The organism is Hymenobacter negativus (assembly GCF_017571495.1).
Taxonomy (GTDB): Bacteria; Bacteroidota; Bacteroidia; order Cytophagales; family Hymenobacteraceae; genus Hymenobacter; species Hymenobacter negativus.
Genome location: NZ_JAGETZ010000004.1, coordinates 169,365 through 400,050, shown reverse-complemented (window position 1 = coordinate 400,050; position 230,686 = coordinate 169,365). Strand labels below are relative to the sequence as shown.

General features: G+C 56.4%; 188 protein-coding genes, 2 tRNA genes and 4 pseudogenes (2 of these 194 only partly in view). 117 read left to right on the top strand and 77 right to left on the bottom strand.

All coding sequences use genetic code 11. The annotated features are described in order from the left end of the window. Both J4E00_RS11465 and J4E00_RS11460 read left to right on the top strand, forming a co-directional pair. Positions 1 to 139 carry the 3' portion of a DUF3050 domain-containing protein gene (locus J4E00_RS11465; RefSeq protein ID WP_208175286.1) on the top strand. It extends 653 nt beyond the left edge of the window, so the window shows 139 of its 792 coding nt (coding positions 654-792); the start codon falls outside the window, past its left edge; the stop codon is at positions 137 to 139. Between the two features lie 73 nt (positions 140 to 212). Continuing rightward, on the top strand, positions 213 to 581 hold the full coding sequence (locus tag J4E00_RS11460) for a hypothetical protein (protein ID WP_208175285.1): 369 nt from the start codon (positions 213 to 215) through the stop codon (positions 579 to 581). Positions 582 to 721: 140 nt separating this feature from the next. Here the strand turns inward: J4E00_RS11460 and J4E00_RS11455 are convergent, their stop codons facing one another. Then, positions 722 to 1,414, bottom strand: coding sequence for a hypothetical protein (locus J4E00_RS11455; protein ID WP_208175284.1), 693 nt, complete (start codon positions 1,412 to 1,414; stop codon positions 722 to 724). Between the two features lie 232 nt (positions 1,415 to 1,646). Between J4E00_RS11455 and metG the strand changes: the two genes are divergently transcribed. Continuing rightward, entirely contained in the window at positions 1,647 to 3,689 is a 2,043-nt protein-coding gene (metG, locus tag J4E00_RS11450; RefSeq protein ID WP_208175283.1) for a methionine--tRNA ligase, read from the top strand. Positions 3,690 to 3,794: 105 nt separating this feature from the next. Here the strand turns inward: metG and pth are convergent, their stop codons facing one another. From pth to J4E00_RS11425, 5 genes are all read right to left on the bottom strand, one after another. After that, a complete protein-coding gene (pth, locus tag J4E00_RS11445) occupies positions 3,795 to 4,364 on the bottom strand; it encodes an aminoacyl-tRNA hydrolase (protein ID WP_208175282.1) in 570 nt (189 codons plus the stop codon). Between the two features lie 230 nt (positions 4,365 to 4,594). Next, on the bottom strand, positions 4,595 to 5,167 hold the full coding sequence (locus tag J4E00_RS11440; protein WP_208175281.1) for a 50S ribosomal protein L25/general stress protein Ctc: 573 nt from the start codon (positions 5,165 to 5,167) through the stop codon (positions 4,595 to 4,597). Between the two features lie 171 nt (positions 5,168 to 5,338). Next, entirely contained in the window at positions 5,339 to 6,403 is a 1,065-nt protein-coding gene (locus J4E00_RS11435; protein WP_208175280.1) for a DUF6340 family protein, read from the bottom strand. Between the two features lie 281 nt (positions 6,404 to 6,684). After that, positions 6,685 to 7,611, bottom strand: a complete 927-nt coding sequence (locus tag J4E00_RS11430) for a ribose-phosphate pyrophosphokinase (RefSeq protein ID WP_208175279.1) — start codon at positions 7,609 to 7,611, stop codon at positions 6,685 to 6,687. A gap of 146 nt (positions 7,612 to 7,757) precedes the next feature. Next, positions 7,758 to 7,830 (bottom strand) — tRNA-Gln (locus J4E00_RS11425). A 275-nt stretch (positions 7,831 to 8,105) separates the two neighbouring features. On the opposite strand from J4E00_RS11425, the gene atpD reads away from it, so the two are divergent. From atpD to J4E00_RS11405, 4 genes are all read left to right on the top strand, one after another. Further along, positions 8,106 to 9,611 carry a F0F1 ATP synthase subunit beta gene (atpD, locus tag J4E00_RS11420; protein WP_208175278.1) on the top strand — a complete coding sequence of 502 codons (1,506 nt, stop codon included), beginning with the start codon at positions 8,106 to 8,108 and terminating at the stop codon, positions 9,609 to 9,611. 101 nt (positions 9,612 to 9,712) lie between these two features. Continuing rightward, positions 9,713 to 9,958, top strand: coding sequence for an ATP synthase F1 subunit epsilon (atpC, locus tag J4E00_RS11415; protein WP_208175277.1), 246 nt, complete (start codon positions 9,713 to 9,715; stop codon positions 9,956 to 9,958). A gap of 128 nt (positions 9,959 to 10,086) precedes the next feature. Then, positions 10,087 to 11,145: an AI-2E family transporter gene (locus J4E00_RS11410; protein WP_208175276.1), complete on the top strand. Its 1,059-nt coding sequence runs from the start codon at positions 10,087 to 10,089 to the stop codon at positions 11,143 to 11,145. A 56-nt stretch (positions 11,146 to 11,201) separates the two neighbouring features. Continuing rightward, the gene (locus tag J4E00_RS11405) at positions 11,202 to 12,332 is read left to right on the top strand and encodes a trans-sulfuration enzyme family protein (RefSeq protein WP_208175275.1); all 1,131 of its coding nucleotides are present in this window, start codon (positions 11,202 to 11,204) and stop codon (positions 12,330 to 12,332) included. 12 nt (positions 12,333 to 12,344) lie between these two features. On the opposite strand, the gene J4E00_RS11400 is transcribed toward J4E00_RS11405, so the two are convergent. Then, complete coding sequence (locus J4E00_RS11400; protein WP_208175274.1) at positions 12,345 to 13,691, bottom strand: DUF389 domain-containing protein; 1,347 nt, start codon at positions 13,689 to 13,691, stop codon at positions 12,345 to 12,347. A 287-nt stretch (positions 13,692 to 13,978) separates the two neighbouring features. Between J4E00_RS11400 and J4E00_RS11395 the strand changes: the two genes are divergently transcribed. Together J4E00_RS11395 and J4E00_RS11390 are read left to right on the top strand one after the other, a co-directional pair. Next, positions 13,979 to 16,156, top strand: a complete 2,178-nt coding sequence (locus J4E00_RS11395; RefSeq protein ID WP_208175273.1) for a bifunctional alpha,alpha-trehalose-phosphate synthase (UDP-forming)/trehalose-phosphatase — start codon at positions 13,979 to 13,981, stop codon at positions 16,154 to 16,156. A 74-nt stretch (positions 16,157 to 16,230) separates the two neighbouring features. After that, positions 16,231 to 16,665, top strand: a complete 435-nt coding sequence (locus J4E00_RS11390) for a hypothetical protein (RefSeq protein ID WP_208175272.1) — start codon at positions 16,231 to 16,233, stop codon at positions 16,663 to 16,665. Between the two features lie 126 nt (positions 16,666 to 16,791). Here J4E00_RS11390 and J4E00_RS11385 read toward each other — a convergent pair whose 3' ends face one another. Next, the gene (locus J4E00_RS11385) at positions 16,792 to 18,579 is read right to left on the bottom strand and encodes a glycoside hydrolase family 15 protein (protein ID WP_208175271.1); all 1,788 of its coding nucleotides are present in this window, start codon (positions 18,577 to 18,579) and stop codon (positions 16,792 to 16,794) included. 181 nt (positions 18,580 to 18,760) lie between these two features. After that, on the bottom strand, positions 18,761 to 19,348 hold the full coding sequence (locus tag J4E00_RS11380) for a hypothetical protein (RefSeq protein ID WP_208175270.1): 588 nt from the start codon (positions 19,346 to 19,348) through the stop codon (positions 18,761 to 18,763). 314 nt (positions 19,349 to 19,662) lie between these two features. Between J4E00_RS11380 and J4E00_RS11375 the strand changes: the two genes are divergently transcribed. Continuing rightward, positions 19,663 to 20,343, top strand: coding sequence for a membrane-associated protein (locus J4E00_RS11375; protein WP_236049709.1), 681 nt, complete (start codon positions 19,663 to 19,665; stop codon positions 20,341 to 20,343). A 257-nt stretch (positions 20,344 to 20,600) separates the two neighbouring features. Here J4E00_RS11375 and J4E00_RS11370 read toward each other — a convergent pair whose 3' ends face one another. After that, positions 20,601 to 21,386, bottom strand: a complete 786-nt coding sequence (locus J4E00_RS11370) for an alpha/beta fold hydrolase (protein ID WP_208175269.1) — start codon at positions 21,384 to 21,386, stop codon at positions 20,601 to 20,603. 368 nt (positions 21,387 to 21,754) lie between these two features. Here J4E00_RS11370 and J4E00_RS11365 point away from each other — a divergent pair, with 368 nt between their 5' ends. Further along, positions 21,755 to 22,381 (top strand): hypothetical protein, encoded by a 627-nt coding sequence (locus tag J4E00_RS11365; protein ID WP_208175268.1) that lies wholly within the window; start codon positions 21,755 to 21,757, stop codon positions 22,379 to 22,381. Between the two features lie 311 nt (positions 22,382 to 22,692). Here the strand turns inward: J4E00_RS11365 and J4E00_RS11360 are convergent, their stop codons facing one another. The 3 genes from J4E00_RS11360 to J4E00_RS11350 form a co-directional block, all read right to left on the bottom strand. Then, positions 22,693 to 23,835: a DegT/DnrJ/EryC1/StrS family aminotransferase gene (locus J4E00_RS11360; protein WP_208175267.1), complete on the bottom strand. Its 1,143-nt coding sequence runs from the start codon at positions 23,833 to 23,835 to the stop codon at positions 22,693 to 22,695. A 111-nt stretch (positions 23,836 to 23,946) separates the two neighbouring features. Next, the gene (locus J4E00_RS11355; protein ID WP_208175266.1) at positions 23,947 to 24,648 is read right to left on the bottom strand and encodes an acetyltransferase; all 702 of its coding nucleotides are present in this window, start codon (positions 24,646 to 24,648) and stop codon (positions 23,947 to 23,949) included. A gap of 11 nt (positions 24,649 to 24,659) precedes the next feature. Further along, positions 24,660 to 25,307: a sugar transferase gene (locus J4E00_RS11350; RefSeq protein ID WP_208175265.1), complete on the bottom strand. Its 648-nt coding sequence runs from the start codon at positions 25,305 to 25,307 to the stop codon at positions 24,660 to 24,662. 132 nt (positions 25,308 to 25,439) lie between these two features. Here J4E00_RS11350 and ispE point away from each other — a divergent pair, with 132 nt between their 5' ends. After that, positions 25,440 to 26,261, top strand: coding sequence for a 4-(cytidine 5'-diphospho)-2-C-methyl-D-erythritol kinase (gene ispE, locus J4E00_RS11345; RefSeq protein WP_208175264.1), 822 nt, complete (start codon positions 25,440 to 25,442; stop codon positions 26,259 to 26,261). Positions 26,262 to 26,319: 58 nt separating this feature from the next. Here ispE and J4E00_RS11340 read toward each other — a convergent pair whose 3' ends face one another. The 3 genes from J4E00_RS11340 to tgt form a co-directional block, all read right to left on the bottom strand. Beyond that, positions 26,320 to 27,267 (bottom strand): DMT family transporter, encoded by a 948-nt coding sequence (locus J4E00_RS11340; protein WP_208175263.1) that lies wholly within the window; start codon positions 27,265 to 27,267, stop codon positions 26,320 to 26,322. Positions 27,268 to 27,273: 6 nt separating this feature from the next. Further along, entirely contained in the window at positions 27,274 to 28,353 is a 1,080-nt protein-coding gene (locus J4E00_RS11335) for an LptF/LptG family permease (RefSeq protein ID WP_208175262.1), read from the bottom strand. A gap of 96 nt (positions 28,354 to 28,449) precedes the next feature. After that, a complete protein-coding gene (gene tgt, locus J4E00_RS11330; RefSeq protein WP_208175261.1) occupies positions 28,450 to 29,580 on the bottom strand; it encodes a tRNA guanosine(34) transglycosylase Tgt in 1,131 nt (376 codons plus the stop codon). A 186-nt stretch (positions 29,581 to 29,766) separates the two neighbouring features. Here tgt and J4E00_RS11325 point away from each other — a divergent pair, with 186 nt between their 5' ends. From J4E00_RS11325 to rsmG, 3 genes are all read left to right on the top strand, one after another. After that, a complete protein-coding gene (locus J4E00_RS11325; protein ID WP_208175260.1) occupies positions 29,767 to 30,915 on the top strand; it encodes a glycosyltransferase in 1,149 nt (382 codons plus the stop codon). Next, positions 30,906 to 31,529, top strand: a complete 624-nt coding sequence (locus J4E00_RS11320; RefSeq protein ID WP_208175259.1) for an RNA polymerase sigma factor — start codon at positions 30,906 to 30,908, stop codon at positions 31,527 to 31,529. Before J4E00_RS11325 ends, J4E00_RS11320 begins: the two co-directional genes overlap by 10 nt. Before the next feature lie 146 nt (positions 31,530 to 31,675). After that, entirely contained in the window at positions 31,676 to 32,293 is a 618-nt protein-coding gene (rsmG, locus tag J4E00_RS11315; RefSeq protein ID WP_208175258.1) for a 16S rRNA (guanine(527)-N(7))-methyltransferase RsmG, read from the top strand. Between the two features lie 204 nt (positions 32,294 to 32,497). Here rsmG and J4E00_RS11310 read toward each other — a convergent pair whose 3' ends face one another. Then, complete coding sequence (locus tag J4E00_RS11310; RefSeq protein ID WP_208175257.1) at positions 32,498 to 33,484, bottom strand: YheT family hydrolase; 987 nt, start codon at positions 33,482 to 33,484, stop codon at positions 32,498 to 32,500. Between the two features lie 288 nt (positions 33,485 to 33,772). Between J4E00_RS11310 and rpsT the strand changes: the two genes are divergently transcribed. From rpsT to J4E00_RS11295, 3 genes are all read left to right on the top strand, one after another. Further along, positions 33,773 to 34,024 (top strand): 30S ribosomal protein S20, encoded by a 252-nt coding sequence (rpsT, locus tag J4E00_RS11305; RefSeq protein ID WP_168674786.1) that lies wholly within the window; start codon positions 33,773 to 33,775, stop codon positions 34,022 to 34,024. 202 nt (positions 34,025 to 34,226) lie between these two features. Further along, positions 34,227 to 35,738, top strand: coding sequence for a T9SS type A sorting domain-containing protein (locus J4E00_RS11300; RefSeq protein WP_208175256.1), 1,512 nt, complete (start codon positions 34,227 to 34,229; stop codon positions 35,736 to 35,738). Between the two features lie 14 nt (positions 35,739 to 35,752). After that, the gene (locus J4E00_RS11295) at positions 35,753 to 37,285 is read left to right on the top strand and encodes a T9SS type A sorting domain-containing protein (protein ID WP_208175255.1); all 1,533 of its coding nucleotides are present in this window, start codon (positions 35,753 to 35,755) and stop codon (positions 37,283 to 37,285) included. A gap of 75 nt (positions 37,286 to 37,360) precedes the next feature. Here J4E00_RS11295 and pyk read toward each other — a convergent pair whose 3' ends face one another. After that, the gene (pyk, locus tag J4E00_RS11290; protein ID WP_208175254.1) at positions 37,361 to 38,806 is read right to left on the bottom strand and encodes a pyruvate kinase; all 1,446 of its coding nucleotides are present in this window, start codon (positions 38,804 to 38,806) and stop codon (positions 37,361 to 37,363) included. An 85-nt stretch (positions 38,807 to 38,891) separates the two neighbouring features. After that, the gene (locus J4E00_RS11285; RefSeq protein WP_208175253.1) at positions 38,892 to 39,320 is read right to left on the bottom strand and encodes an IPExxxVDY family protein; all 429 of its coding nucleotides are present in this window, start codon (positions 39,318 to 39,320) and stop codon (positions 38,892 to 38,894) included. 163 nt (positions 39,321 to 39,483) lie between these two features. On the opposite strand from J4E00_RS11285, the gene J4E00_RS11280 reads away from it, so the two are divergent. From J4E00_RS11280 to lgt, 7 genes are all read left to right on the top strand, one after another. After that, entirely contained in the window at positions 39,484 to 39,720 is a 237-nt protein-coding gene (locus tag J4E00_RS11280; protein WP_169532328.1) for an acyl carrier protein, read from the top strand. Between the two features lie 162 nt (positions 39,721 to 39,882). Next, complete coding sequence (gene fabF / locus J4E00_RS11275; RefSeq protein WP_208175252.1) at positions 39,883 to 41,133, top strand: beta-ketoacyl-ACP synthase II; 1,251 nt, start codon at positions 39,883 to 39,885, stop codon at positions 41,131 to 41,133. A 126-nt stretch (positions 41,134 to 41,259) separates the two neighbouring features. Next, positions 41,260 to 41,985, top strand: coding sequence for a ribonuclease III (rnc, locus tag J4E00_RS11270; RefSeq protein WP_208175251.1), 726 nt, complete (start codon positions 41,260 to 41,262; stop codon positions 41,983 to 41,985). Positions 41,986 to 42,152: 167 nt separating this feature from the next. After that, positions 42,153 to 44,063, top strand: coding sequence for an NAD(+) synthase (gene nadE / locus J4E00_RS11265; protein ID WP_208175250.1), 1,911 nt, complete (start codon positions 42,153 to 42,155; stop codon positions 44,061 to 44,063). A gap of 186 nt (positions 44,064 to 44,249) precedes the next feature. Beyond that, positions 44,250 to 44,888 (top strand): RNA polymerase sigma factor, encoded by a 639-nt coding sequence (locus tag J4E00_RS11260; RefSeq protein ID WP_236049708.1) that lies wholly within the window; start codon positions 44,250 to 44,252, stop codon positions 44,886 to 44,888. Next, on the top strand, positions 44,881 to 45,165 hold the full coding sequence (locus J4E00_RS11255; protein ID WP_208175249.1) for a hypothetical protein: 285 nt from the start codon (positions 44,881 to 44,883) through the stop codon (positions 45,163 to 45,165). The genes J4E00_RS11260 and J4E00_RS11255 overlap by 8 nt, the downstream gene beginning before the upstream one ends. A 61-nt stretch (positions 45,166 to 45,226) precedes the next feature. After that, positions 45,227 to 46,258, top strand: a complete 1,032-nt coding sequence (gene lgt / locus J4E00_RS11250) for a prolipoprotein diacylglyceryl transferase (protein ID WP_208175248.1) — start codon at positions 45,227 to 45,229, stop codon at positions 46,256 to 46,258. A 101-nt stretch (positions 46,259 to 46,359) separates the two neighbouring features. Here lgt and J4E00_RS11245 read toward each other — a convergent pair whose 3' ends face one another. Genes J4E00_RS11245 through J4E00_RS11235 form a run of 3 tightly spaced genes read right to left on the bottom strand, consistent with a single transcriptional unit; the run spans position 46,360 to position 48,306 of the window. Further along, positions 46,360 to 47,283, bottom strand: coding sequence for a hypothetical protein (locus J4E00_RS11245; RefSeq protein ID WP_208175247.1), 924 nt, complete (start codon positions 47,281 to 47,283; stop codon positions 46,360 to 46,362). A 43-nt stretch (positions 47,284 to 47,326) separates the two neighbouring features. Further along, a complete protein-coding gene (yidD, locus tag J4E00_RS11240; RefSeq protein ID WP_208175246.1) occupies positions 47,327 to 47,551 on the bottom strand; it encodes a membrane protein insertion efficiency factor YidD in 225 nt (74 codons plus the stop codon). Positions 47,552 to 47,571: 20 nt separating this feature from the next. Continuing rightward, complete coding sequence (locus tag J4E00_RS11235; protein ID WP_208175245.1) at positions 47,572 to 48,306, bottom strand: M48 family metallopeptidase; 735 nt, start codon at positions 48,304 to 48,306, stop codon at positions 47,572 to 47,574. A gap of 151 nt (positions 48,307 to 48,457) precedes the next feature. Here J4E00_RS11235 and J4E00_RS11230 point away from each other — a divergent pair, with 151 nt between their 5' ends. Beyond that, positions 48,458 to 49,357 carry a hypothetical protein gene (locus tag J4E00_RS11230; RefSeq protein ID WP_208175244.1) on the top strand — a complete coding sequence of 300 codons (900 nt, stop codon included), beginning with the start codon at positions 48,458 to 48,460 and terminating at the stop codon, positions 49,355 to 49,357. A gap of 55 nt (positions 49,358 to 49,412) precedes the next feature. Beyond that, positions 49,413 to 51,611 carry a helix-hairpin-helix domain-containing protein gene (locus tag J4E00_RS11225; RefSeq protein WP_208175243.1) on the top strand — a complete coding sequence of 733 codons (2,199 nt, stop codon included), beginning with the start codon at positions 49,413 to 49,415 and terminating at the stop codon, positions 51,609 to 51,611. A gap of 46 nt (positions 51,612 to 51,657) precedes the next feature. Here J4E00_RS11225 and J4E00_RS11220 read toward each other — a convergent pair whose 3' ends face one another. The 11 genes and pseudogenes from J4E00_RS11220 to J4E00_RS11170 form a co-directional block, all read right to left on the bottom strand. After that, the gene (locus tag J4E00_RS11220; RefSeq protein ID WP_208175242.1) at positions 51,658 to 53,607 is read right to left on the bottom strand and encodes a DUF3857 domain-containing protein; all 1,950 of its coding nucleotides are present in this window, start codon (positions 53,605 to 53,607) and stop codon (positions 51,658 to 51,660) included. A 22-nt stretch (positions 53,608 to 53,629) separates the two neighbouring features. Then, complete coding sequence (locus tag J4E00_RS11215) at positions 53,630 to 55,603, bottom strand: DUF3857 domain-containing protein (RefSeq protein ID WP_208175241.1); 1,974 nt, start codon at positions 55,601 to 55,603, stop codon at positions 53,630 to 53,632. Positions 55,604 to 55,671: 68 nt separating this feature from the next. Beyond that, positions 55,672 to 57,735: a DUF3857 domain-containing protein gene (locus J4E00_RS11210; RefSeq protein ID WP_208175240.1), complete on the bottom strand. Its 2,064-nt coding sequence runs from the start codon at positions 57,733 to 57,735 to the stop codon at positions 55,672 to 55,674. Between the two features lie 198 nt (positions 57,736 to 57,933). Then, positions 57,934 to 59,124 carry an MFS transporter gene (locus tag J4E00_RS11205; RefSeq protein ID WP_208175239.1) on the bottom strand — a complete coding sequence of 397 codons (1,191 nt, stop codon included), beginning with the start codon at positions 59,122 to 59,124 and terminating at the stop codon, positions 57,934 to 57,936. Between the two features lie 464 nt (positions 59,125 to 59,588). Continuing rightward, positions 59,589 to 60,068 (bottom strand): hypothetical protein, encoded by a 480-nt coding sequence (locus J4E00_RS11200; RefSeq protein ID WP_208175238.1) that lies wholly within the window; start codon positions 60,066 to 60,068, stop codon positions 59,589 to 59,591. Between the two features lie 363 nt (positions 60,069 to 60,431). Further along, on the bottom strand, positions 60,432 to 60,704 hold the full coding sequence (locus J4E00_RS11195; RefSeq protein ID WP_208175237.1) for a hypothetical protein: 273 nt from the start codon (positions 60,702 to 60,704) through the stop codon (positions 60,432 to 60,434). 588 nt (positions 60,705 to 61,292) lie between these two features. Further along, positions 61,293 to 61,637: a transposase gene (locus tag J4E00_RS11190; protein WP_208175236.1), complete on the bottom strand. Its 345-nt coding sequence runs from the start codon at positions 61,635 to 61,637 to the stop codon at positions 61,293 to 61,295. A 124-nt stretch (positions 61,638 to 61,761) separates the two neighbouring features. After that, positions 61,762 to 62,202, bottom strand: coding sequence for a transposase (locus J4E00_RS11185; protein WP_208175235.1), 441 nt, complete (start codon positions 62,200 to 62,202; stop codon positions 61,762 to 61,764). 118 nt (positions 62,203 to 62,320) lie between these two features. Further along, positions 62,321 to 62,530 (bottom strand): annotated as a pseudogene (locus J4E00_RS30265) (transposase); the annotation flags it as partial. A gap of 110 nt (positions 62,531 to 62,640) precedes the next feature. Next, positions 62,641 to 63,120, bottom strand: coding sequence for an IS5 family transposase (locus tag J4E00_RS11175; RefSeq protein WP_208175475.1), 480 nt, complete (start codon positions 63,118 to 63,120; stop codon positions 62,641 to 62,643). Positions 63,121 to 63,250: 130 nt separating this feature from the next. After that, entirely contained in the window at positions 63,251 to 63,391 is a 141-nt protein-coding gene (locus J4E00_RS11170) for a hypothetical protein (RefSeq protein WP_208175234.1), read from the bottom strand. A 420-nt stretch (positions 63,392 to 63,811) separates the two neighbouring features. Between J4E00_RS11170 and J4E00_RS11165 the strand changes: the two genes are divergently transcribed. From J4E00_RS11165 to J4E00_RS11135, 7 genes are all read left to right on the top strand, one after another. Then, positions 63,812 to 70,606, top strand: a complete 6,795-nt coding sequence (locus J4E00_RS11165) for an RHS repeat-associated core domain-containing protein (protein WP_208175233.1) — start codon at positions 63,812 to 63,814, stop codon at positions 70,604 to 70,606. A gap of 3 nt (positions 70,607 to 70,609) precedes the next feature. After that, positions 70,610 to 71,086: a hypothetical protein gene (locus tag J4E00_RS11160; protein ID WP_208175232.1), complete on the top strand. Its 477-nt coding sequence runs from the start codon at positions 70,610 to 70,612 to the stop codon at positions 71,084 to 71,086. 3 nt (positions 71,087 to 71,089) lie between these two features. After that, positions 71,090 to 71,605: an OmpH family outer membrane protein gene (locus J4E00_RS11155; protein WP_208175231.1), complete on the top strand. Its 516-nt coding sequence runs from the start codon at positions 71,090 to 71,092 to the stop codon at positions 71,603 to 71,605. Further along, positions 71,606 to 72,238, top strand: a complete 633-nt coding sequence (locus J4E00_RS11150; protein ID WP_208175230.1) for a hypothetical protein — start codon at positions 71,606 to 71,608, stop codon at positions 72,236 to 72,238. 40 nt (positions 72,239 to 72,278) lie between these two features. Next, positions 72,279 to 78,194, top strand: a complete 5,916-nt coding sequence (locus tag J4E00_RS11145) for a hypothetical protein (protein ID WP_208175229.1) — start codon at positions 72,279 to 72,281, stop codon at positions 78,192 to 78,194. Between the two features lie 3 nt (positions 78,195 to 78,197). Next, on the top strand, positions 78,198 to 79,871 hold the full coding sequence (locus J4E00_RS11140) for a T9SS type A sorting domain-containing protein (protein ID WP_208175228.1): 1,674 nt from the start codon (positions 78,198 to 78,200) through the stop codon (positions 79,869 to 79,871). 111 nt (positions 79,872 to 79,982) lie between these two features. Next, positions 79,983 to 80,423, top strand: coding sequence for a hypothetical protein (locus J4E00_RS11135; RefSeq protein ID WP_208175227.1), 441 nt, complete (start codon positions 79,983 to 79,985; stop codon positions 80,421 to 80,423). Between the two features lie 178 nt (positions 80,424 to 80,601). Here J4E00_RS11135 and J4E00_RS11130 read toward each other — a convergent pair whose 3' ends face one another. From J4E00_RS11130 to J4E00_RS11120, 3 genes are all read right to left on the bottom strand, one after another. Beyond that, positions 80,602 to 81,549 (bottom strand): zinc-binding alcohol dehydrogenase family protein, encoded by a 948-nt coding sequence (locus tag J4E00_RS11130; protein WP_208175226.1) that lies wholly within the window; start codon positions 81,547 to 81,549, stop codon positions 80,602 to 80,604. Between the two features lie 46 nt (positions 81,550 to 81,595). After that, positions 81,596 to 82,333 (bottom strand): SDR family oxidoreductase, encoded by a 738-nt coding sequence (locus J4E00_RS11125; protein ID WP_208175225.1) that lies wholly within the window; start codon positions 82,331 to 82,333, stop codon positions 81,596 to 81,598. A gap of 76 nt (positions 82,334 to 82,409) precedes the next feature. Further along, entirely contained in the window at positions 82,410 to 82,979 is a 570-nt protein-coding gene (locus J4E00_RS11120) for a Crp/Fnr family transcriptional regulator (protein WP_208175224.1), read from the bottom strand. 329 nt (positions 82,980 to 83,308) lie between these two features. On the opposite strand from J4E00_RS11120, the gene J4E00_RS11115 reads away from it, so the two are divergent. Both J4E00_RS11115 and J4E00_RS11110 read left to right on the top strand, forming a co-directional pair. After that, positions 83,309 to 83,698 (top strand): hypothetical protein, encoded by a 390-nt coding sequence (locus J4E00_RS11115; protein ID WP_208175223.1) that lies wholly within the window; start codon positions 83,309 to 83,311, stop codon positions 83,696 to 83,698. Positions 83,699 to 84,272: 574 nt separating this feature from the next. Beyond that, positions 84,273 to 84,512, top strand: a complete 240-nt coding sequence (locus J4E00_RS11110) for a hypothetical protein (protein WP_208175222.1) — start codon at positions 84,273 to 84,275, stop codon at positions 84,510 to 84,512. Positions 84,513 to 84,634: 122 nt separating this feature from the next. Here J4E00_RS11110 and J4E00_RS11105 read toward each other — a convergent pair whose 3' ends face one another. Together J4E00_RS11105 and J4E00_RS11100 are read right to left on the bottom strand one after the other, a co-directional pair. Next, positions 84,635 to 86,605: a M43 family zinc metalloprotease gene (locus J4E00_RS11105; RefSeq protein ID WP_208175221.1), complete on the bottom strand. Its 1,971-nt coding sequence runs from the start codon at positions 86,603 to 86,605 to the stop codon at positions 84,635 to 84,637. A gap of 489 nt (positions 86,606 to 87,094) precedes the next feature. Beyond that, complete coding sequence (locus tag J4E00_RS11100) at positions 87,095 to 87,418, bottom strand: hypothetical protein (RefSeq protein ID WP_208175220.1); 324 nt, start codon at positions 87,416 to 87,418, stop codon at positions 87,095 to 87,097. A 298-nt stretch (positions 87,419 to 87,716) separates the two neighbouring features. Between J4E00_RS11100 and J4E00_RS11095 the strand changes: the two genes are divergently transcribed. Then, a complete protein-coding gene (locus J4E00_RS11095) occupies positions 87,717 to 88,310 on the top strand; it encodes a DUF1579 family protein (RefSeq protein ID WP_208175219.1) in 594 nt (197 codons plus the stop codon). Positions 88,311 to 88,585: 275 nt separating this feature from the next. Here the strand turns inward: J4E00_RS11095 and J4E00_RS11090 are convergent, their stop codons facing one another. Together J4E00_RS11090 and J4E00_RS11085 are read right to left on the bottom strand one after the other, a co-directional pair. Beyond that, a complete protein-coding gene (locus J4E00_RS11090) occupies positions 88,586 to 88,900 on the bottom strand; it encodes a hypothetical protein (RefSeq protein WP_208175218.1) in 315 nt (104 codons plus the stop codon). Positions 88,901 to 89,260: 360 nt separating this feature from the next. Continuing rightward, entirely contained in the window at positions 89,261 to 90,253 is a 993-nt protein-coding gene (locus J4E00_RS11085) for a hypothetical protein (protein WP_208175217.1), read from the bottom strand. A 410-nt stretch (positions 90,254 to 90,663) separates the two neighbouring features. Here J4E00_RS11085 and J4E00_RS11080 point away from each other — a divergent pair, with 410 nt between their 5' ends. The 4 genes from J4E00_RS11080 to J4E00_RS11065 all read left to right on the top strand — a co-directional run bounded on the left by J4E00_RS11080 (position 90,664) and on the right by J4E00_RS11065 (position 93,516). Next, on the top strand, positions 90,664 to 91,152 hold the full coding sequence (locus J4E00_RS11080; RefSeq protein ID WP_208175216.1) for a hypothetical protein: 489 nt from the start codon (positions 90,664 to 90,666) through the stop codon (positions 91,150 to 91,152). A 237-nt stretch (positions 91,153 to 91,389) separates the two neighbouring features. Then, positions 91,390 to 91,974 carry a hypothetical protein gene (locus J4E00_RS11075; protein WP_208175215.1) on the top strand — a complete coding sequence of 195 codons (585 nt, stop codon included), beginning with the start codon at positions 91,390 to 91,392 and terminating at the stop codon, positions 91,972 to 91,974. Positions 91,975 to 92,071: 97 nt separating this feature from the next. Further along, the gene (locus tag J4E00_RS11070) at positions 92,072 to 92,653 is read left to right on the top strand and encodes a hypothetical protein (RefSeq protein WP_208175214.1); all 582 of its coding nucleotides are present in this window, start codon (positions 92,072 to 92,074) and stop codon (positions 92,651 to 92,653) included. Positions 92,654 to 92,757: 104 nt separating this feature from the next. After that, positions 92,758 to 93,516: a DUF72 domain-containing protein gene (locus tag J4E00_RS11065; protein ID WP_208175213.1), complete on the top strand. Its 759-nt coding sequence runs from the start codon at positions 92,758 to 92,760 to the stop codon at positions 93,514 to 93,516. Between the two features lie 981 nt (positions 93,517 to 94,497). On the opposite strand, the gene J4E00_RS11060 is transcribed toward J4E00_RS11065, so the two are convergent. The 3 genes from J4E00_RS11060 to J4E00_RS11050 form a co-directional block, all read right to left on the bottom strand. Next, positions 94,498 to 95,298, bottom strand: coding sequence for a Uma2 family endonuclease (locus J4E00_RS11060; RefSeq protein ID WP_236049707.1), 801 nt, complete (start codon positions 95,296 to 95,298; stop codon positions 94,498 to 94,500). A gap of 96 nt (positions 95,299 to 95,394) precedes the next feature. Further along, a complete protein-coding gene (locus J4E00_RS11055) occupies positions 95,395 to 95,784 on the bottom strand; it encodes an MmcQ/YjbR family DNA-binding protein (protein ID WP_208175212.1) in 390 nt (129 codons plus the stop codon). 172 nt (positions 95,785 to 95,956) lie between these two features. Then, positions 95,957 to 96,676, bottom strand: a complete 720-nt coding sequence (locus J4E00_RS11050) for a hypothetical protein (protein WP_208175211.1) — start codon at positions 96,674 to 96,676, stop codon at positions 95,957 to 95,959. A 619-nt stretch (positions 96,677 to 97,295) separates the two neighbouring features. Here J4E00_RS11050 and J4E00_RS11045 point away from each other — a divergent pair. The 6 genes from J4E00_RS11045 (at position 97,296) to J4E00_RS11020 (ending at position 102,818) form a co-directional block, all read left to right on the top strand. After that, positions 97,296 to 98,006, top strand: coding sequence for a hypothetical protein (locus J4E00_RS11045; RefSeq protein ID WP_208175210.1), 711 nt, complete (start codon positions 97,296 to 97,298; stop codon positions 98,004 to 98,006). A 161-nt stretch (positions 98,007 to 98,167) separates the two neighbouring features. Next, positions 98,168 to 100,051, top strand: a complete 1,884-nt coding sequence (locus J4E00_RS11040) for an ABC transporter ATP-binding protein (RefSeq protein ID WP_208175473.1) — start codon at positions 98,168 to 98,170, stop codon at positions 100,049 to 100,051. Positions 100,052 to 100,177: 126 nt separating this feature from the next. Continuing rightward, the gene (locus tag J4E00_RS11035) at positions 100,178 to 100,834 is read left to right on the top strand and encodes a hypothetical protein (RefSeq protein WP_208175209.1); all 657 of its coding nucleotides are present in this window, start codon (positions 100,178 to 100,180) and stop codon (positions 100,832 to 100,834) included. 27 nt (positions 100,835 to 100,861) lie between these two features. Next, complete coding sequence (gene arr / locus J4E00_RS11030; RefSeq protein ID WP_208175208.1) at positions 100,862 to 101,308, top strand: NAD(+)--rifampin ADP-ribosyltransferase; 447 nt, start codon at positions 100,862 to 100,864, stop codon at positions 101,306 to 101,308. Positions 101,309 to 101,355: 47 nt separating this feature from the next. Then, positions 101,356 to 101,700 (top strand): hypothetical protein, encoded by a 345-nt coding sequence (locus J4E00_RS11025; RefSeq protein ID WP_208175207.1) that lies wholly within the window; start codon positions 101,356 to 101,358, stop codon positions 101,698 to 101,700. A gap of 503 nt (positions 101,701 to 102,203) precedes the next feature. Further along, a complete protein-coding gene (locus J4E00_RS11020) occupies positions 102,204 to 102,818 on the top strand; it encodes a DUF4136 domain-containing protein (protein ID WP_208175206.1) in 615 nt (204 codons plus the stop codon). A gap of 170 nt (positions 102,819 to 102,988) precedes the next feature. On the opposite strand, the gene J4E00_RS11015 is transcribed toward J4E00_RS11020, so the two are convergent. Further along, positions 102,989 to 103,990, bottom strand: a complete 1,002-nt coding sequence (locus tag J4E00_RS11015) for an XdhC family protein (RefSeq protein WP_208175205.1) — start codon at positions 103,988 to 103,990, stop codon at positions 102,989 to 102,991. A gap of 26 nt (positions 103,991 to 104,016) precedes the next feature. Then, on the bottom strand, positions 104,017 to 105,438 hold the full coding sequence (locus J4E00_RS11010; protein ID WP_208175204.1) for a urate hydroxylase PuuD: 1,422 nt from the start codon (positions 105,436 to 105,438) through the stop codon (positions 104,017 to 104,019). Between the two features lie 228 nt (positions 105,439 to 105,666). Between J4E00_RS11010 and allB the strand changes: the two genes are divergently transcribed. The 8 genes from allB to J4E00_RS10970 all read left to right on the top strand — a co-directional run bounded on the left by allB (position 105,667) and on the right by J4E00_RS10970 (position 114,382). Beyond that, on the top strand, positions 105,667 to 107,004 hold the full coding sequence (gene allB, locus J4E00_RS11005) for an allantoinase AllB (protein WP_208175203.1): 1,338 nt from the start codon (positions 105,667 to 105,669) through the stop codon (positions 107,002 to 107,004). A gap of 4 nt (positions 107,005 to 107,008) precedes the next feature. Further along, positions 107,009 to 108,262 carry a M20 family metallo-hydrolase gene (locus J4E00_RS11000; RefSeq protein ID WP_208175202.1) on the top strand — a complete coding sequence of 418 codons (1,254 nt, stop codon included), beginning with the start codon at positions 107,009 to 107,011 and terminating at the stop codon, positions 108,260 to 108,262. A gap of 1 nt (position 108,263) precedes the next feature. Then, the gene (gene allE, locus J4E00_RS10995) at positions 108,264 to 109,010 is read left to right on the top strand and encodes a (S)-ureidoglycine aminohydrolase (RefSeq protein ID WP_208175201.1); all 747 of its coding nucleotides are present in this window, start codon (positions 108,264 to 108,266) and stop codon (positions 109,008 to 109,010) included. Between the two features lie 94 nt (positions 109,011 to 109,104). Then, a complete protein-coding gene (locus tag J4E00_RS10990; protein ID WP_208175200.1) occupies positions 109,105 to 109,380 on the top strand; it encodes a hypothetical protein in 276 nt (91 codons plus the stop codon). Next, positions 109,367 to 109,876, top strand: coding sequence for a 2-oxo-4-hydroxy-4-carboxy-5-ureidoimidazoline decarboxylase (gene uraD, locus J4E00_RS10985; protein WP_208175199.1), 510 nt, complete (start codon positions 109,367 to 109,369; stop codon positions 109,874 to 109,876). Before J4E00_RS10990 ends, uraD begins: the two co-directional genes overlap by 14 nt. Then, positions 109,873 to 110,211 (top strand): hydroxyisourate hydrolase, encoded by a 339-nt coding sequence (gene uraH, locus J4E00_RS10980; RefSeq protein WP_208175198.1) that lies wholly within the window; start codon positions 109,873 to 109,875, stop codon positions 110,209 to 110,211. Before uraD ends, uraH begins: the two co-directional genes overlap by 4 nt. A 74-nt stretch (positions 110,212 to 110,285) precedes the next feature. Next, positions 110,286 to 111,725, top strand: a complete 1,440-nt coding sequence (locus J4E00_RS10975; RefSeq protein WP_208175197.1) for a DUF6986 family protein — start codon at positions 110,286 to 110,288, stop codon at positions 111,723 to 111,725. 245 nt (positions 111,726 to 111,970) lie between these two features. Next, the gene (locus tag J4E00_RS10970; RefSeq protein WP_208175196.1) at positions 111,971 to 114,382 is read left to right on the top strand and encodes a glycoside hydrolase family 3 N-terminal domain-containing protein; all 2,412 of its coding nucleotides are present in this window, start codon (positions 111,971 to 111,973) and stop codon (positions 114,380 to 114,382) included. A 611-nt stretch (positions 114,383 to 114,993) separates the two neighbouring features. Here the strand turns inward: J4E00_RS10970 and J4E00_RS10965 are convergent. The 9 genes and pseudogenes from J4E00_RS10965 to J4E00_RS10925 all read right to left on the bottom strand — a co-directional run bounded on the left by J4E00_RS10965 (position 114,994) and on the right by J4E00_RS10925 (position 125,768). Then, positions 114,994 to 115,752 carry a glucose 1-dehydrogenase gene (locus J4E00_RS10965; protein WP_208175195.1) on the bottom strand — a complete coding sequence of 253 codons (759 nt, stop codon included), beginning with the start codon at positions 115,750 to 115,752 and terminating at the stop codon, positions 114,994 to 114,996. A gap of 595 nt (positions 115,753 to 116,347) precedes the next feature. Beyond that, positions 116,348 to 116,905 carry a hypothetical protein gene (locus J4E00_RS10960; protein ID WP_208175194.1) on the bottom strand — a complete coding sequence of 186 codons (558 nt, stop codon included), beginning with the start codon at positions 116,903 to 116,905 and terminating at the stop codon, positions 116,348 to 116,350. A 132-nt stretch (positions 116,906 to 117,037) separates the two neighbouring features. Next, a pseudogene (locus J4E00_RS10955) lies at positions 117,038 to 118,939 on the bottom strand (AAA family ATPase); the annotation flags it as partial. A 25-nt stretch (positions 118,940 to 118,964) separates the two neighbouring features. Further along, positions 118,965 to 119,405 (bottom strand): AAA family ATPase, encoded by a 441-nt coding sequence (locus J4E00_RS29830; RefSeq protein ID WP_262898400.1) that lies wholly within the window; start codon positions 119,403 to 119,405, stop codon positions 118,965 to 118,967. Positions 119,406 to 119,542: 137 nt separating this feature from the next. Further along, the gene (locus J4E00_RS10945) at positions 119,543 to 121,834 is read right to left on the bottom strand and encodes a xanthine dehydrogenase molybdopterin binding subunit (protein ID WP_208175192.1); all 2,292 of its coding nucleotides are present in this window, start codon (positions 121,832 to 121,834) and stop codon (positions 119,543 to 119,545) included. Between the two features lie 38 nt (positions 121,835 to 121,872). Beyond that, positions 121,873 to 122,376, bottom strand: coding sequence for a hypothetical protein (locus J4E00_RS10940; protein WP_208175191.1), 504 nt, complete (start codon positions 122,374 to 122,376; stop codon positions 121,873 to 121,875). A 36-nt stretch (positions 122,377 to 122,412) separates the two neighbouring features. After that, positions 122,413 to 123,951, bottom strand: a complete 1,539-nt coding sequence (locus J4E00_RS10935) for an FAD binding domain-containing protein (RefSeq protein ID WP_208175190.1) — start codon at positions 123,949 to 123,951, stop codon at positions 122,413 to 122,415. A 153-nt stretch (positions 123,952 to 124,104) separates the two neighbouring features. Continuing rightward, the gene (locus J4E00_RS10930; protein WP_208175189.1) at positions 124,105 to 124,581 is read right to left on the bottom strand and encodes a nucleoside deaminase; all 477 of its coding nucleotides are present in this window, start codon (positions 124,579 to 124,581) and stop codon (positions 124,105 to 124,107) included. A 263-nt stretch (positions 124,582 to 124,844) separates the two neighbouring features. Next, a complete protein-coding gene (locus J4E00_RS10925; protein ID WP_208175188.1) occupies positions 124,845 to 125,768 on the bottom strand; it encodes a hypothetical protein in 924 nt (307 codons plus the stop codon). A 250-nt stretch (positions 125,769 to 126,018) separates the two neighbouring features. On the opposite strand from J4E00_RS10925, the gene J4E00_RS10920 reads away from it, so the two are divergent. From J4E00_RS10920 to J4E00_RS10890, 7 genes are all read left to right on the top strand, one after another. Next, a complete protein-coding gene (locus tag J4E00_RS10920) occupies positions 126,019 to 126,513 on the top strand; it encodes a redoxin domain-containing protein (RefSeq protein WP_208175187.1) in 495 nt (164 codons plus the stop codon). Between the two features lie 95 nt (positions 126,514 to 126,608). After that, positions 126,609 to 128,186, top strand: a complete 1,578-nt coding sequence (locus J4E00_RS10915; RefSeq protein ID WP_208175186.1) for a T9SS type A sorting domain-containing protein — start codon at positions 126,609 to 126,611, stop codon at positions 128,184 to 128,186. Between the two features lie 116 nt (positions 128,187 to 128,302). Continuing rightward, the gene (locus J4E00_RS10910) at positions 128,303 to 129,412 is read left to right on the top strand and encodes an MJ1255/VC2487 family glycosyltransferase (protein WP_208175185.1); all 1,110 of its coding nucleotides are present in this window, start codon (positions 128,303 to 128,305) and stop codon (positions 129,410 to 129,412) included. Positions 129,413 to 129,502: 90 nt separating this feature from the next. Next, positions 129,503 to 131,548 carry a peptidylprolyl isomerase gene (locus J4E00_RS10905; protein ID WP_208175184.1) on the top strand — a complete coding sequence of 682 codons (2,046 nt, stop codon included), beginning with the start codon at positions 129,503 to 129,505 and terminating at the stop codon, positions 131,546 to 131,548. Between the two features lie 79 nt (positions 131,549 to 131,627). Beyond that, positions 131,628 to 132,353, top strand: a complete 726-nt coding sequence (locus tag J4E00_RS10900; RefSeq protein ID WP_208175183.1) for a hypothetical protein — start codon at positions 131,628 to 131,630, stop codon at positions 132,351 to 132,353. Between the two features lie 45 nt (positions 132,354 to 132,398). After that, positions 132,399 to 133,211, top strand: coding sequence for a mechanosensitive ion channel family protein (locus J4E00_RS10895; protein WP_208175182.1), 813 nt, complete (start codon positions 132,399 to 132,401; stop codon positions 133,209 to 133,211). Positions 133,212 to 133,370: 159 nt separating this feature from the next. Next, positions 133,371 to 136,574, top strand: a complete 3,204-nt coding sequence (locus tag J4E00_RS10890) for a PAS domain S-box protein (RefSeq protein ID WP_208175181.1) — start codon at positions 133,371 to 133,373, stop codon at positions 136,572 to 136,574. An 87-nt stretch (positions 136,575 to 136,661) separates the two neighbouring features. On the opposite strand, the gene J4E00_RS10885 is transcribed toward J4E00_RS10890, so the two are convergent. Continuing rightward, positions 136,662 to 137,003, bottom strand: a complete 342-nt coding sequence (locus J4E00_RS10885) for a cupin domain-containing protein (RefSeq protein ID WP_208175180.1) — start codon at positions 137,001 to 137,003, stop codon at positions 136,662 to 136,664. Positions 137,004 to 137,179: 176 nt separating this feature from the next. Here J4E00_RS10885 and J4E00_RS10880 point away from each other — a divergent pair, with 176 nt between their 5' ends. The 3 genes from J4E00_RS10880 to J4E00_RS10870 all read left to right on the top strand — a co-directional run bounded on the left by J4E00_RS10880 (position 137,180) and on the right by J4E00_RS10870 (position 141,736). Continuing rightward, positions 137,180 to 138,019, top strand: a complete 840-nt coding sequence (locus J4E00_RS10880) for a serine O-acetyltransferase (protein WP_208175179.1) — start codon at positions 137,180 to 137,182, stop codon at positions 138,017 to 138,019. A 93-nt stretch (positions 138,020 to 138,112) separates the two neighbouring features. Then, positions 138,113 to 139,036 carry a cysteine synthase A gene (cysK, locus tag J4E00_RS10875; RefSeq protein WP_208175178.1) on the top strand — a complete coding sequence of 308 codons (924 nt, stop codon included), beginning with the start codon at positions 138,113 to 138,115 and terminating at the stop codon, positions 139,034 to 139,036. Between the two features lie 198 nt (positions 139,037 to 139,234). Continuing rightward, positions 139,235 to 141,736, top strand: a complete 2,502-nt coding sequence (locus tag J4E00_RS10870) for a GEVED domain-containing protein (RefSeq protein ID WP_208175177.1) — start codon at positions 139,235 to 139,237, stop codon at positions 141,734 to 141,736. A 152-nt stretch (positions 141,737 to 141,888) separates the two neighbouring features. On the opposite strand, the gene J4E00_RS10865 is transcribed toward J4E00_RS10870, so the two are convergent. From J4E00_RS10865 to J4E00_RS10845, 5 genes are all read right to left on the bottom strand, one after another. Further along, positions 141,889 to 143,832, bottom strand: coding sequence for a peptide-N-glycosidase F-related protein (locus tag J4E00_RS10865; RefSeq protein WP_208175176.1), 1,944 nt, complete (start codon positions 143,830 to 143,832; stop codon positions 141,889 to 141,891). A 344-nt stretch (positions 143,833 to 144,176) separates the two neighbouring features. Further along, a tRNA-Ala gene (locus J4E00_RS10860) sits at positions 144,177 to 144,250 on the bottom strand. A 215-nt stretch (positions 144,251 to 144,465) separates the two neighbouring features. Then, complete coding sequence (locus J4E00_RS10855; RefSeq protein ID WP_208175175.1) at positions 144,466 to 144,999, bottom strand: hypothetical protein; 534 nt, start codon at positions 144,997 to 144,999, stop codon at positions 144,466 to 144,468. Positions 145,000 to 145,033: 34 nt separating this feature from the next. Then, the gene (locus tag J4E00_RS10850) at positions 145,034 to 148,531 is read right to left on the bottom strand and encodes a TonB-dependent receptor (RefSeq protein WP_208175174.1); all 3,498 of its coding nucleotides are present in this window, start codon (positions 148,529 to 148,531) and stop codon (positions 145,034 to 145,036) included. A 167-nt stretch (positions 148,532 to 148,698) separates the two neighbouring features. Continuing rightward, positions 148,699 to 149,289: a C40 family peptidase gene (locus J4E00_RS10845; RefSeq protein ID WP_236049704.1), complete on the bottom strand. Its 591-nt coding sequence runs from the start codon at positions 149,287 to 149,289 to the stop codon at positions 148,699 to 148,701. Positions 149,290 to 149,378: 89 nt separating this feature from the next. On the opposite strand from J4E00_RS10845, the gene J4E00_RS10840 reads away from it, so the two are divergent. Next, the gene (locus J4E00_RS10840) at positions 149,379 to 150,800 is read left to right on the top strand and encodes an FAD-binding oxidoreductase (RefSeq protein WP_208175173.1); all 1,422 of its coding nucleotides are present in this window, start codon (positions 149,379 to 149,381) and stop codon (positions 150,798 to 150,800) included. Between the two features lie 100 nt (positions 150,801 to 150,900). Here the strand turns inward: J4E00_RS10840 and J4E00_RS10835 are convergent, their stop codons facing one another. The 3 genes from J4E00_RS10835 to J4E00_RS10825 form a co-directional block, all read right to left on the bottom strand. Continuing rightward, a complete protein-coding gene (locus tag J4E00_RS10835; protein WP_208175172.1) occupies positions 150,901 to 152,547 on the bottom strand; it encodes an amidase in 1,647 nt (548 codons plus the stop codon). 168 nt (positions 152,548 to 152,715) lie between these two features. Then, entirely contained in the window at positions 152,716 to 156,291 is a 3,576-nt protein-coding gene (locus J4E00_RS10830) for a fibronectin type III domain-containing protein (protein WP_208175171.1), read from the bottom strand. Between the two features lie 141 nt (positions 156,292 to 156,432). Then, positions 156,433 to 156,858 carry an acyl-CoA-binding protein gene (locus J4E00_RS10825; protein WP_208175170.1) on the bottom strand — a complete coding sequence of 142 codons (426 nt, stop codon included), beginning with the start codon at positions 156,856 to 156,858 and terminating at the stop codon, positions 156,433 to 156,435. 225 nt (positions 156,859 to 157,083) lie between these two features. Here J4E00_RS10825 and asnB point away from each other — a divergent pair, with 225 nt between their 5' ends. The 9 genes and pseudogenes from asnB to J4E00_RS10785 all read left to right on the top strand — a co-directional run. Next, positions 157,084 to 159,033, top strand: a complete 1,950-nt coding sequence (asnB, locus tag J4E00_RS10820) for an asparagine synthase (glutamine-hydrolyzing) (protein ID WP_208175169.1) — start codon at positions 157,084 to 157,086, stop codon at positions 159,031 to 159,033. A 48-nt stretch (positions 159,034 to 159,081) separates the two neighbouring features. Beyond that, positions 159,082 to 160,425, top strand: coding sequence for a UDP-glucose dehydrogenase family protein (locus J4E00_RS10815; protein WP_208175168.1), 1,344 nt, complete (start codon positions 159,082 to 159,084; stop codon positions 160,423 to 160,425). Positions 160,426 to 160,461: 36 nt separating this feature from the next. Continuing rightward, entirely contained in the window at positions 160,462 to 161,436 is a 975-nt protein-coding gene (locus J4E00_RS10810) for a UDP-glucuronic acid decarboxylase family protein (protein ID WP_236049702.1), read from the top strand. 6 nt (positions 161,437 to 161,442) lie between these two features. Further along, complete coding sequence (locus J4E00_RS10805; protein ID WP_208175167.1) at positions 161,443 to 161,865, top strand: sugar 3,4-ketoisomerase; 423 nt, start codon at positions 161,443 to 161,445, stop codon at positions 161,863 to 161,865. Positions 161,866 to 161,921: 56 nt separating this feature from the next. Then, positions 161,922 to 162,794, top strand: a complete 873-nt coding sequence (locus J4E00_RS10800; protein ID WP_208175166.1) for a hypothetical protein — start codon at positions 161,922 to 161,924, stop codon at positions 162,792 to 162,794. Positions 162,795 to 162,803: 9 nt separating this feature from the next. Further along, entirely contained in the window at positions 162,804 to 163,910 is a 1,107-nt protein-coding gene (locus J4E00_RS10795; protein WP_208175165.1) for a DegT/DnrJ/EryC1/StrS family aminotransferase, read from the top strand. 70 nt (positions 163,911 to 163,980) lie between these two features. Beyond that, the gene (locus J4E00_RS10790) at positions 163,981 to 164,910 is read left to right on the top strand and encodes a glycosyltransferase family 2 protein (RefSeq protein ID WP_208175164.1); all 930 of its coding nucleotides are present in this window, start codon (positions 163,981 to 163,983) and stop codon (positions 164,908 to 164,910) included. 356 nt (positions 164,911 to 165,266) lie between these two features. Beyond that, positions 165,267 to 165,401: pseudogene (locus J4E00_RS30260) on the top strand (IS3 family transposase); the annotation flags it as partial. 361 nt (positions 165,402 to 165,762) lie between these two features. Beyond that, positions 165,763 to 166,191: pseudogene (locus tag J4E00_RS10785) on the top strand (integrase core domain-containing protein); the annotation flags it as partial. 637 nt (positions 166,192 to 166,828) lie between these two features. Here J4E00_RS10785 and J4E00_RS10780 read toward each other — a convergent pair. Continuing rightward, the gene (locus J4E00_RS10780) at positions 166,829 to 167,554 is read right to left on the bottom strand and encodes a GNAT family N-acetyltransferase (RefSeq protein WP_208175162.1); all 726 of its coding nucleotides are present in this window, start codon (positions 167,552 to 167,554) and stop codon (positions 166,829 to 166,831) included. Between the two features lie 11 nt (positions 167,555 to 167,565). Further along, complete coding sequence (locus tag J4E00_RS10775; RefSeq protein ID WP_236049698.1) at positions 167,566 to 168,540, bottom strand: glycosyltransferase family 2 protein; 975 nt, start codon at positions 168,538 to 168,540, stop codon at positions 167,566 to 167,568. A gap of 888 nt (positions 168,541 to 169,428) precedes the next feature. Between J4E00_RS10775 and J4E00_RS10770 the strand changes: the two genes are divergently transcribed. The 15 genes from J4E00_RS10770 to J4E00_RS10700 all read left to right on the top strand — a co-directional run bounded on the left by J4E00_RS10770 (position 169,429) and on the right by J4E00_RS10700 (position 188,007). Further along, positions 169,429 to 170,382 (top strand): NAD-dependent epimerase/dehydratase family protein, encoded by a 954-nt coding sequence (locus tag J4E00_RS10770; RefSeq protein WP_208175161.1) that lies wholly within the window; start codon positions 169,429 to 169,431, stop codon positions 170,380 to 170,382. Positions 170,383 to 170,436: 54 nt separating this feature from the next. Beyond that, positions 170,437 to 171,633 carry a glycosyltransferase family 4 protein gene (locus J4E00_RS10765; protein ID WP_208175160.1) on the top strand — a complete coding sequence of 399 codons (1,197 nt, stop codon included), beginning with the start codon at positions 170,437 to 170,439 and terminating at the stop codon, positions 171,631 to 171,633. 112 nt (positions 171,634 to 171,745) lie between these two features. Beyond that, complete coding sequence (rfbF, locus tag J4E00_RS10760) at positions 171,746 to 172,519, top strand: glucose-1-phosphate cytidylyltransferase (RefSeq protein WP_208175159.1); 774 nt, start codon at positions 171,746 to 171,748, stop codon at positions 172,517 to 172,519. Beyond that, on the top strand, positions 172,513 to 173,634 hold the full coding sequence (gene rfbG, locus J4E00_RS10755) for a CDP-glucose 4,6-dehydratase (RefSeq protein ID WP_208175158.1): 1,122 nt from the start codon (positions 172,513 to 172,515) through the stop codon (positions 173,632 to 173,634). Before rfbF ends, rfbG begins: the two co-directional genes overlap by 7 nt. Next, the gene (locus J4E00_RS10750; RefSeq protein ID WP_208175157.1) at positions 173,616 to 174,551 is read left to right on the top strand and encodes an NAD-dependent epimerase/dehydratase family protein; all 936 of its coding nucleotides are present in this window, start codon (positions 173,616 to 173,618) and stop codon (positions 174,549 to 174,551) included. Before rfbG ends, J4E00_RS10750 begins: the two co-directional genes overlap by 19 nt. A gap of 35 nt (positions 174,552 to 174,586) precedes the next feature. Then, on the top strand, positions 174,587 to 176,314 hold the full coding sequence (locus J4E00_RS10745; protein WP_208175156.1) for a thiamine pyrophosphate-binding protein: 1,728 nt from the start codon (positions 174,587 to 174,589) through the stop codon (positions 176,312 to 176,314). A 110-nt stretch (positions 176,315 to 176,424) separates the two neighbouring features. Beyond that, on the top strand, positions 176,425 to 177,402 hold the full coding sequence (locus tag J4E00_RS10740; RefSeq protein WP_208175155.1) for a glycosyltransferase family 2 protein: 978 nt from the start codon (positions 176,425 to 176,427) through the stop codon (positions 177,400 to 177,402). 230 nt (positions 177,403 to 177,632) lie between these two features. Continuing rightward, positions 177,633 to 178,955, top strand: a complete 1,323-nt coding sequence (rfbH, locus tag J4E00_RS10735; protein ID WP_208175154.1) for a lipopolysaccharide biosynthesis protein RfbH — start codon at positions 177,633 to 177,635, stop codon at positions 178,953 to 178,955. Between the two features lie 158 nt (positions 178,956 to 179,113). After that, positions 179,114 to 180,061: a glycosyltransferase gene (locus J4E00_RS10730; protein ID WP_208175153.1), complete on the top strand. Its 948-nt coding sequence runs from the start codon at positions 179,114 to 179,116 to the stop codon at positions 180,059 to 180,061. 82 nt (positions 180,062 to 180,143) lie between these two features. Then, positions 180,144 to 181,688 (top strand): oligosaccharide flippase family protein, encoded by a 1,545-nt coding sequence (locus tag J4E00_RS10725; protein WP_208175152.1) that lies wholly within the window; start codon positions 180,144 to 180,146, stop codon positions 181,686 to 181,688. Positions 181,689 to 181,797: 109 nt separating this feature from the next. Next, on the top strand, positions 181,798 to 182,985 hold the full coding sequence (locus tag J4E00_RS10720; RefSeq protein WP_208175151.1) for a glycosyltransferase family 4 protein: 1,188 nt from the start codon (positions 181,798 to 181,800) through the stop codon (positions 182,983 to 182,985). A gap of 126 nt (positions 182,986 to 183,111) precedes the next feature. Beyond that, positions 183,112 to 184,257 carry a glycosyltransferase family 61 protein gene (locus J4E00_RS10715; RefSeq protein WP_208175150.1) on the top strand — a complete coding sequence of 382 codons (1,146 nt, stop codon included), beginning with the start codon at positions 183,112 to 183,114 and terminating at the stop codon, positions 184,255 to 184,257. A gap of 124 nt (positions 184,258 to 184,381) precedes the next feature. Continuing rightward, entirely contained in the window at positions 184,382 to 185,653 is a 1,272-nt protein-coding gene (locus J4E00_RS10710; protein ID WP_208175149.1) for a glycosyltransferase, read from the top strand. Positions 185,654 to 185,691: 38 nt separating this feature from the next. Further along, on the top strand, positions 185,692 to 186,870 hold the full coding sequence (locus J4E00_RS10705; protein ID WP_208175148.1) for a glycosyltransferase family 4 protein: 1,179 nt from the start codon (positions 185,692 to 185,694) through the stop codon (positions 186,868 to 186,870). 66 nt (positions 186,871 to 186,936) lie between these two features. Then, complete coding sequence (locus J4E00_RS10700; protein WP_208175147.1) at positions 186,937 to 188,007, top strand: glycosyltransferase family 4 protein; 1,071 nt, start codon at positions 186,937 to 186,939, stop codon at positions 188,005 to 188,007. Here J4E00_RS10700 and J4E00_RS10695 read toward each other — a convergent pair. After that, positions 188,004 to 189,359: a hypothetical protein gene (locus J4E00_RS10695; RefSeq protein ID WP_208175146.1), complete on the bottom strand. Its 1,356-nt coding sequence runs from the start codon at positions 189,357 to 189,359 to the stop codon at positions 188,004 to 188,006. The genes J4E00_RS10700 and J4E00_RS10695 overlap by 4 nt on opposite strands. Positions 189,360 to 189,373: 14 nt before the next feature. Continuing rightward, positions 189,374 to 190,621: a tol-pal system protein YbgF gene (locus J4E00_RS10690; protein WP_208175145.1), complete on the bottom strand. Its 1,248-nt coding sequence runs from the start codon at positions 190,619 to 190,621 to the stop codon at positions 189,374 to 189,376. A gap of 120 nt (positions 190,622 to 190,741) precedes the next feature. On the opposite strand from J4E00_RS10690, the gene J4E00_RS10685 reads away from it, so the two are divergent. The 3 genes from J4E00_RS10685 (at position 190,742) to J4E00_RS10680 (ending at position 192,235) form a co-directional block, all read left to right on the top strand. Beyond that, a complete protein-coding gene (locus J4E00_RS10685; RefSeq protein ID WP_208175144.1) occupies positions 190,742 to 191,656 on the top strand; it encodes a M20/M25/M40 family metallo-hydrolase in 915 nt (304 codons plus the stop codon). Positions 191,657 to 191,781: 125 nt separating this feature from the next. Next, complete coding sequence (locus tag J4E00_RS29825; protein WP_262898399.1) at positions 191,782 to 191,907, top strand: hypothetical protein; 126 nt, start codon at positions 191,782 to 191,784, stop codon at positions 191,905 to 191,907. Positions 191,908 to 191,989: 82 nt separating this feature from the next. Beyond that, positions 191,990 to 192,235: a hypothetical protein gene (locus tag J4E00_RS10680; protein ID WP_208175143.1), complete on the top strand. Its 246-nt coding sequence runs from the start codon at positions 191,990 to 191,992 to the stop codon at positions 192,233 to 192,235. Between the two features lie 128 nt (positions 192,236 to 192,363). Here the strand turns inward: J4E00_RS10680 and J4E00_RS10675 are convergent, their stop codons facing one another. From J4E00_RS10675 to J4E00_RS10655, 5 genes are read right to left on the bottom strand one after another with little or no spacing between them, the layout of a single operon-like run. Next, the gene (locus tag J4E00_RS10675; RefSeq protein WP_208175142.1) at positions 192,364 to 192,996 is read right to left on the bottom strand and encodes an acetyltransferase; all 633 of its coding nucleotides are present in this window, start codon (positions 192,994 to 192,996) and stop codon (positions 192,364 to 192,366) included. A 13-nt stretch (positions 192,997 to 193,009) separates the two neighbouring features. Further along, positions 193,010 to 193,978 carry a glycosyltransferase family 2 protein gene (locus J4E00_RS10670; protein ID WP_208175141.1) on the bottom strand — a complete coding sequence of 323 codons (969 nt, stop codon included), beginning with the start codon at positions 193,976 to 193,978 and terminating at the stop codon, positions 193,010 to 193,012. Further along, entirely contained in the window at positions 193,975 to 194,622 is a 648-nt protein-coding gene (locus tag J4E00_RS10665) for an HAD family hydrolase (protein ID WP_208175140.1), read from the bottom strand. The genes J4E00_RS10670 and J4E00_RS10665 overlap by 4 nt, the downstream gene beginning before the upstream one ends. 14 nt (positions 194,623 to 194,636) lie before the next feature. After that, positions 194,637 to 195,617 (bottom strand): hypothetical protein, encoded by a 981-nt coding sequence (locus J4E00_RS10660; RefSeq protein WP_208175139.1) that lies wholly within the window; start codon positions 195,615 to 195,617, stop codon positions 194,637 to 194,639. Continuing rightward, positions 195,596 to 196,471, bottom strand: coding sequence for an NAD-dependent epimerase/dehydratase family protein (locus J4E00_RS10655; RefSeq protein ID WP_208175138.1), 876 nt, complete (start codon positions 196,469 to 196,471; stop codon positions 195,596 to 195,598). Before J4E00_RS10655 ends, J4E00_RS10660 begins: the two co-directional genes overlap by 22 nt. Positions 196,472 to 196,949: 478 nt before the next feature. Here J4E00_RS10655 and rffA point away from each other — a divergent pair, with 478 nt between their 5' ends. From rffA to J4E00_RS10550, 21 genes are all read left to right on the top strand, one after another. After that, positions 196,950 to 198,095: a dTDP-4-amino-4,6-dideoxygalactose transaminase gene (rffA, locus tag J4E00_RS10650; RefSeq protein ID WP_208175137.1), complete on the top strand. Its 1,146-nt coding sequence runs from the start codon at positions 196,950 to 196,952 to the stop codon at positions 198,093 to 198,095. Between the two features lie 139 nt (positions 198,096 to 198,234). After that, positions 198,235 to 199,659 carry an ArnT family glycosyltransferase gene (locus J4E00_RS10645; RefSeq protein WP_208175136.1) on the top strand — a complete coding sequence of 475 codons (1,425 nt, stop codon included), beginning with the start codon at positions 198,235 to 198,237 and terminating at the stop codon, positions 199,657 to 199,659. 312 nt (positions 199,660 to 199,971) lie between these two features. Continuing rightward, on the top strand, positions 199,972 to 202,209 hold the full coding sequence (locus J4E00_RS10640) for a sodium-translocating pyrophosphatase (protein ID WP_208175135.1): 2,238 nt from the start codon (positions 199,972 to 199,974) through the stop codon (positions 202,207 to 202,209). 263 nt (positions 202,210 to 202,472) lie between these two features. Next, positions 202,473 to 203,012 (top strand): phosphoribosyltransferase, encoded by a 540-nt coding sequence (locus J4E00_RS10635; RefSeq protein ID WP_208175134.1) that lies wholly within the window; start codon positions 202,473 to 202,475, stop codon positions 203,010 to 203,012. A gap of 81 nt (positions 203,013 to 203,093) precedes the next feature. Next, entirely contained in the window at positions 203,094 to 203,720 is a 627-nt protein-coding gene (locus J4E00_RS10630) for an adenylate kinase (protein WP_208175133.1), read from the top strand. 143 nt (positions 203,721 to 203,863) lie between these two features. Further along, positions 203,864 to 204,856 (top strand): GTPase ObgE, encoded by a 993-nt coding sequence (gene obgE / locus J4E00_RS10625; RefSeq protein WP_208175132.1) that lies wholly within the window; start codon positions 203,864 to 203,866, stop codon positions 204,854 to 204,856. A gap of 442 nt (positions 204,857 to 205,298) precedes the next feature. Next, positions 205,299 to 208,223 carry a YHYH protein gene (locus J4E00_RS10620; protein ID WP_208175131.1) on the top strand — a complete coding sequence of 975 codons (2,925 nt, stop codon included), beginning with the start codon at positions 205,299 to 205,301 and terminating at the stop codon, positions 208,221 to 208,223. 98 nt (positions 208,224 to 208,321) lie between these two features. Next, positions 208,322 to 209,044 carry an MbnP family protein gene (locus J4E00_RS10615; protein ID WP_317196612.1) on the top strand — a complete coding sequence of 241 codons (723 nt, stop codon included), beginning with the start codon at positions 208,322 to 208,324 and terminating at the stop codon, positions 209,042 to 209,044. Further along, the gene (locus J4E00_RS10610) at positions 209,034 to 210,107 is read left to right on the top strand and encodes a cytochrome-c peroxidase (protein ID WP_208175129.1); all 1,074 of its coding nucleotides are present in this window, start codon (positions 209,034 to 209,036) and stop codon (positions 210,105 to 210,107) included. The genes J4E00_RS10615 and J4E00_RS10610 overlap by 11 nt, the downstream gene beginning before the upstream one ends. A gap of 266 nt (positions 210,108 to 210,373) precedes the next feature. Further along, the gene (locus tag J4E00_RS10605; RefSeq protein ID WP_317196611.1) at positions 210,374 to 210,985 is read left to right on the top strand and encodes a nucleotide exchange factor GrpE; all 612 of its coding nucleotides are present in this window, start codon (positions 210,374 to 210,376) and stop codon (positions 210,983 to 210,985) included. A gap of 60 nt (positions 210,986 to 211,045) precedes the next feature. Then, the gene (dnaJ, locus tag J4E00_RS10600) at positions 211,046 to 212,188 is read left to right on the top strand and encodes a molecular chaperone DnaJ (RefSeq protein ID WP_208175128.1); all 1,143 of its coding nucleotides are present in this window, start codon (positions 211,046 to 211,048) and stop codon (positions 212,186 to 212,188) included. Between the two features lie 248 nt (positions 212,189 to 212,436). Next, positions 212,437 to 212,946 (top strand): RNA polymerase sigma factor, encoded by a 510-nt coding sequence (locus tag J4E00_RS10595; RefSeq protein ID WP_208175127.1) that lies wholly within the window; start codon positions 212,437 to 212,439, stop codon positions 212,944 to 212,946. After that, complete coding sequence (locus tag J4E00_RS10590; protein ID WP_208175126.1) at positions 212,946 to 213,587, top strand: hypothetical protein; 642 nt, start codon at positions 212,946 to 212,948, stop codon at positions 213,585 to 213,587. The genes J4E00_RS10595 and J4E00_RS10590 overlap by 1 nt, the downstream gene beginning before the upstream one ends. Positions 213,588 to 213,739: 152 nt before the next feature. Then, a complete protein-coding gene (locus J4E00_RS10585; RefSeq protein ID WP_208175125.1) occupies positions 213,740 to 214,684 on the top strand; it encodes an ABC transporter ATP-binding protein in 945 nt (314 codons plus the stop codon). A gap of 143 nt (positions 214,685 to 214,827) precedes the next feature. Further along, positions 214,828 to 216,216 carry an ABC transporter permease gene (locus J4E00_RS10580; protein ID WP_208175124.1) on the top strand — a complete coding sequence of 463 codons (1,389 nt, stop codon included), beginning with the start codon at positions 214,828 to 214,830 and terminating at the stop codon, positions 216,214 to 216,216. A 157-nt stretch (positions 216,217 to 216,373) separates the two neighbouring features. Next, on the top strand, positions 216,374 to 217,255 hold the full coding sequence (locus J4E00_RS10575) for a ChaN family lipoprotein (RefSeq protein ID WP_208175123.1): 882 nt from the start codon (positions 216,374 to 216,376) through the stop codon (positions 217,253 to 217,255). Positions 217,256 to 217,279: 24 nt separating this feature from the next. Continuing rightward, positions 217,280 to 218,248 (top strand): MBL fold metallo-hydrolase, encoded by a 969-nt coding sequence (locus J4E00_RS10570; protein ID WP_208175122.1) that lies wholly within the window; start codon positions 217,280 to 217,282, stop codon positions 218,246 to 218,248. Positions 218,249 to 218,311: 63 nt separating this feature from the next. Beyond that, positions 218,312 to 218,947, top strand: coding sequence for a hypothetical protein (locus tag J4E00_RS10565; protein ID WP_208175121.1), 636 nt, complete (start codon positions 218,312 to 218,314; stop codon positions 218,945 to 218,947). Between the two features lie 64 nt (positions 218,948 to 219,011). After that, positions 219,012 to 219,488: a GNAT family N-acetyltransferase gene (locus tag J4E00_RS10560; RefSeq protein WP_208175120.1), complete on the top strand. Its 477-nt coding sequence runs from the start codon at positions 219,012 to 219,014 to the stop codon at positions 219,486 to 219,488. 59 nt (positions 219,489 to 219,547) lie between these two features. Next, entirely contained in the window at positions 219,548 to 220,054 is a 507-nt protein-coding gene (locus J4E00_RS10555; RefSeq protein ID WP_208175119.1) for a phosphoheptose isomerase, read from the top strand. A 45-nt stretch (positions 220,055 to 220,099) separates the two neighbouring features. Beyond that, a complete protein-coding gene (locus J4E00_RS10550; RefSeq protein WP_208175118.1) occupies positions 220,100 to 220,594 on the top strand; it encodes a hypothetical protein in 495 nt (164 codons plus the stop codon). Between the two features lie 7 nt (positions 220,595 to 220,601). Here J4E00_RS10550 and J4E00_RS10545 read toward each other — a convergent pair whose 3' ends face one another. The 3 genes from J4E00_RS10545 to J4E00_RS10535 form a co-directional block, all read right to left on the bottom strand. Further along, the gene (locus J4E00_RS10545) at positions 220,602 to 220,778 is read right to left on the bottom strand and encodes a hypothetical protein (protein ID WP_208175117.1); all 177 of its coding nucleotides are present in this window, start codon (positions 220,776 to 220,778) and stop codon (positions 220,602 to 220,604) included. A 70-nt stretch (positions 220,779 to 220,848) separates the two neighbouring features. Beyond that, the gene (locus J4E00_RS10540; RefSeq protein ID WP_208175116.1) at positions 220,849 to 223,050 is read right to left on the bottom strand and encodes a penicillin acylase family protein; all 2,202 of its coding nucleotides are present in this window, start codon (positions 223,048 to 223,050) and stop codon (positions 220,849 to 220,851) included. A gap of 94 nt (positions 223,051 to 223,144) precedes the next feature. Next, complete coding sequence (locus J4E00_RS10535; protein ID WP_208175115.1) at positions 223,145 to 223,492, bottom strand: HesB/IscA family protein; 348 nt, start codon at positions 223,490 to 223,492, stop codon at positions 223,145 to 223,147. A 276-nt stretch (positions 223,493 to 223,768) separates the two neighbouring features. Here J4E00_RS10535 and J4E00_RS10530 point away from each other — a divergent pair, with 276 nt between their 5' ends. Beyond that, entirely contained in the window at positions 223,769 to 224,305 is a 537-nt protein-coding gene (locus J4E00_RS10530) for a hypothetical protein (RefSeq protein ID WP_208175114.1), read from the top strand. A 418-nt stretch (positions 224,306 to 224,723) separates the two neighbouring features. On the opposite strand, the gene bshA is transcribed toward J4E00_RS10530, so the two are convergent. Beyond that, on the bottom strand, positions 224,724 to 225,860 hold the full coding sequence (bshA, locus tag J4E00_RS10525) for an N-acetyl-alpha-D-glucosaminyl L-malate synthase BshA (protein ID WP_208175113.1): 1,137 nt from the start codon (positions 225,858 to 225,860) through the stop codon (positions 224,724 to 224,726). A 254-nt stretch (positions 225,861 to 226,114) separates the two neighbouring features. Between bshA and J4E00_RS10520 the strand changes: the two genes are divergently transcribed. Continuing rightward, positions 226,115 to 226,528, top strand: coding sequence for a VOC family protein (locus J4E00_RS10520; protein WP_208175112.1), 414 nt, complete (start codon positions 226,115 to 226,117; stop codon positions 226,526 to 226,528). 73 nt (positions 226,529 to 226,601) lie between these two features. Here J4E00_RS10520 and J4E00_RS10515 read toward each other — a convergent pair whose 3' ends face one another. Further along, complete coding sequence (locus J4E00_RS10515) at positions 226,602 to 229,628, bottom strand: glycoside hydrolase family 3 N-terminal domain-containing protein (RefSeq protein WP_236049696.1); 3,027 nt, start codon at positions 229,626 to 229,628, stop codon at positions 226,602 to 226,604. Between the two features lie 324 nt (positions 229,629 to 229,952). Between J4E00_RS10515 and mutL the strand changes: the two genes are divergently transcribed. Next, positions 229,953 to 230,686 carry the start of a DNA mismatch repair endonuclease MutL gene (gene mutL, locus J4E00_RS10510; RefSeq protein ID WP_208175111.1) on the top strand. 1,339 nt of this gene lie beyond the right edge of the window, so only the first 734 of its 2,073 coding nucleotides appear in the window; it begins with the start codon at positions 229,953 to 229,955; its stop codon lies beyond the right edge, outside the window.

Sequence of the window (230,686 nt, the reverse complement as noted above, 5' to 3'; positions counted from 1 at the left end):
GCAAATGGTGCGCGAAATGTGTGGCGACGACCCCATGTGCTGGCAGGAGGCCCAACAGGTAACCATTCGCTGCTTAGAAGCGCGCATGGTGCTTTGGGACAGTATTAAGCCCTTGCAGCCCAGCCCGGCATTGGTATAATTGCCTCAACCAGCGGGGCTTATTTTTCGTTTGAAGCAGGCTGCCTATTCCGGCGGCCTGTTTTTTATACCCCATGCTGGATTTTCGTTTTTCTGCCATCGATACCCGTCTGGCCCTGAGTATGGCTGTGCTGCTATCAGCCTGCTCCGTTTCGGAGCAAACCGCCGAAACCGCTGCGCCAACGGCCGTGCCCACCGAAGTGCGTACTGATGCCGACCGGCGCGCTATCTATAACAGCAACGGCGTGCCCAGTAGCAGCGGCTACGCCGTGCCCGACGCCACGCCCAACCGTGTGCGCCTGGGCGAACAGGCGGCTGGCATTAACAACCAGAAGCGCATCGAAAACGTGAATACCAATGACCCCAACAACACTTCGCCGGAAACCCGCCTCCAGCGTCTCAATTACGATGCGCCTCTGCCCGATACAACCCGTCGACGTTAAAAGCCACTTTTGTATCACTAAAAAAGCCCGCTTCCAGGATATTGGAAGTGGGCTTTTTGCTGATGAAGCGGTTATTGGGAGTCGGGGCGGTTTGGTCTGATATCCAATTCCACAGCCGCCTCGGTAGTAATCGGTTGTACCTATGCGCTCACCTCACCGGTGTTGGGACTGGCCGCGGAGCTTGACACATCCGCCTCGGGCTGGGTAGTGGCCTGAACGCGGGGCTTGGGGCCGCGCTTAGCGCCGGTAGCCGCCGCAGCTTTAGCGCCAGGCTTTGGGCCACGCTTGGCACCTGTGGTGGCAGGCTTGGTAACCGTTGCGATGGGCTTGCGGCCACGTGGCTGGGGTGCGGCAGGAGTAAGCTCGGTGGCATCATCAGAGCGCTGGGAGTGGGACTTGCGCGGCGAGCCGTCTTTATGCAGCGTCTGGTCTTTTTTGCCTTTACCTATGCCACCCTCGCTGCCGTTAGTTGTGGTAGCGCTGCCCGCAACAGAGTCATAATGCCGCACAATGGTGTGCAGGGCCTCTTCAAACATTCGTTCCGTGTCGACATCGAGCCGTCGCGTGGCTTCTTTTACTACTTCCTTCAGCTTCGCCTTCGTTTCTTTGCGGATGCGTGTCACCACTTCGCTCATGCGGTTGTTCAGCTCCTTTTGCAATTGCTTAGCCGCCGACTTGAGGGTCTTTTTCTGGCTGGCTTTTTTGCTGGCGCGGTCATCAGTGAGGTCAGTAGTGGCGCGACTAGCTTTCTTGGCCGATTTGTGTGCCGCTTTTTCTTCCGGCGTGCGTTTCGCACTTTTTTCTGTTTGAACCGGAGAAGCAGGTTTTTTCATCTGAAAAAAATTGTTTAGTTAAGGTGAAAGAGAGGAAAGTTGGGACCAATTGATGCAATAATAAAAAGCCTCCGCTCAAATATAAAATCAATTAAGCGTCAAACGGTTTGCATAGTTTTTTTGTTGATTTGGTTCTGCTTTTTTTCTGTTATTTCTTTTTGTCAGAGGCTAATTAAGCGGCAGTCTATTTAAATCGACTACGTTCTCTTGGGCCATCCTTTTTTTGTTAATTATGTCTTTTGTTCCTAAGCGTTACACAGTTACGGCTGCGCTGCCTTACGCCAACGGTCCGGTACACATCGGGCATTTAGCTGGTGTTTACCTACCCGCTGATATTTATGTACGCTACCTGCGCTCGGCTGGCCGCGATGTTAAGTTTATCTGTGGTTCTGATGAGCACGGTGTGCCTATCACCATTCGAGCTCAAAAAGAAGGCGTTACGCCACAGCAAGTGGTAGATAAATACCACGCCCTGATTCGTGATTCGTTTAAGGATTTCAACGTGTCGTTCGACGTGTATTCGCGCACATCATCGGCTACGCATGCAGAAGTTTCCAGTGGGTTTTTTACCAAGCTGAATGATGAAGGAAAATTCATCGAGCAAACCACGCAGCAATATTTCGACGAAAAGGCCCAACAATTTCTCGCCGACCGCTACATCGTCGGTACATGTCCGAATTGTGGCAATGAAAATGCGTACGGCGACCAATGCGAGCGCTGCGGTACCTCGCTCAGCCCAACCGAATTAATTAATCCGCGCAGCATGCTCAGTGGCGCGCAACCTATTCTGCGCGATACCAAGCACTGGTTTTTACCGCTCGACCAATATGAGCCGTGGCTGCGCGAATGGATAATTGACGGCCATAAAAACGACTGGAAAACCAACGTGTACGGCCAGTGCAAGTCTTGGATTGACCAGGGTCTGCATCCCCGGGCCGTTACGCGCGACCTGGACTGGGGCGTGCCAGTGCCAGTACCCGGTGCCGATGGTAAAGTACTCTACGTGTGGTTTGATGCGCCTATTGGCTATATCTCGGCCACTAAAGAGGCTTTCCCCGATGAGTGGGAAACGTATTGGAAAGACAAGGATTCCAAACTGGTGCATTTCATTGGGAAAGACAACATCGTTTTCCATTGCATCATTTTTCCGGTAATGCTGAAAGCGCATGGCGAATTTATTTTGCCGGATAATGTGCCTGCTAATGAATTCCTGAACCTGGAAGGCGATAAAATCAGCACTTCACGAAATTGGGCAGTGTGGCTGCATGAGTATTTAGCCGATTTTCCCGGCCAGGCCGACGTATTACGTTACGTGTTGTGTGCCAATGCTCCCGAAACGAAAGATAACGACTTCACCTGGAAGGATTTCCAGGCCCGCAACAACAATGAATTAGTTGCTACGCTCGGTAATTTCGTGAATCGTGCTGCTGTGCTCACGCACAAATTTTTCGAAGGCAAAGTGCCGGAATTAGGCGAATTAACGGAGCTTGACCAAGATGCTTTCACCCAATTAGCGGAGTTTCCCGCTAAAATTGGCGAGCTAGTTGAAAATTACCGTTTCCGTGACGCGCTGGCTGAAGTAATTAATCTGGCCCGCCTCGGTAATAAATACCTGGCTGAAACGCAACCCTGGCACCTCATCAAAACCGATGCCGCCCGGACCGGCACAGTGCTGAATGTATCCCTGCAAATTGCCGCGGCGCTAGCGCCGCTATTGGAGCCCTTCCTGCCGGAATCGGCCCAGAAGCTTGCCACAATGCTCAACTTGGAGTTGGGCAATTGGGCCAGTGCCGGACGTTCCAACGCACTGAGTGTAGGCCATCAGATGCAGGAGCCCGCCTTGCTTTTTGCTAAAATTGAAGATGCAGTGGTAGAGACGCAGGTTCAGAAATTGCTCGATACCAAAAAAGAAAATCAGCTTGCCAGTACGCCCGTCACGCCGGCTAAGGATGATGTTTCGTTTGATGATTTCGGCCAGATGGATTTGCGCATCGGCACCATCGTGGCCGCCGAGAAAGTAGCCAAGACCAAAAAGCTGCTCAAACTCACCGTTGATTTAGGTTTGGAAGAGCGTACTATCGTCAGCGGTATTGCCGAGTATTTTATTCCGGAAGCGCTGGTTGGCCAGCAGGTACAGGTATTGCTGAATCTTGCGCCACGCGAAATCAAAGGCATTAAAAGCCAGGGCATGCTGCTCATGGCTGAAAACGCAGATGGCAGCCTGGCACTGATGCAGCCCAGTAAACCGGTGCGCAACGGCAGCAGCGTGGCTTAGCGCAATAGCAGAAATTAGAAAAGCAAGTACCCCAGGGTTTCCTTTTGGCACCGACGAACGACAACCGTTCATCTGGACCGAAGAGAAACGCTGGGGTACTCGCTTTTACTTCACGTTCACAATATTCATGGCCCGCTCCAGGCCCATGGTACCAAAGGCCAAAACAGCATCGGCGGCTTTTTCGATGCGCGTCGGCAATTCAATTAACTCGTCCGCTGAAAACGGATTCAATACATAGTCTACCTGCCGGCCTTTGGGAAAATTTGCATCCACGCCGAAGCGCAGACGAGCGTATACGTCGGTGCCCAGCGTGGCCTGAATGTCTTTCAAGCCATTGTGGCCACCAGCCGAGCCCTGGCCTTTGAGCCGCAGCTTGCCAAAGGGGAGGGCAAGGTCATCGGTCACGACTACCATATTTTCGGCCGTTATTTTGAGCGTAGCCAGCCAGTGCGCGGCTGCTTTGCCGCTGAGGTTCATATAGGTAGTAGGCTTGACCAGCACATACGTGTGGCCCTTGTGCTTGAACTCAGTGGTGAAGGCATGACGGCCTATTTCGAAACGCGGCGCGTCAAATTTCGCCGCCAGGTAATCGGCTACCATAAAGCCGATGTTGTGGCGCGTATCAGCGTATTCGGGGCCAATGTTGCCCAGGCAGAGAACCAGAATCTTAGCCACAGATTAAGCAGGTTTTAATGGATTATATGGAATTTTTGTAGCGCCTGAAACACGCGGTATGAGCTGCAAAATAAGAGTGACCAATGACATGGCTCATAAAAAAACCGTCCGGAAGGGACGGTTTTTTTATGAGCCATAAGCCAGTAGAAAGCAAATTAGGGTCGAAAAACGAAAAATTCTGAAACCACAAAAATTCGTTTAATCTATTAAAACCTGCTTAATCTGTGGTCTTACTTGTTGCCGGCCATTTCGCCTTTCAGCGCACGCGGGATGGTGATGGTAGCAATAGGAGCAGCCGAGTTGGTGAGAATGGTATAGTTCTCAGGCTTCACAGCACCCACTTTGATGGATTTGCCAAGCTCCAGCTCGCTGATGTTTACTTCTACGAAGTCAGGCAGGTTTTCAGCGGCAGCACGCACTTTCACTTTGCGCAGCTTGCTCACCAATTTGCCGCCGGCCAGTACGCCGGGCGAAACGCCCACGTATTTCACGGGGATTTCCATTTTCACTTCTTTGCCTTCCTGCAATTCCAGGAAGTCAACGTGCAGCAGCATTTCGTTTACGGGGTGGAACTGGGCGTCCTGCACGATGGCACGGTACAGGGTACCTTCGACGTTCAGGTCCACGATGTGCGCCTCCGGCGTGTACAACAACTCGCGGAACAGGATAGCGGGCACGGAGAAGTGCACGGTGTCTTTGCCGCCATACAATACGCACGGTACTTGAGCGTCGAGGCGCAATGCCTTGGCGTCCGTTTTACCGAGATTCGCTCTTTTAAACCCTACAATCTCGAGGCTTTTCATAAAGGAAGTGGTTTTGGGGATGATAAAAATGGCCCGTTTGCCACCAGAGTAGACGGCAAACGGGCCGCAAAGGTAGCGTGAAATTGGCTGAAAAACCAGTGCGTTACACAGAATTGCTGTTGAAGTCCTGATGAGCCGAGGCGCTATCTGAGCGTAAGCCAATATTAAACGCTATTCCATCTTCGGCACACTCTTCAACTGCTCCCGCACCAACTCCTGCGCCCGCAGCCGGTCGTTGAGGATGCGCAGATAGGAGCGGGCCTGCGAGTTATTACAAGTGAAAGCTGATTTCTTCGCCCAATCAATTGCGCCGGGCAGGTCACCTTTCACTTCGCTGGCTACGGCTAAGTTGTAGAAAGCGCGGCCAGCAACCTGGGGGTGCAGGTTACGGGCGGCTTGCTGCCACACAGTTTCGGCCCCGGCCCAGTCGCCGGCCTCAGCCCGCTGGGCCCCCTGCTTCACTAGCTCGTCCTTTTTAGCCGAGGTAAAGAAATCGCGGTTGAACTCAATGTAAGAAGGGGCGATGCGGCGGGCGTAGCCATCGCCGGCGCGCTGGGCCACCCGGCGAATGCACTCCTCGGGTGGAGGCAGCTGGCGGAGGGCGTCGCGGTAGTTATCGCCGTTGCCGGTAAATACGAGCTGGTCTTCTTGCCGAGCCTGGTCGAGCACGAAGCCTTGGGTGGCGCCGTAGGTGCGGAACCCGGTTACCACCTTCATCACCATTTCGACGTGCACCGTGGGCACCTGGTGTTCCTTGCCTTCTTTGTCTTTCACGGTACGCGTGCCGTTGGTGTGGCTCAAAGCCATGTCTGAGTCGAAGGCTTCGAGCACCACCAAGCCATCGACTTGGGTGCGACGGCACAGGTCCTGAATGTAGCGCGGTGCCAGCGGCGGCAGAAAAAACTCGCGGCCCCGGCCCAGCAGCTGCAGTTGCGCCTGCGTCACTTTAAAGCGGTAGCTATTGTTGGCCAGCGCCTGGCCTACCACGTTCACGCACTCGTCTGCTCCGGCGCGGTCCACGCCTACACCTTCGCCGGTGAACGCACCTTCGAGCACATCGAAAAACTTATCACGGCGCGACAATGGGATAATGCGATTGGCCGTGGCAACGCTTTGTAGATTGGCCGGCATGGGCACGGCCGCCGGTGCCAGCGCCCGGATATGCACCGATGAGGCGCAGCTGCCGAGCAGCAGCAGTGCGAAAAAGAGTAGGGCGGAGGTGTAGAGCTTGTGCATCACGTTTGCAGAAAAAGGTTCCGGTGTGGGAAGGCTATTCTACAAAATTGTGCCAAAGTTCTGATTTGAAGCTGCCCTGTCATTGGGAGGTGCTGCCGAAGTGATTCGTCCTGCTATCAGCGGATAATCCATAGTGGTGGCAAGCTCTCTTTGAAAATGATAAGCTTTGGTATTAGCCAGAAAGCCCCGGTCCCATCTGGTACCGGGGCTTATCACACTATCAGGTCAGTCACTTTCGGAGCACGGGTTGCTTCGGCAGCGTTTCCTAATGAAAGGCGATTTTACACGAACAGCGAGCTGATGCTCTCGTGCGTTACCACGTTGCGGATGGCGGCAGCAAAGAGCGGGGCCAGTGAAATCACCCGGATTTTATCATTCTGTTCGCGCAACGGGATAGTATCAGTAGTAATCAGCTCGGTGAGGGCAGAGGCACGGATGCGCTCATGCGCCGGGCCGCTCAATAGCGGGTGCGTGATGACGGCCCGCACCGAGTTAGCGCCGCGTTCCATCACCAACTCGGCCGCTTTGCAGATGGTGCCGGCGGTATCCACCATGTCATCTACAAATACCACGTCCATGCCCTTCACGTCGCCAATCACCTGCATCGAGGCAATTTCATTGGCCCGCACACGCATCTTATCGCAGACCACAATCTCGGCCCCAAACTTCTTGGCGAAGGCTCGGGTGCGCACCACGCCGCCCACGTCGGGCGAGGCAAAAATGAGGTTCTCCAGGTTCAGCGACTTGATGTATGGGGCCGTAACGGTAGCTCCGTCGAGGTGGTCGACCGGGATATCGAAGAAGCCCTGAATCTGGCCGGCGTGCAGGTCGCAGGTCATCAGGCGGTCGGTACCCACGCTTTGGATGATGTTGGCCACCACTTTGGCCCCGATGCTCACGCGGGGCTTGTCTTTGCGGTCTTGCCGGGCATAGCCCATGTAGGGCATCACAATGTTGACCTTGTAGGCCGAGGCCCGCTTGCAGGCATCCACCATCAGCATGAGTTCCATGAGGTGCTCGGCGGGCGGAAAGGTACTCTGTACCAGAAATACTTCACAGCCGCGCACACTTTCATTAAAGCTCGGACCCATTTCATTGTCGGCGAAGCGCTGGAGCGAAAGGTTGCCAAGCGAGGTGCCGAAGGAGGCGGCAATTTTTTCGCCAAGCTCACGAGAAGCGCTGCCGGCGAATATTTTGACCTGTTTCATAGGGGAAGGTACTAATAATGAGTTGGTGTGCAGAAGGCCAAAGGGAGTGGGGCCGGTGAAAATGCGAAAAGTGGAAAAAGCGAAAGGCGCTGACCTCTCCGGGAATTGGAGAAGCCAGCGCCTTTTCGTTTACTCGAGCTTTGTCGTTGTCCGACCAGGGCTCGAACCTGGACTTTCTTGAATCAAAATCAAGCGTGTTGCCAGTTACACCATCGGACAATTTCCCGGCGGGCTACGTGCCGTTTGGGAGTGCAAATGTACGGCTGGAAATATTCAGCGCAAGTTTTTGGTGAAAAAAATCTGGAGAAAATTTGCTTGGCAGTGGGCTGGAAAGATGCTTGACGGTGGTTTGCATCTGATTTTCATGGAATAAGGTGCTGAAAGAAACTTCTGTTCGGCGCCACCCAGTGCAAACGTTATGGTTGGAAAAACGACGCCCCTACCGTAATTTTGCGGCCTGAAAAACTGCATAACTTCATCATAAATACAACCAAATGGCCAATACCGGCAAAATCACTCAGGTCATCGGCCCCGTCGTTGACGTGAGCTTCGCGGGCGAAAACACGAAGCTGCCCAACATCCTCGACGCCCTCGAAGTCACGAAAGATAACGGTCAAGTGGTAATTCTGGAGTGCCAGCAGCACTTGGGCGAGGACCGGGTACGGACTATTGCCATGGACTCGACCGAAGGCCTGACCCGCGGCGCCGAAGTGCGCGACATGGGTGCCCCGATTTCGATGCCCACCGGCGACGGCGTGAAAGGCCGCCTGTTCAATGTTATCGGCCAGGCCATCGACGGCATTCCTCAGCCGAAAAGCGCTGGTGCCCTGTCGATTCACCGCAACGCTCCGGCGTTTGAGGACCTCGCTACTTCGTCGGAGGTATTCTTCACCGGCATCAAGGTTATCGACTTGCTCGCTCCTTATGTAAAGGGTGGTAAAATTGGTCTGTTCGGCGGTGCCGGTGTAGGCAAAACCGTACTGATTCAAGAGCTTATCAACAACGTGGCCAAGGCCTACGAAGGTCTGTCGGTGTTTGCAGGCGTGGGCGAGCGTACCCGTGAGGGCAACGACTTGCTGCGTGAATTCATCGAAGCCAACATCATTCGCTATGGTGATGCCTTCAAGCACTCGATGGAAGAAGGCGGCTGGGACCTCTCGAAAGTGGATTTGGCTGAAATGGAGAAGTCGCAGGCGACTCTTGTGTTCGGCCAGATGAACGAGCCCCCCGGAGCCCGCGCTCGCGTGGCCCTGTCGGGTCTGACCATTGCCGAGAGCTTCCGCGACGGCGACGGCACCGGTGCCGGCCGTGACATCCTGTTCTTCATCGACAACATTTTCCGCTTCACGCAGGCGGGCTCGGAAGTATCGGCTCTGTTGGGTCGGATGCCTTCGGCCGTAGGTTACCAGCCCACGCTGGCCACCGAAATGGGTGCCATGCAGGAGCGCATCACTTCGACCAAACGCGGTTCCATCACCTCGGTACAGGCAGTATATGTGCCTGCTGATGACTTGACTGACCCGGCCCCGGCCAACACGTTTGCTCACTTGGACGCTACGACGGTATTGAGCCGCAAAATCGCCGAGCTGGGCATCTACCCGGCCGTTGACCCGCTGGACTCGACCTCGCGTATCCTGTCGGCCGACGTATTGGGTGCTGAGCACTACAACACCGCTCAGCGCGTGAAAGAGCTGCTTCAGCGCTACAAGGAACTCCAAGACATCATCGCCATCCTCGGGATGGACGAACTCTCGGAAGAGGACAAGCAGGTGGTAAACCGCGCCCGTCGCGTGCAGCGCTTCCTGTCGCAGCCCTTCTTCGTAGCCGAGCAGTTCACCGGTTTGAAAGGTGTGCTCGTTGACATCAAAGACACTATCAAAGGCTTCAACGAAATTATCGATGGCAAGTACGACCACCTGCCTGAAGCGGCTTTCAACCTTGTTGGTAACATCGAGGATGCCGTGGCCAAAGGCGAGCGTCTGATTGCAGAAGCCAAGTAATTATTTAGTTGTTAGCTATTGGCTGTTAGCTGTTAGCTTTTATAAAGGCGTTAGCAGAAGAAGCTAATAGCTAACAGCTGAAAGCTAATAGCTAAAATAAAATGCACTTAGAAATCATCACCCCCGACCGCAAGGTCTTCGAAGGCGAAGTAACGTCGGCCCATTTCCCGGGGGCCGATGGCTCGTTTGAAGTGCTGAATAACCACGCCCCGCTGATTGCCGCGCTCAAGGCCGGCGACGTGACCCTGACCAGCGGCAGTGGCCGTGAGGTTATCCGCATTGAAGGCGGCGTGGTGGAAGTACTGCGCAACAATGTGATTGTGCTGGCTGAAGGCGCTTTGGCCTAACGCTACATCAGTTCTAATAAAAAAAGCCGTTTCTGCTCAGCAGGAACGGTTTTTTTATGTCTTTACAAACGGCGCAACTCCGATATTGTCGTATAGCTACATGCGCTGTTGCGCTTACTAACCTTTTCATGAAAGAGACTCGGACTCCATTCACGGCCGTCGAAAATATTTATACGCCGCGGCAGCGCTACGTACTGCTTGTGTGCTCCATCCTGGCGCTGGCGGGGCTGATGCTGTTTGGTTTGGCGCAGTACCTGACGGCTTTTTTGGCCGCAGCCATCCTGTTTGTGGTGTTTCGGCCGTGGTGGGTGGCGCTGGTGCACCGGCGCCGTTGGAATCGGCGGCTGGTTACCATTGGCATTCTGCTGGTGACGGTGGTAGTGCTGGTGGTACCGTTTTACGCGCTGAGCTCCCTGCTGCTCGACCGGCTGGTGACCTTTGCCAAGAACCCGGAGCAGATTTTAACGGTGGTGCATAAGATAGAGGCTGCTACGGGCTTTAAAGTAGCTGAGCAGCTGAACGTGCGGGAACTGTTGCTGCAAGGCGGTGCTAAAGTGAGCGGCTGGCTGCCTACGCTGGCCAGCAGCGCGCTCAACTTCCTGGTGATTGTGGGCCTGATGTTGTTTACGATGTACTACCTGTTCATGCAGGAAACGTACTTTTTGCTGGGACTGCACCGCTACCTGCCTTTCCGCAATGAGACGCTGACGGAGCTGGGCGAGTCGCTGAAAAACAATGTGAATGCCAACGTGCTGGGGCAGGTATTAGTAGCCTTGGTGCAAAGCATTCTGACGGGGCTGACGCTGTGGATTTTTGGGGTGCCCGATGCGCTGTTCTGGGGCGTGGTGGCGTTTTTTATGGCGTTTCTACCCGTTCTGGGTACCCCGTTGGTGTGGGGGCCGGCGGCGCTGTATCAGTTTTCACAGGGGCACAATGGGCAGGCCATTGGCATTCTGCTGGTGGGTGTCATTGTGATTATCAATGTGGATAACTTGTTGCGCATTATGTTGGCCAAGCGCATGGGCGACATTCACCCACTGGTAACGCTGGTGGGCCTGGTGCTGGGCGTGGAGATTTTTGGGCTCATCGGGCTGGTGGTGGGGCCACTGCTGGTGTCGTATTTCCTGGTGCTAATGGAGGTGTTTCGGCGCGAAAACCGGCTGCGGCGTGAGGAAATGGCCAAGTAGCCGGAAGCTGAAAGCGGCTGCCGACCTTTGTACCGTAACGCACTGCTTTTGCTTTCATGGACCAGCCAACTATTCATCCCAAAATCACGCCCATCTATCAAACGTCGGTTTTCAAGTTTGAGGACCTTGACGCGGTGCAGCAATACTTCGACGAGCCGGGAAGTAGCTACATGTACTCGCGCAATGGCAACCCCAACTCTGACGAGCTGGCCGGGGCCGTGAACCGCTGGGAGGGCGGCGCCGGCGCGGTGGCCACGGGCTCGGGCATGGCGGCTATCTTCGCGGCCATGCTCACGTACTGCCAGGCTGGCGACCACGTGCTGTGCGCGGCCGACATCTACGGGGGCTCGGCGGCGCTACTGAATCTGGAGCTGTCGCGGCTGGGCATTTCGGTGAGCTACGTGCCGTTTGAAAGCCTGTACGACCTCGCGGGCTATGCACAGCCAAATTCCAAGCTGCTGCTCTGCGAAACCATGAGCAACCCGCTGCTGCGCGTGGTAGACCTGCACGCGGCAGCTAAGGAGTGCCACCGCCACGGCCTGAAACTGGTGGTAGACAACACGTTTTCAACACCCGTACTCACCCGGCCGCTGGCCTATGGGGCCGACCTGGTGCTGCACAGCGTAACCAAATACCTGGCCGGCCACTCTGATGTGACGGCTGGCGCAGTAGTAGCCCGCACGGCGGAAGACGCGGCCCGGCTCCGGCAAATTGGCGTCGTATTTGGCCTCACGTTGAGCCCGATGGAAAGCTGGCTGGCCGTGCGCGGCATGAAAACCATGCGCCTGCGCGTGGCGGCCCACAGCGAAAACGCACTGGTGGTGGCCGAGTTTCTGGCCGAGCACCCGGCCGTGCAGGCCGTATACTACCCTGGCCTGCCCGACCACCCGCAGCATGCGCTGGCAGTGACGCAGGGCGCGGGCCGCTTTGGTGGCATGCTCTCATTCCGGCTACCGGATGATGCGGCAGTGGTCAACCGCTTTATGCAACGAAGCGAGCGGTTTCCATTTGCGCCTTCATTGGCGGGCGTGGACTCCTCGTGCTCGCACCCGCTCTCCACTTCCCATCGGGCTTTGACGGATGCGCAACGGGCGGAATTGGGCATCACGGTGGGGCTGGTGCGGCTGAGCGTGGGCATCGAGCCTATTGAGGACTTGCTAGCTGATTTGGCCCAGGCTTTAGATTAAGATGCTGCGGTTTCACTCCGCCAGCAGTACCGGGCGTGGGCCGAGCCGGGCCTGCAGCCACTTGCTGAAGCGCTGCTGTTCGGCGGGCTTCAGCATCTGCTTGTAACGTACGGCTACTACTACCGTGGTATCGGCGTGGAGTGAGTCGGTAGCGGGGCGGATGAGTTGGCTCAGGCCGAGCTGGCGTACTTGGGGGAAGTTGATTTGGGCCTCGCGCAACACTTGCAGGGCATTGGGTAAAGAAGGAGCCAATTGCTGATTGGCCATCTGCTGCTGGAGCTGGGCGAAGCGGGCTTCGTATTCGGTATAGGCCTGCTGGTCGCGGTTGCGCATATCTTCCAATACGTTGGTGCGCAGCGCCTGGGCCGTGGCCGAATCGAGCTGCGCCATGCCTTGGCGAATAGTGAGCTTGGCGCGGCGCAGGCCGTATTCCGGTAGTTTGCGGGTGAGGGCAGCCATGGCGGGGCGGTCGAGGTATTTGCCGGCCAGCAGCAGGTTGAGGCTGCGCTCTTCGGGCTTGATGCGGCGGGTGAGGACGTAGGTGCCCGGCAATCGAATAAGCTCCTGCTCAATGAATTGTTGGGCATTGTGGTTGAAAGCGGTGTCGCGCACGATGCCTACGGCCAGATACACGCTGGGTGCGGCCGTGAGCACAGCCAGCGTCCAGATGGAAACCCGCACCCGCCGCGCCGTGGCATCGTCCACAAACGTGCGGCGGGGCAGGGGCAGCAACCGCACCACCAGGAAAGTGGAGAGGCAGATAAACACGCAGTTGATGAAAAACAGGTACATCGCCCCACTGCAATAATTCCACTGGCCCGTAGCCAGCCCGTAGCCCGCCGTGCAGAGAGGCGGCATGAGCGCCGTGGCAATGGCCACCCCGGGAATGACGTTGCCGCGTCCGCGCCGGGTAAGGCCCACGGCTCCCGCTGCCCCGCCAAACAGAGCAATAAGCACATCCCAGGTGTTGGGGGTGGTGCGGGCCAGTAGCTCTGAGCCCGCCTCGCTGAGGGGCGTGAGGTAGAAATAAATAGTCGAAACAGCTAGGCTGATGACCATGGCCAGCAACAGGTTTTTGAGCCCCCGGCGCATCAGTGGCACTTCCATCGTGGCTGCGCCGAAGCCGATGCCCACGATGGGGCCCATCAGCGGCGAAATGAGCATGGCGCCGGTGATGGCGGCCGTGGAATTGACGTTGAGCCCAACCGAGGCAATGACAATGGCGAATATGAGGACCCATAAGTTGGTCCCGCGAAAGCTGACGCCGGCTTCTACATCAGTCCTAATTTCGTCCGGCTCGGCCATGTCAGCGGTGAGGATGAAACGGTCGCGTAGGAAGTGGGTAATGGAGAAGGGCATCGAGAAAAAGGCTGGTGAGTGGCAGGTCGTGCATCTGTAGCTGAACGTCGGCAGCTAGCCGGGCATACGCAAGCAGGACAATTGGTGCCAGAAAAAGCTGACAGCGCAACGCGTTTGGGCCTTAACAGCTGCCAACAACCAGTGGGAAATCAGCGCCGAAGCAGACCGCAATGGAAGGCCTTCGGAGCCGGCACGGTCTTACTACGGCCGAGCAGAGTTGGGAGGATATGGGCTGAAAACGGTTACATACCGTAAACCATAAAGGCCTTCCACCTTTCCCATTGCCTATGTCCCGCACTATAATCGTCTCTAATCGCCTCCCCACAAAAGTTTTGCGTTCCGAAGAAAGCCTCACGTTTCAGCCCAGCGAAGGCGGGCTGGCCACGGGCTTGGGCTCCATCTACCGGGCCGATGGCAACGTATGGGTCGGCTGGCCGGGACTGTTTGTGCACGACTTTGAAGAAGAACAATACGTCACCGAACAGCTCCAGGCCGACAGCATGGCCCCGGTTTTTCTGACCGAAGCCGAAATCCGGGATTTCTATGAGGGCTTCAGCAACTCTACGCTCTGGCCCACCTTCCACTACTTCGCCCAGTTTGCTACCTACGAGCAGTCGCATTGGGAATCCTATGTGGCCGTGAACGAAAAATTCTGCGAAGCGGTGCTGGCCCAGGCGGGTCCGGAAGACACTATCTGGGTGCACGACTACCAGCTGCTGCTGCTGCCTGAAATGCTGCGCAAAGTTCGTCCCGAAGCCACGATTGGCTTTTTTCTGCATATCCCGTTTCCAAGCTATGAGCTGATTCGGGTGTTGCCGTGGCGGGCCGAGTTGCTGCGCGGCATGCTGGGAGCCGATTTGATTGGCTTCCACACCTTCGGCTACATGCGGCATTTCCTCAGCTCGGTGTCGCAGGTGCTGGGCCTGTCGGCTGCCAATGGCCAGATTGAAGTGGAAAACCGTGCCGTGCGGGTCGATGCTTTCCCGATGGGCATCGACTACAACCGCTACGCCGAAGCCGCGGCCTCCGACACCGCTCAGCAGCACGAGGCTACCTACCGCGAAGCCCTGCGCGACACCCGCGTGATTCTGAGCATCGACCGGCTTGACTATACCAAGGGCATTGCCCAGCGCCTACGGGCCTTCGAACTGCTGCTGCAGCGCTACCCAGAGTGGCGCGAGCAGGTGAGCCTGATTATGCTAGTGGTGCCCTCGCGCGACCAGGTGGCACAATACGCCGATTTGAAAGTAGAAATCGATGAGCTGGTGGGCCGCATCAACGCGTCGTACCGCACCATTGCCTGGAACCCGATTCACTACTTCTACCGCTCACTGCCGCTGGAAGAGCTGGCCTCCCTCTACCGCCTGGCCGAGGTGGCGCTTGTCACGCCCATGCGCGACGGCATGAACCTCGTGGCGAAGGAATTTATCGCCAGCAAAGCCGACCAGCGCGGGGTACTCATTCTCAGCGAGCGGGCTGGGGCCGCGCGGGAGCTGTCCGATGCCCTCATCATCAATCCAACCGACATCAACCAACTGGCGGAGGCCATGCACGAGGCCTTGGTGATGCCCGAGGAAGACCAGGTGCAGCGCATGGCCGCCATGCAAGTGCTGGTGAAGCGCTATAACGTCTTTTCCTGGACCAAGCTCTTCCTCAATCAACTGGCTTATACCAAAATGAAGCAGCAAACCCTGGCCACCGAAACCCTCACGCCCGCGCCCACCGGTCAGCTACTGGAAGACTACCGCGCCGCTAAGCACCGCCTTTTGCTGCTCGACTACGATGGTACCTTGGTGAATTTCCACGCCAACCCGCAACGCGCCCAGCCCGACCAGGAGCTACGACTGCTACTGAAGGCACTGAGCGACAACCCACAAAACCGCGTGGTTGTCATCAGCGGGCGCGACCGGCAGACACTGGAGAAATGGCTGGGTGACATGCCCATTGACTTCATTGCCGAGCACGGTGTGTGGGTCCGCGCCGTCGGCGACGACTGGAGTCTCTTCCAGGCCATGCGCAACGACTGGAAACGAGAGCTTCGCCCGGTGTTGGAGCTCTACGTGGCCCGCACCGCCGGCGCCTTCATCGAGGAAAAGGAATATTCGCTGGTGTGGCACTACCGCCGCGTCGATGCCGAGTTAGGTGCTGTGCGCACCCGCGAGCTGCTCAACCACCTCACCTTCATGACCTCTAATACCGACCTGCAGGTGATGGAAGGCAACAAGGTGCTGGAAATCAAAAACGCTGGCATCAATAAAGGAACGGCAGCGGCCCGCTGGCTCAGCCTGTACAACCCCGATTTCATCCTCGCTTTGGGCGACGACCGCACCGATGAAGATACCTTCCGCGCCCTGCCGGCTGAGGCCTATACCGTGCGTGTGGGGTCGGCGCCGCATTCGTCGGCGCGGTTCCACGTGGGCTCGCCCACCGAGGTGCGCCAGCTGCTGCGGAAGCTGATTGGATAAATTCTTGATGCGTCCTCATTCATTAACTACTTTGGTGCCTACGAATAAGGACGCATCAGTCAATGAGTAGGTAAATGAAAGCACTGGAAATACTTAACGACAAGCTGGTTGGCTCATTCATCCATTCGTTTCGTATAGGCGACAACTGGACTTTAGACTTCGGCGACTATTACCTCTCTGCCCAGAATCTGATTTCGCCTGATGAAGGAATGTTAAATGCCTGGTTGCGTACTAACTATAAATCATTTGAAACGGTAGTTGATAAAGATTTTGTAGCTAAGAGCACAATTGTGGCGGCCCATATGAGAAAGGAAGTTGCGAGCGTGACGCTTGATATTGCCTACAATCTGACACTTCATTTTGAGAACGATAGTGAATTAGTCATTCCAACCAATGAAGAAATTGTCGACTGGCAGTGGTGCTTGAATGAAACGGGTAAAGACCCTTATATGGATTACTTGATAGCCTGTTTTTGGGAGGGGGAAATTGCTATTAACGAAGCTAGATAGACATCATTAATGTATAGAAAAGCCCCAACACTGCGTAGTGTTGGGGCCTTTCAATAATGGGGTTTACCGCTTCTGGCATTTGGTTGCATCACAAAGACGCATTGGGGCGCATTGCGTGTGTTGATGCTACCCCACGAAATGCGGCTTATCCAGCCGCTGGGCGATGCGGTAGGCGGCGTTCACCATGCCCACATGGCTGTAGGCTTGGGGGAAGTTGCCCCACTGCGAGCCGGTTTTGGCGTCCACGTCTTCGGAGAGGAGGCCGAGGTGGTTGGTGTATTGGGTGAGCTTTTCGAACTCGGTTTTGGCTTCTTCGAGGCGGCCGACGCAGGCTAGGGCCTCCACGTACCAGAAGGAGCAGATGAGGAACGTAGTTTCGGGTGTACCGAAATCGTCGGGGTGGCGGTAGCGGTAGAAAAGGCCTTCGGGGGTTTTTAACTCCTTTTCCAGCTCAATGAGGTGCTTTTTGGCTTTCTCAGAACTAGGGTCGAGGTAGCCCATGAGGATGAGCTGTAGGGTGCTGGCGTCGAGGTTTTCGGAGCCGATGGCGTTGGTGTATGCGCCGCGTTCGGCGTCGTAGCATTGCTCGATTCGGTCAGTAGCGGCGTCTATAAGGCGGGTGGCCCGAGCTTCCATCTCGGTGTGGCCGAGGCGGCGCGCTACCTGTCGCGCCGCGTGGCCACCAGCCCAGTGAAACAGGAAGGTATAGCAGTGGCGCTGCGCGATGTGGCGGAACTCCCAGAGGCCGGCGTCGGGCTGGTCGAGGGTAGTTTCCATGAAGTGCAGGGCTTCTGAGGCCAGCTTTTCGGGGGGCAATTGGGTAGGGTGCACGAAGCGAGCATCGACATAGAGCGGCAGCAGGGCCACCAGCACCTGCCCGTACACATCGTTCTGGATATGCGTGTAGGCGTCGTTGCCGATGCGCACGGGCTGGTTGCCGAGGTAGCCGGCCAATGGCAACTCGGTTTCCACCAAATCGGCCCGGCCGCTGATGCTGTAGAGTGGCTGGTACTTGTCTTGGGCCTTGGTGGTAATGTTGGCGATGAAGTGGAAGTAGCGCTCCATTTCCTCGAAGTGGCCGATGCTATTGAAGGCCGTGAGAATATAGAACGTGTCGCGCATCCAGCAGTAGCGGTAGTCCCAGTTGCGGGTGCTGCCGGGGGCTTCGGGCAGGCTGGTGGTGGTGGCCGCGATGATGGCCCCGGTGTCTTCGTACTGGTGAATCTTGAGCGCCAGCGCTGACCGAATAACCGCGCTCTGATGGAAGCTGCCGATGCTGGTGCTCTTCACCCACTTGCGCCAATACTCTTCGGTATTCACCAAAAACTGCTCAGCGGTGCGTTCCAGGGGCGCTTCGAGCGGCGCGCCGTAGGTGAGCACGAGGTATTTGGTTTCGTTCAGCACGAAGTCTTCCTCATCAAGCACGTAGGTGAGTGGGATGTTGGTGGTGAGGCGGATTTCCTCTTCCAAACCCAAAAAGGCAATGTGGTTGGAGCTGCGGCGGCGCGTAAGCTCCAACTCGCCGTACTTGCCCACCGGGCGGCAGGCCACCCGCACGCGGGGCGTGCCCAGCAGCGGCTCTACTTTCCGAATAAACATCAGCGGCTTGTAGTACCGCTCGTATTGGGCGAAACGCGGGGCAAAATCCGTGACGCGGTAGCGGCCGTCGGCCGTCGTGATTTCGGTGCGCAGCACGTTGGTGTTGGGCTCGTAGTACTGCTCCGACTCGAACGTACCGGCTGCGGCGGGGCGAATGCTGTATTCGCCGCCCTTGTTGTCATCGAGCAGGCTGCCGAACACGAAGCTGCTATCAAATCGGGGCCAGCAGAGCCAGCGCACGGCGGTATCGGTCCCAATGAGGCCGAGGAAGGCGCAGTTGCCAATCAGGCCAAGGTTATAAGTGTGTTTTGCCATCAGAAAGGGGAGTGGAGGTGCGGGTAATACCCCATTCCTGCGGCTGAGGTTGTGCACGGCGGGCAGCAAGGCTCATAAGCACGTGTACCCCGAATTTCCAATTCGGCCGCTTGAACAAGCTATTAGCATCCGTTCAGGCGGCCGAATTGGAAATTCGGGGTACACGTGCTGGCTGCGCAGGCTACAGCTTGTCTGACACCTGCGTCGAAATCTGCTTGGCGGTACGCAGGGCCTGGAACTCGGCTTGCTGCGAGCGGATGGTCAGCTTGTCATCTAGCGAAAAGCTGCTGCGGAGCTGCTGGTAACGGCCATTGAGGCTGCTGAGAATGCCAGCGGCAGCGGTCCAGTCGCTCGGTTTCCAGTTCGACCGGTCGTCGCGCACGCGGTTCATAAAGGCATCATAGGCGCTGAGCAGGCCGGAGGTAGTGAGGGTGCTCACAGTCGTTTTCTTGCGCAGAAACGTGCTGACCTGGGCATCAGACGCGGCAGCTACGGGAGCGTCTTCGTCGCTAATCGTTGTGCTGGTAGACGACGGTGCGGGTGCGGTGCCCACTGGCACATTGATGGTACGGGTGGTGCGTCGAATGACCTTGCCGGTGGCGGGGTCTAGGTCCTCGGTTACTTCGGTTTGCTGCTGGGTGCCTGCCGGAGCAGTAGTGGTGGTTGTGGTGGGCTTGGTTGTGGTAGTGGTTGTAGGCTTGGTGGTTTGGGCCACGGCGGCTACCGGCAGGGCCAACAACAAAGCGGCGAGGATATGGATGTTTTTCATGGGAGCAAAAGATTGGATGGGCCTTTAACGGCAAAGCGGGCCGCCGTGGCTGCCCCGGTCCCGCCTTGGCAATAATGCGGCCAAATCAGAAGTGGTAAAATACACCGATTAAGAGGCTATTTTATTAATGTAAAAAGTCTAATAAGATGAAAGATATAATTGCTTTATATCAAGTAGTTATATAGGTAATTGTGGTGTGAAGAAAGTCCCGGAAGTCTGAATTCTGGTGCGGCTGCCCGCAAAGCTTCGCCGTATTTCGCTTCAGCTAAGCCGGTTGCTCGTGTGGCAGCCCGGTGGTAGCGCCCCTTTTGGCCATGATGCCGCTCCTTCCCGTTTCGCCCCGCTTGCCACTGCCATTGAAGCTGTTGGTCAGCGCCTTTTTGCTGGTGATGGTGCCCGTGTACTACCGCAACTACGGCCCCACCAATTTCCTGTACTTCTGCGACGTGGCGCTGCTGCTGAGCTTTATCAGCCTCTGGACCGAGCGGGCGCTGCCGGCATCCATGGCAGCGGTGGGCATTTTGCTGCCGCAGGTGCTGTGGTGCGTGGACTTCGTCGGCGAGCTGGCGGGCGTACGCCTGGTGGGTCTTACGTCCTACATGTTCGATGAAAACCGCTCGCTGTTTCTGCGCGGGCTGTCGTTCTTCCATGGCTGGCTGCCTTTTTTACTGCTCTTTCTGCTCAAGCGCTTGGGCTACGACCGTCGGGCGCTCTGGGCCTGGACGGCGCTGGGTTGGAGCCTGTGCTTAGTGGCCTACTTCTTCCTACCGGCCGCCGGCACGGTGCTGGCCGATGCCAAAATCCCAGTTAACATCAACTACGTCTTTGGTTTCGATGATGCCAAAGCCCAGACCATGCTGCCCGCCCCGCTCTACTTGCTGGCCTGGATGGCGGTGCTTTTTGTGGTGATTTATCTGCCTACGCACTTAGTGCTACGCAAGGTATTTGCCACCAAGGTGGTAGCAGTGCCGGTAGGGGCAGTGCAACTGGTGTAGAGATTTTGAAGCGCGTCTTAGGTTGAGGACTAATTTTTTGACTCGTCTGCCATCTTGAGTGAAACGAAGATTCTTATCTGGTTAGAAATATTTGTTCAGTAATAAGAATGTGTTTCGCCTTGCTCAGGATGACAGGTGCCCCCTTGACGAACTCCGTTTCTATTGACGTGGAGCTGTCGCATAGTAGCCGCTGACCGGGTGGTCTGGCCACCACCGGCGCTGCCAAACAGGAGGTCCCTAAAAGGGCTTTCTACTTGTTACAGGCGGTTGGAGCCCGCAAGAAATTGCAGCGCGGTTGCCATAAAAGGAACCGTGGCCTCGTAAACGGGAACATGGTCCCCGCCCGGGATAATCCATAGCGCAGCATTGCGTATGGAACGGTAGATGGTTACGGGAATATCCACCGGAAAAAAGCGGTCACGGTCCCCGTGCGCCACTAGCGTGCGTGCGGTAATGGCCCCTAAATGCTCCTGCGTGAAATCCATATCGTCGTAGTTATCGGCCAGCGTATTGAACTGCAACAGAAGTTCCTGAATTTGTTCGTCTCCGCGTTTAGCGCACTCCCGATACATTTCCTGAACGGGTGGGGGCATGGTGCGAAACGACGCTGCGCGCATGATGGCCCGCGCCTGCGCCGGAAAATGAGTGGTGGCACTGATTAACACCATGGTGTCGATGCGCGTAGGTTGACTCGTGGCCATGTGCAGCAGCGTCATGCCACCCGAACTCATGCCCATTGCTGAGCAGCGTTCTATTCCCAGGTGGTCAAGTAACCGGAACACATCTTGGGCCGCGTCCCGATGGGTGAACGTGTGCTCGGGATTAGTGGAGTATCCATGGCCGCGCAAATCCACGACGAGCAGGCGGTGGCGTTCGGCAAGCTCGGGGATAAAGGGCCGCCAATTCTGGGTACAACCGCCGAATCCATGCAGGAGTACCAACGGTTTTCCGACTCCGTACTCCTCGTAGTATAGTTCTAGGTTGCCGAGTGCGACGGTTTGCCCGTGCGTGGTTAGCTGTTTGGGTGCGTAAGGGGTTGCCATGGGGTATGCCTGACAAGGTGAAAGCCACTTGGTAATACGACCATGATTATGCGGCCGCTCTAATATAAGCTCGCAATTGCCTGGTGCGGCCTTTTATGGAAATGTGGCGAGGGAAATGGGGAGCGTAGACGGCTGGGCGCTCAGCCGCTGCCGTAAAACATAACATTGGAAAAATGCTTTTGGTCGAGCTTGCGGGTAATGATTTCGTAATTTTGGCCCATCGCATTCTTCGAATTGCCTGGCTGTGATACCCTAAATGTGAGTGGCTTTCTGGCCCTGACGGTTGGAGTGGTCCAGGCCTCGGTGTTGCTACGCTACTTCTCTCACTGGGCCTGCCGCGTGGTGGGGCCCTCCCCAAATTTCTTTTTATGAGCACCTCCCCAAAAATCCTGGCCGGCCAGTTGGCCGAAGCCGTGGCACCCCACCTTGGCAGCGATGCCGCCGAGCAGCCCTCTAAAGCCGTAGCCAAAACCTTGCGCCAGCTGGCCAAACAGCTCACCAAGCAGCAGAGCAAGCACGCCAAACAACAGGCCAAGCAAGCCAAAGCGGCCTCAGTTCCTACGCCCCTCACCGCCAAGCGGGCCCGCAAAGCCCTGTCTGGCGAGTTGGCTACCGCCCTCCAGCCCTACCTGGAGCCCACCACCGATGCCTCGGATGCCAAAGCTCCCAAAGGCATAACCAAAGCTATGAAGCGTCTGGCCGCCGAAGTGGTAAAGCAGCGTCGCAAGCAGGCCAAGCAAACCGCCAAGGACGCCAAGCAGGCTGCCAAAGAAGCCAAGCATCAAGCCAAGCAAACCACTAAAGAAACCAAGCAGGCTCCCAAAGAAACCCCTGCTCCTGAGGTAGCCCCAGCGCCGGCTGCCAAGGCGGCCCGCTCCACCACTGCCCCCCGCGCTACGGCTGCCCCAGCCCGCCGCTCGGTAGCCACCAAACGTGCCCCGGCCAAGCCCACCACCCCAGCCCCCGCCGAGCCAGAAGCCGCTCCGGCGGAGTAAATATTTTCAGGCGTTGGCACCGTGCCAAGTCTGCCAGTTGCCTATTACAGAAACAGCCCCAACTTGCAGGTTGGGGCTGTTTCTGTTTATAATGATACACTTATAATATGATACACTTCCTACCAGAATCCAGTGAATATTGCATAGGCATACGGTAGAAATCGGGCCCTGCCTGGCCCACCCACAGACTGTAATTGGCAAGGCTTTTTTTCCTCTTCGGCACAAAGCTACTGCTGGGCGTAAGGGCCACAATGCAGTTTAAGCAACCTTAACCCAAGCGTTACCAAGCCATAATATGGCGCGCTGACTGCCTAGAGCGTTTCGGCCAATGCCTCTTTCACCCGGCGCAATTCGTTGTCGCCCATGGCTGTGCCGCTGGGTAGGCACAGGCCTCGGGCAAATAAGTCGGCGCATACCGCTCCGCCATACATGGGCGCGGCGGCAAATAGCGGCTGCAGGTGCAGGGGCTTCCACAGCGGGCGGCTCTCGATGTTGCGCGTTTCGAGGTGCAGGCGCAGGGTTTCGGGTGTGGCGGCACTCTCCTGCGGGTCGAGCAGAATGGTGGTGAGCCAGCGGTTGGCGCGGCTGCCGGCGGGCTCGGGGTGCAGGGCCACGGTAAGGCCGGGCAGGCCCGCTAGGTGCTCGCGGTACCAGGCAAAGATTTCGCGGCGGCGCTTCACTCGCTCGTCCAGCAGTTCCATCTGGCCGCGTCCGATGCCAGCCAGGATGTTGCTCAGCCGGTAGTTGTAGCCCACCTGCGAGTGCTGGTAGTAGGGGGCATCGTCTTTGGCTTGCGTAGCCAGAAACCGTGCCTGCTGGGCCAGAGCGGCATCATTGGTCACCAAGGCACCGCCGCCGCTGGTCGTCAGAATCTTGTTGCCATTGAAGGAAAACACGCCCACCCGTCCGAAGCTACCCAGCGGCTGGTTGTTGAAACGAGCCCCCAGCGCCTCGGCGGCATCTTCCAAAACGGGAATGTCAAATTCCTGCGCGATGGCCAACAGCTCGGTCAGCTTGGTGGGCATGCCATACAGGTGCACCAGGATGAGGACCTTGGGCTTCCGGCCTTTGCTGATGCGGTCCAGAATGGCCTCACGTAAGCGCACCGGGCAGAGGTTCCAGGTGTCGGGCTCACTGTCGAGGAACACCGGCGTGGCCCCCAGGTACACAATGGGATTGGCTGTGGCCACAAACGTGAACGAAGGGCATAGCACTTCATCGCCGGGCCCCACGCCCAGCAAAATCAAGCCCAGATGAATAGCTGCTGTGCCCGAGCTCAGTGCCACGCAGTGCGCTACCCCCGCCGCCGCGCAGATGTCCGCCTCAAAGCCCGTGATGTTGGGGCCGGCCGGGGCCACCCAATTGTCCTCAATGGCCTTGTGCACATAGTTCAACTCGTGCCGCCCCAGGTGGGGCGGAGATAGGTAGAGACGGTCGTAATCCTGGCTACGCATGACGCTTCGCTTGATGAGGAATGAAGAATGAGAAACGAAGAATGAGCCGTTGAAAATTCTTCATTCCTTGCCTACATAGTGAATAAGGAGGAATTGACAGTTGCGAATTCTTCATTCTGCATTCCTCACTCTTAACTCCTTCGCCGGTACGCCCACGGCGGTCACATTCGCCGGCAGGTCGCGGACCACCACCGCCCCGGCACCCACAATAGCATGCGCCCCAATGCTGACGCCCTGGATAATAGTGGCGCTGGTGCCCAGGTACACGCCGGTTTCCAGTCGCGCCGTACCGCTCACGTTGGCATGGGGCATAAGGGAGCAGAAGTCGGCCAGCACGGCATCGTGGCCCACTGTGCAACCCAGATTGAGCAGCACGAAGCGGCCCAGGGTAATGTCGCAGGTAAGGATGCAGCCCTGCTGGATGATGCAGCCCTCGCCCAGCGCAATGCGGTGCTGGCGGGCCAGTGCCACCCGCGGATGCACGAGGCTGGGAAAGCTGAGTTGAGCTGATGTAAGCCGTCCCGCCACGGCGGCGCGGCCGGCGGGGCTGCCCACAGCCAGGGCCACCGCCAGCGGCTCGGGGTGGGCGTTGAGGTCGGCGCTGGTGCCGAGGTAGGGGAGGCCAGCCACAGCAGGGGAGGCCGGGGCCTGGTCGTCGTAGAAGCCGCGCACATCCCAGGTGGGGCGGTTGGCGTTGATTTGCTGGAGCAGCAGCAGCACTTCCCGGCCCAGGCCGCCGGCCCCAAAAATCACCAGCGGCACCAGGGTTTCGGCGGCTTCGATTTCGTAATCAGAAAAGAAAAGTTGGGTCATAAGTGTGAAAGCTACGAGGAAACGGCGGGCGGAGGACTGCCCTGGAATGCCGTGGTGGTGGCCTGGCCGGGCGTGCTAACCCCGCTGCCACGCAGCACCCGGCCGGCCGTGCGCCACAAAATGGTCAGGTCCAGCCCAAACGACAGATTATCGACGTACCATACGTCATAGGTGAATTTCTCTTCCCAGCTAATGGCGTTGCGACCATTCACCTGCGCCCAGCCCGTGAGGCCGGGGCGTACCTCATGGCGGCGCGCCTGCACGGGCGAGTACAGCGGCAGGTACTCTGGCAGCAGCGGGCGCGGCCCCACCAAGCTGAGGTCGCCGCGCACGATGTTCCAGAGCTGGGGCAGCTCATCTAGCGAGGTAGCGCGCAGCCAGCGGCCCAGCCGTGGCAGGCGCTCGGCATCGGGCAGGAGCTGGCCGTTAGCATCGTGCGCCGAAGTCATGGTCTGAATCTTATAGAGCGTGAACAACCGTCCCTGCCAGCCCGGCCGCACCTGCCGAAACAGCCAGCGCCCCCGATTTTGGAATGCCGCCAGCCCCGCTACGCCCAGCAGCAGCGGCAATGTGAGCAGCAGCAGCGGCAGCGCCAAAGCCACATCCAGCAGGCGCTTGCCTCGGCGAACGTAAAAAGAATGAGGAATTGCCGCGGGCATGCACAAAAGTAGCCGCTCCCAGATTGACGGTACTTTTATGGCTCGTACGGCCCAGCAGCCGTGGTGTCGAAGGCGCTTACCCATAAGCATTCTTCATTCCCGATTATTCATTCCTTATTAAGCGAAGCGCCCATGCTCGTCTTCCCCAACGCCAAGCTCAACCTTGGCCTCTACGTTACCCAGCGTCGTCCTGATGGCTTCCACACCCTCGAATCGGTATTTCTGCCCCTGCCCTGGACCGATGCCCTGGAAATCCTGCCTGCCCCCGCCGGCCAGGCCACCAGCCTCACCCTCACCGGCCGCCCCATCCCCGGCGAGCCTGCCACGAACCTTTGCCTCCGCGCCTACGAGTTGTTGCAAGCCGATTTTCCGCAGCTGCCACCGGCTCAAATCTACCTGCACAAAATCGTGCCTATCGGCGCGGGCCTGGGCGGCGGCTCGGCCGACGCCGCGTTTGCATTGAAGGCCACCAATGAGCTGTTCGGTCTGAATCTTTCCGTCGAAGCATTGGAGAGTTACGCCCGCTATCTGGGCTCCGACTGCGCCTTTTTCATTCGCAACCAGCCCGTACTGGCCGTGGAGCGCGGCGATGTATTCGAAGAAATCAGCCTGCGTCTGGCCGGTACCAGCTGCGTGGTAGTATATCCCAATCTACACATCAGCACGGGCGAAGCCTACGCCCGCATCACACCACAGCTGCCGGAGCACCCATTGCGCGAGGCCTTAGTGCAGCCCATGAGCATGTGGCGCAACACCGTTAGCAACGACTTTGAAACGGCCCTCACGCCTGCGCACCCGGTTCTGGCCGAAATCAAACAGCAGTTTTACGCCGCTGGGGCAACATATGCCAGCATGTCGGGCTCCGGCTCGGCCGTGTACGGCTTGTGGGAAAATGAGCAGCCACCAACGCTAGCGTGGCCAGCAGAATATACCGTGTGGCAGGGCGTGTTGTAAGGAAGTTGTGGCCCTAGTACCTCGGATTGGAAATTCGGGGTACACGGGCCAGGCGGCCCTATACCGGAATCACTGGCTCTAAATCGGGCTGCTTGTCTTTCATTAGCCGCGCCACCAGGGGGTGAATCAGCACGCTGAGCACAATGAGTAGGGTGCCAATGTAGAATCCCGTTGACATCCGTTCCTGATTGAATTGCGGCGCGTGAAGCAGGCCCTGCGTGTGTAGCCAGTAGATAGCCGCCGCCATGCTGATGCCATACACCGGCTCCAGGTTGATGGTCAGGTTCACGGCAAAAGGGGAGAGGCGCTTCATCAGTTCCACCGACGTAGAGAAGGCGTACACTGTGCAAACACCGGCCAGCAGGGCCAGCCACAGCCAGTCGTAGCCGTGCCAGCCCAGCTGCAAGCCTTTGCCCTGCGTGAAGTAGCGGCTGTAAATGGGAAAGAACAGCGCAATGCTCAGACAAGCGCCCAGCATCTCGTAAAACGTCAGCCGCAACGGTGGGTGCGTCTTAATCAGCTTCGAATTTAAGACGCTGAACAGCGCCGATAGCCCGGCCGATAGCACTGCCACGCCCAAGCCCAGCAGCTGGTCCAGCTCAGCTTGGCTTACCAGGTACAAGCCCACCATTGTTATCAGGCCCAAGCCCACTTCGTAGCCGCGCACCCGCCGCCACAGCAGCAGCGGCTCCAGCAACGAGGTCCACAAAGCCAGCGTGGCCAGCCCGGCCAGGCACACGCTCACCGACGACAGCCGGGCCGCCAGGAAAAAGGTAATCCAGTGCGCCGCTACCAGCGCGCCCACCGCCAGCAGCCGCCCCGCCTGCCCCCCAGAAACCCGCCACTGCTGCCCCCGCGCTGCAATCAGCACCACCAAGCCTACCGAGGCCAACAGCGTGCGCCAAAACACGAGCTCCACCGGCGGCACCGTCAGCAGCTTGCCCAGAATGGCCGTGAAGCCCCACAGGAGCACAATGAAATGAAGCTTAAGGTAGTCGCGGAGCATAACTGCTTATTTCGGCACGAAGCGATACAACGCCAGCCCGATTACCGAAAAAACGGTGGTCGGCACCCACGCCGCGATGAGCGGCGACAGACTGCCCACTTGGGCCAGGTTGCGACTCAGCATCACGAAAATGATGAAAATAAATGCCAGCACAAACCCCAGCGCGATTTGCCCGCCCACGCCGGCCCGCGATTTCCGGGCACTGAGAATAACCCCAATCAACGTGAGCACAACGATGGCAAACGGATAAGAATACCGTTCGTATTTGTCGCTCAAATAAATCTGTGTGTCATCTGCCCCGCGCTCAATCTTCGTCCGGATAAATGCATTTAACTCGGGCAACGTAAGGGTTTCCGCTACTTTATAATTGCTGGCAAAGTCCTTCGGATATAAGTTCAGTGTGGTATCGCGGGCGGGAAAGGTTTGCAGAAACTCATCCTGCGGACCCCGAAACGTGTGGACCAATTGCGGCGACAAATGCCACATATGTTTAGTCGAATCCCAGCTAATTACATCGGCCGTCATGCGGCGCTTCAGTACCGTTCCCTCAATGGTTTCCAGCGCAAACTTATAGCCGATATTATTGGTGTTCGTGTAGCTTTCCATGTACACGTAACTCTTCGGACCAATCTTGATGTGCACGTTGCGCCCCTGAAATCGATAGGGCAATTTGATATACTCCCGCTCAAATGCCACCCGCGATTTGCTGCCCACCGGCAATACCCAGCCGATTAGCCCGAATATGAGCAGGCCCACCACCGCGCCGCCCGCAGCATATGGCATCATCAGCCGCTTAAAACTTACCCCACTGGCCAGAATAGCCACAATCTCCGTGCGCGCCGCCAACTGCGCTGTCACAAAAACAACGGCAATAAAAATGGTAATTGGCGAAAGCAGGTTGGCGAAATACGGAAACAGGTAAATGTAGTAGCCGAAAATAATTTTCGACATCGACAGATTATGCTGAATAAAATCGTCGTTTTTCTCCGTGAAATCAATGACGCAAATAACCGTCACGAGAATAACCACCGAGAAGAAAAACGCGGAGAGAAACTTCTTGATAATGTATTTGTCGAGAATATTCATGAGGTCAGCTATTCGCCTTTAGCTGGTAGCTATTAGCAATGTTGGTATGGTGAACTGAGAAGAGCTATTAGCCAGTAGCTAAAGGCTGATAGCCAATTACAGTCGGGTCATCACCTGTTTCACCATGCGCTCTTTCCAAGGGCCAAACGTACCGGCAATGATTTCCTTGCGCGCCTCCTGCACCAGCCACAAGTAGAAGGCCAGGTTGTGGGCCGAGGCAATTTGCGGCCCCAGCATCTCCTTGCACTGGAATAGGTGGCGCACGTAGGAGCGCGAGTAAAACGTGCTGGCGTGTCCACCCAGTTCAGGGTCGAGGGGCGTAAAATCGGTTTCCCACTTTTTATTGGTGATGTTCACGATGCCCTGCGTGGTGAACAGCATGCCGTTGCGGGCGTTGCGGGTCGGCATCACGCAGTCGAACATATCCACGCCCAGCGCGATGTTTTCCAGGATGTTGGCTGGCGTGCCCACGCCCATCAGGTAGCGCGGCTTGTCCTTGGGCAGGATGTCACACACCAACTCAGTCATCTCATACATCAACTCGGCCGGTTCGCCCACGCTCAGCCCGCCAATGGCGTTGCCCACCCGGCCCTGCTCGGCAATAAACTCCGCCGACTTCACGCGCAGGCCCTTGAACGTGCTGCCCTGCACAATCGGAAAAAGAGCCTGCTCGTAGCCGTAAAGCCCTTCGGTGCTGTCGAAACGCTCAATGCAGCGCTTCAGCCAGCGGTGCGTCATGTCCAGCGAGCGGGCGGCATAGTCGTACTCGCAGGGCCATGGCGTACACTCGTCAAACGCCATAATAATGTCGGCCCCAATCACGCGCTGAATGTCCATCACGCCCTCCGGCGAGAACAGGTGCTGGCTGCCATCCACGTGCGAACGAAATTTTACGCCCTCTTCCTTAATCTTTCGGGTGTTGCTCAGCGAATACACTTGGTAGCCGCCCGAGTCAGTCAGAATAGGCCGGTCCCAGCCGTTGAACTTGTGCAGGCCACCGGCGGCTTTCAGCACATCGAGGCCCGGCCGTAGGTAAAGGTGGTAGGTGTTGCCAAGAATAATCTGGGCGTGCACATCCTCTTTCAGCGTGCTCTGCGATACCGCTTTCACGGTGCCAGCCGTGCCCACCGGCATAAAAATAGGCGTTTCGATGGTGCCGTGGGCCGTTTCGAGGCGGCCGGCGCGGGCTTTGGTGGCGGGGTCCTGGGCGAGAAGGTCGAAGGTCATGTGGTCTGAACGGTCATCCTGAAAGTAGCGTAGCGAATAGAAGGACCTTATCAACCGCGAACGATTCGCAGTAAACCAACCGGCGCGGCCGTGATAAGATGCTTCGCTGCGCTCAGCATGACAGTACAAAGGTAACCTGCCCGTTTTGCGCCCCGTACTTTTGCGGGCTCATTCGTACGCTTCCCGTTGCTGCTTCCTTACCTTCCCACGTCCCCTTTTTTCTGGTTGTTGCTCGCGTGCGTGCTGGTGCAGTTGGTTTATGCCGCCTACTTTTTCTGGCCCTTTGCCCGCCGCCCTGTTGAAGCTGCTTCTAATGAGTTGGGCCCCGATTCGGAGCCCGTTTCCATCGTTGTCTGCGCCCGCAACGAGCTCGACAACCTGCGCAACCTCCTCCCGCTGCTGCTAAAACAGGATTACCCCGCACCCTTCGAAATCGTCCTCATCGATGACCGCAGCCACGACGATACCTATCTCTACGCCCAGCAGCTCGCCCAATATTATCCCGAAAAATTCCGCCTCGTGACCGTCGACCGCACCCCCGATGGCTTCGCACCCAAGAAATACGCCCTTACCCTCGGCATCAAAGCCGCCCGTTTCCCCCGCCTGCTTTTCACCGACGCCGACTGCATTCCGGCTACCAACCAGTGGCTGCGCCTCATGCAGCGCGGCTTTGCCCAAAAAAACGGGGCCGACCTCGTCCTCGGCTTCTCGGCCTACACCGAAGCGCCTGGCTTTCTCAATCAGCTCATTCGCTACGAGACGCTGCTCACGGCGGCTCAGTACCTCAGCTTTGCCTGGCGTGGCTGGCCCTACATGGGCGTGGGCCGTAATTTGGCCTATACCCGGGCCTGTTTCAATGCTACCAAAGGCTTTGCCTCGCACATCCGTCAGCTCTCCGGCGACGATGATTTGCTGGTGCAGGATGCTGTCCATCAGCACCAGCGCGTAGCCGTGGTGGCTGAGCCGTCGGCCCACACCTTCAGCGAGCCGGCAGCTACCTGGCCGGCCTGGTGGCGTCAGAAACGGCGCCATTTGTCGGCTGGTCGGGCTTACCGGTTGGGCGACCGTTTGCGGATTGGCACGTTTGTTTTCGCCAATATGTTGTTCTATTTGGCTACGGTTCTGCTATTAATTTCGCCAAACAATTGGGTACCTTTGGCGGTCGTATGGGTTCTCCGAACTTTGTTTGTGAGTGCCGTGTATGCCCGTGTCGGCCGCCGCCTCCACCAGCCCGTAAGCGTCGGGCTGCTTCCCGTGCTCGACGCGGTTTATTTTTTCCAATACCTGGCCCTGGGAATCTCGCTGTTCCTTAACCGCACCCTTCGATGGAAGTAAACAACCAAGACATTCAAAAGCAGTTTTCAGCAAAAGCCAAGCACGATTTCAAGCTGATTCGCGCCGCCGTAGACCACGGCGATGAGAAAGCTTACGCCGAGTTGATGCACATCTACAAAAAGCCCGTTTACCACGTGGTGCTCAAGATGGTGCGTAACCAGGACGACGCCGAAGACTTGACCATCGAAGCTTTCGCCAAGGCTTTCCGTAACCTGCATAAGTTCAACCCTGAGTACGCATTCAGTACCTGGCTGTTCCGCATCGCCACCAACAACTGCATCGATTTTATCCGCAAGAATAAAATCAAAACCATGTCGATTGATTCGGCCATCAAGGTGGACAACGGCGACGAAATCACCATCGATTTCCGCGACAACGACCTGAACCCGGCTGAGCACGCCGTGCGCAACCAGAAAATTGAAATCATGCGCCACGTTGTGTCGCGCCTGCCCGATAAGTACCAGCGCCTCGTGAGCCTGCGCTATTTCGACGAACTCAGCTACGAAGAGATTGCCACCGAGCTCAAAGCACCCCTCGGCACTGTGAAAGCCCAGCTGCACCGCGCCCGCGAGCTGCTCTATGACATGGTGAAGAACACCAAGCAGATTATTTAAGCCTTGGCTTTTGACATTCTGAGCATTTTGCGCACAAAGCAAAGATGAAGGACCTTGTCACGCTGGAACGATTGGTTCTGATGTGATAAGGTCCTTCATTTTTGCTTTGTGCGCAAAATGCTCAAGATGATATTTCCCTCTTTTGTATGAACCTCCTCCAAAACTATTTTCCTTCGCTCACGCCCCAGCAGCTGCAGCTTTTTCAGCAGCTAGAAACTGAGTTCCGGGCCACTAACGAAGCCATCAACCTAGTGTCGCGCACCGACATGGATAATTTCGTGGAGCGCCACTTGCTGCATTCGCTGGGCATTGCCAAGGTCATCCAGTTTCCGAAAGGCAGCGCCGTGCTCGACGTAGGCACCGGCGGGGGCCTGCCCGGCTTGCCGCTGGCCATCATGTTCCCGGAGGTGCATTTCCACCTCGTCGACAGCATCGGTAAGAAAATCCGCGCCGTGCAGTTTATGGCCGCTGCGTTGGGCCTGAACAACGTGACCGCCGAGCAAACCCGCGCCGAGCAAGTGCGTGCCAAATACGACTATGTGGTGAGCCGCGCCGTGGCCCGCCTTGCCGCCTTCCACCCCTGGATTGCTCACCGCTTTAAACCACAAGGCGCCGCTGGCTCCGGCCTGTATTACCTGAAAGGTGGCGACTTGGCTGAGGAAATAGCCGAATCAGGTTTGAAAACGAAAGTGACGGATTTGAGTGAATTCTATAAAGAGGAATTCTTTGAGACAAAAAAAGTGGTTTTCGTACCTGCTAAGTAGGCCTTTGTTATTGCAAATATTCTACGCATCAAGCGGCGACGAAACAATGAGTCCTGTTCTCAGTGACCAGCCCAGTACTGTAAAAAGCCCCATTACTGCACAGTAATGGGGCTTTTTATTGATATAAAGAGTTTGCCACACTTCAGCTCTAGTCGCAATTAGGAGGCTGAATTGTCGCTACGCTCGCAATGAAAAGTGAAGACACTACGCTGGTACCTCTGCCGTCAGGAATTCCACGGCTCGCCGCTCTGAGTAGTATTCCCCATCCGGCGAGCCTTCGGCGAAGCCAACGTGGCCGCCATCAGAAGGCGTTTCCAGAAACACAAACGGCGAATTGGCCGCCAACTCTCTTGGATAGCAAGAGGCTGGCAGAAACGGGTCATTCTGCGCATTCACCAAGAGGGTGGGCACCTGAATACCACTCAGGTAGCGCCCGGAGCTGGCGTATTGGTAATATGCTTCGGCCGAGTCGAAGCCGTGCATGGGCGCGGTGTACTTGTCGTCGAACTGCGGGAAATTGCGCAATGCTTCCAAGCCATCCAAATCAACCTGGCCGGGCAGCAACGCCGCTTTATCACGGATTTTTTGACGTAACGACTTCAAAAATCGGCGCATATATACCTGGTTCTGGAGCCGGCCGATATGCACCGAACTAGCCCGCAAATCCGTTGGTACGGAAAACACGGCGGCGCGCTGCACTTCGGCTGGTACGCGGGCAGCATCCTCGCCGAGGTATTTCAGCGTCACGTTGCCGCCCGCCGAAAAGCCCAGTAAGTAGGCTCGCTGGTAGCGCCCGGTGGCCAGTGTATGGCGTAGCACCCGGTCTAAATCCTCCGTATCGCCAAGGTGGTAGGAGCGGAGCAGGCGGTTCATCTCGCCGCCACAGCTGCGGTAGTTCCAAGCCAGCGCATCGAGGCCGGCGCGGTTGAGCGCACGCACCATGCCCCGCACGTAGGGCCGCGAAGCATCGCCCTCAAGGCCGTGCGACACGATGGCGATGCCGTTGGTGGGGCGCATTGCGGGCAAGCGGCTCCAGTCCAGGTCCAGGAAGTCGCCGTCGGGCAATTCGACCCGCTCGCGTTGGTAAGCCACATCGGAAACGGTGCGCCACAGGCTGGGCACAATGGTCTGGAGATGGCCATTGAACAGGTAGAACGGTGGCTGGTATTGCGAGGCAGCAACGAGTGGCATAGCGCGGAAAGCTGAAAGTGTATTGCTGCACCGAGTGGAGTCAGCGAGCGGGCAGAGGCTATCAAGTAAAGTTCGCCCCTAATCGGCATGCATACTAATTTAGGGATGCTAAAGTGAAATTGAAATGAGCAAGACCATTCAAAAGCGTGGCAATAGGGCTTTGATAGCAGCTAAAAGGGCTTGGACTCAATATTTTTGCCATGGCGGTTTGAATTTGTCAGACAGATTCGTACCTTTGCCCTCCCAAACACAGAACTCAAGCATAACGCTCTTATATATTTCCTGCTCATGGCAAACCATAAGTCGGCCCTCAAACGCATCCGCAGCAACGAAGCCAAGCGCGTGTTGAACCGTTACCAGCACAAATCCACCCGCACGGCCATCAAAAAGCTGCGCACAACGACCGACAAAACGGCTGCTCAGGAGTTGCTGAAGAAAGTTACTTCGATGCTGGACCGTCTGGCCAAGAAGAACATTATCCACAAGAACAAAGCTGCTAACAACAAAAGCAAGCTGACAAAGCTCGTCAACGCGCTCTAGTGCGAGACGAGTTTAGGAGGACCAGACTGCGCCGCCCCAAGGTCTGGTTCTCCGCTCTACACGAAAGCCCTGCTTGGTAACAAGCAGGGCTTTTTGCGTGTGTATGGGGGTTTACTATAGTTGAACCATAGGTTAATTCAATTATAATTTGAGTCGAACGCTTACCTTGTGTATACTATTCCACAAATAAGCTCCCCAATTCATGAAACACCCTTACTCTTGGGCGCAGCCAATACTGGCTGCGCTGTCTTTGTTTATAGCCTCCAGGGCCAATGCGCAGCAAGCCTGGCGGCCTTTCCGACCGGGGCTGATATATGCTTTCAGTGGTCCTGGCAGTAGTAGTGTCCACACGCTGCGCCTCGATTCGGCTTATCGCACGGCTGCCGGCGACTCGGCATGGGCTTTCGGGCGAATCCTGAAGACCAGTGACGGTCACGAGCAAAGCACAAACCCTTACGGAATTTACCGCAAGAGCCGCAATAACCTGTTTGGGTCCAATCTGTTATGGGTGGCAGGTACAAGCGAATTTGTGTTGGAGAACGTGGCAGAAGGCACGTATCAGGCGGCCCTGTCGCTGCGGTTGCGGCCGCGTGCGGCAGTCGGCACTACCTGGACGGCCAGCACCGCACCAGCCCTAACGGCCACGCTCACCAGCCGCAGCCTAGAGCAGGTACAAGGCGTAAGCGACTCAGTGGCAGTTATCACGCTCAGCTCAGGCCAAGTGCTGCGCTTGAGCCGGAGCTACGGCTTGCTCGAAGGGCCACAGTGGCTGGGCTCAACTTCGGCAGCGACACAGTGGGTGCAAACTCATTTGCCGCAGACGCTGATGCAATCACCGTACAACCCGTTGGCGCTGTTTACAATGCAGCCTGGCGATGAAATGGGGTACGAGGCAAACCCATTTAATATTATGCCTTACGGTGGCTCGCGAAGCCATATTCTGCGCCGGATTATTACCCGGCAGCAAACGGCAGACAGCCTGATTTTTACTACCCAGGAGCAACGGCGTACAGAATTTTTCGCTTCTCCTTCAACTAGTGGCAGCGTGCAAACCTATCCAATTGGCAGGGGACGGTGGGCATTCTCGTTACGCACCGGCAAATCAGCACAGTTTCCTGCTCTGCCGTTGCTTACAGGCGAATACGTGCCGATGTACGCCTCGGCACAGCCGCCCTACTATGTTGGGCGAGGAATCACAACCAGCAGTAGTTCAACTGGCTGCGGGCCAAGTGGGCAGTACCTGAGCTTTATCGGAGTGTTCCCGGGATTTAATGCGCCAGCTGGCCAATACAGCACTGGCATCGACATAGGCTGGCAGCAAGGCTTCTCGTTGGCGCTGGGGCTGGGATATGTATTTACGGTTGATGGCGAAGCACTCCTTTATTATCGTCGGAATGCTGGTAGTCCGCTCACTTGTGGCTCGCCAATGAATTTTATCAACCTACTACCTACTCGCGCCGCCGAGGCCGCGAAGCTGGCCACGCTTCATCCCAACCCTGCTACTGACATTGCCACGCTCATCCTGGCCCAACCAGCACGTACCGGCACCAGCCTGCACCTGAGCGATGCGCTGGGCCGTACCGTGTGGAGCACTGCGGTGCCAGCTGGCCAGACAGACGTAGCCGTGCCCATTGCCGGGCAGCCAGCCGGCCTCTACCTGCTGCATCTGAGCAGCCCCGGTACTACTAGTAGCTGGAAGCTGACGCACGAATAATAGCTCCTTTTACTATGAAAACTGTTTACTACCGTGAGCAGCTACTGCTGCTTGTAATTCTGCTGGTTACAACCTTCGGGGCCCACGCACAACAGGCCTGGCGCCCGTTTCAGCCAGGGTTGATTTATACCTATGATACGGCACCAGTCGGCAGCGTTACGCCAAATACCTTTTTGCTACGGCTAGATTCGGCTTACGCTACGCCGGCTGGCGACTCGGCTTGGGCCTTCAATCGGCTGATGCGGCCCCTTGACGGCAGCGCCCCTGCATTCTATACCAGCGCCCGCAAGAGCCGCAATAATCTGTTTGGGGCCCGGCTGCTCTGGACTCCGGGCACGAGCGAATTTGTGCTGGAGAATGTGGCGGAAGGCACGTACCAGGCGGCCCTGTCGCTGCGGTTGCGGCCGCGCGCGGCGGTTGGCAGTACGTGGACGGCCAGTACCGCGCCCCTGCTCACGGCTACGCTCAGCAGTAGGGCCTGGCAACCGGTGACCAGCGCCGCGGGTAGCCCCTCCGATTCGGTGGCTACCATCACGCTGAGCTCCGGTGCGGTGCTGCGCCTGAGCCGGCGGTATGGGCTGCTGGCCGCGCCGCGTTGGCTGGCTGTGGGAAACAATACCGCCCCACAGTGGCAGGTGAGCGAGCTGCCCGCGCCGTTGGCGGGTACGCCGCTTTCGCCGGTTGTTTTGTTTAATTTCCAGCCCGGCGACCGATTGGGGTACGAAACTACCCCAATTTCTATGAGCGGCCCGCGTTGTACAACTGACTTTAGTATGCGCGTCATTCAGTCGCGCCAAGTAACCAGCGACTCACTGATTTATACCTATCAGGAGCAAACCCGTACTGTGAATTACAGTGGGTTGGGCTGCTTTAGTACACCTGGCGCAGCGATTGGGCCGGTGCGTGCCGGACGGATGGCTTTCTCGCTACGGAACGGTCGTTCACCGCAGTATCAGGCCTTGGTGTTGCTTTCGGGTGAATACGAAGTAGTCCCTAATCGAAGTGGCACGGTGGTAGTAGGTACTGGCCTGCGCCCGGCAAATGGTGCGGGGTGCCTTAATGGTAGGACTCTGTTTTACCAGCAGTTATACCCTACAACTGGTGGGACGCATAACTTCCCTACTGATTATGGTTGGACCCAGACCTTTGCCCTTCAACTCGGCTTGGGTAATACCATAACGTCCTACTCGTCAGACGAAATGGCACTGACCTACTACCAGCGCGTCACCCCCAACGGACTCGTGACCTGCGGTTCCTCAACTGACTACGCCAACCTACTGCCTACCCGCGCCGCCGAGGCTGCGAAGCTGGCCACGCTCCATCCCAACCCCGCTACCGAAGCGGCCACGCTGACACTGATGCAGCCCGCCCGCCCCGGGCACCAACTGTACCTGACCGACGCGCTGGGCCGCACCGTGTGGAATGCGCCTTTATCTGTTGACCAGACGACCGTAGCTGTGCCGCTAGTTGGGCAGCCCACTGGTCTCTACATGTTGCACCTGAGTGGGCCCGAAGCCACCGGCAGTTGGAAGCTGTTGCACGAGTAAAGCCGTTTGCTTATATAGAAAGAGCCCGCTGTGCAGACAGCGGGCTCTTTCTATATAAGCGAAGACAGGCAGCCCTTAGGCAATGCTCACCTTCACCATATTTGCTTTTCCTTGCTCCTGAATGGGCATCGAGCCAGTATTGATAAATACGTCGCCGGGGGCCAGATGACCGGTGGTAGTAAGCACGTAGCGGATGTCCGTAATGGTGCTGTCGGTGCTGATAAGGCGGTCGTAATAGAAGCTGCGCACGCCCCACACCAAGCTCAGAACCGTGAGAAGCGGCCGGTTATTGGTGAAGATAAAGATGTTGGCTTTGGGGCGATACTTAGCCAGTTGAAAGGCTGTGTAGCCCTTGTGCGTCATACCTGTAATTGCCTTGGAGCCCGTATTCTTGGCCAGGTGGCAGGAGGCCGACAGTACGCTGTCGGCCATGAAGTTGGGGCCGGTGGGGTCGATGGGCCACCACTTATGGAAGAGCTGCGGGCTACGGCTTTCTACGCTCAGGATGGTACCCACCATCGAGCGGATAACCTCGGCCGGATAGGCGCCCACGGCAGTCTCAGCGGAGAGCATTACGGCGTCGGCACCGTCGAGCACGGCGTTGGCTACGTCGCTGGTTTCGGCGCGGGTGGGGCGGGGGGCCGTAATCATCGACTCCATCATTTGCGTAGCTACGATGACGGGTTTACCGGCGGCGTTGCACTTGGCAATAATCATCTTCTGGGCCATGGGCACTTCCTCCATCTTCACCTCCACGCCGAGGTCGCCGCGGGCTACCATCACGGCATCGGTGATGGCGATGATTTCGTCTATGTTGCGCAGGCCGTCGGGCGTTTCAATTTTGGCCACCACCCGGGTGGTTTTGCCCGCTTCGGCAATCAGGTTTTTGATGAAGCGGATGTCGTCGGCTTTGCGGGCGAAGCTGAGGGCTACCCAATCCACGTCGTGCTCCAAACCAAATCGCAGGTCTTCGATGTCCTTTTCAGTCATTGACGGGGCCGAAACTTCCGAATCGGGCAGGTTGATGCCCTTACGGGGCTTCACAAGACCGCCGTATACCACTTCCACGTCTACCTCCTTGTCGCGGTCGGTGGCCAGCACTTTCAACTCAATCTTGCCATCGTCAATGAGAATCATGTCGCCGGCCTTCACGTCGCGCGCCAGGCCCAGATAAATCGTGCTCAGGCGCGTGGCCGTGCTGATTTCCTTTTCGCCGCACACCAGCTTAATCTTGTCGCCGGCCTTGATTTCCACGCCGCCGCCTTCTACCTCACCAAGACGAATCTTGGGGCCCTGCAAGTCCTGGAGCAGGCCCACCGAGGTGCGCATGTCCTTGTTTAGCCGGCGCACGGTGTTGATGACTGAGAGGTGGTCTTCGTAGGAGCCGTGCGAGAAGTTGAGGCGGAACACGTCCACGCCTTCGCGAATGAGCACGCCAAGGCGCTCGTAAGTATTTGAAGCGGGGCCCACCGTGGCCACTATTTTGGTTTTGTTAAACGCGGGGCGGTTATCGATTTCCATGAGTGTTAGAGCGGGCGCGAAGCAGTTCTTCGCGCGGTTCAGATGAGTGAAAGCAGTGAAACGAAAGAAGGGCGAGTAGCAGTAGCTACAAAATAAGATTCTCTTTGTATTTCAAGGTGTTCGGGTCGAATTGACACACGTATTGCACGGCATCTAAGGCCGTGAGGCGGTGCATCAGTTCGTCGTCGGCGAGGTGGCCGCTGCCGTTGCTCACGGCCAGCAGGTAGTCGTACTCCTTGATATCGGGAGCTAAGAACGGCTTTTTTAAGTTAGATGGCGCAATGGAGCGGTTGCGCAGCAGCCGAAAGGTGAGGGTTTCGGTGGTGTGGAGGTAGTGCGTGAATACCAAACGGCCCTGGTTGAGCAGGTTCAGAAGCAGTTCGGGCTGCTTCACGAGGCGCAGGCGCAGGGCACGGTTCAGGGTCCAGGCCAGGGTATAGTCGCGGGTGCTGCTGACCAGCCCAAAGAGGGCAAAGTCGCACTCATAGTCTACATCGAGGGTGAAAGTCTTCATAGAGCCGCAAAATGGGGCATTCTACCCGTCAGCGCAGGCAAAGCTACGGCTTGCAACGGGCCACCGCCATAATCTTGTACCCCCAAATGAAAAGCGCGGCGGTGGGTTAGTTGAAAAATCTCTCGTTACTTTGCGCCGTAATTTTCCCTAAACCCCCACGGAAATGTCTGAAATCGCAGAAAAAGTAAAGGCCATTATTATTGATAAACTGGGCGTTGAAGCCTCCGAGGTTACCCCCGAGGCAAGCTTCACCAACGACCTGGGCGCTGACTCGCTGGATACCGTTGAACTCATCATGGAGTTCGAAAAGGAGTTCAACGTGAGCATTCCCGACGACCAGGCCGAGAACATCCAGACCGTGGGCCAAGCCATCAGCTACCTCGAAGAGCACGCCAAGTAGTTTTTCTTCCGCCCGAATCGAACCAGTTAAGGGAAAAAAAGTTACCCCGGTTTTTCGTTTCGTTCGGAATGAATCCCAAGTTATGCGCATACCGGCCGGCTAGCCGCCGGCCGGTTTTGCCGTTTTATTCCGCTTCATTTTTTGCGCCAGAGGCGCCTGCTTATGTCGTCCATCCGACGGGTTGTCGTTACCGGCCTTGGGGCCATTACTCCGCTGGGCAATACTGCCCCGGCTTATTGGGAAGGCCTGCGCACGGGCACTAGCGGCGCAGCCACCATCACGCGCTTCGACCCGGCTAAGTTCAAAACCCGCTTTGCCTGCGAAGTGAAGGGCTACGAGCCAGACAATTTCTTCGACCGCAAGGAGCACCGCAAAATGGACCTGTTCACGCAGTTTGCCGTGGTGGCATCCGATGAGGCCATTGCCGATTCGGGCCTGCTCGAAAGCGGGGTGGACAAGGACCGGGTGGGCGTGATTTGGGGCTCCGGCATTGGCGGCCTGAAATCGTTGCAGGAAGAATGCTTTCAATTTGAGCGGGGCGATGGAACACCACGCTACTCGCCCTTCTTTATTCCGCGCATGATTGCTGACTCCTCGTCGGGCAATATCTCCATCAAAAATGGCTTCCGCGGCCCCAATTTCGTTACCACTTCGGCTTGCGCCTCGTCAAATGACGCCATCATCGCGGCCTTCAACAACATCCGTCTCGGCCTGGCCGACGCCGTAGTGACTGGCGGCTCCGAAGCAGCCATCACCGAATCGGGGGTGGGGGGCTTCAATGCCCTCAAAGCCATGAGTGAGCGCAACGACGACCCGGCTTCGGCCTCGCGGCCCTATGATAAGGAGCGCGATGGGTTTGTGCTGGGCGAAGGCGCTGGTGCTTTGGTGCTCGAAGAATACGAGCACGCCAAAGCCCGTGGTGCCAAAATATACGCCGAGCTGATTGGCGGCGGCATGTCTTCGGACGCCTACCACATCACTGCGCCCGACCCGAGCGGTAGCGGTGTGGTGCTGGTGATGAAAAATGCCCTGCGTGATGCCGGCATCAAGCCCGAAGACGTGGACTACATCAACACGCACGGCACCAGCACCCCGCTGGGCGACGGCGCCGAAATCAAAGCCATTGAGCAGGTTTTTGGTGCCCACGCCACCCAGTTGAATATCTCCTCAACTAAAAGCATGACCGGCCACTTGCTGGGCGGTGCCGGCGGCATTGAGGCAGTGGCCTGCCTGCTGGCCATGAAAAACGGGCTGGTGCCACCCACCATCAACCTGAACACGCCAGACCCGGAAATCAACCAGGCGCTGAACTTCACGCCGAATGTGGCACAGGAGCGCGACGTACGTGTGGCCGTGAGCAATACATTTGGGTTCGGCGGGCATAATACCTCGGTGGTATTCCGCAAGCTGTAAGGTCGTTACCAACTCAAAAGGTAAGAAGCCAGGCTGCACACAGCCTGGCTTCTTGCCTTTTGCCGTTCTACTGAGCCGGCGTTCTACCTTTGTGCTATTCTCTGCCACACTTTAGCGTCCTTTCCTTTGCTTGGTTTCGTTTCCCGGTTTTTTGCTTCCGATAAGGCATTTCGGCAGGCGGTGACTACCATCACTGGCCAGAAGCCCAAGAATGCCCAGCTGTATCGCCTGGCATTTACGCACTCGTCGGCGGTGCGGCAGCAGCCGGCCATCGGCCGCCACCAGACCAATGAGCGGCTGGAATTTCTCGGCGATGCCGTGCTGGGCACAGTGGTGGCCGAATACCTGTTCAAAAAATATCCTTACGAACAGGAAGGCTTCCTGACGGAGGTGCGCTCACGTATTGTGAACCGCGAAAGCCTAAACGGCATCGCCCTTAAGCTGGGCCTAGACAAGCTGGTGCAATTGGATGCCGCGCAGGGCCGCGCCGCCCGCTCACGGTCGGTGAATGGTAATGCTTTGGAGGCGTTGGTAGGGGCCGTATATCTGGATTTGGGGTACGAGGCGACTCGAAAGTTCATATTGACCCGCCTCGTGAAGGGCTTTGTGGATGTGCACACGCTCACCACTACTACAGCCAATTTCAAGAGCAAGCTGGTGGAATGGGCGCAACGCCAGGGCAAAACCGTGCGCTACGACATTACGGGTGAGGCCCGGCCGGGCGGCATGATGGAATTTACGGCCAGCGTGTTGCTCGACGAAGAGGTAATTGCCACGGGTATGGGCCTGAGCAAAAAGCAAGCGGAGCAACTGGCGGCTGAGCGGGCCCTGACGGAGTTGGGAGTTGCTTGAGTTATTCACTGATTCCATAAGCCAAGCGAGCCCTGGCGGGAGGGCATTCGGTTACCGAATGTCGTCCTGCCAGGGCTTTTTTTCGTTCAACCTGCTAGGTTTCCACCAACATGTCGCCCCGCTGGGGCTTGTATATACAGCATCTCTAACACCAAATAATTGAAAACATGCGCATCGCCGGAGCCGCCCTCAACCAGATTCCCATTGATTGGAACAATAACCTTCGCAACATCAAAACGGCCATTGAGCAGGCCAAAGCGGCGGGCGTGGAGTTGCTATGCCTGCCCGAGCTGTGCCTGAGCGGCTACGGCTGCGAAGACCTGTTTCTGAGCGACTGGATGCCGCAGGCGGCGTTGGCACACCTGCAAACGGTGCGGGAATGGACGCAGGGCATTTGTGTGGTGGTGGGCGTACCCGTTCGCCTCAATCACCGCACCTACAATACGGCAGCGGTGCTGCGCGATGGCCAGATTCTGGGCTTCGCGGCCAAGCAGTTTCTGGCCAATGATGGCGTGCACTATGAAACGCGCTTTTTTGTGCCCTGGCTGGCCGGTGAGCAAACAACCGTGGAGTGGGAAGGGGAGACGTGGCCATTGGGCGACCTCATTTTCGAGCACCAGGGCGTGCGCTTCGGCTTCGAAATTTGTGAGGATGCGTGGCGGGCTGATAATGTGCGGCCTGCCTGTCGCCTCATGGGCAAGGTCGATTTGATTGTGAACCCGTCGGCCAGCCACTTTGCAATGAGCAAGACGGATGTGCGCTACCAGCTGGTAATGAAGGCCTCGCGCACGTTTGACTGCACCTATCTCTACGCCAACCTGCTGGGCAACGAGGCTGGCCGCATCATTTTCGACGGAGAAATTCTGGTGGCCCGCAACGGGCACTTGCTGAAGCGCAACCAGCTGCTGAGCTTCAAGGAGGTGGACTTGGAGTGGGTGGATGTGGATTTTAATGCTAAGCCAGAGCCGGCGGCCGAAATTATACCTCTACCCGCGCCCGACGAGTATAAGGAGCTAAATCAGGCCATGAGCCTGGGCCTGTTTGACTACCTGCGCAAGGCGCGCAGCCGCGGCTTCGTGCTGAGCCTGAGCGGCGGGGCCGACTCGTGCTTCTGCGCCGTGGGCGTAGCCGAAATGGTGCGGCTGGGGGTGGAGGAGTTGGGCTTAGACGAGTTTAAACACCGCAGCGGCTGCTTTACCGAAGCGGTAGTTACGCAGCAGGAAGGTGCTGGCGGTAAGGCTATCCAGGTGGCGGAAAGCCCCACGCCTGAGTCGGCCCTTAGCGACAAGCAACAGCTAGTGCGCCAATTGCTGACCTGCGCCTATCAGGGCACGGTCAATTCCTCGGATGACACTTTTAATTCGGCCAAAGAGCTGGCAGATAGCATTGGGGCCCGGTTTCATAACTGGGAGATTGACGAGGAAGTGACGGGCTACGTGGGCAAAATCCAGCAGGCGCTGGGCCGGGACCTAACCTGGCAAACCGACGATTTGGCCCTGCAAAACATTCAGGCCCGGGTGCGGGCCCCCGCCATCTGGTTGCTGGCCAACGTGCAAAACTGCCTGCTCATCACCACTTCCAACCGCTCGGAAGCCAGCGTGGGCTACTGCACCATGGACGGCGACACCGCCGGCAGCATCTCGCCCATTGCGGGCGTGGACAAGGACTTCGTGAAAAAGTGGTTGCGCTGGGCCGAGGCTGAATTGGGCTACTCCGCTCTGAGCCACGTTAACGCCCTGCAGCCCACCGCCGAGCTGCGCCCGCTGGAAGAAAAGCAAACCGACGAGCGCGACCTCATGCCTTACACGCTGCTCAACCGCATCGAGCGGCTGGCGTTTTACGACCGCCTCAGCCCCAAACAAGTACTCACGGCGCTGGGCACCGAGGAAACCGGCTTCGATCACGAGCAGCTGAAAACCTACGTGCGTCGCTTCTACAGTCTCTGGAGCCGCAACCAGTGGAAGCGCGAGCGGTATGCCCCGAGCTTCCACCTCGATGACTACAACGTGGACCCACGCTCCTGGCTACGATTCCCGATTCTCAGCGGCGGGTTCGGCGAAGAGCTGGCGGAATTGTAGCTGTTGGCATCAGACTGCAGCGCAGTTATGTGAGAATTACGTTTTGGTAGACAGTATTTTACAGCATATAATAGCTTGCCACCGCAAGTTTTGGCGGCCGATGGTACCTGAGTGGCTGTAACCTTGGTAATGGCCGCGAAGAGCCGGCGCTGAGGCATCCTTTAGTATTTCTTCAGGTCTGATTCGTTGGCTCATTCATTCTCGCTGCCCGTGGCCCATGGCCTCCTCAATGAAACCCGGCTGAGTGCGCTGTCGGCGGCGGATGCTGCTTTGGTGGCGCAACTACAGCAGGGGAGTGAAGTGGCCTTTCGCACGTTGGTAGCGCGTTTTCAGGACCGTGTCTATCAGACAGCGTTTTCCCTCTTGCGGTCGCCGGAAGAGGCGGAGGACGTTGCCCAGGAAGTCTTTGTCGAAGTCTACCAGACCATTGGGCGGTTTCGGGGCGAGGCGGCCCTGAGCACCTGGCTTTACCGGCTGGCCACCTCGCGGGCCCTGAAAAACCGGCAGCGGGCGCGGGCTAAAAAGCGCTTTGCCTTTTTCACCAGCTTGCTGGGTTTCGATAACGAAACGCTATACGAGCCACCCGACCATGGGCACCCCCAGGCGCTGCTCGAAGGCCAGCAGCAGCTACAACTGCTGCTGGCCCACGTCGCCCGCTTGCCCGACCAGCAGCAAGTGGCTTTTACCCTGCGCCATGAGCAGGAGCTGAGCTACGAAGAAATTGCAGCCGTGCTCGAAACCACTGTGCCGGCGGTGGAATCGTTGTTGTTTCGGGCCCGGCAAACATTGCGTAAACACGTTCACCCCCTCCTTCGCCATGTCTGATTCTGCTGCTCGCTCCAACTCCGATGATGCCTGGGATGACTTACTAGGCCAGCTGGCTGCCCAGCCGAAAGTTCAGCCCCGGCCCTTCTTTTACACGCGGGTGCAAGCTCGGCTGGCCCCCGAAGCACCGGCCGCATCACCCCCGCTGGTGCTTGGCTGGCTGCGTCGGCCCGCCTATGCCGTGCTGCTGGGCGCTTTGGTGCTGATGCTGAGTGGCGACGGCTCGGCGCTACGCCCGGCTGCGGGAGCCGTGCATTACAATGCCAACCCCAGGTAGCCAGCCGCCGCGCTGATGAGGGGCTGAGTACCTTTGAACCCATATTTCACTTTCGCTACGCATGTCATCTTTCCTCGCCGCTATTTTCTGGAACATTAATCCCATCATTGCCCATATAGGGCCGGTCACGCTGCGTTGGTACGGGTTATTTTTCATGCTGCCCTTTGTGGTTGGCACATTCATCCTCACGCACATCTACCGCTCAGAGCGGGTGTCGCCGCAGTGGGTCGATGTGATTACGATTTACATGCTGATTGGCACCATCGTGGGGGCTCGGTTGGGACATATGCTGTTCTATGATTTAGACGCGCTACTGGCTGACCCGATGGTGGTGTTTAAAATCTGGCAGGGCGGCCTGGCCAGCCACGGCGCTACCATCGGTATCCTGTTTGCCTGCTGGCTGTTTGCACGCAAGAATAAGTTCGATTACCTGTGGGTACTCGACCGCATTGTGATTGTTGTGGCGCTGGGCGGCGCCTGCATTCGGACGGGTAACCTGATGAACTCTGAAATCGTGGGCAAGCCAACCAATGTACCGTGGGCCTTCGTTTTTCCGCGCGATTTTGAACATTGGAAGAGCTTTGGGGCCGACCAGCCCGCGCCCGTCGGTTCTTACGCGGTGCAGCGGGTGGCCAATCCGCAAGCAGGCGGCGAGCCGGAAATTGTGAGCCAGCCCATCACCGGTCCCGTTACGGCAGATACTCACGTGGCCGTGCCCCGCCACCCCACCCAGATTTACGAGGCGCTGTTCTGCATTTTCCTGCTGACGTTGCTCTACTCGATGTGGAACCGGACCAAGGAGCGCACACCCCGGGGGCAGTTATTCGGGCTGTTTGTGGTGCTGCTGTTCATCCAGCGTTTCCTGGGGGAATTTCTGAAAGAGAACCAGGTGGATTTTGAAAACGGTCACCTGTTCAACCAAGGCCAGTTGCTCAGCATTCCGCTGATTTTTATCGGTATCTGGGTGCTGTGGCGGGCCGGCAAAGACCCCGAAAACCCCTACGGCTACGCCCCGCGCGACCTGGGCAAGGAAGGCGACCCGCAGCCGAAAGTAGGCGCGGCAGCCGGCACAGTTCCACCCCGCGCCCAGTAGCGCAAGGTTTCGCGAAGTTGAAAAAAGGGAAGTCTCGCAACGGTTGGTAGTACACCAGCCGTTGCGAGACTTCCCTTTTTCAGCGCCTCAAACGCTTACCGTTAATTCGGTAGCGTGTACTCGTATAGCTCGCCCTGCTCGGTGCTGATGAGCAAGGTGTTATTGTCTTTGAAAACTGCTCCCTCCGTTTGGCCGGCGCCTTCCAGCGATACCTGACGGGGTTTGGCTTTCAGGATGTCGGCCCACGAAGCGCCGTCGAGGATGAACAGCTCGCCCCGGCCCAGCAGCACCAGCCGTTGGCCATCGGGGCGCAGTGCGGCATCGGTCACCTGGCCCGGAATGGCTAATGAGGCGACTTTTTTGGCCGTGTACGTACCGGGATGGTCGGGCACTGCATACACGTTGCTGGTGCTGCTCTGGCCCCGGTCTTTGGTGAAGAGCCAGACGTTGCCGCCTTGCCAAAGGCTGGCCTCGCAGTCGAAATTCCGCTCTTTTTTGCTGGGCGGAAACTCGGTTTGGTCGGGGTAGGAGAAGTTGATGAGGCCAACCTGCTGCGGGTTGTCGAGGCGTACGCGGTAGATGGACAGGTTGCGACGGGTGCTTTCGTTGTTGCCGCAGTTGCCGATGTAGTAGTTGCCCTCGGTGTCGCGGCTTAGGCTTTCCCAGTCGTTATTCTGCGCCCCGATGTCGATGGAGCGAACGAGCTTTCCAGTTTCGCTGATTTCGTAGAGAATAGGTGAGTTACCGCCGTCGCCGAAGCTGTAGTAGCTCTGGCTGGTGGAGCCCGGCGCCAGGCCCGAACTTTCGGGTACCACGCCCTTGAGCGAGCCCACGCGCTCCAGACCGGTGATGGCCGCTGCCGCTGCTTTGTCTTTGCGCCGGTCGCCGCCTTTCTTGGGGCCGTCTTTGCCGGCGGATTTCGCTGTCTTGGTTTTACTGGATTTTGATTTGTCGGACTGCGCTTCGGAGCAGGAAGCGGTAAAGAATAATGCCGCCACGACGGACAAAAAAGGAATAAATCGCATCAATATTACCAGAATGTGAACTTGGCTATACGAAGCTCCCTGCTCAGGGTACGGGGTCGTAGCCGTGGCCGCCCCAGGGATGGCAACTGGCAATGCGCCGCAAGGCCATGCGCCCGCCCCGCCACGGCCCGTATTTGCTGATGGCCTGCGCCGCATACACCGAACAGGTCGGCGCGTAGCGGCAGCTCGGCGATGTGAGCGGCGAAATAAAGCGCTGGTAAAACCAGACAAGGCCAAGAAACAGCGCGCGAAACAGGTGGGAAAACATAGTTGATACTGTTTTTGACGCTACTTCGGCAGCGCGTTTAACTCCGCTTTCCACCGTTCCCAATCCGGCAAAAGGCGCGTTTGTAGGTCGTAAAAAGCCTTGGAATGGTCGCCTACCAGCAAGTGGCAGCACTCGTGTAGCAGCACGTAGTCGAGGCACTCGGGGCGTGCGTGCACCAGCTCGGGCGAGAGGCGAATACGGGCCGTGCGCGGCGTGCAGCTGCCCCAGCGGCTGCGCATCTGGCGCACGAATAATGTAGGGCGCACGAGGTTGAATTCGGCGAAGCGGGGCCATACCCGCTCCAGCGACTGGGCAAAAAGCGGCTTGGCCTGGCGAACGTACCAGGCGTGGAGCAGCGCTTCGGTTTGGGCAGGGGTGAGGGGAGTGGGGGTGGCCATCACCAGTTCATCGCCGTCTACTAGCACGGCTGGCCGGCGGGCTTCGGCGAAGCGCAAGCGGTAGGGCTGGCCCTGGTAGTAGTGTAGGCTGCCGGCTTCGAAATGGCGGCTGGGCGCGGGAGCCGGGCGGTTGGCAAACGCCTCCTGATGCTTGAGAATCCAGTCGGCTTTTTTCAGCACCTGTTGGGCCACCCACTCGGGCGAAGTGCCGGCGGGTGCGCTGATGTGCACGCTGCCATCGGGCCGCACGGCGAAACCGATGGTGCGCCGGGAGCGGAAGACCAGCGTGTAGTGCAGGGACTGGTTTTTATAGGGGAGCGTTTCGCGTCGGGGCGCGGCAGAGAAGGGGCGAGGCATAGCGAAGCAAGTTCGGCAGTAGGGCCGGAATGCGTAACGGCGAAGGGCGGCAAAATAATTTCGCTACGGCCCTTAACCAATCGCGCTAAAGGCGTTACCTTCCGCTATGGAACACTGTTTACCTAGGTATTTTTCTGTTTTTAACTTCCTTTTGACTCTTGCTGCGGTGCTGCCCGTGGCCTCGGTGCAGGCTCAGGGCAACGGGCCCGGCGTACGGGGTGCGCGCGCTGCTGCACTCGGCAATGCCTCGGTAGCGCTGGCCGGCGAGGTCTGGAGCATGGGCAATAACGTGGCCGGCCTAGCCGAAATCCGACAGCCCAGTGTGGGCTTTTACGCCGAAAACCGCTACTTCAGCGCGGCCCTGAATGTGGGTGCACTCACGGTTGCCCTACCGTTGGGCCGCACCACCACTCCCGATGCCGGCGGCGTGATGCCGGGCGCCGAAGGTGCCGCACCGGTCCTCAGCCCGGCCGCTACCACCTGGGCGCGCAACGGCGTGGTGGCCTTTGAGGCGCAGCGCTTTGGTGGCCAGCTTTACAATGAAACCCGCTTGGGGGCCGGCTATGCCTACCGCTTCGGCCAAATCAGCCTGGGGGCGCGGGCCGATATACTGCAGGTGAGCATCGAAGGGCTGGGCAGCCGGCGTGTGGTATTGGGCACGCTGGGTGGGCAGATTGAAATAGTGCCCCGGCGGCTCAGCTTCGGGGCTTCGCTCTACAACCTCAGCCAAACCAAGCTGGCCAGCTACCAGGACGAGCGGGTGCCGACCATCTTGAAAGCGGGACTGGCGTACCGGCCCAGCTCGCAGGTGATTTTGCTGGCCGAAACCGAAAAGGATGTGGAGCGCGATGCCAACTTCAAATTTGGGCTGGAGTACCGACCCGTGCCGGTGCTAGCGGCGCGGCTGGGGCTGGCGAGTCTCACGGAACAGGCCAGCGCGGGTATTGGCGTGCTGGCCGGGGCATTTGAGATTGACTATGCCGCTGCCTTTCAGCAGGCACTGGGCTTTAGCCAGCACCTGAGCGTCAGTAAGTCCTGGGGAAAAAATTAGTGAACAGTTAGCAGTGAACAATGAGCAATTGGCAACGAGTAGCTAACGGAACACGATGAAGAAACTTTACCCTTTTGCGGGGAGCATAATAGCAGGTTGGAACAAGCGGGTGATTAAGCGGGCCATTTGGTGCCTGGCGGCACTCACCGTGCACTGCTCGTTGCTCACTGTTCACTCTGCTGCTGCCCAGGACTATGTGCGCCGCGCACCGGATTTGGACCGGCTGACGCAGGAGTTGTTTGCCGAAATTCAGTCGGACGAAGTGCCGTATGAGGACCTCTACGAAACGCTGCTCCAGTATTACCAGACGCCCATCAACCTCAACACCGCCACGCGGGAAGAGCTGCGCTCGTTGCTGTTGCTGAACGAGAACCAGATAACGACACTCCTCAAGCACCGCGAAGCCAACGGCGACCTGCTGAGCGTGTACGAGCTGCAAAGCATTGAAGGCTACGACTTGCGGACCATCACGCGCATTCTGCCCTTTGTGAGCGTGCAGAGCAGCAACGCCAATGCCAGCCGCGGCAACCTGTGGCAGCGCATAGCCAAGGAGGACAACAACGCCCTCTACCTGCGCTACGAGCGGGTGCTGCAGCAGCGGCAGGGCTACACGCCGCCCACCCTCTACCAGGGCCAGCCCACCACGCGCTACCTGGGCTCGGCCGACAAAATGCTGATTCGCTACCGGGTGAGCCACACCAAGGATTTCAGCCTGGGCTTTTCGATGGAAAAGGATGCCGGTGAGCAGCTGATTTGGAACCCGAAAAACGGGCAGTTTGGGGCCGATTACGTGTCGGCTCACTTGCTGCTGCAGGAGCGAGGCAGGCTGAAGGCGCTGGCACTGGGCGACTACCAGCTGCAATTCGGACAGGGCTTATTGCTGTCGTCGGGCCTCGGTGTGGGCAAGGGCGCGGAGACAATTACGACGTTGCGGCGCTCGTCGGTAGGCGTGCGGGCATATTCGTCATTGCTCGAAAATACGTTTTTCCGGGGCGGCGCGGCCACCTACCAAGTGGCGCCCACGGTGCAGGCCACGGCGTTTGTGTCGCACAAAAACGTGGATGCCAATCTCCAGCAAAGCATCGATTCGCTGGCGCAGTTTGATGAGTTTACGTCGGGCTTGCTGTATACGGGCTTCCACCGCACGGCCTCCGAGCTGGCCAACCGCCACCAGCTGGCCGAAACCGTGGGCGGCGGCAATGCTACTTACACCAGCCGCAGCGGCAACCTGGCCATTGGCGCCACGGGCGTGTTTACGCACTACGGCACAGCTATTCTGAAGCGCCCCGAGCCCTACAATTACTTCGAGTTCAGCGGCAAGGAAAACCTGGCGTTAAGCCTGAATTACAGCTACGTGTACCGCAACTTCCTGCTTTTCGGCGAAACGGCGCGTAGCACCGGCGGCGGCATTGGCACGGTGAATGGCCTGCTGGCCAGCCTGGGCTCCAATGTGGATGCAGCGTTACTCGTGCGCCATTATGATTCCGACTTTCATACCCTCTACGGCAATGCCTTCAGCGAAAACACGCGCAACATCAACGAAACCGGCGTCTACATCGGCCTGAAAGTGCGCCCCGTGGCCCGCTGGGAAGTCTCGGCCTACTACGACCAGTTCCGCTTCCCGTGGCTGCGCTACCGGGCCAGTGCCCCCACCGACGGCCACGATGCCTTGGTGCGCCTGGCTTACTCGCCCACCAAAACCAGCCTGCTCTACGTGCAGCTGCGTCAGCGCCTCAAGCCCCGCGACCTCTCCGCTACGGACCTGAACAACTACGAGCCCGGCCGGGCCCTGCCGCTGCCCGGCGAGCAACTGCGCCAAAGCATTCTGCTGTATTACAACACGGCTATTTCGCCGCAGCTTGAGTTGCGCACCCGCATGCAGGCCCTGCGCCTGCGCGACGATACTGGCTTGGCTTGGCGCAGTGGCTATGTGCTCGCCCAGGACGTGGGTTACCAGCTCAACCGCACGCTCAAGCTCTCGGCCCGCTACTCCATTTTCGACGCCGACGACTACGACAGCCGCCAGTACATCTATGAGCAGGATGTATTACTGGCTGTATCGGTACCGGCCCTCTACGGCCAGGGCACGCGGGTGTACGGCATCGCCGAAATTCGGCTGAACCGCAGCCTCACGCTCTGGCTGCGCTACGCCGAAACCCGCTACCGCCACCAGGACGTAGTCGGCTCGGGGCTGGAATCCATTCAGGGTTCGCTGCGCAGCGAAGTAAAGGCGCAGTTGCGCGTGAAGTTTTAAGCGCAGTCTGTCATTGCGATTGGAGCGAAACAATGACAGACTGCGCTTAGCTCTCCGTTTTCAGGAGCACGACCTGTGCTTTATCGGCCACGCTAATTTTGCGGCGGAAGTCCACGTAGCCGGAATAGGTGGTTCTGGGCATTCGGCCGCGCTTCAATTCCAGGCGGCGGATGTACTGAATGGTGCCATCTGGCAGGGTGGTGTACTGGCTAGCATAAGCGCCATAGGGAGTGCTGAGCTGGACTGCGGCCGGCAGGGTTTCGGGGCGGAAGCCGGCGGGCAGATGCAGGCGCACGGTGTCGGCGTGCAGGCTAGCCTGGGGCAGCCAGAGGTCGGCTTGGCGCTCGCCCACCTGGGCCGGCAGTGCGGGCAAGCGGCTCAGTAAGTTGGGGTTGATAAACACGCGCTTCCCACTGGGTGGCGCGAAGCCCGGCAGCGTCAGGGCCAGGTTTTCGACTACGCCCGGCAGCTGGCCAGCGGGCTTGGCGGCCAGGTTGAATTTGGTGAGCGTGAACGTGGGCAGCTTGAGGCGGTCCGTAACATATTTCTTTTGTTCTACCGGTCCCAACTCGTGCAGCAAGTGCATGTAGAGGTCCTGTTCCTGTCCGGTGCGGAGGGTGCGGGCCGTGGCCGTGGCACTACCCGTGGCGTCAAGGTAAAGGTCGAGGCGGCGCTCGCGGCGGTTGTCGTTGCTGCCGTAGCGGGGCGTTGCCACCAGCTTACCCCCTTCGGGCGTGAGCAGGAGCGCATGCCGGTTGCCCGTGAAGCTGCCCATGTAGCCGAAGGCTCCGGTTTGGCTGGTGCATTCGAGCCACAGCGTATCGGGCTGGCCGCCTTTTCCCTTCAGCGGCACGCACACAATAACGTGATTGAACTGCGCGCTGGGAAAATCGGTGTGCACGTCTGCCTGGTCCTGACCGGCTCCCACCAGGGCTACGCAGGCCGGCACCCCAGCTGCTTCGAGCAGGGCTTTAGTATAGTTGCTTAGTGCCTTGCAGTCGCCGTAGCCATTCCCGGCTACGGCACTGGCTGGGAAAGTTTGCCAGCCGCCCAGGCCTAGCTGCACTGAGATGTAGCGGGTGCTGCCTTGCAGCATCTCATACACGCGCTGGGCCTTGGTACGTGCGTCAGGAGCATCGCGCACTAGGGCTTGCACCTTGGCCACAGTAGCGGCTGGAAGAGCATCGCGGCCGGCGTTCAGGTCATAATTCCACTGGCTCAGGCCTTGCCAGGTGGCACAGGTGCCTTTGTGGCCTTGCATCTCGAAGGCGCCGGGAGCCAGCGCCACGGCTGGGGTGAGGTCGGCCAGTGGCGGAGCGGCTTCCTCCTCATCCACCGCTGGGAGGTTGGTCAGTTTCCACGCGTAGGTTTCCTGGCTGCCAGCGCTGGTGCGGGCTGCGGCGCACCCGGCGGGCAGGTGCCGCTCCTGGTAGCGGAGGGGCAGCGTGGTGGGCGTTGTTACCTCAAAGCTGGCGGCTTGCACGGCTACGCCCTCTTCCGTCTGGGGCTGCCAGTCGGGGTAAAACAAGGTGTTGTCGGACACAATCTCGTAGTCAAACTCCACCGTGTAGGGTGTGCTGGGCTGGCGCAGGTCGGCGAAGCGGGCGCGGGCGTCGCTTATCAGCGCGCCGTCGCGGCCACCCGCGCCTTCGTCGTGAATTTCCGAGGCGCGCAGCTGATGCAGCAGCCGGCCGTTGGCATCGTACACGGCACCGCGCAGGTAAGCCAGGGTGTTGAGCCCATCGTAGGCCTTGCCCAGCAGGCCAAATTCGTCGGCTGCGGCGTCGAGTACCGTCACCACCCGGTGCACGGTATGCACCAGCCGGCTAGCCGACTTCACGGTCACGACTTCATCGTCGGCCCGAACCACGGCGTGGGCACCCTCACGCAAAGTCGCGGGTATGTCGGCCACCGCGTATTTGGGGGCCGGCGTGGTGGGATGAACCAGAAAGCTACTCAGCGGCAAGGCCGCCAGTAGGGGCAGGAAGGCTTTCATATATGAATAGCTAAGCGAGGGATTAAGCCTTCTTTTTCAGCACGAATTTCTCGCTCTGCTTCGCCAGCATCAGGCGGTAAAGCTCACGTAGGTATTGGTAGTCGCTGGCCGCGTACACGGGTTTGCGCAAGCTCAGGCGACTGGTGATGCTGACCGTGCCTTCACTAGCGGCAATGGTGTAGAAGAATCGGCCGCCGTTGTCGGGCAGGTCCACCACGGTCGGCTTGGGCATTTCGGCCAGTTCGTAGCCGGCTGGCAAGTTGAGTGTCAGCAGCATTGTTTCTTCCTGCAGGGCCCCAAAGTCGACGGGAAAGGTGCGGTTTTCGTGGCGGAAGGGGTTCTGCTCAGAGGCAAATTCGGTGAACGGGTTCAGGTACAGGGCACCTGCCGCCGCTTCTTCGGCAGGCTGGGCAAACTCGTAGTCGAGCACCAGCGGCTTCAGTAGGTTGGTGCGCTCCGATACCGTGAATTTGGGTACCGTCCAGGCCGTGTGCTTGCCCGCAAATTGCGTGCGGTACTTGGTCTCGCCCAGCTTTTCGAGCTCGGTGCGGGCCGTAGCCCCAGCGTAGCCGCTGTATTCTTCGTGCACCTTGCCGCTAAGGGCTCCTTCGGGGGTGAGGGCCAGTTGCACTTGCTGGTAGTGCACCCGACGCTGGCTGGGGGTGAGGTCGAGCCAGCGCGATGCTTTTCCGTCCGGCATCACCAGGCGGCCTACCTGGTTGAGGCAGCGCTCGGGTAGCATGCCGCAGGGCAGGAGGGGCTCGGTGGCATCCAGCAACAGTTCTTTGCCATCGGCCAGGCCCACATGGGCCACCACGTAGTTAAAGCGTGATGAGAGCGGAAATTCCATTGCCACGTATCCGTGCTTGCGGGTGCTGAGCAGCACGGGGTTTGCATCGATGCCGGCCGAGCGCAACGCCGCAATCAGCAGGATGTTGATATCGGCCGCGTTGCCCCGGTGCAGCTCAAACGTTTTGCGTAGCGTGTTTGAAGTATAGATGGTTTCATACTCGTTGTATTTCACCGCATCGCGCACCAGGCTGTGAATGGCTGCCGCCCGTGCCTCTACCGTGGTAGCCGGCCCCAGGCCCAGCTTCGCCACGTTATCTTTCAGAAAGCCGCCCCGGTCCAGTTGCAGGCCAAAGCTGTCATCCTGCAGCAGGGTCGCATCAATTTTTTCCCAAGTACCGGTGAAGTCCTTGCCACCAAAGCCGGGCACGTAAAAGCTGGTCAGCTCCAGGTCCATGCGGGCGGCGTAGTCGCGCATGGTCGTGATGTATGGCTCCTCGCGTAGGGCGGGCACGTTGCGCATGGCCCAGCGGTAGAGGATGGTGCGGGTGGCGCGGGCCCCCATGATGGTGCTGCCCAGGCTTTGCTCGCGTACGCTGAGGGGCAGGTAGCCCCGCATCACGGTTTTATAGTTGAAATAATCGGGGTAATTGACCCGGTATTCGCTCCAGCGTACCGGGATGGCGTACTGAAACTGCCAGTTCGGCAAGCCCATGGAGACACCGGATACTATCGAATAAGTAAACTCGATAACGGAGCCCTCGTGCACATTCGGCATGGTGAACTTGCGAATGTGGATGCGCGTGTCCACATCGTCCGTAAACTTGCCGTCGTCTTCCAGCTTCGTTTTTTCGGTCGTCCCATTGGCTAGGGTGTAGGTGAAGCCCCGCAGCCCTACCAGCTTCTGAGCCCCGGTGACCAGCGGGATTTCAACCGTCGCCCACGAGTAGCCGGCTTTCTTAAGAATTTTAATGCGCGTGGTGCGGTCGGTTATGGCTTGCAGGTGTCCATCGGCTCCCATTTCCATTCGGGCATTACCATAGTCGCACAGTATAACAGCAGCTGCGGCACTGTCGGCCGCGAATGCTGCCGCCGTAAAATCGGCCGGTTCGGGCTTGCCAAACTTGATGGGAACGTCCTGAGCTTGGGCAGCAATACTGCCTAATACTGCGGCCAACGCGGCAGAATATTGTAAAAGCGGTTTCATGCAGATGCAGAAAAGGAAGGTGGAATAGAGGATAAGCTGGCCAAGCGGAACAGGTCTGAAATGCCCGCTCAGCCCGCTTTTTTCTGGATAACGAGCTTTTCGCCCTGTTTCTCCAGCAGCAGGCGGTACAGCTCGCGCAGGCTGGCGTACTGGTCGGGTGCGTACACGGTGCGGCGCAGGCTGAGGCGGCTGGTGAGCTGCACGGTACCGGCGCTGGCTGCCACGCTGTACACAAACTGCCCGCCGTCGTTGGGCAGCTTCACCACGGCGAGCTTGGGCACCTCGGCCAACTCGTAGCCAGCGGGCAGCGTTAGGGTTACCATGGTCGTCTCGTCGGTCGTCGTGCCAAAGTCGACCGCAAAAGTCCGCGAATCGTGCGTAAATGGATTCTGGCTGGGGCCAAAGTCGCTCAGCGGGCTGAGGTAAAGAGGGCCGGTGCTCCCGCTGCTGGCGGGTGCCTGGCTGAACTCGTAGTCCAGCGTCAGGGGCTTCTCCACGTTATCGGCCTGGCCCAGCGCGGCCTTGGTGGTGGTCCAGCCCTCGTGGCGCTGGGCCAGAGTGACCAGGTATTTCTTTTCGCCGTCGGCAGCTAGTGCTTCGCGTGCGGCCCAGCCGGCGTAGCCGCCGTGTTCCTCATGCACCTTGCCCGTGAGGCCACCCTGGGCATCGAGTGCCAGGTTCACCTGCTGATAGTGCACGCAGCGCTGCGTGGGGACCAAATCGACCCAGCGGCTCTTTTCAGGTATTTTGGTGATGAGGCGGCCCGTCTGGCTGAGGCAGCGTTGGGGCAGCACGCCGCAGGGCAGCAGCGGGTCGGTGGCATCCACCAGCAAGTCTCCACCGGTGAGCGTAGGCACCAGCGCCACCACGTAGTTGAAGCGGTCCAGCAAGGGGTATTCCTGGCTGATGCGGCCGTGGTCGCGGGTACTCAGCAGCACCGGTTCGGCCGGAATACCGGCGTCGCGCAGGGCCGCAATAAGCAGCAGGTTCACATCGGCCGAAGTACCGCGGTGGGCCTCGAAGGCCCGGTGCAGAGGGGCCAGCGTGGCGTAGTTATCGGTACCATTGTAGCGCACGGCGGCCAGCACGGCTTGGCGCACCGCCACAGTGCGCGCACTCAGTTCGGGGTATTTGACGGCTAGCGCCTGCAGTTGCTCGTGCAGGAAGCCGGGCCGTCCCAGACGGCCGCCAAAGTCATCGTCGGCCAGCAGGCGGGCGTTTATGCGCTCCCAGGTGCCAGTCAGGTCGTGGTAGGGTTCCTCGGGCCACTGCTCACCGGTCAGTTCAAAGTCGAGCCGGGCCATGTAGTCGTGGGCCGAGGTCATAAACGGCTCTTCCCGGAAAGGCGGCACGTTTTGCAGCACCCACTGGTGCTCCTCGGTGGGCGCGCTGATGGTGAGGCTGCCGTTCGTTTGCCCGGCGCCAAGGCCCGACCCGGTCGGAATTTTGTTGTCGACCTGCAAGTTGGCAGCCCCCACGCTGGCCTTGTTCACGGCGAAGGGCAAGTTGCCCTGATAAATAATCTTGTAGCGGTAAAAAGACGGAATGCTCGTCCGGTACTCGCTCCAGCGCACCGGAATGGTTCGCTGAAACGCCCAGTCCTGAAAGTTGAACAGGAAGTCCGAAGTCAGGGTATATGCGTACTCAATCACGGAGCCCTCGCGCACGTTAGGCAGCGTGAATTCCTGCACGTTCACCTCGGGCGTGCGCTTCTCGATGAAGGCGCCACTGGCTTCCAGCTTCGTCTTTTCCAGCTGGCCGCCCACTAGGTTGTAGGTGATGCCACGCAGGTTGGTTATCTTCTCCTGGTCGTTGTCGTGGTGGTAAAGCGGAATTTCGATGGTGGCCTCATTGTAGCCCGCTTTTTTCAGGATTTTAATGCGCGTCACCCGCTCAAATACGACCTGAAAGCCGCTGCCCTGGCCCCGCAGGCGCGAGCGGCCAAAGTCGCAAAGCACCACCGCCGCCGCACCGCTGTCGGCCGCAAATGGCGCGGCCGTGAGGTCAGTGGCCGCCACCACACCATACTTAATCGGTTCTGGTTGAGCTTGCGCTGCTCGCGCTACCAGTAAGCACCCTCCCAGGGCAGGCAGCATCCGCCGCAGTTGGCGGAGCAGTAAACGTGTTGGCATCAATAAAAAAAGAAAGGGATAGACAGTCTTCGAACCCTAAAAATAAGGGGCCTGCCTCAATCCTAATTCATTCTTCATTATATTTTAATTCCTCCTTGAAATTCTGCTGTTGCGCAGGTGCTAGCGCGGTTCTCCGGTTGGAGTTTGTTGCCCGGTTGGCCGTCGGAGCCAACTCATATCCCAACCAGAGCGTGTGCGCTAAATTACTTCTTCCGCCGCTGGCTCAGGGGTTGGCTCCGCTACGTTGGTGGCCATTGGTGGGCCGGTGGTGGGCACGGTGAGCAGGTAGGCGATGGCCGCCAGCACTGCCAGCAGGCTCAGGCCGTGCACGTAGGGCAGGTGGGTGGCCTGGTTGGCGAAAATCCAGCCGGCCAGCAGCGCGCCCAACCCGATGCCCACTTCCAGGGCGATGTACATGGTGGCTACGCCGCGGCCCCGATGCTCGGGCGGACTCAAGTCGATGGTCCAGGCGTAGAGGGCCGGCGAATTAAGCCCAGTGCCCAGCCCAAACACCGTAGCCGCTGCCAAAAACCACGGCACCGACGGTGCCCACACCAGCAGCGCCAGTCCCAGGGCCAGCAGGGCCGAAGACCAGCGCAGCACCGTTACCCGCCCGTGCGTATCCGAGACCTTGCCGGCCAGCAGCCGCACCGCCAGCGAGGCTGCCGTGTAGCACACGTAGAACAGGCCCTTGGTGGGGCCCACCAGCCCCAGCAGGCGGCTTTGGTCAGGTGTCACCGTGAGCATGGCACCATAGGGAAACAGGCACAGCGCCGTGGTGATGGCAGCTGGCGACACGCGCGGCTCCAGAATTTCGCGCCATTTTAACTTCAATAGGGACAGGTGGAACCGCTGCCGCTGGGCTTTGGGTAGGGTTTCGGTGAGAGTGCCCTGCACCAGCAGCGAGAGCAGAGCCGCCGCGCTGGAGCAATAAAACATGGTGTTCAGCGAAAAAGTCTCGGTCACCCACGAGCCAAAGGCTGGCCCGCAGGCCATGCCCAGCGCACTGGTGATGCCCATCAGGCCCATGGCTTCGCCGCGCCGTTCCATGGGCACGATGTCGGCCACGTAGGCAGCGGTACCCGTAGGCTTGAAGCCCGTGCTGAAACCATGCAGCAGCCGCAGCCCCAGAAAGCCAGTCACCGTCAGTGCCCACGGGTAGAAAAATCCGCACACAAAGCACACCAGCGACCCAAATACCATCACCGGGATTCGGCCCACGGTATCGGCCAGCTTACCCGAAAATGGCCGGGAAATAGCTGCCGTGACAGTAAACAGCGCAATAATAAACCCCTTGTATTCACCGCCGCCCAGCCGGGTGAGGTGGTCGGGCAGCTCAGGCAGCAGCAGGTTGAAACTGGCGAAAAAGAGGAATGATGACAGGCACATCAGCCAGAAGCCGAGGGAATACGTTTTGCCTGCTTTGGTAAGGGATAATGTGGGATTCTGCTTACTCAAGGGCTTTTTGCTTTATCAGGGTGCGCCACGCTTTGCCAGCCTTTGGTACGGCCGTTCAGCAGTACCAGTCCAGCACCCGGCCTCGTCGATACTGAAGTAGTAGGTTCAGTTGACTTCGCTCAGCTGTTCATCTTCTTAGAGCGGGGCATGCCCTGGGCAGCTTTGAGGGTGGCAAAGGTTTTGCGGCCACTATGAAACAGCACTGGCAGGGGGAATGCCGACTTGGTACTGCACGTAAAGGTACGGAAAGGCCGCGAGGGGCAGCCCGCATTTGGGAGCCTAGCCGTCATAGGCGCGGCCGGTTGGAACACGTCGTCGAGTAGGAGAGATGCAGATAACACCCATTTGCGGGTGAGGTAACGGTGTACAATGCAGGAGCGAGGAATGGTGTGGCGCTACGGCTCGATATGTAACCCGGTAAACGTGCCGCCGGTGATGTCGAGTAGTGGCGTAGTTCCGGTGGGAGAAGAACCGACGAAGGTACCGGCGTATTTATCCTGGTCTTCCTGAATGGTGACTGTATTCACGGGATAAGTGGCTTCGATGCCGCCTGCGGTGCGATAGGTCATGGTGAGCAACTGGTAAGACGTGGCCGGTTGGCCCTGTTGGCTCCGAGGCCGCGAGAACATGAGGGTAACGGATTCGGGGCCGGTGGCAGGCTCGGGCGTGGTCAGTAAGTCGATGCTTAGCTGCTCATAGACTTGGTTCATGCGCGCAGGGAAGGAAAAATCCCCTTGGGCTACGCAGCGTCGCTCCACGTTATTGAGTTTGTAACTGCCGATGCCATCCACATTTATTGGCTCTTTGATGCAGCCTGAAGTGCTGAGCAGGAGCACGGCGGCCAAGAGAGCAGTAGGGAGTCGCAGTGGAAGCATAGGACGGTAGTTTATGAAAGCTATAGCCACTCATTGACGCGAAATAAAACACTCGAAATCAAATAGAATAGCAGGCGGTGTCAGGAGATGTGGGCGGACGAATGGAGAGTACAGAAAGATAGAGTTATCCAGCAACTGGTTTAATTTTTCTAGCCATAGAATGTTATACAAAAGGCCGTTCCTAGCATGAAAACGGCCTTTTGTATAACATTCTATGGCTAGGAAATCGGACTTTGCCCAAATCCAGACAAGGGATTCAAACCAGAGCCGTTCCAAGGCTGGAGTAAGGCCCGCCGTCGAACCGGAACCGCTAAGCCCTTATATCAACCTGACAGATGCTCTCTTGGAAAACCACGGGAATCATTAGCTACCAAACAAGGGTGCCAGGGCACGGTGGAGTCCTTGCACTACTTGCCCCTCATCAATGTGCTTGGCGGTGGCAACGTAGTTGGACAGCCGTTGCAGATAGTCGCGGCTGGATTCTACAACGTCGACCAAAGCCGGACGCGTTGTTGCAATGCCGTCCAGATGCGCGGGCAATTCGTCAATCAAGTTGCGCAGAGCCTTGGCGGTTGGAGGATGCTGAAGCAGGGTGCGGTGCGCAATGCGCAGCCGCTCATAGGAGGTCACGGACATGGATTCAATGGTTTACTTCCCGTGCGGCCGCCCCAGCCTCGGGAAAAGGTTAACAATGAAAGCGAGTTCGTTCCTGGCCAGGAAACTGGTATTGCCAAGCCGCTTTGCAACTAGCATGCCAACCGAATGGACACCGGGGTAAATTACAGGTTGGTGGTACGCATTTCCGCCACTTTCCGGCTGCTATTGCGATTTCGGGGACAGTAGAGAGTAGCGCGAACTTTCAACTCGCGTCCTGCAACGACAGCCAAATGGCTTTGAGGAGCTAGTTTGCGCTACTATCTATAAAACTCCGAATAGTTAAGCGTTTTTTAAGTATATACAAGCCACCTTAAGTCTTTCGCGCACGAGCCGAATGCAACATTAAGAAGTTATCCAGCGTAACTCCGGGTTCGTAGCCACGATGGACGTGTGAGGGAACACGGCAGCATAGGAGGGCTATTCAGCGGTGTGGTATCCACAATGCTGGTGGTAGCAAGCAGGCCACACGGCACAGAATCGCCAGCAGGTGTTCAGCACCCAGACCCCGGTGCATCGGCTAGCTCATTGGCCGGTAATGGCCTGCACTTCTTCGAACAGGGCGGCCACCTAGACCCGGCCCTGCTCGTTGGCGGGCGTCACCAGCGCGGCCAGCAAGTGCCCGGGCGTGTCCACAGCGATGTGCACCTTGCTGCCTTTGCGGCGTTTGGCGCCATCGTAGCCCGTTCGGTGCCCGCTTTCGGGCGTGCTTTGCAGCGGGCAGTTGTCCAAAAGCACCGCCAAGGGCTCGGCCGGTCGGCCTTGGGCCGTGCGCAGCAACTGGCGCAAATCGTCGACCCTGCTTTTGAAACAACGGGCTTCGAGCCAGCGGCTCAGCTGCTGGTAGACGGCTGGCCAAGCCAGAAAATCGCCCGACACGTAGCGCCAAGGCACCCCGTTGCGGCACTTGTTCAACGCATTAACGTCAGGGAGGGCGCGGCAAAGGCCTATTCTTCATCGCTGACATCGCTCGGATAACCAGGGTAGGACTTTTTCATCCCCCAATTTCTTCAATTAGTCATTAGAGGGTGTTTGGGATTTACACCGGGTGTAATCGGTTGAGGCACATGGTCGAGTTGGCAATCAGCAACCACGCTTGATGGCTGGCGGGCGTGAATTCGTAGTCGACGGCCAGCCGGCGAAAGCAGGCCAGCCAGGCAAAGGTGCGCTCCACGACCCAGCGCTTGGCCACGGGCACAAAGCCGCGCACGCTTGGCGGCCGGCTGGCCAGTTCGTGGCGCAGGCCCAGCGCCTGCAGGTGAGCGGTCAAACCGCCCCGGTAGCCGTTGTCGGTGAGCACGGTGAGCAGCCGCGGGCCCCAGCCGGGGCGTTTGGGCAGCAAGCCCAGCGCGGCAGCGGTGCCGTCGTGGCCATTTGCGGCGTGCACGAAGCAGGCAAAAATACGCCCTTCCACCTCCGTGGCAATCTGCCGTTTGCGCCCGTTGACGTGCTTGCCGCCGTCCGTAGCCCCGGTGCTCAAAAATGCGCGGGGCCAGCTTGATGCTTTGGCTGTCCACGCACACGAGCGAAGGCGTTGCGGCCCGGTTGGCTGCCAAGCGGTCGGCCCGGTTCAGGGCCTCGTTGAGGCGGGCCCACACGGCCACCTGCCCGCGCCGGAAATAGTAGTATACGGCCGTCCAGGCCGGGAAAGCAGGCGGCAAAGCTCGCCATTGACAGCCGGTGCGGCAGAGGTAGCGCGCGGCGTCGAACACGCGCTGCAAGCACAGGCGCCGGTTGCCGTGCACGGGCAGCAGCGGGTGTATAACTGGCCACTGGGAGTCAGTAAGGGGTTGATAGCCGTCAACCATAAAGCGAAGCGGAGCCTAGGAACTCCGCCCGCAACTTACTGACTCGTCTCTTTTTGCGACAGCCCTAAATCCCAAACACCCTCTTAACACACTCTAGGCTGTGCGGATAATTACCGGAGCCACAACAGGGCTGAAACTAAATGCACCATGCCTAAGAAGCTGCTAGCCGTTTTATCGTAAAGCGTGGCCAGCCGACGAAACGGTTTGAGGCGGCTAAAAAAGCGTTCGACTTTATTGCGGTTCTGGTACAGATTTCGGTCAATGAGCCGTTGAACGAGGCGGTTCTTTTTGCTGAGAATCACAACCTGGGCACCAAAGACGACCACGCAAGTAAGTACCGCGTTCGTATCGTAGGCTTTGTCGGTCAGCACGTTGTCAGCTCCCTTTGCGGCCGGCAGCAGGTCCGCTACGCGTCTGTAATCGGCTTGCTGGCTGGGCCCGAGCACGACGCGCAACGGGTTGCCCAGCGCATCGACCAAGGCGTGGATTTTGGTCTTCAGCCCGCCGCGGCTGCGGCCAAGGGCTTCGGCGCCGATGCGGCTTTTTTCGGCTGCCCGCCGCCTGCGCGTGGGCCCGCACCATGGTCGAATCGAGCATCACCCAATCCAAACCGGGTTCCTGCACGGCCTCGAACAAACGTTGCCAAATGCCCTTTTTGGCCTCACGCCGGCTGCGCTTGCGCAACGTGTCATGCTTGCCGAAGCGGGTCGGCAGCGCCCGCTAGGCGCAGCCGTGGCGTGCCACCCGAAACACGGCGCTGAGAAAGAGCCGGTTGTCGGCGCCCATGCGGCCCACGTCGCCGGCTTTGCTGGGCGTCAAAGCCGCCCATGCACGGTCGCTTATTTCGTCAAAATTGCTCACAAATGAAAAGATAATTGTCCGTGCAATCTAGTGAAAAAATAATTTCACAAATATTTGGAGACAGCCTTTCTTCGTCGGTCTTTTGTCTTGTCCTTTTCACCGCACCTTCCTTTTCACAGCGGTGTCCTTCATAATACCCTTCCATCACCTAGTAGTTGCTAGGTATGATGCAAAGCCGCTTCGCTTCATTGTAAGGGGCTTTTGCACTGATGGCAATGACCATTTAATGGTCAAGGCCATATCTACTCTCTGCTCTTTTGATACGCTTCACGGAAAAAGCGGCCCCACGTCTTTCTTAATCAACTGAGACTTCTCTGCCTAGATGAAAGGTAGGGATGACTGTGAATGGAGTGCTCGGCATTGCTGCTACACCCATTTGCGGTATTCTTTGGCCTACTTGTACGCAATACCCCTTTCTATATGCTGAATTGCTACCGTTCACTTTTACTTGGTGCTTGGGTCAGGATAGCTGCATTACTGCTTATTCTAAGCTTATCCGCTTCGCTTTGCCGAGCAACCGGGCTGAATAACAGCATACCGGATAATGTAGAATACGACGCCTTGATGGCGCTTTTCAACAGTACGGAGGGAAATAATTGGACTAATCACAAAAACTGGGGGGACCCAACCATTGGGTTTGATAAATGGTACGGCGTAACAATTGACAATGATGGAGACGTTGTCGGATTAAAGTTGGCCTTTAATAACTTAGATGGTACAATACCCGAAGAGTTGCTTGCGCTAAAAAAATTACAGATTCTGGAGTTTACGTTCAACCACCTTAAAGACAAGGTCCCAGCAATCGGTGACCTCACCCACCTAACCCGGGCAGATTTTAGCAATAATCAATTCGGTGGAGACATCCCCGGTAATCTTGGTAGTTTAACAGCGCTAACCTATTTTAATATTTCTAATAATCAGTTCACTGGCGATATATTCCAACAACTGCAAGGTTGCACGGCTTTGCGAACGGTGCGCCTAGCGAACAATCTATTTGACGGGAAGCTTCCGCCGCTGTACCAATCCCAATGGGGTAATCTTCTCACTCTTGACATCAGCTACAATGCTTACTCGGGCACCTTGCCCATCACCCTGGCGAGCCTGCCCAACTTGCAAGAGTTTATTGCCCGTGGTAATCGCTTATCCGGCGCTATCCCGGAACTCACCTACTGCTGGAGCCTGCAGACCTTAGACTTGGCGCAGAATCAGTTCTCTGGCAGCATGCCCCAGCAACTGGCGACGCTTCCCAATCTCCAAACCTTTTATGTTTGGGCAAACCAACTAACGACGATGCCGGACTTTAGCACTGCCAGTAACCGGGGCAGCCTCTATGCCAATGTGAGCTATAATCAGATTGGCTTTGGTCCGCTGGAGGCAAACTATGCATCTCCAACACAGTTTCGGATTAATTCGCTTATTTATACCGGGCAGGCCATGCCCACTGGAGAAGTAACAGAAACCCAAAGCATAAGCGAGCCCATTGTCCTTACGTGTTCTTTTTCAGGTAAAAACAATCGGTACCAGTGGTGCAAGAAAAGTGCAGCGGGTGCTTGGGTAGCTATTAGTGGGGCCACCGCAGCTGTTTTTCGTATTGCCGCTCCAACACGGACCCATGCCGGTAGTTACGCCTGCCGGGTGACGAACACGTGGGTAACGAACTTGGAATTATGGACCCAAACGTCGACCATTATTCTAACGGAAAACACGGCTTACACCCCGGCCAATCAGCCAGCGCCCGACCTAAACCGCAACTGGACCATTGAGCGCACTTACGACGGCGTAGATAACGCGGCGGCTAATGTGCTGGCCGAATCAAAGCAGTTTACGGATGGGTTGGGGCGTCCTACCCAAGCGCAGGCCCGGAGTCGAGCAAACCCACACGTGTTTGCCAGCGAAACCATCTACAGTACCGGCGGTCAGGCAGCCGTACAAACCTTGGCAGCTCCTATTGACAACCAAGGCTTTGCCTATAAGGAAAAGTTCGCGGCGGTGACAAAGCCGGCTGAGGCAGGGAATAATCCCCAACCGGCTGGTGTCGCGAACTACCAGCCTATCAACTTTGAAGACGGCAAATGCAATAACCCAGACCCTATAGATATTCAACAGCCCGGTACTTTAGGATATTACTATAGTACGGCGAATGCCCTGGAGCCACTTACGCCCACTACAGCTTACCCTTTTAGCCTAACCGAACCTGCCGAAGGACCGTTGGGCGGTATTAAGCGGACAGCTGCTCCCGGCGATGCTTTTCGTATGGGAGCCGGCCACGAAGCGCGCGGACGAGAAATTCCCCTGTTGAATGAATTTGACCAGTACATGTCCTTGCGGCATCACTTTGTGCCCAGTAGCAGCAATAACGTAACGCTAAAAGCCCAAGGCACTAAAAGCATCAGCGTGGATGGGGATGGCCGGGAAAGCGTAGTGGTCGCCAACAAAGAGGGCCAGAGCATAATCAGTTGCTTAACGGGGGCACAGTACCCGGCAACTTCTATTCAAGCCTTTATCAGCACCGACCCTGCTAACATCTACGATGCCAGCGCGCCACGCTTCCGTGATATTCACATCCCGGCAACTGGCGAGCACCGGCTGGACTTTACCGTTGGTGGTACCGTGCGCGTGATTAATTTAAACGGGGAGGCAGGCGTGAGTTTAACCCATGGCAGCGGTTACCTGGATAGCATCGATGTAGCTGTGCAACACAGCAACTCAACCTCTACCCCGGTATACCTGCTTCCCGGCTTTTATCGGCTCATTTCCCGGCCCAGTGCGACCAACGACCCGGCAGAGCAAACCCAATGGTTTAGTTACAAGGCTGAATACGGAAACTTTAGCTACACTTACTACGATGACGCGGGCCGGGTTGTCGCAACGATTGCTCCAAATGGTTTGAGGCGAGATAACTTGCTCCATAATACGGGATTTGAGCAAGACGCGGCTGGAAATACACTCAGTGGATGGGAAACGTATTTCAGAAACAATCCGGTTGTGGCAACCTACTCCGAGGGTGGGGCACCGCACTCTGGTAGCCTCTACGGGGTACATTGGAATCCCGGTGGTCACGATTCCTACACCTATCAGTTGGTGACCGGACTTCCTAATGGATTATACACGGCGCGCGCATGGGTTAAGAACAGCGGTATCAGTGCGAGCTGGCCAACCCAAGTGGCACAGCTGATGGTAGAGGATTACGGTACTTCCGTCCCAGCGCTGGGCACCACCATTCCAATCACTGGCGCCTCCGGCGATTGGATACAGGTCGAATTGTCTAATATCCCTGTCACTAGCGGCCAATGCAAAGTAGGTTTATGGTCGATTTCCCAGCAAGGAGACTGGATTAAGTTTGATGACGTAGAATTTATCCGCCAACCTGATAATACTCAGCCTGAATTTGTTACGCGTAATACGTACGACACCAGCGGGCAACTCCTGGCCACTGAAAGTGCGGAGCAAGGCCGTAGTGAATACGTGTACGCCCGTGATGGCCGCATCCGCTTTTCGCAGACTGCCTTGCAACGGAAAAATGGACGCTTCTCCTACTCCAACTACGACGAAGTAGGCCGAGTAGTAGAATCCGGAGAATATACCCCGACCAGCACAACAGGCCCTACTTTCCAAAGCCAATTGTCATTGTCTACCCTGCTCCAGGCAGAAGCCAGCACAGACCGTGGTGGTGGAACGCAGACGGGTAGCAGTTCAGCAAGTTCGCCCAGTACAGGCTATGTTGGCAGTTTCAACCAAAGCGGGGCTTACTTGGCGTTTAATGTCACCGTTGCAACAGCTGGTACTTACTCTGTACGGGTTCGTTATGCCGCTGGCGACCCCACTTTCTCAAATCGCACGCTCCCACTGTATCTGCAGAACTCCCAAACGTCAGGTTACCGCTACCACGCTGTGTTTCCGTCTACTGGCTCTTGGGACCAATGGGACATTCAGACATTTGTCTTGCCCCTTGAGCAAGGCGCTAATCGAATTCTTTTCCAACAAGACCGTAGCAACGCAGACCCGGTTCACGAAGGCTATGTAAATTTTGACTACCTCGAAGTTGTGAGTGAGCAGGTGCCAACCAGCAACAGCGTGCTCAATTTGTTAGAGGAGCGCGTGCCGACCAACTCCCTGCTTGCGGCCAATTGCTCGCAACAAAACTATGTTACCTACGACGAGGCGACGACCATTGCCGGACGGACCCAAGACTTTACCATCGGGGCAGTATCCAAAACCCGCAATAACCGGGTGACGACTTGGTACAGCTACGACGAGCTAGGCCGGGTGACGTGGGTGGTGCAGGACATCATGGGACTAGGCGTCAAAACGTTAGACTATAAGTATGACATCGCGGGCAATGTGCTGGAAGTGGCCTACCAACATGGTCAGCCGGATGCTTTCCACCATTACTACGAATACGACCAGGCCCAGCGCCTGTACAAGGTATACACCAGCACCGATGGGACGGTACGTGACTTGCAGGCCAAGTACTTCTACTACCTACACGGTCCGCTCAAACGGGTGGAGGTAGCCAACCGCCTGCAAGGCATCGATTATACCTATACGCTGCAAGGCTGGCTCAAGAGCCTAAACCACGTCAACCAATCGTTGGACCCCGGCGGTGATTCTCCTGCTGGTAATGGCGTGCCCAAAGACTTGCTGGGTCTGACGCTGGATTATTTCGCTGATGACTATAAGAGCCGGGCACAGGATGCTATTAACCCCACCGGGTTGGCCAGCACTAGCAACCCGTTCCGCTACGATGGCACCATTCGGGCCTCCGCATGGCGCACGGGAACCAGTTTTGCCCGACATCAGATGGTGTACCAGTACGATGTGAAAAGCCAGCTGGCTGAATCAACTTATGGCATTCTGGGAATTGCCGGCACCACATATAACTTTCAGCCTACAACATCCTATAAAGAGGGTGGCTTGACCTACGACCCTAACGGTAATATCCAGCGGCTGAAACGTACCAATCAGTATGGCCAGGTCACGGACAATTTTAGCTACCAATACACGCCCGGCACCAATCGCCTCAGCACCGTACATAGCGGCGGCGATTCTAGCTATCCGGCCGTTCTCGATTATGAGTACGATGAGTTGGGGCAGATGACCCATGAGCACGAGGGCACCCAGGACCGGTACCTGCGGTATGATGTAACTGGTAAGGTCACGGGCGTGTACAAAAGTACCTCCAGCCAGTACGCCATTGTCACCTATACCTATGATGACCGTGGTTTCCGCAGCACCAAGATGAACCACGACGACAACGGCGACGTGACCAATACCACTACCTACGTACGCGATGTTGCGGGTAACGTACTCAGTGTGTACGAGAGCAACTACGAGAACCGCTACACACCAACCCGCATTGAGGTGCCGCTCTATGGGTCCGGCCGGGTAGGGGTACTTACCCATGTCGAAGATGGCACGACGACCGGCACCGAAGACTCCCGCTACGAGTTGAATGACCACTTAGGCGACGCCCGCGTGGTGTTTCACCGGCCGACCACTACCGTCTCCACGGCCAGCATGGAACTGAGCCAAGCGGCGAGCCAGGAGGACAGCCAATGGCCCGGCTTGGCTCAGGCACGTTCCTACACCAGCAACGCGCACCAGGGCGTCACGACCCCCAGCGAATACGTGGCTTACGTGCCGCCGGCCCCTACTGGCACCTCTAATACCGGTCCCCACCGCACCGTTGCGGTCGAAAAGGGTGATACGCTCACCTTCTCTGCCTGGGTGGCCCTGCAGGCCGTGTCGGGCAGCAGCATGCCTGGTTCCCAACGTGTACATGTGTTACCGCTCCTCACGCCGGGTGCCCCCCCCGCGCCAGGCAAAGCCTCCACCGACAACGTGCCCTTTGCCGCAGGCCGACCCAGTTGGTTTGGCCGGCTCACGGCGGGCTTCGCCCTCGTGGGCTGGGGCGGCAAGTCGGCCGCTACCACTGCGGGCCGGGGCGTCAGCACCCAGGTGTGGCTGCGCTACCGCGTCTTCGACGAGGCCGGCAATCTGGTGACCGAACACTACCAGTACCACGATGATGCCACGACTAATGCCTGGCAGGAACTGCAAACGGCCGTGCGAGTAGAGCAAGCCGGCACGGTCGAGGTAGCGGTTGGTTCTAATGACCCGAACTGGCACGCGGGCTTTGATGACCTGCGCCTCGAACAGACGGGCAGCATGATTCTGCAGGAGCAGCACCAGTACGCCTACGGCTCGCCAATGGTGGGCCTCAACTATGCCGTGGGCAACAAGCGATACCGCTACGGCTACCAAGGGCAGTTTGCCGAGAAGGATGGCGAGACGGGTTGGGAGAATTTTGAATTGCGGATGTACAATTCGCGTATTGGCCGCTGGACCAGCTATGACCCGGAAGGACAATTTGATTCGCCGTATGTGGGTATGGGAAATAATCCTGTATCTGGGGTAGACCCTGATGGTGGGATAGGTATACCTGTGAATGCTTTCACGAGAGCAGCTAGCTCAGCAAAAATGGTTGATGCTTTCTGGATGTCAATGTCTAACTTATCTAATGTAGCAGTTACAGGAAGTCATTTAGCTTCAATTGGCTTACAGGGATTGAACTATGCAAATAAAGGTGCTATGTTCCTGGGCCGGTATGCAAATGGAACTTTTCAAGGTGAGGAAGCAGCCTTGAGGTCTGCGGGAACCTTCGTAGCTGGACTAGGATGGGGGAAGAATCAGAGTTATCGGCAGACGAGACAGGCAGTAGATGCTCTAGGGCATATCGTGCTTGCATCTCCTTCTGAAAAAATTGAGATGATGGTACAGGCAGGAGAAGCAACAGTTGAATACATAATGAATAGCTCTAATCGAACTCCTGAAGAGTTTGGTCGCGATGTAGGCAGTACAGGAGCAAATTACGTAATAGGAGAACTCACTTTTGGAGCGATTAAAGGGGGTAATATTAATTTTGGCAAAGCTGTTCAATTAAGTTTCCGCAGTCCTGTGACGGCGCCAGGAATGTCTGGTAGAAGAGTGCTTGGAATCAAAGCAGGTAAATTTTCAGCAGCACTTGATAACCATAACTGGGTAATAAGAAGTGCAAAAGATATCAGGGCAGGGCGTGGCCCAATTAGTCAGAAGTTTTGGCATTACCACTTCGGCACAGGAAATGGTGCAAAACCACATATGCAAATCGGCACAGGGCAAAAAATATTGAATGGGTCTCAATTGCGTAATAAAGGAATTCTTGGTTGGTGGTAACTTATGAAAGAGCAACTAAATCTTCTGAAATCAAGCATAGGTAAAACATTACTGTCTTTAAAATGCGACGATATAATTCTCCAAATAAAATCTGGACAACAGATTGATTGCGAAAATGCGTGTATATATATTGAAAGCTTGGGGTGTATTGAAATCGGTTTTGATGAGGGGAGCCACTTCTATGGTGAGAGTGATTTGATTCTCAATTATTCTGATAGCGAGAGTGACGGCATTCAGATGAGTGAATTAGGTGAAATATCCAGTATAATTTATTGGATTTTTACTCCAATAGGTTTCAATCTATTTCCTGCAAAATACCTTGTGCATATCGAACTGTTGACAGATATAAATCCAATTTCTATTGGATTTATTAAAAAAACACAAGAAGGCTCTTTGGTAATTGATATTTCATCAATACATATAAGCACAGGATTAATCGAAGGCAACAGCAATAATCTGGAAAAAAAGAAGCTGAATTAAAATATGATTATTGCCAATAAAATTTACACCTATTTGGTGTATATGATTTTCTTCTTAGCAATATTTGCTACAACATCTTGTAATTGCAACTTTCCTATGGTCTACGTTAACCCAAACAAAATCTTACAAGGATACCATGGTTCTGCCATTCAGCATGAAATATTAGCCACAAAGGTCAAAATAATGCAGCAGCGTGTCGATTCATTAGACACAGAACTGCAAGCCCTCAATACCGCCTCAGCAGCCACGCGCGCGCGCAAAGAGCAGCAGCTATTACGCTACCGCGACGCTGTGCAGCAGCAGGCACAGCAGGAAAATCAGCGCGTGACGCAAGCCGTCCTCAATGAAATCAACGCCTATATCAAGCAATATGGGAAAGAGAAGGGCTACACCTTTATTCTTGGCGCCACCGATAGTGGCAACATTGTATACGCCGCCGAGGGCACTGATGTGAGTGAGGAGGTGCTGAAAGAACTCAATGCCCAATACGACCGCCAACATTCTACTGCTCCACGCTAGATGGTTGCTCATCCATCCTTCAATCTGGTAGTTCAGGGGATAAGCCTGCTCATCGGAACCGCGCTGGCTACCGGGTGTTCGGCCCCGCTCGACCCCACGCAATACCGCGCCTATCTGGCAAACCCCGCGCACGGCTTTACCCAAACGCAGGAGGCCAATGGCATAAGCGTTACCTGCACCTACCGCCCCACAGACTTGCTGGTGTCACAGGAATTAGCACAAAATGCCAATTCCACTACCTCGGCACAACTCGATTCTGTGCGCCGCAGCTATGCTGGCAAAACCTGTTTCGCGTTGGCACTAGCCAAAGACAGCACCGCCATCGAGAACCAATTTGCTACCAACCCTACTGCCTTTACCCAAACGCTTACTTACCTCAGCAATGGCATTGCAGCCGATGTCTTTCTCGTAACCAGCCCCCGCGATTCAGTCCCCGCCTTGGTGAGCATGTATCCGCGCCAATACGGTAATACCCCGCGCTCCACGGTACTCCTGATTTTTGACACCCACCAGCTCAACCTTGAGCAAGGGTTCCACCTCACCTTCCGTAGTACTGCTTTTAACCTGGGCACCTTGCGCTTTCCCTTTCCCGCTGCCACCTTGGCGGACCTGCCTGCCCTGAAATTTAACTAGTTTCCGTTCGCCTACTGCCGCAACGTCTATTCCCCGTTTTATGCTTTTCCGAAACCGCCGCCTGGCGCGGGCCACCGCCTGCTTTCTCCTCCTTGAAAGCATTAGCAGTATTGCACTTCCTACTGTCAGCTGGGCATTCATGGGGCCTACCCAGGCCGAGTTCACCGGCTACGAAGCCCCAGGCTCGACCGACATGGTAAACCTGACTACTGGCGATTTGTCCTATAGCATACCCATCTTAGATATTCCTGGTCCAGAACGGGGATTTTCTTTGCCGCTCAACTACAAAGCTGGCATTCAACTGGAACAAGAAGCCTCTTGGGTCGGTCTAGGCTGGAACCTGAATCCAGGGGCCATTGCGCGTAGCGTGAACGGCTATGCCGACGACGCCGACCGCGACGCTTACGTGTCAACTTATCGAAAAGACCTTTCTCGTGGGTGGACGGGGGGCGTGCCCGGAGTACTGGACTTGGGCTGGAATTCCAATTCTGGCCATTCCGGCTCAGTTAATTTGCTTGAGATTGCTGGCTATGGCTGGGATAAGAATGGAGGGGATGCCGAGGTCATCGGCGTTAAAATGGGAGATAAGGGGATTAGCGTCGACCCTATTAACATGGTGCAAGCCATTAGCTCAATTGCATCCTTAGGTACGACATCACTGGTTGATGTCGGACTTAAAGTTGTTTCTACTGCGGCCATGGGAGCATTTGGAGTGGGCCGCATGGGCGAAGTCAACGGCTTTATGAACCAGCCCACCATCGAAACCGAACACCACTGGTTCTACGACAACTATTGGGTTAAATTCAACAACAACTCCACAGAACTTGCTTACGGGTCGTTGCATTTCGACGACATGAGCAAGAGTGTGCCGAATAGCAACTCACCGTATAGTCTGGGTGGGTACAACGCCGCCGATTACGCTGGCATTGACCCGAATAAGGCATCCGCGAGCTGGAATGACAACCAGTTGACACCGTACAACATCGGCCCAACCATTAAGATGCCCATTGCTACCAATTCGGCGCATAGCTTCAAGGCCAAGCCGTTTGCAGCCGTACGTACTTGTGACTCCGACGGCAACACCACTTGGGAAACCGCCGCCGACGTTTCACAGGACATTCGAAAAGGCGAAGATGCTGGCTACTACGATGCCAGCACTCGTCCGCTGAGTGTCGCACACGATAATTTCAATGTCATGGGTGAATCTGTTTCGGGCAGTATTCGCCCCTACCGATTAGACGTTGGCAGCATTGCCTATCCTAAGCTGGGGCGTAATGAGTGCACTAAGCACTTCAAGTACATGGTCGTGCCTTTCATGGATGATTACAAAGTGCCGTTCCGCTACGAAAACAGTCTATCCAATGGCTACGACTATCACGAGTACGTTCCGGCCAGTGGCTCGACTAACCAGCCGGAAGGCATCAACTTTGCTGCTGGTGACAAGAATGCAGGTACGCGCGGCACGCTGTCCATTGCCGACCCCCGGCTGCAGACCGATGGCTTGTATAATACGTCCCGCACCGGCCCTGCTCGCAAAGGGCTATCCACCAGGTCCTCCTCGTCGCCGAATCGTCAGTTAGTACAAGGCAAGCATATTGATTGGTATACGAACGCGGAAATCAAGGCCATGTACGCCTCATCGGTGAATGGTAACGGGAATGGTTTCTTAGAATTTGCGCAGCCAACCGCATCTACGGGAAACAGCCCATCCAACAATCCTTTCCGCGAAAACCTGCCCGCCAAAGGCATTGGGGCTTTTGCCGTCACGGCGGAAGACGGGACGACTTATCATTACTCACTGCCCGTTTACAACCACAAAACGTTTAGCAAATCGACGGAAACCCTATACAACACGACCTCCCGCATGGAAGAACTCTTGGGAGCTCCCGCAGGAGAAGCCACACAGAGTTCTAATCAGGAAACAGCAACTAGCTGGCTATTGACCGCCATTACCTCTTCGGACTACATCGACCGAAACAACTCTGGAACAGTAGACAGAGAAGACTGGGGCGGCTGGGTAAAGTTTGAATATGGCAAGCTAAGTTCCCAGTTCACATGGCGGCAGCCGTACATGTATAGCTCGTATTCAGACGATGTACCCGTTGTAAATGGCTCACCCAATAGCAACTACATCACAAGCCGAAACTTTAGCACTGGATTTCGAGATTCGTATTATTTGAATTCCATTAGCACCCGGTCGCATACCGCGCTGTTTGTAAAAAGCGTTCGATTAGATGGCCGAGGCAGCTTTGACCCTGGTACAACGGCAGCTTCCTCCCCTGCGGTAGCTGCGTCGCGGTCCTTACTAAGTATTGATGGGCGTGCTCCAGCTGCTTCATTACGGCTCGACGAGGTCATTTTACTGGATAATCAAACCCTGGACAAACTCCAGACCTCTGATGGTATCCGCACAGCCTCTACTACTGGCTCCGTTATCCCAGCCTTGACGAATGACACGGGGAGTAATGCGGCCACTTACACGCAAGCAGATGTTAACCTTAATAACCAACGCCGGTGGTTTTGCAGCAATGCGAGTGCCTGTGCTAATGCGTTTAGCTATGTTTCTCCCGATGGCTCTTATAGTCCACATGATGATATGGGCAAAGTGCTGGACAGGCATGACTTGGATTTTGACGTACGTATCCGAGAATTTGTGAATGAGCACGCCTTAAAACGGGTGGTATTCAATTACGGCTATGACTTATGCCGCGGAACGCTGAATTCCTTCTACTATTTTTCCAGTGATTTAGCAAATCCGCAACCGGATGTACGTGGACTTACAAATCCTATACACACTCGGGGTGGAAAGCTGACGTTACGCAGTGTATCATTCTTCGGCCCCTCAGTAGGGGAAACCTCTACCAAAATCATCCCAGACTTTGTCTTTCAATACGGCGGTGACACCTATATACCTGATAACCCCACTCAAACGCAGCGAGACCAAGGGTACATGGCCGCATACTTTGGTAATCCTGAATATGGTACTGAAAAATGGGACGGGTTTGGGATGTACAACGAGAGCGGCAAGTATTCGCTGACCAGTCATCAGGCAAGTTATTACAACAATAAGAATGGAGCCGCCTGGTCCCTGACCAAAATCACTAACCCACTAGGGGGAAGCACCCAAATTAGCTACGAGCGAGATGAATATGCCCACGTCGCGGAATTTGGTACTGCTAGATTAAAGTTGACCAATACTAATTCCTCCAATATACTTGAGGTAAGTCCAGTGCTTAACTCAACAGCCAATGGTCTAGGTCACTTTGACTTGTCAAAATTACCTGAGGTATTGAAACAGCACGATTTAATTCCAATTACTGGTAAAGCCGGATTTACGCCTTGTGCTATTAACCCATTGCATTGGAACCCTGATGACTTTCCTCCTGGACCGGGTCATAAAGACGCAATTGTATTCAGAGACCAAGTATACAATGCCACTTTGCAAGAAGTTGATGCTGTATACTACGACGCCGGCAAATGGTATATACGATTAGTTAACACTCCTGCTCCCCAAACGCCAAACCCGAACCTCTTCCCCCCCAGCAAGATGATTTGTGCTTCGCCCATTGTTGGCACAGGAACGAGTGTAGAGACCGTTGTTCCCTGTAACGTTATTGGAGGTGATATCCGCGTGGCTTCGATTGTAACTTCTGATGAAAACGGCACGCCCTATAAGATTCGCTACAAGTACCAAAAAGCGGATGCCCCTGCTGTTAGCAACAGTTCGGGGGTGCTAGCCAAAGAACCTGCCTTTATGAGTCGGTTTGAACATGCGCATTACGCTGCCTTCGACTTTCCTGCTACGCCAGTGATATACAGTGAAGTGACTGTGTTGCGTGGCACGTTTAAAAATGACGACAACGACTATGACCAACGAGAGCTGTATGCCTTTCATACGCCAGTATCGACCATGGTCAGCCAGAACACGCCAACCTGGCGTGGTACAGGGAACTTTTACAACCCCGATAATCCTATTAACTCTAACATTGGTAACATAGAATATTGGGGTAACAACGCTGTTGTAGATGTCGGCAAAATAGGCCAGCCGCGCTGGGTAAAGAAATATAACCGGCGCGGTGATGAAGAGTTGAGTACGACATTTGATTATACCTCATCTGTCCCCAATGCCGATAATATCGCGGGCCAGGGACAGTTTACGGAAGGGGTAATCAATAATGAGCTGTTGGACCTATCGATATACCGCATCAACCGTTCTACAAAACGCTATTTGCCATCGGTGATGCATGCTTCTCAAAGCACCCGCAATGGTCTGAGCATTACTAATACCAATTCCTTATACGATTTCTATACGGGCCAGGTATTGGAGTCGCGGTTCCTGAACTCACGTGGCGAAACCTACCGAAGCCTGAGTGTTCCGGCCTATACCAAGGCGGCCAACACCTCAATGGGGGCTAAAGGGGAAAATCCTCTTTGGCATAATATGCTCACCCAAATGGCGGCTTCCTATGTGTATAAAGAACAAGGTGGCGCTTCCCAGGTAGTTTCGGCCGGCATTCAGACGTGGAAAAACGATTGGGGTACTTACCGTGACTTCATAGGGGGCCTCTATCAAAACGAGACGTCAACCGCTACTCCTGTCTGGCGGGAAAACTCGAGCTACACTTGGCAATCTCAGCAACTCAATCCCAATGGCACATATGCCAATTTCGTGGATTTCGATTGGTCGGGCAACCCCAATAGTCATTGGATAAAAACCGATGAGACGGTTCGGTATGACCACTATTCACACGCACTCGAAACAAAGGACCTCAACAACTCCTATACTGCCCAGAAGCTAGGTTACAAACAGGGGCAGGTAATTGCTGCGGCTAGCAATGCGCGTTATACGGAAATGGCCTACTCTGGCGCAGAAGACCTGTTGACCATCAATGGAACAGCGCACTTTGGCGGGGAGATTATTGCTGGGGGTACCCAAGATGTGACCAAAGCACATACCGGGTCGGCTTCTTTACGGCTCGATAATAACCAACAAGGCTTCCTCTACCAAGCTACTGGTGGTACCGACCTCAGCATCGGCAAACCGTACCGGGTAAGTGCTTGGGTGTATAATAATGCGGCAGCAGGCAATGCGTCGTTATACATAGCAATCAATGGCAGTATTACCCAGCAAGCATTTGTCAGTGCTGCTACCACCAAGAAATCTGGCAACTGGTATCGGTTATCATTAGTTACGACCCTTCCTGGTTCTGCAAACGGCCAGCGGGTCACCTTCGGCTGTACAAATGCGGCCTCAACTGCTGCCTACTTTGACGATTTCCGGGTATGTCCGTTGACGTCCTCCATGACCAGTCGGGTTTACGATGCACGAACGAATCGTTTAACACATGTGCTCGACAACGAAAACCTCTTTACGCGTTACGAGTACGACAAAGCCGGAAAACTCCGGCAAGTTTATAAGGAAACGTTGGACCGCCCGAATGATGCGTCTGCGTCACAAAAGCTGCTAAAGGAATACGAGTACAATTATGCTCGGACTACCGCGCCCAACTGGGTAACGATGAGCTATAGATGTGAAACCAATAGTATTGGCGAAATGACTGGCTACGAGCTACGAACTGAAGCAGATATAAATCCATTAAGCGCGACTTATAAAGCAGAAAACATGATAAAATCAGTTAATGCAAGGGTGGGAAGGTGCCATGTCTGCGGTTCCGACCCGGCTGTTTTAGAGCGTTTCGTTGTCCAACCCGATGGGGGAGTTATCTCGGCTGGCGGAGTTGTAGGCACCTGTTACGTAGGAGTGTGGATAGATTCACGCTTGGATGGATGCTGTACTAACAACCTGCAAGCGTGGTCCAAAGAATATCGGTTTGGGCCTATTACGGATTGGGTATCACAACCCCCACTCCCCTGTAGTAACCCTTGTAATGGCTCTGGTCCGGGTGGAGTTGTTTTGCCGGGAGGCCCTGCCTTGCCCCGCCCTTTACATCCATAACCTTTGATTGTAACGCGCATGTTTGGCCGTCTTCTTCTGCTAGCACTACTAGCAACAAATTTTATTGGATTTGCCCAATCCTCTCCTACATGGATTCAAGCAGCGCAAATAGGTGGAACAGGCAATGAGCGAGCTACCAGTATTACCACCGATACTTTTGGTAATACCGTGGCAGTAGGCTTCTTTGAAGGAACCATTCAACTTGGCTCTATTTCCTTGTCATGTCCGGCTGGTAGCTATCGGAACCTTTATGTAGTTAAATACTCTCCGCAGGGGGCAGTGCTCTGGGCACAACGGGCTGGCGACGGAGGGGCAGCGATTAGCTTTGCGACGAGTAGTACGAGCGTAACGACTGACTATTTAGGAAATGTATATGTAGCGGGCAGTTATCTGGGTACGGTTACGTTCGGCTCTACTACTCTTGTTGGCTTTGCTGCCGGTGCAACAGCTTTTCTGGTCAAATTTTCTCCTACCGGCATCCCACTATGGGCGCGTTCGGCACGGTCTCCATCAGGTAGCACATCTTCTGAAGTTACCACAGATATACAGGGCAATGTATTTCTGGCTGGAAGCTACGGCGGCACAGCAACGTTCGGGACCGTTTCCTTAACCAGTCAGGGCAACCTGGACAACTTTATTGCAAAGTATGATGCTCTAGGTGCTATTCAATGGGTGCAGAGCATTGGCGGGACTGATACAGATTTGTCATATGGTGCCAAATGTGATGCGCAAGGCAATATATATACCTGCGGTTCATTCGGTTCAACTGTTGCTCTTGGTGCCACCGCTTTGGTTAGCAGTGGACAAAGTGACGGATTTTTGGTCAAATACAGTCCACAAGGTGTTTTGCTCTGGGCACGCAGTTTCGGTGGAACAGGTAGCGATACTGGGTTGAGTATTGCAACTGACGTGCTTAACAATGTTTACGTGGGAGGAATATTCAGCAACGTTGCAATATTTGGCCCTACTGCCGCTTTGATTGGTATGGGGGGAAACGATGGTTTTTTGATGCAATACAACGACGCAGGCACAGTGCAATGGGTTAGTCAAATTGGGGGGGCAGGAAATGATGAACTAACCGATATCACCTCACCAAGCGCTGGCATTGTATATGCAACCGGCAGCTTTACCGGCAGCGCAGCTATCGGGCCACACAATCTTGTCAGTGCTGGAGGTGCTGACATGTGGATAGCTCGGTTTAATGGGCTAGGGACACCTATCTGGGCATCCCGGGGGGGAGGGAATCAGGATGAATACACAACGGGAATCGCATCTGCAGGTAACGGAATGCTGTTTTTGACACTGTCATTTGCAGGCACAACACAGTTTGGCATATCAACCGCTACTAGTAGAGGATTATTTGATGCTCTGGTATTACAGGCACAAGACACCACTCCTCTTGGTAATAAATTAGCTGTTATGCCTTCTTGGCAAGTGTATCCCAACCCGTTCTCGAATGAGCTAACGTTGGATGTGTCTCATTTTACTGCTCCAGTCTTTATTAGGTTGATTGATGCAAATGGACGACAAGTTCTACAAGATAATTTTGTTCCCTCAATTGGCCTAAAAACATATACCTTTCCATTACAGGAAAGTATCGTGCCAGGTGTTTACTATCTGCAAGTCAAATCGGGTGATAATTCAATCGCAACCCGTCGACTAATAAAATTGCTATAATTAACCCAAGTTGTGAAGTTGAGATAATTGGGTTTAGCCAGCCTTTCAGCTATCTATACAGAACTACTGAAAGAAGCGGTTGTAGTACTCCTCAACAGTTGGACAGATTAGGTGGGTTACTTTGGGTGTACCATCGGCATTGTAGGCAACCACGACGACTTTGGGCCAGACCTGAGTCGGGTGCAGTCCTTGGACCGGGCCCATTTCCTGACCCAAGGCACCGCGACGACCCATGGGCTGCGCGTGGCAGGCCAGAGCGGTATCATTGGACGAACCGATAAGAATTTTCGCCTGACCGAAGACGCCTATTTAAAAGGGGTGGCATCCCTGTTGCGCCAGGCGCCACACGTCTTGCTCACGCATTTATCCCCGCGCATCAATGCTGAAGGGTTGCAAGGCGAAGCGCAACTGACGGCGGTGTTGGCCAAGGGGCCGCGGACACTCGTACTCTGCGGCCACTCTCACTGGCCCACGGTCGAGCCGCAGGTGCTCGCAAACGGCACCCAGGTGCTCAACGCCGATGGCAAGGTCTTTATCCTGACGCGGGCTTAGCCGTCATTGACGTTTCCCCGCCGCCTTAGCCAGCAGGCGGCAGCACGAGCACCCCGAAGCTATGCTTCGGCCGAATGAACGGCGAGGCAGCGCTTCGGGGGCTCGGCAGCAACTTTTTGTTGATTCTATCCCAGAAGAAAAGCCGAGGGGTAAAGGCCGTCGCTCTTGCAGCAGGTCCTCAAAAAAGCAGGACCACCTTTCCCTGAGTTTGGCGGAATTCCACAGCGCGTTGTGCGGCCCGGACCTCGGCAATTGGGTAGGTCTGGACAGGGAGTTGCAGATTGCCGGCCCGGAAGTAGCCCAGCAGTTCCTCAATGTAACCGCCAATCCGAGCCATTTCGCCAAAGAGCGTGTAGCCCCGCAGCCCCTGCATTTGCCCAATAAGCTGCTGGGCCGCCAGCGTAGTCGGTTCGCCACTGGCTGCGCCGTATACCACGCCGGTACCGCCCGCGCCGAGGGCTTGCAGGGCCTCAGTTCCCACCCGGCCGCCCACAGCATCAAACGAGGCCGCCACGCCCAGGCCGGCCGTGGCCGCATGCACCTGTTGCACCCAGTCGGCCTCAGCATAGCTCACCACGGAATCGGCCCCGCTGGTCTGTGCCGCGGCTTTCTTGGCTTCACTGCCCACAGCCGCAATTACTTGGATGCCCCGGTTTTTGGCCACCTGCACCAGCAGAGAGCCAACGCCACCCGCCGCTGCCAGCACCAGTACCGATGCATACGGGCCGGTGTTGAGCAAGCCCACAGCCGTGGGGCCCTGCGAGAGCAGGGCAGTGGCCTGGGCGTCGCCGAGTTCCGCGGGCAGGGAAATGGCCTGCGCGACGGGTGCTACGGCATATTCGGCGTAGCCCCCGCTGGGCAGCATGGCCATCACCCGCTGGTCCACCAGGGTCGGCGGTACCCCGTTGCCCACCGCTGCAATGGTCCCGGCCACCTCGTAGCCCGACACGTAGGGCAACGCAACGGGCCGTGGTCCGCTCCCTTTTCGCTGCCAGATGTCGGCGTAGTTGACCCCCGCTGCGGCCACTCTAATTAATACCTCCCCGGTTCCTGGCCGGGGAATTGGTAAGTCAACCAATTGTAATACGTCGGCCTCGCCGTGTTCGGAAAACTGGACTGCTAGCATGCGTGTCATTAAGTAAATAGCTTTGTTTTGACGCCGAAGAGTGTTCTTACCAGGGGATTTCGCCCGTTACCGGCGTATACTCTTCACTGATAAACCGGCCCGTCGGGCCATCGTCGCCCACCAGCACGTACTTCGCAATGCGGGTTCCAGCTTCTTCCACAGTGCCGGTGCCACGGTGATTATTGAGGTCGGTGGCGGTAAAGCCCGGGTCCACGGCATTCACTCGGAAAGGTGTGTCGCGCAGCTCGTAGGCCAGCACGATGGTGTACATATGCAGCGCCGCCTTGGAGGCCGGATACACTGCGCCCTTGTGGTGATAATATTTCCAGGCAGGGTCGCTGTGCAGGGTCAGCGACGCGCCGCTGGAGCCTACATTGACGATGCGGGGTTGGGGTGCCTGGTGCAGCAAGTCCAGAAAGGCCTGCGTGACGCGCACCACGCCAAATACATTGGTGTTGAACACTGCCTCGAATGCGGCGACGCTGGCTCCGGTGGCCGTTTGCGGCATTCCGCCCGTGATGGCAGCATTGTTGACAAGCGCGTCGAGTACCGTCGTTTTGCGGCCAATTTCGGCGCGGGCGGCCCGTACCGATTCAGTATCAGTTACGTCCAGCGCGATGGCTTCTACTGTGGGCAAGCCTTCGGCCTGGAGCTGTGCGGCGGCCCGTTGGCCATTGGCGAGGTCGCGGCTGCCCAGGTACACGTGGTAGCCCTGCCGGGCGAGCTGGCGGGCGGTTTCAAACCCGATGCCTTTATTGGCACCAGTTATCAGAACGGTTTTCATGATTGGGGTGGTTGATTTACCCCACAAAGGTCCCCGGGCTGAAAAGGCCGCCAGTTGCCATTTGGCAAAAAGCGTTTTAGCGGAGCTGCTTGCGTATGCGGCTCAGCGAGGACTGCGTGATACCCAGAAACGAGGCCAGGTAAGACAGCGGAATGCGGTTGGCCAGCCGGGGATAGTTTTCCAGAAACTCCACGTAGCGGGTTGTGGCATCCTGGGCCATCATCGGGCTGATGCGCGCCAGCTTTTCCCGCAGGTGCTGGGCCGTTATCCGATTCATGATGTCGTTCCAGCCCACGATGGTGTGAGCCAGCTCTTCCCATTCACGCTTGGCAAATACGAGGAGCCGGCAATCAGTCACGGCCTGCAAATATTCGGACGATGCCAACCCGTATTCCAGCGCGCGCAGGTCGGTGGCCAGGCGGTGCTCGTCGATAAAGTTGCGGGTGATTTCGTCGCCTTTGTTGTCGTAGTAGCAGATGCGGATAACTCCTTCCAACACGAAGCCCACCTGACGCGGCACCTGCCCCGCCTCCAGCAAGTAAGCATCCTTGCGCAGCGACAAGGAGGTGGCTTTACTGGCAATAAAGTCCAGCTGCTGTTGATTCAGCAAGCTAAACTGCAAGAGATACGCAAGAAATTCATCCATGGCGGCAAGTTACACGGGCCTGGTGAGGCAGTAATTGCCATTTGACAAAAAAGGAGGCAGCGCTTTAGGAATACTCGTGCAGCCTCCTGTTGGCTAACGCAACCAGCTTTTAGGCCAAGGCATTTTGCCTGCCACACTTTACCGCAGCCTTGACCTGGAATATGAGTGCTGCTGAAAAGCGGAAACCAGGTACTGGCCGACGCGATAGCCACACTGGTCTGGCCAGAAGCGCCAACGGCCGAGAATAGGGGATGTGCGATGTAAGCCCCTCCTAAATTGCATGCCGTTATAAGCAAATGAGGTGCAACAATGCACCCTGTGCATAAAAAATGGTTATAGCTTCCGACTTAGTTGTAGTGGACTGTGCCCCCGTTCGGGGCATGAATGGGGAGTTTTTTCTATGGCAGCAGCAGGTGCGTAAGGCACTGCAGGGGCTGCGATACGTGGGCCGGGGCTATCTGGCTAAGCCCACGAGCCCACCGCCTACCTTTCAGGAAGCCATGCTGGTGCTCTACAACGATAGCCGGTTCAGCAAGTTTATCGCCTCCCGGGCATGGCAACAAGCCGGACTGGATAACCGAGCCGAACGAGAACTCCTGAAACTGCAACAGCAGCTGGACGCCTTCGACGAGCCCGACGTGGACGGCGAACTCGATGCCAACCCGGCTTGGCAAATCATTCTGTTGCAAGTGAAAGTAGTAACGGCGCTCCTATTTTAAGCACGGTCGCTGGCCATCTGCCTATTTTAAGTGTGATATCATTGCCATCCTGACGGCCCGCGTTGTGGCTGGCGGTAGCAGGCTTGGTGCTGTGCAGCAGGGCCGTCGTGCTGTTTTTAACGGTTTTGGTAAAGAGGAGGCGTGGCCTGGCTAAGGCGGGCGCCGGGTAGGAGAACTCATATGTTCCGTTGTGCTGGTTTGCTATGCCTGGGAGGAGGAACACAGACCGGAAAATTTAATCGACATAAAGCTGGGGCTCATCGGGAAAATGGCTTGTTCAGTCGGATAAAGGGTATGCTGCAAATCTCTCAGAGGCTTGTTTGCGTTGCTATGGTCCTCACACCGGAACCAAAGCACCTCAATGACACCCGTTAGCACACCCTGTCTTTCTACCAGTAACTTCCCTGTTGCCGCCGCTTATAAGCACTATGACGGCCCGCGCCCCCGGTTAGACCAGGCGGCGGATTTCAATTCGTGGAAACAGCAGGTGTGCCAATCCTTGCATGCCTTAAGAGAAATAGGCCGCAAGGACCTGACGGCGCTTGGATGCCCGGTGCCTACTTTCCAGCAAGTTATGCGCCATCTGTACGGTGCAAACCAGTTCAGCGCTTTCGTTTCGTCCCGCGCCTGGCTGCACGCCGGCGTTGATGGGCGGGCAGAGCAGGAAATCCAAATTCTACAGCGGCAATTGGATGCCTTCGACGAGCCGGATGCCGACGAAGCATTAGCCACCGACCACGACTGGCAACTGATTCTGGCCCAGGCCGGAGTAATAATGAGCCTGCTTTATTGCCCATCCCATAGCCTTAATTAACCCCAAGCTGTAGTAGCCGCTACGCTAAAAACAAGTAAGCCAGCCCGGCTGCAAGACGCGGGCTGGCTTACTTATGGGCTAGCTTAGGTGAAGCTATTTACGGCCCGGCGAGAGCAGGGAGCCTACGGACGCTCTACGCTCAGGTGAATGCGCTGGAGGCCACCCGTGCCCTGCACCTCGACGATATATAGGCCCGGCTTGAGGTCGTTCAGGCGCAGGGTGCGGGTGTTGGCTTGCTGGTCAAACTCCTTCACCACGTTGCCCATCAGGTTGCGAACCCGGACATGTGCTGATGTGCTCGATTTGGCCAGCGCGATGGTTACCTCGTCGGCGGCGGGGTTGGGATAAAGCATGGCCGGCTCCCGCGCTGGGGCAGTGGCTGCGGGCTTGGCCGTACTGGCTACCGGCCGGGCAGTTTCGTACGTGCAGCCGGCTTCCGGCTTATGAATTTCCAGTTCCATTACCATCTTTCCCGAGTCGCCGCAGGCATTGGTGGCCACAATGGTCACTTTCACTACTTGGTAGCCCAACAGGTTGAAGGGGAAATAAACCGGGCCGGTGTAGCCTACAGGCACGTACTGCGTGTCGGTCAGCACGGTAGCGCCGCCATCGGCCTCCACTATAGCCGTGTAATAATCGGCTCCACCGGACTGGGGCAGCATGATGCCGTAGTAGCAGGAATTGGGGCCGCGCTGGTAGGTTTCGGCCGGCACGGGCGGGGCGGGTGGACCCGAGTTCACCTGCAAGGGCTGGCAGGTGGTGACCGTGGAAGTGCCATTGATGAAGTTGGCCCGCACGCAGATGTCGTTGGTATAGTCGCCGGCCGCCAGGGTTATGGTTGCCGAGGGTGTGCTTGTGGTGTAGGGCGTAGACTGGCCGGTGGCGGCAAACACTACGCTCGAAGTAGCCGAACCAAGACTGAACGTGTAGCTGGACGCGTTGCAAATGGGGTTGACGGTGACCGTAGTCCGGCTGTTGCCGCAGAACGAGGCCGGCATGGTGCTGGTGAAAGTAGGGGTGCCCGTAAAGCCCACGTTGGAGAGCAGGCCCGCGCGGGCACCGCCAAACTGCAGCAACGATTCCATCCGGCTTACCTGCCCGCGCGAGAACATATTCTGGCAGGAAGTGTAGTCCATGTAGTTGGTGTACATGTCATAAGTGGTCTGGCCGGTGCAGTTCGACGTCTGCCCCGTCGGGCAGCCCGAGTTCAGGCCCATGTACTGCACGTTGCCGCTCGTGTTAATGAACGAGTAGCCCTGCTGCTGCGGCGTATCGGCCACCAGGTCGTCGAGGCAGGGCTGGTACGAATCGCCCCAGATGTGGTGTAGGTTGAAATAGTGGCCTACCTCGTGCGTGGCCGTACGCCCCTGGCCCGACGTAGCGCGGCCGAAGTAGCGGTAGTCTACTACCACGCCGTCCTCGGCCGGCGGCACCGTGCCGGGGAAGTTGGAGAAGCCGGCCACGCCGCTAAGCCCGCTCCCGGCGGCCGAGTTACTCAGCTCGCACACCCAGATGTTCAGGTAGTGGCTGGTATCCCAGGCATCGTCGCCGCCCGTCGAGGTGTATTTCATTGACTGTGAAATGTAAAGCTGGCTGGCTTCGAAGTAAGGCTGGCTGGTATACACGTAGCGAATGCCTTCCATGCAGTTGCCCCGCGGGTCGGCATGCACCAGGGCAAAGCGAATGCGGGAGCTGCCGGCCAGCGGCACGTGCACAGCCGGGGTCTGATTGGCATCGGCGTTGGTACGGGCAAAATCCTCGTTCAAAACATCGATTTGTGACTGCACCTGCTGGCCGCTAATGGCCTGCGTCCAGTTATTGTACAGCACGTGCACCACCACCGGGATGTTGTAGATGCGGTTTGGGTCGATGCGGGCGGCCTGGCCTTGCGCCTGCACCTCAATGGGGTGGGCCTTGAGGTATTGCTGAGTTTGCTGCTCAATCTGGTCGAGCATGGCCCGCCGCTCGGGCGACAGCAGGGCCGGGCTGGGTGTGGCGCACGGTGCCATGAAGGCGGGCGGGGCAGATTGGGCGGTAGCAGCTCCGGCGCTGGCCAGAAGGAAAGCGCTGCCAATAAGTAGTTTTTTGAACATGTTGCGTAGCGAAGAATTGGGTGAAAAACTTGGGTAACCGTTCACTGAGTCGGGGCCACTGGCGGTATTTCGGCTAGCCCGGCATGGAGTAGAAAGGAAAAAAGATGGCAGCAATGGAAAGGCCGGGCACCCGCAAGGCAGGTACCCGCTACCGGGCAACAAGCTGCGAAAAGGCACAGCAAGCCCCCGCCGCCCCGAAAAGGGCGGAAAACAAAAACGGGCCATCAAGGGCCCGCTTAGTTATCAGAAATCAGTGTAGGAAAGGGAGGCCGCAGCCATAACCCAGGGCAAAACAGCCGGGGCAGGATGTCAGCAGGCTGGCCATTGGGCCAGGCAGGCGCCGCGAAGGCATGGACAGGGAACCGGGTAAAGATTGCACCATAGCTAGGAAGAGTGAAGGATTGGTAAGCAATGTATTACCAATTCTAGAAAACTCCAAGCCACCCCCAAATTTTACTGCTGACTGCTCGGGTAGGCAATGCGTAACCCCTACGCCAGCACCCGCGCCGGCCCCAGAGCCTCGCCAAGGGGCACCTGCCGAAGCAACGAGCGGCGGCAGCAGTCCGCTTGCAGCAGCTGCGCGGCCAGACGCTCAGTGAGCGCCAGCGCGCAAGTGGCCGAAACCTGGTAGCGGTGCTGCACCGCGTGCTGCAGCTGGTCCCAGATGCTACCGAGGCGGGCCTCCGCCAGGGTGAGCTGGTGGGGCAGCAGCTCCGCCGAGCTCAGGGCCAGCAGCAGGCGCGTCAGGTAGTACACCTGCGTGGGCAGGGGCCGGGTGAGACGCTGGCGGCAGCAGGAAATGGGTGGGCACATGGCATAAGGGGTTTGGAAAAAACCAGAGAATAAAACACCCTGTGCAGCAGGATACTGGCCCTTATGACAGAATTATACCAAGCTGTGTCCCACGGCTGGGCTTAGCGAAAATTTATTTTTCGTTCCATAAAAAGTCGGGTTTTTAGGAGTCGCATTTCCGCCAACTGAAGCGCTGCCTCAGCAGTAGCGTGCGAGCGTATAGTGCTTTATTATATAATATATTAATTATATTTAAACAATCGAGCGCAGCTTCGTCAACAGCGCTTTTTCCTTTCTTCCAATCAATTAGGTCTGCTCTATGAAAATGATATTGCTTGCGGTGCTCAGCAGCTGGGGAACTGCCCAACTCGCGCAGGGCCAACAATTGGCGATGCTAGCTAGTCCTCAGGTGTCTGCTGTGGTGCCCGCCGCTACGCCGCCAACCGACGAGTTTCACCAGCTGCTGGCGCGGTCTAGTGGTGTCTGGACGGGGCAGGCCACCATGACATTTTCGCCCACGGCGCCACCCCTCGCCAGCACCTCCTCGCTCACCAACAGCATGGTAATGGGCGGCCAGTTTCAGCTCTCGGAAATAACCTACAACATCAACGGCCAGGAAATGCACGGCGTGCGCGTGACCGGCTACGATGCCCGCAAAAAGATATTTACCCGCGCCATGATTCAGGACGGTGGCAACGGCGTGGCGATGGAAGGCCCCTACGACCCAGCTACCAAATCCACTACCATGCGCTACCAGCAGCTTAACAACACCACCGGGCAGTACAGCAACATGAAGGAGGTGTACACCTTCATCGATGAGAATACCGAACTGCTGGAAATCTACCGCGTAGATGCGAAAACCAACAAGGAGCTCAAAATCCTGAACGTAAAGTGGACCCGCAGCCGCCAATAACGTGGCCCGGTGCGCGGCAATGCCGTTTTTGATGGTGGTGAGCGTAGCTGCCTGGGAATTGGTCGGCTCATCTTCAACCTCACCCGACTTCGATGGAATGCAGCTGGCTAGGGCTTATGCCCAGTTACAAAGCCATTGCTACTTGGTCCAGACTGAACTACGCACAGGTCTGGGCCAAAAGGTTGGTAGGAGGTAGGGCGTGATGGGGCATGGCAAAGCGGTACGAGTTGAGTTGGTGTTTTGAAAACACTCGTACAAATTGTCGCAGGCAGTCGCTAAGCCATCTTGCCAGGGCCAGCCAGTGTGCTCAGCACGTACAGCAGGCGCATCACCACGGGCAGCACCCGCTCGGCCTGCGCCTGGGTAGCCGGCCAGTCCAGCCCAACTGCCGGCTGGCGGCGCAGTTCCTCGCTGGCTGCAAAGGCCTCTTCCGTGAGCGTATCGGGCAGGTGGGCGTGGGCCTGGTATTTCTTCAATACATCGTACGCGCCGCGCTGGGCAATCTGCGCAATGGACCAGTCTTTCTCCAGCGTCCCATCGGCTCTCTTAATGTGCGCCAGACAAGCGGCCATGAGCATTCTCTCTTCCATGGTAAAGCCTACGGCTTTGTCGTTTCAACTGTTGGTTGTTGTGTGATACAGGCCCGTTGCTGGGTATGGGTGGAAACGAAGAAAGCCCCAGCCACTGGTGGGGCTGGGGCTTTTGGATGGGTTGCAGGTAAAGCATAATTGGCGTCTCACTGTCATGGATACCGCGCAGGTGCCTTCACCTTGCATGGCCACGCGCCGCCGTGTCTCCATCATCAGCTAGTGAGTGTCTGTACCCAATGAGTTATCAACATCCGCGTCGGTATCAATATCAGGACCAGCGTGTAAAAGAACGAAGGCAATACACGCCAGGGCCAGCAGTGCAATAAGTACTCGCTTCAGCAAACGCATGCGTCGGGTCAGCTAGCTGGCCTGTTTCTTGGCTTTTTTGTCGGGTTTTGGCAGAAAAGTACTGGCGCACTTTTCAATGGTGTTTTGCGCGTAGCTCAACACCTGCGACCCTCCCATTTGCATCTCGTAGATGCCCATGGCTTTGTTGAGGTCTTTAAGGCCAGACTTGACGGCATTGCGTAGCTTCTGCGGATTCTGCTGCATCTCGGGGCGGGCGGCCGCCGCAGCTACGTCGTGGTTAAAGTCGTTGAGGGCGCTCACCATCTTTGTGCTGGCCCCCAGTTTTTCTACCCGGGCAGCCTCCTGCAGAAACTGCGTGGCCACCTGCTGGTCGAAGGTGCCTTTGGCCCGCATGGCGTCCAAGGCAGCCGTCGAGGGCATGCGCTCGGGTTTCGGGGCCATGGCCGGGTCGAAGCCCAGCAGGGCGGTGGTGAGCGAAGTGAGCGAGGCGCGGTAGGCCGTGACCTTGGCCAGCAGCTGCGCGGGGTCCTGCTTGGTCCACCAGTCGTTGTCCGACAGTTCCTTACTGATGTTGACCCAGTCCTGCATCTCTTTTTCCGGGAGCGAGCGGGCTTCCTCGGCGGCCATTACCTGGCCAGGCAGAAACACGTCCCGGTAGTTTTTCACGGTCAGCTGCGCCAGCGCCTGTTCGTCGGCCTTCTGGCGGGCGGCCGCCTGGATGGCGTTGGGAGCCGGATGCGCCAGCCGCAGGCTGTCTTGGCGACGGGTGAGGCGGGCGAGTTCGGCAGTGGCTTTCAGCTCAGCATCGTGTTGCTTGGCTACCCGCTCTTCCCGCTTCGCTTTCCATTGCGCCTGTTGCGCGGCGGAGTAAGAAGAGGAACTCATGCGTGCCATCGACCGCTCCATCGTCTGGCGCTGAAAGTTGTTGGCCATCTGGGCCTGCCGCTGGGCTACCTGGTAATTGGCGTTGCCAAAGCTGGAGCCATTCATTTGGGCCGCGGCTGATAGCGGAAGGGCCAGAAGTAGAAGTAGGGGTAATCTCATAAGTTAGAAAAGGGTTGGGGTTGGATTTAGTATGTTTCGTGAGCTGCTCACACCCGGCAAGTTATGCAGTGGCGCGGCAGTTGCCTAGCGCCCTCACCGGGAGCTGTTCGTTTCTTTTGGGGCTCAGGTAACTGCGGGCTGGAGGCTGTGGACGAGCCGCTGGGCGGGCAGGATTTCCGCTGGCTGTGACAGGCAGAAGCCCCAGCCGCTGGCGGGGCTGGAGCTTCTGGAAGCTACCCCCGCTGAATGAATGTCTCATCAGCAGCGCGTCGCGGATGCGCCAGCATGAGCTTCTTCGGGAAGTATTTTGAAGGTCTTTACCTTTCAGAAAACTACCGTTTTGTTGAACCCAAGTAGCTTTGGGGTATAAGGGCTAAGGTGCTCCTTAGTCATTTCAAGAGGGGCAAAAGATGCGCAAAAGTTCGTTCTATAAACGGGTGACCAAGTACAACCCGCTGTTCCGCAACGGACAAGGTCATTACTTGCCCGACGAGTGGACTGCCATCAGCGATGTGGGCAACGAGTTTGCGGGCCAGCGCCTGCTCCTGGATGAATACTTAGCCGTCGAAGCACGGTACGTACAAGCCGTGCAGCTCTTTTTCGCGGGTTCGGGACACGTCGGGCTAGAGTCCGCGGAAATCCGCTGGCTAGGGGACGCGGATGGCTCACTCCAGGAGGTGTTCCAACGGGTCGAAAGCGGCGTACGTGCCTTTCCCGCGTCAGATTTGGGGGCCTTGGTGGCCCTGGCCCTGCGCGAGTGCCTGTGGTTTCGCCTCGTGGACGACACCGGGACCAGAGCTGTCGAGTTTGGGTACGACTACTACATGTACCTGGGCTTCGAAGCCCCGGACCCGGAGTGCTTCCAACGCATCGAACAGTTGCCGCTGTTTGTTGAGTAAGCCTGCTCCTAAGCGGAGCGTTTCAACGCCCCTTTTGCTATCTGGACCCTTTCGCAGCAGGGTCATGCCGTAAACGCGCTCTGGCGGGTGACAGGAGGGGACCCCATGGCAAAGTAGGAAAGATGACGTGCGTTAGTTGTTGGGGAAACGACAATCGCCCGCCTGAAGCGGCGGGCGGCCAGCAGGGGGATTTCTTGCTGTTGAATCCATATATTGCGGTGTATTTTATGGATGCCTATGCCGCTCTATTTTTTACTCTTTCTGGCCATGCTGGCCGCCTCGCTGCTTCTTTTTTTGGGGGCCGTGGCAACCGCGGCCGTAACCCGGCGTCCGCTGCCAATCTGGCTTCCCCAGGGGGCTGCGAGCCCGCTGCAAGCGGCCGGGGTGGCAGCGCTCTGGTTCTCGGTCGGCGCGTGCTGGCTGCTGTACTTCAACGTGTACCGCATTCACGTCGACATGAGTCTGCTCGGCAATGCCGCGTTGCAGGCGTTCAGCCGCGGCTATACGCGGCGGTTGCCGATTGTCGTGCTGCCGTACGGGGCCCTGTGCCTGCTGTGGACGCTGGCCCTGTGGGCTGCCCCGGCCCGTGTCCCGCGCCGGGCGGTGTGGGGAATCGCGACGCTGCTAGTCGTATCGGTCGCCAGCACGCCGTGGGCAGCCGGCGCGCAGGACGCGATGCAGGACCACGGCTACAGCGAGGAACTCTACCGCCAATTGCAGGCCGCGCACCTGGTCCGGACCCTCGCCATCACGGCGGCGGCGGTATGGGCCCTCGTGGCCGTATGGCGCGTGCCGAAGAGCGAGATACACGACCGAGGATGACCGGTTCGGAGCGCGTCTGGAACACCTTTCTGTGAACAGGTAGTCATGTGGTTGAAGCAAGGCTACCAGTGTATCTTACGACCTCATGCGCGCCTTCTTGTTTTTACTGACCGCACTTGGAGCATGCACCGCTTCGCGCATAGCCACCCCGGCTTCGTCCACGTGCCGCGTACTGCAAGTAGAAGGGCCAGCTACCTACGCCGCGGTTGACACCACCGCTGCTTACGCCGCGATGCGGGACTTCGCTCGGTACGGAGGCGCGCGCTATACTTTGCTCTATCTGAGCACCACCGGCGGGCACCCCGATAAGAATCGCTGCATGCGCTTAGTGCAGCGAGGTCCGGACCGATTTATCGCCTACACCTACCATCGGTTGGGAAAAGTAGATAGCAGCATGTTTGCCAGCCCGTGGCTGGCCGTGCCGGCCGGGCACTTCACCACGCTGTGCCCGAATTTCACATCTGAAGTCCACTACGAAATGCTTTGGGTCAAGCAAGACTCTACTACGGGATTTAGCTTAGTCGGCGAGTTGGTGGACCTGCAGGGACCAACGCTTCCGGACATTACCTTGGAGCCAATGACTCGGCGGATGGAGCAGGAAGAGAAGGGCATGCGCTTCCTACAACCCGTAGACAGCGCCGTGCTGCGACCTCGCTTAGACTTATTGCAGGAGGTGTGACACTTGAAGTAGTGACAATACGCTCCTTTTGGAGATGCACCTGGGGTAAAACGCCGAGGCCGCGTGGCACGTTATACCCTGAAACTTCCGTCTAACTCCTCCCCATGCCTGCTCTCCTTGGCACCCTGCGTACGGGCACCAGCGGCATCGTGGTGCCCGGACCGAAGGCCACCTTTCCGGAGGCCTACCAGGCCACGAGCCGCCTCACCTACTACGCCACCCTGTTTAACTCGGTGGAGATTAACAGCACCTTCTACCGCATCCCCCAGCCCAAAACATTTGCGGCCTGGGCCACGGAAACCGGCCCTGCGTTTGACTTTACCATTAAGCTGTGGCGCGATATCACGCACACCAAGACGCTGGCCGAGGACCTCTCCGGCATCGCCCGCTTTCTAGATGCAGCAAGGGAGTTGGGCCCCAAAAAGGGATGCCTGCTCATTCAGTTCCCGCCCAGCAACACCATTCGGCAGCTAAAGGCGGTCAGTGCCCTATTGCAGGCGCTTGCCGCGGCAGACCCCGCCCATGAGTGGCGCAAAGCGGTGGAGTTTCGCCACCCCAGCTGGTACACCGATGATGCGTTTGAGATGCTGGACCACCACGGCGCCAGCCTGGTGTTGCATGACAAAGGCCCCGCCCGAAACGCCCAACTCAACGAGGGGGCAGACTTTGTTTATATGCGCTTCCACGGCCCGCGGGGCAACTACCGAGAGTCCTACGAGCGCGACTTTCTGCATGACACAGCCGAGCAGATACACGACTACCTCCAAGAGGGGAAAGACGTGTATGCCTACTTCAACAATACCATGGGCGCCGCTTTTGAAAATGCCCAAGACCTGTACCGGCTGGTCGCGGAGCGAGCATGAGCCGTACGACGCGCGTCCGGGGGCAGGGTGGCGCTGGTTTCCAGGGCCAGGTTGTATTTAACCACGGCGCGGGCCTCTCTGGGTAAGCCCTCATTAATTTAGACGACCGTTTAAATCGACTAGCCATTAGCACCCAGGGGAGAAGGCATGACTCGCCACCACGGTCTACTGCTATAAGAATAAAACCAATTCCTGCTTTGCAGCTATTCTGCTCCAATATCTACGCTAGAGCCTTCTTCAAATTCGAGCGCCGCCTCTACATAGTGTAGATTGTTAGGTTCATATAGTGTGAATACTTGACTTATGCCATTCTCGAAGGAGTCATCTGGAAAGAAAAATATTTTAACAAGGCTCCCATCTGACAATTGAATGAGGGGTTCCATGTCCTCGTTCTCTTTTATAGCGCAGATGCTACAACCTGCTTTCTGTTCAAGAAGTGAATGGGGCTTTCCCCGCGGTGTGCAGCCCTGTAGAGCTAAGTAGAACACTCCTCCATCAAAAGATAAGCAACCTGTGGTGACTGTGTTAAAGAAACACAGCTTTAGTAGCCCATCGCTATTCTGGGTACAGTATAGTTTGTCAAAATAAAGGTTCATGGAAATGTTTAATCTGATGCTCCTTTTAGTAAACTACTAGTCGGGCCTCAAGCCAGGTGGCCCGTAAGTCAAGGCAATACTAAGCGAGTTCAAGAAACTCGTCTATGAACCAACGTTTACGAAATGCTACGGGGGCACGAGGTTCGCAGACACCCACTGGCGCTGCGCCTGTGGCTCGCCAATGGACACCGGCAAAACGATTGGTCACGCCGCCGCGTCGCAGATGCTAAATCAATAGGCAACGCGTCACAGGCGCGCCAGGCGGCCGACCGTGACAGCCAGAAGCCCCAGCCGCTGGCGGGGCTGGGGCTTCTGGACAATAGTCTTTACCTGGTTGAGTTTAGCCAATTGCCTCGGCTCCAACTTTGCCATCTGGCCGAAGTCTTTACACCGCCGCGTCGAACACCTCGCTCCATTCCACGGCCAGCCCGGGCAGCACCGTGACGGGCATCGGGCCGGGCGCGGCGTACTCGCCGGCCACCTCGTAGCGGCCGTGCTCGTCCAGCACGTAGGCCAGCACGGTCTGCTCGCCGGGAAACACCACCCAGTACTCGCGCACCCCGTTTTCCTGGTAGAGGTCGAACTTCGTCTTCGTATCGTGTTTGAGGTTGCCAGGCGACACGATTTCAATAATCCAGTCCGGAGCGCCCACGCAGCCGCGCTCGTCCAGCTTAGCCGTGTCGCACACCACCAGTATGTCGGGCTGCACCACGGTCTGCACCTGCGCATCGCCCGCGCCAGTAACACGGGTGAGGCGCACGTCGAACGGCGCGTAATACAGCTCGCAGGAGCTGCGTCGCAAGTGGCTGTCAATCGCATAGCCCAGGCGCCGCGACACCTGCTGGTGCCGGCGCCCGGCTCCGGCCATGGGCCGCAGCACCTTGCCCTTTATGAGCTCCACAAACTCGTCAAACCGCCACGTCAGGTAATCGGCGTAGGTGTAGCTGCCGTTGGGGTCGAGCTGCGAGAGGGAGGTGATGGCGGCTTCCATGGCAAAAGGCGGTTGGGGTGGTGATGCGGGGCGCAACCAAAGATACAGCGGCCAGCCAAGGGGACCACCGGAAGGGATTTGGGCACCGCCGGGCTCGGGGCGGTGCCATCGGCGGCCGAGGTTTCCGGTGGGCGGAGCCATGCAGAAGCCCCAGCCGCTGGCGGGGCTGGGGCTGCTGGGGAAACGGTGGGGCATAGCCGGGTTTCGTAGGCGCTGCCGGGACTGCGGCCGTCGGCTGGGTGCCTGTTGCCGAGACGTTGGAGCCGTTTGGGAAACCGAGGAGTTGCTATTTTAGGGTTTACCAAGCGGACCTGCCTGTGCCAGCTGGTCCTGCTGTTTTTTTGGCAGGCTGGTACGCACTAATGTGTAAGAGCTGGTCACCAATTCCAGGAGCAAAGCATCGGGCAAGTCGTCATTGAAGCGAATGCTTAACCAATATTTCGGGCTCATATTAAAAGGGTTGCCCGCCGCTTGGTAACGCTCCTTTAGTTCGGCGATGCATTCGGGCGTGCTTTTCAAGGAGCATTTGTCGAACTTGTCAAGGTCGAAATAGCAGAATATTTTCCCGCCGACGTAGAAGGCCAGGATGTCGCGCGCATTGGGAAAAAAACCGGCAAAGGGTGTTTTTTCTTCGGCAAAAGGTAGCGCGAGGCAGTAGGCTCTGAATTGCTCAATGTTCATCGTAAGCGTAGGCGCTGGCCTGGTCTAACTACGTACGCCCCGCTGTGCGGGCAGCTTCCGGCAAGAAACAGACAGTTGCCGGCTATTTAGCGAAACGGTGATTTAAACGGTTGGTTGGCGTTCCTGCACCGCCCGCCGCCCCGCCACGGTGGCCCCGCCGGCGCGGGCACCTCTATACCGTCCCGTCAAGTTTCGGCGGGGTTCCCTTGGCGGTTTTGCCGGCGCGTTTGGGCAGGCCCCGCCGCTTGTTGGCCTCCTTGAAGGCCGCATAGAAGGCCGGCCACTGAAATTTCGGGTCCGTATCGGTGCGCTGGCCCTTCAGCAGCGTCTCCATCAGGCGCAGGGCGGCGCTGAGGCGGCGCAGCAGCTCGGGCAGCGCCAGCGTGGCCAGGCGCGGGGCGGCTTTGGCGTCGGTCTGGTCGTCGTCGGCTTGCTCGAAAGCATCGGCCGCATCGGCCGGCGCCTGAATCACGGCATCGGTCAGGCGGTAGTCCTTGCGCACCTGGGCGGGCAGGGCCTGCACGGCCTTCACCAGGTCGCGCACGTGGTTCACGTCCTCGGTGGCCTCGCCGTAGCGCACGTCGGCATACGAGAGCGTGAAGGCCTGCTTCAGCCCCAGCTGATTGGTGGCCAGGGCATAGCCCACGGCGCGGGCCGAGAGGGTGGCCGTGGCCTGGGCCATCTGCTCGCGGGCGGTTTCCTTGTCGGTGGTGCTGGCCGTAGTGGCCGTGTCCTGCGTGGCCTGCTGCGCCTCAATGGCCGTCACCAGCTCGGCGCGGGTGGTTTCGGCCGCGAGCAGGGGCGGGAAGTAGGCCAGCTCGTTGGGGTGGTCTTTCACGGCCAGGCCCACGCGCTGGCCGCTGTCGAGGATGGAGGTAGCTCGGGTATCCATAAAAAAAGGTAGTTGGGTTGGGAATGGTGAAGCGGAAAGCTACGGGTTCTCAACCACAGTATTGCTTTATAGGGTAGTTTATCAGAACCATGCTTTACCACCACCTTATACACGTGCACCAGAAAGCGTTTCTGAGGCAAAAAAAGCGTGTGTCAGCAGGCGCCAGGCGTGTGTCAGCAGGCCCTAAGCATGCGCAGGCAGCCCCGAGACGTGTGCAAGCAAGCTCGTGACGCATGCAAGCAGACCCGAGACGTGTGTAAGCAGGCGCGTGGCATGTGTAAGCAAGCCCGAGACGTGTGTAAGCAGGCGTGTGGCGTGTGTAAGTACGTCCGAGGCGTGTGTAAGGGGACCCGGGACGTGTGTAAGGAGGATGCAAATGGCAAGAAGCCCCAGCCGCTGGTGGGGCTGGGGCTTCTTGAGCTACTCTGTTGGATGAGTGGGGCCCTTTGTAGATGCGCGCAGGGAGAGCCTTTTTTCGGGGAGTAATTTGAACGTCTTTACCTTTCTGAAAATCCACTGTTTCCGTGAACAGTAGCAAAGAGTAGGTTTCTTTTGGTATGAGATAAGTGTTTCTCTCCTGGAAACTGCCACACCGCACACCGAGCGGGCTAGCACCAATATGGAATCATATCGAAATGAATTGCATGCCTTGCGCCAACGCACCGCCATTGGCATGCGACACGGGCTGGTGCTGTTACAGCAAACCAACGGCGATGTAGCGGCCGCCGAAGCCCTGTTTAAGCAGGAACTCACGCGGCTGGTTGCCCAGCAGGCGCAGGTATCCGAAGCGGTGGCTCGCCACGCGCTCGAACAGGCGGGCTACGATGTGCCGCGTACCTTACAACAACTGGAACAAGCGCATTACTCGCTTACTCAGCGCCTGCTGAGGCGGTACCGCATGCCCGATGATGTCGTGCGCCGAGTGGCCGACGCGGTGGAGCAGACGCATCAGGTGCCTCGCACCTATTGGCTCGACCTCGAAGCCGCCCAGTTGTTACCGCCGCCCTTGGCCTGCGTGCTGGTCGTGAGCGAGTGGCTGGCCTACGAAGACTGGGAAGGCTTGGACGCGGCCGTGTACTTCCACCTCGAAACCGTGCTGGTGTACTTCGACCAGTTGTTGGCTCTCCCAGAGGCCAGCCAGGCCCTGCGTCGGGTCGCCACGCTCGAACAGGAGCAGGCCGAACCCCGTCGTCGCCAGTTGGCCCGCACGGGTAGCTACAGTCCTGCGCCAAAATTTGAGGCAGCCAGTGCGGCGTTTGAGGTGCTGCGCCCGCGCATCGTGCAGGGCCTGTACGAGTTGATTGAACACCATATCGCGCTCTTTCCTTGAGCAGAGTACCGAAAAAAAGAACACTTTATGGCTCCTTTGGTCACGCTGCTAGCAGGGCCTTAAAACCGAGCGGCCATCGAGCTCCTGTAATGAGTTCGCGCATACCCCTGCCAAAACGGCCGCCCCGCCGCCCCGGCCCCAACTTTGCCATCTGCCTGGCAATGTTTGAATTCCTGAAATCCATCTCCGCCAAGAACCCCAACGGCCGGCGCGGCCCCGAGCAGCCCGCCGTGAGCGTGCGCGAGCGGGTATCGGCCCTGCGCCACCTGCCCGCCTTCCTGAAACTCATCTGGGCCACCAGCCCCCGGCTGGCCCTGGCCAACATCGCCCTGCGCCTCGTGCGCGCCGGCCTGCCGCTGGCCCAGCTCTACGTGGCCCGCCTGCTGCTCGACGCCATCGTGCACCTCACCCGGCTGCCCGCCCCCGAGCGCCAGCTCACGCCCGTGCTCACCCTCGTGGCCCTCGAGTTCGGCCTTGTGCTGCTCACCGATGCCCTGGGCCGCGCCGTGGCCCTGCTCGACTCGCTGCTCGGCGACCTGTTCGCCAACCAGTCGTCCATCCGCCTCATGGAGCACGCCGCCCGCCTCGACCTCGACCAGTTCGAAGACAGCACCTTCTACGACAAGCTGGAGCGCGCCCGCCGCCAAACCCTATCCCGCACCGTGCTCATGAGCCAGGTGCTCAGCCAGGGCCAGGACATGGTGACGCTCGTGCTGCTGGCCGGCGGCCTCGTGGCCTTCCAGCCCTGGCTGCTGGGGCTGCTGCTGCTGGCCGTGGTGCCCGCATTCCTCGGCGAGTCGCACTTCAACGAGCGCAGCTACTCCCTCTCGCACTCCTGGACCCCCGAGCGCCGCGAGCTCGACTACCTCCGCCAAACCGGCGCCTCCGACGAAACCGCCAAAGAAGTCAAGATTTTCGGCCTCTCCGATTTCCTCATCACCCGCTTCCGCGAGCTGTCCGACGACTTCTACCGCCAAAACAAAAGCCTCGTGTTGCGCCGCGCCGGCTGGGGCACGCTCTTCGCCGCCATCGGCGCGGCCGGCTACTACGGCGCCTACGTCTACATCATTGCCCGTACCGTAGCCGGCAGCATCTCGCTGGGCCAGCTCACCTTCCTGGCCGGCTCCTTCGCCCGCCTGCGCGGCCTGCTCGAAGGCATCCTCAGCCGCTTCAGCTCCGTGGCCGACGGGGCCTTGTATCTGCAGGATTTCTTCGACTTCTTTGCGCTGCGGCCGCGCATTGTGCGCCAAGAGCTTACCGGCGAAAAACCGCTGCCCTTCCCCCGGCCCATTCAGCAGGGTTTCGAGTTTGAAAACGTCGGGTTCCAGTACAAGAATGGTACAAAATGGGCCATTCGCAACCTGAGGTTTAAGCTGCAAGCCGGCGAAAAGCTGGCCCTGGTGGGCGAAAACGGCGCCGGCAAAACCACCCTCGTCAAGCTCCTGGCCCGCCTCTACGACCCCACCGAAGGCCGAATCCTGCTCGACGGCCACGATTTGCGTGAGTATGACCCCGCCGAGCTGCGCCAGGAAATCGGCGTCATCTTCCAGGATTTTGTGCGCTTCCAGCTCCCCGCCGGCCAGAACCTCGCCGTGGGCCGCATCGACGAGCGCCACAACCAGCCCCGCATCGAAACCGCCGCCCAGCAAAGCCTCGCCGACACCGTCATCGCCAAGCTCCCCGGCGGCTACGACCAAATGATTGGCCGCCGCTTCAACGGCGGCGTTGACCTGAGCGGCGGCGAGTGGCAGAAAATCGCCCTCGGCCGCGCCTACATGCGCGACGCCCAGCTCCTCATCCTCGACGAGCCCACCGCCGCCCTCGACGCCCGCGCCGAGTTCGAAGTCTTCGAGCGCTTCAAGGAGCTCACTCAGGGCAAAACCGCCGTCCTCATCAGCCACCGCTTCAGCACCGTCCGCATGGCCGACCGGATTTTAGTGATTGAGAACGGCCAGTTCGTGGAGATTGGCTCGCACGAGGAACTGCTGGCGAAGGGCGGGCGCTACGCGGAGCTATTTGCGCTGCAGGCGGCCGGTTACCGGTAGTAGCCGGCTTGGTAACTTGCGGCGGTCATGCTAAATAGTCAGTATGATTGCCGTAGGTTTTGCCAAGCCGGGTTCGGCAATGCAAATGGTAGCGACCCGTTACAATTAATCTTTTAGGCAGCAATCGTGGCAAAAAGTGCTTTAATCATTGCAATTGGTTTGTTACTGACCGGTTGCAATCAGTCAACCAATCAGCCAGTTGAAAAAAACAGCAGACTGGAATTGATTCCTGAACCGGATAGAGCAGAAAGGCTTAAGTATGAAGCCATCCAAGCACTGAGAAAATCAGGCTGCGTTTTGACAAACCCCGATACTTCTATCTGCGATATAAAAATCAGGGATGCAGCAAGTGCAGCGAAAATGATAGGGAATAAGAATAAACCGGATAGCCTTGGTCAGTACCGTTTCTACTCAACGCATGAAAGAGAAACGCTGACCCTGACCCAGCACCCGGGCGATGGTGCTAATCAGATTTCGCTTTTCAGTGTTGAATATTCTGACAAAGCCAGCTACAATTACCACCAGCTGCCCATTGATACATTTAAATCTGAAAAGGGAATCAGGCTGGGAATGACCAAGCAACAACTCATCCAGCGACTCGGAAACTGCTATGCAGGCCTTGACAGCACGAAAGGCTACATTGAGCTCTACTACAGAATAGAATCGCCTAAGGATAGTAGAACGAAATTGCTTGGCAGGAACAGCATGCCAATCTATTACGCTTCGTATAAGCTATGGAATGACAAACTTGGAAAGTTTGAATTCGGCTTTGAATATCCGTAATTGAATGACTCCGAAAGGGTACTTGCCATGAAAACAACCAGCCGCGAGGACAAGCCAACACAGCCCACCAGCGCATCGAATTCACCGCAATTCTATCATGGTACCAAGGCTAACCTGAAGCCCGATGACTTCATCCAACCCGGCTTCAACTCAAACTACGGCCAGCAGAAACAGGCCTCCTACGTCTACCTGACCGCTACCCTGGATGCCGCTACCTGGGGCGCCGAGCTGGCCCTCGGTGAGGGCCCCGGCCGAATCTACCTGGTAGAGCCAACCGGCCCAATGGAAGACGACCCTAATTTGACGGATAAGAAGTTTCCCGGCAATCCCACGAAGTCCTATCGCACGCAGCACCCGCTTCGGGTTGCGGGGGAGGTTACGGACTGGCAGGGGCATTCCCCCGAGCAGCTCCGCGCCATGAAGGAGCATCTGGAGCGACTGAAGCAGCTGGGTATCGAGGCAATTGAGGATTAAATATGCAGTGCGTTGCTAAATGAGCAATAATTAAAGTTTGCCAATTAATGAATACTGCTAATAAAATAGTTGCATCAATTCCGCTAGAAAATATCTGGACAGACGAAAGCGAACTACCAGCAAAGCGAATAGCTTATTTGACAAGTGAAGACATTGTGCAACTACTTAAAAAATCAATCGTGCACTTTATCGTTGCTGATGTAGGGCACAAGCTACAGTGGATTGATAAAAGTCAGTGTTTTAACTTTTGGAAGCAGGAAGCCAAACCCCACATTGCCGATGATGTTGCCAAAATTGACCTTGCAACCTATGTCGATAACTATGCTTACGTAGCCAGCCAGTGGGCAACGCAAGGTGAAGCGCCAATTATTACCTTAGAAAAGTTTCACTAGCGCAGAATTGCCGAATAATTTTGCTAATTATCCGCCGCAAAACCCCCGTCATTGGCACCACGCCCGCTTCCTCATAAATCTGTACCAAGGTCATCGTCAGGTTCGAGGCTGGAATAACGACGGCATCTCCCGCTTCAGGGTCGTGTGGGCCCACCAGAGCAAAATATTCTGCGGCTGTATTTCGGGCAGTTCCGGCTATGCCAAGCATAGCAAGGGAGGCGGCAAATTGCCCTCGGTCAAGCCTGTCTGCGCGCTGCCCCGCTCGGCCTCCTTAATGATTCCAATGCGGGCTACAGACTTCTGCGGTGAGCGCAGCGCATAGTTGGACGAGAATAGTAAAGATGCCGAATTGTTCGCAGGGCAGGCCGCTAGCCGATGCTAGGGCTGAGTTTTGAGTAAATCGTTGAAAAAATCACAATTTTATTAACGCCCGGTCAAACGCTAAGTGCCTTAGGTTTCGTACATTGGTAGTGCCCAAACTCGATTCAACTTCCACCATACATATGAAACCTACGATTACGCTACTGTTGCTCACCCTGCTGTCCCTGACCGCTTGCATGACCACCCGCGAGGCCCGTGTAGATTCCGATTACAGCTACCGTGGCAATTTTCGCCACTATCGGACCTACGACTTCGTGACCGGTACTGGGCTGACTTCCGACAGCAGCCGTCTGGGCCAGTCGGTGCGCGAGGCCATTCAGCAGCGTTTCATGGCCCAGGGCTACCGCCTGGCTAAGAAGCGTCCCGATATGCTGGTAAACTTCCGCGTGTATCAGGGCGATATGAACTTCCACGGCTTCCAGCAGGAAGACCTCAGCCAGTGGATTAAGCGCAACATCGAAGAAAATGACGAGACGCCCAAAGAGGAGCGCCAGGGATACGAGCCGGTGCGCCTGCTGCTGGCTGAAGGCACGCTGCTGGTCACGCTCATCGACGTGAAATCGAACCGGGCCGTGTGGAACGGCTACGCCTCGGGGGTGACCGTGCCCGAAGGACCCATGGGCGAAATCGTCCTCAAGCGCTCGGTGCGCTCCATTCTGGACCGCTACCGCATCTTCACCGAGGAATTTGCCAACGGTACCCTCCCCCAAAGTAACCCCGCCGATTCCGAGCGCTAGGCCGCTTTCGGCTTAATGTGGGCATCGTCTGTCAGCCTGAGCTAGCGCCCGCACAGCAAAAGACCTTATCACCAGTGAACGGTTGGCAGTATTCCAGCCGGCACAGTCGTGATAGGGTCTTTTGCTGTGCGGGCGTAAGATGAGGTAATAGATAACGTCCTAGTTCCTCATTAAGCCCCAGCTTCCCGTCGCACCTGAATCAGCTCAGCTGCAATGCTGATGGCAATTTCCTCCGGCGTCTGGCTATTGATAGGGAGGCCAATGGGCCCGCGCAGCTGGTTTATTTCCCTTTCTGAAAACCCCGCTTCGGCCAAGCCTCGGCGTAGCTCAGCCACTTTCGCTACGCTGCCCATCACGCCGAGGTAGCGGTAGCCATGCCGGGCACGGCCTAGCAAGTGGCGCAGCACCACGGCATCGGTGCGGTAGCCCACGGTCATCACTACCACGTACTGCTGCTCGTCGCTGGAAATTTCGGCCGCCACATTTTCGTAGTCGATAACGCGCCGGTGGTGGGCCGCGTCATTGGCGTCCAGCGTAGGCAAGTCGGTTCGGTCGTCGAGCACCGTCAATTCAAAATCCAGCGCCGCCGCCACTCTGGATAAGGCCAGGCTGACGTGCCCACCGCCCACGATGGTTAGCCGGTCTCGAAAGCCCAGCTGCTCGCGGTAGCGCCATTCGGGACCAGGCTGATAAGCATAAAACGCGGTTTCCGGATTTGCTGTAGCTCCGGTTTCTAGCGTGGTAAGTCGAAGGCCATTCGCCGCACTCAGTTCCAGGTACCCGCCAGAACCTGTTTGTAGGGCGTCTTCAATTGCCGCTACTGTCAGCAAATCTGCGTCCATAAGCGGCCAGAGCAGCACTTCCTGCTCTCCTGAGCACATCATGCCGGAGCGGTCCGTTGGTGCCTCCCGCCGATGAATCTGGGGGCGTAGCAGGGGAGACGCCTCCCTTGCGCCCAAGCGTTGCCGGGCCAGTTCTACCCACTTGTGTTCCATAATACCGCCGCCAATGGAACCGGCTGCCATCGCCTCTGTCACGGCCATCTTGAAGCCTTGGCGGCCGGGACTGCTGCCTTCGCTCCGCAGCACGCACAGCAGCGCCACGGGGGTGCCGGCTCGCAAGCTGGCCGCCGCGAGGGTCCAAACGGGTAAGTCGCGAGGGGCGGAGGGCATTTACGCTGCGCTTAATTTCTGATTCCTTATTGATTCTTCGCGCCCTGCTCAATCCAACAGCCGATGAGGTCCCGCTCCTCCTGCGTAATCTGGGTTTTATTGTTCTGAGGCATTGTTTTGGTGACGACGACGCGCTGCATGATTTTATCCTTCAAGCGGATAATGTCCTCGGGCGAGTCGTACACTACACCGTTGGGTGGTGACTTGAAAACGTCGTCCGTAGGGTGCGCCGAGTGGCACTGGATGCAGCGTTTCTGCACAATCATGTTCACCTGGCTCATGCTCACCTGCTGGCTGCAGGCCGATGCACCGCCCGCCGTGCCGCCCGATTGGGCAGGGGGAGCGGTTACAAAGACCACGCCCAGTAGCAGAGCTACTGCGGCAGGCAGTACCCATATGGCCGTGTCGGTCTGGTGCTTCTCGCGCAGGTTCAGCCAGTGCTTCACGCCGGCCGTACCCAGCGTAATGGCCGCCAGAATGGCCCACGGATAAGCGTGCCCAAACGTGCTGGGAAAGTGGTTGCTGACCATCACAAACAGCACAGGTAGCGTGAAGTAGTTGTTGTGCAGCGAGCGGGCCAGGGCGTTTTTGCCCAGCTGCGGGTCGAGCGGCGTGCCTTCGGTGGCGGCCTTCACCATGGCTTTTTGAGCCGGAATGATGGTGAAGAAGACGTTGCCCACCATCAGCGTGCCCAGCATGGCCCCGAAGTGGATGTAGGCCGCCCGGGCACTGAATACCTCCGCGTAGAAAAAAGCAAACCCCGTGGCAATGATAAAGCCCACGACTTTGAACCAGGAGCTGCGTACGAATTCGGTGCGGCACAGCCCGTCGTAAATCAGCCAGGCGGCCACAAACGAGCCCACCCCGATTCCCACGCCCGCCAGCGGCGAAATATCCAGCACGCGTGGGTCAATCAGCATGGAGCTGGCGTTGAAATAATACACCACAAACAGCAGGCTGAACCCCGAAAGCCAGGTAAAATAGGCCTCGTACTTAAACCAGTGCAGGCTTTTGGGAATGACCGGCGGAGCCGATTTATATTTCTCCAGGTAGTAAAACCCACCACCGTGCACGGCCCAGAGGTTGCCGGCCAGTTCCTCGCGCACATTGTCGGTGCGGTTGAGGGCGTTTTCGAGGAATACGAAATAGAACGAGGCACCAATCCAGGCGATGCCGAAGGTGATGTGCATGAGGCGCACCACAATGTTGAGCCACTCCATGATGTGCCCCGACCACGGCGAGTCCCGCGCCAGCACGTAGGCAATGCCCACGCCCGCGATGACAGCCAGCAAAATCAGCGCGTAGGAATAGCCTTGCAACGTGGAGCCGCCGCTACCCACCGGACCACCATCGGGCCGGGTTTTGGCCACGCGCTGAAGAACGAAGATGACGCTCAGCAGCAGCAGAAATGCAAGTATCAGCGAAAGCAGGGTAACGTATTGCAACATATAGAAGCTGATAGGGCAGGGGAATTGAAAAGAGAATTGAGCTTCATGCCGAGCGTAGAAGACCACCACGCTCGCTCCGTCCGGCTCCCTTCTCCTGGGGAGAGGGGCCGGGGGTGAGGTTCCGATATCAGGCCGGGTTACATGACGTTCTTCACTTAGCCAATTCCCTCCCTGCCAATTTAATTGGGCCAGGAAAAAGTCCCCAATTTAGCGCGAAACTTTGCATCCATGCCAAACCTAGCCCTGCGCAGCCAGCGCGTTGTCACGCCCGAAGGTGAGCGCCCCGCCACCATCCTCATCGAAAACGGCTACATCAGCGCCGTGCTGGCTTATGATGCCGACGTGGCCGGCGCGACGTTGCTCGACGTGGGCACCCGCGCCATCCTGCCCGGCGTCATCGACCCGCACGTCCACATCAACGAGCCAGGCCGCACCGACTGGGAGGGCTTCAATACGGCCACTCGGGCCGCGCTGGCCGGTGGCCTCACAAGCCTGGTCGACATGCCGCTAAATTCGGCTCCGGTCACCACGTCGGTGGCAAATCTGGAGTTGAAACGCGCCGCCACCACGGGCCAGCTGCACACCAACGTGGGATTCTGGGGCGGCGTGGTGCCCGGCAATGCGGCCGAGATTGAGCCGTTGATTGCGGCCGGCGTGCTGGGCTTTAAAGCCTTCCTGACACACTCCGGGATTGATGACTTTCCCAATGCGACGGAGGCTGATTTGCGGCAGGTAATGCCCATCCTGGCGCGGCACCGGTTGCCGTTGCTGGTGCATTGTGAGCTGTCGGAAGACGATGATGCGTGGAAGCAGAACGACCACCGCTCGTACCCGAATTACCTGGCCTCGCGGCCTAAAAAGCGGGAAGATGACGCCGTGGCGCTGATGATTCGCTTGTGCGAGGAGTTCAACTGCCCGGTCCACATCGTGCATTTGTCGTCGGCTAATTCCATTGTACCCATCGCCGCCGCTAAGGCGAAAGGGCTGCCGTTGACTGTAGAAACTGGCCAGCATTACCTCTATTTCAATGCCGAGGATATTGCCGATGGCCAGACGCAGTTCAAGTGTGCGCCGCCCATCCGCGAGCGGGCCAACAACGACCAGCTCTGGGCCGCGTTGCAGGCTGGCATCATCGACTTCGTGGCCACCGACCACTCGCCGGCACCGCCCGATTTAAAGCAGCTGGATAGTGGCGATTTTACCACGGCTTGGGGCGGCATTGCCTCGCTGCAATTTGCCCTGCCGGTGCTCTGGACGGCTGCCCGCCGGCGCGGTGCCAGCCTGCCCGATATGGCCAGATGGCTCAGCGAAAACCCCGCGAAACTGGCCGGCCAAAGCTCGAAAAAAGGCAAAATCGCGCCCGGCTTTGATGCGGATTTAATTGTCTTCGACCCCGAAAAAACCTTCGTGGTGCGTGAAGAAATGATTCAGCACAAACACAAAGTATCCCCTTACCTTTACCAGGAATTGGCGGGAGTAATTGAATTAACTTTTCTCAAAGGCGAGGAAGTTTTTCAGCGCCCGAATTTCACCCAATTGAATCACGGTGAACTACTAACCCGGTAGCTGCATGCAACAACACTACACCACCCGCGCGGAGCGAATAATGCAGCGCATCCAGCAGTTAGCCGCTATCAGCGAAGATGTGGAGGGCGTGACGCGCACCTTCGGTACGCCGGCTTTCCTGAGTGGTCGGGCCCTGGTGCGCAGCTGGCTCGAAGCGGCCGGGCTGGCCACGCGGGTCGACGGCATCGGCAACTTGCGCGCCCGCCTGCTGAGCGCCAATCCCGCCGCCAAAACATTCGTGCTGGCCTCGCACATCGATACGGTGGTGAATGCCGGCAAATTCGACGGGCCGCTGGGCGTGCTCATGGCGCTCGATTTGCTGGAGCAGCTCATTGCCAAGCAGGTTGTGCTGCCCTTTCACATCGAGCTGATTGCTTTCAGCGACGAGGAAGGCGTGCGCTTCCATACCACGTATCTGGGCAGCAAAGTAGTGGCCGGCTCCTTCGACCACGCTTGGCTGACGCGGCCCGACGCCGGCGGCGTTACGCTGGCCCACGCCCTGGAAATCATGGAAGCTGACGCCGCCCAGATTGCCGCCGACGCCATTCCGGCCGATGACTGGCTGGGGTATTTTGAGATGCACATTGAGCAGGGCCCGGTGCTCTGGGAACGGGAAATTCCGGTGGCGCTGGTCACGGCCATTGCCGGCCAGATGCGGGTGGAATTGACGTTTCGGGGCATGGCCGGCCACGCCGGGACTGTGCCCATGGCCATGCGCCAGGATGCCCTCTGCGCCGCTGCGGAGTTCGTGCTCATCGCTGAGCAATTTGCCCTCACGCACGGCCAAGGCCTGGTGGCCACTGTGGGCAAGCTCAGCCTGAGCCACGCCGCCAGCAACGTCATTCCCGGTGAGGTAACGTGCAGCCTCGACCTGCGCAGCCCCGATGCGGCCCAACTCGCAGCCGCCTACGATGCCCTGCAAACTTACACCGAAGCAATTGCCGGCCAGCGCAATGTGGCCCTGGATTGGACCCTGATTCAGCAAACTGCGCCCGTTGATTGCGCCGCGAGCCTGAATGACCTGTTGGCCGAAGCCATTGCCGATGCCGGCCATGAAGTGGTGGCCCTGGTGAGCGGTGCCGGCCACGACGCCGTGCCCATCTCGGCCGTGGCGCCCGCCACGATGATGTTCATCCGCTGCTACAAAGGCATCAGCCATAATCCCTTAGAAAATGTTGAACTGGCCGACATGGCCGCCGCACTCGAAGTAGCCGACCGGTTTTTACACCTCATCCGCTTACAAATTCCCACTCGCTAACATGGAAATGTCTGCCCTGACCCGCTCGGTCGTGAAGCGCAACCACGCCATTATCGCCCCCGACGGCTACATCAATAGCAACGTGCCCGGCTGGACCGGCTGCACCACCAACGTCATCATCAACGAGCAGATGGGCGCCCGCCTCTGCCAAACGCTCATCACCCTCACTGCGGCCGGCCAAGTGCAGGGCGAAACGGAGGCTTCACAGATTTTCTTCTACGTGGTGCAGGGCAGCTGCATGGCCACTGTAGGCAGCGAACCCCGCCCGTTGAAAGCGGGTGAATATGTGTATGTGCCCGTGGGCCAGCGCTACGAATTCAGCCAGCCCGAAGCCGGCACACAGCTGCTGACCTTTCATAAAATATACGAGCCGTTGGCGGGCCACGCCACGCCGGGTATTTTCTGGGGCAAGCGCGACTACAGCAAAGCGCCGGTTTACATGAACGACGAAGCCCTGCGTATCCAGGAATTGTTGCCGAACGAGCCGGGCTTCGACATGGCCATCAACATCTTCACCTACGGCCTGGGCGGCAACCTGCCAATGGTGGAAACCCACATTATGGAACACGGCCTGATGTACCTCGAAGGCCAGGCCATCTACATGCTCGACCAGTGCTGGTACCCGGTGAAAAAAGGCGATTCTATCTGGATGGCCCCGTATTGTCAGCAGTGGGCCACGGCGATGGGCCAGGAGCCGTCGGTGTACATCTACTACAAGAACGTGAACCGGTTTCCGACGGTAAAGTAGCGTGGACTCTGCGAGTCCGCGCGTAATAGAATGTCGTGCTCATCTGGCGTCCGCGCAGCCGAAGCAGCTTTCTGCACAAGTAATTTCTAATCCAATGAAATTTATTGAATGGTTGCTATCAGCGCTGGCATGGCTGCAAATTTTTATTTCTCCATTCATCATCGGAATAATTGGAGGCGGAATTGTCTGGCTAATATGGCGAGACTTATGTGGTGTCGCTCTTGCTTCTACAGTAGTATTATTCGGCTGCATTAATGGAATTGTCTTTGCCGAAAAAGCGCGTCGCAGCAAAGGCACTATCGAATTTATGTCGCGCACCATCGCTCACCCGGAATTGCGTGAAAAAGGAATAATCAATGACCCTCGCTGAATTAAATAACCTCCCCAAATCCGCTCTTACCGAAGCGCTGCAAAAGTGCTGCGGTTCCACGGCGTGGGTTAAAAATATGCTTGCCGCCTTCCCCGTATCCGATGCTGCAACGCTGATGGATGAAGCTGACACTGCGTGGAATAAATTAACTGAAGCCGACTGGCGCGAAGCCTTCACGCACCACCCCAAAATCGGCGGCGATGTGGAAGCGTTGCGCCAAAAATTCGCCAGCACCAGCGCTTGGGCCGAGGGCGAACAAGCCTCCGTGAAGCAAGCCTCGCAAGCCACTTTAGAGGCTCTGGCGGCGGGTAATGAGGATTACGAGCGTAAGTTTGGCTACATCTTCATTGTGTGCGCCACCGGCAAAACAGCCGAAGAAATGCTGGCCCTATTGCAAGCACGCCTGAGCAATGGCACCACCGATGAAATAGTAATTGCTGCCGGCGAGCAGAACAAAATCACCCGTTTACGCCTCGAAAAACTACTCGCCGCATGAGCCAGATTACCACTCATATTCTCGACACCACGAAGGGCAAGCCTGCTGCTGGAGTTGCCATTGCACTGCTGCAACAGGCTGGTGATAACTGGCAGGAAATAGCCCGCGGCGCAACAAATTCCGACGGCCGAATTGCTGATTTATTGCCGAAGGAAAAGCAGCTGGAATTAGGTGTGTATAAAATGAAATTTTACACCCAGGAATATTTCGCGCAGGACAATACGGCGAATTTTTATCCCTTCGTAGAAATCGTTTTTAACGTGGCCGAAAACGCGCATTACCACGTGCCGTTGCTGCTGAATCCGTTCGGCTATTCCACCTACCGCGGGTCATGATTACGTCATGCCTCGGCTGCGCTCGGCATGAGGGGCAACCCTGACAACCAATAACTGACAACCTAATTCCCACCATGAAACTCAGCTTACAGGATTCTGACAAAACCGCCCTGCTCGACGAGCTCGGCGTAGCCAATATCAAGTTCCAGCACACCTACCCCGGTGACCGGCCCGACCGCCAGCCTGTGCACACCGTGTACGGTGGGGCCAACCTCTTCAAGGCCGATACCTGCGTGAAAATGGGCGAAATCGCCCTGAATAACCTGCTCACCTATGCACCCAACTTCGTGGAGCTGGCCCGCGCGCTGCAGTTCAAAAACCACGAGCACCTGCCGCACCTCGAAGCCGACGTGGCTGCCCTCATCGCCAAGCTGGACGCCATGAGCCCGGAGGACCGCAAGCAGGAGCCCGCCTGGCTGGCTTATTCGGTGTACAACAAGATTGTGGCGAAGTTGAAGCGCGAAGCCGTGGAAGACTTCCGCGTCGATTTTGAAGACGGCTTCGGCAACCGGCCCGATGCGGAGGAGGACGAAACCGCCGTGCGCGCCGCTAAGGAAGTGGCTAAGGGCATGCAGCAAGGCACAGTCTCGCCGTTTATCGGCATCCGCATCAAGCCCTTCACCGAAGACCTCAAGCAGCGCGGCGTGCGCACGCTCGATATTTTCCTGACTGCGCTGCTGGCCGAAACCGGCGGCAAGCTGCCCGATAACTTCGTGGTGATGTTGCCCAAGGTGACCATCCCGGAGCAGATGACGACGATGGTGCGCCTGTTTGAGCTGCTGGAAAAGGCCAATGACTTGGCTCCCGGCACCCTCAAAATGGAGACGATGGTGGAAGCCACGCAAATCATCATGGACGAGGAGGGGCGCAACCCGCTCATGCGCATCATTCGGGCCAGCGAGGGGCGCTGCATCGCGGCCCACTTCGGTACCTACGACTACACGGCCAGCTGCGGCATCACGGCCAAGTATCAGACCATGGGCCACCCCGTGAACGACTTCGCCCACCACATGACCAAAGTGGCGCTCGGCGGCACCGGCATCTTCCTCTCGGATGGGGCCACCAACGTGATGCCCATTGGCCCGCACCGCGGCGACAACCTCACGTTTGCCCAGCTGCGCGAAAACCGCGAGTCGGTGCACAACGCCTGGCGCCAGGCCTACCACCACAGCACGCACTCGCTCATCAACGGCTTCTACCAAGGGTGGGATTTGAACCCCGCACAGCTGCCGATGCGCTACGCTGCCACCTACAATTTCTTCCTCAGCAGCTACGATGACGCGGTTTTTCGCCTGAAGACCTTCGTGGAGCGCGCTGCTATATCCACCCTCACCGGCGACATTTTTGACGATGCGGCCACTGGCCAGGGCCTGCTCAACTTCTTCCTCAAAGCCCTGAACTGCGGCGCGATTTCGGAAGAGGAAATCCTCGCCACCGGCCTCACGCTGGAAGAGGTGCAGACCCGCTCGTTCTATCGCATTTTGGAAGGGCGGCGCGCGAAAGCGGCAAAATAGCCTTCCAGAACCTCAAAGAGGGGAGCCTGACTGTTGTTTAAGGAAAAGGCCCGTTGCAACCTGCAACGGGCCCTTTATTTGATAGAACTTTATGACCCTTTCGAAATCGGCTCCCCTCCCTTTTGGAGAGGGGCTGGGGATGAGGTTCCGGCGGCCACACTTGTAAACGTTTGCGTAGATAAGCGTTGGTTTCGGGCCATTATGGCGGGAAGTTTACAGGCGTTTTATCCCACCCGTCAGCCTTTATGATGAACCAGAAAATTCTGCTGCTGGCCCTTGGCTGCCTCATTGCCCCGTTGGCCCAGGCTCAGAAAAGTCTTTACCACAAAGGCTGGATTGACTTCAATAAAAACGGCCGGCGCGATGTGTACGAGGACGTGACCCAGCCGCTGGAAAAACGCGTGGATGACCTGCTGGCCCAAATGACGCTGGAAGAAAAGACCTGCCAGATGGCCACTCTCTACGGCTTTGGACGGGTGCTGAAGGACGAAATGCCCACCCCCGGCTGGAAGAACGAAATCTGGAAGGACGGCCTGGCCAACATCGACGAAGAACTAAACGGCTTGCGCAATACCCCGAAAGCCGTCAGCAAGTACAGCTACCCGTTCAGCCAGCACGCGGTGGGCATCAACAACGTGCAACACTGGTTTGTAGAGGAAACCCGGCTGGGTATTCCGGTCGACTTTACCAACGAAGGAATTCATGGGCTGTGCCACGACCGGGCCACGCCCTTGCCCGCACCCATCGGCATTGGCAGCACCTGGAACAAGGCGCTGGTGCGCCAAGCCGGCGAAACCGTAGGCCGCGAGGCCAAAGCTCTGGGCTACACCAACGTATACGTACCCATTCTGGACCCTGCCCGCGACCCGCGCTGGGGCCGTGTGGTGGAATGCTATGGCGAAGACCCGTTCCTCATCGCGGAGTTGGGCAAGCAGATGACGCTGGGGGTACAGAGCCGCGGCGTGGCCTCCACACTCAAGCACTTTGCCGTGTACAGCGTGCCCAAGGGCGGGCGCGATGGCAACACCCGCACCGACCCGCACGTGGCCCCCCGCGAACTGCACCAGATGTACCTCTACCCGTTCCGCCGCGTGATTCAGGAGGCGCATCCGTTGGGCGTGATGAGCAGCTACAACGACTGGGACGGGGTGCCCATCACCGGCAGCCACTACTTCCTCACCGAGCTGCTGCGCCAGCAATATGGCTTCGATGGCTACGTGGTATCGGATAGCCGGGCGGTAGAATTCATTGCCGAAAAGCACCACGTAGCGGCTGATTTTATGGACGGTACGCGTCAGGCGGTGGAGGCGGGGCTGAATGTGTGGACCAACTTCTACTCGCCCGCCACCTACATCACCAATGTGCGCGAGCTGGTGAAAACCGGTCGCTTGGCCCAGGCCACTGTCGACCAGCGCGTGCGGGAGGTGCTGAGCGTGAAGTTCCGCCTCGGCCTCTTCGACCAGCCCTACGTGGCCAACCCCAAACAGGCCGACAAAATAGTCCACACCGCCGCCGATGACGCCTTCGCCCTACAGGTAAACAGGGAGTCGTTGGTGCTGCTGAAAAATGCCGATAAGCTGCTGCCGCTCAATAAAAACGCTCTGAAAAATATTCTGGTGACCGGGCCGATGGCCAATTCCGAGAACTACGCCCTCAGCCGGTATGGGCCGTCGAACCTGCCCGTCACCACGGTATTGCGTGGCGTGCAAGCCTACTTGGGACCGAATACGCAGGTAAACTATGCGCTTGGTTGCGACGTGACATCACCCGGCTGGCCCGATACCGAGCTGGTTCCCACGCCCCTGAGCCCGACCGAAGCGCAGGGCATCGCCGAGGCCGTTGCGAAAGCCAAAGAGGCCGACGTGGTAGTAGCCGTGCTGGGCGAGGACGACAAAAGCGTGGGCGAAAGCCTCTCGCGCACTTCCCTGGATTTGCCGGGTCGCCAGCAGCAATTACTGGAAGCGCTCTACGCTACGGGCAAGCCGGTGGTGCTGGTGCTCATCAACGGCCAGCCGCTGACCCTTAACTGGGCGGCCCGCAACGTGCCTGCCGTGCTGGAAGCGTGGTTTCCGAGTCCGCTGGGCGGCCGGGCTATTGCCGAAACGCTGTTTGGCGACTACAATCCCGGCGGCAAGCTCACCATGACTTTCCCGAAAAGCGTGGGTCAGATTGAGTTCAACTTCCCCTTCAAACCCTCGTCTCAGGCCGACCAGCCCATTGCCGGCGACCCAAACGGCGGCGGCAAAACCGCTACCAACGGCCCCCTATATCCCTTTGGCTTTGGGTTGAGCTACACCACCTTCGCTTATTCCAACCTGCAGATAATCCCCCGCGAAGCTGCACCCAAAGCACCCATTGAAATTGCGGTGGACGTGGCCAACACCGGCCCGGTAAAGGGCGATGAAGTAGTGCAGCTGTACCTGCGCGACAAGCTCAGCACCGTCATCACCTACGACAGCCAGCTGCGCGGCTTCGAGCGCGTGAGCCTGGCGCCCGGCGAGAAGAAAACCATCCATTTCACCCTGCGCCCCGACGATTTGGCCCTGCTTGACCGCACCATGAACTGGGTAGTCGAGCCCGGCGAGTTTGAAGTACTGGTCGGCAGCTCTTCAACGGATATCCGGGTGAAGCAGACGTTTGTCAGCAAGCCGGAGTAAAAGGCGAAGCCGCTGTGGACCGTCATGCTTCGACTTAGTTCAGTCGTGATAAGTGCTGGCACCGGTCTTATCAAGGGTGCGGGTGAGGGTTATACTTTGACCTGTTCAGTATTAGGGGCTGGATGACTTTAAGCATGCAAGCATTGGACTAAAAAGAAATAATTTCAATAAGAATGCAGGCCTCCTGTCATTCTTGTCAGAGCTTATTTTTAGCCGATAAGCATCCTGTCATAAAGCACCTGCTGTTCATTGTCGGTTGCTACTGTTGCGGCCTGCTGCTGTCTAGGAAGCTGTTTCCAAAGCATCTGTTAGAGCACCTACGCCGAGTTTCAGGAGTAGCAAAAAGGCATCCTGACCATCGGCAAACTCGCTGATTTGGCCGTGCTCTCGTAGGATATTTTTACGGTGCCGCTACCCGCCTTACCAGATACCGTCAGCGAGCTGACGATGGTGGGCGACAAGGTGGTGTATGAGGCAACGCCCAGGCCCAAAACGCATCAAGGACATAGACTTATGTCAGACAAATTCATACTTGTATCTGGCGTAATGAAAAGAAGCCAGCTCAAACGAACCGGCTTCTTTTGTCAAGCAATATGGTGTATTCTAAATACTTATATTTGGGCCGCACCGCCGTCTATGAACAGTTCGGTGCCCGTAACGAAGCTGCTGTCGTCGGAGGCCAGAAAAACAAGCGCTTTGGCAACTTCATCGGGGGAGCCCAGGCGTCCCAGCGGCACAGTAGTGGCCAGATAGGCCTTGATTTGTTCGGCCTGAGCTTCATCGGCACCCAGGCCGCTGAGGCCAGGAGTGTCGATAGGGCCGGGGCTGATGGCGTTGACGCGGATTTTGCGGTCTTTCAGGTCGGCCGTCCAGGTGCGGGCGAAGGAGCGAACGGCGGCCTTGGAGGCGCTGTATACGCTGAAATTGGCGCCGCCCTGCGAGCCGGCTGTGGACGACATCAGGATAATGGAGGCGCCGTCGCGCAGCAGGGGCAAGGCCTTTTGCACCGTGAAAAGCGTGGCCTTCACGTTCAGGTCAAAGGTGTTGTCGAAATGGGCTTCGGTAATGCTGCCCAAGGTGCCAAACTCGCCGCCGCCAGCATTGGTAAATAGTACGTCGAGCTGGCCCTTCTGCTCTTTGATGGTGGCGAAAAGGTGGTCAAGGTCGGCTTGGCTAGTCACGTCGCTACGGATGCCGTAGGCGTTGGCGCCGAGCTGCTGCACGGCGGCATCCAGTTCGGCCTGACGGCGGCCAGTGATGAAAACGTAGGCGCCTTCGGCCACGAAGCGCTGGGCTGCGCCCAAGCCAATGCCTGCGGTACCGCCGGTGATGAGGGCTACTTTGCCAGCTAATTTCAAATTGTTGCTCATGACAATGAGGGAGAAAAGAGAAATAAATGGGTGAAACAACAGACCGATTTTAGCCCGTTGTGGCAGCGAAGCGGACGCCTTTTGTCGTGCTTCATCTACCGTTACAAAGGTCCCATGTGTCTCCCCTTAGCTCCATTGACATTTATCAAAAAAGCACGGGCCGCTTCGATTTGCTGCAGCTCGCCCGCCGTAAAAGCGGCCTTGCTCAGCAGATACTTCTCAATTAAGTCAAATATCTGCGCAGAGGCTAAACGGCTATTCTGCCTAAGGAAAGTGTTTTTGAGGGTGCTGACGCAAACCAGCCATTTTAGCCTTGCTCGACCGCAACGTGAACTGGGTAGTTGAGCCCGGCGAATTCGAAGTGCTGGTCGTCGGCAGTTCCTCGATGGACATTCGGGCGAGGCAGATGTTTGTGAGCAAGGCGGAGTAGCGTAAAAGCCATTCAAACTCATCTCAGGTAGAAAGGAGACCAGACCACTTTCAACAAGAAGAGCCCCTTGCATTCAGCAGGGGGCTCTTCTTATTTGTTCCAGCTTATTCGTTCCTGCTTCGCTGGCTGGGGTACCGGCTAGGGCCAGGAAACGCCGCCTCCGCGCTACAGCCAGGCAGCGCTCAGGGCATACGACACGGCCATCACCCCCGAGAAAACGGCGCTGACCATGAAGCGCCGGCCGGTAGTTACGCGGTTCTGAATGTAGTAATTGGCCGCCAGCGAAACCGGGGCGTTCAGTAGGAAGGAGCGGCCCGCCACGGGCAGCAGCGCCAGCGACAACGTTCCGACACCGCCCCCGAAAATGCCCAAAAACACGTAGTGCCGGGCAATCCAGAATGGGTTGAAGTAGAGCAGGGTGAGGGCCGCGCGGCTGGTTTTGCGCAACTGGCCGCTGCTGGGGCGCACCGGCACCCGCGCATCGAGCCAACGGAAGAAGGCCGGCACCTCCGTGGAGTAGAGCAGGCCGCCCACCAAGGCCATGCCCAGCAGCCGCAGCCAGCTAAACTGATGCAGCAACAGCGCGGCGGCAGTGTCGCCAGCCGCATAAATTAGGAAACCTTGCACGTGGGTGCCAAAGGGAATAGAGCGGGTAAGTTGCACGGAACGGATAGGGTCGTAAAAATCGGGGTGCAAAAGTAGGAAAACCCTTTCCGGCGTCATAGGTGCGGCGAAAGAAAACGGCGGTCGGCATTGGAAGCCCGCGTCGGCCCAACGCCTGCCCCAAAGCCCTGCGCTGCGGCAGAAACGAGAGGAGGCTGAAGCTACGGGAGCTTCAGCCTCTTTCTGTTTGTTTTAAGTAACGCTTTGGAGCAAAGCTGCGAACTGTTCGGGGTCTTGCTCACGTATCTTTTCAATTACGATTTTAGCACACTCCTCCGCTTCATCTACGTCAATTGGCTTCCACCCCCTGTCAATATATGTTAAATGAGAATACTCATTGATAAATCTATTTATTATAATCGGGGTATTGCCATTGAAAATCTTGCTCAAATTGTCTAAGGGACTTTCGCTGTTGGGAAATCTGTAAAATAAATAACACTCAAGAAATTTCCGCATATTATTGGGAAGATTATAGAACTGATTATAAGTGTTAGATATCATTGCTTTTTTGTCGCCTCCTACTTCCTTATATACCTTATATATCTCGTTGAATAAATAATTAAACTCGGTTACATAGTCCTTGAGATGAGTCGGCATGGGCACAAGAAAGCTGCCTTTTTCACTGCCCTTTTGTTTTCTTTCTATAAGATAATGGCTCACACTGCCTTTACCATTTGGCGAGGTCAAGCGCTTTAAGTATTTCAGAAAGTCCAGATTTTGTGTAGAAATAAATAATTGCTTATACCTGTTTGGTTTAGCAATTATCGTCTCTATAAGGCTGAACATGAAGAATATATGGTTGCTGTCCAGGCTTGATATTGGGTCATCAATATAGACAACAAGATTTCGTGTCTCTTCCTGGCTTTTTATTTCATCCTCAAGCTTCGCAATAAAATAGCAGAAAGAAATCAAGCTACACTCACCTTCGCTGAGATTCTTTGCATCTGTGCCTTCTCTTGTGATTTTGAATTTTATATTAGGTGATTCGCCTTCAGCAACTAATCTGAGTTCACCATGACCGAAAAAATCTGAAATATGTTGATTGACCAGTTCGGCACCTTTGGTTTCGTCCTTAGCTTGAGACTCTAAGGACTCTTTTTTCTCTACAAGTTGCTTGACTTCTTCTCTTTTTGCTATGATTTCGCGGTATACAACCTGGTTGCTGGCCTCTAAAGAATCAATATTATTGCTTTTCTTGATGAAATCAATGTCAATGGCAAAGCGGGCAATTTCGGACATTCTCAACTCATAACGCGTATGATGTTGGTCGTTTATGAGAGTGCTTGCTTTTGTGTTATTGTCCTTTGCGACCTTATTTATTTCAACTATTAGGCCTAATATTTCTTCCGAAATATTCTCTATTTCATTGGTTTTAATGGTTTCAAAAATATTTTGCTTTCTAGTATTGAGTTGGGATATGAGCGACTGTAAGCTTTCTGAATATTTATTTCTTGCTTTTTCCCATTTATCTATTAAAGGGGCTATTATTTTATGTAAGTTCGAATAGTAGTTTTCTTTATTTATAAAAATGAAATTATTTATGCGTTCAACTGCATTGGTGATTGTAGTGATTAATTTCTCAATGCCTGCTCTGAGCTCCTCGGATTCCTTATTGAAGTGAGCATCAAGTTTTGTCCAAATATCTGACGGCAGTGTGCCTCCACAAAATGCACACTTTTCGTGCTTGCCTTTGTGGTTGTCAATTCCATGTCTAACCCATTCTTGCAAAAGACTATCATTAATTAGGATGGTAATCTGCTCATTGGGTTTTATTTCTTTTGATAACAGGTTTATTGTCTCTTGGTAATATCTTTCAAAATTAGGTTTCTGTTCAGGAAATAGATTAATGAATGGTCTTGGTTCTTCAAGAAGGAAACGCGTTTTTTCCTCTTTTGCATCCGGGTTTAATAAATACGACGAGAAATTTTCGTTACTGCTTTCTATTTCTGCTTCGATATCTCTAATATTATATGTCTTCTTTCCAGAAGTTGCTAAAAATAGGTTTTTGTCTAATTTGATTTCATCATTAGCCTTAAATTTGAGTTTTGACTCTATGTCATTCTTCAGCGAATTGAGTTTTTTGATTCCGGATTTATAATTATCCTGAAGCTTTGTTAGCTCAAATAATAAGCCATTGCTGGCGCTGCTTCCAAGTTTTTTTTGTTATCAGTTTAATTTCATTATCGATTTCAATATTTTTAGCTCCTAAAATTGTAAATGGAAGAATTAAGCCATCTTCGTTGTGAATCCAGCTCAAATTTTCACTGACAAAATCAGTGTTGTATACTCTTATTTGGTTGGTTTTCTGTATTGTTGAGATATTGCTGTGAGTTATGATGTCAGCATCTTGACATTCGACTACGAATTCCCCGTCAGTATGATGCTTGTGAAGCTCTAGCTTTTCTATACACCTAAATATTCTCGATAATGTTGTCTTTCCGGAATAATTACGCCCATAAATGATATTCAAATTGTTGAAATGGCAGTCGCCTCCTATGTTGGTGTTCCATTTATACGAATTGAAGATGCCAAATTTTACGATGTCTATTTTCTTTATCATCTTATTTCGAGCTTAAGTGATACTGTTCTAAAAGTGGCCGAGAAGCGGTATTGATTTACAAATACCGTTTCTCGGCCACTTTTAGATTACAAGTTAATCCTATTCCGCAGCACATGCAGAAATTTTTTTGTAGCGCTCTAACCACTTGTTAATAAAGTGTTTTCACTCGCTCTCACAAACTCCGGATACAAGCTCACCAGCACCTTTTCCGGCGTCATCGGGGCCGAGAAGGGGAGGGACGTGTGGCCCTGGAAGGCCCGCACTGCGTCGCGCAGGGCGAAGTAGGTGCCGATGCCGTACATGAGCGGCGGCTCGCCCACGGCCTTGGAGCGCAGGATGGCCTTGGGGTGGCCCGGCGTGTCGAGGAAATGCACGTCGAGCACTTTGGGCGCGGCGTAGATGTCGGGGATTTTGTAGCTGTTGAGCGAGTTGCTGAGCAAGCGGCCCTCGTCGTTGTAGGCCACTTCCTCCATTGTCATCCAGCCGATGCCCTGCACCGCGCCGCCCTCAATCTGGCCGCGGTCGATGATTTCGTTGAAGCTCTGGCCGAAGTCGTGGGCAATTTGCAGGGCATCCACGGTATAGGTGCCGCGCAGGCAGTCCACCGTCACGGTGGTCAGGGCCGTGCCGTACACGTGGTAGGCGAAGGGGTGGCCCTGGTTCACAGTCGCGTCGAAATGCAGGTCGGGCGTGGCGTAGTGGGCGTTTTCGGTGAGGGCCACGCGCTTCCAGAAGGCCGACGATACCAGCTTGTCCCAGGTGGTTTCGGTGGGAATGCCCGCGGCCAGCACTTCTTCGCCTTGTATTTCTAGGCCCTCGTAGTTGAGCGTGTATTCCGTTTCGGCGTGGCGCAGCAGGCGCTCGCGCAGGGCGGCGCAGGCCATTTCGGTGGCCTTGCCGTTGAGGTCGGCGGTGGCGCTGGCGGCGCTGGGGGAGGTGTTGGCGACGCGCGTGGTGTTGGTGGTTTCGATTTTGATGCGATTAATCGAAATGCCCAGCGTGTGGGCCGCCACCTGCGCAATCTTGGTGTTCACGCCCTGGCCCATCTCCACCGCGCCCGTGCTGATGCCCACCGAGCCGTCGGAGTAGATGTGCACCAGCGCCCGCGTCTGGTTCATGGGCGTTTTGGTGAAGCTGATGCCAAAGCAGATGGGCATCACCGCGAAGCCCTTTTTCTTCAGCTTATTGGTCTGGTTGAACCGCTCGACTTCAACTCGAATGCCGGCCAAATCAAATTCCGACACGGCCGTGTCCCAGGCCTGGCGGGCGTGGCACATCTCGGCCGCCTGACGGTACGAGAACAGGTCGCCCTCGTGGAGCAGGTTGCGGCGCTGTAGCTCGTAGGTCGGCACGCTCAGCTCTTCGGCCGCTTTGGCCAGGGCCGATTCAATTACGAACATGCCCTGCGGCCCGCCGAAGCCCCGGAAAGCCGTGTTGGGCGGCAGGTTGGTACGGCACGAAAAGGCCGTCGCCGTCACGTTGGGCACGAAATAGGCGTTGGTGGCGTGGAAGAGCGTGCGCTCCATCACGGCCGGCGAGAGGTCGGCGGCAGCGCCCGCGTTTTGGTAGAATTCTACCTCGTAGGCCACGATTTTCAGGTCCGCATCGAAGCCGATTTTGAAATCAGACGAGTAGGGGTGGCGCTTGCCGGTCATGCGCATATCGGCCATGCGGTCGAGCACCAGCTTCACCGGCTTTTTGGTGATGAAGGCACCCAGTGCGGCCAGGGCGCCCCAGGGCGTGGCCTGGTCTTCCTTGCCGCCAAAACCACCGCCGAGGCGCGTCACGTCCACCTCCACCTGGTGCATGCCCAGGCCCAGCACCACGGCCGTGTGGCGCTGCACGGCCGTGGGGCCCTGCGTGGAGGAAATCATGCGCACGCCGCCCATCTCGGTGGGAAAGGCGTAGGCGCCCTGCGTTTCGATGTACAAATGCTCCTGCCCGCCGTTCTCGGCCACGCCCTCAAACACGTGCGCGCAAGCAGCCCAGGCCGCTGCTGAATCGCCGATTTTGAAGGTGCGCGGCGGCACGATGAACTCCCCTTGCGCTGCTGCCACCCGCGGGTCAGTGATGATGGGCAGCGGGTCGATTTCGACCTTGATGAGCTTGAGCGCGGCGTGGGCTTGCGCCTCGGTGCGGGCCAGCACCAGCGCCACCGGCTGCCCCCGAAAATGCACGTGCCCCTCGGCCAGCAGCGGCTCATCGGCCACGATGCCGCCAATTTGGTTAATGCCCGGAATGTCGGCCGCCGTGAGTACGCGCGCCACGCCGGGCGCCGCCAGTGCCGCGCCGAAATCGAGGCTGCGGAGCACGCCATGGGCCAGCGGGCTTTCAAACACGGCTGCGTACAGGGTGCCTTGCTGCACGGGAACGTCGTCGAGGTACTGCGATTCGCCGCGCACGTGGCGGTGGGGGTCGAGGTGGTTCATGGGAGTGGTGCTTAGGCTCCGTGTCGTGTTTGACAGAGTTACCGAGGATGCCGGGTAGAAGAATTAGGAATAATTTCCTGGTAGACCTTGCAAGTAAAAGCTGCGACGGAAGTATCAGCCGGACTATCAACAGCGGCTATAAACTCTTCCAAAGGAATGCTTTGCAAATAATTTGAGCTTAAGAAATCAGCAACAATCTCTGCTTCGCTTGCAATCACGGAAATAGCGCAATTGAAAGGCAGTGTATGATGCAAAGAACTCAGGAAATTGAATCGAAGCTGCCCGGCTAATTCATCATGCCAAACGTAATAAATCAGGTCAGTAACCAGCCCACTGTTTTGTAGCTGCGCCTGCCGATTAAGCTTAACTTTATTTAAAAAGGCAAGGAGTTCCGGAGGTTCAATTTGAAGTCCGGCTGGAATTGAAAGCTGGATGCAGTTTATCTGAATTTCCTTGGAAAGCTGATTCGTGTTATCAGTCAGGAATAAGGGTAACTGCTCAATTTCTTCGAGACCATCGAAAAATCGTTGTTGGTCATTCATTAGAAAAATCCTCCGCAACAAGTTGCCAGACAACGTTTAGAGATTGACAAATTCCAAATCTGGCGCAAGCTGCAGAAAGTGTGCCCACAGCAGCTGGCGCAGTAATAGCCGCTTGTAGTCACTGGTGCCGCGTACGTCGGAAATCGGGCTGATTTCTGATTGCATTACCTCATTGGCGGCGCTCACGGTTTCAGCCGTCAGCTCGCGGCCCTGCAGAAACTCGCTGGTGCGGGCCAGATACAGCGGTACCGGGCCCACACCGCCAGCCGATACGCGGGCGGCCTGGATGATGCCATTTTCGACCTGCAGCCAGGCGGCGGAGTTCACGCTGGCAATGTCGAGGTGGGTGCGCTTGGAGACTTTCTCAAAGTGGAAGAAATCGCCGGCCAGCGGAGCGGGGAAGCTGATTTCGATAACCTGCTCGTCGGCCGCTTTCGCCAGCTTTTTGTAGCCGAGGTAGAGGTCGGGCAGGGACAGCTCGCGGGTGGTGCCGACGGCGTCGAGCAGCGTGATGGACGCGCCAAGGGCCAGGAACATGATGGTGAGGTCCCCAATCGGCGAGCCGTTGATGAAGTTGCCGGCCACCGTGCCCATGTTGCGGATGGGCGTGCTCGATACCAGTTTCAGGTATTGCGGCAGGTTGGGCAGCAGGCTGCGCATGAGGTCCGATTCGAGCAGCTGGCTGGCCGTAGTGGCGGCGCCCAGCACCACGCGGCCGGTGGTTTCGTGGCGGATGCCGCGCCGGCCGGGCTGGTCAAAAATCAGGCGCACGCCGGGCTGCTCGCGCAGCTCTTCGAGGCGCTGTACCAGCAAGTCGGTGCCGCCGCCCAGCAAGGCGTTCGTAAACGGCGCAGCATTAGCGTGGCCGTGGTCGTTCTGGTTTTGGGCGTGGCCGTTGGGGGAAGTCGAAACCGCGCTGCTGCCGTTGGAGTGGGCTGTATTAGCAGCGGTAGTTGCTGAAGGAACTGCTACCGCGTTGGCTGCAGCGGGGCGTAGTTTGGCCAGTTGGGCAGGAATATTGGCGAAATAACTAGGTACAAATTGCTTCTCGCTGAGCCACGTCAAGGCGTTTTCGGCTGGGCGCTGCTCCAGCTCTGCCGTGAGCTTGGTGGCGGCGCGCTCCAGGGACTTGTAGCCGGTGCAGCGGCAGATGTTTCCGTCGATGGCCGCTATGGTGCTTTGCTCTGTGGCGGGTGCGCTGCTCAGGCTATGGCCAGTCAGCGACATCACGAAGCCCACCGTGCAGAAGCCGCACTGCGAGCCGCCTTCGTCCACAATGGCCTGTTGCACGGGCGTGAGCTGTGAGCCAGCCGCGTTGATGCCTTCAACCGTCACGATGTGCTTGCCGTGGGCGTTGCCCAGCGGCGTGAGGCAACTGGTCATGCTCTGGTAGTTCACGGTCTGGCCGTCGGCGTTCAGCTCGCCCACCAGCACGGTGCAGGCGCCGCAGTCGCCCTCGCGGCAGCCGATTTTGGTGCCCTTCAGTTGCTCGTGGTAGCGCACGAAATCGAGTAGCGCGCTGGCCGGGGCCTCGCTGGTGCGAACGGGCTGGTCGTTGAGGTAAAACTCAATCATAAATTCAAAAGCAATGGGAACGTCATGCTGGGCGCAGTCGAAACATCTCTACCGCGCAACTAACTCAATCAAATGGATTACTTCTGCAGTAGAAATGCTTCGACTACGCTCAGCATGACCGCCTTTTTTGCACGCTTTTAAAGCTGCTAACTCCTAATACTCTGTCTTGCCTTCCAGTTCCGTCCAGGCGCGGAATCCGGCCAGGGCCTCGTCGCGCAACAGTTGCGTCATGGGCAATTTACGGTTTTCCATGGGCTGGTCGAGCTCTTCGTAGATGAACTGGTCGTCGAAGCCAATGGCGGCCGCATCGGCCTTGGTATTGCCGAAGAATACCCTGCGCGGGCGGGCCCAGTAGATGGCGCCCAGGCACATGGGGCAGGGCTCGCAACTGGTGTAAAGGTCGCAGCCGTCGAGCTGGAAGGTGCCGAGCTCCTTACAGGCCTTGCGGATGGCGTCGACCTCGGCGTGGCAGGTAGGGTCGTGGGTGGTGGTAACCTGGTTGAAACCACGGGCAATGATTTTGCCGTCCTTCACCACCACCGCGCCAAATGGGCCGCCGTGCCCGGCCTGCATTTTCTCAATGGACAGGCGAATGGCTTCGCGCATGAATTCGGGATTGGGAGCTTCCATAGGGTGGGAGAGTGGAAAGGCAGACGGTGCCTAAAGTTTTGAAAAACGGGCAACAAAGAAAGCCATTAGCCAGCAGACTTCGTTCCCTGCCAACCTCACCCCCTGACCCCCTCTCCAAAACAGAGGGGACACTGGACTTGGAAAGATGAAAATAAAAGAGCCTTTCGCATCAGCAAAAGGCTCTTTTTGTAGCAGAACTATGGTAGGGTCCATCTGGTGCCCTCTGTTTTGGAGAGGGGGGGAAGGGCTGCGGTGAGCGCCCCTTACTTATTAAAATTAGGAATCCGTAGCTGGAAGCCCAGCGAAGGCACTACCGTCACCCCGCTCAGGGAAGTGCTTTTGCCATTCAGCAGCGCATAGTCGCCGTAGTTCTGATAGAATAGCGACACGGCCGGAATGACGTAGAAGTAGCGGTAGCCCAGCTTGAGGTTGACGAAGCCGCCGAAGGAGGAGAAGTTGCGGCTTTGCAGCGGCAGCTCCGGCACCTTCACCGAGCCGTTGTAGATTTTGTCGGGCGCGAAACCATAGCTCACCCAGCTGTGGGCATACACCAGGCCGTAGCTGATGGCTCCGATTTCTTCCTCCGGCCCAAACGACTGGCTGAACGTGAGCGGCACCAGCAAGTCGTTGCGGGTAGCCCGGAAATTCAGGACTGAATTGATATCCGAGAGGAAGGGAAGGCTGGGCAACTTGGCCCGTTGGGTGGCAAACTGCAGGCCGATGCTGGCGTAGGTAGTGCCACTGGCAGCGCCTGCGCCGGGGTTTTCGGGCGTGCCAGTGGGGCCCAGCAGCTGGTACTGCGCATCGAAAACGTGCGAGCCGAAGGCGTATTTATAGCCGGCATCGAGGCGCGGCACGATGCCGTAGCGGATGTTGAGGTCGGCAGTGGGCTGCACCGGGTCGAGGATGTAGGCCAGAGCGGCGGCTTGCAGCTGGGTAGTGGCGTCGGTGTAGTCCACTTTGTCCTGGCTGGCGGCCTGGCTGGCGGCTTCCTTCACCGCGCTGCCGGCCTTGGCAATGGGCGCGCTGGCAATGTTAAATCCCTGGTTGTAGCCCACCCGAAACTCGCCCTGGGGCGTGACTTTGCCAGTGGCAATGATGGCGCGGGGAGCGGTGCAGGAGCTGGCCAGCAACAGGGCCGCTGCTGCCAGCGTGGCCACCAGGGACCGGGAAACAGAGGTATTCATAGCGAAATAAGCAATGGGTTTTTAGCGGCGTAAACGAAAACCGGGCCGAAAAGTCGGAACCTGGCTCGGCAGAGCGGTGTCTGAATGAACCCCGGGCCAGTAGGGGAGTCAACAAAATAATAGGGTTTTGCTATGTAACTTTTGACCCGATTACGCATCCAAAGCACCACAAAGCAAACGCACCAACGGGACTACTTCTTGCCGCAGGCTATAGAAATAGCCTTTTTGCCCGATTCTAACTGCCTTTCTTATGCCGTTTCTACTACTTTGGCTGCTCAGTTTCATCGGTTTTGGAGTGGCGCCGGCGCCACGCGCCACGGTGTATGTTTTTTTGGCCGAAACCTGCCCCATTAGCCAGGCGGCCACGTTGCCGCTGCGCGAGCTGCACAGCCGCTACGAGGCGCAGGGCGTCCGGTTCGTGGGGGTATTTCCGGCCAAGGAAACCAACCCGGCTGGCCTGGCGGCCTTCGCCAAAACCTACCAGCTGGCCTTCCCCCTGCAAGCCGATGCCGGCCATCAGCTCACCAAAAAGCTGCACGCCCGCGTCACGCCCGAAGCCGTGGTGGTAGCCGCCGATGGCCACACTGTCCTCTACCAAGGCCGGCTGAACGATGCCTACGCCGGCCTGGGCCAGCACCGCACCATCACCAACCACCATGAGTTGGCCGACGCCCTAGCCGCCGTGACTACCGGCAAGCCCGTAGCCGTGCCCCGCACCGAGCCGGTGGGCTGCTTTATTGAGTAAATTTGAAACAGATTGCCTTACAGATTTTAATAGATAGAATGTTGTGTAGAGCGCAGCGCAGCATGACGCTCTGAATTTTGCATAAGTGAATCCCCATGATGAAAAACTACTTCTCCACCTTGCTGCTAGCTTTTGCGCTGGTGGGCCGGCTGCAACCGGCGCAGGCTCAGAACACGCCGTACACTTTCAGCCAGGATATTGCGCCGCTGGTGTACCAGCACTGCACCAACTGCCATCGCACCGGCGAAGTGGCCCCGTTTCCGCTCACGACCTACGCCGAGGTGGCCAGCCACGGCCAAACCATTAAGTACGCGACGGGTACGCGCTACATGCCGCCGTGGAAGCCCGACCCTAATTACCGCCACTACCTCGACGAGAACACGCTGACCAACGCGGAAATCGCCAAAATAGCCTCCTGGGTGGATGGTGGCATGCCGCAGGGCAACGCTGCCCAGACGCCGCCCGTGCCCACTTATCCCAGCGGCTCGCAGCTCGGCACGCCGGATATGGTGATTCCGATGGCCCAGAAATTCACGCACCTGGGCAATGGCCAGGACATGTACCGCATTTTCGTGCTGCCCATCAACATGCCCACCGACCGCGACATTGCGGCCATTGAGTTTCGGGCGGGTAATAAGAGCATTACCCACCACGTCATCATCGGCATGGACACCACGCAGCAGGCCCAGGCGCTTGATGCGGCGGCGCCCGGCTACGGCTACACCCAGTTCGGCGGCTTCGGCTTCAATCCCATCGAAACCAATTTTGCGGCTTGGGTGCCAGGCATGCAGTCGCGATTTTACCCTTCGGGCATGGGCAAAAAGCTCTACCGCCGCTCCTCGCTGCTGCTCCAGATTCACTACGGCCCCAACTACGTGACACAGAGCGACTCGTCGGTGGTCAATATTTTCTTTGCCCGCCAGCCCGTCACGCGCTACATCCAGACGCTGCCGGCCATCTCGCCGGTCACGCTCACCAACGGTCCGTTTGTCATTCCAGCCAACCAGACCAGTACCTTCCACGCCCAGCTCACGGTGCCGTTCGAAGCCACCATTCTTAGCGTGGCACCTCACTCACATCTGCTCAGCAAAAGCTGGAAAGTATGGGCCGTGAAGCCCAACGGCGATACCATTCGCCTGGTAAAAATTAACGACTGGGACTTCCGTTGGCAGGGTACCTACCGCTTCACCGGCTTGCAGCGCATTCCGGCCGGCTCGCGCCTCATGGCCGATGCCACCTACGACAACACCGCCCAAAACCCGCGCAACCCCAACAGCCCGCCCGTCACCACGCAGTGGGGCGAAAGCACGACGTCCGAAATGCTGCTCACGTATTTCGACGTGCTGCCCTACCAGACCGGCGATGAAAACGTGGTGCTGAGTGCCATGCCCGGCGTGGCTACCACCCCCGGTACCGTGCAAATGGCCGTGTATCCTAACCCCAGCAGCGGGGCCACGGCCATTAATTTCCAGATGGAGCGCGCTAGCCCCGTCACGGTCTCGCTGCTCGATGCTACTGGCCGCTTGGTGCGCTCGGTGGTGCGCGAAAAGGCATTTCCGGCGGGCCCGCAGCAACTGCCGCTACCACTCAGCGGCGTGAAGGCCGGCATCTACATCGTGCGGCTGGAATCGAGCCAGGGCACGCGCAGTGAGAAGCTGGTCGTGACGGAATGATGCCTGCGGCTGAATGAGGAATGAGGCGCTTCGCGGAATGAGGAATGAGGGATTTTGGCCGTACTTGCCAATTCTTCATTCCTCATTCTTCATTTCCCATTAAGCTTAAGCGAAGCGTGAAAATATTATACGGAGTGCCCGGCGAGGGCCTGGGTCATGCCACCCGCAGCAAAGTTGTTATCGGTCACTTACTAGCTAAGGGCCACGACGTGAGCGTGGTGAGTAGTAGCCGCGCCTACAAAATGCTGGCCGCCGCCTTCCCCGGCCGGGTGCACGAAATCCGGGGCTTTCACCTGGCCTACAATGGCCTGGCCGTGAGCAAGGCCCAGACCGTGAAACTCACCCTGCGCACCGCCCCGGAGGACTTGCAGGTGAATTTCAGCAAGTACCGGGAGCTGCTGGGCGGCTTCGAGCCGGAAATAGTGATTTCGGATTTTGAGTCTTTCAGCTACCTATTTGCCAAGCTGAAGCGGCTGCCGGTGGTCAGCATCGACAATATGCAGATTATCAGTCGGGCTCGGCTGAACGTGGCGATACCGAAGGCCGAGCGCGGCAACTACCAGCTGGCCAAAGCCATTGTGCGGGCCAAGCTGCCACGCAGCCGCCACTACTTCGTCACCACCTTCTTCAACCTGGCGCTGAAGAAGAAGCGCACCACGCTGGTACCGCCCATCATCCGGCCCGAAATCCTGGCCGCTACGCCCACGCAGGGCAGCCACGTGCTGGTGTATCAGTCGGCCACTACCCAGCAGAACCTAGTACCGCTGTTGCAGCAACTGCCCGAGCAGGAGTTTCGCGTGTACGGCTTCAATAAGGAAGAAGACCACGGCAACGTGCAGCTCCGGGCCTTTTCCGAAGCCGGCTTTATTGCCGATTTGGCCAGCGCCCGCGCCATTGTCACCAACGGTGGGTTTTCGTTGATTTCGGAGGCCGTGTTCCTGCGCAAGCCCATCTGCGCTATTCCCATTCCAGCGCAGTTTGAACAATGGCTGAACGCAGCCGAAGTGCAGCAGATGGGTTACGGCCGGCATTTTGAATCCATCACGGCCGATAACCTGGGGGCGTTTCTGGCGGGAATAGCGGATTTTGAAACCGCCCTGGCCAGCTACCAGCAGCACGGCAACGAAGTGCTGTTTGCGCAGCTCGACGATATGCTGAACGACATCGGCACAGCGTACCTGCCGGGCGAAATCGCGCCGCAGGAAGAATCCTGGGGCGGAGAGTAGCGCGAACTTTTAGTTCGCGTCCCGTTCCAGTCTGTGCACTGCGTCTGTTCTGCCACGCGAACTAAAAGTTCGCGCTACTACTACCCATCCATGACCTTCCGCTCCCTTCGTTTCTGGCCCTTGCTGCTGTTGGTGGCCGCCTGCGCCCGTACCCCGCGGCCCAGCGCCGACCACGCCAATAAATACCACGACGCCACCATTCGCCAGATTGGCACAGCGCAGGACGAGCGCAACGCGGCCACCATTCTGCCCTTCCTCACCAACGCCAACCCCACCTACCGGCGCGAAGCCGCCCTGGCCCTGGCCTCGGTGCAGGCCCCGGCCGCCGTACCCGGCCTGCTGCCCCTGCTGCGCGATGCCGACCCCGGCGTGCGCCGCGCCGCCGCCTACGCCCTCGGCCAGACCGGCGACAGCACCGCCGTAGACAGCCTGCGGGTGCGCGTGCTCAAGGAAACTGATGGCACGGTGCGCCGCTACGTGCACGAGGCCCTGGGCCGCACCGTCACGCGCCACAGCCTGCCCGAGCTCTGGCGCGTAGAAATTCTGACCGACACTTCCCGCGCCGCTGCGCTAGCCTGGGGCCTGAGCCGCGCCGCCCTGCGTGGTCTCACTTCACCCGAAACCATCCGGCGCACCGTCCTGCTGCTGAACTCGCCCAAGCTGCCGGTGCGCGGCCGGCTGGCGGCCGTGGTAGGCCTGAGCCGTACTCGCGGGCTTGATGCCGATTTGAAGCGCCTGGCCGAAACTACGCTGGTGCGCGTGGCGCAAAAAGACCGGAACTATGCCGTGCGGGCGGCAGCAGCCAGCGCCTTAGGTAAAATAGCGGCTTTTCCAACGGCCGCCGTTTCAACAGCTGACGCTACTTCAACTGCTGCTGTTGTGAAAGGAGCCAGCCCGGGCGCCGTGCTGGTTCACATGGCCACCAAAGACCCCGACTACCGCGTGCGGCTGATGGCTATTAGGGCGCTGCCATTTGGCCTGGAGTCTTACCCTGCTAGCCGAAAAGCCGTCTTCACAACTCTTAATCGTGACCAGCCCGCTGTGGCCCTTACAGCGGCCGAGTGGCTGCTGGCCCATGCTAAAGGGGAATCGGGCGCGGCGCTGGCGGCGTTGGCTGATGGCAACAAGCAAGCCTCAGTGCGGGTGCGGGCGGCGCTGCTGCGGGCGGCTGTGCACCACGCCAGCCCAGCCGCTCGGCCCAGTTTGGTCGAGACCATTGAGAAGCGCTACCCAGCCGTGCCCACAGTGTATGAGAAAGGCTTCTTGCTGGAAGCGCTGAGTGAAGACCCCGCGGCGTTCGATTTCATGCGCATCGAGGCGTTTGCGCCGGGGCAGTCGCCGGTGGTGGCAGGCTACGCGCTGGGGGCGCTGCTGGCTATGCGCCGCCTGCCCGACTTTCCGGCCAGCCGCCACGCCGATTTTGCCGTTGCCATGCGCCAGGCCCTGAGCAGCGGCGATGTAGCCCTGCTTGGCACTGCCGCCGAAGCCCTGGCCGACCCCAAGCTTTACCCAACTGCCCAGCCCGCCGACCTCACGGCCCTGCGCGATGCCCAGGCCAAACTGCAATTGCCCCGCGAAATAGAAGCCTGGCAGGGCATTCAGCAGGCCCTCGATAAGCTGGAAAAGGCTCCAAAGCCGACGCCCTCGCCACTGGCCACGGCCGCGCAGCACCCCATCGACTGGGCGGTGGTGCAGGGCGTGCCGCTGGGCCAGCAGGTGCGGCTGCGTACCAGCAAGGGCATTATTCTGCTGGAGCTGAAGCCCAACGAAGCGCCCGGTGCAGTGGCCAGCTTCGTCACGCTCATCAGCCAGAAGTTTTACGACAACCTGTACTTCCACCGCGTAGTGCCCAATTTTGTGGTCCAGGGCGGCGACCCGCGCGGCGATGGCAACGGCAGCGCCCCCTATAACCTGCGCTCCGAGTTCGGCGACCTGCGCTATGAGGAGGGGAGCGTGGGCCTGGCCTCGGCCGGCAAAGACACCGAAAGCTGCCAGTTCTTCATCACCCACACGCCCACGCCGCACCTGGACGGCCGCTACCCCATTTTCGCCCAGGTAGTCGGGGGCTTGGACGTGGTGCATAAGCTCGACATCGGCGACCAGATTCTAAGCGTGGAATTGGTGGTGGCGCAGTAGGGGAGTAGCACCCCAATCTTTACTTTTACAGTTGCCATATGGCCGCTAGTGGTCGGGGCAAATTGCCGGAAGTGCTATCATGATTGAAGTAGACCTTATTGCCAAACACGGAAAAAAGGCCCTGGGTATGGAAGAAAGCCACTCGGCAAACAAGGGCTGGCGGCACCGGCTGCCGGAGATTCTGCTCGAAATCGGCATCATCGTATTTGCCATCACCTTGTCCATTCAGCTGCACGCCTGGCACGAGCACTCAGTCGAACAAGCCGAGGAGCGCAAGTTCCTCACCGGCCTGCGTGCCGACCTGACGAGCGACCTGAAGGAATTGCGCAACGACTCGCTGACCTACGCCCGGGTGCTGAAAGGCTACCAGTATTTCCGCACCATGACCGCCAAAACGCTAAACGTTGACAGCGTACACCACTACCAATGGACGCTTTTCAACAATACCAACCTGCTGCCCAACTCGTCGCGGTTTGAGGGCCTGAAATCGGCTGGCAAGCTCGGGATTATCGAAAACGACGAGCTGCTGAACGACATCATGGACAACTACCAGGAACGAGTGCCGAGCCTGGTGAGCGAAACCCGGGCCTTTTCCGACTACAAAGCGCGCACCATTCTGACGTATCTGGATGAGCACCTGCAACGCTCAGGCGATAACTTCTTGGCCGTGATGCAGTCCGACCAAATGTATAACTACCTGAACAAGGAGCCCGCCCTGCGTGACATTATGCTGCGCTACCACGGCGTGCTGCAACACACCCGCCAGCTCATCCACGAAATTGATGCTCAGCAGGCGCATGACTAACTGCGCGCTATCTTGCGGGTCGTCCTCGTCAACCCTATTATTCCAATGAACCAAGTAGCTACCTACGCCCAGCAACTGCAGAGTCTGGCTATTCTCTATTTGCCCCGCGTGCTTATGGCGGGGGTGGCCCTGGTGGTGGGCTGGTGGCTGATTGGCTGGGCCAGCCGCCTCATTGCCGTGGCTACCAGCAAGCTCGACGTCTCGCTGGCCGGCTTTCTGACCAGCCTGGTTAACATCGTGCTCAAAGTACTGCTGCTGATTACGGTAGCCGGCATGGTGGGCTTTGAAACAACTTCATTTGTGGCCATTCTGGGGGCGGCGGGCCTTGCAGTGGGCCTGGCCTTGCAGGGCACGCTGGCCAACTTCGCGGGCGGGGTGCTCATCCTCATTTTCAAGCCCTACGTGGTGGGCGATACCATTGAGTCGCAGGGTAAGTCGGGGGAGGTGAAAGAAATCCAGATTTTCAACACCATCCTCGTCACCGGGCAAGGCGATACCGTCATCCTGCCCAATGGCGCTACTTCCAACAACGTCATCGTCAATAAAACGGCTCAGAACAAGGCCCTGGTCGAAATCGTGGCCGACCTGGACAACGCCACCGACCTGGCGGCGCTGCGCGGCTGGGCTATTCCGCTCATGCAGGCCGATGCTGAGGTGCTGCCCACGCCCGCCCCGCAGGTAGTGGTCACGGCCCTTAAGGCCGGCGGCATGACGGTGGCGTTTCGGGCGTACACGGCCGCCGGGCAAAACGGCCCCACCCAGGGCCGCATCATCGAGCAGCTGCAGCGGGCACTGGCGCAGCAGGGCGTGGGCAGCCCGGTGCCGGTGTCGCACGTGCGCACCCTGCCGGCTCAGTAAGCTACTGTGCCAATCAGAAGCGAATAATAAGATTCCATGATAAGCCCAGTGCTTGGCTAATAGGCTGGTTATTTGGCTCTGTCTCGTTGGAAAACCGCCCTTAAATTGGCCCCGTAAATACACATCAACAGGCATTATCAGCTTTCTTCGTTCTCTGCTGTGAATCAACCCGACATGACCCGCGCGCAGCTGGAAGCAGCTCTGGGCCAGTTGCAGGCCGAAAACGAAGCGCTGCGGGCGGAGCTAGCCGCAAGTGCAGCTGCCACGCCCAACCCGCTGGTGCCCGAGCCCGCGCAGCTGGAGCAGCTAATGCAGGGCATCTACTTAGCGGTGGTATTCACTGACACCGCCGACCAGATTATCTGGGCCAACGACGGCTTTACGGGGATGTATGGGGTCGATGTGGCCCAGTTGCTGGGCAGGCAGATGAGCCAGTTTCTGCGGCCTCTGCTCACCGAGCCCGTTACGCTGAGCTACATTCAGGAAAGCCTGGCTGCTCAGGTCGCTTTTCAATACGAAGTGCCCCGGCCGGGCTTGCCGGGTGAGGCTGGCTGGATACGGGTAAAGGTGCTGCCTATTCGCAACGCGGCCGGCGACGTGGTGATGATAGCCAAGCTCATAGAAGACATCACCGACTGGAAAAAAACGCTGGCCGAAAGCGAAGTCCGCTTCCAGGCCCTGGCCGAGAGCGCGCCCGGCGTACTCTACGAATGGCGCAAAAACAAGGACAACAGCTTCGAGTTCGTGTACGTCAGCCCGAAGCTGTATGAGCTGTTCGGCATCCGGGTGGAGGACATTGTGCGGATGCCCGATTTCGTGCACCCCGACGACCGGGCCAGCTTTATGCAATCGATGGCCGATGCGGTGCGGGACGAAGCCCCGTGGAACCACGAACACCGCGTGATAGTAGAAGGCCAGCCCCTGCGCTGGATGCAAAGCAATGCCGTGGTGATTGGGAGCGATGAGCGGGGCGTCGTGTACAGCGGCATCCTGCAGGACACCACGCAACTGAAACAGGCCAAGGCTGTGCTGCGTGAAAGTGACCTGCGCTGGCGCCTGACCGTGGAGGGGTTCGGCGACGGGACGTGGGAGCGCAACCTGGTTACCAACGAAATTTTTTATTCCATCCCGTACAAGGCCATGCTGGGCTACCAGCACGAGGAATTTCCCAGCGTGCTCATGACGTGGCGAAACCACGTGCACCCCGACGACCAGGAAGCCGCTTCGCAGGCGTTCGAGCGCTACTTGCGGGACGAAACCCCGCTGTATGTCAGCGAACACCGGCTGCGGCGCAAGGATGGCACCTACACCTGGGTGCTGTCGCGGGGCATCGTCACGGAGCGCGATGCCGCCGGCCGGCCTGTGATTTTCAGCGGGTCCAACACGGATATCTCAGCCCTGAAAGAAACCCGCAATGCTCTTGATGCTTCCCTAAAGCGCCTTTCTACCGTGATTGCCAACTTCCAGGAAGGCCTCGTGCTGGAAGATGAGCACCGCCGCATCATGCTGGCCAACGACGCCTTTTGCGACCTGTTGGACAACCCCGTAACCCCGGCCCAGCTGGTGGGCAAGGAAGGGGCCTGGCTGGCCGAAGGCTCCAAATCCTCCATGCGCTACCCACACCGCTACGTGGCTCGCATCGCGGCCTTGCTGCAACGGCGCAAGCCCGTGAGCGGTGATATTCTTTCCCTGCTCGATGGCCGGGTGCTGCAGCGCGACTTCACGCCGATTTTCGACGGTGACCGCTACATCGGCCAGATGTGGAAGTTTCAGGACATCACGGCCCGCATCAATGCCGAAGCCGACCTGCGCCGCCGCGAGGAGAAATACCGGGGCATCATCGAAAATATGTCGCTGGGCTTGGTAGAAGCTGACTTGAACGACCACCTGCTCTACGCCAACCAGAGCTTCTGCGACATGACCGGCTACTGCACCGACGAGCTGGCCGGCCAGCGCTTTTCGCCCATCCTTCTCGACGGCAACGACCTGGCCATGGTGGAGGCCAAGCTGAAAAGCCGGGAGCACGGCATCTCCGACTCCTACGAAGTAGTGGTGACCACCAAGACCGGCGAGCGCAAGTGGCTGCTGGTGAGCGGTGCTCCGCTCTACGGCGACGACCAGCAGCCCATCGGCTCCATCGGCATCTATCTTGATGTGACGCCCCAGAAGCGGCTCGAAGCCAGCCTGCGCGAGGCCAAGGCCCAGGCCGACATCAGCAGCCGTGCCAAGCAGGACTTCTTGGCCAACATGAGCCACGAAATCCGCACGCCCATGAACGCCATCCTGGGCATGAGCCAGCTCCTGGCCCAGACCGAGCTCAACGCGCCCCAGGCCAGCTACCTGCACGCCATCACGGCATCGGCCGAGAACCTGCTGGTCATCATCAACGATATCCTGGACCTGTCGAAAATCGATGCCGGGCACATGGCCATCGAGCGCATCGGCTTCAGCCCCCGCGAAGTGCTGGCGCAGGTAGAGAAAACCCTGCTCTACAAGGCCGAAGGAAAGGGCCTCACCTTCATCACGCAGCTGGGGCCGGGCGTGCCCGCCGTGCTGTTCGGCGACCCCTACCGCCTCACCCAAATCCTGCTCAACCTGGCCGGCAACTCCGTAAAATTTACCGAGCATGGGTCTGTAACGGTGGCTTGCTCCCTGCTCGAAACCCTGCCCAATGGTGAGGTGCGGGTGGAGTTTGCCGTGGGCGATACCGGCATTGGCATGGAAACCAACTACCTGGCCCAGATATTCGAGAACTTCAGCCAGGAAGACTCGTCGGTGTCGCGCAAGTTTGGAGGAACCGGATTGGGCCTAGGCATCAGCAAAAAGCTGGTGGAATTGCTGGGCGGCGAGCTGCGCGTGAGCAGCCAGAAAAACTGGGGCACCACCAGCCGCTTCACGCTATGCCTGGCCGTGGCCACCCCCGCCGACCTGCCCCAGCCCAAAGCCAGCACCGACCTGAGCAGCCTGCGCTACGCCCTGCGTGGCAAGCGCGTGCTGCTGGTCGAGGACAATACTTTCAACCGCATGCTGGCCGGGGTGTTCCTGACCAACCTGGCCATGGAAGTGACCGAAGCAGCCAATGGTGAAATTGCCGTGGAGCTGGCCCAGGCCCAGCCCTTCGACCTGGTGCTGATGGACGTGCAGATGCCCGTGATGGATGGCTACGAGGCCACCGCCATCCTACGGCAGGACCTGGGTCTCACTGTGCCCATCATTGCACTCACAGCCAACGCCATCAACGGCGAGCGCGAAAAATGCCTGGCCGTGGGCATGAACGACTACCTCACCAAGCCCTTCCAGGAAACCGCCCTCATCCGCATTGTGCAGGACTGGGTGCTGGGCCCGTTGGCTTCCGCGCAGTAGGGTAGGGGCCGGCTGTCATCCCGAACATGGCGAAGTGTCTTGTGAGCAGTACTCGATAGAGCTGATGTTCAATATACTAGGATGGCCCTACTTCTCCTCACGGCCGTGCACCTGTGCGGGAGGCGAGGTAGCTTCTACGGCCGTAAAAGCTTCCAGAATTTTGTAGGTATGCTCGGTATTGGCGGGTACCACCCAGGAGTTACCGGGCTCCAGGATAACCAGTTGGCCAGCTATGTGTAGTTCGGCCCGGCCACTGAGTACGTAGCCCACGGTTTCGTAGGAGCGGGTGGCGGGTTCTTTGGGTTCGCCGGGCTGCTCTTTTTCCCACATCCGCATGGCAACGTGCTTGCCGGAGGCCAGGTATTTTTCACCGTCGGGACCTTTGGGAGAATATTCGGAATCAACTTTAATGATGGTGGTATCGGACATGGTGCGGGATTGGGAAAGGAGTGAAGTATCTTTTGGCCGGTCTAGCGGACCATAAGTGCAACGCTGGTCCGGTGCCTGGCTAACGGGCTAAGCGCAGCCGCCGTTGCCGGCTCGCCCCGAAACCTTCGCCCCGCTACCCGGTTACTTTCCCTGCTTCATCCTTACCGCCTTTTTCTGTGCCCATCCTTCCCGATTCTTTTGCCGCCGAGTTGGCCCAGGCCCACGCCTCAGTACCCGACGCCCTGCCCGGCGCGGCCTTCTGTGCCTTGGCCGATGGCCTCTTAGCCCTCCTGTTTCCGCACCGTGCCGAGCGGCCGCTGGCCACGGCCGATGCCGTCGCCTCGGAGCTGTATCACTTCCGGTCCGAACTGGCCATTCTGCTCACCAAGGTGCCGTCGTTGCCGGCACCGGCCGGGGCGCTGGCCGATGAATTTACGGCCCAGCTACCAGCGCTACGGGCTGCCCTGCTACGCGATGCCAGCGCCATTCTGGCGTCCGACCCCGCCGCGCAGGGAATTGGCGAAATCATCAGCTCTTATCCGGGCTTTTATGCCACGGCGCTTTACCGGGTGGCGCACGCGCTGTATCAGCGGGGGCTGCCGCGCCTGCCGCGCCTGCTGAGCGAGTACGCCCACCAGCGCACGGGGGTCGACATTCACCCGGGGGCGCACATCGGGCCGGCGTTTTGCATCGACCACGGCACCGGCTTGGTCATTGGCGAAACCGCCGTTATCGGGGCCAATGTGCAGATTTACCAGGGCGTGACCCTCGGGGCGCTGAGCGTGACCAAGGGCCTGCAAGGCCAGAAGCGTCACCCCACTATCGAAGACCACGTGGTGATTTACGCGGGGGCTACCATTCTGGGTGGCAGCACAGTAGTAGGCGCGCATAGCGTCATCGGCGGCAACGTCTGGCTGACGGAAAGCGTACCCTCGCACTCCCGCGTATACCACCGCGCCCACATCAACATCTCGCGTAGCGTAGACCCTGCCGCCGAACTGGTTTTTTCAATTTGATTTAACAACCATGTCATGTCATCCTGAGCGGAGCGAAGGATGATAGTTGTTTTCTAAGCCTGAAGTTTTCAAGACACTACGTTTCCAAAACCCATGAAAGCCAATACCATTCTCGACACCATTGGCAATACGCCGCTGGTCCGCATCAACAAACTATTTGCCGCTACCCGTCCCGATGTGGAAGTCTGGGTGAAGCTGGAGCGGGCCAACCCCGGCGGCTCCATTAAGGACCGGATTGCGCTGAGCATGGTTGAGCAGGCTGAAAAGGATGGCCTCATCACCAAAGATAGCCTGATTGTGGAGCCCACTTCCGGCAATACCGGTGTGGGCCTGGCCCTAGTGGCCGCCGTGAAAGGCTACAAGCTGACCCTGGTGATGCCCGAAAGCATGAGCATCGAGCGCCGTCGTCTGATGGCTGCCTACGGGGCCAACCTAGAACTCACGCCCCGCGAAAAAGGCATGAAAGGAGCCATCGAGAAAGCCCAGGAAATAGTGCGTAACACCCCCGGCGCCTGGATGCCCATGCAGTTCTCGAACCCCGCCAACCCGCAGATTCACGCCCGGACCACGGCCCAGGAAATCCTGCGCGATGCTCCTGAGGGCTTCGATTTTCACATCACCGGCGTGGGCACCGGCGGCCACATCACGGCCGTAACCGAAACCCTCAAGCCCCACTTCCCCAACCTGAAAACCTTCGCCGTGGAGCCGGAGGCATCGCCCGTTATCAGCGGGGGCGCGCCGGGGCCGCACCCCATCCAGGGCATCGGCGCGGGCTTCATCCCCGAAAACCTGAACACGGCCATTCTCGATGGCGCCATCCAGGTATCGCAGCAGGAAGCCTACGAGATGACCCGCCGCGCCGCCCGCGAGGAAGGCATGTTTGTGGGCGTGTCGTCGGGGGCGTCGTTGGCCGCCATCGCCAAAAAGCTGCCCGACATGCCCCAGGGCAGCCGTGTGCTCACCTTCTGCTACGATACCGGTGAGCGGTACCTGTCGGTGGAGGGGCTGTTTGTGTAGTTACTGTTGCCTGTCGTCCTGGGCAGAGACGAAGGATGACAGTTGATATTCAGGACGACTGATGATATCTAAAACGCCCGGCCAGAATTCTGGCCGGGCGTTTTGCTTACCGCAGCGTTGGGGCCTACTTTTAGAACTTGTAACCCTCTCATCCCAACCCCCTTCTCCAACAGCTTACCACACCATCTTCACCCCTGTATGAAAAAAAACATTACCCACCTTCTTACGCTGGCGCTGGGCGCGCTGGGGCTGGCCACGGCCCCCATGGCGCAGGCGGCCTATGTGCCCGTCACCGTCACCGGCTACAATGCCGACGTGGTGGCCAATGGCACCGGTACTTCCATCAACTCGACCACCATTGGTATCGACGCGGGTGGCTACGTATTTATGGCCCAGGACTATAACCCGACCGGCACCTCGTATCTACCCAACAGTGGCCTCATCAACAGCGCGGCCACGGCGGGCGTGACGTTCCAGATGGCGTCTTACGCAGGCAATAACTCACTGCGGATTCCGGCCAGCGGCACGGGGACGGGCACCGGCACTGGTACGCTCACGTTTGCCACGCCACAGTCGGCCGGAGAGGTATACCTGATGGCTACGTCGGGCAGCGGCGCGGCTACAGTCGACATGACCGTGACCTTCAGCGACGGCACCACGCAGGTGTTCAGTGGCCAGACGGTGTCGGACTGGTATGGCGGTGCCAACTACGCCGTTCTGGGTCTGGGCCGGGTGCAGCGCGGCGTCGAAAACCGCGAAAACAGCGCTTCGGACCCTCGCTTGTACCAAATCCGGCTGACCATTGCTGCGGCTAACTTTGCCAAGCAGATTCAGAGCATCGCCTTCTCGAAAACCTCGACTTCGGGCGTACTGAATGTGATGGGCGTCACCATCAACTCGGTGTGCAACGGTACGCCCGCCGCTGGCACGCCCACCAGCACCACTGCCAGCGCCTGCGTGGGCAACAGCTTCACACTGAACACCACCGGAGCCGCTTTCGGCTCGGGCATCAGCTACCAGTGGCAGAGCAGCCCGGCCGGTGCCAATACTTTCACCAACTTGGGTACTTCGCAAGCCACGTCGGCCTACACCGTGGCCAACCAGACGGCTGCTACTGATTACCGCGTCGTGGTGACCTGCGCGGGCAGCACGCTGTCGTCCTCGTCGGCCGTAATAGCAGTGGCCCAAAGCTCGTTTCTCAACTGCTATTGCACGCCCACTGGCGGCAGCTGCACCAGCGAATGGATTCGGGGGGTAAGCTTCGGCGCACTCAGCAATACCAGCACCTGCACCACTGGCGGCTACGTGAGCTACACCAGCAACACGGCCCTGACCACCACCCTGGCCCCTGGCAGCACCTACCCACTTACCCTCGACCTGCACATCAACGCTACCAACAGCCAGGCTGGCGTCTGGATTGACTACGACCACAGCGGCACCTTCGACGCCTCCGAATACACGCTCATTGGCACGGGCCCAGCCACCGGCTTCACCAGCCTCGACCTGAGCCTGACGGGCTCGGTAGCAGTACCAGCCACGGCCCTCACTGGCCCCACGCGCATGCGGGTGCGCTCCAATAACGGTGGGGTAGTGGGCAATCAGGCCTGCTTCAACAGCTACTTCGGGGAGGTAGAGGACTACCTCGTGACCATTGCTGCCGCCACTGCCTGCTCCGGCACTCCCACCGGCGGCACTGCTACGGCATCTGCTGCTGCGGTGTGCCCGGCTACCTCGTTCGTCCTGCGGGCCAGCGGCTATACCACCAATGCTACCGGCCTCAGCTACCAGTGGCAGAGCAGTCCGGCGGGAGCCAATACGTTCACCGCCATCAGCGGTGCTACCACCGTGCCCTACACCGTGCCCAGCCTCACCGCTAATACCGACTACCGCCTGCAAATCACCTGTGCGGGTAGCGGTGCCTCGGCCTTGTCCGTTCCCGTGAGCGTCACGCTCTCGCCCTTCACGCAGTGCTACTGCACGCCCACTTATGTCAGTGGCGGCAACTCCGATATTATCCGCACCGTGACGGTGGGCACCCTAGCCAGCAACACCGGCACGCTCGCCAATGCGGCACCTTATTACCACGACTATAGCAGCCAGCAGCCTGCTACCCTGGCCATCCCCAGCCTGCCCGTGAGCGGTACCACCAACATTACCCTCACCTTCGGCTCCGATGTGAACCAGTACAGCGCCCTCTGGATTGACTTTAATCACAATGGCATTTTTGACGCGACTGAGTATTTTACGCTGGGTACCAATGCCGGCACCAACGGCACGGCCGTCATTCCGGTGGCTGTTCCGGCGGCTGCCCTGCTCGGCCAAACCAAGCTGCGCGTGCGCGGCGGCGATGACCTCGTGCCCCTGGCCACCCAGGCCTGTGGCGCTTCGCAGTCTGATTATGGCGAGGCTGAAGACTACTTGGTGAACTTGGTGGTAGCCACCGCCAGCCGTTCGGGCCAGGCCAATGTAGCCCTCAGCGCTTTCCCCAATCCTGCCACCGCAGCGCTCACGGTGCAGGTGGGCATTGTTGGCCCGCAAGCTCAGGTAGCCCTCACCGACCTTACCGGCAAGGTGCTGCAAACGGCTCTGGTAGCCAATCAGTCGGCTCACTTCAATATGAGTGGCCTGGCTGCCGGCATCTACCTGGTGCGCTATCAGGATGCAAACAATACCCAAACCATCAAGGTCAGCAAGCAATAAGCTGACTTGGTTTAAATGCAAAAAGGCCCCGCAACTTGGTTGCGGGGCCTTTTTTTATGCCTGGCTTGGTCCGACCAATTGTCGTCCAGACGATAACGTAACAACCACAGTCTCGGTCCGACCACCTGCGGCGGTCGGACCGAGACTGTGCTTTAATCAATCACCAAGCGGCGGTTCAGCTTCGTGCCATCGGCGAGGCGCACTTCCAGGGCATACACGCCCGGCGTAACGCCCGTCAGGTTCAGGTGCTGAATCGAGGCTTTCACCTGCGACAGCTGCTGCATCCGTACCTGCCGGCCCAGCGCGTCAATCACACGCAACTGCACGTCCTGGCTGGTGGGCAGGTTGAGGTCGAGGTTGAACTGGCCGTCGTGGCTGGGGTTGGGGTACACATCGAGGGCATTCAGCAGTTGCGCCGTTGCCGCGCTCGTAACCGTGCCTGCCACTTGGAAATTAAGCGTGTATTCGCAGCCGAAGTCGCCGCTCAGGGTTTGCAGCACGCTACCCGCCGAGTTCAGGATGCGCATGGTACCGTTGCCCACCGTAGGCGAAGCCCACCAAGCAAAGCCGTCGCAGCCAGCATCGGTCACGCGCAGCGAGTAGCAGCCCGGTGCCAGTCGCACGTTGTCGTTGTAGGTGGTGGTGCTGTTGGCGTTCACGCGCTGGCTTACCACGTTGCCGGCCACATCGATAATCTGCCAGCTGGTTTCGTTGATGATACCAAAAGTGTTGGCGCCATTCGTCGTCATGCTTACCGTAACCGAGCCTGGCAACGTGATGGTGGGGGAGAATTTCGTGGTGAGGGTATCGTTGTAAGCGTTCTGGTCGCGGCTGGCGTTGGGGCTGGTCGTCCAGGCCTGGAAACGGCCACCGGTTGTGTTGTTCATCAGTGTCGTGAGGGGAGGCAATGCCACCAGCGTGTCGCGGCCGTAGGAAAGGTTACCCGTCCAGTTATAGGTCTGGAGCGGCCCGCGGCCTTTCACCCGATAAGCAATGGTCACGGCCGTGAGGCGGTTGCTGCCTAGGTTACGCAGCCGCACCTGTGGGCCGCCGCACGTTGGGTTTTCGCGGACGTAATTCTCGTTTGAGTTCGGCGAGATGATTTCATCCAGCGACGCATCGGTCTGGAAGTTGATAGCCCCTGACGACACCAGCTGGCTGCTCCAGATGTATTGGGCCGAAGCCGCCGTCTGGTTGGAGGCCGTGTAGGGCTGCATGTTCACATCAAGCGAGAAAGGCTGGCCGGGGGTGGTAATGTTGGTGAGTGGCTGCACAATGCGGCGCACCACTGCGCCTGGGCACCAGTTGCCCCGGTCATACACCCAAGTCCCCGTCTGCGGATAGACTTCGTTCTTACCGCAGTCATCGCGCCACAGAAACGTATTGCCCCGCGACGTGTTGTTGACAAGCAGCGAATAATAGCGGCGGCAGAATTCGGCGCAGTTAGCCGGGTCCGAACCGTGGCCCGAAATCAGGCTCTTGAGCGCAATAGTGCCCGCCGAAGGAGCTGTAAAGGTCTTAGCCGGCAAGTAATTGTCGATGGGGTCTGCCGTGACGCCGTAGGCAAATGTACCGTTGTACACGTTGCGCACATCTATTGGGTCTTGGGGCGGCGTGCCTTCAATGAAATCAAGTCGCACTGTCACCCGGAAGCCCCACGAATAGCCCTGGTACTCGAACCGGAAACCGGGGCTGCCCACCAGCATGGGGGCGTAATCGGTCACGTCCACCACGTAGTCGTGGCTCTTATTCGAAGCCAGCCAGTCGGTAGCATACGGCGTCATAATGCGGGCCAACTCCAGCGAGTCGTGCGCCGGGGGCCGCAGAATCACCCGCGTAGTGTAGTCCCAGGAGCCGCAGTATTGGGTGCCGGGAGGGCAGGCATAGCGACTCAGAATGTAGTGCATCAGCACTTTGCGGTAGCGACGACCAGTTGCCGGCATCACCGTCGTGGTGTCGTAGTTGCCGTAGTGGGTGAGGGGGCGCCGGTTGAAAATGGTGACGCGGGTTGTGTCGCCGGGGGCGGCCAGGCTACGTTCGGGCAGGGTTAATATTCCTGCTACCAAACCAAGCAGAAAAAGTAATTTTCTAAACATAAGCGGATGAATGATTTACGCCTCAAGATAGAAACGGAAACCCATACCCGCTTAATCCATCCACCAATGCCGCAGTTTCTACAGCTTCGGCATAGCGCTTACCCCTGATGTTTCTGCTGTGCCAAGGGCCTCATTTGGCCACGGTTCGGTATCAAATCCGTAACAATCTCACTAAAATATGGCAATGATGCTAATTCATAAGCGAAGCCAATATTTCTTCGGCTTAGGAACAGTGCCGAGCCAAACAGATGCGGTGCGGGCTATTTGTAGCTCCAGCCGGCTGTAAAACAAAACAGGCCGCCACAACCTTAGTTGTAGCGACCTGTCTTTATTCACTTCTTCAGTGGAGAATATCGGAGTCGAACCGATGACCTCTTGCATGCCATGCAAGCGCTCTAGCCAGCTGAGCTAATCCCCCTGATTTGGTCTTTACCGCCGTGCCATTTGCGCTTTGGTTCAACAAAAGTACGGGCGAAATCCGATTGCGCAAGTGCCAAAAGGTAGATTTTAGTTAAATGACCGAGGGTCAGGCTGAAAATTTATAAAAATTGTCTATTCGATAGTCTGGTGCTAAAAAACGTTGGCCAGCTCCCCTGAAGAAGCTGGCCAACGAGAAAATAGAACAGGAACGGATTAATAAGCAGCGATACTCAAATCAGTCTGCTTGCGGAAAGGAGCAACCGATGCCCGATTAAAGTCTAGGCCGCTGTAGGTGGTAGTAGCCCGCACCGTTGTGGTATTGTTTACATACAACGAGGTGGTAATGCGTTCGCCAACAGTAGCTGTACCTGATTTCTTCAAACCTGGGCGGTTGTCGCTGCTGAATACCAAACGTACGATAGGTGCTGGCTGACCATCTTGGAGTGTTACGGCGGGAATAGTTAAGGTCTGAGTCGTGCGCGTTGGGGTCACGGTAGCCAGTGGAGTAGCAGCAGTCGTCAGCGGGTAGAACGTGCTACCGTCGCTCTGTACTTCCGGAGCGAGCAGGTATACCGCAATGCGAGGATTTACAAGCAGCGTATCAGTAGCCAGAGCCGAGCCGGCGAGGCTGTATGTCAGGCTGGATGTGTTCGTGCGGGTAAGCCGGGCCGGGGCCGGGTCAGTGCTGATTTCAGAGCACGAAGCCAGGGTCAGTCCCGCGAACAGCATGAGGAGGAAATTTTTCATGGCGTGAAGCAAATAGGGTCAGATGACTGCCGTGTTAGTTAAAGGTATAGCGCAGGCCCAACTGAATGCGGTAACGCGAAGTTTCACCGGTGTTGTAGCGGTCGGTCACGTTCAGTGTTTGTACCGTGGTGTTTACTGAGCGGTCCAAGTTCACATTACGCGTACTGGTGATAGGGTTGAACTGAAAGTTAGGCTTGCCAGTAGTTTGGTCGAAATTGACAAACGATAGGGGCGAGCTACGCTGTACTGCCTGCGACACGCCCCAATTGCTGTTGATAAGGTTGCCGATGTTGAAGACGTCAATGCTGAACTGAAGCGAGTTGCGATTTTTGCCAATGTTGGTGAAAACGTCCTGCAACAAGCGTGCATCCACAAACGCAAACCATGGGTTAACACCACCGTTGCGTTCAGCGTATTCGCCACGACGCTTGTTAAGATACTTATCTTGACTGATGTAGTTGTCGAGGTCGGTCCACTGCTGGTCAGCAGTATAAATAACAGCTTGGGGCGTGTTGGCGAACAGGGTCAGGTTTGTAAGTTGAATATCTTCACGGCTCCGGGGAATGTACATTAGGTCGTTCTGCGTAGCACCGTCACCATTCATGTCACCATTATACACATACGAATAGCGACCATTAGGACCGGCATCTAGGAATGCAGAGAACGTCGTGGCTAAGTGACCAAGGTATTCCTTCCGATAGGAGAGCGAAGCCACGACGCGGTGCGACTGTAGGTACTGCGAATAACTCAGATTTTGCTCATTTGGGTCGCCCGAAATAGCGCGAGTCGACCACAGCGGGAAAGGCGTCGAGCCTTGAATGCTTACGTCACGTGCATCAGCGTACGTGTACGCTAGGCTAGCGGAAACACCGTTGCTGAATGACTTCTGCAGTTGGCCTGTCAGAGTGTAAGAGTAGCCTTTATTCGAGTTACGCATCACGATAGCGCCATCGTTGTTTACAATCTTGGGGCTTACCTGAAAAACACGCGTGTTGAGAGCAGCCGGGTCGCGGTATAGCGGGCGCTGGTCAGCACCGGCCGAGCGAGCCGTCGAGTTGGGCAGGTTCACGTTGTCGAAGAACACGGAGTTCAGGTCTTTCGTGAAAATAGCGTCCAAGGTCAGGACAACGTCGCCAGGCAAGCGCTGGTCAACACCCAGACTGGTGCGCCATACTTGAGGAAATTTAAAATTCTTGTCTGTAACAGCCAAGTTGTAGGTAGCAGGCGTTTTAGTAGGGTCAAGAGTTCCGCCGGTAGCGCTGGGCAGATAGTTCGGGTTAGGATTGAAGGCAACGGCGTTGGGGTTCGGCGTAGCAACAGTAGCACCTGGCAGCGTGATGGTGGAGTTGATGCTCTGAGTACCAAACAGCAAGCCGTTGTTCGAAGCTTGGTTCGAAAGCAGCACGAAGGGCACACGACCTGTGAAAATGCCCGTACCACCGCGAACTTGTGTCTTGGTATCGTCATTCACGTCCCAGTTTACGCCAATCCGTGGCGAGAACAGGATAGAGGCCTTCTGAAATTGGTCAGTATAGATGTGCTCGCCATTGCGGAAGCTGATGGCGGCGGCATCCTCGTTGCGGGGCAGCGTCGTGTTCACGATGGGTACGTCAATGCGCAGGCCGCCGGTTACTTTGATGTTTGGGCGGGCCGACCATTCATCCTGCAGGAAGAAGCCCAACTGCATGGCCTTGATGGTGGCGTAGGGTAGTTCCAAATTCGGGTTCTGACCGTTGATGTTCAAGACGTAACGGTTCGAGTAGTTGTTAGTAGCCGTAGCTAGAGGTACTCCAACAGCATTCGGGTTGGAGTTTGGCGTGCCATCTGCATTGCGGGGCGAAAGCGTCTGGTCGGCATTATAAACATAGCCAGCCGAAGCATAGAAATCGCTCAGCGAGTTGAAGTTGTAGCGGCCGTACAAGTCCGGAGCGAAGCCGTTGCGGAACTTGTAAAACTCATTGTAGGTACCCAGCGTGATTAGGTGCTTGCCGGTCGTGTACGTCAGGTTGTCCGATACTTGGTAGATGTCCGAATCCAGCAAGTTGCCGGGCGTAAACAGCTCGTAGCCGAACGAAGTGAGCGAAGTGCCAACGTTGCTGGTGGCGTCAGTGTTGCGAATGTCAACGAAGGGGAACGGCGAGCCACCCAGCGACTCGCGGTAGTCGCGCTGAGCCGTGAAGCCCGCCTGAAACTGGTTCGAGAAGCGCGAGCTAATGGAGGAGTTCAGTTCCGCAATAACCGACTGTACATCGTTGTGGATGCGGTAGTAGGCCGAAAGCGAGGGCAGCGTGTTCTGCGAAATACCCCGACCGCCAGTTGGCGAAGGTGTACCACTGCCGCTAGGCGAAGCATCACGGTAGGCTTTCAGGTAGTTATACTTGATGCTGAAAGTATTTTTTGAGTTAATGTTCCAATCAATCTTGGCCGTGATTTTATCCGAGTTCTGAGCCAGCTGGTAATTCTCGTAAGCGCCAATGCTGTAGCCGTACTTGTTCTGAACAAAGCTGGTGAGCACGTCGAGGTCGGAGGCATTTACACGCGTGGTGTTCGAGCCAACGCCAGGAGCAGGAAGCCCAGGACGGTTAGCCACAAAAGTGCCGGGGGGGTCTTTGCGACGCTCACCCTCAACGCTCACAAAGTAGAACAGCTTGTCTTTAATGATGGGGCCACCCACGCGGGCACCCAACTGGTAGAGACTAAAAGCAGGGAAGTCTTGCTTTAGGTCACGCACTTTGCTGCCTACCAGCTTCTCGTTGCGCTCGAATCCGTAGATAGACGCCGAAATGTCATTGGTACCGCTCCGGGTCACGGCGTTGATGCCGGCACCAGTGAAAGAACCCTGACGTACGTCGTAAGGAGCCAGGTTTACCTGAATCTCTTGAACAGCATCCAGCGAAATCGGCTGAGCATTGGACTGACCACCGACTGTAGACGACAACCCAAAGGAGTTGTTGAAGATGGCACCGTCGATGGTTACGTTGTTATAGTTGCCACTGCGGCCGGCAAAGCTTTGGTTGTTGGCGCTGCTGGCTTGGGGTGTGAGGCGGGTAAAATCGGCAAAAGAGCGGCTCAGCGAAGGCAGGCGCTCAATTTGCTCGCGCTGCACTGTGGTGCTGGCGCCCGTGCGGCCAGCGTTGATAACCGGGTCGCGGCGGCCGCTCACGGTTACTTCGCTTAGCTCGGTGGTGGCGTCGCTCAGTTGCTGGTCGAAACGCTGGTTTTGGCCCAGGCTCAGGGTGATGCCTTCACGAACAAGGTCTTTGTAACCCACAAACGTCACGCGAACCGTGTAGGGACCACCTACGCGCATGTTCTGAATGTTGAAGCGTCCGTCGGAATTGGTAGGGGCTACGTATTGCGTATTGGTCGGCGTGTGAATGGCAATAACTGTGGCCCCAGGCAGGCCCGCGCCAGTCTTGTCACTGATAACGCCGCTCATGGCGGCCGTGGTGGCGCCCTGGCTCCAGCCCAAATGGGCCGAAAGCAGCATTATCGCCAACAAGCAGAATTGGCGTAAAAGTGAATTATTCATATGCAAAGAGTTTGGTGGAAACAGTGAGTTTGGTGAACGTGAGACAAAGGTACGGCAGGGCATAAAGAGTTAATATTACGGAAAATTTACCATTTATTCGATACTGAACACTAGTTGTTTAGACGGAATGCTAGTCTATTTACAATGCAAAGGTACTCTGCATGTCGCTATAATCGGGGCCGAACGGCGCGGATAAAGCGGCTCAAGTAATAGTCAGATTCCAAGCTGTTTTCAACGACACCCAGCGAGGTGGAAGCGTGAATAAAATCAACGCCCTCTTCATCAGCCACCGTGACCATGCCCACGTGCGTGATGGTGCGACTACCCGGCGAAGCTCCAAAAAACACTAAGTCGCCCGGACGCAAATCGGTCGTTTTTACTGGTTCGCCCCACACAGCTTGCTCGTTGGACGAGCGTGGGATGCTGATGCCGGCCTCGCCAAACGACAGCTGGAGCAGCCCGGAGCAATCGAGTCCCAGGCGGGTAGTGCCGCCGTATAAGTAAGGCGTGCCTTGGTAGGAGCGGGCCGCTTCAATCACCGAAGCCAGTGTGCCGGTGGCGTTGCCCGTACGGGCCGGACGTTTCACTACTACCTTGGCTTTGGTACCGCTGGGCGATACGCCCACGGCCTTGGTTTTGCCCACGGGCCGGGCGCTGCCGCGGTTTCCGCCCTTTTTCAGGCGTACCATCTCGCGCGCCGAGCGGTACTGGCCGTCGCGGTAGTTGAGCTTACGGTTGCAGCTTGCCAGCAAGAGCAAAGCCGGCAGCAGTAGCGGTAGTATCTTCGTTGTCACCCTCCCCATCGGCCGCAAAGATAGTTTGCGCGGCGTTTCTAGTTTTACCGCTCATGGATTTTAACGTTTTGACCCCCGAATTATTGGTTGCCTTTGAGGCCATTGTTGGTCCCGCGCATGTACTCACGGCCCAGCGTGCCGAGGCGGCGGCTACTGCCGATGCCTACGCCGATTATGGCCGCGACCATACCGAGGATTTCCATTTCGCCCCCGACGTAGTGCTGCGCCCCGGCTCTGCCGAGGAAATAGGCCATATTATGCGCCTTTGTCATGAAAACCGCCTACCTGTGACGCCCCGGGGAGCGGGTACTGGGCTGAGCGGCGGCGCGTTGCCCATCCACCACGGTGTGGTGCTCAGCACCGAGCGCCTTAATAAAATCATCCAGATTGATGAGCGCAACCTGCAAGCTACCGTGGAGCCTGGTGTGATAAACGAGGTGTTTCAGAACGCGGTGAAGGAGGTGGGCCTGTTTTATCCGCCCGACCCGGCCAGTAAGGGCAGCTGCTCCTTAGGTGGCAACCTGGCCCACAGCAGCGGCGGCCCCAAAGCCGTGAAATACGGCACCACCAAAGACTACGTGCTGAACCTGGAAGTGGTGCTGCCCACCGGCGACATCATCTGGACGGCCGCCAACACACTCAAAAACTCCACCGGCTACAACCTCACCCAGCTCATGGTGGGCTCGGAGGGCACGCTAGGTATTATCACCAAAGTGGTGTTTCGCTTGCTGCCTTTTCCGCAGCACAACATCCTGATGCTGGTGCCCTTCCGGCTGGAAGAGCAAGCGGCTGATGCGGTTTCGGCGGTATTCCGGGCCGGTATTATCCCCTCGGGCATGGAGTTTATGGAGCGCGAGGCCATTGCCTGGTCTTCGGATTACCTGAAAATCCCGCTGACGCTGCCCGAAGACATCAAAGCCCACTTGCTCATAGAGCTCGACGGTCAGGATTTGGATGAGCTCTATAAGGAGGCCGAGCAGGTGTATGGAGTGCTGGAGAAATACGACGTGGGCGAAATCCTGCTCGCCGATACGGCCGGCCAGAAAGATGACCTTTGGCGCATCCGTCGGAACATCGGCAATTCCGTGCGCTATAACTCGGTATACAAGGAAGAAGACACCGTAGTCCCCCGCGCCGAATTGCCCACGCTCCTCAAAGGCGTGAAGGAAATCGGTGCCCGCTATGGCTTCAAGAGCGTGTGCTATGGTCATGCTGGCGACGGCAACCTACACGTCAACATCATCCGCGGCGACTTGGACGACGAGATGTGGAACGTGGGCCTGCGCCAGCCCATCACCGAAATCTTTGAGCTGTGCGTGAAGCTGGGCGGCACCATTTCCGGTGAGCACGGCATTGGGCTGGTGCAGAAAGGCTACATCGGTATCGCTCTCAAAGAAGCCAACCTGAACCTGATGCGCGGCATTAAGAACGTGTTCGACCCGCACGGCATCCTGAATCCGGGCAAAATTTTCTAGTCAACCCCGCGCCCAATGGCACGAGTACCCCGAATTTTCAATTCGGCCTATTGAACGATGATGTTCTGGCGGGCCAAATTGAAAATTCGGGGTACTCATGCTATATGCCCACCGTGGACCGGAACGTTGGTGCTGCTCGCTTGTGCGTGGCCTGCTCATAAGCGTAGCCCAACCCCAGCAAATGCCCTTCCTGGTATGCGCCGCCCACAAACGACAGCCCTACCGGCAGCCCGAGTACCTGCCCCATTGGCACGGTGAGGTGTGGGTAGCCCGCCATAGCAGCCGGAGAAGAAAAATCCACGCCTGTTGAATAGTCGCCGTTTACCCAATCAATGCACCAGGCTGGGCCGGTCGTCACACCAATAATGGCCATGAGCTGCTGTGCTTTCAGTAGGCCATCGATGGCTTGGCGCGCGCCCGTTACGGTTTTCTGCACGGCGGCCTTGTATTTGGGACTATTCAGGCCATCGGTAGCTTCTGCCCGGATTAGAGTCTCCTGCTGGAAAATGGGCATGGCTTGGGCCGCGTGCGCATTATTGTAGGCAATAACGTCGGCGAGGTTGTGCACCGACGTTCCGGCATTGGCCAGGTACCGGTTCACGCCGTCCTTGAATTCATAAAGCATTACCTCAAATTCTGTCTCTCCCAACGGATTTATCAACTTGTTCAACTCTACTTCCACCACCGTCGCCCCCTGCGCTTTCAACGCTTCTACGGCTTCCCGGAGCAGCTTTGCCACAGCGGGCGGCCCGTTCAAGTGCGCTTTCTCTACACCTAGGCGCTGGCCTTTCAACGTATCAGTTTTAAGAAAGGTAGTGTAGTCGGTGGGCGTATTAGCAGGAATGGGCAGGCGGGCAGGGTCGGCTGCATCAGGGCCAGCCATAGCGCCCAGCAATACGGCCGCGTCGTGCACGGTACGGGTCATGGGGCCAGCGGTATCCTGAGTGCTTGAAATGGGAATGATGCCGTTGCGGCTCAGCAGGCCCACCGTGGGTTTGAGACCCACCAGCCCATTGCACGACGCCGGCGATACCACAGAGCCATCTGTTTCGGTACCAATGGCCACGGCGCATAGGTTGGCCGCCACTGCTGCGCCCGACCCGGAACTGGAACCGCTAGTGCTGCGGTCCAGCACGTAGGGGTTGCGGCTCTGCTGGCCTCGGCTGCTCCAGCCGCTCACCGAGTGCGAGGAGCGGAAGTTGGCCCACTCGCTCATGTTGGTTTTGCCCAGCAGCACCGCGCCGGCGTCCCGCAGCTTCTGCACGATGAAGGCATCCTGCCTGGACTTGTGCCCCACAAGCGCTAAGGACCCAGCCGTCGTCATCATCTGGTCGCCGCTGTCGATGTTGTCTTTCAGCAGCACCGGAATGCCGTGCAGCAGGCCGCGTACCTTACCGGCTTTGCGTTCTTTGTCCAGGACGTCGGCAATGGTCAGCGCGTCGGGGTTGGTTTCGATGACGGCGCGCAGCATCGGCCCGGCCTCGTTTAGTGCCTTGATGCGGACTAGATATTTTTCGCTTAGGCTGCGGGCAGTTTCGGTGCCTTTGGCCATGCGGTCCTGCAAGTCGGTCACGGTGGCTTCGTGCAAGGCGAAGGGTGCATCAGGCATTTTTTCGGAAGCATCGCCACTGACCGCCGAAGCATCAGCCGCCGACTTATCAGTAGCTGATTGGCAGGCTACCGCGGGCAACAAGACGGCCGTGAGAGCCGCGCGGGTGCCGTTATTCAGGAAAAGACGACGGTTCATAATGGAAATTAGGCGGAAGGAAAGTTGGTAAAACCAAGTAGCTTACAAGTATACTGCGCAATCTTACAGTCTGGAACGGCAACTTTATTAACCAAAAAAATCCCTCTTCCAATAAAGAAAGAGGGATTTTTTGCACTGCTTGGTCTGCACTGTGCAGGCCGATACGAATTACTCCACCAACAGGCGCTTGCTGATGAGTGCCGCGTTGCCAGCCTTTACCTGTAGTAAGTAAACGCCGGGCGCCAATGCTGTCGTTTCGAAATCGGTGCGTAGTCCGGTGCCCGGGAGAGGGAGCTGGCGGGTTCCTACCAATTGCCCCAAGCTGTTAATCAGCTGGACTTCTACCTGCGTGGCAGCTTCAACTCGCGGTACCAGCAGTGTAAAGCTGCCCCGGGCCGGGTTGGGAAATACTTGTACGCTTGCCGCATCTAGTTGAGCTACGTTGGCTGTGGGAGTAGCCTGGGGCCCAAACTGCAGGCTAAAGCGCTGGCTGATAACTCCAGTCGCCTCGGTTGCTGTGAGGGCAAAGGTATAGCTGGGCTGCTGCTGCAGGTTCACGCGCTGGCCAGTGGTGGCGTCGAGCAGGTAGACACTCGTGCCAGTGGCCGCCAGGTTCAGCAGCTTAGTAGCCGCGAGTGAATAGGTGCCTGCGCCGGTCGGTACGCGCAACGTCAGGGGGACACTAGTGGTGGTGTGCAGCTGCGCCGGCAGACCGTTGATGGCCAACTCGGTGCCAGCGGCCACGCTGGCCAGCGACAACCCATTGGAGTTGAATAGCTTTTCGGCGTCGAAAGCCGCGTCGGGGGCAGCTGTGGCGCCGGTTTCAAAGTAAACGTGTGTCGGGTCGGTTAGGCCATTGGGGGCGCTCAAGGTCAGTTCCACCTGGGGACGCAGGTCGGCGACACCCCGGCGGAAGGATGCCTGCGTCCCAAAGGTCGTCACGCGTTGGCTGTTGCGGAACGTCAGGCTGCCTGCGCTTTGTCCGGCGCTTACCCGCACGAAAAAGCCTTGGCTGCTGGGCACTTCGGGGTTGCCGGCCCCAACGCCGTTTGTATACGAGCGGTACTGGCCGCCGTACTGCGAGCTGCTTTCAAACACATACATCGCGGCATCGAGGCCCGGCCGGTCGGCGGCAGCCACCAGGCTCCAGTCGAGAGGCGAAGGGTAGGGGTTGCCTACCAGTTGCCAGCCAGCCTGGGCGTCGGTGCCCCGGCTCATGGCCACGGCCACGGGCCCGGTATTTAGGCTCCCCACAAAATCTACCAGCTGCGTGCCACCTATGTTAACGGTATATCCTTGTCCTACTGCCAGCGGCGTGTTGGTACCGCTTGGGCTCGCCCAGCCTTTATCGAAACCAGTGATGTTGTTAGTGGCCGTAACAAAACGGGATTGGTCGTAGCCAAACACGTTCGGAAACGGCGTGGTGAGGCCCGGCTGGGCCGCTGCGTTATACGCATTGCCTACTATCGGTGTGAACCCCGACGTACTCAAATCGGCTACCGTGCTATTGCTCATCGGGGTTGCGTAATGGCGGTAGCCCAAGCCCGCGTTGGTAGGCGTGATGTAGCGTTGCATCGTGGCCGTGCCGTTCACCACGCCCGTGCCTTCGTTGTAGACCAGCGCTGTACCCGTCGCGTTCGAAGGCAGCAACAGCGGCAAGCCAGCAGTTTGCAGACTGCCATTGGTAAGGCGCAGCACTTGCTTCACCGTGAGACCTGCGTTCAGGGTCAGGTCGTTGTCATTGTTGACGGTGAGGTTGCGCACCTGCGCGGGCAAGGCATCGCCTGTCACCTGCGTCGATACGCCGTTGTAGATATAGCTCGCGTCATTGCTGAAGGTGCGGGTGCCCGTCACGCGCACGGCGCCGGTATTAGCCGTTTGGCTGATGCCCACGGCATCGCAGATAGCCAGGGTGCCCCCGGCTGCCAGTTGGAAGCTGCCCACGCCCGTGATAGGCTGGCAGTTGGCTACCAGCGTACCGCCTGCTTGCACGAGCAGGGTGCCTGCCACGTTGAGCGGTGCCGTGAGAGTGGCCGTGCCCGCGCCGCCCGTAGCAGGACCCGTAATGGTCACATTGCGGTAGGCACCGCCCGGCACGGTTTGCGGAGTGCTCACCACCAGGTCGGGCAAGCCTGCGCACGAAACCGACAGCGCAAAGCTGCCCTGCGCCCCGGTGAAACCGGTTACATAGATGAAGTAGTTCTGGCCCACTGTTGAGTTGAAAGTGAGCAGCGACATAGTAGCATCGCCTGAGGCACCACAACCGTCGTCATTAGATGCCACAATGGTGAGGCTGTTGCAATTATTGCCACGCAGCACGAAAAGCTGGGCATCGTAGATGTCACTGCTGCCACACATGCTCAGGGTGATGGCCGCACCAGTGCCCGTGAAACGATAAAACACGCCACCCGAAGCCGGCCAAATCTGGTCGCCGTTGAAGCTGCCCGTGGGGTCGTTGGTGCTGGTCGAACCAAATGTGGTGCCTGTCACGGTTTGTCCGCAGGCCAGGGTGGGCACGCCGGGGTCGGAGCATTGGTCGTTGGGCGGCACGGTGCCAAAATAGAGTTGGGCTGGCGGCGAAGCCGTTTGGGCCCCGCAGCTACCGGTGACGGTAGCAATGTAGGCTGCACCCGGCTGCAGACCCGTAATGGTAACCGGGGAAGCAGTAACGGTTTGGGTTTGGGCCGCACCACCGCTGGCCGGGGCATAGCTCACCAGGTAGCTGGTGTTGCCATTGCCGGGCATGAAGCTAAGCTGAGCCGAAGTCCCAGTAACATTTGTGGCCGTAAGGTTGGTAGGGTTGGAGCAGGCCGGAGCTGCTGCACCTACGGCTGCGATATACAGCTTACTGGTCGACCCATCAACCGCCAACAGCTCACTGGGCGTCCCACCATAAGTGGTCTGGTCAACACTATAAAAAGCTCCGGACCGAGGCGGCAGTTCAGCATTGCAACCGATGGGCGAATACTGGTCGTTGGCCACCAGAAACCCGACCAAAAAGTCGTCCGACACAGTCACGGGTGTCAGTAGCGCATACGTCTTGCGCGTGTTCAGGTCCGCTGTTTGAATGATGGTTGTGGCCGAGCGGGCGAGGATGGTGCCGGCCGCGCTCATCACCACGGCTGTGAGCGGCTGCCCTACATTGGTAGTATTGTTCGAAGTGAAATTGCTCACGCTGGTGAGCCGCACCGGTGCTGCCGCCGTGAACTTCGAGGCCACGATGGCATCCTGGCCGTTGCTCGAAATACCGCGCCCGCTGACCGGAACTTCGGCAGCCCCCGCGTAGCAGAACGTGCCGCTGGTTATTTGCTGGCTGGCGCTTTGCGAGTTGTTCGTGTTATTTCCATCGGCTGGTACCGTCACCGTCACCGTGTTGGTGCCCGTGGTCAGCGGCGTGTAAGCTGCAAATTTGACCAGCGCCGACGCGCCCGCCGCCAACGAGGGCACAACTTGAACATTGGTGAAAGCTGTAGCACCACTCACCGCAAGCGAGACTGAGATATTGGTGCGGGTGCTGCCGCCATTGTTGGTCACGTAGGCCTGTGGGGCGTGGCGGCCCAGGCCTGCGGGCAGTTGCCCCATCGTCAGCACGCTCGTTACCGCAATGTCAACCGTTTGAGCCTGTGCGGGAGCTACCAGGGCCGTCAAGCCAGTCAGTGCCGTTATCGAAAGCCAGGCGTGGTACGAGAGCGACCACCCTTTCGCAAAGAGGTTTTTGATAGGAAAGAGTAAAGACTGTTTCATGCAATGAGGGAATAAAAAGATTTGAAAACACAAATGGCTGCAAGGTAATACCTTGCAGCCATTCAATAAATAAAATTCGGTAACAACTCTAAAGCCTCAGCCATCAGCGATGGCGCTGTTTTAAGAGCGGCAAACCAGGGCTTATTGCTCTTTTTTTAGCTCTTCCTCGCCGCTATAAGGCGAACCGCCCAGTATCCCGCGCAGGCCGCCATGGTCGCTGGTACGAGGTGAGCCGGTCTGGCCGTCGGTGGGTACTTCACTGGCTTCGGTTGCGGTGCCGCCCGTGCCGGTTATTTCGGCCGCTTTGGTCACATAGCGGCGCATAGCTTCCTCCTCAGGCACACCCTTGAACTGGTTCCACGAGTCCCATTGTGCCTGGGAGAGGCCGGCGGGGCCATCGGCCTTGTCAGCAGCGGCAGCATCTACTTCACCAGGCTGCATATTCACATCGCCTTCAGTGGCTTGCTTATAGAGGCCGTAAAGCTCGGTCATATGGGGGGCGGCCACATCACCGGGGAGGTTATTGACTTGCTGCGCGGCTTCCTGAAATTGTGCGTTGAGGTCCATTGTTGGAAATTAGAGAAGGATGGGAAAGAAATGAAAACAGATTGTAGGCCACGAATCCGGGCCGGAGAGCACTAATAGGTTCATTGCCACCCAGCAAGGCTAGTTGTCGCCGACCTAACTTCGCCCACGAAACCAGTGAAATCTGATAAATCCGATAAATCCGTGGTTTAGACAATACCCCGGGGCTGACCTTTAGGTTGCGGGGTCGTACTTTTGCGAGCTACTATGTGTGGAATAACCGGAGTATTTGCCTTTACCGAAACAGGTCGTCAGTCCCTGACCAACCTGCAAGCGTCTACCGACGCCATCATCCGCCGCGGCCCTGATTCGGAGGGTCATTTTATGTACGACCAGTGTGGGCTGGGCTTCCGCCGGTTGGCCATTCTCGACCTTTCGGCCGATGGCAACCAGCCTATGACCGATGAGTCGGGCCGCTACACCATCGTATTCAACGGCGAAATTTTCAACTACCGCGAACTGCGCGAAAAGCTCATCAAGCGTGGCTGCCGCTTCCACTCACAGACTGATACCGAAGTCATCCTTCAGATGTACATCACTGAAGGTCGCAGCTTCATCAAGAAGCTGAACGGCTTCTTCGGCTTCGCCATCTATGATAAGGAGGAAAACTCACTGCTCATCGCCCGCGACCGGTTTGGCGTAAAGCCGCTGCTCATCTACCGCGACGAAGACAAGCTGTTTTTTGCCTCGGAGATGAAATCTATCATGGCGCTGGGCGTGCCGCGCAAGCTCGATTACGTGGCCTTGAGCCAGTATTTACAGCTCAACTACATCCCCGGCCCCGCCAGCATTTTCAAGGGTGTTAAGAAGCTGCTGCCCGGCCACTACCTCTATATCAAGGACAATAAAGTAGTTGGCAAGGCTTGGTATAAAATCCCTTACGACCCCAAAAAGGTCGCCAAAAACAAGCTCAGCTACGAGCAGCAGCAGAAAAAGCTGGTCGAGTTGATGGATGGTGCTGTACAGCGCCGCCTCGTGGCAGATGTACCCCTCGGCGCCTTCCTCAGCGGCGGCATCGACTCCAGCGTGATTACTGCGCTGGCCGCCCGTCATACCCCCCACCTCAACACGTTCAGTATTGGGTTCAAAGACGAGCCCTTCTTCGACGAAACCAAGTATGCCAACCTCGTGGCTGCCCGCCACAAGACCAACCACACGGTTTTCTCGCTGACCAACGATGACCTCTACGAGCACATCCACAACATGCTGGACTACCTCGATGAGCCTTTTGCCGACTCCTCAGCCCTGGCCGTGTATATCCTCAGCCAGCGCACCCGTCAGCAGGTAACCGTAGCATTGAGCGGCGATGGTGCCGACGAAATGTTCGGCGGCTACAATAAGCACATGGGCGAGTTCAAAGTGCGGCAGGGCGGCGTGAAAGCCGAAGCTGTGACGGCTCTGGGCTTTGTATGGGATGCGCTGCCCAAGTCGCGTAACTCCTTCTTTGGTAACCGTATCCGCCAGCTTCAGCGCTTCTCGCGCGGCATGACGGCCGGCGTGAAAGACCGGTACTGGGACTGGGCCAGCTTTACCTCAGCCAGTGATGCGCGCAGCTTGCTCAGCGCAGCCAGCCGCCGCAAAGTGGGCAAGAAAGCCATTGTTAAGCGCCGCAAAGACATCCTCGAAGACCTGCACGCCGATGGCGACCTCAACGAGGTGCTGCTCACCGACATGAAGCTTGTACTGCCCTACGACATGCTCACCAAAGTGGACATGATGAGCATGGCCAACTCGCTGGAAGTCCGCACGCCTTTCCTTGATTACAAAGTAGTCAACTTCGCCTTCTCGCTCCCTGTCAGCAGCAAAGTAGATGCTAACATGAAGAAGCGCATCGTGCAGGATGCCTTCCGCTCCGAGTTGCCCGTCGAACTCTACGACCGGCCCAAGCACGGTTTTGAAGTGCCCCTGCTGAAGTGGATGCGCGGCGAGTTGCGCGGGCTGATTGAAAATGATTTGCTACGCGACGAATTCATCGAAAGCCAGGGCATCTTCGACGTAGATGCCATCCGGGCGCTCAAGACGCAGCTTTTCTCGCGTAATCCAGGCGATGTGCACGCCCGTATCTGGGGGCTCATCGTGTTTCAGACGTGGTGGAAACAGTACATGACCGGTGAATCGGCACCTGTAAGACGCACAAGCAATGGGCTCTCGGCCTAAATTAGCGTGGTAAATAAACCCGCTTTGCCTTTAGAAATACCTTTATACATGAAAATAGCAGTAGTAGGAACCGGCTACGTCGGTTTGGTAACGGGAACGTGTTTTGCCGAAGTTGGCATTGATGTAACCTGCATCGACATCGACCAGAAAAAAATTGACAACCTGCACAAAGGAATCCTGCCGATTTACGAGCCTGGCCTTGAAGAAATGGTGAGCCGCAACGTGGAAAAGGGCCGTCTGCATTTCTCCACCAACCTGGCTGAAGCCATTACCGACTGTGACGTAGCGTTCATCGCTGTAGGTACTCCCCCCGGCGAAGATGGTTCTGCTGACCTAAAATATGTGCTGGCCGTGGCCCGAGGTATTGGTGAGAGCATGAACAACTACTGCGTGATTGTCACTAAGAGTACAGTACCAGTTGGTACTGCTGCCAAAGTTCGTACCGAGTTGGAAAGCGCCCTAGCCGCCCGTGGTGCCAATATTGAGTTCGACGTCGCTTCCAACCCCGAGTTCCTGAAAGAAGGCGCTGCTATTGATGACTTCCTCAAGCCTGACCGTATTGTAGTGGGCATTTCTTCGGCCCGCGCCGAGGAGGTGATGAGCCGACTCTACAAGCCGTTCCTACTCAACGGTCACCCGATTATCTTCATGGATATTCCATCGGCGGAGATGACGAAATACGCGGCCAACTCCATGCTGGCCACCAAAATCAGCTTCATGAACGATGTGGCTAACCTGTGCGAAATCATGGGCGCCGACGTGAACATGGTGCGCCGCGGCATCGGCTCCGATGCGCGAATTGGCACCAAGTTCATTTATCCTGGCATCGGCTACGGCGGCTCATGCTTCCCAAAAGACGTAAAGGCGCTGATTAAAACCGCTCAGGAAAATGGCTACGACATGCAGGTGCTCCGCGCCGTGGAAGGCGTGAACGAAAACCAAAAATCGGTACTCTTTAATAAGGTAAACGCCCACTTCGGGGGCGACTTGCGCGGCCTTAAAATAGCCGTATGGGGATTGTCCTTTAAGCCAAAAACCGACGACATGCGCGAGGCCCCATCGCTGGTTATCATTGAAAAGCTGCTGGCAGCTGGGTGCACCGTGACGGCTTACGACCCCGTCGCTATGCCCGAAGCTCAGCACTCGCTAGGCGACAGCATCACCTATGCTAAAGACGAATTTGATGCCCTACTCGACGCTGATGCGTTATTGGTGGTGACTGAGTGGCCTGAGTTCCGGGTTCCCAATTTCAAAGTAATGTCCCGACTGATGAAGCAGCAGGTCATTTTCGACGGCCGCAATATCTACGAGCCTGCTGAAATGAAGGAAATGGGTTTTGTGTATCACTGTATCGGTATCAAAACTGACCATAAGGAGCCAGTCCAGGCGTAAAAAAGTATGTCATGTGAAGCATGACGTTCCATCTGCATGACGACAACAAAGAATATGACCAACAATACCGAAGAAAAAAAACGCGTCCTGATTACTGGCGGTGCCGGCTTTCTGGGTTCGCACCTCTGCGACCGGTTCCTGAGAGAGGGTTACCATGTGGTGGCAATGGACAACCTGATTACGGGTTCCATCCAGAACATCGAACACCTGTTTGGCCGGCCTGATTTCGAGTTTCATCAGGCCGATGTAAGCAAGTTCGTCTTCGTGCCCGGCAAGCTGGATTACATTCTGCATTTTGCCTCGCCGGCCTCGCCGATTGACTACCTCAAAATCCCAATTCAGACCCTTAAAGTTGGTTCGCTTGGTACGCATAACCTATTAGGCCTAGCCCGCGTGAAAGGTGCCCGTATGCTGATTGCCAGTACTTCAGAAGTTTATGGCGACCCTGAAATACACCCGCAGGTAGAAGAATACTTCGGCAACGTGAACCCCGTAGGCCCACGTGGCTGCTATGACGAAGCCAAGCGTTTTCAGGAGGCTATTACCATGGCCTATCACAACCATCACGGTCTGGAAACGCGCATTATCCGCATTTTCAACACCTACGGCCCGCGTATGCGCCTCGACGATGGTCGTGTGTTGCCAGCTTTCCTCTCACAGGCCCTGCGCGGCGAGAACCTGACCGTATTCGGCGACGGCTCCCAAACCCGCTCGTTCTGCTACGTCGATGACCTCGTGGAAGGTATATACCGCTTGCTGCTCAGTGATTACCATCTGCCGGTGAACATCGGTAACCCATCGGAAATCACCATTAAAGAGTTCGGTGAAGAAATTGCCCGCCTCACCGGTGTCGAGTTCAAGCCGACCTATCAGGCGCTACCAGAAAATGACCCCATGAAACGCCGGCCCGACATTACCAAAGCTAAGGAAATCTTGGGCTGGGAACCTAAAGTGGACAGGGCCGAAGGCTTGCGCCGCACGCTGGAATACTTCAAGGAGCACGTTAAATAAACGGGCATGACTAATTATCCGCATCCTTACCTTATACAGTTCTCCAAGCTAGGGGCGCCGGATATTGGATACATTTCAGTTGGTGAAAATGCGAAAGACCCGTTGCCATTTGAAGTACAACGGGTCTTTTGGACCTATTATACACCTGAAAGCATCGTACGCGGCCGTCATGCGCATCATCGCACGGAACAAGTGTTGATTGCCGCTGCAGGACGCATCATCGTTACCACGGAATTAGCGGATGGTACCATCCAGAGCTTTCGGCTGAAAGACCCGAATGTTGGTCTCTATGTGCCACCCAGTGCTTGGCATACTATACAATACTCTCATACTGCAGTTCAATTGGCATTAGCGTCGACTCCCTACGACGAAACTGATTACATTCGTGATTACGAGATATTCCGGCAGCGATGGGCACAGCGAGTATAGCAGCATTGCTTACTGCCCGGAGGGAAGCTTTGGCATATTATTCACCATACTTTTTTTTGCGACAGTTTTCGGCTGAGGAACAGGAAAAATTTGGTGTGGGTGAAGCAGCGAATTGGAACTCCAAAGCAGGGGGCGAAATTTATGCGGCACCTAATAGCGATATACATTGGCTGCTACGCCATCTAGCTTGGGATTCTAACTATTTTGGTACACCTACTTTCCGGTTATTTACCAGCTTGTTCGGACCCGAAGCGACTTCTATAGAACTCATAAAATCGGCAACGGCCCTGCGTCAACACCTTATTAAGAGCTACCAAGATTATTATGCTTTTAGTGTGGTACCAGCTGAAGATGTTAAGTTACTTCAAGCGCTGACTGGGTCGGGTTGGCGTCTGGTAGAAACCCGTCTTACTTACTACCGCAACAATTTGTCCACCTTCGAATATCCACGCTTTCCTGTCAGGGAAGCGCGAATGGATGAAGCAGTGCTTATTGGCCAAGTATCAGCATCGGCTCGCAACTTATATGACCGGTTTCATGCCGATACTTGGTTCGGCAATGCACGCGCCGATGCCTATCTTGCTCATTATGCTGAGAATACAGTGGCTCGTAATCTGGCTTCCACCGTACTGGTACCAAATGTCCCTGGGCTACCAGTGGATTCCTTTTTAGCCATTAGTGACCTGATTACTGATGGAATTGCATTGGGGGGACAGCTTTCGCGGGTGCTGCTCACCGCAGTAGGCACTGCCAACCGGGGATGGCATGTGAAGCTGGTAGCTGAAACGCTGCATCGAGCTAAAGAGCTAGGTCATGAAGCAGTGCTGATGACTACTCAGGCAACTAACCATGCCGTTTTTCGCACTTGTGACAAGCTGGGATTCCGCTTGGGCGCGGCTAGCCATGTGCTGTCGTCCCATAGCTGTTAATTCTGTTCTATGAATGTGCCTTTTCTGTCATTTGAACCTCAACATGCTCCTCTGCGGGGCGCTATTGCAGATGCCTTCGCACGTGTGTATGATTCTTATTGGTACATACTCGGCGAAGAAGTAAAACAGTTTGAGCAAGAGTATGCCGCCTTCAACCATGTAGCGCACACCGTGGGCGTAGCTAATGGACTCGATGCGCTGGTACTAGCTCTGCGAGTACTGGGCGTCGGTCCAGGCGATGAGGTGATTGTGCCATCGAATACATACATCGCCACTTGGCTGGCCGTGACGCAAGTAGGGGCCACGCCTGTAGGCGTTGAGCCAGAATTAGCTACCAGCAACCTTGACCCAGCCTTGATTGCTGCGGCTATTACGCCGCGTACCCGGGCCATTATGCCAGTGCACCTTTACGGTCAGGCGTGCCGTATGACGGAGATTATGGACATTGCAGCGGAGTACAATTTGTATGTAGTGGAAGACAATGCACAGTCACAGGGCGCTGTTTTTGATGGTGGCATTACTGGCAGCTTCGGCCACGTAAATGGCACTAGCTTTTACCCCGGCAAAAACCTCGGCGCTCTCGGCGATGCTGGTGCAGTAACTACCAACAACGACGACCTCGCTCAGAAGGTGCGCATATTGCACAACTATGGCTCACAAAAAAAGTATTACAACGAAGTGGTGGGCTACAACTCCCGCCTCGACGAGTTGCAAGCCGCCGTACTGCGTGTAAAGCTACCCGAGTTAGCTGAATGGAGCCGCCAACGCCAGCAGGTGGCTGCTTGGTACAACCAGTATCTCGTTGACATTGCCGATTTGCGCCTGCCTGCTGTAGCAGCGGGTGCCACCCATGTATACCACCTCTACGTAGTCCATACGCCCCACCGTGATGCTTTGCAGCAACACCTGACCGAGCAAGGTATTGGTACACTTATTCACTATCCTATACCGCCTCACCAGCAGCAGGCATACCAAGATTTGCAACTTCCGGTCGGACATTTTCCTATTGCGGAAGAATTGGCTACTACCTGCCTGAGCTTACCTATGTGGCCTGGTATGAATGAGGAGCATGTCGCTGCCGTGGCGGCTGCAATGCAAAGTTTTTCGTTGCGCTAGCCTAATCACCAATTTCGACGAAACCAGCTTTAGCTTGCCAAGCGGATGATTAATATAGATAATTCTCATTATGCCTAAGCTTTCGGTTATTATTCCCTGCTACTTTAACGAGGATAATATTCCTGTGACGGCTCGCGAACTTGTTGCAAATGAGGCAAACTTTCATCCAGAAGTTACTTTTGAATATGTATTTGTAAACGATGGTTCGGGTGATGATACGTTGGGTGCTTTACAGCGTGCACAAACTGCATATCCAAGCAAAATCCGAATTGTAGACTTGGCGGCTAACGTGGGCTCATACAACGCTATTGTCGCAGGTATGGCCCACGCTACTGGCGACTGCCTAGCAGTTATTACTGCCGACATGCAGGACCCACCGGAACTCATGGTGCAAATGTACGATTACTGGAAAAAGGGTTTTAAGCTTGTTATCGGTAATCGGCAGGACCGTGAAGAAACGGGCCTTTCCCGTTGGTTTGCTCAAACGTTTCACTGGCTGATGAAGCGGCTGGCCCTGAAAAATATCCCTGATGGCGGATTCGATTTTGTATTCTTCGACCGACAGGTAAATGACGAAGTGGTAGCGCTGCAAGAGCGTAATTCAAATGTCTTTTACCTGATGGTATGGTTGGGATTCCCTTACGTTAATATTCCCTATGTCCGGCGGAAGCGCGAAATAGGCACTTCCCGCTGGACACTATCAAAAAAAATAAAGTTACTCATCGATTCACTGTTGGCATTTTCTTATTTTCCAATTCGCGCCATCTCAGTAGTAGGCTTAGTGTTAGGAGGGATTGCACTAGCATACGGACTATATATTATTGCGCTCCGTTTAATTAGTCCCAACGAGCCAGCTGGTTGGACTACGCTGATGGTGGTGCTGTTATTTGTATCCGCTTTTCAGATGGTGGCATTAGGGGTCATTGGCGAATATGTCTGGCGTGGTCTCGATGCTGCCCGAGAGCGACCATTGTACGTAGTAAGAGAGATATTGAATTGATAATCAAGTTGCAGCTATGTAATGTCAAGGTAGGGGTTTAAAGTCAGGTGATTTGTGCATTGTAGTGGTCAATGGCAATTCTGATGCATTTGTAGTGGCTGGCTAGGCACTTGCTGAACGAACGGGAGCGCCGCATGAGGATACTGTGCGCTTGTTGTACGCTTCCCCAAATCGAGCGCCAGTAGTGCGTAGAGAAAGGCGTAACTTCACTACCTGACGACTGCAACATGAAAAAAGGACGATTCAACGAGGCCCAGATTGTGGCCATTCTTCAGTAGAAGGCTAGCGGCCAGACCGTCGCCCAGCTTGTGCGGGAGCACGGCTTGAGCGAGGCCACCTTTTAGGCCTGGAAAAGTAAGTATGCTGGGACCAGCGTGGCCGAGCTCACGCGGCTCAAACACTTGGAAGACGAGAATCGCAAGCTCAAACAGATGTTTGCGGACCTGAGCTTGGAAAACCAGGCCATCAAGCAGATACTGCGAAAAAAGTAGCCAGCCCTGCGGCGCGACGCCAGACAGCGCAGGGCTTAGTAAGCAGGGGGTGAAGTCAGCGCCGCGCGTGTGTCCTAGTCGGGCTCGCGCGCGGCAGCTACCAGCCGCCGGTGCGGGGGCGCAACGACGAGCCCGTGCAGGCGGCCCTGCAGGCATTAGCAGGTCGGTACCCGGGCTGGGAATTTTGGAAGCTGCACCACCGCTTGCGCAAAAATGGACTGGTCATCACCCACAAGCGCACGCTGCGTATTTATCGGGCGCTGGCCCTGATCTGCCTCGTCGCTTGAAAAAGCGGTTGCCTGCGTGAAGCAGCCCTTGGCCGTGCCCACGATGGCCATCCGGCAATACATCGCTCGACTTCACCAGCGATGTATTGCCGGATGGCCGACGCTTTTGTACGCTAAACATGCTTGACGACTGCAACCGTCAACTTCTGGGCGTGGAAATTAACGTCTCGTTGCCCGCCAGTCGCGTCGTGCAGGTACTGACGCGCTTGGTCGATTATCACGGATGCCCCGCGCAGCTGCGCACGGACAACGGCCCCGAGTTCATCAGTGCCCGGTTGAGCGAGTGGTGCGAGCAGCAAGGCATTGCTCTACACTGGATTCAGCCTGGCAAGCCGACGCAAAATGCCTACATCGAACACTTCAACGGCTCATTTCGCCGCGAACTGCTCGACGCCCATCTGTTTCGCTCGCTGGCCCACGTGCGCCAACTCGTGGACGAATGGATGCTCGACTACAATACCCAACGGTCCCACCAGACCTTGAATTTTATGACCCCCATTTGAATTTAAACAAAGCCGCTTAACCTCTGCCAACGAATGGCTTACCGAATGAGAAAGTGTGCAGGCCAACTGAGGCGCAACGCCTTCGCTCATGTGTGTGGACAGCCAAAGCGTGAAGTCGGCCCTACGCATTTTTGCCTATTTCGTGCACGCCGCCAACGGTCCCGACGGTACGGCCGCCGTGCTGGGCTTGCTCCAAGCGCACCGGCTGGGGTAAGTGCCTGGTCACCGTGCTCACTGACAACTGCTGTTGGAGCGGCTGTGCTGCTCACCTGCAGGCGTTGGGCCTGCGTTACGAACTAGGCAGCCGACTGCCAATAATGCGCGGCTTTGTGCCAGTCGTCAAGCGGTAAGTAGTCGAGCGCACCTTTGCTTGGCTGGCCTGCTTTCGCCGGCTGTCCATCTACTACGAATTCAACCCCGCCAGTCATCAAGCATAGTTGCTGATTGCCAACTGACTACGTTTCTCAATCTTTTGCATCCAGCGTAAATCCCAAACACTCTCTAAGCCATTACCGGAAACTTGGCCTGAACGCATGGCTTGTCCAATATACTGAGTTTCGGGACCGGATAATTATATTTATTAAGCGGGATAACCGAAAATTTGTAAATGAACATTGGTGAAAAGAAAAAGTAAAGCTTATACAGAAAGCCACAGATGGTAAATGTACTCGATTTGGTGCTCTACAAAACCGCATTTGCGATAGAAGTTACAGGCAGATTGATTATCAAGTTGAGTAGCTACCTGCAATTCGGTTAAGCCCCATTCAGCCGTAAATCGTTTGGCGGCCTGTATAAGCAGGTGGCCTACCCCTCGGCCTCGACTGCTGCTATCTACAGCCAGCAGCCCGATATCGGCGCGACCTTGCTTGAGACCTAGTGTTAATAGACCCATTGCTGGGGTAACAGGAGCCGGCTCGTATACCAGCACTTCCCGCGCTAAGGTTCGGCTCAGCGAGTTATATAGCCATTGGTGATAGAGACGCTCAAAGGTACCTGCAGCAAAATTGCTGTCCAGTCGAAAACGCGAGTATTCTCCACTTTGCAAGGCAAGGCTTTCGAGTTGAGGAGTTGCATCATCCGTTAATCGGATGTGGCTGCTAATGGTTTGAGCCGTTTCGACAGCATTTACAGGCATGGTGAAAGTTACCTTGCGGTCGACTAATAACGCATTTACCTGCTGTGCCGCTCTGTTGCTCGTAGTATCGGCCGGACTAGCAACCAAATACAGTAAGCGCAGTCCGTCCGTTTTGGCTTGCGCAACCTTTTGTGCTAATTCCGGTGTGTTTAGAGAGTCCAGTGATAATCTGGCGACGCCGTAACCTAGAAAATCACTGTCCCAAGGAAGATGTTCAATAGTATTCATATCCATACGTATTAGGCGTCCAGATTTATGGCGAGGTCAACTAAATACAATGGTCGATTTTTTACTTGTTCAAATACTTTCCCTACGTACAAGCCCACTACGCCCAATACAGAGAGTAAAAGTCCCGAGAAAAACCATACTGAAATAATGAGGCTGGTATAGCCAAGCACTACAATCTGACCTGTAGCAAAGCGGTATAACATAATCAATACCATTATAAAAGCCATTACTGAAATTCCCAGACCCAATTTTACTGCTAGACGTAAGGGTTTATCAGAATAAGCCAAAATGATATCGAGTGCTAGATAGAGTAACCGTTTGAAGTTGTAGCTACTAGTACCTTCCGACCGTTCGGCATGTTCGACGGCTACGGCCGATGTGCGGAAACCAACCCAGCGCACCATTGTGGGAAAATATCGGATGCTTTCGCGTAGGCTGAGTACAGCATCTATCACTTTGCGGTGATAGATGCCGAAATTAGCAATGGCGGGGTCCTGCTTGGTTTCGGTAAGGTAGGAGAGCATGCGATAAAACGACCATGATGAGAAGCGCTTAAGTGCAGTGTCTTGGCGGTCAACGCGCCGTGCAAAAACAATGTCATTTCCTTCTTGTGCTTCGGCTAATAATTTGGGAATCTCTTCAGGTTGGTCCTGTAAGTCGCAGTCCATCACCACTACCCATTCGCCCTTTGCATGCTCCAAGCCGGCTGTTATTGCGCGGTGTTGTCCAAAATTGCGGCTCAGCCGAACGCCCTTGATACGAGAATCCCGATTGGCTTGTGCCACAATGCGACCCCAAGAATTGTCCGGCCCTCTGTCATCTACCAGCACTATTTCATAGTTTTCCGTGATAGGTTCAATGGACTGTTGAATTCGCCGTATTAGTTCATCAATTAGCTGCTCAGCCCGATATACAGGGCTGACAATAGATAGAAAGGGCGCATTAGCAACAGTCAGGTTAAGCATCAAAGCAATGGGAATAAGCATGCAATATTAGTCATTCATCGCCTATTACCCATGTATTATTCCTGCCTACAACTGTATTACTCTACAAAACCAGGATACTTTAACGGGATGTATTAAGTCATAGGATGGTAGTTGAAAGGAGTTTGGCCAAAAACTTATTCGGGCGTTTGTCCATGTAAGCTTTGGTAGTGATGTGGCCTAGGCACTGCGGACAGAAGCAGGGCGTATATTTCTACTGTTATGGCAACCAAAACCAGCGGGGCGTCGCCCGATAAACGGCGTACAATACGAAGAGGCATCTAAGGCCGAGGCCCTGCGTCTGGCCAGCGAGAGCCGCTTCAAAGCCGAACTGCTCGACGGCGGCTGCTTCCCCGGCCTGGCCGAGGCCAAGCTCGAAATCAGCCACCACGTGGCCTACTAGAATGCCGAGCGGTGCCACTCCGCGCTCGGCTACTGCTCACCCAACCACTTCGAAATCCATCTTCAAACAACGTCCCAACTCTGTCCGGCTTAGCTAGACCACTTCAATGGCTTCCGGTCGCACAGTGCGTTGCAGAATTTAACACGCGATGAGGTGGTGGCTGCCGCCACTGCGGTCGAGATTTAGAACGCCTGATGCGCTACTTCTAACTGGCCCAGTAAATGCGAGGAGGTTATTGATAATAATATAGAAACAATTTATACAATAAGCTTATTTTTAATATCCAAGTTGCTGGTACGGCACAAATATTCTCAGCCAGAATGAAGCAAGAAGGCCCTTACTTGCCAAATCTGAGAACAAGTAGTTGACAGGAATATTGCCAACACAAAGCATGTAACTGCTATCCAACTGCTGATAATGGACGAACTTTGCTTTCTAAACGCATCGTGGTACGCTGTGGTGCGCTGACTGAAATAATTGATTTTAACATGATAACTACTTGTGTCATAGGTGGAGCTGGGTTTATTGGGCGAATTGTGGTCGGTGAGCTGCTGCGCCGGGGCGACCGCTCAGTAGTGGTGGTAGGCCGAGAAGATGAGGCCCAGCACCTAGCACCCACCGTGCGCTACATCCAGCACCCCCCCAACACAACTACTGAGCGGTTGATAGAAACGCTTGGTGCTGTGGATGAGGTGATTGACCTGGCTTATGCTACGGTGCCTGGCACCAGCTTTCAGAATCCTGTGAATGATATTCTGGTCAACCTGCCCGAAGCCGTGCGGCTGTTTGAGCAGGCGGCCAAGCTCCCTTTGCGCAAGTTTGTGTGGGTATCGTCAGGTGGCACTGTGTACGGACCCGCCGATGTGATGCCCTTGAACGAGGACCACCCCACCAACCCGATTTCGCCCTACGGCATCACCAAACTGGCTATTGAGAAGTACGCCCATATGTACTATCACATGAATAAGCTGCCTGTGGTGTGCGTACGGCCAGCCAATGCATTCGGCGAAGGCCAGCGGGTGTACGCCGGGCAGGGGTTTGTGGGTACGGCTATAGCTTCGCTGCTTGACGGGCGTACCATCGACATCTTCGGTACTGAGGGCACCGTTCGCGACTACCTGCACCTGCGCGACATGGCCAGCGGCATTGTGGCCGCGTTGGTAGACGGTCAGCCGGGCGAAATCTATAACATCGGCAGTGGCGAAGGCCACAGCAACCGCCAGGTGGTAAACCTGTTGCTGCCCCTGGCACGCGCTCAGGGCATCACCCCCCAAATCCGTATCTTGCCCGAACGGCCGTTCGACGTGAAGATGAATGTGCTCGACATCAGTAAAATTTACAACCACACCGGTTGGAAGCCCTGCCAGTCGTTCGCGGAGGCCCTACGCCAAACCTGGGACTGGTATGTGAAGAACTACACGCGGGTGCCGGCGGACAAATAACCTGCGCACTCAAACCAAGGCTCACTCTAGGGCTAACCCATTATTCTATTTGTGATGATAACTGGCAAACGCCTGCGTATTGGCTTCATATCCAGCACCGACCCGCTGAACCGACGTTCCTGGTCGGGCGTGCATTATTCCATTTTTAAAGCCTTGGAGCGCAATATAGGCGAGGTCGTGGCCTTGGGTCCCGTCACGTTGCGCGTGCCCTTCGCCTTGGGCGACCGCCTCAACAACTGGATTCTGAAACCTCTGACTGGCAAGCGCTACCACTATTCCTGGAGTGTGTTCATTTCGCGCTGGTACGCTCGCATTTTCGGCCGTAAGCTAGCCAAGCAGCATTTTGATTTGCTGGTGGCCCCGGCCTCCTTCACCGAAATTGCCTACCTGCGCACCGACGTGCCGGTGGTGTACATCGAAGACTCTACGCTCAACCAGCTCATCGATTTCTATCCCGGTTTGTCGCAGTTGCTGCCAGTAAGCAAAAAGGAGCTCAACTATATCGAGAAGCGGGCGCTCAATATGGCCAGCCTCGTGTGCTATTCTTCTGATTGGGCCGCGCAGTCGGCCCGGGAAGATTACGGTACGCCTGTTGATAAAATCGTAGTCATTCCCTTCGGCTCCAATTACCCCGACCCGCCTACCCGCGAGCAAGCGCAGCACTACACGCCCGCACCGGACGGCAGCTGCCGGCTGTTTCTGCTCGGCGGCGAATGGGGGCGTAAAGGCGGCGCGATTGCCTACGATACCATGTTGGCGCTGCAAAAGCGCGGCATCCCAGCTACCCTCACAGTAGTAGGCTGCCGCCCGCCAGACCCTGAAAATTATACTAACCCCGGCTTCCGCACCATCCCGTTTCTAAACATGGGCGTGCCCGCTGACCGCGACCAGTTGCATGAGCTGTTCAGTACGGCTGATTTCTTCCTGCTGCCCTCGCGGGCCGAGTGTGCGGCCATTGCCTTCTGTGATGCCAATTCCTTCGGTTTGCCCGTATTTACCACCGACGTAGGCGGTATTGCCAGCTTCGTGCAGCCCGGCGTGAACGGCTACATGTTGCCCCTGGCCGCCACGGGCGAGGACTTTGCCACCCAGATGCAAAAAATTTTGGCCGACCCTGCGCTCTACCAGCACCTGCGCAAGCAGAGCCGGGCACAGTACGAAGCCTTACTGAACTGGGACCATTGGGCCAGTAGCTTATGGCAAGCGCTTGAAGAAAAGAATTTATTACCCGCCAAAGTCTCCATTAAGTAACGGTTAAGAGTACCTAGCGTAGCTCTCATTCTATAGTTAGGCCTTACCTTTGACTCTAGTTAACGGAAAATTGTCCTCTTTTTAATAATAGTAAGCCCTTAAAATTTACCCAGTGAAAGTAGTCATTCTAGCGGGCGGCCTCGGTACCCGTCTCTCCGAAGAAACCGTGCTCAAACCCAAGCCAATGGTCGAAATTGGCGATATGCCCATCCTGTGGCACATCATGAAAATCTATTCGGCGCACGGCTACAATGACTTTGTTATCTGCCTGGGTTATAAAGGCTACGTTATCAAAGAATACTTCGCTAACTACTTCCTGCACAAGTCGGACGTCACCATCAACCTAAAGGAAAATTCCCTGAAGGTGCACGACAGCTACGCCGAACCTTGGAATATCACACTGGTTGACACCGGCCTAGAGACTATGACCGGTGGCCGTCTCAAGCGCGTGCAGTCCCACCTCAACAACGAGCCCTTCCTACTTACCTATGGCGATGGCGTTTCCAACGTCAACATCCGCGAATCGGTAGAGTATCACAAAGCTCAGGGCAAGCTCTGTACCGTAACCGCTGTGCAGCCCAGCGGCCGCTTCGGCGCCCTCGACCTGGGCCCGGACGATGCCATTCATTCCTTCGCTGAAAAGCCCAAAGGCGATGGCGCCTGGATTAACGGTGGCTTCTTCGTGTGCGAGCCGGGGGTGCTGGATTACATCACCGAAGGCGACTCCACTATCTGGGAGCGCGGCCCAATGGAAGGTATTGCCCGCGACGGCCAGATGCACGCCTACAAGCACCACGGTTTTTGGAAGCCAATGGACACGCTCCGTGACAAGGTGGAGCTCGACACCGCTTGGACCAGCAAGCAAGCCCCCTGGAAAATATGGTAAGCACTGCTGCTCAAACCTTGGCCACAGGTCTGAACTGGGCCGAACTGCGCGACACCTACGCAGGTAAAAAAGTATTCCTGACCGGGCACACCGGCTTCAAAGGCGCTTGGATGCTGGCTTGGCTGCATCAGTTAGGTGCCCAGGTGAAAGGCTACGCGCTGGCCCCCGAAACTGAGCCTAGCCTGTATGCTCTGCTCGGCGGAGATACGCTGTGTGAGTCCGTGATTGCTGACCTCAGCGAACGTGCTACACTAGAAAACGCCGTGCTGGATTTTCAGCCCGACTTTATTTTCCATTTGGCTGCGCAGCCGTTGGTGCGCCTGTCCTACGATATTCCAGTCGAAACCTTCGCTACCAACGCCATCGGCACAGCCAATCTGCTCGACACCGTGCGGCGCCTGGAAAAGCCTTGCACCGTTGTCCTTATTACCACCGACAAGGTGTACGAGAACCAAGAGTGGGTGTACCCTTACCGCGAAACCGACCGTCTGGGTGGTTACGACCCCTACAGCGCCAGCAAGGCTTGCGCCGAGCTGGTAATTAATTGCTACGCTCAATCCTTCTTCAACCCTGCCAACTACGAACAGCATCGCAAAGGTGTCGCTGTGGGCCGTGCCGGCAACGTCATCGGCGGCGGCGACTGGGCTAAGGACCGCATCATCCCCGACATCGTGCGGGCACTTGGCCAAGGGCAGCCTGTACAGGTGCGCAATCCCTTTGCCGTGCGTCCGTGGCAGCACGTGCTGGAGCCCATTGGTGGCTATTTGCTGCTGGGCGTGCGCCTCGCTGCTGTGCCCGTAAAGTACACCGGCGCCTGGAATTTCGGCCCTCACCTGCAGGACACCCTACCCGTAAGCGCCTTGGCTGATACCGCACTGCAGGCTTGGGGTACCGGTTCATACGAAACGCCCGCGCTGACCGGCCAGCCCCACGAGGCTGGTTTGCTCAAGCTCGACATCAGCAAAGCCATTAACGAGCTGGGTTGGAACCCCCGCTTTAGCGCGGCTGAGTCTATTCGTAACACCATTGCTTGGTACAAAGCATTGGCTGGTGGTAAATCGGCAACTGAGCTGGTGCAAGCCGATATTGAGGCGTATTGCGCCCCTGCCTCGTGAAGCCGGGCCGGGTAGTGCTGACCGGGGCCACCGGCTTCATCGGCTCATATCTGGCCGAAGAGTTGGTTTCCCAGGGCTATGAGGTAGCCGCACTGCGCCGAGGGCAGTCCGACCCATGGCGGGTAGCTGCCATCGAGGACCAACTGACATGGATAAACCTCGACGCGCCCGACTGGGAGCAGCAACTCCTGGACTGGCAAGCCGAATACTTCATGCATTCGGCATGGCTCGGGGTAGGAGTGGGGCAGCGCGACGACTGGCAAAGCCAGCTTAGCAACCTCACTTTCACCATGCAGCTGCTTCAGGTGCTGGCACAAGGTCCGCTCAAGAAAGTCATCATTCTAGGCTCTCAGGCCGAGTATGGTGCTTTTGATGGGCGCATCGATGAAACACGTCCAGCGAAACCTAACGCGGCTTATGGCGCCGTGAAGCTGGCTACGCTGGCCCTAGTGCAAGCCTACTGCCAGGCGAATAATTTGGAGTGGTACTGGTTACGGGTATTCGCAGTATTCGGTCCCCGTGAGGATAAGCACTGGTTCGTCTCTTTCGTGGCCGATAGCTTGCTACGCCACGAAACTCCCAATCTGACTGGCTGCGAGCAGCGCTACGACTATCTATTTGTGAAGGACCTAGCCCGCGCCATTGTACAAACGGTACCGGCAGGGCCCGGCCTGAGTGGCATCTATAATATTGGGGCTAATCATGCCACTTCACTGAAAAAAATCGTAGACGCATTGCAGGAACTTACTGGCTCAGCCACAGCTATCAACTACGGTGCCTTGCCCTATCGGCCCGGGCAGGTAATGCACATGGAAAGCAATTCTGAGAAGTTCGTGCGTGCTTTTGGACCGATTGAGCAAACCCCGCTGCCAGCGGCCCTCACGGCATCCATCGACTTTGTTAAACAATCGGCCTGAGCAACTGCTGAAGCTGAACCTATTATATTTCATGTATGAAAGCATCTGATTATATCGCCTATTTCTTAGAGGCTCAGGGCGTCGATACCGTCTTTGAAATGTCGGGCGGCATGATTACCCACATGCTCGACTCTATGCATCAACTCACGAAAATTGACATTGTGAGCATGCACCACGAGCAGTCAGCTTCGTTTGCCGCCGATGCCTACGCGCGCGTAACTGGCGTGCCGGGCGTAGCCATGGCCACCAGCGGCCCTGGTGCTACCAACCTGCTCACCGGTATTGCTTCCTGCTTTTTCGACACTGTGCCCGGCGTGTTCATCACAGGCCAGGTCAATACGTTTGAGCAGAAAGGCGACCGTGCTATCCGCCAGCTCGGCTTTCAGGAAACCGATATTGTGAGCATGGCGCGCCCTGTGTGCAAGGCTTGTTACGAAGTGAAAGATGCCTTGGAACTGCCGCAAATGCTGGAAGAGGCCTTTCGCATCGCCCTTGGCGGCCGGCCAGGTCCGGTGCTGATTGATATTCCCATGAACGTGCAACGCGGCGACATCCCGCCGCCCGCTGACGGCTTCCAGCGCGTAGCTCGCGAACGGGTGACGAATGAACTCTCCCCAGCCGTGCTCGACGAACTGGCTCATGCCCTAGGGGCTGCCAAAAAGCCGTTGATTCTGGTGGGCCGGGGCGTGCGCTCCGCGTTCCAGATTGAGGCGTTCCGGCAGTTTACGCACATGGTACAAGTACCAGTAGTGTCGTCGTTGCTGTCCGTGGATGCCCTAGCTTATGATGACCCGTTCCGCGTGGGCTACATTGGTTCCTATGGAAACCGCTGGGCCAATATGGCTATTGGCCTGAGCGACTTCATTCTTGTGCTTGGGGCACGCCTTGACATCCGCCAGACCGGTGCCGATACCAAGTTCTTTAAGGAGGGCCGTGCCATCTACCACGTCGACTGCGACCCGGCCGAAATTAACAACCGGGTAGTTGACTGCCGCCCTATTGTAGCCGACCTCGAAGATTTCTTCTCCGCTGCCAACCGCTACTACAACCCGGCTGATTTTGAAGCCCGCGCCGAATGGAGTACCGAGCTGCGCGACTTGCAAACGCAGTGGGCCGACACCAAAGAGCAACCCAACATTGTGGGCATCAACCCCAACGAATTCATGCACGCGCTGTCGAAACCCGGCCTGGGTGCCGGTTACGTGGCCGACGTGGGCAACCACCAGCAGTGGGCCGCCCAGAGCCTGGAACTGACCAACGACCAGCTATTCCTGACCTCGGGTGGCTTGGGCAGTATGGGCTATGCCTTGCCAGCTGCGCTGGGTATGTGCTTTGCCACGGGCCGTAAGCCGGTGGTGGTGATTGCCGGCGATGGCGGGTTCCAGATGAACATTCAGGAAATCCAGACCATTGCTCACCACAAGCTGCCCGTCAAGATGGTGGTGGTGAACAACAACTGCTTGGGCATGATTCGGCAGTTCCAGGATTCATATTTCGAAGGCCGCTACCAGAGCACATTCTGGGGCTACAGCGCCCCGGATTTCATTAAAATTGCCGAGGCCTACGGTATCCCAGCTTTCTCCGTGAGCGACCCGGCCCAACTCGACGAAGCCGCCGCCTGGCTCTGGAACGACCCACAGCAGCCTGCCCTTTTACAGGTCATGGTCGACTCGCACACCAACTGCTACCCCAAACTAGCTTTTGGCCACCCAATCACCGAGATGGAGCCATTTGTGAAGCCGTTGGAAATGGAAGGAACCTGATAGAACCTTAGATAGGAAGAAATCTGCTTTGCCTAAAAAAGAAGAAAATTTAGTCAAGAGACGTGTAGTAGTCGATCTATAGAATTGCTACAAGTATAAAGTGGAAAATCATGAATCGCCCAATTCTGTCTATCGGCATACCCACCTACAATCGTGCTCCGCTGTTGAAGCTGTGCTTGGAAAATCTGTTTAATCAACTTGCAGAATATGCTGAAGTAGTCGAGGTGCTAGTTTCGAACAATGCTTCTACTGACCACACAAAGCAGATAGTTGAAAGCTTTCAAGAGCAGTACAAACAGCTGCGTTATTCGGAAAATCAAACAAACGGTGGACCTGATTTTAACATTGCAAAGTGCTTTGAATTGGCAACCGCAAAATATGTATGGGTTTTCTCAGATGATGATTTGCTTCTGCCAAATGCGTTAAAATATATTATTCCGCTTTTGCAAAACCATGAATTAGGGATTCTTTTTTTAAAGCCGAATTTTTATCGCAATTCAATTGATGAATTTAAGCCTAAGGAGTCAGCTTTTAGTTATGAGTTGTATAACGACCCTTATAAGTTGATGGAGGAGGAGCATTATTGGCTCACTTATATCAGCGGTGTTATAATCAATAAGGATTTGGTGGAGGGTATTGATACACTTTATCATTACCAGAAAAGCTTTCTGATTCAGTTAGGTTGGACCCTGCCTGCTCTATTTAAGGCAAAAGAAAACGCGAAGATTACTACACCTCTTATTTTGGGCCGTCAATTAGCAGTTGTCGATTTTAAACTATTCCATGTCTTCGGAGAGAGCTACCCACGTGTGCTGACCGATATGGCTGCGAAAGGTATTATACCGGTCAAAGCTAGAGATTTGCTTATTGACTCAATAATTGAAAAATATTTCCCCTACTACGTTCCCATCACTGATTATCCTTATGGCGAAAAGCCTTTTGGGATTTTAAGCAAATCTTTCTGGCATAAAAAGGGATTCTGGACTATCTTGATGCCATTATTTCTTCGTAGGGGGTTATATATAGCGACTCGTCCGATGCGTCAAACCATTAAAAAAGGATTGGCACGACGACAGGTAACAAGTTGAGTTGTGAAACGAAACGGCTCAAGGCGCTTGGTAGAATGGCCGAAGGCATTATGTAAATTTTCCCAAGTCTTTGCTGCAAGGCTCTTCTAATCATGATTCTTGCATCGTTTCCACAACAGAGCCTTGTATCTAACTACAGTTATTGCTATACCTATAACCAAACTTATTAGTTCTTGCCTAACTTAAGCAATTGCTCCGTAAATTTGTAACCTTCTTAAATATTCTTTCTTATGTTGAAAGTAGACCAGAAATTCAAAAATATTGACAGTGAGCTGCATGGACAGCTAGAAAAGTCCATCCTACCTAACGTCACCAAAACTATTGTACCGGGTCAGGATTATATCCCGGTAACTGGCAAGGTGCTGGATGTAGACGACCTAATGTATGGAGTAGATGCCACCATCGACGGTTGGTTAACTACTGGTCGTTTCGGGCCAAAATTCGAGCAGAAGCTCGCCAAGTGGTTCGGCTGTAAATCATCCTTGGTAGTGAACTCGGGCTCTTCAGCCAATCTGGTTGCTTTCTACACGCTGACTTCACCTAAATTGGGTGACCGCGCCATTAAGCCCGGTGATGAGATTATTACTGTGGCTGCTGGTTTCCCGACAACCGTTAACCCGATGATTCAGTTTGGCTGTGTGCCAGTATTCATTGACGTTGATATTCCGACTTACAATATAAAGGCCGAATTGCTGGAGCAGGCTGTAACGCCCAAAACCAAAGCCATTATGATGGCCCATACGTTGGGCAACCCGTTCAACTTGGACGAGGTGATGCGTGTGGCTAAGAAATACAATCTATGGGTGATTGAGGACGACTGCGATTCGCTAGGTGCCACCTACAACGGCAAAAAGACCGGTACTTTCGGTGACCTCGCCACGCTATCGTTCTACCCGGCCCACCACATTACTATGGGTGAAGGGGGCGCGGTGCTCATCAACAACATCAAGTTGAAGATGATTGCCGAAAGCTTCCGCGACTGGGGGCGGGACTGCTACTGCGAGCCCGGTAAAGACAATACCTGCAACAAGCGCTTCTGCTGGCAGCTAGGTGAACTGCCCTATGGCTACGACCATAAGTATACTTACTCGCATATCGGCTTCAACCTGAAGGTGACCGATATGCAAGCCGCTATTGGCCTAAGCCAGCTAACCAAAGCTGACCACTTCGTGCAACGCCGCCGTGAAAATCACGCCATGCTTTACCAGAAGCTAAAGCAGTTTGAAGAGCATTTCATCCTGCCCGAAGCTACCGAAGGGGCCGACCCGAGTTGGTTTGGCTTCCTGATTACGCTGCGCGACGACAGCCCGTTGAGCCGTCAAGACATTGTAGAATATTTGGAAGAGCACAAGATTGGTACCCGCCTGCTATTTGCTGGTAACCTGCTGCGTCAGCCCGCTTATCAAGGTATTGAGCACCGCGTAGTAGGTGACCTTTCTAATACAGATACGATTATGAACCGCTCGTTCTGGTTAGGTGTATGGCCTGGCTTACAGGAAGTACATTATGATTACATCGTGGATGTAATTAGTCGATTCCTTGCTTCCCGCTAACATATTATGAACGGGCGTTCAAGCCTTCTGTTTTCCATATAAAGCATTGGACCTCACCCAAGCATATTTGCTAGGTGAGGTCTTTGCTTGATGGCCAAGATTACCCTTAATAGTATAAGTTGTTCACTGATAGCATAGTTTTTACAATAAAGAATCTAATGGCTGAGTACATTCCTTTAATAAGCATTTTGGTGCCTACTTATAATCGAAGGCAACTTATTCAAGGTACTATTGCGAGTATTTTAGTCCAGACATTTCAGGACTTTGAAGTCATTATCACCGATAACTGTTCTCTGGACGATACGGAGCAGGTAATTACGGCAATAAACGACTCCCGTATAATTTATGTTAAGAATGATATAAATATTGGTCCGGTAAATAATTACAATAAAGCTTTACGGCTGGCAAGAGGAAAATATGTGTATGTATTTTCGGATGATGACACCATGGTGCCAGAAAACCTGGCATTACGGGTGGCCATCATGGAGCAATATCCAAGCGTTGGGCTAGTACATTCCAATATCAATGTTATCGACGGCAACGGCACGGTAACAGCTACCAGCCATTGGGCCGCCCGGCACCCGGGCATGGCCGAAATGTGGCAAGAGATAGTAGCTAAGCCCCTAATGGACAAGAGCAGGGCCTTTCACTACCTCTACCACAACTGGAATTTTATTTCAATGCCTGCGGTGCTTATGCGCCGTGAATTGCTGTTGAAACACGGTATTGAATTCAATAATCAGTTACGCTATATCTGTGATTGGGACTTGTGGCTGCGCATTGCTCAATTCGGTGATTTTTATTTTATTGATAAGCCGTTGGTTTCTTATCGAATTCACGCTAGTAATGATGCCAAGACGCTGACGTCAAAGCTATATCTGCGAGAGTTGGTTGTAAGTAAATTGGGCCTGGTAAATTTGTATAACCGGCTCGATTTGCACAAGAAGAACTATTTAGCTGACATTGTACGGCTAGCAAAACGGCAACTTGTATATGCTGGTGAGAATGAAACCTTCTTCGAAGAAAAATCGCAGGTTCTCCGCTCATATTTGAAAAATAATTTGTCGCCATCTTCTCTTGATTGGCTAAAAAAAATGAGAAAATAATTCGCATTACTTGCTCGGCACAATAGGGTCAAGGCTACCCTTATAGCTTGCTTTGGCGATGCATCCGGCTTTTTGATTAGATATGTCCGATTCCGTTTCCCGTAGCCGCTCGGCGCTAATGGGCACTATTTCTTCGCAAGCGTTTACCATCATTTCCATGTTGGTATCCATCGTCAGTACGCCGATGATGCTGCGTTACCTAGATAAGGATGCCTATGGCTTATCCATTCTGTTCTTTCAAATAACTAATTACTTAGGGTCGTTTGACTTAGGGATTGGAACGGCGGTTATCCGGCAATTGGCTATGTACCGTGGTGACGATGAGCACAACCAACTCATGATAAATCGGATTCTAAGTACGGGTACAATTGCAGCCGGTATATTAGGACTGATAGTGACCATAGCAGCGTTTCTCTTCGCACCGTTTGTACCAGGTATTTATCATTTGCGGCCTGATTTGGCCTCGGATGCCGTACCGATTATTTGCTGGATGGGCTTATATGCAGGCCTACAATTTCTGCAACGCGGGACGGGTGGGCTCTTCTTTGCGCATCATCGCCAAACACTGATTGGGACATCAACATTTGTAGTAACGCTAACCGGTACCATACTGACTGTCATATTTTTATATTATGGTGCCGGGCTATGGTCTTTCGTGTATAGTGCATTTTTTCAATTAGTTGGTAGTGGAATTGTTCAGATTGTATTGTTGCGGCGATACTACCCGCATTTGCGCATTCTAGTCAAGTATTTCGATTCGAAACTGTTGCGTGAGCTATTTAATTACGGAATTTTTCTATTTGTAAACGGTATTGCAGGATTAGTAATCATGCAGACTGACCGGTTGGTTATCGGACAGGTTATTTCGTTGGCGGCGGTATCGGTATTCTCGCTCACTACCCGAATTCCGGAGGTGGTAATGGGGCTTATTGCTAAGGTTATGGACAATGCCACCCCGGCCCTAATGGAAATTACCACGCGCGAGTCAGACGAGCAGGCCCGAGTGCAGTACAAGCGCATTCTGGTGCTGGTAACGGCGCTGTGTATGCTTTCATTCTGGCTGGTGGTAAGCCTTAATGGATGGTTTATTGCCATCTGGGTGGGCCCCAGCTTCTTTGCCGGCAAACTGGTACTGGTGCTGGCAATGGGCATCACGGTACAGCAGACGCTGGTACGCACGGGCTCATCATTCTTGTACGCCAAAGGCATCACCCGCTCGGTAAGCTTGATGGGGTTGGTCGAAGCACCTATCAATATCACCCTGTCAATATTCCTCGGTCATCGAATTGGCCTGCCAGGTGTGCTAATTGGTACCTTGGTCGCCTCGTTGCTCACTTCGGTGTGGTACACTCCCTATCTACTCAGCCGGCACCTGGGCCTGACACTAGGGGCTATTGCTGGGGCAGTGGTAAAGCCGTTGGTTGGCGTTAGTCTGGCGGGGGCAGTGGTATATGGGCTGGTATGGAGTGTACGCCACGTACTGCCCGATTCATTGCCGCTGTTTTTCATAGTGGGAGCGGTGGCTGGGCTGCTACTCACGGCGTTCACGTGGGTGTTTTTTCTGCGCACTCCGTTTGCGGCCTATGTACCGGCTCCTTTGCGGCGTTACTTGTTAGTAGCTGTCTAATACTGATAAAATATGCCAAACCTATCTGTATGGTAAAGTCGGCGTGCTTGAGAAAAACTTAATTTATTGTGCTGGCTGAACGCAGCTGGTTGGGCTTTGTTAACGGCTTATGAAAATTCTGCTTGCAGTGGAGGACTTGCGCACTGGTGGTGCACAAACCTTCGTGTTGCGACTGGCACAGGCTCTGCACAAGGCTGGCCATGCTGTGCACCTCTACAGCCACTACGCCCACCACACCAACAAAGACTTGGTGCGCCAGCTGGCACCTGATGTTCCAGTTATCGCTTTTGGAGGTAATAAACTAGCTGATAGTGCTCTGCGTAAGGCCGACGGGCTGCGCCGTCGCCTTGGCTTTGTGTCGTCATGGCGTGAAGCCAAGCTGATTCAACACTTGCGCAAAACCATTGAGCAGCTGCAGCCTGATGTGGTAAACACGCATACCATTAAGGCCGACTATGCAGCAGCCAAGGCGTTGCAAGGCATAAGTATTCCGTTGGTTATCACAATGCACGGCTGCTATGAATTGTTCCTGCACAAGTCCAATGCGCCGGAGGTGACTCCCAAAGGCAACTATGCCCTGCAACACGCAGCGGGGATGGTATACCTGACCGATAAGAACCTGGAAATATTCGGCCAGCCGGACGTACGCCCCTTAACCAACCTGCCCCATGCGAAAATTTACAACGGGTTTGATGGGCAGTTTTCGGCCGAAAAGCCGTCGCATACTCGGCAAAAGCTGAGCATCCCAGCTGATGCCTTTGTGGCAGGCATGGTAGCACGCGGCATCCCGGAAAAAGGTTGGCAGCACGCAATTAATTCTTTCCTAGACCTGAGTGAGAAGTTTAATAAGTTACACCTCGTGCTGGTGGGGGACAGCGAATACCTTACGGAGTTGCGGGCGCAGTATCCGCACCCGCGGCTACATTTCATGGGCTTTTCGCGCAATCCAATCGACTGGGTCGATTTATTCGATGTGGGCCTACTACCTAGCTATTTCCACGCCGAAAGTCTGCCTAATTCAATTGCCGAATACCTTTCATGCGGCAAGCCTGTGATTGCCAGTCGTATTGGTGAAGTGCCTACTATGCTGAAAACCGAGCAGGGCTTAGCAGGTGTGGTGCTGGACCAAGCCAACTGGCAACTCACCAACCCAATGCAGCTTACCGAGGCGCTACGCACTTACCTCCGCGAACCTGCCCTTCTCCGGCACCACAGCCAATTGGCGGAATTAGCCTTCGAAAAGTTCAGGATGGACCGGTGCGTAGCAGCATATGTAAAAATGTATCAGCGCAGCTAAACTGCTAAACCAGACATCGCAAGGATAAGTGCTGGGCTCCCTAGCATATAATACCTTTGTCCTTCGATTCACAAGTATATCCGTTTCCTTTCCGCTAGACAGGTCTCTATCATTCCAATTAGTTAGATGCAAAGTATTTTAACTCGTTTTACCCGCTTCGTTTTATGGCGTACAGGTCTGGGCCGCAAGATTGCCGCCCGATTCTGGCAGATTCGCAGCGATGATTCTGCGCATGAACAATTGCTCATGCGGCAGGAAAACGTGTTCGATAACCTGCCTACGGAATTTGAAGACCCGGTTTTCAGCACTTTCATTGCCGAAGACAGTGCCAAATGGAATACGCAAACAGAGTATGTTATTGGCATCGATGATGTATTGATTGAGCCCGAACGCCTGCTGGGCACTAGCGGTTTTAATGAACTGGTGGAGCAAACAGTAGTATTCAAGCACGACCGACAGTATCCCTACATTCTGCCACACTTACTCAATCGCGGCTCTGCCAAGCCTATCGAAAAAGCTGTGCTCTATGATGGCTCTGCTACGCGCAACTACTACCATCACTTTGTGGATGCGCTCAGTTCACTAACGGTGTGGGACCGGACCGACGTGCCCCGCGACTTGCCGTTATTAGTTAATCGCTACGTGTATGAACAGCCTTACTTCCAATACTTATATAAAAAAAGCCATCAATTTCGGAGCCTAAACTGGCGCATTGTGGAACCCAATGAGTGGCTACGGGTGGGCAAGCTTTATAAGATGCAAGCCCTGCACTTCGGTAAGGAAACGTGGCGGCAGATGCGCCAACTCTATGAGTTGCCCGAAAGCCGCCCGCACCGCCGCGTATTCCTAAACCGTGACCGCAAGCTGTATGGTCGATACCTAGCCAATGAGGACGAAGTATGGGCCATGCTCCAGCGGCACGGCTTCGAGATGGTACTGGCCGAGCACCTCACCATTGATGAGCAGGCCCAACTCTTTCAGGAAACCGAGCATATGGTGGCCCTGCACGGTGCCGGTCTTATTCAGATGTTCTTTATGAACCCGAAGTTCAGCCAGATTATCGAATTGATGCCAGCTAATTACTTGATGCCCTTATATTATTGGCAGGCTTACACCATGGGCATGCGCTACTACGATGTGGTGGTAGGCGGCGATATGAAAGACGGTAAGGATTATCCCGTAGATGTGCAGCAGTTGGAAGCTGCTGTGGTTCGCATGCTAGCCAACGACAGCCCGATGCCAGTGTACGGCAAGACTCAGGTAACAGCTTAATTGCCTGTTATCCTTTCATCAGCCACTGAATAAGCTGCTGCAAACTTGGGCAGCATTGAGCTGCTGATGCCCGCGCTGGAAACGGCGAATGCCTGCTATCTCGTGTTTGTGACTTTATAATTTTATGACAACCAGTCCTGATGCCCGGCCTCGGCTTCTTTTAATTATCCCCAATCGTGGCCTAGGCGGAGCCCAGCGGGTGTTTCACGACCACAGCGTGGAGCTCAGCAAATACTATCAAGTAACGGAAGTTGTCTTCAATAAAGATGATGCTGACCTCTATCCCAGTGGTAACCCGGTGGTAAGCTTGGATGTGCCGGGTGGCGGCAGCCCACTCGCTAAAGCCCAAAACTTCTGGCGGCGAGTGCAGCGTCTGCGCGAGTTGAAAAAGGAACTGGCCTGCGACGTAGCCATTAGCCATCTGGAAGGCGCCGACTATATCAACCTGCTCAGCAAGGGCCGTGAGAAAGTGGTGCTGCTCATCCACGGCTCAAAGGTGCACGACCTCAACATTAGTGGCGCGGTAGGCTGGCTGCGTAAAAAAGTGCTAATGCCCTGGCTCTACCAGCGCGCCGATAAAGTGGTGACGGTGAGTCGCGATATCATTCCGGAGATGGCCGAAATATTCGGCGTGCCCCAGAAAAAACTGCTGGCCATCAATAATTCATTCGAGGTAGAGCAGGTTCGCGCTCTGAGCCGGGAGCCGCTTGCCGCAGATATTCAGGCAGTGTATGATGCCGCACCGGTGCTGGTAACCTCTGGCCGTCTGGCCGTGCAGAAAAACCAAGCCCCTTTGCTCGACGTCTTCGCTGCGCTGTTGAAGCGGCAGCCGGCCAAATTGGTTTTTGTGGGCGACGGTGAGCTACGCGAGCTACTGATAAGCCACGCCCAGGCATTGGGCCTCCGCGTGTACCAAGCCATGAGCCAGCCCACTGGGCTGCTAACCCAGGACTACGACGTGTACTTGGTAGGCATGCAGAAAAATCCGTTCAAGTATATCCGTCCGGCGGCGGCTTTTGTGTTTCCTTCAGCCTGGGAGGGGTACCCCATGGCTTTGGGAGAGGCCATGATTTGCGGTACGACCGTGGTGTCGACCGACTGCCCCACCGGCCCACGCGAGATGCTGGCGCCCACCACAGCGGCCCCAAAAACCGCATTGCGCCAAGCCGAATGGGCCGAGTACGGGCTACTGATGCCCATGCTGAACCAGCCCGCCAGTCTCCCGGCCGACCTCGTCTGCTGGACCGATACCCTCGACCAGCTGCTCCGCGATGCGCCCGCCCGCGAGCAACTGGCCAACGCCGCCCGCCTCCGTTCCAACGACTTCACACCCGAGCATGTTTTTGCGCAGTGGAAAAAGCTGATTGCCGACCTATTGCCCACCAGAACCCATTAACCCAGCGCTTCTGGTCGCATTCGCTAGTCTGACTTTTCATGAATTCACCCGTCCATTCTGTTCCCGCCGTGCCCCCCCGGCCGTTAATCTTGCTGGTCGATAACTCGCGGGCAGTAACCGGTGCGCTCAATGCGTTGCGCCACGCCACTAGCCCTCTGCGTAGCGAGTTTGATTTTGCCTACGTGCTGCCCACAGGCAGTACTGGCCGGGCAGTGCTGGAAGCCGACGGCTACCGCGTACACGAGCTGCCATTCGTGGAAATCAGCCGCCGGCCAGCTGATTTGCTGCGCTACCTGCCTATGCTGCTGCTTAATGGTTGGCGGCTGCGTCGGCTGGCACGGCGGGAGAGAGCCCAAGCGCTGCACATGAATGATTTTTACAACCTGACCGGCTATGTAGCGCACTGGTTGAGTTTGGGCAAGCTACCAATACTCACGCACGTCCGGTTCCTGCCGCAAGTGCTGCCGCAGATGTTTGCGAAGCCCTGGCGCTGGCTGGCCGAGAACGCCGCCCAACAGGTGCTGTGCGTATCGGAAGCGGTGCGGAAATACTTTGCGCCTACCAACGTCCGTGTACGAACGGTATATGACCCCTTGCCCGTGCGTGGCGAAGAGCTGCCGCCTTACACGGTCGGCAGCCCGGCGGCTACTCTTCGGCTGCTGTATCTCAGCAACTATATTCGGGGCAAAGGGCAGGATTTAGCCTTGGCGGCATTTCAAATTGCCTACGCTCAAAACCCTGGCTTGCGATTACACTTTGTGGGTGGCGACATGGGCATGGTTAAAAATCAGGAGTTTCGGCAGGAACTGGAAGCTGCAGCCCGGGTAGCTGGTTTGCAGGATGTCATTCAGTTCGATGGCTTTGCGGCTAATACTGAAGGAGCCATGAAAACGCACGACGTCGTACTCAACTTTTCCGAAGCGGAATCATTTTCCCTCACTTGCCTCGACGCGCTCTATTACGGTGTGCCCCTGATTGCCTCCGATTGCGGTGGCCCTGCCGAGCTATTTGAAAATGGTCAATCCGGCTTGCTGGTACCCAACCGCGATGTGCCGGCCATGGCCACCGCCATCATTAAACTGGCTGCCGACGAAGCATTGCGGCAGCAGTTCTCGAAAGCCAGCCGGCAGTTTGTGCGAACAAAATTTGCTCCTGCTGGTACCTACGAGCTCCTTGCTGCGTGCTACCGTCGCATCATCAGCCCCTTGCCGGCCTGATGAATTGTGTCAGCCCCTTTTCGAAGTGGTGTACCTTTGTGCTTTATTTCCAAAGCTTATTCGCTTGTGCGTATACTGTTTCTTGTGCCCTATCCGCCCGGTCGGGCTCCCTCGCAGCGTTTCCGTTTCGAGCAGTACCTGGATTTGTTGACTGCAGCTGGCCACCAATACCATCTGGCACCATTCATTTCGGTGGCCACCTGGGACATTCTTTACAAGCCTGGTCAGGCGGCAGCCAAAGCCATGGGAATTCTGGGCGGTTTCCTGCGTCGGGCCAAATTATTGTTTTCGGTGCCGAAGTATGACTTTGTATTCGTACATCGGGAAGCAGCGCCGGTAGGGCCGCCGGTGTTTGAATGGCTGATTGCCAAAGTACTAGGTAAGAAAATTATCTACGATTTCGACGATGCTATCTGGCTGGCCAATACGTCGGAGGCCAATAAGATTGCCGCCGGAGTAAAGTGGCACCATAAGGTGGCCGATATCTGTCGCTGGTCCTATAAAAATAGCTGTGGCAATGCCTATTTGGCCGATTATGCCCGGCAGTTTAACCCCCGCGCCGTAATCAATCCTACTACTATCGACACGGTGCATCTGCACAATCAGGTGCGCGACCAAGCTGCGCCAGGCCGTCTCGTCATTGGCTGGACTGGCACACACTCCACCCTCAAATATCTCGACCAGGTAGTGCCCGTGCTGGCTCGTCTGGAGGAGGAAGGACTGGAGTTTGAATTCCGCGTTATCTCCAACCAGCCACCCAATCTGCCGCTGCGCTCACTCGTGTTTCTGCCGTGGCGCAAAGACACTGAAATTGCTGATTTGCTGGGTTTCCACGTCGGCCTAATGCCGTTGGAAGATGACCCATGGGCCAAGGGTAAGTGTGCCTTTAAGGCGCTGCAATACATGGCATTGGGAGTTCCGGCGCTGGTATCGCCTGTGGGCATGAATACCGAAGTAGTACAGCATGGCCAGAACGGTTTTGTGTGTGCCACCCCAGCCGAATGGGAGGCCAGCCTGCGCCAACTGCTGCAAGATGCCAGCCTACGGGAACACCTCGGCCTTGCCGCCCGCGCTACCATCGAGCAACGCTATTCGATACGGGCCAATACAGCCAATTTTTTAGGTTTGTTTGTTTAAGCGTTGGCCAACTGCCGCAGCTTAAGTGCTTGGCGCGTTTTGGGCTGTGCGGAAGCGACGGTAATGCTCTGCAAGATATAGAGGCCGGCAAGGTAAAACGGCATGAGCGGAATCTTATAACGTACAAGCGTTCCAAAGTTGCCACTGGATACACCCACGGAGATGGCAAAAATCAGGCTGAAGATGAAGCACAAGGTCAATACCGGAACTCGTCCAATGGTACTGAGCGTTTTGAATAACCCCACACGCCAAAAAATTCGGATGGTAAGGTAGAGAAAATATGTTGCTTCAAGAGCAGAAAGCCCCATAGTTGGGTTGCGAGCTTCCCATAGAAAAGGCCGAAACAGCGACACGATAATAGCTTGGGGTGCTAGCTTCACCATGCCGCCAATTGTACCATCCTGCGCTCCAATGTTATAACCTGAACCCTGTTCAGCCTTGCTGACCTGCTGAAGATAGTCAGCGGTCAGCTTGCTTTGCGCCCCAATCTTATCTATGTTGAATCGCGCGTCAGCAGCTGAAAGTTGAACAATAGCATACGCGGCCACTACGCCACCCAGGCCCAGAAAAAGGGGTTTTACTAGCCAGCGTACAGCGGTATTACGAATATCCTGCGTGCTTTCATTGAATACCCAAAGTAGAGCTGGTGGGAGAAAGGCCAGCAGAATATAAATCTTCATAGCATAGATAACACCCATCGCGCTTGCGCCCAGTACTGCACAGCGTAAGATGTTTTTACGCTCAATAGTACCTCTGTAAAAAGCATAGAAAAGCCATCCTAGTGCTCCTATACAAAGTGAATCTTTGAGTAGACCTGAACCCCAGAAAAATACTGATGGGAGAAAAAAAACAGCAATTGCGAGCTCTTTATAAGCTTGAGGACGTATTTTAGCAAACGTCATGTACATGGCCCACATGCCTGTAAACGTGATTGTTGCAAAAAGTACCGCAATAACAGTATAGGTGCAAAAGCTAAGTAATGCAAACACGCCTGCTACCCGAATTACAAAGTATTCGTTGCTACCACGCCCAAACCACATCATTTGGGTAACATACTTGCTGATAGCTGGCGTCACATCGCCTGCAGTTGTTACTAGTTCCCAACCAGCTGCAAAAGAGTCACCAAATGCATGGTAGATAATGCCAGCGTGATTATAGTAATTATTGGTATCACCTCCGTACAACGTGTAATATAAAATGCCGAGCGCAATAGCACCTACAACCTTGACAGTGAGGGCTGGGATAAAATACTTCTTGGTGTAGACGTTGGTGACCGAAGACCGGAGCCCATAAGCAAGCATGTATATGATTGCCAAATAAAAGGGTGTAATGTAAAGGTCCTTGAGTTCCATGCTGACCGCTGCGGTTACTTTGCTTTTTTTAGATACGCTTTCGCCTCCTTGTATTGTTCCGACTTATGGTCGGCTTTATCGGCTACTACTGTGTAATAGCGCTTGGCAGCGGCGGCGTCCTTTTCCTTGGCAGCTACTCGCGCTAGGTTAATGTTGGAAAACAGGTAGAAGCCGCCAGAAGTATCGCCAGTGCTTTCGGAAAACACAATGCAGCGTTGGTAATAGTCTTTGGCCTTGGCAATATCACGGTAGCGGTTCTGCATCAAATAGCCCAGGAAGTAGCTGGCATAGCGACCACTAATGCCCTCATAGCCGGGCATTCCTTTATTTATCTTGTCCAGAATCTCGCGGCTAACCCTTTCGCAGTCTGAAAATTCACCCTGGTCATAGGCTAATAAGGCGTAGAAGCGCTGGAAGTAGCCGTTATCAGGAAACTTAGTAGCGAGGTACTTGGCTACAGGCATGGCCTCTTCAGCATTGTTTTCCTCATTTTTGAGGATGCGCATAAGGAAGACCCGGGCTTCAGTAGCGGTATAAAAGCCGTTTGTAGCCACGCTGTGGAGTTGTTGTAGCCCTAGCTTTTTATCGCCTTTGGGAAAAAACAGCAGTACTGGCTTTAGCAGTGGGTAATTGTCAGGAATCCAGACGGCGTAGTAATTGAACAACGCCTGTCCGAACTGGAACTCTGGGCTTAGGCCATTGGCTTCCTGACTTTTTTTAAGAAAATTCAATGAGCGGCGAGCACCCACGGTGGCTTTGCGCCAGTCATGACGCTCGGCATGCAGCCGCGCATCGAAGCCATAAGCGGCCGAAAGGAAAAAGCTGGCTTCGTAATTATTGTTATCGATATCGTAGAGCCTCTGAGCCTTGGTCACGGCGGTGTCCATGTAGGCAAAAAAGGTTTTATCATACTGCTCCGTCTGAAAACTGGTGGGCATGATTTTCCACCACGTACTCAGGCCCAGCAGAAAATAAGGCATGGGATGATTTGGATAGCGTCGCCGCAATGAGCGGAACTGCTTCTCTGCCTTATCGTACTTAAAATTGTAAATATTCTGGACAGCACCGTCCAATTCTAACTGAATATCCTTATCAAGCAGCAGCCAGCCTTTGGTATCAATAGCGGACGGAAGGACGCCCACTGAGTCAAGGGCTACGGTTTTCATTGCTGGTGGAGTGCGAATTGTATCAAGCTTCTGAGCTTTGCCCAGCAATGGTGTCAAAAGCAGGCCCAAACAGATACAAAACAGCAAACGCAGCATAGAATAGAAATAGAAGGCAGGCCTAATCCGGGACCGGCCCGGCGCTAATATAACGGAAAGGGGAACGAGCCTGCTAAAGTACGGACTTTGGTCTAGCTTTGGGCGTAATTCTCTTTGCTCATGCAGCTGCTTCACTCGCTTTGCCGTATCCCGGCCCCGGCCGGCCACGAAACCGCCCTCACTGAATTTGTACTCGACTATGTTCGGCAGCACCAAGCTAGTTGGCGACATCAACCCCAGATAATAGCCGATGAGCGATTTCAAGACTGTTTGCTGCTGGTATTTGGGGAGCCGCGCACGGCTGTATTCGCCCACCTCGACAGCATCGGGTTCACGGTGCGCTACGGGCGGCAGCTCGTGCGCATCGGTGGCCCACAGGCCGAGGCTGGCTACCGCTTGGTGGGGCAGGATTCGCAAGGAATGGTAGATTGTGAGCTAACGATAGACGAAGAAACCGGGGAATTAGGCTACGCGTTCCACCGCGAAATAGACCGCGGCACAGAGTTGACCTTCTATTGCGATTTCCGCGAAACCGAAACCACCATTCAGAGCTGCTACCTTGACAATCGGCTTGGTGTGTGGAATGCGCTACGACTCTGCGAAACTCTGGAGCACGGCATCATTGCTTTCTCTTGCTGGGAAGAGCACGGCGGCGGCTCGGTTGCCTATCTGGCCAAGTACATCAACGAAACCTACGGCGTGCGGCAAGCTCTAATTTCAGATATTACCTGGGTAACAGAAGGCGTACACGCTGGCCAGGGCTGCGCCATCTCCGTGCGTGACTCGCTGATTCCACGGCGCAGCTACGTAGACCGTATCCGGGCCATTGCGGCGGCTTCAGGCATTCCGCATCAACTGGAAGTGGAAGGCAGCGGGGGCTCCGATGCCAAAGAGCTACAGCACGCTGCTGCGCCGTGGGACTGGTGTTTTGTGGGCGCGCCCGAAGACCATGTGCACACACCCAACGAGTTGGTTGACAAGCGTGATATTGCCAGTATGTTGGCGCTCTATCAGGTGCTCATGCGAGAGATGTAAACGTGTATACGCCTGTGCCCGCGCCACAGCGCATCACCAAGTATAATAGCGGAGAATAATTCCGGATGGCCATTTCAACAAAAACGTTCTTTTCCATTGTAAGTCCAGTCTACCGGGCCGATACCATGCTGCCGGAACTTGTAGCCCAGATTATTCGCAGTGTAATGCCTATTACGGGCATTGGTGCGTTGCACGAAAGTGCACCGAATTTCCCCGACGATGGTCAGGTGGGTTGGCCTTCGCACGGCTAACATCGACGTTGTGCACGCCGAACGGGCCGCAGGCACTAACAGATACAATCTCGGATGGCTGTTTAATCTAGCGCTGGATATCATGCAAGTTGTATTCGATAAGCCACAGCGGCTTATCGAATACAACCTGCTAATAGCGGCCACCACCTTCTTGGGTGTTTTCTGGATGGTGTGGCAGGCCATCGAGGGCACAACGCAGGTACTTAGCTACACGGGCCTTGTCATATCCATGTTGCTTTTTTCGGGAGTAATAATCCTGGCTATTGGTATTATCGGTCTGTATTTGGGTAAAGCTTTTGATGGCGTAAAACCCGTCCTGTTTACGTAGGCAATAATTTTATCGGAAGTGATATAGTTCGAATAAGTATATAAGTTCCTGCTTTAATTTACCATTCTATGCCACAAAAACCAGGCTAGCCCCTGGGTTATTCTGAGCCTGTCGGCGTTGCGCGGAAACTACCTGATAAAACGGGCTGGGTTGCCCACGTAGAGGCCCGGCTGCGCAAGTGATTTAATAACCACTGTGCCGCCACCAGTCTGAATGCCATCGGCGAGAGTAATATTGTCGATAAGGGTGGTGTTGATGCCGATGTTGCAGCCTTCACCAATCTGCACAAAGCCAGCTACTGCTACACGCGGCGACAGGAAGGTGTGTGCGCCCACCTGTGAGTCGTGCGCAATGACGCAGGCTGTATTCAGCAGCACGTTATCGGCCAGCACCACGTTGCGGTCGAGCACGCAGCCGGGCAACACAAACACGCCGGTGCCCAGGCGGCACGAGGCATCGACCGAGGCCGATGAATGCACGACGCGGCCCAGGGGTACCTGTCCGGCAAACCGTTGAAACAATGTACGGCGCACGGCCAGATGCTTATAGCCGATGCCAATCATCAACTCATCAAACTGCCCGGCCTGGAACTGAGAGGCAATAGCCTCCACGCCTCCCAGTACCGGATAATCGCCGGCCAAGTGGCTGGGAACACGGAAATCGTCGAAGAAGCCGACGACCTGGTAATGCTTGTCAGCAGCGGCGTGGTAGGCTATGAGTTGTCCCAGGTCACCCGACCCGATAATTGCTAGCTTTTTCATGTAGAACACGAGGCTAATGCAAAACCGGCGCGGAGACGCCATTTGTAACCTCTTTGACGGAGAATAGAGGGCGGCGCTTGGTTTCGCGGTAGATGCGCCCAATGTAAATGGCTACGATGCCCACAAAAAACAACTGGATGCCAGTACCCAACACAATAGCCCCAATGAGGGAAGGCCAGCCGGCCTGAAATTCTATCAGGAACAGCTTGGCCAGCAGGATACCCACCAAAAAGATACTGGCGGCTATGCTCAGGAAGGCCCCAAACTTTACGGCAGCTTTCAGCGGCTTTTCGGAGAAGTCGAAGATAGCATCAAAAGCCAGGTTCATCTTGCGGCTGAAGTTGAACTTGCTGGTACCTGCAAACCGCTCGCGCTGCTCAATCAGCAGGGTGCTTCGCTTAAGGCCGATGTGCATGAAAATCCCTTCAATGAAACGATTTTGCTCGGGATATTGCAGAAACTGGTCAGCAAAACGGCGTGTGAAAATACGCATCACAGCTAAGCCCTTGGGGATGGCTAGGCCCGTAAACCGGTCCAGGGTGCCCCAAAACACGCTGGACATCAATTTGTTCAATGGACCATCCATCTTTTCGCGCCGGATGCCGAACACCAGGTCGTAGCCTTTTTCCAACTCTGTCACGAAATGCGGAATTTCGGTGGGCGGGTCCTGCAAGTCAGGGTCCATGTAGAGCAAGTAGTCGCCTTTGGCATGGGCAATGCCAGCCGTAACGGCAGCTTGCTTGCCATGGTTATACGACAGTTCGACCAGCCGAATGGCCGGGTTGGTGCGCGCATGTTCCTTGATGATGGCCACAGTTTGGTCCGTGCTGCCATCGTCGACAAATACGTATTCGTGGCGCAGTGGTAGCGAGGCCAGCACCGCTCCGGTTTCGGCAATGAACTGGGCAATACATTCCTCCTCGTAGTACACCGGCACTACCAGCGAAAGCAGGGGTAGGGCGGCGGGTTGGGCAGGGCTCATTCAGCAAGCATATTAGGGAGTTGCGCAAAAGAGTCGATGCGGTGCGGGTAGCATGGAAACGCCCCGTCACGGTCAATGAGCACGGCTTGCATCCCCAGCGCCAGTGCAGGTTCCATGTCGAGCTTGATAGAGTCGCCCACATACAGGATTTCGGCGGCGGGCACACCGGCGGCCGCTAGGGCCGCTTCGTAGAACGCCAGTTGGGGCTTAGCAACGCCTTTTAGCTCGGATACCACGATGTCGCGGAACACGTTAGGGCCAAACAAACCGTCCACCAATTGGGGTAACGTGTTGTTGAAATTCGACACAATGCCTAACGGCCGCTGTAACCCGGTCAGTACGCTGGTATCAGCGAAAGCTACCCACGGCAAATAAGTGCAGGCCCGAAAAATGTCCGTCAGCAGGGTTTCCGTAGGGATGATGCCGAGTGAATATAGCAGCTCGGCGTTGAACTTTTGGTAAAACTCCTGTGAAGTGCGGTCCGGAAAATGCAAGCACTCGCTCATAAGTTTGTGGTTGCGGCGCAACAGGTCCGACGGAATATGGTGGCCGGCGGCTACCAATACACCCTGCATTCGCTCCCACAACATTGGCTTGTTAATGAGGGTGTTGGCTGCATCAAATAATACATAGGTAATTGCCATAATAATGGATGCGCCTAGAAGATGAAGTGAGGGGTTGAATTATCGGAAAGCTGGTCAAACGACGTCTGGTCCGGGTAGATGACATCGAGCAATATCCGCACTGCCACGCCGGGCCGAATATGCGGCACATCGGGGGCCTGACCGTAGAGAAATTCTTGCACGGTGTATTTCACATCGGCAAAACCGAAATTGGAACGAATGGAATTGGTACCCGAGATGCGGCAGTTCACTTCAAAGGGGACTATGCGGCCCTCCTTTGTGGCAATGGACTGTAGATTGGCTGCGCCAACGATGGGCGAAGCGGCAATCATTTGTTCCAAAATTTGGCGCACAGACTCGTCGTAGTCGGTCACTACCTTGCACGAGTTAGTGGTGCCGTTCTCTAGGGTACGACCAAGGGTGATGAAGCCGTGCAGCTTCCGCTCGCATGTTACATAAAACGCGGTGGTAATTTCCTCACCCCGGTGCAACTCCTGCACCATGTATTCGTCGTCAGAAAAACGCGTAAAATCGGTCGGATTGAAGTGCAGGCCACGCGAGCCGCGGCCAGCTTTGGGCTTGGCAATACACTCGGCGTACTGGCCCTGATACTGTGAGGGCAGTACCGCGTCGGCAAATGCAATGCCGTGGCGCTGATGATGTTGAAAGGTTTTGAACTTATCCAGATAGATGCCAGCTGCCTCAACTTCGGAAGCTGCCACGGGACAACCAATACCGGCGCGGTGCAGGGCTAGGTAATACACTTCGTAATCGGTAGAAGGAATCACCAGGTCAATGCCTTCCTTCGCCACGATGGCCGCAATTTGTGCCGTGTAATCGGCATCAAAGGCATAAGGCACGGTATGAAAGGCGTCGACCAGGTAATTGCCTGCCGAAAAGGGGGTTATATTGCAGCCTACTACCCGAATGGGAAAGCCGGTAGCGCGAATGTTGCGCACAATACCCTGGCCGACGTTCCCGCCAATGCCAGTTACTAAGACAGTCTTTGTTTCCATAGAATAAGTTCGCTCAGGCCAGTAGCCAGCAGCTGGGGCATTGGTAACCCAAGGGTTTTGTAGGTATAGGTCGCGTCGTAATCGAACGAGGGAGTTGTGTCGGTGCCTGTATAAGTCAGGGCAACGTCCGGTATATACTGGGCCACCAGCTCGGCTACCTCACGGTTGGTGTAGCCGAGCTGGTCGGCAGCGAGAAACACGCCATTATCTGCAATAGCAGCGGCCCGCACAAATACCCGGGCGGCATCGGCCACGCAGATGTAGTTCTGCCGCCGGGTGCCTTCTCCCAGCAGTGTAAGCTGCTGCGTGTGAAGCGCCGCATCGATGAGAAAGGGGAGGAAGGTTTCCGCGTGCATACCCGGTCCGTACATAGACGAAATGCGAACGATGGCGTGCAGCGGGTGGGCCTTCACCACGTCCTCGCCCCACAGCTTGCTGATGCCGTAAGCAGTGGGTGTAAGCACGGCCGACTGCTCCGTGCGCGGGCTGGGTGCCTGGCCGTACACCGATACACTGGATGCATACACCACCCTGGCCCGTGGAAAACGGGCACACACCTGTCCGGGAAGTGCCACGTTGGTATCGAACAGGCGGTGATTATCAATTTGCTCGCCCTTTCGGGGGATGTAGGCACTAATAAAAAAGACCGAATCAAAATCATCAGCCAGCGTATTAAGCGCAGCAATGGGCACCAGCTTCAATCCCTCTACTGCCGGGCCAGTATTGCGGTGGTAAACTCCCGTCACCTGCGCGCCTGCACCCAATAATTGTCGCACGATTTCCTGTGCCAAAATGCTGCTAATCCCAATGACTAGGCATTTTTGCGGAAACGAGTCGTTGTAAGTATCAGGCATTGCCCGCGCTTAAGATGAAAACATGCCGTCTACCAAGTTGCGTCGCTGCCTATGATGACCAGGTAATCGCTATCTACAGTTCGGCTTTATAACTACAAAGTTAGGCAGTAAGCGTGAGCAGATGCGTATAATGCCCCAAACGAAGCGCTTTAGTATGGGCTACCCCATATCTAAAGCGCTTCGTTTGGGGCTAAGGGGGCTTGCAGGCGTTGTGCGAGTGGGCGGGAACTGAGAGCGGCGGGCTGGAGGCAGCAGGTTAGTAGGGCTTCCCGACTCATTACCTCTGGCCATCCCCATTTTTTACCTCGTTATACATATTCCCGCCGGGTCTATTGTTTTTAATGGCAAGAGGTATTGGTCGGGTTTGATTGCTTCGTGCTTTGTGTAAATACCCGACGCGCTGCTTTCAAAAGAGCGTGGATGAATAGCAGCGTAGACGAAAGACTGTCGACTATCTTTGCGCTTCAGCTCTTAACCTATGGATTCTTCTATTATTCCCTTCAACAAACCTTACCTCTCAGGCAACGAAACCCGTTACATCGAAGAGGCAGTGCAGTCCGGTAAAATTTCGGGGGATGGCATGTTTACAAAACGGTGCCACCAGTTTTTTGAGCAGCAGCTCGGGTTTAAAAAAGTCCTGCTGACGACTTCGTGCACCGATGCGCTGGAAATGGCGGCTTTGCTACTCGATATCAAACCGGGCGATGAGGTCATTATGCCATCTTACACGTTTGTGTCAACGCCGAATGCCTTTGTACTGCGTGGCGCGCACATCGTATTTGCCGATAGCACTGCCGAAAATCCTAATATGGATCCCGCGCAAGTAGAGTCGCTCATTACTGCTCGGACCCGTGCTATCGTACCCGTGCACTATGCTGGCATTGCGTGCGATATGGACCCGATAATGGAAATCGCGAATAACCATAAGCTGTTTGTGGTGGAAGACGCAGCCCAGGCTATTGACAGTTATTATAAGGGAAGGGCATTAGGTACGATTGGGCATTTGGCGGCTTTCTCGTTTCACGAAACCAAAAACATCATTTCGGGCGAGGGAGGAATGCTGGCCATTAATGACGAGCGGTTTGCCGCGCGTGCCGAAATAATCAGGGAGAAAGGGACCAACCGGTCGTCTTTTTTCCGGGGTGAAGTAGATAAATACGGGTGGGTCGACCAAGGCTCGTCGTTTCTGCCGTCGGATATAATCGCGGCTTTCCTGTGGGCACAGCTGGAGAATCTGCGAGATATCCAGGCGAAGCGTGTTGCCATCTGGGAGCGCTACTACAGTGCCTTGGAACCCTTGGTAGAGAACGGGGTAGAGCTGCCTCGGTTGCCAAATTTTGCCACTAATAACGGGCACATGTTCTACATGGTGTGCCGTAGCTTAGCGGAGCGCACCGCGCTAATCGAATCTCTGAAATCGCAGAACATCAATCCGGTATTTCATTATTTGTCGCTCCATACCAGCCCCTTCTATGCTGAGAAGCATGATGGCCGGGTGCTGCCGTGGGCAGACCATTATACCGATTGCCTGATTCGACTGCCGCTTTACTATGAGTTGAGCACCGCGCAGCAAAACCGGATTACGGATGCCATTTTGGCTTTCTATAAACAGGCCGCCCTATAAATCAGGCGTTTTTGGTAAGTTGCCAGAGTAGCGGGTGCTGGTGCCCAAAGCATGACGCTGCATCGCTATGCCATTCCGATAGCCTTCAGGTCAACGCAAGCCAATTAATATTATTAAAATAATATTTGTAATTACTGCCATGCCCGTAAGTGCTGAAAGGACGGCTACTCCTCGTTTTCCGTTCAGCCCCGCTAAAGTGGTGCTGCCGCTGCTCCTGATGGGCGGGCTGGCATTGAGGCTACTGTTTCTATGGGTTGGGGCAGGTGTTTATTACAAAAGCAACAGCCCGTTTTGCAACGGCGACACCGACTCTTTTACGCAGAGCTTCCTGAACCTGTGGCAGCACGGGGTGTATAGCTTCAATCTGTTGAATGCGGAAGCTGCCTTTGGGCGTCTGCCAGGCTATCCTTTCTTCTGGGGTGCCCACTACCTCGTTTTTGGAGCGCAGCACGTATTTCAAGCGGTGGCTTTCAGCCAGTGCCTGCTCGATACGGTGGCCATCTACCTGATTTATGCCACCGCCCGTGCGCTGACGTGCGATATTCGCGCAGCTTGGATATCAGCAGCCTTATACGCCTGCTATCCTTTTGTGATAGTGTGGCTGACGATTTCAGGCTCTGAATCCCTGGCTACGTTCGTGACCATTTTGATACTGTGGTGGCTGGCCACGCGCCCGGTGAGCACCCGCAACGTGTTTATTGCCGGGCTGCTGGTTGGGTTCGGGCTGCTGGTGCGGGAGTACCTGGGGGTGCTATTAGTGCCGATGTTCATCTGGATTTATTCTGCCAATGACGCTAAAGAGCGCGGGCGTTTTGTTCGGCTGAGCACGATTGCCGTGATGGGCTTCCTGCTGCTTTACGTGGGCTGGCCAATCCGCAATTATGTCTTTCAGCACCGTTTCATGCTACTCAAGCCCCCTACGGCAGGCTACGACCGGTATGCAGACGATGTGAATACCGCCCGTGCCTGGGTGTATGGGTGGAGCCCGGACGCCGATGCTTATTTGGATGCCATTGCTGGGAAAGCGCCTCTTCCTGCCTTTCCACAAGGGGTTTTCAAAGACAGCGCGGAGCGGGAGCGAGCATACCAGCTTTTTGCGCAGGCTCAGCAGTGTGGCACAGGCTTCTACAATTGGCGCTATCTGAAGCGTTATGATAGGCCTACGAATTGCAACGCTGAGCTAGCCAGTGGCTTTACAGGACTCAACAGCTCGTATAAGCAGCGTCACCTGCTACGGTATTGGACAGAGGTGCCCTTGCTAAACCTGAAAAAAGCGTTCTTTAAGAATCAACTGATGAATAGTGGGGGCAGCCGGCTTGTGAGCCTGCTGTTTGGCTACCGGACCCTTATTTTATTGCTATGTGCGTGGGGAGTATTTCTATTGCGTCAGAATCGAAGTAGCTGGCCTGTGATGTTCTTTTTCGTTTTTATGTACCTTTTTATTTGTATTGGCTTGCGCCAGCTCGAAATGCGCTACCTGCTTCAGGCCGATGCGGCTATACTGAGCGTAGCTGGGGCACCCTTCGTATGGCTGCTGAATAGGTTTAAAGGCAAGACGGCCTGATGCCGCTGGCCGCGACTAGTTTCGCTGCAGCTCGATTATCTGAAAAATGAAGCGGGGCCGCCCGCCAGGCCTTGCAGCTGGGGTAGAAGTAACCGGTACGCGCGTATTTCCTGTGGGGTGCACAACGCACCGGGAGCCTGTTTGCCTGCTGGTCCTCGGAGGGCTGGGCCTGGTGCGCTGCATGCAAAGCAATAATTAAAGCCTTTAGGCAGGAGGATTGTAGTATTAGAAAGGTTGTATTTAGGTGGGTTTCTGCTATTTTGCGGGCGTCAAAATGCATTATTGCACATCTTCCCACCCAACCGTTCTTTTATGACTCCATACCTCTACGCTGTGCCCGCGCTGGGCATATTTGCCTTGCTCTATACCTGGCTGCGTGCCGGTTGGGTCGCTAAGCAGGACGCCGGTGATGCCCGCATGACTACCATCGCCGGCTATATTGCCGATGGCGCCATTGCCTTTCTCAAAGCCGAGTATAAGGTGCTGGCCCTGTTTGGCTTGATTGCCGGGGCATTCCTTTTCTACCTAGGCAGCACGAGTGGCAATTCCAGCCCCATCATTGTCATTGCCTTTCTGATTGGTGCCGTATTCTCGGCTCTTGCGGGCTTCATTGGGATGAAAATTGCCACTAAGGCCAACGTACGCACTGCGCAGGCCGCTAAAACCAGCCTCAGTGGCGCACTCAACGTGTCGTTTTCGGGAGGCTCGGTGATGGGCATGGGGGTGGCCGGATTAGCTGTGTTGGGACTGGGCTCGTTGTTTATCGTCTTCTATAAAATGTTCGTGCCCAGTGGAATGGCTAATGGCATGGAGATGGAAAAAGCCCTCGAAGTGCTCACTGGTTTCTCGCTCGGGGCCGAAAGCATAGCATTGTTTGCCCGTGTGGGAGGGGGCATCTATACCAAAGCAGCTGATGTGGGCGCCGACCTTGTGGGTAAAGTCGAAGCCGGCATTCCGGAAGATGACCCCCGCAACCCTGCTACCATCGCCGATAACGTGGGTGACAACGTGGGCGACGTGGCTGGTATGGGCGCCGACCTATTCGGCTCTTACGTGGCTACCATCTTGGCTACCATGGTACTGGGACGTGAAGTAACGGTGACCAACGACCAGTTCGGCGGGCTCTCGCCCATCTTCCTGCCCATGGCCATTGCGGGCATGGGCATCCTGGCTTCGCTCATTGGCATCCTGTGCGTTCGGGTGAAGGAGGGTGGCAACGTGCAAGCAGCCCTCAATTTGGGCAACTACATTTCGGTCATTATATCAGCGGCAGCTTCTTACGGGCTCATCATGTGGATTTTGCCGGCGGGTACCTTCACCATTCGTGGCATCAGCTTCGATGCTATGCACGTATTCTACGCTGTATTAGTGGGGTTGGTGGTGGGCACGCTGATGAGCATCATCACTGAATATTACACTGCTATGGGCAAGCGTCCCGTGAATAGCATCGTGCAGCAAAGCAGCACCGGCCACGCCACCACCGTCATCGGCGGGTTGGCTGTAGGCATGGAGTCAACGGTACTGCCAATTCTGGTGCTTGCGGCTGGTATTGTGCTGAGCTTCAAGGCAGCTGGTCTCTACGGGGTGGCCATTGCGGCCGCTGGTATGATGGCTACCACCGCTATGCAGCTGGCCATTGATGCCTTTGGACCTATTGCTGATAATGCTGGTGGCATTGCCGAAATGAGTGAGCTGCCCAAGGAAGTGCGCGAGCGCACCGACATTCTGGATGCTGTGGGCAACACGACGGCTGCTACCGGCAAAGGTTTTGCCATTGCCTCGGCTGCCCTTACCTCGTTGGCATTATTTGCCGCTTTTATGGGCACGGCCCACATCGACACCATTGATATTTCAAATGCGGATGTACTGGCGGGGCTTTTTGTGGGGGCCATGATTCCGTTCATCTTTTCCGCTCTGGCCATTTCGGCCGTGGGGCGGGCGGCCATGGCCATGGTGCAGGAAGTACGACGGCAATTCCGCGAAATTCCGGGTATTATGGAAGGCACCGGCCGACCGGAGTATGAAAAGTGCGTGGCCATTTCGACCCAGGCGGCTATTCGGGAAATGATTCTGCCAGGTGCTATTGCTTTGCTCACTCCCATTATTATTGGCTTTTTGTTTGGCCCAAAAGTGCTGGGTGGCCTGCTAGCCGGTGTCACGGTGAGTGGAGTGCTCATGGCGATGTTTCAGAGCAACGCGGGCGGTGCTTGGGACAACGCCAAAAAATCCTTCGAAAAAGGCGTGATGGTGAACGGTAAGATGGAGTATAAAGGCTCTGATGCTCACAAAGCCTCGGTAACGGGTGATACTGTGGGCGACCCTTTCAAAGACACATCCGGCCCGAGCATGAACATTCTTATCAAGCTAATGAGCATTGTGTCGCTGGTCATCGCGCCGCATATCGCCGAGAAAGGCGGCGAGCGCGGCATGGCTCCGGTGCAGCTGAAAGAACATACTGAGGTAACTGCCCGGCCCTATGTTCGCTATGCTGAAACATTCGCGCCGGCCGCAGCCCATGTAATCTACACAGCGTTCCGGCAGGTGAGATAGACTACATGCTCGCTCGGATTTACTAGATTACACAGATTTGGGTCTATAGTTTTAAGGAAGGGCCGCTTGGAAGAGCGGCCTTTTCTTTTATTAAACTAAGAGATACCGCTGGAGTGTGAAGATTTCAATGAGATAAAATGATGCCTTGAAAAGGAATAAGTATTGCTTGTAACATCCAGAAAGTTCGGGGAATCTGATAAATCTGAGCGAATCCGTAGTTCAAGCAGTAGCTTTGTAGCCTCATTACTCTCCCTCCGCGCTGCATGGGCAATTCCCATATTACCATTCACAACAAAGAATTTCGGCCGTATTTCTCTGCCGTTCAATTGGATGAGGTTGTGACCAGCCTGGCTGCCAGGCTTAGTGCCGACTACGCCGGACATAAGCCTTTGTTTGTGGTGGTGCTCACGGGCGGCTTCATGTTTGCTTCAGATTTGCTGAAGCGGTTTGTAGGCGACTGTGAAATTGTCTTCATCCGCGTGGCTTCCTACGAAGGCACCGACAGCACTGGCGTGGTACAGGAAATCCTGGGTTTGCGCGAAGAAGTGCAGGACCGCCACCTCATCATCGTAGAGGACATCGTGGATACGGGGACCACCATGCACCATCTCATGCCCACGCTACTGGCCAAAGGCCCCGCCTCAGTTGAGATTGCAGCGCTGTTTTTTAAGCCGGCAAGCCTACGGCACGAATTATCGGTGCGCTACGTGGCCATGGAAATTCCCAATGACTTTGTGGTTGGCTACGGCCTTGACTACGATGGTTTGGGCCGGAACCTACCCGATGTGTACGTTGCCGTATAGCAACGTTTCTGGTAACGATTGAGTAACTTGCCCAAACCCACCTCACCAAAATCACTTCCCGCGCGCAACGCGTCTTCCACAATGTTGAATATCGTGCTGTTCGGCCCTCCCGGCGCCGGCAAAGGAACCCAGAGCCAAAAGCTCATTGCCCAATACAACCTCGTGCACCTAAGCACCGGCGACCTGCTGCGCGCCCAGATTGCCCAAGGTACCGACCTTGGCCTGCAAGCCAAAAAGCTGATGGACGAAGGCCTGCTCGTGCCCGATGAAGTAGTTATCGGCATGATTGACCATGCTCTGCAAGCCAATAAGACTACTGCTGGTGGCTTCATTTTTGATGGCTTTCCGCGCACGGTACCTCAGGCCGAGCGTCTCGACCAGCTAATGGCGGTGCACGACAGCGGCATCAACTGCATGATTGCGCTGGAAGTGGCCGAGGAAGAGTTAGTGACCCGCCTGCTGGAGCGTGGCAAAACCAGCGGCCGCCCCGATGACCAGGACGAAAGCAAAATTCGCCGCCGCGTAACAGTGTATAATACTGAAACTGCGCAAGTTGCTGGTTATTATGCTGCTCAAAACAAATTTCACGCCCTCAACGGCATCGGCGCGATTGACAGCATCTTCACCCAGATTTGCACTATCATCGACCAGCACAAAACCACGGCACCTGAGACCCCAGCCGAAGCAACGAAAGAGGTAAAAGCCTAAGCCGCGCTTCGCGCAGCTAGTTATGAGTTATAAAGTATGAGTTATGAGTTTCGGGCGCATAGCCTGGAATTCATAACTCATACTTTTTACCACCACTCCAAGCTAGCTCATACCTTTTAACTCATAATTTATAACTACACATCGTGGCCTCCAATAACTTCATCGACTACGTCAAACTCATCTGCCGCTCGGGCAAAGGCGGCGCGGGCTCGCGCCACTACTTCCGGGCCAAGGGCCTGCCCAACGGCGGCCCCGATGGCGGCGACGGCGGCCGCGGCGGTCACATCATCCTCGAAGGCAACTCGCAACTTTGGACGCTGCTACACCTACAGTACCAAAAACACGTTTTCGCCAAAGACGGCGAGGGTGGGGGGGAAAACCTGCGCTCCGGGGCGCAGGGCGAAGACATTGTGCTGCAGGTGCCGCTTGGCACCGTAGCTCGCGACGCGGAAACCGGCGAGAAGGTGCTCGAAATCACAGAGCATGGCCAGCGGGCTATTCTGGTACCCGGTGGACGCGGCGGCTGGGGCAACGACCACTTTAAAAACTCCATCAACCAGGCTCCCGAATACGCTCAGCCCGGTGAGCCCGCCATTGAAGCCATCATTATCCTGGAACTCAAGTTGCTGGCTGATGTGGGCCTTGTGGGCTTCCCCAATGCGGGCAAAAGCACGCTGCTTTCGGTGGTTTCGGCAGCTAAGCCGAAAATTGCCGACTACGCTTTCACGACACTGGTGCCCAACCTGGGCGTGGTAGCATACCGCGACTATAAATCCTTCGTGATGGCCGACATTCCCGGCATCATTGAGGGGGCAGCCGAGGGCAAAGGGCTGGGCACGCGCTTTCTGCGCCACATCGAGCGCAACTCTATGCTGCTCTTTATGATAAGCTGCGACAGCCCTGACATCAACGCGGAGTACGCCGTGCTGGTGGGCGAACTGGAGCAATTTAACCCCGAACTGCTGGACAAGAAGCGCCTGCTGGCCATTACCAAGACCGATATGATTGATGAGGAGCTGGAGGCTGAAATTCGCGAAACGCTCCCAGCCGAAGTACCGTCCATCTTCATTTCCAGCCTCACTAATAAAAATATCGTGCCGCTTAAGGACATGATTTGGAAAGCGTTGCATGAATAAAAAAGTCGAGTAATTAAGCAATGCTATTCATATTTCTTGGTGCAGGAGTCCTGCTTTTAGGAAGTTAGTATTACACTATAAAATAAAGTAGATAAATTACCTCAGGTTGCGAAGTAGCTGCGTAGCGGCGACCTGCTTGTAGAACTGAGGACATAAAGGGATAAAGCCGGGTAGCGGTGGCAGAACCAATTGGTAATCTGCCACCACTACCTGGCCTTTTTTATTTCTAGTAAGAGCAGGTTATATACCGGCCGCCCAGTAGTCAGTCATCGGACTGATAGCGGCAATGGCCGAACATAAGCCCGCGTTGGCCGATTTGCCACGACAATTGCTTGTGCAAAGGGTTGATTCAATGATATATTTACAGAGGTAGGTCATGTGACAAAAGCAGGTAATTACCTGTGTTGGGTATGGGCTATTCGCTATCAAGCTAACTCCCTTTATGACGAACACACCTCTACTCTCGCTCCCGCGCTTGCGGCACCGGCTGCTGTTGCCACTGCTGCTAATGGCCTTGTGCAGCCGGGCGCAGCTCACGTCCTCCGTCACATCCTGGCTGCTTAATACCACCGGGGCTACCGGCTACAATGGCTTGCCAGTTAACGTGCAGCAGGTGCGCTATTCTACGGGCAACGTGTATGTGAATTGCTCGGATATTCCGGCTTATACCATTGGGCCATGGGCATTTAACCCGAATGTGGCGACGAATCAGAATTATTTATTTAAAATAACCCGGACGCCACTGCCCAATACGGGCACGGCCACCGCCACCCCGCTCGGCAACATTGGGTTGTGGAGTAACGGAACCACCATGTACAATGCCAAAGATGGCATAAGCTACAACAACCTGGGTATCTGGAATCAGAACGCCGTGGTGTGGGAAGGCAGCAGCTTCGACGCCTGCCTGGGCCACCCCGACGGCGCAAGCAAGTACCACCACCACCTCAATCCCAAGTGCCTGTACAACGACCGCGACAGCTCGGTCCACTCGCCGCTTATTGGCTTTGCCCTGGATGGCTACCCAATTTACGGCACCTATGGCTACCGAAATGCCTCGGGCACGGGCGGCCTGAAAAGCATGAAAAGCTCGTATCGGGTACGAAATATTACGGCCCGCACCACCCGGACCAACGGCGCGGCACTAACGCCCGCGCAGTATGGCCCGACGCTGGCCACCTACGCCTTGGGTTACTACATTGAAGACTACGAATATGTGGCCGGTTCCGGTGACCTTGATGACCACAACGGCCGCTTCGCGGTGACCCCGGAATATCCGGCCGGTACGTATGCCTACTATATCACCCTTAATAGCTTCTACGAAGGAAGTTACCCGTATACGCTGGGGCCAACCTACTACGGCGTGATTCCCGCCGGCACCCTCGGTCCCAATTCGGGCACTAACACTACTGTTGCTGAACCGGTGACGACCTACACTCCGGCTGTCGACCTGACGGTGAGCAGCACCCAGAGCGTGCCCGCCGGCAACTACCACGACCTGACCATTACGGGCCCGACCAACGGTGGGCCGGGTGTAGCAACCCTGGCGGGCATCATCTCGGTGACGGGTACTGTGCTGGTGAAGGAAGGTGGGGTACTGAACACCAATTGCCAGGCCATCACTGGGGCAGGCAGCTTTACGCTGGCTGCCGGCGGCACCCTGGGCATCTGCAGCCCGGCGGGCATCACGGCTAGCAGTGCTACCGGAGCTGTGCAAGTGACGGGCACCCGCAGCTATGCCATACAGGCCACTTATATTTACAATGGCACCACTGCCCAGGTAACCGGCAACGGCTTGCCCAGCGAAGTCCGTAACCTGACCCTGGCTAATGCCACCGGCCTAATCCTAAGCCAATCATTGAGTGTGAACGAGCTGCTGGTCTTGAACAGCGGCACCCTGACCACCAGCGGCAATGCCTTGACGCTGCTCTCAGGCCCCAACGGCACAGCCTCGGCCCTGAACGCTGGTACTGGCGCAGTGAGCGGCAACGTGACGGTGCAGCGCTACATCAGTCCCAGCCAGAACAGCGGCACGGGCTACCGTCACCTCAGTGCGCCCGTAGGCGGCACCACCGTGGCCAGCCTGACCATGGCCGGTTTTACACCCACCGTGAATAACGGCTACAACAGCGCGACCGTCCCGCAGAGCAGCACGCCGTTTCCCACCATCTTCGGCTACGAGCAGAGCCGCGTCAACAATCCTGCTCTTGTGAACAATCTGACGGGCTTTGACCGTGGTTGGTACTCGCCGGCCTCACTAAGCACAGCGCTAACTACTGGCCAAGGCTACACTGTGAACCTGCCTGCTACTACTTTCGGCTGGACTGGCCCCCTGAACACCGGCAGCTACACCACCGCTCCCCTGAGCCGGGGCAGCAGCCCCGATGCCGGTTGGCACCTTGTTGGCAATCCTTATCCCAGTACCTTGGATTGGGGTGTGGTAGCGGCGGGCTTGCCGGCCAATATTGCCTCGTCCATGTACGTATTCGAGAGCAGTGGGCCGTATGCGGGCAGCTACCGCAGCTACGTGAATGGGGTGGGCAATCCGCTTATTTCCTCCTCACAGGGCTTCTTCGTACGCTCGCTCACCGTGGGTCAGTCGCCCACCCTCACCTTTGCCAATGCGGCGCGCAACAACGAAGCTACGCTGCTATACCGAGGCACTGTCGATGCCCGGCCTCGCCTGGAATTGAACCTGACCGACCCTATTGGTCAGCAAGACCGCACTACTGTGTACTGGCAAACCGGGGCTACACCCGCCACCGATGCCGCTTTCGATGCCTGGAAAATACCTGCAGCCAGTCGCTCGGCCCTGTGGACCGAAGCCGGTGCCGATAAATTGAGCATCAATGGTTTGCCACTGGCTACTGGCCTTGTCCGCATTCCACTCAACCTAAGCCTGATTCAGGCAGGTACTCATGCTTTACGCCTCTCGGAGCTGGCCAACATTCCCGCTACTTGGGCTGTGCAGCTGGAAGACCGCCTCAGTGGTACCAATACGCCCCTGACTGCCCAGACCAATTATGTATTCAACGCCGTTGCCGGAGCACTCAATGGCCGTTTCTGGCTGGTGGTGAATGCCGCTGGTGTTCTGGCTAATACCGCCTCGTCGTTCCGGTACGCTGTTGCCCTCTATCCCAATCCGGCCCAGGGCGCAGTACAGGTATCGATACCAGCGGTGCCCGGTGCTACCCACGCTACCTTAACCTTGAGCGACGCCCTGGGCCGGGCCATCCGCAGCCAGACAGTACCCTTAACCAACAGCGGAGCCTTGGCTACGCTGCCGCTAACGGCCCTGGCCCCTGGCGTATATATCATTCGCACCCAGGCTGGGGGCGAAGTCGTGACGCAACGGGTGGTGGTGGAGTAAACCCGGTTGAGACAGTGCTGTAAAAAGGCTACTACGTCTACGAAAGGCCTCCAGCGCTTGCTGATACTTATCTATCAAGTCCATTCTGGTTATAACCTATGCTATTTCGCCAGTTGATACCACTTATTGTTTGCCTGATATCTGCATCCGTAAGGCCATGCTTTGCTACGCCTCCAGCTGGCTGGCAAATCCGCATTGCGCCTATGTTTGGGGCCGAGAAATTAGCGCTGGAAACCAAGGCCTACCCAACCTCCCAAAACGGGCCCGTCACCATTGCTACTTTCCGCTTCTACCTCAGCGCCCTGCGCCTCACTTACACCGACGGCAGCACCTACACCGAGCCGAACAGCTTTCACCTCATCGATGCCGAAATCGATGCGAGCCAGGCCTTCACGCTGTCCACCGCCCCAACCAAGCCCTTGCGAAGCATCAGCTTTTGCGTGGGCGTGGACAGCCTCACCAACACTTCTGGTGCCCATGGCGGCGACCTAGAACCTGGTCGGGGCATGTACTGGGCCTGGCACAGTGGCTACATCAATGCCAAGCTGGAAGGCCGCAGCCCCGCCTGCGCCAACCCGCGCAAAGCGTTTGAGTTTCACATCGGTGGCTTCCAGGCACCCTATCGCAGCCTGCGACCGGTGACGCTGGTCGTGCCGTTTGGTGCTGGCGCTTCGCTTGTTATTCGGGCCGATGCGGCGCGGTGGTTGGGCCAGCTGAAGCTGGCGGACAATAGCAGCGTGCTTGTTCCCGGTGCGGCGGCTATGCGGGTGGCGGATGGGTATGCGGGGATGTTTAGCATTGGAGCAGGCGATGAAGAATAGCCGCATTCGCTTCGCTGGGGAGGAGGCAGTGCCTCCAAACACTGCCTTCCGCCTCGCGCTCCTTATCCTGGCTGCGCTCTCTCTGGCTTTTACTACCTTCTCCGACCAGCCGGTCCTCTTCGCCCGCCCCGCGGGTTGGCCCAAGCCGTCCTACGATTTCAGTCGCAACCCCCAGACAGCAGCGGGTTTCCGACTGGGCCGAATGCTGTTTTATGACCCAGCGCTGTCGCGCGACGGCTCCATTTCCTGCGCCAGCTGCCATTCGCCGCAGTCGGCTTTCACTCACAGCGACCACCGCGTGAGCCACGGCATAGAAGGACGCCAGGGCGAGCGCAACGCTCCGGCGCTGGTGAACCTGGCCTGGAACACCTCGTTTCACTGGGATGGCGGCGTGAATAATCTCGAAATCCAGGCCGTGAACCCCGTGACGCACCCCAATGAGATGGACTTCACGATGGATGAGATGGTGGACCGACTCAATGCGTCCCGCGCCTATCGGGGCCGCTTCTTCCGTGCCTTTGCCGACTCGGCCATCACCGGCCAGCGGGTGCTGAAGGCCCTGGCGCAGTTCACGGTATCGTTACAGTCCTACAATGCAAAGTACGATAAGTACCTGCGCCACGAAGCCGGAGGCGAAATGAGCGAGCCCGAGCTGAACGGACTGCGCCTGTTTCGCCAGCACTGCGCCAGCTGCCATCAGGAGCCACTATTCACCAACAATACGTTTGCCAACAACGGCCTGCTGCCCGACACTCTGCTCCGTGACCGGGGCCGGTATCGCATCACTGCCCAGCCCGACGACGACTACAAGTTTCGGGTGCCTACCCTGCGCAACATCGAGTTTTCGGCCCCCTATATGCACGATGGCCGTTTCCGCTACCTGCGGCAGACTATTCAGCATTACACCAGCGGCACTATTGTGCCCAGTCCCACGCTGGCCCCGCAATTGCGCCAGCCCGTCACGCTCAGCACCGCCGAGCAGCGCGACATTATGCTCTTTCTGTTCACCCTCACCGACAAAGAGTTTTTGGATGATGCCCGGTTTCGGTATCAGCCTGAATAGAGGAATATGGATTTGAGTTGTGCTGCCTTATTCGGAACCTTTCTCTGTCACAGTTTCACAGTTAACCTTTCGTCATTATAGGTCCCTTTGTTGCATCGAAAGCAAGCTGCAAACTGAGTCAAAAGAGCTAGTAGGGTATCATAATAACTCATTGCAAGGGCGGGCTCTTATGGAGCGGTACATGTACTGGCCCTTGTGCCACTATGGCAGCCTATAGCCCTTTGGCCCACTCCTTGAGCCCGCCAGGTGACTAACCGGCTAACCCCGTGAAAAACCCCTTCCGACGAATATTTCCGCAAATGGCTAACGAGAATAACCTGCCGCAGGACGACAACCTGACCGCCGACCCCAACCACGTAGCTGGCGAAATGGCTGATGCCGATGGCGCATCCACCGACCCGAACATGACAGCCACCGGTGCTCCCCAGCCCGAAGCCTCGCGCACCGATGCCGAGCTAGCCGACCTCAAAGACAAGTATCTGCGCCTGGCTGCTGAGTTTGAGAACTACAAGCGTCGCACCACGAAGGAGCGCATCGAACTGTTTAAAACGGCCAGCCAAGAGCTGATGACAGCCCTGCTGCCCGTGCTCGACGACTTCGAACGGGCTCGCAACGCCACCCAGGCTACCACCGATGCCGCCGCTGTGCGCGAAAGCATCGACATTATTCAGAACAAGCTGAACAAAACCCTCCAGCAAAAGGGTTTGACCGCAATGGAAGCCAAGGGCGGCGACTTCGACGCCGACCTGCACGAAGCCATCACTCAGATTCCCGCACCCAGCGACGACTTGAAGGGGAAAATCGTGGACGTGGTGGAGCAAGGCTATTATTTAGGTGACAAAGTAATTCGCCACGCTAAAGTGGTGCTTGGGCAGTAATTTTATACCATCTGTCATTCTACGCCTGCGAAGGATGACAGCCGATTTTTAAAGCAGAAAATGGCTACGAAGCGCGATTATTACGAGGTATTAGGCATTGCCAAAAATGCGGAGGGCGACGTCATCAAGTCGGCCTATCGCAAAATGGCCATCAAATACCACCCCGATAAAAACCCGGACGACCCCTCGGCCGAGGACAAGTTTAAGGAAGCGGCCGAGGCGTACGAAGTGCTCAGCAACGCCGATAAGCGTGCCCGTTACGACCGGTACGGCCACCAAGGCATGGGGGGCAACGGCGGCGGTGCCCAGAACATGGAGGACATTTTCTCGCAGTTCGGCGACATCTTCGGGGGCGGGGGCGGCTTCGAAGGATTCTTTGGAGGCGGGCGCCAGGGTGGGGGCCGGCGCCAGAAGAAAGGCTCGAACCTGCGTATCAAGCTGAAGCTTGATTTGGAGGAAATCGCCAACGGCGTCGAGAAGAAAATCAAAGTGAAACGCTACGTGGCCTGCCAGCCGTGCAGCGGCACCGGCGCCAAAAACGGCACCGACCTCAAAACCTGCCCCACCTGCCAGGGCCAGGGCCAAACCAAGCGCGTGGTGAATACCATGCTCGGTCAGATGGTGAGTAGCAGCACTTGCCCTACCTGCAACGGGGAGGGCAAAACCATTGTGAGCACCTGTGACGTGTGTAAAGGCGAAGGCCGCCAGCTACACGAAGAGGTGATTCCCATCAACATCCCCGCTGGCGTGGCCAACGACATGCAGCTGAGCATGAACGGCAAGGGCAACTTCCCCGAGCGCGGCGGCGTTCCCGGCGACCTGCTTATTCAGATTGAGGAGGAGCCGCACGAGTTCCTGAAGCGCGACGGCAACAACATCATGTTTGAGCAGTACATCTCCTTTGTAGATGCTGCCCTAGGTGCCAACTTGGAAGTTCCCACCATCGAAGGCAAGGTGAAAATCAAGGTGGACCCGGGCACCCAGCCTGGCAAAATCCTGCGCCTGCGTGGTAAAGGCATTAAGGACCTCAACGGCTACGGCCGCGGCGACCAGCTCATCCATCTTAACGTGTGGACGCCCAAAAACGTGAGCAGCCAGGAGCGCGAAATCCTGGAGAAGCTGCGCGATTCGGACAACTTCACGCCGCACCCCGGCAAGAATGAGAAGGGCTTCTTTGAGAAAGTGAAGGAGTATTTTCAGTAGGCTTGTAGCACCTGCTTAAGCTTTTGCTGCATCGATTTTGAAACCCCGGCTGCATTAGCAGTTCGGGGTTTCTTCTTTTTAAAGGCGCCCAGAATGCCTGAGGGGACATCAAACGCACTTGAGTCGGAGGTATGGGGCTAGCGGGCCTTTATTATGGGCCGGGTGGATTTGATGCTGCCAACTTTTTTTCATAGCCCTGTAATGACTTTTGTGGCGGAGCGATTCACTTCTCGAAACCACTACAAAGAATGGCTGCTGCCACCCCATCCGCTGATTTTGTTGCCGTGCTCCACGAGTATCAGCCGTTGTTGCGGCGCGTGGCTCGGCTTTATTGCCAGGATGCCGACGACCGCCAGGACTTATTCCAGGAGATAGTGCTGCAACTGTGGCGGGCGTGGCCGCGCTACGTACCCCAGCCGGGCGCCAAGCTCAGCACCTGGCTCTACCGCATTGCCCTCAACGTGGCCATTTCCAACCTGCGCCAACGCACCCGCCGGCCCGCCCCGGTGGGCCTAGATGCCGAGGCACTGGCCGTGGCCCAGGTCCCCGAAACCGGCTACGATGCCGACGACCGCGCGGCCCTGTACCGAGCCATTGGCCGGTTGTCGGACGTGGACAAGGCCTTTATTCTGCTCTACCTCGAAGACCGGCCTTATGAGGAAATGGCCGACATTCTGGGGATTACCCAAAACAATGTGCGCGTGAAAATGCACCGCGTGCAGGAAAAACTACGCTCGTTTTTAGTCCCCGCCGCCTGATGGAACTCGATGACCTCCGCCGCCAGTGGCGGCAACCACCGGCCGATACCCCGGCCCCGCTCGATGCCGCTGCCCTCACCCATTTGCTGGCTCAGCAGTCCGACGGCATCGTGGAGCGACTGCGGCGTAGTGCCCGGCTGGAATTGTACATGAATTTTGGGGTGCTGGCGGGGGCACTGGCCCTGTTCGGGCTGGCCCAGTCAGTCTGGCTACGGGTATTGGGCGGGGTGCTGGTGCTGATTGGACTGGTTTGCATTGGTTACCTGTACCGCAAGCTGCACCTGCTGCGCCGCATGGACGATGCGGCCGGCGACCTGCGGGCCCATCTTGTCCGACTGGCCAGCGGCCTGCGGGCGCTTATTCGCTTCTATTACCGCTTCACGCTGGCTATGCTGCCAGTGACCGGGGTTATAAACGTGCTAATGGTGGCCTCAACCACCAAAAAGCACGTCTGGCTGACTACCTGGCCGGGCCTCGCGCTGCTGGTGGTATTGCTGGTGGCGGTGGTGCCAGCTTTGCTCTATCTGCCCGTGGCCAGCCTGACGAAACGTTACCTGCAACGCCTCTACGGCCAGCACCTCGACCGGCTCGAAGCCAGCATGGCTGAGCTGGCCGAGCCGGAGCCAACCCAGGTTGGCTGAGCCAGGCGCATTCCCATTCATCCCACTGATTCACCGCTCGGGAGCCCCCTAGAGCCGCTTGGCTCCCAAAGGCTGGCAATTAAGGGAAGGTCCCAATACATTTGCCCCGCTACGTTCCTCTACATTTAGCCCATCAACCAACCCTTCTTTCTGTGAAACCTATTCTCGAAGCCATCGACGTGCGCAAGGCCTACGCCAACCACGTCGCCCTTTCCGGCGTGAGCCTCGCCATTCCGGAGGGCAGCATTTTTGGTCTGCTTGGGCCCAACGGCGCAGGCAAAACCTCGCTCATCCGCATCATCACCCAGATTACGGGCGCTGATGAAGGCGAAATCCGGTTCCGGGGCGAGAAGCTGAACCCCGCTCACATTGCCCAAATTGGCTACCTGCCCGAGGAGCGCGGCCTCTATAAAAAGATGAAAGTGGGCGAGCAGCTGCTCTACCTGGCCCAGTTGCGCGGCCTAACCAAAGCCGATGCAACAGCGCGCATCAAGCAGTGGCTGAACCGCTTTGAAATTAAGGAGTGGGCCGGTAAAAACGTGGAAGACCTCAGCAAGGGCATGCAGCAGAAGGTGCAGTTCATTGCCACGGTGCTGCACCAGCCCAGCCTGATTATTCTGGACGAGCCGTTCTCGGGCTTCGACCCTATTAACGCTAACCTCATCAAGGACGAGATTTTGGAGTTGCGCAAGCAGGGCGCTACCATCATTTTCTCGACGCACCGCATGGAATCGGTGGAGGAGATGTGCGACAACATTGCCCTCATCAACCGCTCGCGCAAGGTGCTGGATGGACCCATTGAAGTGATTCGGAATCAGTTCAAAACCAACACCTACGAGGTAGAGGGAGTAGGCAAGCCCATCGTCACGCATCCCGATTTTGAGGTAGTGGAGCAGAAAGCGCGCGAAAATGGCCATTTCTATATTCGGGTGCAGCTGCATGAAGGCGTGCGCCCCAATGAGCTGCTGCGCTACCTGATTAACTCTGCAGGCATAGAAGTGGAAGCCTTCCGCGAGAAAATCCCAAGCATCAACGAGATTTTCATCCGGCGCGTGAGCGAAACCATGCCCGAAACACTGGTAGAAGAAACCGTCTGATTATAAGCCAATGGCTACTAGCTGCTAGCCATTGGCTGCCAGATAATGCCTTGCTGCAATAGGCCTGAAAGTAAAACTAATGGCCGTTCTCCGCTTCTTACTCAACGCTATTAGCTAACAGCTAGTAGTCAATAGCTAAAAACATGGCTTCCAAATTTTTACTCGTTGCTCAACGCGAATACCTGACCCGGGTTCGCAAAAGAGCCTTCATCGTCCTCACTCTGGCTGTGCCGCTGCTGCTGGCTGGCTTCGGGGTATTCGTTGCCAAAATTGCCAGCTCCGACAACGACACTACCGACGTAGTGGAGGTGCGCGACGACAGCGGCCTCAACATTGCTAGCCGGCTCATAAGCACTCCGCAACTGCGTTTCGAAACGGCTACTGGTACCCTGGCCGAAGCCAAGAAGGGCTTCCAGAAAGCCAAGCACGACGGCTTGGTGTACCTGCCCGCCGGCCTCGACGTGGAAAAGCCCACGGGCGTGCAGTTTTTCGGCAAGGGCAACATTAGCCTGAAAAAGCAGGTCGCCGTCGAAACTGCCCTCAACAAAGCTTTCTCGGAGCTGAAAATGCAGAAGTCGGGTCTCTCACAGGAGCAACTCGACCGCCTGCGCTCGAAAGTAGACCTGCAAGCCATCAGCCTGGATGAAACCGGCAAGGAGGCCGACAGCAACGCCCTGGCCACCTCGGGCATGTCGTATGCGCTGGCCCTGGCTATCTACTTGTTCATCTTTATCTACGGCGTGCAGATTATGCGCGGGGTAGGGGAGGAGAAGTCGAGCCGCATCATGGAAGTGATGCTGTCGTCGGTGAAGCCGTTTGATTTGATGATGGGGAAAATCATGGGCATTGCCGCCGTGGGCCTCACCCAGTTTCTGATGTGGGGGCTGCTGTCGTTCGGCATCAGTTCGGTGGTATTACCTCTGGTAACAAAGGACGACAAGCCCAAAACCGAGGTAGCCGCAACGCCCACCACGGCCCCCGGTGCCGCCGCTGCCGACGACGAGCCGCGCTCCGCCGCGGCCACCTTCGACAAAACCATGGAGAAGCAGGGCCAACAGTCAAATCCGGCTGGCCGCCTCAACATCTTCTCCACCTTGTCGAACCTGCCGCTGGGCACCATTCTGTTCGGCTTCATCGTCTACTTCTTAGGGGGCTACTTACTCTATGGGGCCCTGTTCGGTGCCGTAGGCGCGGCCGTGGATGACCAGACCGACACCCAGCAGTTCATGATGCCCATCACCATGCCGCTTATCCTAAGCTACATTGTGGGCGTGTCGGTCATTCTGCGCAACCCCGATGGCCCGGTGGCTTTCTGGATGTCGATGATTCCCTTTACCTCGCCCATTGCTATGGTTATCCGTCTGCCGTTTGGTGTACCCATGTGGCAACTGGCACTGTCCATCGTGCTGCTTATTCTGGGATTCATTGGCACGGTGTGGGTGGCGGCCCGCATCTACCGCGTGGGTATTCTGATGTATGGCAAGAAGGTAACTTATAAGGAATTGGGCAAGTGGATGTTCTATAAAGGATAAATTCCACCGCTTGCCTGACGAACTTTGGACGTCATGCGAAGCTTGTCGGAGCAGTTCTATTGCGAAGGGTAATCCAATCGAAAGGATTTATTCTGCACAGTAGCGCTGCTCCGACAAGCTCCGCATGACGTTCTTTTGTAATAACGCCTCCAATTCCATGCGCTTTATTTCCCTCGCCAGCCTCTTTCTGCTGCTATCCGGCTTCACTTTCACCGGCGACCGGCCCGCCTACCGTCTCTTTAGCGCCGGCGGCCAGTTGGCTGACTATGACCAGATGATGCAGGAACTGGTCCAAGCCGACGTAGTGCTCTTCGGCGAACAGCACAACGATGCCATAGCCCACTGGCTGGAGCTGCAAGTAGCCAAGGACCTGCTCAAGCTGAAGAAGCCCGGCCAACTGGTGCTGGGCATGGAAATGTTTGAGCGCGATGTCCAGCCGTTGGTGGCCCAATATGCCGCCGGCACCCTGGTCGATACCGCCTTTGAGCGCCAGGCCCGCCCGTGGCCCAACTACGCTACCGACTACCGCCCGCTGATGCTGCTCGCCCGCGAAAACCACGTCCCCATCGTCGGTACCAATGCCCCGCGCCCCTTTGCCAAAGTAGTAGCCCAACGCAGCCTCACGGCCCTCGACAAAATCCCGGCCACCGACCGTGCCCTGCTGGCTCCGCTGCCCCTGAAAGTGGATTACGACCTGCCCGGCTATAAGAACATGGCGGCCATGTTTGGCGGTGACAGCAAAGCTCACGGTGGCGGTGCCCAAAATATTATCCAGGCCCAGGCGCTGAAAGATGCCACCATGGCTCATTTCATTCAGGCCAGCCGCCAGCCTGGCCAAACAATGCTGCATCTCAACGGCAGCTACCACTCTGATAACCACGACGGCATTGTGGCCTTCCTGCGCCAGTACGCGCCCAAGCTCCGTGTCAAAACCATCAGCGTGGTGACGCAGGAGCAGTTACAGACCCTGGACAAAGAGCTGGCGAACGTGGCCGATTTTGTGGTAGTGGTGCCAGCGGATGCGGGAAAGACCTATTGAGAATGCTCTAAATAGCCACAAACTATGCGTATTCTTCTGTTGCTGTGCGGTGTCTGGTTGCAATGGGGCGCGGCCCTGAGTGCCTGCGGTCAGCAGTTGCCGGCTGGGGCGGCATTCGCGGTGGTGCCGCTGGGGGTGAAAGGCGGCTTGGCAGAGGGCAACCTTTCGGCTTATCTGGTGGCCGCGGCGGGCAGCACCGACTATGTGTGCCTGGACGCGGGCAGCCTACGCGTGGGTATTGAGAAAGCCGTAGTGAACCAGGTATTTCCGGTACCGGCCGATGAGGTACTCAAGCGCTACATCAAAGCTTATTGCATTTCGCACGCGCACCTCGACCACGTCGCTGGCTTGTTGCTCAACGCGCCCGACGATGCTCCCAAGCACATTTATGGTCTGTCGGAGTGCCTGGCCACCATTCAAAACGACTATTTCAACTGGCAGGCCTGGCCCAACTTTGGGAACGCTGGCAACCCGCCCGCGTTGCGCAAATACCAGCTGCAAGCCCTGGTGCCCCAGCAGGTGAGCCCAATCGAAAATACCCGCCTGAGTGTGCAAGCCTTCGTGCTTAGTCACGGAAGCCCCATGCAAAGCGCGGCCTTTCTGGTGCGTAGCCAGGACAGCTATTTGCTGTATTTGGGCGACACCGGCGCCGACGAGATTGAGAAAACCCACAACCTGCGCAGCCTCTGGCAGGCCCTGCAGCCGCTGGTGCGGCGTGGCCAGCTCAAAGCCATTTTTATCGAGACGTCGTACGCCAACTCGCAGCCCACGCAACAACTCTTTGGGCACTTAACCCCAGCGCTGATGATGCAGGAAATGGCTGCACTTGCCCAACTGACCGGGGCTCCGGCCTTGCGTGGGCTCCCGGTCGTTATCACCCACATCAAGCCATCCGAGGGAAACGAGGCAGCCATCAAGAAGCAGTTGGTCGAAGCCAACGCATTGCAGTTGAAGCTTATATTTCCGGAACAGGGACAGCTGTTGACCTTCTGATTGGCCATCGACGTGGAGTATTATCCGTAGCAAAGCCAGAATAAAGCCCAATCCCGCTCAACCATGATTTCCACTCAGGATTACAGCGCGCTGCCCGATGCAGCTTCTTTGAAAAGCCTCTGCAAGGCCCTGGCCGTGCTCGATGCTATTAATTCGCAGGACTGGGAATACCGCTACTATTCCTACAGCGCCGACTGGGCCGAAGGAGAAGAAGTCCTGACCATGCGTGATGGCGAAGGCGATGAAATGTTGATTTTATTTCGTGCCGAGGGCTGCGTAATAAACGGCTTTCTGCACGAGTACGACCAGCCTGACAAAGCGAAAATCACCCGCGGGCTCCCCGCGTATTTCGACGATTTCGTCTTTGGCGAGCCCGTCAATTCTATTGGGACCACATTTTGCCTGTGGTACACGGCCGCACACGGCTGGCAAACTGGTGTGGTAGCGAATGAAGACGACGGCTCGGAAGAGCTACTCTACATCTTCGATGGCAACCCCGAAACCTACGCGGAGTGGGCCGACGAATACTACGGCGAAGATACCGACCGGTCGCCCATTAACGCGACCGCCGTAGCGCAGGTTTACCGGGGCGAAACCCTGACCAAAGAGTTGGTGCTGGCCATTGTGGATGAGTTGGAAGACTGGCCACAACTGGCGGAAGACCTGCAAGTCATCGGTTATCCCTATGATTTCGGCTAGTAGCTAGCGCCACTCTGGTAATGGCATATCCCGTACTTTTAGTTAATGTAACTGCTTATCAGACATGCTAATCAGAAAAGCGCAAATTGCCGACATTCCGCTGATGACAGAGATTCGACTCGCTGTTCGGGAAAACGTGCTCAACAACCCGGCGTTGGTTACCTATGATGATTACGTGGACTACCTCACGCGCCGCGGTCAGGGCTGGGTAGCCGAAGAGAATGGCCGTATGGCAGGCTTCGCCATCGCTGACTTGCAGGACCACAGCATCTGGGCACTGTTCGTGCACCCCGAATATGACTGCCGGGGAATCGGCCGCGCCCTGCACGATGCGATGTTGGCCTGGTATTTTGCCCAAACCACTGAGCCCGTATGGTTGAGTACGGCACCCGGCACTCGCGCCGAAGGGTTTTACCGCCACGCTGGCTGGCAGGAAACCGGCCGGACCAAAAGCGGCGAAGTACGGTTTGAGATGAGCCTGACGGGCTGGATGCCTACAAACAGACCAGATTATTTTTCTGGTGCCGATGTGGAAGAATAAAGAGGCGAGAGGAGATTCCTGCTAGATTTGGGCTTTGTTAAATACGAATAAAAAATTGCATGCCTACTTCTGACCCGCTTAAACGTGCCCTGTTTCAACAAGTAGCCGCGACGCTCCAGCAGCAGGGATTCACCATCGCAAAGGAAGACCCCACGCGGCCCTGGGGCGGTTTTTTTGTGATTGATGAAAGTCAGGCACAGCAATTTGCCAATACTTATTTCGACGGTCTGTCTGTTGAAGGACTGCGAATTGCGGGTCGGCTGAGCCCCAAGGTGCTGCTGGTAGCACCGCACCAGCGCCTGAGCTGGCAATACCATCACCGCCGGGCCGAGATATGGCAGGTGGTGCAGGGCCCCGTAGGGGTAGCCACCAGCGAAACCGACGAGCAGGGCGAAGTAAAAAGCTACCAGGTGGGCGAGCGCATCATTCTTCGGCAAGGCGAGCGCCACCGCTTGGTAGGACTCAAGGAGTGGGGCGTGCTGGCCGAAATCTGGCAGCATACCGATGCCGATAACCCTTCGGACGAAGACGACATCGTGCGTGTGCAGGACGATTTTGGGCGGTAATTTGCGCTCGTTCCCATGCTCCCAAACTCAGTTGCTCCGCCATCTATGAACAGTCCCGATTCTGCTGCTGCCACTGCCACTGCCTTCGACAAAGCCCGCACCGGCTTATGGGTAAGCCTGCAAAAGCACCTGACTACAGTCTACGAAGCCGAAACGGCTTTTGCCCAAGCCATCGCATTTGCCGAAGCATTCCCGTTTGCTGCTTCCTCCGCCAGCCCCGAGCAGCTGGACTTGTACTGGCAGCGTCGGCGCGCGCTGCGCGATTTATTTACCGACGAAACCAATCAACTCGACACTTTGAACAAGGCCATCAGAACCAAGGGCTATGCTGATGCGGAAAAGAAACAGCTATACCTGCTGCTTCTCGGCTACATGGACATTGCTGCTTCCATTTTCGAGCGCCTGCACACCGAAGTCCCCAAACCACTGCCCAAAGACGATGAACTGGAAGAAACCAGTGCCCGCTTTGAGCGGGTACGCAAGTTTGCCCGGCTTAATGTGAAGGGCATTTTCGGGCTGCTGGCCACTGCCGCGCAGTAGCCGGCAGCTACTCCGGCTTTACTTTTTTCAGCGCCTCGGCCAGCGACTGCTGGAGCTTCGCTCCCGAATCAGCCAGAGCCTCTTCCTTGATGCCGTACTGCTTTTGCAGCCGCTCCCATTCCTCAATGGCAATAAAAACGCCAGTGATTTTGCCTTTGTCGTCCGAAAGATATTTAACGTCCATGAGTGGTTGGGTTGGATAATTGGAGCGGTTACAAATAACTATCTGTTGAGCGCAGCCTGACCGAGAGTGCTTACTCGCCGGGGTGATACGTTTTTTCGGCGTTTGCCTTTACGTCTTCCGGGTAAAATCGCACCGCTTTAAAGTGGCCGGTGCAATATAGGCTGGCTTGGTCGGTGAAGTGCGGGGTGCCGGGGCGGCTGTCCTGCCCGCCCGTAACGACCGAGCGCGCCGTAACACGCGGGCCAAACTCCACCACGGCCACGAAGCTGTTGCCCACGGTGCCGTAGCGCTTTTTAGTGCCGGCAAAAGCTTGTGCTCCGAAAGCGGCCAGTGAGCCCCATTTCGAGGAGGTGAATGCTACCGGTTGGCTGGGCTGCTGGTCATCGTAATGCTCTTCAATGCGGCCGGTGAGGCGCTGGTAGCGGTTGATGTCGCCCCAGGCCACTTTCCAGGTGCCAAAGTCGCGGGTGAGGTCATCAATTGCTTCAGCTAAAGCGGCTACTTTTTCTTGTGAGCCAGTATTAGTAAGGGCAAATTTGGTGAAGCTGATGTAATCCAATTGGGGCTGAGCCGCCGGAATACGGGCCCGCGCCCTCGTTAGCAGGCGTTCGGCCCAGTAAATGGCCACGGTTTGAGCCACCGAAGAAACGCGGTAGTTTCTGTCCCAGGTCCGCAGAATACCGATGGCTTCCCCCACCGCTGCCGATGGCCGGACGGCTGCGGTGTCGTACTCGATTTCATAGCTGCTCAGCAAGGGCGGCAGCATCTCGTTAAACGCCGATAAGTGTGGGTCGTTGGCGGCCGAAATCAGGGTGTCGAGGGTGAATTTTGTCTTGTTGCTGAGCACGCGCACTGCATTGAGGCCCCGATAGTTTTCGGCATCGGGGGCCATATAGGTGGGATATCTGGCCGGTGGCGGGCTGCTGGGGCCTGCCACCGTGAAAGGCGTCGAGTTGCAGTTCTGGATAAAGCCGCTGGCCGGGTTGTGCACCTGCACCAAGTCGCTCACCGCATGGAAGCCCTGCCACTCGGTGGCCGGGTTGCTGCCATCTACCGGCTGGCTCCAGTCGAACTTTAAGTCGCGTTTTGGCATGAAGTTGCCGTGCCAGTAGGCAATACTGCCCTTGGCATCGGCAAAAACGGTGTTGTTGGAGGCGTTGCCATTCAGCTTCATCACCTGCTGAAAGCTGGCGTAATCTGTGGCCTTGGTGCGTAGGTACGACTGCTGCAAGGCGGCCAGCGGCTCGTTCATCATGCGCACCGCTACCCATTGCCTGTCCGATTTTTGCCCGACGATGGGACCGTGGTGGGTGCGGTAAATGGTGAATTCCTTATGCAGCATTTGGTTGCCGCTCTTGTAGGGCAACGATATTCTTTGGGCCTGCACGGCTCGCTGCTTGGTGCCGTACCTGTAGAAAAAGCGTCCGTCCTTTTCCTCTACTGTTTCGAGATATTCATCCATCGAATCGGCTTGGCTGGACGTGTGCATCCAGCCGCAGTGCTCATTAAAACCCTGGTAGACAAAAAACTGCCCCCAGGTAACAGCGCCATAGGCATTTAGCCCCTGCTCGCTGACCATCTGGACCTCCGACCGGAAGTAGAACGAGGTGTGTGGATTGATGAGCAGCAACGCGTGGCCGCTGGCGCTACGGCCCGGTGCAATAGCAAAACCATTGGAGCCAACCGGTTCCCGGTCGGCCTTCTCAATGTCGGTATCAATCCATGAGCTGGATTTCTTCAGGCTATAAAATGCCTTCAGCCGCTCCAGCGATACCACGCTGATATTGCCGCCAATGCTGCCTTCGCTAAACATCAGCGGCATCCAAGGCTGGAACCGGTGTAGCAGCTGGGGCCTGATGGTGGGGTGCGTGGCCAGGTAGTAATTGGTGCCGGCGGCAAAGGCATCGAGCAGCTTTTTCATGTCTGCCGGGCACTTCTGGTAGATGAGGATGGCCTGTGTGCTGTCCAGAAACAGGCGCGCCCGCAGGTCGTGGTACAGCGCCGCTTCGCCATCAACCTCTGCCAGTCGGCCGATGGCGTCAAGGTAGTTGGCCTCGACGCGGGCAAAATCGTCCTCACACTGAGCGTAGAGCAGGCCAAAAACCACGTCGGCATCGGTTGGGCCGTAAATGTGGGGCACGCCGTATGTGTCGCGCACGATGCGCACCTGCCGGGCCTGCTGCTGCCAGCGTGCCAGCTCGGTCGGAGTGAATTTCTGCGCCCCGGCCGTGAGGCTGGCAAGCAACAGCACGAGCAAAAGGTACAAGCGCATCAATCCGGGATTTGGATACAAGGAATGGTGCTAAAGTAAACGAAAAAGCCCCGGCCGGTGGGCCAGGGCTTCATTCATCGATGAATAACCGGGACTATGCTGAGAATGACGAGCCGCAGCCGCAGGTGCTTTTGGCTTGGGGGTTGTTGAACACAAAACCGCGGGCGTTGAGTCCATCCTGGAAGTCTACTTCCATGCCCAGCACATACATGGCGTGCTTCTTATCCATGATGAGCTTCAGGCCGTCGAGGTCGTAGGTTTCGTCGGCGTCTTTGGCTTTGTCGAAGCCGAGCAAGTAGCTCATGCCCGAGCAGCCGCCGCCCTGCACGCCAATGCGCAGCCCGTAATCATCGGGTACGTTCTTCTCCTGGATGATATTTTTCACCTCAACCACGGCGCGGTCGGTGAGGCTAATGGGGGCGAGGGTGGCAACAGCAGCCATAGTGAAAGTTGATTTAGCTAGAGGTGGATAACAAAGATACGGCCGCAGCCGGAGTCGCCGTTAGGGCAGCATCGGTGCATAAACAGTAGTTGGGGCCCGGCGGTTCACGGCGTAAGTTTGCGCCTTGTGCAGTTGGCCCCGTGGCCAACGCAAACGTCATGCAGCGCGTAGCGAAGCATCTTGGTTGCCGTAGCATATGTAACTGATTGGATTGCCTTATGTGGTAAACTGGCTTACTGCGTGCCGCATGACGTTCCAAAAACAAATTACCTTACAATGGATTCAACTACCTATTTCTTCGACCTGCTCAAGATTATTCTGCCCGCTCTCATTGTGGCCGGGGCCATCTATTTTCTTTTTAAAGAGTTTTTGGAACGGGAGCAACAGCGCCGCCTCATTGAATTGCGCCTCGAAAGCAATAAAACCACGCTGCCGCTGCGCCTGCAGGCCTACGAGCGGGTCGTGCTGTTTCTGGAGCGTATTTCACCCAACAACATCCTCGTGCGTCTGAGCAGCGCTGGCTCCACAGCGCCAGAGTTTCACCGCTTGCTCCAGCAGGAAATCCGGGCCGAGTATGAGCACAACCTCTCGCAGCAGCTTTACATATCGGCCGATGCCTGGACCTTGGTGAAGGAGTCCAAGGAAAACGTGCTGACGATGGTAAACCGCGCCTACCACGGTATCCAAAACCCTGCCCAGGCCCGGGGTACTGAACTCGCCAAGCGCATCCTCGAAGGCCTGATGATGGACGGTGCCGAGCCCACCGCCCAAGCCCTGGCCGTGGTAAAGAACGAGGCCATTGGGCTGTTCTAGGATTGAACAGGTGAGAAGTAGGGTTTCGAAGGCTAATTGGAAGCGCCTTTTATTAAGTGTGCTCGCATGTAGCACAACCCTGCCTGTATATGCCGAGGGAGGTTTTTTTCCGTCGCTCACGGTAATATTCGGCTTAATATTGGTCTACACGGTGGGCCTTGCAGTTGTGGTTACGGCAATAGTTTACGCAGTTGTAAAGCTGTTGCGCCGCCAAATGCGGCCGCGTGTAGGCCGCATTTTCGCCATTACCCTCGCCAGCTGGACCATCGGTTTGGTCGTGTACCTGAGCGGAGTACTCGACCCTTATATGGATGAGTTCCAAGCTACCATACTAGGACTGGTACTAACCTTTAGCATTGCCGGGCTAGTTGGGTTTCGAACTGCAATCCCAACTAACCCACAATAAACCTTCGCCTGCTTATACCGCTGCGCTCACTGCCTCAATGGCATTGCGGTAGCATTCTTCGTAGCGCGGCACAATATTTTCCACCGCAAATTCCTTGGCGCGGGCGAGAGCCGCCGCCTTGAAGCGTGGCAGATTCTCGTCTTCCAGCACGTAGAGGGCATTTTTGACCATGTCGGCCACGTCGCCGATGTCGCTAATCATGCCCGTCACACCGTGCACATTCAGTTCGGGGATGCCGCCGGCGTTGGTGCTCACTACGGGCACTTCGCAGGCCATGGCTTCGAGAGCAGCGAGGCCGAAGCTCTCGTTTTCTGAGGGCATCAGGAACAGGTCGCCCACGCTGAGCACTTCTTCCACGGCTTCCAGCTTGCCAAGGAAACGCAGGTCGCGGTGCACGTCGAGGTCGCGGGCCAGCTTTTCCATGCGGTTACGGTCGGGGCCGTCGCCCACGAGCAGCAGCTTGGCCGGAATTTTTTCTCGTACCCCCACAAAAATGCGCAGTACGTCTTCCACCCGCTTCACCGTGCGGAAGTTGCTGGTGTGGATGAGCAACTTTTCGCCTTCCGGCGCAATGGCGGCGCGGAAATGACTTTTTTCCTGCTTCTTGAAGCGGTGCAGGTCGATGAAGTTGGGAATGACGGTAATGTCCTTTTCTACGGCGAAATATTCGTAGGTTTCGCGCTTCAGGTCATCGGAAACAGAGGTCACGCCGTCGCTCTGGTTGATGCTGAACGTGACTACCGGCTCGAAGCTAGAGTCCTTGCCCACCAGCGTAATATCGGTGCCGTGCAAAGTTGTGACTACTGGAATGTGGATGCCGCGCGAGCGCAGAATCTGCTTGGCCATGTAAGCCGCCGAGGCGTGTGGAATGGCGTAGTGCACATGCAACACATCGAGCTTTTCATTCTGCACGATGTCGACCATTTTGCTAGTCAGTGCCAGCTCGTAGGGCGGAAACTGGAACAAGGGGTATGCCGGCACATATACCTCGTGGTAGAAAAGGTTCTCGTTGAAAAAGTCGAGCCGCACCGGCTGGCTATAAGTGATGAAATGCACGCGGTGCCCGCGCTGGGCCAGGGCCTTGCCTAGTTCCGTGGCCACCACGCCGGAGCCGCCAAAAGTGGGGTAACAAACGATACCAATGTTCATAGAGGAGCAAACGCAAGAATAAGCTGCGCGTTCTGCCTAACCGAATTCGGGCCGGGATGTTGGCGGTAGCGCAGGCATACCCGACCCAAATGGGAACTAAAGAAATTATATGTTAAAAATTTTAGCAAAAAAATTGCTAAAATAATGGGCCAAATAATACCTTTGTCTTGCTCCTGTTCAAGCCGCCAATAGGACGTAGCTAACCCGATTGGCAGAACGAGAGCAGAATTTGCCACCTTTAATCTTTCATTATCATGCCCCAACTTGTTCCCTACCTCAACTTCCCCGGCAACGCTCGCGAAGCCATGACCTTTTATCAGGAATGCCTGGGCGGTGAGCTGTCCATTATGCCCTTCACGGGTACTCCTGCTGCTGAGCAGGTGCCCGATGCTGCAAAAGACAGTGTTATGCACGCCATTTTGCAAACCGGAGACTTGCTGTTAATGGCATCCGACGACCCCTTTCAGCCAGTACAGGACGGCACCGGTACCCACCTCTCGCTCAATTGTCAGAGCGAGGAAGAAATTGAACAGCTATTTGCCAGATTGGGGGAGGGCGGAAACGTGACAATGCCGTTAGCCTACCAGTTTTGGGGTGCCAAGTTTGGCATGCTGACTGACCGGTACGGCAAAAGCTGGATGTTCAACTTCGACCGGGTACAGAACTAAAAAGCGAAAGCCTTGACTTTGTGAATATAGAAAAAGGCCACGATTTTAATGCTCGTGGCCTTTTCGCTACTTCTTACTTCTGTGCTGCGTTAGCCGAAGCCAGCTTCTTAGCATTCTCGGCCGCCAGCGACTTGTAAATCACTTCATGGATGCGGGTACGGATATTATACTGGCGCAGCTTGTTGTTGCCCGCATCAGGGTACACGCGGTTGGAGAGAAACACGTAGAGAATCTGGTTGTCCGGGTCCATCCACACGCAGGTTCCGGTAAAGCCGGTGTGGCCGAAGGTACTGGCTGGCGACAAGTTGCTGGTGGGACCTTCGGGCTTGCTGGGGTCGCCGTGGTCCCATCCCAAGCCGCGCCGCCCTCCAGTCATCTGAGGCCGGGCAAATTCCGTAACAACCGGCGTTTGGAAGTAGCGGGTGCCGCCGTAGTTACCGTTTTGCAGGTTCATCTGCATCAACACTGCCAGGTCATTGGCAGTGGCAAAAAGGCCAGCGTGTCCACCCACACCGCCTACCAAGGCCGCAGTCTGGTCGTGCACGGTGCCTTGCAACTGCTCGCGGCGGTAGTAGGTATCGTTTTCGGTGGGTGCTATGCAGCTTTTAGGGAAGCGCTGCAAAGGGTTGTAGGTCATGCTACCCAAACCGAGGGGGCTATAGAAATTCGCTTCTAGAAAATTCTCAATTGGCTGCTTGAGAATCTTCTCGCACACCCGCTTCATCACAATAAAGCTGAGGTCGGAATATTCAGTAGGGTACTTGCCTTTGATTTTGGGCAACAGACTGGACCGCATCGTCCAGGCCCATACGGAGTCGTCGGCGGCTTTGGTGCTGTACTCGCCGGGCGCTACTTCATTGGGAAAGTTGTCGGAGCGGGTGCTGGCATAAAAGGTTGGCTTAAGCTGACCATCGCGCAGGGTGCGCTCCCAGGTTGGGATGCCTGGTTTGAGGCCTGCCTGGTGCAGCAGCACGTCGCGCACGGTCATGTCGCGCTTATTTGTGCGGGCCAGCTCAGGCAGATAAGTCGATACTTTGTCTTCAATATTGAGTTTGCCCTGGTCCTTGAGGTACATCACGGCCTGCAGGGTGCCGGCCACTTTCGTTACCGAGGCCAAGTCGTACAAAGTACTGCTGGTCACGGGTTGGCTCTGGTCGTAGGTGCAGTAGCCGTAGCTTTGGTCGAATACTACCGTACCATTTTTAGCTACCAATACCTGGCAGCCGGGGGCGGCAGCATAGGTCTGGCTTTCGAGCGCAATGTTGTCTATCTGAGCCAGTACCCGCGAGCTCAACCCTTGGCTTTCGGGCGCGGCGTAGCGCAGGCGATGCAGGTCGGGGGTAGCAATGCCCGTGGCAGTTTTAAGCGTGGGCGATACTGTGACCGGGAGCTTGCCCCGCGCCGGCAGCGCCCCAAACAGTACCTGCGGTATCACCAGTTGTGCAGCATAATGGTCTTCGTAGCCGCATACCAGCGTGCGGGCATCCTCCAGAAACTTCAGCGAGTAAGCGTTGCCCATGGCCACTACCACTGTTTTGAAGCTCTTGTTCGCCTCCAACTGCTTGATGAATTTCAGCGCCCCGTCGCCGATGCCGTAGCTGTGGCTGGGGGTGTTATTCATCTGATGCAGGCTCACCACCACCACATTATAGCCACTCAGGCGGCTGCTGATGCGGGCAAACGTACTATCCGGCGCATAGCGGTCGGGCACGGCGTACACCGGGCCGGGCTGGTACTTGTTGAAAATGGTGGCGTACGGTCCCTCGGCCTGCGTGCCAATGGTGATGGCGGCAATGCGTAGCGTATCAAGCCGCTGGAAGGGGAGGAGATTATCGTCGTTTTTCACGACGGTCACGGCGTGCTCAAAAATCTCCTGCGCCAGCACCTTCGACTTAGGCTGGTTCAGGCTGTCGCGCAGCGTAACCAGGTTCACGGGGCGGTACTTATCGAGCCCGGCCCAGTATTTGGCCCGCAAAATCTTCTTCACGCGCAGGTCCAAATCTTCCTGCTTGAGCGTGCCCGCCGCTACCGCCTCGCGAATGCGCAGCAAAGCTGATGGTACATCTTCTGAGAACAGCAACACGTCGTTGCCAGCGGCCAGGGCCATGGCGTCCAGCTCACCGTCCTTATACAGCTTGCTCACGCTGCGCATGTTCAGCGCATCGGTGAATACCAAGCCTTTAAAGCCCATTTTGTCCTTCAGTAAGTCCGTTACCAGCGCGTGCGAAAGGGTGGTGGTTTTGGCATTGGTGGTATCGAAAAGCGGCATGTAGAGGTGAGCCACCATCACACCCATTATGCCACTCTCAAACGACTGCTGGAACGGCACCAAATCTACTTTCGTGAGCCGCGAAAGGTCGGTGTTGATGACTGGCAGGGCTACGTGCGAGTCAGTGTCGGTGTCGCCGTGGCCAGGAAAATGCTTGGCTACTGCCATCACCTTGTTGTCCTGCAAGCCCTTGAGGTAGTGCACACCCAGCGCAGCTACCCGGTTTTGGTCTTCGCCAAATGAGCGGTTGCCAATCACGGGGTTGCCGGGGTTAGAGTTTACGTCGAGCACCGGCGCGAAGTCGATGTGCACGCCCAGCGCCCGCATTTTGCGGGCAATGTCCTGGCCCATCTGGTACACGTATTTGGGGTCGTCCATGGCGCCCAGCGTCATCTGCTTGGCGAAGTGAGCCGAGGAATCAAGACGCATGTCGAGGCCCCATTCGGCATCCATGGCCATGAGCAGCGGCACCTTGGCGGCGGCTTGCAGGCGGTTAGCCATCAGGGCCTGGCGCTTAGGGCCGCCTTGCATGAACATCACGCCACCAATGCCCTGATTGCGCACCAGACGCTCGATGCGCTCCACGTGGCTGCGGTCCTTGTTAGAATAGGCGGCCACCATGAAAAATTGGCCCAGGCGCTGCTCCGGCGTGAGCGAGTTGAATACGCTGTCGACCCAGGCCATTTCCTTTGGCGAGGACGGCAGGGGGTCGGCGGGTAGCTGTTTGATTTCCGAAAACGACAACAGCAGACCCGCCGCCAGCAGCAGAGCCGCCGTGCTTAGCAGGAAAGGGATGCGCATCAGCCCCTTGGGGTTGGTGGGTTGGTTCAATGGGCAAACGGGCCGCGGGGGCCGTACTTTTGTCGTGGGTAGCAGCGGAACCCACCGGCTGGGTTTGGAGGTTCCACTGATGATAACAACGTAATCAATAGAAGGTAGTCGGCCATTGGATAAGAACTTCTTTTTCCAACGACTAATTACCCGATACTGACCACTTAAAAAACACCAATTTAGCCGCAAAGGTACGTACAAAACCCCTTCGCGGGTTTACAACGTGCCTAAGTTTTGGTTATTGTTGAGCACGGTTTGACTTGTATCCGTGCTGGTTAGCCTTTCAAGTTTCCTCGGCGTAAGCTGACGCGTGCGCTACATTCTATGCCTGACATTATTCACCTGCTTCCCGAATACCTCGCCAACCAGATTGCGGCTGGTGAGGTGGTCCAGCGTCCTGCCTCCGTGGTGAAGGAGCTACTGGAAAACGCCGTCGATGCCGGCGCAACTCAGGTTCAACTCATTGTGAAAGAGGCCGGCAAGCAGCTGGTGAAAGTGGTGGACAACGGCGCTGGCATGTCGCCCACCGATGCCCGGATGAGCCTGGAGCGCCACGCCACCAGCAAAATCCGCTCAACCGAAGACTTATTTCGCATCCGAACTCTCGGCTTCCGGGGCGAGGCTCTGGCTAGCATTGCGGCCGTGGCGCAGGTCGAAATTCGGACTAAGCAGCGCGAGCACGACACCGGCACGCTGCTATTGGTAGAAGGCTCCCAAATCACCAGCCAGCAGCCCACAGCCTGCCCCGATGGTACCAGCATTGCAGTCAAAAACCTCTTCTTCAACGTCCCCGCCCGGCGCAACTTCCTCAAAAGCAACGCCGTGGAAATGCGGCACATTCTTGATGAGTTTCAACACGTGGCGCTGGCTAATCCGCAGATTGCCTTTTCACTGTATCAGAATGACCTGGAGGTATTTGGACTGCCGGCCGGCAAGCTGAGCCAGCGTATTGTCGCGCTGCTAGGCAATGGCTATAAAGAACAGCTGGCTGCCTGTGAGGAAGTAACGCATTCCATCTCGGTGCGCGGCTTCGTGGGCAAACCAGAGTCGTCAAAGAA

Bases quoted from the DNA above. Each gene is read 5' to 3' on its own strand.
- J4E00_RS11460 (WP_208175285.1), top strand. From the start codon at position 213: ATGCTGGATTTTCGTTTTTCTGCCATCGATACCCGTCTGGCCCTGAGT.
- J4E00_RS11455 (WP_208175284.1), bottom strand. From the start codon at position 1,414: ATGAAAAAACCTGCTTCTCCGGTTCAAACAGAAAAAAGTGCGAAACGC.
- metG (WP_208175283.1), top strand. From the start codon at position 1,647: ATGTCTTTTGTTCCTAAGCGTTACACAGTTACGGCTGCGCTGCCTTAC.
- J4E00_RS11440 (WP_208175281.1), bottom strand. From the start codon at position 5,167: ATGAAAAGCCTCGAGATTGTAGGGTTTAAAAGAGCGAATCTCGGTAAA.
- J4E00_RS11435 (WP_208175280.1), bottom strand. From the start codon at position 6,403: ATGCACAAGCTCTACACCTCCGCCCTACTCTTTTTCGCACTGCTGCTG.
- J4E00_RS11430 (WP_208175279.1), bottom strand. From the start codon at position 7,611: ATGAAACAGGTCAAAATATTCGCCGGCAGCGCTTCTCGTGAGCTTGGC.
- atpD (WP_208175278.1), top strand. From the start codon at position 8,106: ATGGCCAATACCGGCAAAATCACTCAGGTCATCGGCCCCGTCGTTGAC.
- atpC (WP_208175277.1), top strand. From the start codon at position 9,713: ATGCACTTAGAAATCATCACCCCCGACCGCAAGGTCTTCGAAGGCGAA.
- J4E00_RS11410 (WP_208175276.1), top strand. From the start codon at position 10,087: ATGAAAGAGACTCGGACTCCATTCACGGCCGTCGAAAATATTTATACG.
- J4E00_RS11405 (WP_208175275.1), top strand. From the start codon at position 11,202: ATGGACCAGCCAACTATTCATCCCAAAATCACGCCCATCTATCAAACG.
- J4E00_RS11400 (WP_208175274.1), bottom strand. From the start codon at position 13,691: ATGCCCTTCTCCATTACCCACTTCCTACGCGACCGTTTCATCCTCACC.
- J4E00_RS11395 (WP_208175273.1), top strand. From the start codon at position 13,979: ATGTCCCGCACTATAATCGTCTCTAATCGCCTCCCCACAAAAGTTTTG.
- J4E00_RS11390 (WP_208175272.1), top strand. From the start codon at position 16,231: ATGAAAGCACTGGAAATACTTAACGACAAGCTGGTTGGCTCATTCATC.
- J4E00_RS11385 (WP_208175271.1), bottom strand. From the start codon at position 18,579: ATGGCAAAACACACTTATAACCTTGGCCTGATTGGCAACTGCGCCTTC.
- J4E00_RS11380 (WP_208175270.1), bottom strand. From the start codon at position 19,348: ATGAAAAACATCCATATCCTCGCCGCTTTGTTGTTGGCCCTGCCGGTA.
- J4E00_RS11375 (WP_236049709.1), top strand. From the start codon at position 19,663: ATGATGCCGCTCCTTCCCGTTTCGCCCCGCTTGCCACTGCCATTGAAG.
- J4E00_RS11370 (WP_208175269.1), bottom strand. From the start codon at position 21,386: ATGGCAACCCCTTACGCACCCAAACAGCTAACCACGCACGGGCAAACC.
- J4E00_RS11365 (WP_208175268.1), top strand. From the start codon at position 21,755: ATGAGCACCTCCCCAAAAATCCTGGCCGGCCAGTTGGCCGAAGCCGTG.
- J4E00_RS11360 (WP_208175267.1), bottom strand. From the start codon at position 23,835: ATGCGTAGCCAGGATTACGACCGTCTCTACCTATCTCCGCCCCACCTG.
- J4E00_RS11355 (WP_208175266.1), bottom strand. From the start codon at position 24,648: ATGACCCAACTTTTCTTTTCTGATTACGAAATCGAAGCCGCCGAAACC.
- J4E00_RS11350 (WP_208175265.1), bottom strand. From the start codon at position 25,307: ATGCCCGCGGCAATTCCTCATTCTTTTTACGTTCGCCGAGGCAAGCGC.
- ispE (WP_208175264.1), top strand. From the start codon at position 25,440: ATGCTCGTCTTCCCCAACGCCAAGCTCAACCTTGGCCTCTACGTTACC.
- J4E00_RS11340 (WP_208175263.1), bottom strand. From the start codon at position 27,267: ATGCTCCGCGACTACCTTAAGCTTCATTTCATTGTGCTCCTGTGGGGC.
- J4E00_RS11335 (WP_208175262.1), bottom strand. From the start codon at position 28,353: ATGAATATTCTCGACAAATACATTATCAAGAAGTTTCTCTCCGCGTTT.
- tgt (WP_208175261.1), bottom strand. From the start codon at position 29,580: ATGACCTTCGACCTTCTCGCCCAGGACCCCGCCACCAAAGCCCGCGCC.
- J4E00_RS11320 (WP_208175259.1), top strand. From the start codon at position 30,906: ATGGAAGTAAACAACCAAGACATTCAAAAGCAGTTTTCAGCAAAAGCC.
- rsmG (WP_208175258.1), top strand. From the start codon at position 31,676: ATGAACCTCCTCCAAAACTATTTTCCTTCGCTCACGCCCCAGCAGCTG.
- J4E00_RS11310 (WP_208175257.1), bottom strand. From the start codon at position 33,484: ATGCCACTCGTTGCTGCCTCGCAATACCAGCCACCGTTCTACCTGTTC.
- rpsT (WP_168674786.1), top strand. From the start codon at position 33,773: ATGGCAAACCATAAGTCGGCCCTCAAACGCATCCGCAGCAACGAAGCC.
- J4E00_RS11300 (WP_208175256.1), top strand. From the start codon at position 34,227: ATGAAACACCCTTACTCTTGGGCGCAGCCAATACTGGCTGCGCTGTCT.
- J4E00_RS11295 (WP_208175255.1), top strand. From the start codon at position 35,753: ATGAAAACTGTTTACTACCGTGAGCAGCTACTGCTGCTTGTAATTCTG.
- pyk (WP_208175254.1), bottom strand. From the start codon at position 38,806: ATGGAAATCGATAACCGCCCCGCGTTTAACAAAACCAAAATAGTGGCC.
- J4E00_RS11285 (WP_208175253.1), bottom strand. From the start codon at position 39,320: ATGAAGACTTTCACCCTCGATGTAGACTATGAGTGCGACTTTGCCCTC.
- J4E00_RS11280 (WP_169532328.1), top strand. From the start codon at position 39,484: ATGTCTGAAATCGCAGAAAAAGTAAAGGCCATTATTATTGATAAACTG.
- fabF (WP_208175252.1), top strand. From the start codon at position 39,883: ATGTCGTCCATCCGACGGGTTGTCGTTACCGGCCTTGGGGCCATTACT.
- nadE (WP_208175250.1), top strand. From the start codon at position 42,153: ATGCGCATCGCCGGAGCCGCCCTCAACCAGATTCCCATTGATTGGAAC.
- J4E00_RS11255 (WP_208175249.1), top strand. From the start codon at position 44,881: ATGTCTGATTCTGCTGCTCGCTCCAACTCCGATGATGCCTGGGATGAC.
- lgt (WP_208175248.1), top strand. From the start codon at position 45,227: ATGTCATCTTTCCTCGCCGCTATTTTCTGGAACATTAATCCCATCATT.
- J4E00_RS11245 (WP_208175247.1), bottom strand. From the start codon at position 47,283: ATGCGATTTATTCCTTTTTTGTCCGTCGTGGCGGCATTATTCTTTACC.
- yidD (WP_208175246.1), bottom strand. From the start codon at position 47,551: ATGTTTTCCCACCTGTTTCGCGCGCTGTTTCTTGGCCTTGTCTGGTTT.
- J4E00_RS11235 (WP_208175245.1), bottom strand. From the start codon at position 48,306: ATGCCTCGCCCCTTCTCTGCCGCGCCCCGACGCGAAACGCTCCCCTAT.
- J4E00_RS11225 (WP_208175243.1), top strand. From the start codon at position 49,413: ATGAAGAAACTTTACCCTTTTGCGGGGAGCATAATAGCAGGTTGGAAC.
- J4E00_RS11220 (WP_208175242.1), bottom strand. From the start codon at position 53,607: ATGAAAGCCTTCCTGCCCCTACTGGCGGCCTTGCCGCTGAGTAGCTTT.
- J4E00_RS11215 (WP_208175241.1), bottom strand. From the start codon at position 55,603: ATGAAACCGCTTTTACAATATTCTGCCGCGTTGGCCGCAGTATTAGGC.
- J4E00_RS11210 (WP_208175240.1), bottom strand. From the start codon at position 57,735: ATGCCAACACGTTTACTGCTCCGCCAACTGCGGCGGATGCTGCCTGCC.
- J4E00_RS11205 (WP_208175239.1), bottom strand. From the start codon at position 59,124: ATGTGCCTGTCATCATTCCTCTTTTTCGCCAGTTTCAACCTGCTGCTG.
- J4E00_RS11200 (WP_208175238.1), bottom strand. From the start codon at position 60,068: ATGCTTCCACTGCGACTCCCTACTGCTCTCTTGGCCGCCGTGCTCCTG.
- J4E00_RS11195 (WP_208175237.1), bottom strand. From the start codon at position 60,704: ATGTCCGTGACCTCCTATGAGCGGCTGCGCATTGCGCACCGCACCCTG.
- J4E00_RS11165 (WP_208175233.1), top strand. From the start codon at position 63,812: ATGCTGAATTGCTACCGTTCACTTTTACTTGGTGCTTGGGTCAGGATA.
- J4E00_RS11160 (WP_208175232.1), top strand. From the start codon at position 70,610: ATGAAAGAGCAACTAAATCTTCTGAAATCAAGCATAGGTAAAACATTA.
- J4E00_RS11155 (WP_208175231.1), top strand. From the start codon at position 71,090: ATGATTATTGCCAATAAAATTTACACCTATTTGGTGTATATGATTTTC.
- J4E00_RS11150 (WP_208175230.1), top strand. From the start codon at position 71,606: ATGGTTGCTCATCCATCCTTCAATCTGGTAGTTCAGGGGATAAGCCTG.
- J4E00_RS11145 (WP_208175229.1), top strand. From the start codon at position 72,279: ATGCTTTTCCGAAACCGCCGCCTGGCGCGGGCCACCGCCTGCTTTCTC.
- J4E00_RS11130 (WP_208175226.1), bottom strand. From the start codon at position 81,549: ATGCTAGCAGTCCAGTTTTCCGAACACGGCGAGGCCGACGTATTACAA.
- J4E00_RS11125 (WP_208175225.1), bottom strand. From the start codon at position 82,333: ATGAAAACCGTTCTGATAACTGGTGCCAATAAAGGCATCGGGTTTGAA.
- J4E00_RS11120 (WP_208175224.1), bottom strand. From the start codon at position 82,979: ATGGATGAATTTCTTGCGTATCTCTTGCAGTTTAGCTTGCTGAATCAA.
- J4E00_RS11115 (WP_208175223.1), top strand. From the start codon at position 83,309: ATGGTTATAGCTTCCGACTTAGTTGTAGTGGACTGTGCCCCCGTTCGG.
- J4E00_RS11110 (WP_208175222.1), top strand. From the start codon at position 84,273: ATGCGCCATCTGTACGGTGCAAACCAGTTCAGCGCTTTCGTTTCGTCC.
- J4E00_RS11105 (WP_208175221.1), bottom strand. From the start codon at position 86,605: ATGTTCAAAAAACTACTTATTGGCAGCGCTTTCCTTCTGGCCAGCGCC.
- J4E00_RS11100 (WP_208175220.1), bottom strand. From the start codon at position 87,418: ATGTGCCCACCCATTTCCTGCTGCCGCCAGCGTCTCACCCGGCCCCTG.
- J4E00_RS11095 (WP_208175219.1), top strand. From the start codon at position 87,717: ATGAAAATGATATTGCTTGCGGTGCTCAGCAGCTGGGGAACTGCCCAA.
- J4E00_RS11090 (WP_208175218.1), bottom strand. From the start codon at position 88,900: ATGGAAGAGAGAATGCTCATGGCCGCTTGTCTGGCGCACATTAAGAGA.
- J4E00_RS11085 (WP_208175217.1), bottom strand. From the start codon at position 90,253: ATGAGATTACCCCTACTTCTACTTCTGGCCCTTCCGCTATCAGCCGCG.
- J4E00_RS11080 (WP_208175216.1), top strand. From the start codon at position 90,664: ATGCGCAAAAGTTCGTTCTATAAACGGGTGACCAAGTACAACCCGCTG.
- J4E00_RS11075 (WP_208175215.1), top strand. From the start codon at position 91,390: ATGCCGCTCTATTTTTTACTCTTTCTGGCCATGCTGGCCGCCTCGCTG.
- J4E00_RS11065 (WP_208175213.1), top strand. From the start codon at position 92,758: ATGCCTGCTCTCCTTGGCACCCTGCGTACGGGCACCAGCGGCATCGTG.
- J4E00_RS11060 (WP_236049707.1), bottom strand. From the start codon at position 95,298: ATGCCCCACCGTTTCCCCAGCAGCCCCAGCCCCGCCAGCGGCTGGGGC.
- J4E00_RS11055 (WP_208175212.1), bottom strand. From the start codon at position 95,784: ATGAACATTGAGCAATTCAGAGCCTACTGCCTCGCGCTACCTTTTGCC.
- J4E00_RS11050 (WP_208175211.1), bottom strand. From the start codon at position 96,676: ATGGATACCCGAGCTACCTCCATCCTCGACAGCGGCCAGCGCGTGGGC.
- J4E00_RS11045 (WP_208175210.1), top strand. From the start codon at position 97,296: ATGGAATCATATCGAAATGAATTGCATGCCTTGCGCCAACGCACCGCC.
- J4E00_RS11040 (WP_208175473.1), top strand. From the start codon at position 98,168: ATGTTTGAATTCCTGAAATCCATCTCCGCCAAGAACCCCAACGGCCGG.
- arr (WP_208175208.1), top strand. From the start codon at position 100,862: ATGAAAACAACCAGCCGCGAGGACAAGCCAACACAGCCCACCAGCGCA.
- J4E00_RS11025 (WP_208175207.1), top strand. From the start codon at position 101,356: ATGAATACTGCTAATAAAATAGTTGCATCAATTCCGCTAGAAAATATC.
- J4E00_RS11020 (WP_208175206.1), top strand. From the start codon at position 102,204: ATGAAACCTACGATTACGCTACTGTTGCTCACCCTGCTGTCCCTGACC.
- J4E00_RS11015 (WP_208175205.1), bottom strand. From the start codon at position 103,990: ATGCCCTCCGCCCCTCGCGACTTACCCGTTTGGACCCTCGCGGCGGCC.
- J4E00_RS11010 (WP_208175204.1), bottom strand. From the start codon at position 105,438: ATGTTGCAATACGTTACCCTGCTTTCGCTGATACTTGCATTTCTGCTG.
- allB (WP_208175203.1), top strand. From the start codon at position 105,667: ATGCCAAACCTAGCCCTGCGCAGCCAGCGCGTTGTCACGCCCGAAGGT.
- J4E00_RS11000 (WP_208175202.1), top strand. From the start codon at position 107,009: ATGCAACAACACTACACCACCCGCGCGGAGCGAATAATGCAGCGCATC.
- allE (WP_208175201.1), top strand. From the start codon at position 108,264: ATGGAAATGTCTGCCCTGACCCGCTCGGTCGTGAAGCGCAACCACGCC.
- J4E00_RS10990 (WP_208175200.1), top strand. From the start codon at position 109,105: ATGAAATTTATTGAATGGTTGCTATCAGCGCTGGCATGGCTGCAAATT.
- uraD (WP_208175199.1), top strand. From the start codon at position 109,367: ATGACCCTCGCTGAATTAAATAACCTCCCCAAATCCGCTCTTACCGAA.
- uraH (WP_208175198.1), top strand. From the start codon at position 109,873: ATGAGCCAGATTACCACTCATATTCTCGACACCACGAAGGGCAAGCCT.
- J4E00_RS10975 (WP_208175197.1), top strand. From the start codon at position 110,286: ATGAAACTCAGCTTACAGGATTCTGACAAAACCGCCCTGCTCGACGAG.
- J4E00_RS10970 (WP_208175196.1), top strand. From the start codon at position 111,971: ATGATGAACCAGAAAATTCTGCTGCTGGCCCTTGGCTGCCTCATTGCC.
- J4E00_RS10965 (WP_208175195.1), bottom strand. From the start codon at position 115,752: ATGAGCAACAATTTGAAATTAGCTGGCAAAGTAGCCCTCATCACCGGC.
- J4E00_RS10960 (WP_208175194.1), bottom strand. From the start codon at position 116,905: ATGACGCCGGAAAGGGTTTTCCTACTTTTGCACCCCGATTTTTACGAC.
- J4E00_RS29830 (WP_262898400.1), bottom strand. From the start codon at position 119,405: ATGATAAAGAAAATAGACATCGTAAAATTTGGCATCTTCAATTCGTAT.
- J4E00_RS10945 (WP_208175192.1), bottom strand. From the start codon at position 121,834: ATGAACCACCTCGACCCCCACCGCCACGTGCGCGGCGAATCGCAGTAC.
- J4E00_RS10940 (WP_208175191.1), bottom strand. From the start codon at position 122,376: ATGAATGACCAACAACGATTTTTCGATGGTCTCGAAGAAATTGAGCAG.
- J4E00_RS10935 (WP_208175190.1), bottom strand. From the start codon at position 123,951: ATGATTGAGTTTTACCTCAACGACCAGCCCGTTCGCACCAGCGAGGCC.
- J4E00_RS10930 (WP_208175189.1), bottom strand. From the start codon at position 124,581: ATGGAAGCTCCCAATCCCGAATTCATGCGCGAAGCCATTCGCCTGTCC.
- J4E00_RS10925 (WP_208175188.1), bottom strand. From the start codon at position 125,768: ATGAATACCTCTGTTTCCCGGTCCCTGGTGGCCACGCTGGCAGCAGCG.
- J4E00_RS10920 (WP_208175187.1), top strand. From the start codon at position 126,019: ATGCCGTTTCTACTACTTTGGCTGCTCAGTTTCATCGGTTTTGGAGTG.
- J4E00_RS10915 (WP_208175186.1), top strand. From the start codon at position 126,609: ATGATGAAAAACTACTTCTCCACCTTGCTGCTAGCTTTTGCGCTGGTG.
- J4E00_RS10905 (WP_208175184.1), top strand. From the start codon at position 129,503: ATGACCTTCCGCTCCCTTCGTTTCTGGCCCTTGCTGCTGTTGGTGGCC.
- J4E00_RS10900 (WP_208175183.1), top strand. From the start codon at position 131,628: ATGATTGAAGTAGACCTTATTGCCAAACACGGAAAAAAGGCCCTGGGT.
- J4E00_RS10895 (WP_208175182.1), top strand. From the start codon at position 132,399: ATGAACCAAGTAGCTACCTACGCCCAGCAACTGCAGAGTCTGGCTATT.
- J4E00_RS10885 (WP_208175180.1), bottom strand. From the start codon at position 137,003: ATGTCCGATACCACCATCATTAAAGTTGATTCCGAATATTCTCCCAAA.
- cysK (WP_208175178.1), top strand. From the start codon at position 138,113: ATGAAAGCCAATACCATTCTCGACACCATTGGCAATACGCCGCTGGTC.
- J4E00_RS10870 (WP_208175177.1), top strand. From the start codon at position 139,235: ATGAAAAAAAACATTACCCACCTTCTTACGCTGGCGCTGGGCGCGCTG.
- J4E00_RS10865 (WP_208175176.1), bottom strand. From the start codon at position 143,832: ATGTTTAGAAAATTACTTTTTCTGCTTGGTTTGGTAGCAGGAATATTA.
- J4E00_RS10855 (WP_208175175.1), bottom strand. From the start codon at position 144,999: ATGAAAAATTTCCTCCTCATGCTGTTCGCGGGACTGACCCTGGCTTCG.
- J4E00_RS10850 (WP_208175174.1), bottom strand. From the start codon at position 148,531: ATGAATAATTCACTTTTACGCCAATTCTGCTTGTTGGCGATAATGCTG.
- J4E00_RS10840 (WP_208175173.1), top strand. From the start codon at position 149,379: ATGGATTTTAACGTTTTGACCCCCGAATTATTGGTTGCCTTTGAGGCC.
- J4E00_RS10835 (WP_208175172.1), bottom strand. From the start codon at position 152,547: ATGAACCGTCGTCTTTTCCTGAATAACGGCACCCGCGCGGCTCTCACG.
- J4E00_RS10830 (WP_208175171.1), bottom strand. From the start codon at position 156,291: ATGAAACAGTCTTTACTCTTTCCTATCAAAAACCTCTTTGCGAAAGGG.
- J4E00_RS10825 (WP_208175170.1), bottom strand. From the start codon at position 156,858: ATGGACCTCAACGCACAATTTCAGGAAGCCGCGCAGCAAGTCAATAAC.
- asnB (WP_208175169.1), top strand. From the start codon at position 157,084: ATGTGTGGAATAACCGGAGTATTTGCCTTTACCGAAACAGGTCGTCAG.
- J4E00_RS10815 (WP_208175168.1), top strand. From the start codon at position 159,082: ATGAAAATAGCAGTAGTAGGAACCGGCTACGTCGGTTTGGTAACGGGA.
- J4E00_RS10810 (WP_236049702.1), top strand. From the start codon at position 160,462: ATGACGACAACAAAGAATATGACCAACAATACCGAAGAAAAAAAACGC.
- J4E00_RS10805 (WP_208175167.1), top strand. From the start codon at position 161,443: ATGACTAATTATCCGCATCCTTACCTTATACAGTTCTCCAAGCTAGGG.
- J4E00_RS10795 (WP_208175165.1), top strand. From the start codon at position 162,804: ATGAATGTGCCTTTTCTGTCATTTGAACCTCAACATGCTCCTCTGCGG.
- J4E00_RS10790 (WP_208175164.1), top strand. From the start codon at position 163,981: ATGCCTAAGCTTTCGGTTATTATTCCCTGCTACTTTAACGAGGATAAT.
- J4E00_RS10780 (WP_208175162.1), bottom strand. From the start codon at position 167,554: ATGAATACTATTGAACATCTTCCTTGGGACAGTGATTTTCTAGGTTAC.
- J4E00_RS10775 (WP_236049698.1), bottom strand. From the start codon at position 168,540: ATGCTTATTCCCATTGCTTTGATGCTTAACCTGACTGTTGCTAATGCG.
- J4E00_RS10770 (WP_208175161.1), top strand. From the start codon at position 169,429: ATGATAACTACTTGTGTCATAGGTGGAGCTGGGTTTATTGGGCGAATT.
- J4E00_RS10765 (WP_208175160.1), top strand. From the start codon at position 170,437: ATGATAACTGGCAAACGCCTGCGTATTGGCTTCATATCCAGCACCGAC.
- rfbG (WP_208175158.1), top strand. From the start codon at position 172,513: ATGGTAAGCACTGCTGCTCAAACCTTGGCCACAGGTCTGAACTGGGCC.
- J4E00_RS10745 (WP_208175156.1), top strand. From the start codon at position 174,587: ATGAAAGCATCTGATTATATCGCCTATTTCTTAGAGGCTCAGGGCGTC.
- J4E00_RS10740 (WP_208175155.1), top strand. From the start codon at position 176,425: ATGAATCGCCCAATTCTGTCTATCGGCATACCCACCTACAATCGTGCT.
- rfbH (WP_208175154.1), top strand. From the start codon at position 177,633: ATGTTGAAAGTAGACCAGAAATTCAAAAATATTGACAGTGAGCTGCAT.
- J4E00_RS10730 (WP_208175153.1), top strand. From the start codon at position 179,114: ATGGCTGAGTACATTCCTTTAATAAGCATTTTGGTGCCTACTTATAAT.
- J4E00_RS10725 (WP_208175152.1), top strand. From the start codon at position 180,144: ATGTCCGATTCCGTTTCCCGTAGCCGCTCGGCGCTAATGGGCACTATT.
- J4E00_RS10720 (WP_208175151.1), top strand. From the start codon at position 181,798: ATGAAAATTCTGCTTGCAGTGGAGGACTTGCGCACTGGTGGTGCACAA.
- J4E00_RS10715 (WP_208175150.1), top strand. From the start codon at position 183,112: ATGCAAAGTATTTTAACTCGTTTTACCCGCTTCGTTTTATGGCGTACA.
- J4E00_RS10710 (WP_208175149.1), top strand. From the start codon at position 184,382: ATGACAACCAGTCCTGATGCCCGGCCTCGGCTTCTTTTAATTATCCCC.
- J4E00_RS10705 (WP_208175148.1), top strand. From the start codon at position 185,692: ATGAATTCACCCGTCCATTCTGTTCCCGCCGTGCCCCCCCGGCCGTTA.
- J4E00_RS10695 (WP_208175146.1), bottom strand. From the start codon at position 189,359: ATGGAACTCAAGGACCTTTACATTACACCCTTTTATTTGGCAATCATA.
- J4E00_RS10690 (WP_208175145.1), bottom strand. From the start codon at position 190,621: ATGCTGCGTTTGCTGTTTTGTATCTGTTTGGGCCTGCTTTTGACACCA.
- J4E00_RS10685 (WP_208175144.1), top strand. From the start codon at position 190,742: ATGCAGCTGCTTCACTCGCTTTGCCGTATCCCGGCCCCGGCCGGCCAC.
- J4E00_RS29825 (WP_262898399.1), top strand. From the start codon at position 191,782: ATGCTGCCGGAACTTGTAGCCCAGATTATTCGCAGTGTAATGCCTATT.
- J4E00_RS10680 (WP_208175143.1), top strand. From the start codon at position 191,990: ATGCAAGTTGTATTCGATAAGCCACAGCGGCTTATCGAATACAACCTG.
- J4E00_RS10675 (WP_208175142.1), bottom strand. From the start codon at position 192,996: ATGAAAAAGCTAGCAATTATCGGGTCGGGTGACCTGGGACAACTCATA.
- J4E00_RS10670 (WP_208175141.1), bottom strand. From the start codon at position 193,978: ATGAGCCCTGCCCAACCCGCCGCCCTACCCCTGCTTTCGCTGGTAGTG.
- J4E00_RS10665 (WP_208175140.1), bottom strand. From the start codon at position 194,622: ATGGCAATTACCTATGTATTATTTGATGCAGCCAACACCCTCATTAAC.
- J4E00_RS10660 (WP_208175139.1), bottom strand. From the start codon at position 195,617: ATGGAAACAAAGACTGTCTTAGTAACTGGCATTGGCGGGAACGTCGGC.
- J4E00_RS10655 (WP_208175138.1), bottom strand. From the start codon at position 196,471: ATGCCTGATACTTACAACGACTCGTTTCCGCAAAAATGCCTAGTCATT.
- rffA (WP_208175137.1), top strand. From the start codon at position 196,950: ATGGATTCTTCTATTATTCCCTTCAACAAACCTTACCTCTCAGGCAAC.
- J4E00_RS10645 (WP_208175136.1), top strand. From the start codon at position 198,235: ATGCCCGTAAGTGCTGAAAGGACGGCTACTCCTCGTTTTCCGTTCAGC.
- J4E00_RS10640 (WP_208175135.1), top strand. From the start codon at position 199,972: ATGACTCCATACCTCTACGCTGTGCCCGCGCTGGGCATATTTGCCTTG.
- J4E00_RS10635 (WP_208175134.1), top strand. From the start codon at position 202,473: ATGGGCAATTCCCATATTACCATTCACAACAAAGAATTTCGGCCGTAT.
- J4E00_RS10630 (WP_208175133.1), top strand. From the start codon at position 203,094: ATGTTGAATATCGTGCTGTTCGGCCCTCCCGGCGCCGGCAAAGGAACC.
- J4E00_RS10620 (WP_208175131.1), top strand. From the start codon at position 205,299: ATGACGAACACACCTCTACTCTCGCTCCCGCGCTTGCGGCACCGGCTG.
- J4E00_RS10615 (WP_317196612.1), top strand. From the start codon at position 208,322: ATGCTATTTCGCCAGTTGATACCACTTATTGTTTGCCTGATATCTGCA.
- J4E00_RS10610 (WP_208175129.1), top strand. From the start codon at position 209,034: ATGAAGAATAGCCGCATTCGCTTCGCTGGGGAGGAGGCAGTGCCTCCA.
- dnaJ (WP_208175128.1), top strand. From the start codon at position 211,046: ATGGCTACGAAGCGCGATTATTACGAGGTATTAGGCATTGCCAAAAAT.
- J4E00_RS10595 (WP_208175127.1), top strand. From the start codon at position 212,437: ATGGCTGCTGCCACCCCATCCGCTGATTTTGTTGCCGTGCTCCACGAG.
- J4E00_RS10590 (WP_208175126.1), top strand. From the start codon at position 212,946: ATGGAACTCGATGACCTCCGCCGCCAGTGGCGGCAACCACCGGCCGAT.
- J4E00_RS10580 (WP_208175124.1), top strand. From the start codon at position 214,828: ATGGCTTCCAAATTTTTACTCGTTGCTCAACGCGAATACCTGACCCGG.
- J4E00_RS10575 (WP_208175123.1), top strand. From the start codon at position 216,374: ATGCGCTTTATTTCCCTCGCCAGCCTCTTTCTGCTGCTATCCGGCTTC.
- J4E00_RS10570 (WP_208175122.1), top strand. From the start codon at position 217,280: ATGCGTATTCTTCTGTTGCTGTGCGGTGTCTGGTTGCAATGGGGCGCG.
- J4E00_RS10565 (WP_208175121.1), top strand. From the start codon at position 218,312: ATGATTTCCACTCAGGATTACAGCGCGCTGCCCGATGCAGCTTCTTTG.
- J4E00_RS10560 (WP_208175120.1), top strand. From the start codon at position 219,012: ATGCTAATCAGAAAAGCGCAAATTGCCGACATTCCGCTGATGACAGAG.
- J4E00_RS10555 (WP_208175119.1), top strand. From the start codon at position 219,548: ATGCCTACTTCTGACCCGCTTAAACGTGCCCTGTTTCAACAAGTAGCC.
- J4E00_RS10550 (WP_208175118.1), top strand. From the start codon at position 220,100: ATGAACAGTCCCGATTCTGCTGCTGCCACTGCCACTGCCTTCGACAAA.
- J4E00_RS10545 (WP_208175117.1), bottom strand. From the start codon at position 220,778: ATGGACGTTAAATATCTTTCGGACGACAAAGGCAAAATCACTGGCGTT.
- J4E00_RS10540 (WP_208175116.1), bottom strand. From the start codon at position 223,050: ATGCGCTTGTACCTTTTGCTCGTGCTGTTGCTTGCCAGCCTCACGGCC.
- J4E00_RS10535 (WP_208175115.1), bottom strand. From the start codon at position 223,492: ATGGCTGCTGTTGCCACCCTCGCCCCCATTAGCCTCACCGACCGCGCC.
- J4E00_RS10530 (WP_208175114.1), top strand. From the start codon at position 223,769: ATGGATTCAACTACCTATTTCTTCGACCTGCTCAAGATTATTCTGCCC.
- bshA (WP_208175113.1), bottom strand. From the start codon at position 225,860: ATGAACATTGGTATCGTTTGTTACCCCACTTTTGGCGGCTCCGGCGTG.
- J4E00_RS10520 (WP_208175112.1), top strand. From the start codon at position 226,115: ATGCCCCAACTTGTTCCCTACCTCAACTTCCCCGGCAACGCTCGCGAA.